The following is a 219845-nucleotide window of genomic DNA, read 5'->3' as shown; positions in this document are numbered from 1 at the left end:
GACCTTCTCCGTTCTCGGTTCCGATCTCGCTATCAAGGGCGACATCAAGGCTTCGGCCGACCTGCATATCGACGGCAGCGTGGAAGGCGACATCGCCTGCTCCAGCCTGGTGCAGGGCGAAACCAGCACGATCACCGGCGGCGTGAAGGCGGAAACCGCCCGCCTGGCCGGCACGGTCAACGGTTCGATCACGGCGCGCGAACTGGTCATCCTGAAGAGCGCGAAGATTACCGGCGACGTCTATTACGACGCGCTGACCATCGAACAGGGCGCGCAGGTCGAAGGGCGTTTCGCCCACCGCGACAAGTCGGTGAAGGCCGCTGCCCCCGCGCAGCAGGCCAAGCAGCCGGAGCTTTCCGTCGCCAACTGAGCGGCGCGGCAGACAAGCTAGGAGAGGACGAAGGTCGTCCTGCGCACGGCGCAGGGCGGCCTTCTTCTTGTGTGCGCCTCAGTCGAGGACTTCGGCGCGAAGGGCCTTGCGATCGAGCTTGCCGATCATGGTCTTGGGCAAGTCTTCGCGGATGACGACGTCGCAAACGCGCTCGTGCTTGCCGATGCGGGCGTTGAGCCATTCGCGCAGGGCATCGCCGGTGGCGCCTTCGCCGGAGTTCAACGTGACATAGGCCTTGGGGCATTCGCCGAGGTATTCATCCGGAACGCCGATCACGAGCGCTTCCTTGACCGCTTCGTGCTCGAGCAGCACGTCTTCCACCTGGCTGGGGAAGACCTTGAAACCGCCCACCGCGATCATGTCCTTGATCCGGTCGACGATGGCGAGGAAGCCTTCCTCGTCCACCGTGGCCACGTCGCCGGTGCGCAGCCAGCGCTTGCCGAAATGCTCGACGAACACGTCCTTCGCCGCGTCGGGCCGGTTCCAGTAGCCCTGCATGATCTGCGGGCCGTGCAGCGCCAGTTCGCCCGGTTCGCCGGCAGGGGCGATCACCTCTGGATCCTCCTTGTCGAGCAGCAGCACTTCGGTCCCCATGACGACCTGCCCGATGGTGCCGGGCTTGCGCTTGCCTTCGTAGGGGTTGGCCGAGACCACGCCTGAACTTTCGGTGAGGCCGTAGCCCTCTACCAATCGCACGCCGGTGGCCGCCTCGAACTTCTCGCGCAGCGGGCCGGGCAGCGGCGCGCCGCCCGAAATACAGACCTTGAGCGTCGAAAGGTCGGTCTTCGCGAGGTCCGGATGGTCGAGCAGGGCCTGGAACATGGTCGGCACGCCGGGGAAGCCGGTGGCCCCGTATTTCTCGATCGTCTGCAGCACCTGCTTCGTGTCGAAGCGCGGGACCATGGCGATCGATGCACCGGTCACCACTGCGTGGTTGAGCAGCGCGGTATTGGCGAAGACATGGAAGAACGGCAGCGCGCCCATGAAGACCTCGCCCGCAGGATCTCCGAAAGGATTGAGCCCGGCTGTCTGCAGCGCATTGATCGACAGATTGGCGTGGGTCAGCATCGCGCCCTTGGGCGTGCCCGTGGTCCCGCCGGTATACTGCAGCAACGCGAGGCCCTGCGGATCGAGCGGAGGCAGCGCGGCCTTGCTGGCAGAGCCTTGCGATAGGAGAACGTCCCACGCGATTACCCCGTCGCCATAGGCGACCTTGGCGATCTTGCTGCGCGCAAAGAGCTTGAGGGCCAGGCCTTTCAGCTTCGGCAGCATGCCCGAAAGCGAGCTTACCACGAGCGTTTCGAGCTGCGAGGCGTGGAGCACCTTTTCCGCCGTGCCGTAGAGCTCGGGCACGTCCACCGTCACCAGCAGGCGCGTGCCGCTGTCGGCGACCTGTGTGCTGAGTTCATCGACCGAGTAGAGCGGGGAGAAATTCACCACCACCGCGCCTGCCAGCATGGCGCCGTAATAGGCCGCGACATAGCTGGGCACGTTGGGCAGGAACAGGCCGACCCGGTCGCCGGGCGCGATGCCGCGGGCGATCAGGCCGAGCGCGAACCGTCGGGCCTGCTCGTGCAGTTCGGAATAGGGGTAGGTGCGGCCGAGGAAATGCAGCAGCGGCGCATCCGGCGCGGCGGTCGCCGTGCGCGCGAACATGTCGGGCAGCGCGATGGCTTCAAAACGCGTGTCCCACGGCACGGGATGATAATTGGGCAGCTTGCTTACATCCATGTCAGTAACATGGCCTATCTGCCCCTAAACGCAAGCAAAAAGGGCGGGCGAAGCCATCTGCCTCGCCCGCCCTTCGAATTGGCTATGCCTTGTGCCGTCAGGCTTCTTCGGCGGGTGCTTCGCCTTCTTCCTCGGCGGCACGCTTGGCGCGGAGCCATTCCTCGGCCTCGGCTTCCTGTGCGGCTTCGGCGGCGGCCTTTTCATTGGCGTCGCGTTCGGCGCGCAGTTCCTCGATCAGCTTTTCGCGGTCGCTGCCCGAATCCGCCACGGCTGCAGCGCCTTCGATGCCGGCCTTCTTGGCGGCCTTGGCGACGACAGCGTCGAGTTCACGCTGCGAACACAGGCCGAGCGTGACCGGATCCTTGGGATTGATGTTCTGGATGTTCCAGTGGCTACGCTCGCGGATCGCGGTGATCGTGTTGCGCGTGGTGCCGATCAGCTTGGACACCTGCGCGTCCGAGACTTCGGGGTGGTTGCGCAGGATCCAGGCGATGCCGTCCGGCTTGTCCTGGCGCTTGGACACGGGCGTGTAGCGCGGGCCCTTGGTGCGGCTGACGGCGACGGGCGCGCGCTGCATCTTGAGGCGGTATTCCGGATCGGCCTGGCCGCGGTCGATTTCGGCCTGCGTCAGTTCGCCCGAATGGAGCGGGTCACGGCCGGTGTACTTGCTGCCCGCCAGGTCGTCGGCCATGGCCTGCACTTCGAGGATGTGGAGGCCGCAGAATTCGGCGATCTGCTCGAACGAGAGGCCGGTGTTGTCGACCAGCCAGGTGGCGGTCGCGTGCGGCATCAGCGGAGTGGGTTGGTCGGCCATGAAATCGCCTTTTCTCAGACTTGAAAATAGAAGGGCCGCCCCTCGCGGAGCGGCCATTGCCCCGCCCATGTAGGCGAGAGGCGCGGATTCGGCAAGGCGCAACGCGCGCCCGCCGGCTCAGGCCATGGCGACATAGCCGGGCAATCCCTCGACCCGTGCCAGCCATGCTCGGATCGCCGGATATTCCTCCAGCTTGAAGCCGCCGTCGCCCGCGACATGGGTATAGGCATAGAGCGCGATGTCGGCGAGCGTGACACTGTCGCCGACGAACCAGTCGCGCGTGGCGAGATGTGCGTCCATCAGCGCCAGCGCCTCGCAGCCGGCGATACGCTTGGCCATGATTTGCGCATCCTGCTGTTCGGTCAGCTTCGCCTCGCCCACGAAATGCAGCCAGAAGCGCAAGGTCGCGATATTGGGTTCGTGGCTGTACTGTTCGAAGAACATCCAGCGCAGCATGTCCGCACGCTCGAACCGCGCTTCGGGAACCAGCGCGCTGCCTTCGGCCAGGTACCAGCAGGCGGCATTGCTTTCGGGCAGGAAGCGATCGTCCACCTGCAGGACCGGGATACGCCCGTTGGGATTGACCTGTTCAAGGAATTCGGCGGTGCGCGTTTCGCCTGCCATGATGTCGTACTGGCGCAGGGCCAGCGGCACGCCCACCAGCGCGGCGGTCAGCTTGATCTTGTAGCAATTGCCGCTGCGCGGATCCTCGTGGAGCGTGTACTCAGCCATTGCCGACCTTGAGGACGATCTTGCCGATATGATCGCCCGCTTCCATCCGCGCATGGGCAGCGGAAACCTCTGCCAGCGGGAAAATCTCGTCCATCACCGGTGCAATGGTCCCGTCCTCGAACAGCGGCCAGGCATGGTTGTAGATCTCGTCGGCGAGCAGCGCCTTGAACTCGTCCGAGCGTGGACGCAGCGTGGAGCCGGTCATGGTCTGCCGCTTGCTCATCAGCTTGGCCATGTTGATTTCGGCCTTGAGCCCGCCGAGCACAGCGATGGTCACGTGCCGCCCGTCCACTGCGAGGCAGTCGAGATTGCGCTGCACGTAATCGCCCGAGACCATGTCGAGCACCACGTCGGCACCGCGGCCATCGGTAAAGGCATTGACCTTCTCGACGAAATCCTCGGCCTTGTAGTTGATCGCAAGGTCCGCGCCGACACGGCGCGCGGCCTCGCACTTGTCCTCGCTGCCAGCGGTAGTGACGACGCTGAGGCCGAATTCCTTGGCCAGCTGGATCGCCATGGTGCCGATGCCGCTGGTCCCGCCATGGACCAGCAGGGTCTCGCCATCGCGCGCCCAGCCGCGCTCGAACACATTGTGCCACACGGTGAACAGCGTTTCGGGAATGGCTGCGGCGGCGGCCATGTCCATGCCGTGCGGGACATGGAGGCAGTGGCCGGCATGGGCGAGGCAATATTCGGCATAGCCCCCGCCCGACACCAGTGCGCAGACGCGCCGGTTGAGCATTTCAGGCGCGGCCCCTTCGCCGATGGCGACGACGGTGCCCGACACCTCCAGCCCGGGAATGGGCGAGGCGCCCGGCGGCGGCGGGTAGAAGCCCTGCCGCTGGATCACGTCGGGGCGGTTCACGCCGGCATGGTCGACCTTGATCAGCACCTGCATCGGACCGGGGACCGGCACGGGCAGCGTTTCGGGGCGGAAGACCTCCGGCCCGCCGGGTGCATCGAAACCCATTGCGGTCATCGTTTCCGGCGGATTGTCGGCCAAGTATCGCCCCCGTCGCAAAATCGTGGCCCCTGCGCCACGCGGCGGTGCATTACCGTCTGAGCGTGTTGACAGCAACCGCCCAAAGGAAGAGCATGGCCCCATGGATGACGACGACCGTCCGCGCCCCAAGGGCGACGCCGCGAGCAAGCTCGCCGCAGAGGACCTGTCCCCCTATTCGATCGACGAACTGGAAGAGCGGATCCGCCTGCTCGAGGACGAAATCGCCCGCGTCGAGAAACACCGCCTCAAAGCCGCCGCACACCGCGATGCGGCCGACGCCCTGTTCGGGCGAAAGGGCTAGGGCGTGAGCGGGGGGCTGAAATTGCGCCGCCCGCTTCCCATATCGCTTTCCCACGCTGCCGTCCGGTCAGCTTTCGTCAAGCTTGATACCCTAGGCTCACCCTGTCTCGCCCTTCTGCGAGTCCCTCGAAAGTAGGATCCGAATGCCAAGTTTCGCTGCCAACCTCGAAAAGACCCTCCACGCCGCGCTTAGCGATGCGGGCGAACGTCGCCATGAATATGCGACGCTCGAACACCTGCTGCTGGCGCTGATCGGCGACGAGGACGCAGCGCAGGTCATGACCGCCTGCGGTGTCGACCTGGGCGAGCTGACGGCAGTGGTGACGCAGTACCTCGAACAGGAATACCAGTCGCTGAAGTCCGACGACGGCGCGGATCCGCAGCCGACCGCCGGTTTCCAGCGCGTGATCCAGCGCGCCATCCTGCACGTCCAGTCTTCGGGCAAGGACACGGTGACCGGCGCGAATGTGCTGGTGGCGCTGTTTTCCGAACGCGACAGCTATGCGGTCTATTTCCTGCAGCAGCAGGACATGAGCCGGCTCGACGCGGTGAGCTTCATCAGCCACGGCATCGGCAAGGGCGGCAAGCAGGTCGAAGCGCGTCCCCCGCAGGGCGCGGAAGAAGCGCAGGGCAACGAGGCGACCGAACAGGCCAAGCCCGCCGACAAGAAGGAAACCGCGCTCGACCAGTTCACCGTCAACCTCAACGCCAAGGCGGAAGCCGGCAAGGTCGACCCGCTGATCGGCCGCGGCCCCGAAGTCGACCGCACCGTGCAAATCCTGTGCCGCCGGTCGAAGAACAACCCGCTCTACGTGGGCGATCCGGGCGTGGGCAAGACCGCCATCGCGGAAGGCCTCGCGCGCAAAATCGTCGAAGGCGACGTGCCCGAGGTTCTGCTCGATGCGGTGATCTACTCGCTCGACATGGGCGCGCTCCTGGCCGGCACGCGCTATCGTGGCGATTTCGAGGAGCGGCTGAAGCAGGTCGTCAACGAGCTCGAGGGCATGCCCGACGCGATCCTCTTCATCGACGAAATCCACACGGTGATCGGTGCGGGTGCGACCAGCGGCGGGGCGATGGACGCCTCGAACCTGTTGAAGCCGGCGCTGTCGAGCGGTGCGATCCGCTGCATCGGTTCGACCACCTACAAGGAATTCCGCAATCACTTCGAAAAGGACCGCGCGCTGCTGCGCCGATTCCAGAAGATCGACGTGAACGAGCCGACCATCGAGGATACGATCAAGATCCTCCAGGGCCTGCGCAGCGCGTTCGAGGACCACCACAAGGTCAAGTACACGCCCGATGCGATCAAGACCGCTGTCGAGCTGTCAGCGCGCTACATCAACGACCGCAAGCTGCCCGACAAGGCGATCGACGTGATCGACGAGGTCGGCGCGATGCAGATGCTGGTACCGCCCAGCCGCCGCAAGAAGAAGATCACCGCCAAGGAAATCGAGGCCGTGATCGCGACCATGGCGCGCATCCCGCCCAAGTCGGTATCGAGCGACGACAAGAAGGCACTCGAAAACCTCGAGCGCGACCTGAAGCACGTGGTCTTCGGTCAGGACGCCGCGGTCGAGAGACTGTCGACCGCGATGAAGCTGAGCCGTGCAGGCCTGCGCGATCCGGACAAGCCGATCGGCTCGTTCCTGTTCTCCGGCCCGACCGGCGTCGGCAAGACCGAGGTCGCCCGCCAGCTCGCCAGCATCATGGGCATCGAGCTCAAGCGCTTCGACATGTCGGAATACATGGAACGCCACTCGGTCAGCCGCCTGATCGGCGCGCCTCCGGGTTATGTTGGTTACGACCAGGGCGGACTTTTAACCGATGCGGTTGACCAGAACCCGCACTGCGTCCTCCTGCTCGACGAAATCGAGAAAGCGCATCCGGACCTGTTCAACATCCTGCTGCAGGTGATGGATAACGGCCGCCTGACCGACCACCACGGCAAGACGGTCGACTTCCGCAACGTGGTGCTCATCATGACGACCAATGCCGGCGCGTCCGACATGGCGCGCCAGGGTATCGGCTTCGGAGACGTGAGCAAGGAAGATGCCAGCGAAGAGGCGGTGAAGCGCATGTTCACCCCCGAATTCCGCAACCGTCTCGATGCGATCGTGCCGTTTGCCTATCTCGGCAAGCAGACCGTCGCGCGCGTGGTCGACAAGTTCATCCTCCAGCTCGAACTGCAGCTGGCCGAACAGAACGTCGACATCCAGTTCGACAAGGAAAGCCGCGCCTGGCTCGCCGACAAGGGTTACGACAAGCTCTACGGCGCGCGCCCGATGGGCCGCCTGATCCAGGAAAAGATCAAGCAGCCGCTGGCCGAGGAACTGCTGTTCGGCAAGCTGGCCGACGGCGGCGAGGTTGCGGTGACCCTGAAAGACGGCAAGCCGAGCTTCGAACTGACGCCCGCACCGCCCAAGGCCAAGGCCAAGCCCAAGGGCAAGCCCGCGGCGAAGAAGAAGGCCGCGCCCAAGAAGAAGCCCGAGGCCGACACCAGCGAAACCAAGGGTGAAAGCTGAGCGGCTCGCCCGCTCTAGCCAGAATCGTTCCCGTGTGATTGAACCTCCCCTGTTGCCGCAGGGGAGGTTTTTTCATGAGATACGCCTGTTTCGCCGCGCTCGGTCTGGCGCTTGCCGCACCGGCCTATGCGCAGGATGCGCCCAGCCCGGCCTTTACCGCAGAGGACCTGTTCGGCCTCAGCGTGGCTGCCGATCCGCAGATCAGCCCGGACGGCAAGCGCATCGCCTATGTGCGCCGGACCAACGATATCATGACCGATGCCGCGGTTTCCTCGATCTGGATGATCGACGTGGCGAGCGGAGCGGAAACGCCGCTGGTGACGGGCGAGGGATCGCACTCCAGCCCGCGCTGGTCGCCGGGCGGCGATCGCCTCGCCTATGTCTCGACCCAGAGCGGCGGCGGGCCCGAACTGCACGTGCGCTGGATGGCGAGCGGGCAGAGCGCGAACATCACCGCCCTGCCCGGCGCGCCCCAATCGCTGGCCTGGTCGCCCGACGGCAAGCGCATCGCCTATTCGGCCGATATCCCGTCCGAACCGCTGAAGCTGGGCTCGCCGCTTTCGCCGCCCGAAGGCGCCAAGTGGAAGCCGGGCCCGCAGATAATCGACCGCGTGACCTATCGCTATGACGGGGCCGGTTACCTCACGCCGGGATTCACGCAGGTCTTCCTCGTCGATGCGGTCGGCGGAGCGCCGCGCCAGCTGACCCATGGCGACCGCAATCACGGCGGCGGGCTAGAATGGACGCCCGACGGGCGCACCATCCTCATCAGCGGCAATCGCGACGAGGACTGGGAACTGAGCGGTGTCGACAGCGAAGTCTATGCGATCGACGTGACCTCGGGCGCGATTACCGCGCTGACCGACCGCGACGGTCCCGATGCCAATCCGCAGGTCTCGCCCGACGGACGGCAGATCGCCTATCTCGGTTATGACGACCAGGCGATGGCCTATGTCCAGAACGGCATCTACGTGATGGACCGCGACGGGTCGAACAAGCGCCGGATCGCCAGCGGTTTCGACCGCGACGTGACCTCGCTCGAATGGAACGCCGCGGGCCTTTTCGCAGGCTACGAGGACGAGGGCACCTACAAGGTCGCCAAGGTATCGCTGGGCGGCAGCGTCAGCCCGCTCGGCGCGGAGCTGGTCGATACCTATTACACGCGCCCCTATGCGGGCGGGCAGTGGAGCGTGTCCGATGGCGGCGTGCTCGCCTACACCAGCGGCAGCACCTTGAGGCCCTCCGACGTATCGGTGCTCCGCAGCGGCAAGGCCACGCGCCTGACCTCGCTCAACGACCTGAAACTGTCGGGCAAGCGCCTCGCACAGGTGCGCGAACTGCAGGTCACGGCGGCGGACGGGACGAAGATCCCCAGCTGGATCGTGCTTCCCGCCGACTGGCAGGAAGGCAAGCCGCTGCCGATGATCCTCGAGATTCACGGCGGCCCCTATGCCGGTTACGGCCCGAGCTTCTCCTCGGATTACCAGATCTACGCCTCTGCAGGTTACGCCACGCTCTATACCAATCCGGGTGGTTCGACAGGCTACGGCCAGGCCTTTGCCGACCGGATCGAGGGCAATTATCCGATCTCCAACCATGACGAGCTGATGGCCGCAGTCGATGCAGCGGTTGCCGCGGGCTATGCCGATGCGGACAACCTCTTCGTCACCGGCGGATCGGGCGGCGGCATCCTGACCGCATGGATCGTCGGCAAGACCGACCGCTTCGCTGCGGCCGCCTCCTACAAGCCGGTGATCAACTGGACCAACATGGCCCTGATGAGCGACGGCTATGCCTTCTTCGGCAAGTACTGGATGAAAGGCCAGCCGTGGGAGCGGCCCGAGGACTACTGGCGCCGTTCGCCGCTCGCCAATGCGGCCAACATCAAGACCCCGACGCTGATGCTGGTGGGCGAGGAGGACTATCGCACCCCGCGCAGCGAGGCCGAGCAGTTCTACGGTGCGCTGAAGGTGCTGGGCGTCGACACCGCGCTGGTCGTGATGCCCGGCGCAAGCCATAGCGATCTCACCATGAGTCCGAGCCAGCAAGCGGCGAAGGGTGCGGCGGTCATCGCCTGGTTCGACAAGTACAAGGACAAATAGGAAACCGGTGCGCCTCCCTGCCGTTGGTGCGGGGATGGCCGCCCCCTTTTCCTGGATCCGACCCGAGCCGCACGGCATCCATATCGTCCCCGCAGACTGCTGGGTCGATCCTTCGCGCGCGGTCGACAAGGCGCTGGTGACGCATGGCCACGCCGACCATGCGCGCGGCGGGCACGGCCAGACGGTGGCCACGCCCGAGACGCTGGCGATCATGAAGTTGCGCTACGCGACTTCTGCCGGGGCGACACCGGTCGCCTATGGCGAGACGATCCGCCTGCCCGGCGGGGTCGATGCGACCTATGTGCCGGCAGGCCATGTGCTGGGCAGCGCGCAGATCCTGCTCGAACACGCGGGCGAGCGCGTGGTGGTGACGGGCGATTACAAGCGCCGCGCCGATCCCACCTGTGCGCCTTTCGAAGTGACGAAGTGCGACATCTTCATCACCGAGGCGACTTTTGGCCTGCCGTTGTTCACTCACCCGCCGATCGAGGAGGAGATGGTCAAGCTCCTCGATCGGCTCGCCGCGCATCCCGACCGCTGCGTGCTGGTCGGTGCCTATGCGCTGGGCAAGGCGCAGAGGGTCATCGCGGAGTTGCGGCGCGCCGGGCACCGCGACCCGATCTACCTCCACGGTGCGATGGAGAAAATGTGCCGCCTTTACGAGGAACACGGCGTGGACCTCGGCGAACTCCGGCTCGTCTCGGACTATTCCAAGGACGATATGCGCGGCGCCATCGTCGTGTGCCCTCCCAGCGCCCTCAACGACCGCTGGAGCCGGCGCCTGCCCGATCCCATCACTGCCATGGCGAGCGGGTGGATGCGCGTGCGCCAGCGCGCCCGCCAGCGCAATGTCGAGCTGCCACTGGTCATTTCCGACCACGCCGACTGGGGCGAACTGACCCGTACGATCGAGGAAGTCGGCGCGCAGGAGAACTGGATTACCCACGGCCGCGAGGACGCGCTGCTGCGCTGGTGCCAGCTCCACCAGCGCCGTGCACGTGCGCTGGCACTGGTCGGCTATGAAGACGAGGACGACTAGGCGTGGAAGAATTCGCCGGCCTGGTCGATGCGCTGGTCTACACGCGCTCCCGCAACGAGAAGCTGCGGCTGATCGCGGAGTATCTGCGCGCGACGCCCGACCCCGATCGTGGCTGGGCGCTGGCAGCGCTGTCCGACGGGCTCGACTTTCCGGCCGTCAAAAGCTCGACGATCCGCAATCTGATGCAGGAGCGCGTCGATCCGGTGCTGTGGACGCTGAGCCGCGATTTCGTCGGCGATACGGCAGAGACGGCGAGCCTGCTGTGGCCCGCTCCCGACGATCCACCCTCCCCGCCAAGTGTCAGCGAAACGGTCGACCTGCTCTCGGCCATGACGCGCAAGAGCGTGGTGACGGAACTTCCCAGGCTGCTCGACCGGCTCGATGCCTCGGGCCGCTATGCACTGCTCAAGCTGGCGACCGGGGGGATGCGCATCGGCGTTTCGAGCCGGCTCGCCAAGACCGCCTTCGCGCAGGCATTCGACGTGTCGGTCGACGAGGTGGAGGAGTACTGGCACGGGCTCCAGCCGCCCTATGCCGACCTGTTCGACTGGGCCGCGCACGGAAAGGCCCCGCCCGATACCGAGAACCTGCCGACCTTCCGCCCCTTCATGCTCGCCCACCCGCTCGAGGACACGGTGGTCGACCTTGCAGACTATGCGGCAGAGTGGAAATGGGACGGCATCCGCGTGCAGCTGGTGCGCGCCGGCGGCGAGACGCGGCTCTATTCGCGCTCGGGCGACGATATTTCCGCGACCTTCCCCGAATTGCTCGAAGTGCTGCCCTTCAACGCGGTGCTCGACGGCGAACTGCTCGTGCGCGGGTCGCACCAAGGCGGTGAAGAAGGCGGAGCGGCCAGCTTCAATGCGCTGCAGCAACGGCTCGGGCGCAAGACCGTGTCGAAGAAGATGCTCACCGAATTTCCGGCCTTCGTGCGCCTCTATGACGCCCTGATCGTCGAAGGCGAGGATTTGCGCGAACGCGCATGGACCGCGCGGCGCTCGCGGCTCGAGGCGCTGATGGCGCGCCTGCCGGACAGCCATTTCGATATCAGCAGCGTGGTCGAGGCGCGCGACTTCGAGCACCTCGCGCAGATCCGCGAAGGCAGCCGCGACGATGCGATCGAAGGGCTGATGCTCAAGCGCAAGGACAGCCCCTATATCGCCGGGCGACGCGTGGGATTCTGGTACAAATGGAAGCGCGATCCGCTGCTGGTCGATTGCGTGCTGATGTATGCCCAGCGCGGCAGCGGCAAGCGATCGAGCTTCTATTCCGACTACACTTTCGGCTGCTGGGACGGCGACCCGGACCAGGGCGCGGACCTGTTGCCGGTGGGCAAGGCCTATTCGGGCTTCACCGACGAGGAGCTGAAGAAGCTCGACCGCCACGTGCGCCAGAATACCGTCAACCGCTTCGGCCCGGTGCGCGAGACCGACCGGAGCCTGGTGTTCGAGGTCGCCTTCGACAGCGTGCACGAAAGCAAGCGGCACAAGTCGGGCCTCGCCATGCGCTTCCCGCGCATCCATCGCATCCGCTGGGACAAGCCGCCGCACGAAGCGGACCGGATCGATGCGCTGCGGTCGTTGATCCAGGGCTGAGACAGCCCTACCTCTCCCAAAACCTCACGGGAGAGAACCATGTCCTATTCGTCCGCCGCAATCGCCACTTTCGGCAATATTCTAGCTACGCTCGACCATCTTGCGGCCAAGGCCCAGAAGGCCGGAGTGTCCGACGGGCGACTGGCCGAGGGGCGGCTTGCCGAGGACATGCTCCCGCTGGAATCGCAATTCCGCATCGCGGTGAACCAGGTCTACATGGCGCTCGGCCGGGTGTGGGGCATGGAAATCCCGCACGAAGAGACGGCGCTTGCCAGCTTCGACGAGGTCCGCGCCATGCTAGCCACGGCACGCGGGCATGTGGCTTCTGCCGGTGAACGCGAAGCCGCGGCGCATGATGCGGAAATCGACATGACCCTGCCCAACGGCATGCGCTTCGTTATGGCCGCGCACGAATACCTGCGCGACTGGACGATGCCCAACTTCTACTTCCACGCGGCAACGGCCTACGCCATCCTGCGCAAGGAAGGCGTGGAACTGGGCAAGATCGATTTCGTCGGCTTCCTTGCGCGCTATGCGCGGCCTGCAGGCTAGGGCTCGACCCGGAAAAGCTTCTCGCGCGAAGTTGCGCCGCGCAACATCTCGATGCGCGACGGCGCTATGTCGAGTACCAGAGCGAGCAGCCGGATAACGGCATCGTTCGCCGCACCGTCCTGCGGCTTGGCGCGCACTTTCACGAGCACGCGGCCCTCCTCGATCGTCACCGCCTCGCTCCTTGCGCCCGGCGTGACCCGGACGGCGAGACGCTGGCGATCATCGAGCAGGGCGAGCAGTTCGCCGGCTTCGGGAAGCTCAGTCCTTGAGCGCTTCATCGATGGCGGCAGCGTGGTGCTTCGCGTTCTCGGCATAATGCGCCGTGCCCATGCGCATGCCGGCCACGGCCATGTCGTCGAGATCGCGCATCTTGCGCGCAGGGCGCCCGCCCCATAGTTCGCGTTCGCCCATGACCTTGCCTTCGGTCAGCATGGCGCCTGCTGCCAGCATGGCGTCGCTGCCGATTACCGCCTTGTTCATGGCAATCGCGCCGAGGCCGACGAAGCCGCGATCCTCGATCCGGCAGCCATGGACCATTGCCATGTGCCCGATCAGCACGTCGTCGCCGATGATGAGCGGCGAGCCATCGGGATCGCCCGGGCGCGGGGGGTCGCAATGGAGCACGCTTCCGTCCTGCACATTGGTCCGTTCGCCGATGACGATGCGGCTGACGTCCGCGCGCAGCACGCAATTGTACCAGATCGAGCTTCCCGCCCCGATCGTCACGTCCCCGATGATTGTGCAACCGGGCGCGATGAACGCGCTCTCGTGGATTTGCGGGGTCTTGCCGTGGATCGGTACGATATTGACGCCGGGCCTGGTCACTGGGCCTTCTCCCATTGGTCTTTGGTCATGCTGTAGAGGATAGTCTTGCGGTCTTCGGGCGGAAAGTTCGGGTCCTCGAAATCGAGATCTTCGCGCCGGACCATGCCGAGCTTTTCCATCAGCTTCCAGCTGGCCACGTTGAGGTCGCTGGTCAGCGCGACGACATGCGGTGCACCCACGCGCCCGAAGGCCCAGTCGAGAATCGCGCGCACCGCTTCTTCGGCATAGCCGCGCCGCCAGCGGTCCTCGCGGATGAGCCAGCCGATCTCGTGATCGCCCTGATTCCTGGCCAGCGGGTTGTCGACCAGCTTGATGCCCGCATGGCCGACCAGTTCGCCCGTGTCCTTTTCGACCAGCATCAGGAAGCTGAAGCCGCGGGTGGCATACCACTGGATCGCCTTGGCGTGCTTGGCCTCGATCTCGTGCAGTTCCTTCGGCCCGCCCAACCGCGCCATGACGGTCGGCGTGTTGAGCAGGCGGTATTGCTCGGCCGCGTCGCTTTCCTCGATGGTGCGCAGGATCAGGCGGTCGGTTTCGGCGATGATGTCAGCCATGCCATTCGTCCCGCGCGATCGAATAGACGATGATGACGGGGTTATCCTTGTCGAAATCGGCATTTGCGAAGTCGAGATCCTCGCGCCGGCGCATGCCGAGCCGTTTCATCAGCCCCCAGCTGCCCTCGTTGCCCATGACAGTGAGCGCGACGACCTCGTCCGCGCCGAAACGCTCGAAAGCGAGGTCGAGCGAGGCCTTGGCCGCTTCCTTCGCATAGCCCTTGCCCCAGGCATCTTCGCGCAGGCGCCAGCCCACTTCCATCATGCCGATCGGACCGCCCTGCTGGTTGCAGCGCTTCAGCCCGCAAAAGCCGAGGATTGCGCCATCGTCCTTGCGCTCGACCACCCAGAAGGTGTGGCCGTGGTCGCGGGTGTAGGAGAGCAGGCGGTCCTGTGCGCCCTGCCGCTTGGCATCGTCGGCAACCCCGCCCAGCCAGCGCATGACGGCAGGCGTGTTGGTAGCAGCCCAGAACGGCGCCCAGTCCTCCTCGCGCCAATCGCGCAGGACAAGACGTTCGGTTTCGTGCCGGAACTTAGCCATTCAGCAGTCGGGCTGCCAGCGGCGCATGGTAGGTCAGCACGCCCGAACAGCCCGCGCGCTTGAAGGCGACCAGCTTTTCCATGAGCAGCGCCTCGCGGTCGCCGACACCGGCTGCCGCGCCCGCTTCGATCAGCGCGTATTCGCCGCTGACCTGGTAGGCGAAGACGGGCACGCCGAATTCCTGCTTCGCGCGCCAGATCACGTCGAGATAGGCAAGGCCCGGCTTGACCATGACGCTGTCCGCACCTTCGGCGATGTCGAGCGCGATTTCGCGCAGGGCCTCGTCGCCGTTCGCTGGGTCCATCTGGTAGCTCTTCTTGTCGCCCTTCAGCAGGCCTCCGGACCCCACGGCGTCACGGAACGGGCCGTAGAAGGCCGAGGCGTATTTCGCGGCGTAGCTCATGATCTGGACATTGGGATGGCCGTTCATTTCCAGCGCCATGCGGATCGCCTTGACGCGGCCGTCCATCATGTCGGACGGCGCGACGATATCGGCCCCGGCTTGCGCCTGAGTAACCGCCTGGTCGACCAGCACGGCAACGGTGTCGTCGTTGAGGACATAGCCATTCGCATCGATCAGCCCGTCCTGCCCGTGGCTGGTATAGGGATCGAGCGCCACATCGGTGAGGATGCCGATATCGCCGCCGCAGGCATCGCGCACCGCCTTGATCGCACGGCACATGAGATTGTCGGGGTTGAGCGCTTCGGCCCCGTCGTCGCTCCGCTTGCCCTGCGGCGTGTTCGGGAACAGCGCGATGCAGGGAATGCCGAGATCGGCCGCTTCCCGTGCGCGTTTCGCAATCCCGTCGATCGACCAGCGTGAAACGCCCGGCAGGCTGGCGACCGGCTCTTCCACCCCCGTGCCTTCGGTAACAAAGAGCGGCCAGATGAGATCGGCCGGGGTCAGCACCGTTTCGCGGTGCATCCTGCGGCTCCAGTCGTGGGCGCGTGTGCGGCGCATCCGCGTGGCGGGATAGGAAGCGTTGGTCATGATGCGCACCGTCTGCCGCAATCGCGGCGGCGGCGCAATCTCAGCCGACCGTCTTGGGCGCGTCGAGCTTGTCGATTTCGCGCAAGGGCGTTTCGCTGGCGATTTCCTCGGCCGTGGGCGCGAGGTCTTCGAGCGCGGCGCCTGCCTCCACCGTCTTGATCCGGCGCAGCGTTTCGCGGAAGCGCTCCAGCTCTGCGCCCGACAGCTGGGCGCGGGTGACGAACTTGACCGAGGCCGGGTTCACCGCACGGCCGCTGCGGTACATTTCGTAGTGGAGGTGTGCACCGGTCGACAGGCCGGTCGAGCCGACGTAGCCGATGACCTGCCCGCGCCGCACCGATTGCCCCCGGTTCACCGCGATGCGGCTCATGTGGCAGTAACGCGTGTCGATCCCGCCTGCATGGCGCAGGCGCACCGCATTGCCGCAGCCGCCCATGCGTCCCGCGCCGGTCACCTGTCCGTCGGTCACGGCGACGATCGGCGTGCCGTGGCCGGCCTTGAAGTCGACGCCCGAATGCATGCGCCGATAGCCGAGGATCGGGTGGCGCCGCATGCCGAAGCTGGATGACATGCGCCCGGGCACCGGCGCGACAAGGCCGCCACGCTCTTCGCCGACGCCTGAAGCTTCGTAGAACTGGCCGTCCTTGCCCCAGCGCATCAGCTGGATCGGCGTGCGCGAGCCGCGCTCGAGCCCTGCGAAGATCAGCTGGCCCGCCTGCCGCTCACCCGTGGCGGCGCGGCGGTGCGAGACGATGATGTCGAAAGTATCGGTGGCGCGCACCTCGCGTTCGAGGTTCACCTGCTGCGACAGCGCCTTGAGATAGGCCTGGATAGCGCTCGACGGGGCGCCCGCCGCACGAGCGGAGCGGTAAAGGCTGTCGCCCACCGTGCCACGGATGCGCAGCGGCGTGTCGTCGACGCGGATGGCCTTCTTCGCCAGCGTCAGTTCCGCTCCCGGGTCGAGACGCGAGACCGACAGTTCGAGGTCGAACCGCGCGCGGAACGTGAGGTCTTCGAGCGGGCGCGAAACGCCCGGTGCAGGCCGGCGGCCCAGCGTGATGTCGATCTGCGTACCCGGCTCGAGTTCGCCGAGCGGGATGGCACCCTGTACCATGGACAGCACCTGGCGCGCCTCGTCGCGACCGACGCCTGCGCGCAGCAGCGTGCGCTCGAAACTGTCGGGCGAGGAAAGCGTGGCGAGCATTTGCAGCTGCGGACGCTCAGGCGCTTCGGCGAGCGGGCGGACGAGGTTGCTCGGGCCCATGCGCCGACCGGTATCGGCGCCCAGCGCCAGCGGCAGGATCGCCTGGCTGTGGTATTCGTCGAGCACCGGCTTGTCGTCGGGCAGCGGCGATGCCGCCTCGAGCGGGGCGAAGTCGGGCCAGAAGGCCAGCGCAACTACCGACAGGCCGACAAAAGTGCCAAGGCCGCGGAACCAGCGCTTGGAGCCGATGTCGGCGCCGAGATCCGGTGCGATGTCGAGTGTTTCGATCCGCGCGAACAGCTGGTCGCGCAGCGTGCCAAACGAAAAACGGGAGGTGGAAGACGTCGCCTGCGCGCCGGGCATGGCGATTGCGGCCGCCCCTGCAGAGCTGCCAGCAAGCATCGATACCGATTGCGGTCCCTCGTCCTTGTCGGACTCGTACACCTGAAACCCTCCGTCGCGAGCGCGTGGCAGCGCCCAGCCCGTGCATTCGTAAAGCGACCTAATCCATGGCGGAATCAAGGTAAAGATCGCCTTAACCGCGACGTCTTTTCGTCGGGAATGCGGTCAATTGCGCGTATCGGGCGACGGGCGGTTGCGCATGGAGGGGGGCGCTGCCACCTAGGCAGGCGTGAACGACGCCCCGATCAAGGCGGTCCTCGGGCCCACCAATACCGGCAAGACCCACCTCGCCATCGAGCGCATGTGTGCGCATTCGAGCGGTGCGATCGGTTTCCCGCTGCGCCTGCTCGCGCGCGAGGTCTACGACAGGGTGGTGGCGATAAAGGGCGAGAAGTCGGTCGCACTCATCACCGGCGAACAGCGGATCGAGCCGCCCGGCGCACGCTATCTGTGCTGCACGGTAGAAGCGATGCCGCGCGATGCGGGTGAGCGGGCCTTCGTCGCGCTGGACGAGGCGCAGCTGTCCGCCGACCGCGAGCGGGGGCATGTCTTCACCGACCGCCTGCTTAATGCGCGGGGGCGCGAGGAGACCATGATCCTCGGCGCGGCCACATTGGAGCCGATGGTCCGGGCGCTGGTGCCCAGGGCGGAAATCTCCGCCAGGCCGCGCTTTTCCACGCTCACCCATATCGGCCCGCGCAAGCTTTCGCGCCTGCCGCCGCGCAGCGCCGTTGTCGCGTTCAGTTCCGAGGCTGTCTACGCGGTCGCCGAGATGCTGCGCCGCTTTCGCGGAGGTGCCGCCGTGGTCATGGGCGCGCTTTCACCGGAAACGCGTAACAAGCAGGTCGAATTGTTCCAGAATGGTGATGTGGATTACATCGTCGCCACCGATGCCATCGGAATGGGCCTCAACCTTGACGTGAACCATGTCGCCTTTGCCGGCCTCACCAAGTTCGACGGGGTGCGCATGCGGCGGCTGCATCCGGCCGAGATGGCACAGATCGCCGGGCGCGCCGGGCGCCACCAGCGCGACGGCACCTTCGGCACGCTTGCCGGAGCGGGCGGCAAGTTCGGCCCTGCGCCCGAATTCACCGAGGAAGAGATCTACGCGATCGAGGAGCACCGTTTCGCCCCCATCACCAAGCTGTTCTGGCGCGAGGCGGAGCCGCGATTCGATTCGCTCGCAACCCTCATCGCCGATCTGGAGACGCCCCCGGCCCACGAGGCCTTGCGGCTTGCGCCCGAAGCGATCGACCTCGCCACGCTGAAGCGGTTGGCCGAGGAGCCCTTTGCCGCCACGATCCGCGGACACGGCAAGGTCCGGCGTTTCTGGGAAGCCTGTTCGCTGCCCGATTTCCGCCAGCGCGGGCCCGACGTGCATGCCCGCTTCGTCGCACGGCTGTGGCAGGACCTACACGAGGGCTATATCGGCGCGGACTACGTTGCCGCACGGATCTCGGAACTCGACAATACGAGCGGCGACATCGATACGCTCCAGGGGCGGATCGCTGCGATTCGCAGCTGGGCCTATATCTGCCAGCGTCCCGACTGGGTGCTGGCGCGTGACGAAATGGCGTCACGGGCAAGAGGCGTGGAAGCAAAACTGTCGGACGCGCTCCATGCGCGGCTGACCGAAAGATTCGTGAACCGGAGGACGGCAATCCTGATGAAATCGCTGGGACAGGACGCGGGGCTGCTCCCCATCGCGCTGGACGCAGAAGGCGTGCTGCGCGTCGAGGACGAGGCGCTCGGCCATGTCGAGGGGTTCCGCTTCGTAGTCGACCAGGCCGCCAACCATGCCGACCGCAAGATGCTGCTGGCCGCAGCCGAGAAGGCCTTGCCGCGCATCCTGGGCGAACGGGCCGAGGCACTCGCCGCCTCGGATATGGCGGAGGTCGAACTGTCGCGCGGGGCGATCCGGTGGAAGAGCCACATGCTGGCCAAGCTCCATCCGCGAGACGGCCAGCTGAAACCTGAACTCGAGCCTGCGCGCGAACTCGCGACCTTGCCCGAGGCATCGCGCAAGGCGCTGATGGCCGCGCTCGGCACCTGGCTCGACGGCAAGCTCGAACCGCTCGAACCCCTGCACCGGATGCATGTTGCCGCGACCAATCCCGATGCCGGGTCGCAGGCGCGCGCGCTGCTGCTCAACCTCATCGCCGGGCACGGCTTCGTCACGCGTGAAAAGGCAGGGCTTGAACACCTGCCGAAGGAAATGCGCCCCTTCCTGCGCAAGATCGGCGTGACCTTCGGCGCGCTCGACATCTATTCGCCGCTGCTGCTCAAGCCCGCACCGCGCCAGCTGCTCGCGGCGCTCGGCATCGACCGGCGCCCGCTGCAGGACGCAATGCTGCCGGTCATCCCGGATGCGAAGAAGCTGCCCTCGGGCTATCGCCATGCCGGGACGCAGGCGATCCGGCTGGACCTGGCGGAAAAGATCTTCCGCGCCGCGCACGATGCGCGGACCAAGGCTGGCGGCAAGCGGCGCTTTGCGCTCGACCTTGCCCTGCCCATCTCGATCGGGCTGGAGGAAAAGAACGCCGAGCGGCTGCTGGGTCAGGCCGGCTTTCGCGTCCAGCGCGCCCGCCCGCTGGCCGAAGGCGCCTTCGGGCCGCCGCGTCCCGACCAGTGGGAATGGCGCCCTGCGGCGCGGCGCAAGCAGAACCAGCGCCCTGCGCCCGCACCGGCGAAACCGCGCGAAGGCAGCGCCTTTGCGGGCCTTGCCGACCTCATGAAACAAGGCTGAGAGTGCGGATCGACCGCCTGCTGTGCTTCCTGCGCTTCGTGCGCACGCGCAGCGCGGCTCAAAGGCTGGTCGAAGAAGGACACATCCGCCGCAATGGAGAGCGCGTGACGCGCGCCAGCCGGGACATTGCCATCGGTGATGTGCTCACGCTCCCGCTGGGGAACGCGGTGCGCCTCATCGAGGTTGTGGAGTTGCCGACGCGCCGCGGTCCGCCGCGCGAAGCAGCGGCTTGCTATCGCGAACTTGACCCGGGCGGGCAAAGCGGAATAGCAGCACCTTAGCCATAGCGAGACAGGGAATTATCGCACCATGACCTACGTCGTCACCGACGCCTGCATCAAATGCAAATACACCGATTGCGTCGAGGTCTGTCCCGTCGACTGTTTCTACGAAGGCGAGAACATGCTCGTCATCAACCCGTCGGAATGCATCGACTGCGGCGTGTGCGAACCCGAATGCCCGGCCGAGGCGATCCTGCCCGATACCGAGGACAATCTCGAGAAGTGGCTCGAGCTGAACACCAAGTATTCCGCCGAATGGCCGAACATCACCCAGAAGAAGGAACCGCCGGCCGACGCCGACGATCACAAGGGTGAAGAGGACAAGTTCGACAAGTACTTCAGCACCGAACCCGGCGAAGGCGACTGATCGTCGCCAGCGCCATCGGACGCAGCTGCATTCCATGGTGACTTGAGGTGCCGGCCCTGCGCGGCCGGCAGCGATGGCCCGTGCGCAATCGGAAGATTCGATTGCCCGGGCCCGAAAGCGTCAAAGACTCGCAATAATCCACAAGCTGTGCTATATAATGCAACAACTGCGCCGGTGTGCTCCCGGCCAGATGTGAGAATCGAAAGGGCCGGAAGAGCAACCAATCCGCAAGTCGACCGTTATGCCGCATGCCTCCCCCCGGGTGCGGACAGGTCTATTTTGCTGCTTGGCCAAGCCTCCCGCCCCGAGAAAGGATTGATTCATGGCGAGCAAGGCTGATGCCTTCGACGTTGGCGACTACGTTGTCTATCCCAAGCACGGCGTTGGCCGTGTCATCGAACTGCAGAGCGAGGAAATCGCCGGCATGCAGCTCGACCTCTATGTGCTCCGCTTCGAGAAGGAACGCATGACGTTGCGCGTTCCGGTCAACAAGGTCGAATCGATCGGCATGCGCAAGCTGTCGTCGGACAAGACGCTCAAGGAAGCGATGGAAACCCTGAAGGGCAAGCCCAAGGTGAAGCGCACCATGTGGTCGCGCCGCGCCCAGGAGTACGAAGCCAAGATCAATTCGGGCGAAATCGTCCTGATTGCCGAGGTGACCCGCGACCTGTTCCGCCCGGACGACCAGCCGGAACAGAGCTATTCGGAACGCCAGATCTTCGAAGCGGCGTCGAGCCGTCTCGCCCGCGAACTCGCGGCGATGGAAAAGACCGACGAAGCGACCGCGCTCGAGAAGATCCTCGACGTGCTGCGCGAACATGCGCCGCAGTATTACGAGAACACCGAAGAAGCCTGATCGGCCAAGACCATTGCTGCTTCGACGAAGGGGCCGCTCCGCAAGGAGCGGCCCTTTTCGCATGGGTTGAACCCACCCTCTCGCTGTATTATATCGCCAATACGGACTAGCGGGATAGGCAGAGGGAAGGCCGCATGATGATTACCAGGATTCTCAAGGGACTCGCCCCGGTCGCAGCACTGGCGGCGGGCGCACTCCTCGCAGGTTGCGACGGGGTCAACATCCAGATCGGCGATGGCGAAGGCGTGCCGCTGGCGGAACTCGACACGAGCGGAGCGGCGCCGACCGAAATCGTCCTTGCCGCCCCTGACAATGTGATTGTCACCCACGGCGCAGCACTCGACATCGACGTGACTGGCGACCAAGCGGCCGTGGATGCCATGCGTTTCCACATTGAAAAGGACGCGCTAGCCATCTCGCGCGCCAAGGACAGCGGCAAGGATCTCGGCCGCGCCACCGTGCGCGTCACCATGCCCAGCCTCAAGGCCATGGTCCTTGCCGGTTCGGGCACGATCGAGGCCGATCGCATGGACGAGAACGCCGACGTCACGGTGGCCGGATCGGGTTCGGTGAAGGTCGCGAAAATGGACGTCAGCAGCCTCGACGTGACGATCGCCGGCTCGGGCGATTTCGAGGCGACCGGCAGCACGGACAAGCTCGACCTGACCGTTGCCGGATCGGGTAGCAGCAAGATGGGCGGCTTAAAGGCCGGCTCCGCCGATATCTCGGTGGTCGGATCGGGCGATGCGGAATTCGATTCCGACGGCACGGTCGATGCCAGCATCGTCGGCGCGGGCAGTGTGACCGTGAACGGCAATGCGACCTGCACCGTGTCCTCGGTCGGATCGGGCAAGCTGACCTGCAAGGGCGGCACGACCAAGGCCAAGGCCGAGGCACCCGAACCGCCGGCAGCGCCCGAAGCTCCGGAAGCACCGAAAGCACCGGAAGCCTAATTCATCGCCTGATAAGAGAAATTCGGCTAGGCGGCGCAGTGAAAGGAATTTCGATGCGCCGCCCGGCCTTTTTTGTGCTCCCGTTCGCCGCTTTGGCCACCAGCGCCTGCGTCGGCACGCTCGTCGACGTCGCGACTGCGCCGGTCCGCGTGGTCAGCAAGGGTGTCGACCTTGCCACGACCAGCCAGTCGGAAGCCGACGAAAAGCGTGGCCGCGAAATCCGCCGGCGCGAAGAGCAACTGGCCAAGCTCGAACGCCAGTACGAAAAGCAGCTCGACGAATGCGAGAAGGGCAAGCGCAGGTCCTGCGATGATGCCCGCGACACCTATGCCGAGATGCAGCAGATCCTGCCCACCATCCCGGTCGAGCCCAGGGACGACTAATCCGCCGGCGTTGCCCCCCTTCGCAGGCGGTCGTTGATGGCCACTCCCACCCCTTCATGGGGAACCGCTGCAACCGCGATGCGCGGCTTATCCGACCGTGCGCCTTCGTGGAGACAGGCATAAAGGCGTGACGCCGCCTCGATCAGGTTGCCATTCGCCGACAGCGTGCAATCACCCCCAACGGCGCCGAAACCGATCAGGAATTCGTCAGGCTGCGCGTCCACAGCATCGAGGCGGACGGGCTTGCCGGGTGCATAGTGGCTCGCCAGTTGGCCCGGCGCCTCGATACCGCCACCTTCCGGGGAAGAGTCGCGCGGCGCGACTTTGACCGGGCCCGGTCGCAATTCCTGAAGAGTACCGTCCTCACGTACTGCCACGATCGTCGATTCAAGCCCGGCACGGCATTCACCTCCATCGAGCACCGCATCGATCCGCCCGTCGAGCGAAGCGAGCACATGGGCCGCGCTGGTCGGGCTGATGAAGCCGCTGCGATTGGCCGAAGGTGCTGCAATCGGCGCCCCGGCCTGATGCAACATCGCGCGCATGACAGGGTGATCGGGCATGCGCAGCGCAATCGTCGGCAGGCCTGCCGTAACTGCCGCCGCGAGCCCCGCGTCCTCGCGGCGTTGGAGCACAAGTGTCAGAGGCCCGGGCCAGTGCTCTTCTGCCAAGGCCTCCGCCTCGGCGTTGAAGTACGCCAGCCGCCTTGCCTGTTCCATTGTCGAGACATGGACGATCAGCGGGTTGAAACTGGGGCGCCCTTTCGCCTCGTAAATCCGCGCCACCGCGGCGTCGCTGTCGGCCCGCGCAGCAAGGCCGTAAACCGTTTCTGTCGGCACGGCGACAAGGCCGCCTTCGCGCAGAATCGCAGCCGCGCGGGCAATGCCACCTTCGTCGGCCTGAAGCGTTTCCGTAGCGTATTTGCCGCCCATGCCCGCGCGCTATATCTGACGCTGCAGAAAGCCAAGAGGAATGCACCCGTGACCTACACTCCAGCCACCCAGGACCAGCTGCTCGCCATCCGCGTCAATGCCGGGATCGAAGAGCTGGCGAGAACCGAGAAATTCGCGGCGGCCGAGCCCGACATGGTCGAGGCCATCGTCGAGGGAGTGGGCCAGTTCGCCGCCGGCGAGTTCGCCCCGCTCAACCGTGTGGGCGATCTGGAAGGTGCAAAGCTGGAAAACGGCCTCGTGCGCCTGCCCGACGGCTATGCCGAAGCCTACGAGGCCTATGTCGAGCAGGGCTGGAACGCGATTGCCTCGCCCGCCGAGTTTGGCGGACAGGGCCTACCCTTCACGCTGGCCTGCAACGTGCTCGAAAACCTCGGCACGGCGAACATGGCGTTCAACCTGCTGCCGATGCTCAGCGTCGGGGCCATCGAGGCGCTGGAACATCACGGCTCGGAAGACCTGCAGCAGAAGTACCTGCCGAAGCTGGTGAGCGGCGAATGGTCGGGCACGATGAACCTTACCGAACCGCAGGCCGGCAGCGATGTCGGCGCGCTGCGTGCGACCGCCATGCCGATCGAGGATGGCGAGCATGCCGGCAAGTACCGGATCAAGGGCCAGAAGATCTACATCACCTGGGGCGAGCACGAGCTGTCGAAGAACATCATCCACCTCGTCCTTGCGCGCCTGCCCGAGGCGCCCGAGGGCAGCCGCGGCATCTCGCTCTTCGTCGTGCCGAAATATCACGTGAATTCAGATGGTTCGCTCGGTCCGCGCAATGATGTGCGCTGCGTCAGCCTCGAACACAAGCTCGGCATCAACGCCTCGCCGACCTGCGTCATGAGCTATGGCGACAATGACGAGTGCATCGGTGAACTGGTCGGCGCGCCCAACCGCGGCCTCGCGGCCATGTTCACGATGATGAACAATGCGCGCATCAATGTCGGCAACCAGGGCGTCCAGATCGGCGAGCGAGCGACGCAGCAGGCGCTCGGCTACGCGCGGGATCGCGTCCAGTCGGCCCGTGCAGGCTCGCCCGACAAGAATCCCGTCGCCATCGTCGAGCATCCCGACGTGCGCCGCATGTTGCTGCGCATGAAGGCGCTGACCGAAGGTGCGCGCGCGCTGCTCTACTACACCGCCGGCCAGGTCGATCGCGGCGTTCTGGGCGATGAGGCCGCCCGGACGCGCGGCGAGATCCTGACCCCGCTGATCAAGGCATGGGGCACCGATATCGGAACCGAGGTTGCGAGCCTCGGGATCCAGGTCCACGGCGGCATGGGCTTCGTCGAGGAAACCGGCGCGGCCCAGCACTGGCGCGATTCGCGCATCGCCCCGATCTACGAGGGTACAAACGGCATCCAGGCTGCCGACCTCGTCACTCGCAAGCTCGGGCTCGACGGCGGAGAGGCGCTGGTATCGCTGGCAGCGGATATCGCGCGAGACTGCGCGGACGAACCGGCGCTGGCCGCGCTCGCTCAGGATTGCGCTTCCGTGGCCGCGTGGATGAGCGATGAAGCCAGCCTCGACGATCGGCTCGCCGGCAGCGTCCCCTTCACCACCATGCTCGCAGTGGCGGTCGCAGGCTGGCAGCTGGTACGCCAGCTTCGCGCAGTGGAAGCGGGTGCTGCGCCGTCGCTAGCCGTCACGAAGCCTGCCAGCGTGCGCTTCTTCCTTGACCGGATAGTGCCGGAGGCTGCGGGCCTGCGGACGTCGGCCATGGCAGGTGCCGAAGCGCTTTACGCGATCGATACCGAGGCCCTGCTCGGCTGACGCAAGTCGCGCGGCGCGACTTTAGTCGGCAGTTACCTGCCGCGCATAATCGTCGCGCCCGAAAGTCGCCTCCTGCCCGCGCAGTTCGCGCTGCGGCGGCAAGCGGCGCCCGGTAACCCGCTCGATCGCAGCCTGCGGCTTCGCGCCGGGTGCGCTGACACGCCAGATGATGCCGGCGGTATCGTCGCTGACGAGCAGCGAACCGTCGCTCGCCCATTCGACCCAGGTCGGCCGCCCGCGCGTCGTGCCGTCACCGGTCAGGAAGCCGCCAAGGACCTCGACCGGCTGCCCGGTCGGATTGCCGCGCTCGTCGAAGGCGACATAGACCACGTCGTAACCCGAGGGCGGCTTGCGGTTCCACGAACCGTGGCGTGCGATGAACGCGCCGCTCGAGAACTTGTCGCCCAGCGCAGCCCCTTCGCGGCTGAATACGAGGCCCAGCGCCGCGACGTGGGGCCCGAGTGCATATTCGGGCGTGCGCACGTAGTTGATGTAGCTCGGATAGGGGTATTTCACCCGGCGGTCGAAATTGTCGCCGAAATAGACCCAGGGCCAACCGTACTGTGCGCCGACAGGTACATTGGTGAGGTAGTCGGGCACGAGGTCGGAGCCAAGCATGTCGCGCTCGTTCACGGTGGTCCAGAGTTCGCCCGACCACGGGCTGAAATCGAGGCCGTTGGCATTGCGCAGACCGCCTGCAAAGACGCGGCGCCTGCCGGTCTCGAGGTTCACTTCCCAGATCAGCGCGCGGCCTTCTTCGGCTTCCATGCCCTTGTCGGCGATGTTCGTATCCGAGCCGACTGCGATGTAGAGGCGGTCGCCTTCGGGGTGGAGCGCAAGGTTGCGCATCCAGTGCCCGCCAGCCGGCGCCAGATCTGTGATCTTGCGCGGATCGCCGGATACGCCGTCAGCGCCCAGCTCATAAGGGTAGGCCAGGACCTCGTCGTGATTGGCGACGTAGAGCGTGCCGTCGCCCCATGCGAGGCCCGAAGGCGAATCGAGCCCGTCGAGCAGCACCTTGCGCGTTTCGGCAACGCCGTCGCCGTCGCCATCGCGCAGCAGGACGACCTGGTTGGGCGATTCGCCACCCGCACCGGCGCGGCTCATCAGCAAGTCCGCAATCCATGCCGTAATCCCGCCCTCGTCCTTGGCCGGAGCGCGGGTCAGCGAGACGAGGATATCGCCATTGGGCAACGCCTGCACCGTGCGCGGGTGCTCGAGCCCTTCAGCGAAGCGGTTGACGGCAAGACCTTCTGCGGCATCGGGCGCTTCGCCCTCTGCCCAGCCCACCGGCTCGGCGATGGCGACCGTCGGGAAGGTTTCCGCATCGGGTTCGTCAAGACGCGGATCTGTGCCGACCACCTCGTCGAACGGAATATCGGCCGTATCCCCGCGCGAGAGGAAATAGAACGCGATGGCAAGGATCGCGACGATGACGAGAAGGGCGATGCCCAGCTTCTTGAGAATGCTCATGATGCAGGCGATACGACAGGCCCGCCGCGCTCGCAACGCCCCTTGCAAGCGCGGCTCTTTCGCCTAGATCGCTCGACATGTTCGATTTTCGCCCCGCCCCGGATTGCCCCAAGCCCGAAGCCTATCGCCAGCTGGTCGATGCCGCCGACGCGTTGACGTCGAGCGAGCCCGACGCTGTGGCAAACATGGCCAATATCGCCGCCTTGCTGTGGGATTTCCTGCCCGATCTCAACTGGGCGGGTTTCTACCGCATGGTGGACGGTGAGCTGGTGCTCGGCCCCTTCATGGGTCGCCCGGCCTGTATCCGCATCCCGCTGGGGAGCGGCGTTTGCGGGGCCGCCGCGCAAAGCGGTGAAACGCAGCTGGTCGAAGATGTTCACGCCTTCCCCGACCACATCGCCTGCGATGCGATCACAAATTCGGAACTCGTCGTGCCGGTCATGCGTGACGGCAAGGTGATCGCGGTTATCGATCTCGACAGCCCGTCGAAGGCGCGGTTCGACGAGGAAGACCGCGCCGGAATCGAGCAATTGGCACGAATTCTCGCCAACCGGATCTGATTCTGCCCCGAAAGGGGACGCTGGTGCAGCTTTTTTGCCGGTATTGCGTGCGGATGATAGTTTCGCCTGAAATCGCCAATCCCCGCGTGGAGCGCCCGTCATGAACCGTACCGCCCTTGCCCTTGCCGGCCTTGCAGCCATCTCCGGCGCTCCTGCCCTAGCACAGGAAGCTAAGCCGGCCGAACGGGTCATCGAGATAGAGGAGCGGGTCATGCTCCCCGCCGAAGCCGTCACTCCCCAGGGCGAGCCGGTCGTTATCGAGCGGATCATCATCCGCCGCGATCCGGCGCAGGCTGGCGCCGACTGGGTGCAGCAGGACGGCACCATTCACCGGTTCCACTCCATGCCTGCAAATACCGTACGTTCAATGACTTATGTTCCATCTGGCGGCGCCGGCGCCTTCCCGGTTCCGCCAGGTGGACGCATCGTCCAGTTCGATCGCGCCGCCTGGCTTGCCGAGTGCCGCGATCGGCTTTCGACCTATGAAGACGACAAGCGCGGCGATGCTATCGGTGCGCTGGCAGGCGCCGCACTGGGCGGCGTCCTCGGCAACCGCATAGCAGGTCGGGGAAACCGGACGCTTGGGACCGTCGCCGGGGTAGTCGCAGGCGGGCTGGCCGGTGCTGCTATCGGCGATGCGGTAGAGGGCGATCCGCAACCTTCGGCCGAGGCTTATGGTGAATGCGAGGCCTATCTCGACGATTATATGGCCAGCGCACAGTCGGGCGAACTGAGCGGAACCCCTGCCTATTACGGACAGGAATACATGCTGGTGCCTGTCACGATAACCGTCCCGCAAAGGGCGGTTTACCGCGAAGTCGAGGTCGAAACCAGGGAATAAGGGGGAGCGGACGTCACAGCGTCCACCCCGCCTCAGATATCGCCGCCGGTCAGGCGCTGGCAGATGAGATCCAGCTGGTCGAGCGTGCGATAGCGGATGGTCACCGTACCGGTATTCGGCGTCCCGTCGGTCCTGATCTGCACCGGTAGTCCGAGAAATTCCTCAAGGTGCCCCTGCACTGCCGCGATATCGGCATCGGTTTCAGCTTCGGGAACGCTGGGCCGCGACTTGCGTGGCTTGGCCCCGGCACCGCCCTTTCGCGCGAGTTTCTCGACTTCGCGGACCGAAAGACCTTCCTTCACCGCGCGCGAGGCGAGTTCCGACGCGCTTTCATTGCCGATCAGCGCGCGGGCATGACCCATGGAAAGCTTGCCGTTCGCGAGCAGGGCCAGGACATCCTCGGGCAGCGCCAGCAGGCGCTGCAGGTTTGCGACATGGCTGCGCGACTTGTCGACGAGGCCGGCGATTTCCGCCTGTGTCATGCCCTCGTCATCGGCAAGCTTCTGATATGCCCGCGCTTCTTCCAACGGATTGAGATCTTCGCGCTGGAGGTTTTCGATCAGCGCCAGCGCCAGGACCTCGCGCTGGTCGAGTTCGCGGATGATGGCGGGGATCTGGTGTAGCCTTGCGCGCTGCGCTGCGCGCCAGCGACGTTCACCGGCAACAAGGCGATAACGCCCTCCGCTGCGCGGCGTGACGATGATGGGCTGGATAACGCCGCGCTGGGCGATCGAGGCCGCAAGTTCGTCCAGCGCATCGCTGTCGAAGTGGGTACGCGGCTGCCCCGGCAGCGGCTCGATATCCGCAACCGGAATGCTGGCAAGACCCGTGCTGGCCTGCGCGGGCGATGAACCGGTTAAATCGCTGGTTTCGCTGGGGGAATTGACCAATGGCTCTTCGCGCTGGACCTCGCCCAGAAGCGCGCCGAGGCCGCGGCCGAGTTTCTTCTTGCGGTCGATAGCCTGGCTCATGCGGCCTTCCTTCTTTCCGGCAGGCGCCCGATCAGCTCGCGCGCCAATCCGATGTAGGCGCGGCTGCCGGGACAGTTGTGGTCATAGACGAGCGCGGGCATCCCGTGGCTCGGCGCTTCCGACAGGCGGACATTGCGCGGAATGACGTTTTCGAAAACCAGATTGCCGAGGCAATCGCGAACATCGTCGGCCACTTGGTCGGTCAGGCGGTTGCGACGGTCGAACATCGTCAGCGCCACGCCGACAATGCCGAGATCGGGGTTGAAGCGCTGCTGCACCCGCTCCACCGTCTGCAAGAGCTGGCTAAGGCCCTCCAGCGCGAAGAATTCGCATTGCAAGGGCACGAGCAGCGTGTCCGCCGCGCCAAGTGCATTCAGCGTCAGTAGGCCCAGCGAAGGCGGACAATCGATGAAGCAGATGTCGTATCCGGCAAAACCGCCCTTCCCGGCCTGCCCCAGCGCCTTGGACAGGCGCGCGGTGCGATCTTCCACCGAAACGAGCTCGACTTCGGCACCGGACAGGTCCTGCGTGGCCGGGACGATATCCAGGCCCGGAATTTCGGTCGGCTGCGCGCACTGCGCCATCGAGGCTTCCTCCAAGAGCAGGTCGTAACTCGTGAATTCACGCGCCGAACCTTCGATACCCATGCCCGTCGAGGCGTTTCCTTGCGGGTCCAGATCGATGAGCAGGGTTTTCCAGCCGGTGGCAGCCATCGCAGTTGCGATATTGATGGCGGTTGTGGTTTTGCCCACCCCGCCCTTTTGGTTGGCAATTGCGACGGTAATCATTGTTTTTCCCTCACTTTGCCCCTGCCAACGACGATTCCCGCCTCGCCATCCGTAACAGATTGTTCCACGTGGAACATGTTACGGAGCGTTTTTGGAAGTTCCTGCACTTCCTGCGCTGCCGACCGCCCCTTGGGCAACACCCAATACGTCCGCTCTGTGGAGAAGCGTGCGGATAACCGGAGGAGTTTTGGCAACGGCGCGAAGGCTCGTGCGGAAATCACGCCTGCCGAAAAACTTTCGACCAGCTCCAGTCGGCTGCCCTCGATATGACAGTTTGCCAAACCAAGTTCGTCCCTCATCCGCTCGAGCCAGGCGACTCGCAATTTGCGCGATTCGACGAGAACAACCTCCATCTCAGGGCGGAGAGCTGCCATGACGAGTCCCGGAAGACCCGCCCCCGTCCCAAGGTCCAGCCACGGTCCCGATGTTTCACGTGGAACATGGTCGAGAAGCTGGGCCGAATCGGCAAAGTGCCGCGACCACATGCTATCGAGCGAGGCCTTTGCCACGAGGTTCTGGCGCTCGTTTTCCTCCGCAAGTGCGTCACCGAGACGTTCCAGACGTTCGAGCGCAGCCGCATCGGCGAAGCGAGCGACATAGTCGCGCGCACTGCTTTCATCGTCGATCATGCCGCAACCCCCTGCGCCCGCTTCACATGCACAAGCAGCGCGGCAAGCGCAGATGGAGTAACGCCGCGCACGCGGCCCGCCGCGGCGAGGGAGGCGGGCTGGGCCGCCGACAGTCGCTCGACCATTTCGTTGGAAAGCCCCGGGACCGCGGCATAGGCGAAGCTGTCTGGAATGCGCAGGTTCTCGCCCGCGCGTAACTCCCGCAGCTCTGCGTCCTGCCGCTCCAGATAGGGCGCGTAAAAGGCATCCTCCGCCATCTCTATGGCGAGCGGATCTGCCGGATCCAGGCCCTCGACAAGATCGGCAAGGTTTTCGATCGACACGTGACCGCCGCGAAGCCATTCGGCTGCGGGGCGGGTTCCCATGTCGAGACGCACGGTCTTACCTTCATCTTTCAGCGCACGGGCAGATATCGGGGTTTCGAGCAAGCCTTGGATGACCTGCTGGCGCTCGTTACGGCGGGCAAACCACTCACGGCGCTCCTCGCCGACAAGCCCTGCAGTAAGCCCGAGGGGGGTAAGGCGCGTGTCGGCGTTGGCGGCGCGTAGCCGCAAGCGGTACTCCGCGCGCGCGGTGAGCATGCGATAAGGTTCGGTGACGCCCTGAAGCGTGAGATCGTCGACCATCACCGCGATGTAGGAATTCGAGCGGTCCAACTTGGCACTCTGACGTCCCAGAACGGCAGCTGCCGCCTCCATGCCGGCCACCAATCCCTGCGCGGCGGCTTCCTCGTATCCCGTCGTCCCGTTGATCTGCCCCGCACAGTAGAGGCCGGGAATGTCCCGAACCTCCAGCGTGGAGCGGAGGGCGCGCGGGTCGATATGGTCGTACTCGACCGCATAGCCCGGAACCTCCATATCCACCCGCTCGAGGCCTTCCATGGCACGAAGCATGCCGAGCTGCACATCGGTCGGAAGCGACGTGCTGATGCCATTGGGATAGACAAGGTGCGTCGATAGCCCTTCCGGCTCCAGGAAGACCTGGTGTCCGTCCCGGTCGCCGAATCGGTGGATCTTGTCCTCGATCGAGGGGCAATAGCGCGGGCCTGCCGCACCGATGGCACCGGAAAACAGGGGCGAACGGTCGAGATTGGCCCGGATGAGGTCGTGTGCCCGTTCATTGGTGCGCGTGATCGCACAGAACACCTGCGGATTGACCCTCCCCTCCGAAAGGGACGACATCGTCCACATCTCGCCATCGGACGGCTGCCCTTCCAGGCGCGCCCAGTCGATGGTGCGCCCGTCGAGACGTGGCGGGGTGCCGGTCTTGAGGCGAGCCATCGGCAAGGCGGCATCGCGCAATTGGGTCGCAAGCTTGTTTGCGGCGTCCTCGCCAATGCGCCCACCCTCGAAGCGCTCCTCGCCGCGGAATAGCGTACCACCAAGGAAGGTCCCGGTGCACAGGACGACGGCATCGCCTTGGAGCACTGATCCGTCCGCAAGTTCGAGACCGTTGACGCGGCCATTCGAAAGCTTCAGGGCTGCGGCCTCGCCTTCGACAAGGGTGAGGTTATCCTGCCGCGCCACGATACCCTGCACCGCCGCATGGAAAAGTCGGCGGTCGGCCTGGATGCGCGGCCCCCAAACGGCGCTTCCCTTCGAGCGATTGAGCATCCGGTAATGGATTGCCGCTGCATCGGCAGCGCGGCCGATAACTCCGTCCAGCGCATCGACCTCGCGGACGAGGTGTCCCTTCCCCAAGCCGCCGATTGCCGGGTTGCAGCTCATAGCGCCGATCTTGGACAGGTCGAAGCTCACCAGCGCGGTGCGTGCGCCCATGCGCGCCGAGGCACAAGCGGCCTCGACGCCGGCATGGCCGCCGCCGATAACGATGACTTCGAAGGACTGCATGGTTGGGCCGATAATTGCCTTTACGCGGAGCGTCAAAGGCGAAGATGTTCCACGTGAAACACTATTTGCCGATGCAGAAGCGGCCGAACAGGGCGTCGAGCACATCTTCTGTCGAATGCCGGCCAAGCAAACGGTCCAGCGAACGTCGTGCAATTCGCAGTCTTTCGCCGATCAGCAGGAGGTCCTCGCTGGACGAAACGCCTTCGATTGCATCATAGGCATCCGACAGCGATTCCGCCTGTCTTTGGTTGAATGCCGTAACGCCGGGCTTGGGAAGCAACTGGCGAGCGCGCTGCACCAGGTCTGCAATCAATGCCTCGACGCCCTCGCCCGTCTGCGCCGAGACGTAATGCGCAGCGTTCGACTTGGCTGCGCCCTGGATATCGCTCTTGGCCGAAATCTCGAGCGACCCGGCCGGTCCCTGCCCCTCATCGCCCAGCCACAGGATGATATCCGAGCGATCTAGCTCACGCCTCGCGCGGTCGATCCCGATGCTTTCGAGGGAGCCGGCACCACTTTCCCGTAATCCAGCCGTATCGACGAGGATGAAAGGCACCCCTCCGAAGGCGACCGGACGCTCGATCACGTCGCGGGTCGTTCCTGCCTCTTCCGAGACGATAGCTGCTCCCTCGTCGAGCAACGCGTTGAAAAGCGAAGATTTGCCAGCATTGGGCGGGCCGGCAAAAACCACCCTGATCCCGTCGCGCAAGCGCTCTGCACGGGGTGCATCGAGGGCTGCGCGCCAATCGGCAGCCAGCGTTGCCGCTGCATCGGTAAATTCGGGCGGAAGCGCCTCCACATCGTCCTCGTCCGAGAAATCGAGCGCGGCCTCGACCTGAGCGGAAAGGCCCAGCAGCCGGTCGCGCCAGGCTTCGACCTGGCGGGAAAGCTGCCCGCCTGCCGACCCCTCCGCCGCGCGGCGCTGCAATTCGGTTTCGGCAGACAGGAGATCGGCAAGACCTTCGGCCTCCGCCAGATCGACCACCCCATTGGCAAAGGCGCGCCTCGTGAACTCGCCCGGTTCCGCGCGGCGCAGGCCCTCCATCGCGCCAAGCGCGCGCTCGATCGCGGTAACGACTGCCCTGCCACCGTGACAGTGGATTTCGGCAAGGTCTTCGCCTGTCGCGGTGCGAGGACCATCGAAGAGCAGGACCAGCGCCCTGTCGAGCACTCCGCCCTCGCCGTCCTTCAGCGTGCGCAACGAGGCGGTTCGTGGAGCAGGTAGGCTTCCCGCAAGGCCTTCAAGCGCCCTCGCCGCAGCCGGGCCGCTGATGCGGATCACACCGATGGCGGCAGGCGGCGACCCGCTGGAAAGCGCGAATATCGTATCGGTCACTGACGGTGCCGGACTCAGTCGTCGGACGGTTTGTCCGGCTTGGAAGACGTGCGCGCAGCGTTGGCGCCTTCCATGAAGCTCTGGAACAGCTTGAAGCCGGCCTGGCCCATGGGCGCGAGCTGCTTGGCATATTCCTGCAGCTGGTCAGTGTTGGAGACGCCTTTCATCGCCTTCGACATCATGTCGACATAGACAGCGTTTGCCTTCCCCACGTCGGGCAAGCCCATGAAGGTCCGCGCCTCCTCCGGCGTACAGTCGATTTCGATATGGACCTTCATCGCGTTTCCTCCGTTGAGTGCTGGAGCGCACTTCTGGTGTCTGACACTATCTGGGTTTGCCAGCCCCGCACCGCAAGCGCTAGGCCTGCAATCGATCAAGGGAGAGAATACGCAATGAGCGAGATGGTCAGCATTTCCACGCTGGATGGTGAGAACAGCTTCAACGCCTATGTCGCGCGCCCGCAAGGCACCCCGCGCGCCGCGATCGTGGTCATCCAGGAAATCTTCGGCGTGAATGCCGGCATCCGCCGCAAGTGCGACAAGCTGGCCGAAGATGGCTACCTCGCCGTGGCTCCCGACCTTTTCTGGCAGTTCGAAGACGGTATCGAGCTCGATCCCGATATCGAGGCGGAAATGGGCAAGGCTCTGGATTTGTTCGGCAAATTCGACCAGGACCAGGGCGTTCGCGATATCGAGGCGGCCATCCGCTACGCCCGCTCGCAAGGCTGCGCCAAGGTTGGCGCGGTCGGCTACTGCCTCGGCGGACGGCTCGCCTACATGACCGCGGCGCGCACCGACAGCGATGCCTCGGTCGGCTATTACGCAGTCGGGATCGACAATCTGCTGCGCGAAAAGCACGCCATCGCCAATCCGCTGATGCTTCACATCCCGACCGAAGACGGCTTCGTCGACAAGGCGACGCAGCAAGCCATGCATGACGGCCTCGGCGACCATCCCAAGGTCACGCTGCACGATTACGAAGGGCTGGATCACGGTTTCGCGACCGAATTCGGCAAGCGCCGCAGCGAAGAGGCGGCCCAGCTGGCCGATTCGCGCACCAGCGCCTTCTTTGCCGAACATCTCGGCTGAGCCGGACGCGGGGCGTGGACAGGCTTCCCTTTCGTTACATCATCCCGGTCGTCCTGTACCTGTTGGTCGGGGCGGCCTGGATCCTCGAACCGGCGCGCTGGACCTTGTGGTTCCTTCTTCCCGGCCTGCTCCTCGCGATCTGGGATTTTGCGCAGGAAAAACATACTCTTAGAAGGAACTACCCGCTCGTCGCTCGCATCAGGTGGGTGATGGAAGACCTGCGCCCCTTTGCGCAGTCCTACATCGTGGAAGACGATCTGGAGGGGCGCCCTTTCAGCCACCAGGCGCGGGCGCTGGTCTATGCGCGGGCCAAGGGCGATCTCGATTCGCATCCGATGGGCACCGAACTCGACGTCTATTCGGACGAATACGAGTGGGTCGGCCATTCCATCGCGCCGTCCCGCGACACACCCGAGGAATGGCGGGTCACCGTGGGAGAGAAGACCTGCGCGAAGCCCTATTCCTCATCGCTACTCAATATCTCGGCGATGAGCTTCGGCTCGCTGTCCGCCAAGGCCATCGAGGCTCTCAATGCCGGGGCGAAACTTGGCAATTTCGCGCACAACACCGGCGAAGGATCGATCAGCAAGTACCACCGCGAACCGGGCGGTGATCTCATCTGGGAACTGGGCAGTGGCTATTTCGGCGCGCGCGCAAAGGATGGCCGCTTCGATCCCGAGCAGTTCCGCGACAATGCGGCAAGCGACCAGGTCAAGATGATCGAATTGAAGCTGAGCCAAGGCGCCAAGCCCGGCCACGGCGGGGTATTGCCGGGCATAAAGGTCACGCCCGAAATCGCCGAGGCGCGCGGAGTGCCCGTCGGTGAGACCGTCACTTCGCCGGCAGCCCATCCCGAATTCGACACGCCGATCGAATTGCTCGAATTCGTGACTCGCCTGCGCGACCTGTCGGGCGGCAAACCCACCGGCATCAAGCTGTGCGTCGGCCAGCCGCACGAGATATTCGCCATCGGCAAGGCGATGATTGAAACAGGAATGCATCCCGACTTCATCACGGTGGACGGGGCCGAAGGCGGTACCGGTGCCGCCCCGCTAGAACTGAGCAATTCGGTCGGCATGCCGCTGCGCGAGGGGCAGATTTTCGTGCGCAACATGCTCGTCGGCACGGAATTTCGCGACAAGGTGAAGATTGCCACCTCCGGCAAGATCCATTCGGGCGCCCAGATGGCCAAGAGCTTCGCCCTGGGTGGGGACTGGTGCAATGCCGCGCGGCCTTTCATGTTCTCGCTCGGCTGCGTCCAGTCGATGAACTGCCACAAGGGCACCTGCCCCACCGGCATTGCCACGCAGGACGCCTGGCGCCAGCGCGGCCTGGTTGTCGAGGACAAGGCGCCCCGCGTCGCCCGTTTCCAGCGCCAGACGCTTCATGCGCTGAGAGAAATCACCATCGCCATGGGCCTCGACAATCCCTGGCAGATGCAGCCGATGGACATGCGCGAGCGGATCAACGGCGCTCGCTCGGACGCCTTCGACAAGATCTACTACTTCGCGGAACCCGGCGTATTGCTGGACAAGCCGTCCTCGACCCCCCTCGCCCGCCACTGGGAAGCGGCGCGGGCCAACAGTTTCAGGAGACATTGATGAGTGCGGAACAAGGCCTCGGGCGCTGGCACAAGGTTATCGAGAACGGGTCCGATCCGGCCGAGCTTGCAGCTATCATACGGCCCGATGCGGTGTTCCATTCGCCGGTCGTCCACACGCCGCAGGTGGGGCGCGATATCGTCGTCGCCTATCTTTCGGCCGCGGGCCAGACGCTCGGCAACGACAGTTTCACCTACGTCCGCGAACTGGTGGACGGAGAGAATGCCATGCTCGAATTCACCACCGAGATGGACGGCATCAAGGTCAACGGCATCGACCTCATCCGCTTCGACGAGGACGGCCTGATTGCCGATTTCAAGGTCATGGTCCGCCCGCTCAAGGCCGTGAACAAGGTCTGGGAGATGATGGCTGCCCAGCTCGAACGGCAGAAGGCCGGCTGAAACGGCACCTGCGGCTCAATCGCGCAGGAATTCCTCGACCAGCCCTAGCACCCGCTCGCCGTCCGGTTTTCCTGCCAGTTCTTCGCGCAGCTGGTCGATGGCCGGCGGGCCGGTGAAATTGATCAGCCGCTTCATCGCCCAGTCGGGAAACCAGGGCTCCTGCGCCCCTTCGTCATAGACGATGGCGAGATCGGTATGGCGGGGATCACGCTCGATCTCGGCGAGCAGGCCTTCGACTTCCAGCGGCGGCCCTTCGAGGAATTGGAGGAACCGTTCGCCATCGTGCAGCAGGAAGCCGGTTATCCCGCGCGCAGGATTGCGGCGGTTGGAGGTGTCGATGATGTTGAACACCTCGGCGGTGGCGACACCTGCAGCGATGGTGCTGCGATAGACAATCCTCTTCACAAGCCCCCCACCCGGCAGGGTTTCCTGCCGGGCGCCCCTCTTCCTTACTGGTTCATATTGGCGAAGAAGTCCTCGTTGGTCTTGGAATCCTTCATCTTGTCGAGCAGGAATTCCATCGCGTCGACCGTGCCCATCTGCATGAGGATACGGCGCAGGACCCACATCTTCGACAGCTTGTCCTTCTCGACCAGCAGCTCTTCCTTGCGGGTGCCGGACTTGCCGACATCCAGCGCCGGGAAGATGCGCTTGTCCGCAACCTTGCGGTCGAGGACGATTTCCGAGTTACCGGTGCCCTTGAATTCTTCGAAGATGACTTCGTCCATACGGCTGCCGGTGTCGATCAGTGCGGTGGCGATGATGGACAGCGAACCGCCCTCTTCGATGTTGCGCGCCGCGCCGAAGAAGCGCTTCGGGCGCTGCAGTGCATTGGCGTCGACACCGCCGGTCAGCACCTTGCCCGAGCTGGGCACCACGGTGTTGTAGGCGCGGCCGAGACGCGTGATCGAGTCGAGCAGGATGACGACGTCGTGCTTGTGCTCGACGAGACGCTTGGCCTTTTCGATGACCATTTCGGCGACCTGCACGTGGCGATTGGCAGGCTCGTCGAAGGTCGAGGAGATGACCTCGCCCTTCACGCTGCGCTGCATGTCGGTAACTTCCTCCGGACGCTCGTCGACGAGCAGGACCAGCAGGAAGACTTCCGGGTGGTTATCGGTGATCGCCTTGGCGATGTTCTGCAGCAGCACGGTCTTACCGGTGCGCGGCGGTGCGACGATCAGTGCGCGCTGGCCCTTGCCTTGCGGCGAGATGATGTCGATCACGCGGGCCGACTTGTCCTTGACCGTCGGATCGAGCGTGTCGAGCGTCAGCTTCTCTTCGGGATAGAGCGGCGTGAGGTTGTCGAAATTGGTGCGGTGACGGACCGCATCCGGATCGTCGAAATTGACCTGGTAGAGCTTGGTCAGGGCGAAATAGCGCTCGCCTTCCTTGGGAGCGCGGATTTCGCCTTCGACGGTATCGCCCGTGCGCAGGCCCCATTTGCGGACCTGGTTAGGCGAGACGTAGATATCGTCGGGACCGGCAAGGTAGTTCGCCTCGGGGCTGCGCAGGAAGCCGAAGCCGTCCTGCAGCACCTCGATGGTGCCGATACCCATGATCTTTTCTTCGTATTCCTCGTCTTCGGCGAGCTCACGAAGGATGCAGAACATCAGGTCCTGCCGGCGCATGGTCGATGCGCCTTCGACGCCCAGTTCCTCGGCCATTGCCACGAGGTCTGCGGGCGTTTTCGCTTTCAAGTCTTTGAGATGCATAAATTTTACTCGATAAATCTGGGAATGGCCGGCGGGTCGGTATGGGCTTGGGGAAAGCGGACCCGGCGCCGTCAGTCATGCGGTGCCATTTGCCGGTGATGGGTGTGAAATAGGACTGCGCCCGCGCGCCGTCAATTGGCAAACGCGGATGGTGGGCCCCCGATCAGAACGGACGGACGACCACCAGCACGACGATGAAGGCGAGCAGGATGCCCGGCACCTCGCCATAGACGCGCAGCTGCTTCTCGGTCAGCGGACGCTCCCCGCGGGCCATTGCCTTGGACCGGGCGACCATCATGCCGTGATAGCCGGTGAGCACGATCACGAGCAGCAGCTTGGCATGGAACCAGCCCTGGCTGAACGCGCCGCTCTGCATGGCCAGCAGCAGGCCGAGCACCCAGACCACGATCAGGCTGGGGGTGAGGATGATCTTGCGCAGCAGGCCCATGCGTTTGGCCCACAAGGCCTCGGCTTGGGATCCGGCCGCGGCGTCGTGGCAGTAGATCATCTGACGCGGCAGCATGAACAGGCCTGCCATCCAGAAGACCATGAAGATGATGTGCCCGGACTTGAGCCAGAGATAGGTCATCGCAAGAACGTCCTGCATGGGTTCGATCTAGTCATTGCGCGGCGCTTCGTCACCCCTGCCAGCCGCGCACGGTGGCAATCAGCCGCTCGACGTTTTCGATCGGCGTGCGCCGGTCGATCCCGTGGCCGAGGTTGAAGACATGGGGGCGGTCCGAAAAAGCCTCGAGGATTGCCTTGATGCGCCCTTCGAGGGCCGGACTACCCGAAAGCAGCAAAAGCGGGTCCAGATTGCCCTGTACGGCCATTCCGGCAGGCAATTCGCGTGCAACCCACAGCGGATCGAGCGTTTCATCCACGCCGACTGCCTTCACGCCCGTCTCGCGGGCATAGGCGGGCAGCTTCTCGCCCGAACCCTTGGGGAAGCCGATCACCGGGGTGTCGGGATGGCGCTGTGCCAGTGCAGCAACGATCGCAGCATTGGGCGCGATGACCCAGCGTTCGAATTCGTCGGGCGCAAGGCTGCCGGCCCAGGAATCGAACAGCTGCACCGCTTCGGCACCCGCCTCGATTTGGCCGGAGAGATATTCGACCGTTTCGCCGATGATGGCGTCGATGATCGCCTGCAGCTTGCCCGGATCGCGATAGGCAAGCGCGCGGGCATCGTGCTGGTCGCGGCTGCCCTCGCCTGCGACCATGTAGGTGGCTACGGTCCAGGGACTGCCGGCAAAGCCCAGCATGGTGACGCCTTCGGGCAGGCGCTGACGGCACAGGCGCACGGTCTGGTAGATCGGCTCGTAGCGCGAATGGTCGGCCGCCAGCCCTTCGAGCGCGGCATCGACCAGCGGCGGCGAGAGCTTGGGACCTTCGCCGGCGAGGAATTCGAGATGCTGGCCCATGGCGTGCGGCACGATCAGGATATCGGAGAACAGGATCGCCCCGTCGAAACCGAACCGGTCGATCGGCTGCAGCGTGATCTCGCACGCGGCTTCGCTGTCATAGGCCATGGCAAGGAAGCCGCCCTTCTCGGCGCGCAGGGCACGGTATTCGGGAAGGTACCGGCCTGCCTGGCGCATGAGCCAGAGCGGCACCTTGTCCGCGCGCTTGCCGTTCAGAGTGTCGAGCAGGAGGCCGGGCATCGAGAGAGAGTCCAATCCAATAAAAATGATTATTATAAGAGTTGAAGGAGTCTGTTGGCCCTGTGGATAATGGGCATAGCGGCCCCCTGCCTCATTTCTCCAGCAAGGGAAAGGGCGAGGGGCGGATTGCGACTCGGCAGATGGCTTGAGTCGAGTCAAACTTATCCCTGCTGTCCCCAGCCTGCGCATAAATCGGATTTGCTGTGCGGGAATCGCCCCCGAACAGGACTCGTAGCGGGGAGGGAATTCATCCCCGAACTTGTCGGCAGACCTGTCCCGTGGTTTATCCGGCGCTTCTCCACAGGCCGAAAGTCGCAACCATAACCGACCGCATCCACCTCCACCTGCTGTCCGATTCCACCGGTGAAACGCTAGAAATGCTGGCCAAGGCCGCGCTCGCCCAGTTCGACGATGCGGATGTCGTCCGGCATTTCTGGCCGATGGTGCGCTCGCGCCAGCATCTCGACCGGATCGTGCCCGAACTCAAGGCCAATCCGGGCCTCGTCCTGTTCACGCTCGTCAATCCCGAAGCCCGCGCGCGGCTGGAGGAAGTGTGCACCCAGAACGGCCTGCCCGCCGTGCCGATCCTCGACCGCGTGACCGAAGCGCTGGAGAAGGCGCTGGGCCAGGAGGCGCACGGCCGGCCGGGCCGCCAGCACCAGATGGACAAGGCCTATTTCGAACGTGTCGAGGCAATCCAGTTCACCATCGCCCATGACGACGGGATCGGCTGGGAAAACTGGGAAGAGGCGGACATCGTCCTGGCCGGTGTGTCGCGCAGCTCCAAGACGCCGACCAGCATCTACCTCGCCAACCGTGGCTACAAGGTGGCCAACATCCCGCTGGTGGTGGAAAGCCCGCCGCCGCCCAAGCTGTTCGAACTGAAGAAGCCGCTGGTCGTGGGTCTGACCACTGCGCCCGAACGGCTGGTCCAGATCCGCCGCAATCGCCTGCTGACGCTCAACGAACAGTCGCAGACCGCCTATATCGACAACGAGCGGGTGAAATCGGAAGTCGCCTTCGCCCGCCGCATGTTCGCCGATAACGGCTGGCCGGTGATCGATGTGACGCGCCGCTCGATCGAGGAAACCGCAGCTGCGATCATCCGCCTGTGCAGCGAACGCAGCCACAGGGCGGCAGGCGAATTCGAAGGAGGCAAGGCGATATGAGTGCGATTGCGGGCGAAGGCATTGTCCTCGCCTCGAATTCCGCCTCGCGCAAGGCGATGCTCGAAGCGGCAGGCGTCGCTTTCGAGGCGCGCGCTGGCGACGTGAACGAGCGCGCTCTCGAAGCGGAAATGGAAGACGCCGAACCGGCCGAAATCGCGCAGGCGCTGGCTGCGGCGAAGGCAACTGCGGTGGAGGCGAATGGCCTCGTTCTAGGCAGCGATTCGCTGGTCGAGGTCGAGGGGCGGCGGTTCGATAAGCCGGCCACGCGCGAGCAGGCGGCAGAACACCTGCGCTTCTTTTCGGGCAAGGTCATGACGCTGCACAGCGCCGCCGCTCTGGCGCGGGACGGACGCATCGTGTGGATGGGATCGGACTTCGCCCGGCTGAAGGTCCGCCAGCTCTCGGAAGAATTCATCGCGGCTTATCTCGATGCCGAATGGCCCGAGGTTTCCTATTGCGTCGGCGTGTTCCGGATCGAAGGGCCCGGCGTCCAATTGTTCGACAGCATCATGGGCGACCAGTTCACCGTGCTCGGCATGCCTTTGCTGCAGGTACTGGACGCGCTGCGCGAGGAAGGCGCCCTGCCCTCGTGACGATTTATGCGGAAGTCATTGGCGATCCCATCGCCCAGTCGAAGTCGCCCGCGATCCACGGGTTCTGGATCGACAAGCTCGGCCTCGATGCGGACTATCGTGCTCACCACGTGACCGCCGGCAATCTCGCTGCCTTTCTGGACGAGCGGCGCGGCGATCCCGACTGGCGCGGCTGCAATGTCACCATGCCGCACAAGCAGGCGGTCATTCCGATGCTCGACCGGCTCGAACCGCTCGCCCGCCGTGTCGGTGCGGTGAATACCATCGTCCGGGCACCGGACGGCGCGCTGGTGGGACGCAACACCGATGTGGCAGGCTTTCTCGAGCCGCTGCGCGAACGCCTCAAGTCCACGCATTACTTCCGCATGGCCCGGATCCTCGGCACGGGCGGCGCGGCGCGGGCCATTGTCGCGGGACTGGCAGGCGAAGGTTTCACCCTCGTTCTTGCCGGGCGCGACACGGGCAAGGCCGAGGCTCTGCTCGGCGAACTCGATCCGGGCGGGGAGCATCATGTCGCGCCGCTCGACCATTTCGCCAAACCCACCGATTTCGCCTTCGACGACCGCGAGGGTTGCTGCGACCTGGTCATCAACGCATCCCCGCTCGGCATGCGCGGCCAACCGCCGCTCGAATTCGACTGGAGCCATGCGCCCCCCGGTTCCGTTGCCTACGATATCGTGACCGATCCGGTCGAAACCCAATTCCTCAGGCAGGCGCGGTCGGCAGGTTTCGAGACCATCGACGGTCTCGCCATGCTGATCGGGCAAGCTGCGGCTGCATTCACCCATTTCTTCGGCGTCGAGCCCCCGCGCGGACACGATGTCGAACTGCGCGAAAGGCTGATGGCATGACCCGCCCCCTCATCGTCGGGCTGACCGGCTCCATCGGCATGGGCAAATCCACCGTCGCCGCCATGTTCGAACGCGCCGGCGTGCCGGTCTTCGACGCCGACAGGGAAGTGCGCGCCATGCAGGGCCCGGGCGGCGAACTGGTCGATGCGATCGAGCGGGAATTTCCCGGCAGCACCGATTCTGAAGGCGTGCTGCGCGACCGGCTGGGCCAGCAGGTTTTCGCCGATCCTCAAGCCCTCGCCCGGCTCGAGGGAATCGTCCATCCTGCCGTCGCCAAAAAACGCGGGGCCTTCCTGATCGAGCATGCCGGTCAGGACATGGTCGTGTTCGACATCCCGCTCCTGTTTGAAAAGGGCGGATCGCAGGCGGTGGACGCGGTCATCGTCGTCTCGGCTCCGGCCGAGGTGCAGCGCCAGCGCGTGCTGGCGCGTCCCGGCATGACGCCCGAGAAATTCGCCCACATCCTCTCGATCCAGGTGCCCGATATCGAGAAGCGCGAGCGGGCCGACCACGTAATCGACACCGGTACGAGCCTTGCCGAAACCGAGGCGGCGGTGCGCGCCCTCATCGAAAAGCTGCGCCAAGAAAAGCGCGGCTAAACCTCTTGTAATCCGTCAGCGCGAGTCCGATAGTCGGGCCAATGCGCGAGATCGTCTTCGACACCGAAACCACCGGGCTGGATCCAAGGACCGGCGACCGGATGGTCGAAATAGGCTGCATCGAACTGCTCAATCTCGTTCCCACCGGCGCGACCTATCACACCTATTACAATCCGGAACGCGACATGCCGGCCGGCGCGGAAGCCGTTCATGGGCTGTCGGCCTCGTTCCTGTCGGACAAGCCGCTGTTCCGCGACATTGCGCACGAATTGCTCGACTTCATCGGCGATGCGCCGCTGGTGGCGCATAACGCCGGTTTCGACTTCGCCTTCCTCAATGCCGAGCTGGCGCTGTGCGAACGCGAGGCGGTGTGCACCAGCCGCATGGTCGACACCGTCGCCATCGCCAAGAAGCGCCACCCGGGGGCCAAGCTTTCGCTCGACGCGCTGTGTACGCGCTACGGCATCGATCGCAGCCACCGTGTGAAGCATGGCGCGCTGCTCGACGCGGAACTGCTGGCGCAGGTCTATGTCGAGCTCAAGGGTGGCAGGCAGATCGGCCTCGAACTGGCCGCCGAGCGGGTGGTCCGGGTCGAGCGCGAAGTCATTGCGGTGCGCCAGGCGCCCGACCGCCCCCGGCGCGAGCCGCGGCCCCACGCTCCGAGCGAGGAAGAACTCGCGCGGCACAGGAAATTCATGTCCGGGATCGAAAACCCGCTCTGGGGATAGGTTCAGGTACCCATCCGGCGGACGGGGCCGGACCAGGGATCGGCAGGGTGCGATAGAGGAGATACCATATGGATGTTCGCGTCTCAGGCCATCAGATCGACACCGGCGCTGCCTTGCAGAGCCATGTCGAAGACCGCATGCAAGGCATCGTCGACAAGTATTTCAACCGTGCGATCTCCTCGCATATCACTCTCGGCAAGGGGCCTGGCGGGTCGTACACCTCCGATATCGTGACGCATGTGATGCAGGGCCTCATCCTCAAGGGCCATGCCGAGGCGCATGACGTGCACCAGGCCTTCGAACAGGCCGCCGGCAAGATCGAAAAGCAGCTGCGGCGCTACAAGCGGCGCATACAGGACCGCCACGAACAGGCGCAGCACGCCATGCGCGAGGAAGAGGCTGCCTATACGATCTTCGCCGCGCCCGAACCGGACACCGAGGAAGAAATCACTGCCGACAGCCCGCCGATCATCGCCGAAACCAGCGCGATCATCCCGGAATGTTCGGTTGCCGATGCCGTGATGATGCTCGATCTGCAGAACACCAACGCCATCCTGTTCAAGAACGGGGCTACCGAAGCGCACAACATGGTCTATCGCCGCCCCGACGGCTCGATCGGCTGGGTCGAGCCCCGGTAAAGAAGGACGCAATGATGAACGAGGCGGCTACCAGCGGGGCCGAGCGGCACTGGCGTGCGCTCGAGCGGCTCTATGCCTCCGCCCCGGTGAACTCGCTCTTCGCCTCGCAACTCGAGGTGACGGGCGAAGGCCGCGCAAGGATCGTCTTCGACGTGACCGAGGCCTCCTATCACGCGGCCGGCGCTGCGCATGGCACGATCTATTTCAAGATGCTCGACGATGCGGCGTTTTATGCGGCGAACACGCTGGTGACCGACCGTTTCCTGCTGACGACATCCTTCAACCTCCACTTCACCAAGCCGGTGCGGACCGGAAAGGTGGTGGCGGAAGGGCGCTGGGTCAGCGGGCGCCGCCGCGTGTTCGTGGCCGAATCGCGCCTGGTGGACGAGGAAGGCGACGAAATCGGGCGTGGAACGGGCACGTTCATGAAGTCGCGCATCCCGCTTTCCAGCCTCGCCGGATATTCGGGCTGAGGGTCGGCATGGAGGGCGCGCGCCTCCCCACCCACCTCGAAGTAACGGGCCTGATCCGGACAGCACAGCAGCAAGGCGGCTTTGCAACGGTCCTCCGGTCCGGCGAACGCGATGCGGGAACCCTGGCGATATTAACCACCAATAGTGGCAATAATACAATGCTTTGGGAGCGCCTGCCGCGTCTCGATGGCGACCGGATTTTCGAGCGTACCAAGAAGCAAGATGCGGAAAACAAAGGGGAATTCGAGGATTATCTGGCCCGCCGCATGGCCCGTGACCCCGATCTTTGGATTCTCGAACTGGATGGCCCTGAAATGGAACGCTTGGTCGCAGAGTGGGCCCGTTAACTTGACACGGTTTCAAATGAGACTATTTGGCCGCCCAGCTTCGATGCGTAGGCGGCTTGCAACGGCAATGGGGTCGGCAGGCTAGCACGCAGACGGGGAGCAAGCGGCAGGACCGCAATCGGATCCGACCATATGGCGCCAGAAACGCGCTGTGGATCCCGGCCTGCGACAGCGAGCTCACCGCTTAGTCATTCGGAATAATGCGAAAGAGTTTGTTTGCCGCCGCGGCGACTGCCGCGACGCTTATCGCGAGCCTTGCCGGGGCTGAAGAAACCGGCGCCGCGGTCCTCGCTGCAGAAGCGGACCGTACTACCACTGTCTCCGAAACCGCCCTCACCGACGAGGTTGTCCCGGTTTTCGTCGAAGGCGAAGTGGTTCAGGACATTCCGGAAGAACCGGAATCCACCGACGAGATTTCCGACGACGCAGCGCAGGCCGCCAGCCTGCACGACCTCGTCGCCTCCATGCCCGCAGCCGGCCAGCTGTCGGAAGAAATGCGCTGCCTTGCCGGCGCGATCTACTTCGAATCCCGCGGCGAGCCGCTCGAAGGCCAGCTTGCCGTTGCCCAGGTGATCATCAACCGCAGCGAATCGCGCCAGTTCCCGTCGAGCTATTGTGGCGTGGTTTTCCAGCGCTCGCAGTTCAGCTTCGTGCGCGGCGGCCGGATGCCCAGCATCAAGCAGCACTCTGCTGCCTGGAAGCGGGCCAAGGCGATCGCCCGCATCGCCCATCAGGGCCTGTGGGACAGCGCTGCCGACGATTCGCTGTACTTCCACGCGAATTACGTCCGCCCGAGCTGGGCGAAGCGCAAGGTCGCCCGCGCGACGATCAATACGCACATCTTCTACCGTTAAGTCCGCCAGAAGGTATCAGATTGGGGTCCCCCCGCCGTGGTGCGGGGCGGCCCTTTCCTTTGCGAAGGCGCTCAGCTGCGCAGTTCGACCCACACGGGCGTGTGGTCGCTCGATTTCTCGCGGCCCCGGTATTCCTTGTCGACGCCGGCCGCCGTCATGCGATCGGCCAGTTCGGGCGAGAGCAGGATGTGGTCGATCCGGAACCCGTGATCGCGCTGCCAGGCACCGGCCTGGTAGTCCCAATAGGTCCACACGCCGCCACGCGGATTGAGCGTATCGATCGCATCGGTCCAGCCGTCGCCGAGCAGGCGCTTGTAGGCATCGCGCGCTTCGGGCTGCATCAGCGCGTCCGATGCCATCGCCTTGGGTGACCAGACGTCCTTGTCTTCGGGAATGACGTTGTAATCGCCCAGCACCACGGCAGGCACTTCCTCGTCCCAGATGGCCTTCATGCGTTCACGCAACTTGCCCATCCAGGCGAGCTTGTAGTCGAACTTTGGACCCGGGTGCGGATTGCCGTTGGGCAGGTAGAGGTTGCAGATGCGCACGCCGTTGACCTCGGCTTCGAGGTAGCGTGCCTGTTCTCCCTCGCCATCGTTCGGGCCGTCGATGCCGAGGCCGCGCTGGATTTCGACCGGCTCCACGCCATCGGCAAGGATGGCGACGCCATTGAAGCTCTTCTGCCCGTGCCAGATCGCCTTGTAACCGATTTCCTCGAACTCGGCGGCGGGGAAGCCGTCGTCCATCGTCTTTATTTCCTGCAGGCAGGCGACGGTGGGACGCGTTTCCTCTAGCCATTCCTTGAGACGCGGAAGGCGGGCTTTGATCCCGTTGATGTTGAAGCTGGCAATACGCATGGGCCGCGTGATGCCCGAAACGCTGCGCCGGGTCTAACCTAAATCCCGAAGCTCGAGCCGCAGCCGCAACCGGCCGCTGCCTGCGGGTTTTCGACCTTGAACGCTGCCCCGCCGAGTGATTCCACGAAATCGACCGTGCTGCCGGCGACCAGGTCGAGGCTGACCGGGTCGACGACCAGGCGCACGCCATCGGTTTCGCTGACGCTGTCGTCGGTCTCCGCACCTTCGGCGAGGTCGAACTTGTACTGGAAACCGGAACAGCCCCCGCCTTCGACCGAAAGGCGCAGGATTGCGGGCTTGGCCTGCTTGGCGGCAATCGCGGCAACGCGCTTTGCAGCGGACGGGGTAAGGGTGAGCATTTCGGCCATGGGCGCGATGTAGGGAGTGTCAGGCTGCTGCTCAAGCGTGCGTGATATATTCCCGCATGGCTTCGGCCTCGTGCTGCACCTCGTCGTACCGGAACTTCACGAGATCGCCGATGGAGATGAATCCGCACATCATCTCGGTCTCGATTACCGGCAAGTGGCGGATGCGCCGGCGGGTCATCAGGCCCAGTGCATCGTCGATGCTTGTCATGCGGTCGACCGTAATGGCAGGCGAAGTCATCACGTCGCCGACCCTGCGGTCGAGACAGGCCTCGCCCTCGTCGGCGAGGCGGTGGATCACGTCGCGCTCGGAAAAGATGCCGGCGACACGGCCCTGTTCGAGCACGGGCAGGGCGCCGATACGCTTCGTTGCCAGGATACGCACGGCTTCGCGGACGGACTGTCCGACCTCCACCGAGATGATGTCGGAACTCGCCCGCCCCTCGATGAGATTGCCGATGTTCATGCGCCTCTCCTGTGTTGCCTGTGCGGCAAGAATGACATTTTCCGGCGCAATTGGCGAGTCCGGCGGCGTGAAACCGTTGAAGCGCGCGCTTCTCGTCGCCATTGAGGGGGCATGACCAAGAAATCGCCGCTCGACGATCCCCAGCAGGCAGCCTTCGCCTGGGCGCGGTTCCGGCGGCTCATGCGCTTCCTGTTCCTGCTGACGGTCGGCATCGTCGCCATCGCGATGGCCCTGCTCTACAAGCAGGGGAGCGCGGCATCGGTGCATTATTACATCGCCATCGCGCTCGGCATCGGTTTCACCATGCTGCTGACCGGCGCACTGATGGGGCTGATGTTCCTGTCTTCGGGGACCGGCCACGATGAAAGCGTCGAGGACCCGACCGGCGACAGCTGGCGCAACAAGGACTAGTCGGCGCTGTCCGGCTCGCGCAGCCGGTATTCCTCGACCGGGACCCCGCCGATCAGATGACGCTGGATGATCGCTTCCAGCACGTCTTCGCCGCAGGAATGATACCAGACGTTTTCGGGCCAGACGACGGCGATCGGCCCCTTGGCGCAGACCTGGAGGCAATCGGCCTTGGTCCGCTGAACCGTCCCGCCGGGTCCCGCCAGGCCCAGCTCTTTCAGCCGCCTCTTCAGATAATTCCAGGCATCCTTGCCCTCGTCGCGCGAACAGCATTTCTGCTTCTCGCTGACAGCACACAGGAAAATCTGGCGCTCCAGCCCCGAAGCGCCGATTTTCGCATAGGCCCTTTGCGCCTTCTCCAGCTTACTCACCCGCGCCGTCCGGCTTCAGCCACCGGTCGAGCCACGCGAACACGGTGTTGTGCCACTGCAGCGAGTTCTTGGCGCCGAGCACCCAGTGGTTCTCGCCCGGGAAGACCAGCATCTGGCTCGGGATATTGCGCTCCTGCAACGCCGTGAAGCTGGCTAGGCCCTGCGTATAGGGAACGCGGAAGTCCTTTTCGCCGGTGATCACCAGCATCGGGGTCTGCCACTTGTCGACGTGGTTGACCGGGTTCCAGCGCTCGTATTCCTCGCTGTTCTCCGCATAGCTTCCGCCGAATTCCCACTTCGGAAACCACAGCTCTTCGGTGGTGTAATAGAAGCTGCGCATGTCAAATAGGCCGTCGTGCTGCACGAGGCAGTCGAACCGGTCGGGCCATTTCCCGGCGATCCAGTTCATCATGTAGCCGCCGTAGCTTGCCCCCATGGCGCAGGCGCGGCTGCCGTCGATCTGCTTGTCCCGCTCGAGCGCGGCGGCAAGGCCAAGCTGGAGGTCTTCGAGCGGCTTTCCGCCCCAGTCGTTGCGGATCGCATCGGTGAAGGCCTGACCGTATCCGGTGGAACCGTGGAAATCGACCGAGATGACCGCATAGCCCTGGCTGGCGACGACGCGCGGGTTCCAGCGGCTCGACCAGCCGTCGTTGAACGAGCCCTGCGGGCCGCCGTGGACGTAGAGGATGGCGGGCATCTTGCCGTCATGCCCGTCAAGCTTGGTGATTTGGCCCCAGACGGTGTCGCCGTTCGCGCCCTTGAAGCTGAAACGCTCGACCACGACAGGGGCAAGCTTGCCGATCGCCTGCATGGCGACCTGCGTCAGCGGCTTGGCCTGCGTCCAGTCGCGCGACAGGTAAAGCTCGGCCGGCGCGCCGATCGAATCGCGGGTGAACAGCAAATCGCCGCCATGCAGCGGAACGATATTGCCGATGTGGGCTTCGTTGCCGGCCATCAGGTCGAGCCGTTCGACCGCGCCGGTGCGCGGATCGATGCGGAAAGCGGGGGTGTCGAGGACGTCCTGCGCACTCGCCACGATCCAGCGCGAATCCGGGGTCCAGGCGATGCTGCCGAAGCTGCGGTCGAAACTCGCGGTCAGCGGTGTGGTGACGCCGGTCTTGAGGTCGCGCAGCATGATGACCTGCCGGTCCGCCTCGTAAGTCGGCCGCTCCATGGCGACATAGGCGAGGTACTGGCCATCGGGCGAAGGGGTTGGCAGCGCGTCGAGCGCCTCGTTGGCCTTGGTCAGATTGACCGGCGCATTGCCCGACAGGTCGGAGAACCAGATGTCGAGATTGGTCGAATAGGGCTCCTTCGCATCCGCTTCGCGCGCGGTGAAGAACACACCCTTGCCATCTGCCGCCCATGCGACATCCTCGCCGCCGCCGAAGGGCATGGTCGGCGTGTCGCCATTGGGCCCGCCGGCACCGAGCGGCCCGTCCACGGGCGTGCCCGTGCCGCTGGCGATGCCGTTTTCAAGCGGGAAAGCGAATACGCGGCTCAGGGTGCCCGGCGTCTCCCAGGTGTCCCAATGCCGGTAAAGACCGCCATCGCCTTCGTAGAGACGACCGTCGCCGGGGCCGGGCAGGTATTTCTTCGCGCTGTCGTCGCAATCGATACGCGTGCAGCTGCGTGCGATGTCGGTCCAAATGGCGATCCGGCGGCCGTCGCGCGCGACGCTGTAGCCATTGACCGCGCGGGGCAGGGCGGTGACCTGTGCCGCGTCCGAAACCGAGCCGTCGGAACCGATGCGGGCGCGCCAGACCTGCGTTGTGGCATTGTCGCCAGCGCCATCGGCCATGTAGTAGAGCCAGCCGTCATCGCCGAAGCTCGCTGAGGAACCTTCGAGGTCGAGCGCGACGGGCGCGCTGTCCACGTCGGCAAGCGAACGCAGGTAGAGCTTGCCCGAACGCTTGTAGCTTTCCGGATCGGTCGTCGTGACCGAATAAACAGCCAGCGTCCCTTCCGGATTTACCGTGGGGCTGCCGAGGCGCGGCATGGTGACGAGATCCTCGGCACTCATCGGCGCGCGCGCGTCATGCGCGGCGAGCGGGGTGGCGAGAAGCGCAAAGGCGCTGGCGAGCGGGAATGCGGCCCGGATGCGTGCTGTCATGGCCGCGCGGTGTAGCGCGACAATTATGGCAAGGGTAGGGGGGTTAGCTCTTCTTGCCGGCGATGCGCGCGATCTCGGCCTTGACCAGCTCTTCGACCATGCCGGGCAGGTTCTTGTCGAGCCATTCGGCCAGCATCGGGCGCAGCAATTCACGGGTCAGACCTTCGAGCGAGGTTTCGCCCTGGCGCACGATCTGCGGCTGTTTGCCCGGCTGGGCGAGCATGGCGAGCGCGGCGAAATTCTGACGCATGGCTTCGCGCGTGTCGCCGCGGGTCAGGGCGTCTTCCTCATCGTCGTCATCTTCCGAAACGGCTGCCGCAGAGGCTTCGACGTCGTCAGCCTCGACCACCAGTTCCTCGCCCAGGTCTGCACCCAGTTCGAGCACTTCTTCTGCCTCGTCTGCATCGGCGGGCTCGGCAGCTTCGGTCACGAGGCCGCGGCGCTTGCGGCGGTCGGCGATCATTTCGCCGCGCTGTTCGCTGTCGCGCGCAATGACCTTCTTGATCGAGTCGAGGATCTCTTCGACCGACGGTTCGCCCTGCTGTCCCATGCCTACCCCTGCATCCTCACTGGAATCCCGAATCGGGACGCACACTATAGCCCAGCCTATTCGCCAGAGTCAGCAGATTCGGGAATTTCCGCTGTCGGTGCGGGCACTTCCACCGTGCGCGGCGACTTGGTGACCGGGTCCGGATCGCGGCTCCAGTCCCAAATATTGCCGCGCACGCGGTCGTAATTGGCGACCGGATCGTACAGCACACCCTCGTCGCCGAGGCCGAGGTCGCGCGCCTCGGCGCGGCCCATTGCGGCCAGCAGCGAGAAGCCCGCCACATAGGCGTTGCGGCGCGCGGTCACGAGCTGGACGCGGCTCTGCAAAAGTTCCTGTTCGGCATTGAGCACGTCGAGGATGGTGCGGTTGCCGATGGAGTTTTCCGCGCGCACGCCTTCGAGGCTCAGCTCGGCAGCGGCCACCGCGCTCTGCGAGCTTTCGATGATGGCGAGCGAGGCCTGCCAGCTCGACCAGGCCGAACGGACCTGCGCAATCACGTCGCGCTCGGTCGCGATCACGGTTTCGAGGGCTGCCGAGGCGCGAGCCTGTGCCTGGCGCTGCAGCGCGGCCGTCCGCCCGCCCTGGAAGATCGGCAGGCGCAGCGAGACACCGGCCGAGGCGGCGGTCGCGGTCTGGTCGCTGGGAATGCGCGGGCTGGTGGGGTCCTGCGGATCCTCGAACCCGTCGGGAATGCTGCCGAGGAAATTCTGGTAGTCGTAGCCCGCGAAGATCGAGACGCGCGGCAGGCGGCCCGAACCGGCGACATTGATGTCGTAGCCTGCCGCCGCAGCGCGTTCCTGCGCGGCGATCAGGTCGGGATTGTGTTCCAGCGCCACATCGACCGCGGTCTCCACATCGCCGGGAAGGCCCGGCAGGGGCGGCGGCGGGGCAAGGTCGTTCGGCGCATCGCCGACCAGCGCGATATAGTTTTCGCGCGCGGCGATTAGGTTTGCCTGCGAAGTCCTCAGATCGCCCTGCGCAACGGCCAAACGGGCCTGCGACTGGGCAACATCGGTGCGGGTCAGGTCGCCGATTTCGAACCGGTCGCTGGTTGCCTGGACATTGACCGAAAGGACATCGACCTGGTTGGACGAAAGCGCGACGAGCGCCTGCCCGCGCAGCACGTCCATGTAGGCGGCCACGACGCGCGAGAAGATGGCGCTTTCGGTGGCGCGCAAATCGGCCCTGCCGGCCTGCACGCGCTCTTCCGCGGCGCGGATGGAATTCTTCACCGCACCGCCCGAATAGATCGGCACACCGAGATCGACGCCTGCGACCAGTGCGCGCTCGGGCGCGAAGAAGCTGGTGGAGTTCTGCTTGAGGAATTCGGTCACGCTCGCCGTGCCGTCGACGGAAGGAAGGCCTGCCGATTTCTCGATCGGGACGTTCTCGTCGGTGGCGCGCAGCTGGGCGCGCGCTGCCTCGAGCGTGGGATTGTAGAGATAGGCGTCAGTCAGCGCTTCCTGCAGCGTGTCGGCATGCACCGCCCCCTGCGGAAAAGCGATTGCGGCAATGCTCGCCGAAATAGCCAGTCCTGCCCGAAACCCTCCCAATGCCATTCAGAAACTCCAGCTTGCCGGTTTGTCGAATGCGCCGAGGCGCGGAATGCCCATCTCTGCGAGCGGCAGCAGGCCCAGCGCCTTGCCGGCCTTGCGACCCGTTGCGAGGCGCGTGACGCCCCGCTCAACCAGGCCGGTCACGATGCGGCCATTGTCGGCCACCAGCTTGGCGAGCCCGGCAGGAATGTGTTCGATAGCCCCGTCGACGAGCACGAGCGTGTACTCGCCCTTCTTCTTGGCGTTTGCTGCCTTGTCCGGGCTGGTCACGTCGAGCGATGCGACCAGCGGCTTGACCAGCGCGGGCAGGTAGCCGCTGCCGGCATCGATCACGAGCACCTTGTCCTCGCTCGTCGGGCGGGCTTCGGCCAGCATCGCACCGTGGAACAGCGGTGCGGGTAGGAAGCCGCCATCGGCGAGGCGGATGGCCCGGTCCATGTAAGCGGTGCCCTTGGCGCTATCCGGCACGAAATCTTCGCGCGCAACAGTGCCCATGCGTTCGAGAACGAAAGCCTCGTTCACGCCGCTGGTGCGCAGCTGGCTGTCGATCATCGCCTTGCGGGCGGCGGCATAGTCGGGGCGGGTCTGAGTCTGAGTGGTCATGATAATCCGGGGGCTGTATTACATCGATAACACGGCTTTGCAAGCTCCCGTTGCCTTAGGCGCAAGACCCGTTGCTTCCAAGCGCTTTGACCGATGGCCTGTTCCGCGCCTATCGGGGAGCGCAAATCTGCAACATGGGAATGCGCGGCGATGAGCGACATGACGACCATCACGGAAGAGGACCTGATCGAGAGCGTTGCCGACGCTCTCCAGTACATCTCTTACTACCATCCGATGGACTACATCCGGGCCCTTGGCGAAGCCTACGAGGCCGAGAAGGGCCCCGCGGCGAAGGACGCGATCGCCCAGATCCTGACCAACAGCCGGATGTGCGCCGAAGGCCACCGGCCGATCTGCCAGGACACCGGCATCGTCAACGTCTTCGTGAAGTGGGGCATGGACTGCCGCCTCGACAGCAAGCGGAGCCTGCAGGAAGTCGTCGATGAAGGTGTGCGCCGGGCTTACAACCACCCGGACAACAAGCTGCGTGCCTCGATCCTGGCCGACCCGGCATTCACTCGCCGCAATACGCGCGACAACACGCCAAGCGTCCTCTCGGTCGAAATGGTCCCGGGGAACACCGTCAGCGTCGATGTCGCGGCGAAGGGTGGCGGCAGCGAGAACAAGTCCAAGTTCAAAATGATGAACCCGTCGGACAACATAGTCGACTGGGTCGTCGAACAGCTGCCCTCGATGGGGGCCGGCTGGTGCCCGCCCGGCATGCTCGGCATCGGTATCGGCGGTACGGCGGAGCACTGCATGAGGCTCGCCAAGCTCAGCCTCATGGACCCGATCGACATGGGCCAGCTGAAGCAGCGCGGCGCGCAGACCGATCTCGAGCAATTGCGGATCGACATCTTCGATGCCGTCAATGCGCAGGGCATCGGCGCGCAGGGCCTTGGGGGCCTGTCGACCGTGCTCGACGTGAAGATCATGGACGCGCCGTGCCACGCCGCAGGCAAGCCGGTGGCGATGATCCCGAACTGTGCGGCGACCCGCCATGCGCATTTCACGCTCGACGGATCGGGCCCCGCCTATCTCGAGCCGCCGAAGCTCGACGAATATCCCCAGGTGACCTGGAAGCCCGATGCGGCAGCGCGGCGGGTCAACCTCGACGCGCTCACGCCTGAAGAAGTGTCCAGCTGGAAGCACGGCGACCGCCTGCTGTTGTCGGGCAAGATGCTGACCGGACGCGATGCGGCGCACAAGCGCATCAAGGACATGCTCGATGCAGGCGAGGAACTGCCCGTCGATTTCCGTGGCCGCGCGATCTACTATGTCGGCCCGGTCGATCCGGTGATGGGCGAAGTGGTCGGTCCTGCCGGCCCCACCACCGCCACGCGAATGGACAAGTTTACCGAAATGATGCTCGACCTCGGCCTTCTTGCCATGATCGGCAAGGCGGAACGCGGTCACAATGCCGTGGAGGTGATCAGCCGCTTCAAGGTCGCTTATCTTATGGCGACGGGCGGCGCCGCCTATCTCGTCAGCCGCGCGATCAAGGGCGCCAGGGTGCTCGCCTTCGAGGATCTCGGGATGGAAGCCATCTACGAATTCGAGGTGCAGGACATGCCGGTCACGGTCGCCGTCGACAGTGCGGGCAACAATGTCCACACTCTGGCGCCCGCCGAATGGCGTCGCCGGATTGCGGAAGGCGATCTCGAACCCGCCGAATGACGTTTATCTTCGACAAACCGCGTGGGTAGTCCGACCGCCGGACTTCCCAGCGGGCCTTGGAACGGGCAGATAAAACCCGTTTTGAACGCTGAACGACAGATGAACCCGGAAACAGTCAACGTCCCGGTCCGCACGGTTGCCGTGTCGATCGTCGGCCTGTGGTGCGCCTATTTCCTGCTGATCACGGCCCGGGGCTGGCTGATCGGCCTCGACTTCGAATTCGACCTGATCTGGCGGCGCGTCGCCGTGACGGTCGCGGCCATGGGCGTGACCTTCGTGCTCTGGCTCATCGTGCGGCTGTTCGACAAGCGCTCGCTCGCCGCACAGATAAGCGTCTCGCTGGTCTTTGCGATGCCGGCCGCTTTGCTGATCGCACAATCGCAGCAATGGGTCTTTGCCCCGATCCAGGAACGCTACGAAGCCAAGATCGCGGAGGAGCGCGGCATCTCGCTGCGGCGCGACGACAACGGCAATCTCATCATCGAAGGCCCCACGCCGGTCGAACCGCAGATCGGCGGGCCGCTCGGTACGGCAACGCCGACCACCGGCACTGCGCAGGTCGTCCTGCCCGACGACCGGGCGGAGGATCGCTGGCTGCAGCTGATCGAGATGGGCCTCGACCGCTACTTCCTGCTGCTCGCCTGGTCGGCGCTGTACCTCGCCCTGCTTGCAGGGGTCCGCGCACAGGTGGCCGAGCGTCGGGGCGAACGTTTCCGCACGGCGGCCAAGGCGGCCGAGCTGCGCTCGCTTCGCTACCAGGTGAACCCGCACTTCCTGTTCAATACGCTCAACTCGCTCTCCGCGCTGGTGATGACCGGCAAGGAAGACCGGGCGGAACAGATGATTCAGTCGATCTCGCGTTTCTATCGCCACTCGCTGGCCGATGATTCCACCGGCGATGTCAGCCTCGAGGACGAGATCGACCTGCAGGAACACTATCTGGAAATCGAATCCGTCCGTTTCCCCGACCGCCTGCGGGTAAGGGTCGACCTGCCGCACGACCTTGCCAACCTCAAGGTGCCGGGCATGATCCTGCAGCCGCTGGTCGAGAACTCGGTCAAATACGGCGTTTCCGCCAGCAATCGGCCGGTGACCATCAGCATTGTCGCGCGCGAGGAATACGGGCGGCTGGTGCTGAGAGTCAGCGACGATGGCCCGGGCGTGCCCGCGGGTCACAAGGGCGGGTTCGGCATCGGTCTTGCCAATGTGCGTGACCGGCTGGAGGCACGCTTCGGCAACGAGGCGTCGATCAGTTCCGGCCCTGCGCTTGATGGATACGAGACCGAACTCAGGCTTCCGATGGTGAAACATGGCTGACGAGAACGGAGACCGGCTGCGCACGCTGATCGTCGATGACGAGCCGCTCGCGGTCGAACGGATGCAGGTGATCTGCTCCAAGATGGACGACCTTCACGTTGTCGGCACGGCCAGCGACGGGGCGCAGGCCCTGCGCCTGATCGAGGCATTGGGCCCCGACCTGATCCTGCTCGACATGACGATGCCCGAAGTGGACGGCCTGTCGGTCGCCCGCGAACTGGCCGGACAGGAAGAGCGCCCTGCCGTGGTCTTCGTGACCGCACATGACAATTACGCGGTCGAGGCCTTCGATCTCGACGCGGTCGATTACGTCCTCAAGCCGGTCAAGCCCGACCGGCTGGAACGGGCCATCCAGCGCGCGCTCTCGCGCCGCTCCGAAGGTGGCCGCACCGAGAGCAAATGGCTCGAAGAGCTATGGATTCCGCACCGCAGCGAACTCATCCGGATCGAGACCGACGAGGTCAGCCGCATTGATGCGGAGCGCGACTATGTCCGCCTCCACGTGGGTGATCGCTCCTACCTGCTGCTGCAGACTATCGCGGGCCTCGAAAAGCGCCTCGACCCTGCCAAGTTCATCCGCATCCACCGCTCCACCATCCTGCGCAAGGAACACATCAAGGGCCTGCGCCATGACGGGCTGGGCGTGTGGTCGGTCGAAATGGATGATGGCGAGGCGCTGCGTATCGGTCGCACCTATCTGCCCAAGGTCAAGGCGATGGCCGGGCGCTGAGGCTGCCTCGCCCAGGTCCGCTTCAAATCAGTACAGCGCTGGAAAAGGGAGGACCCCGACCGGGGGACTGCATTCCGGCCGGGGTCCAGAAGTTTGACGGGCTGGGGGTATCAGCCGCCCTTGGCGTGCTGTTCTACGACAGCAGCGAACTGTTGGTTGGCGCGCTCCTTGGCGGCGACGTAGCAGCGCTCTGCATCACGGTCGCGAATGCGCGTGCCGGTGATCGAATTGTCGAGCTTGCAGACGCGCCGCGCCGCGATGTCGATCCGGTCGGAAAGCTTCTTCTGGCCCTGTGCCGTGGCGAGATTGAGGTCCTGGTAGGCAACCTCGGTGCTCGTCTTCACCGGCATGTCGCCGCCCGCAAGAGCGGGGGCGGAAAGCGAGAGCATGGCGATCATGATAATGGGGGTCTTCATGGGTCTTCTCCGGGTTGCGGCGGACCCCGGTGTTCTAGGGGGACTGGGGTACGTGAGGTCCGCCGCTGAGAACCGTATTACCCAGCTACAACTGTAATCGCACGCGACCTTCGACCGGCGGCGAGGCGATTTGGACGATGTGCTGGCGGCAGCCGACGAAACGCGATTCGCAATCTGCGAACGGCAAGCCTATGTTTTCAGGCCCATGCTGGTCGTCCTGCTCTTCTTTCTCGGAGTCGCGAACTTCGCGGTGCACAAGGCAGTGCTGAACAGCGGCCACCCGATGCTGGACGCGCTGCCCTCGTTCTACCGCAGCGCGGGCGGACGCTTGTCGCTCATTTTCGAGTTCGTGGTGCTGCTCGTTGCCATGCTCCTTGCCGCGAACGGATGGCCCGGCGCAGCGACCGCCTATGCCGTTTACAGCCTGCTCAATTTCGGCACGGCCTGGCTGGTCCTGACCGGGCGCATCTGACGCGCGGGAACCGCCCCTGCCGACGGGCGCTTGGCAGGTATGACAGCGAACTCTCCCCTCTGGCTGCTGGTCAATTCGCACAGCGGCAGCTTCAGCGAATCCGCTGTGAAGGCAGTGGAAGACGCCTTTTCCGCCAACGGCCTCACCGTTGCCCGCCGGATCTGCTTTCCGGACGAGGACATGCCGACCGCAGGCGAACTGGACGCTGCGGGCGTGGGCCTGCTGGCCGTCTTTACCGGCGACGGTACGCTCAATGCCGCGGTCACGGGCCTCTATGGCTGGAGCGGCCAGATCCTGGTCCTGCCCGGCGGGACGATGAACCTGTTGTGCAAGCGTCTCCATGGCGATGATGCTCAGGCAGGGGACATCATCAAGCGCCTTGCCTCGGGTGTTGCCATCACGGTCCGCCCGCCGGTCGCACGCTGCAAGGCAGGCGATGCGCTTGCCGGCCTGCTGGTCGGGCCGGGCACGAGCTGGGCCCATGTCCGCGAGGCCATGCGCGATCTCGATATCCCCGCAATCCTGAAAGGCACGGGCGAGGCGGTCGGCGAAACAGCGGGCGGCATCATGGTCCGGTGCGCCGAGCCGGAGCGCGGCCGGAATGATGGCTATCCGCTGATCGAGATCACCCCGTCGCACCGCGGGATGCAGGTCGATGCCTTCTATGCGAACGAGGCAGGCGAATATGTCCAGCAAGGCTTTGCCCTCCTGCGCCGCCGGTTTCGCGAAGGGCCGCACGAGCTGCTCGGGCTGCTGGACGAGGCGCGCTTCGTTTCGGCCGATGGCAGCCCATTGCCGGTCTTGGTCGACGGCGAGCCGGGCGAAGTGGAATCGGGTGCGATATTCACTGTGGCTGCATGCGAGGTCGATCTGCTAGCCACCCACCATGGCTACTGAAGCACGGCGCATCTTCCACCTCTCGGACATCCATTTCGGGCTCGAGGACAATCGCGCGCTCGACTGGGTCCAGCAGGAGATTGCCGAAAAGCGGCCGGATGCCGTGGCCATTACCGGCGACCTGACGATGCGCGCGCGCCACCGCGAGTTTGCCGCAGCGACATCGTGGATCAACTCGCTGGACGCGCCGGTGACGGTCGAGGTCGGCAATCACGACATGCCCTATTTCAATCCGATCGAGCGGTTCGTCGATCCCTACCGCCGGTTCCGCGGAATGCGCGAGAAGGTCGAGAAGGAAATCGACCTCGGCTGCCTTGCCATCGTCCCCCTGAAGACCGCGGTTCGCGCGCAGCCGCGCCTCAACTGGTCGAAGGGCTGGGTCACCGATGCCGCACTAGAGAAGTGTCTTGCTGCGATCGATGCCCTGCCGGATGGGGAGCGCGCGCTGGTGACCGTGCACCATCCGCTGCGCGAAGTGGGGACGCAGGGGACTGCGCTCACCAAGAATGGTGACAAGGCGCTGCGTGAACTGGCGAAGCGCCCAGTCGTTGCGGTGCTGTCCGGCCATGTCCACGATGCCTTCGACATCATGGAGGAGACGAGCGAAGGCCCGGTGCGCATGATCGGCGCCGGCACGCTGTCGCAGCGCACGCGCTCGACGCCGCCCAGCTTCAACGACATCCAGTGGGACGGCGAGACGCTGCATGTGACCGTGCGCAACCTGCAGGACGTGGAGACCTGCGACATGCAGATCGACGACGTGCCGGCAAACGCCATGCCTCCGCGCGAACCGGGCGAACCGGTTGCGCCCGTCCGCCAGGTCCCGCGCGTCGATCCGCCTGTCCACTGAGCGCGAACGCGCGTTTAACTCCGTTTTTACCGTCGCGTGCGAGGCTGGGCCCCGAATAAGGGGAAAGTCGCGATGGAATTCTTCAAGGCCGTGCCGCTCGGCGGCATCCTGACTTACGTCGTGTCGCTGGTGATCGGCTCGCAGGGCTCGCGCGGCGGGTTCCTGTCGATCTACCGCGCCGAGTTGTTCGAATACGAGCTCTGGTGGAGCTGGCCGCTGTTCTTCGCGGGCAGCGCGCTCGCCTGGGGCATCATGATGCTGCAGCGCTGAGGCGGCGCAAAGAAAAAGGCGGCCCCTCGCGGAGCCGCCTTTCCTCGGTGATCGGTAAAGATCGTATCGAAGCGGATTAGCGCTTCGAGAACTGGAAGCTGCGACGTGCCTTGGCACGGCCGTACTTCTTACGCTCGACCACGCGGCTGTCGCGGGTGAGGAAGCCGGCGGCCTTGACCGTCGAACGCAGGGCCGGCTCGTACTTGGCGAGAGCCTGCGAGATGCCGTGCTTGACCGCACCGGCCTGGCCCGAGAGGCCGCCGCCCTTGACGGTGGCGACAACGTCGTACTGGCCCTGGCGCTCGGTGATGGCGAACGGCTGGTCGATGACGAGACGCAGCGTCGGACGTGCGAAATACACTTCCTGGTCACGACCGTTGACGATGACCTTGCCCGTGCCCGGCTTCAGCCAGACGCGCGCGGTGGCGTCCTTGCGGCGACCGGTCGCATAGGCGCGGCCCTGGGCGTCGAGTTCCTGCTCGCGCAGGGGAACGTCGGCCTTGACGGCGATCTCGGCAGCATCACCCTCGGGGGCGTCGCCGGCGATGTTCTTCAGATCGGCGAGATCCGAGACGGTTTCGTTCTTCTGTTCGTCGGCCATTATGCAGCAGCCTTGTTCTTGCGGTTCATCGAGGCAACGTCGAGCACCTGCGGCTTCTGGCCGTCATGCGGGTGTTCGGTGCCGGCATAGAGGTGGAGCGCCTTCATCTGCGCACGGCCGAGCGGGCCGCGCGGGATCATGCGCTGCACGGCCTTTTCCAGGACGCGCTCGGGGAAGCGGCCTTCGAGGACCTTCGCCGGAGTCGTTTCCTTGATGCCGCCCGGGTGACCGGTGTGCTTGTAATAGACCTTGTCGTTCATCTTCTTGCCGGTGAAGACCACCTTGTCGGCATTGATGACGATGACATGGTCGCCGCAATCGACGTGCGGCGTGAAGCTCGGCTTGTGCTTGCCGCGCAGGATGTTGGCGACGATTGCCGCGAGGCGACCGACGACGAGCCCTTCGGCGTCGACGATGTGCCAGTTCTTTTCGACCTCTGCCGGTTTGATCGACCGGGTGGCCTTGGTGAGAGCCTTCATGGCTTTGTGTCCGTTTTCTCGAGTTCACCGTACTGCCTGGCAGTACGAACTTACCTTGCGGAACCGTGCAGACGGGGCCGCTGAGCGCGCGCCAAATGGCGGTCAAAGTGCGATTCGTCAAGCAAATCCGCGGGTCTGCGGTGGGGTAAAATAATACGCCCTAGCTTGCCGGGACGATGCGCCAGGCCTCGCGCGTCTCCCGGCTGCTGTCCCCGATGCGGGTGGTCACGCGCCGCTCGCTCTGTCGCAGCAGGCCGGTTTGCGGATCGGCGCTTGCCGCGATGGAGACTTCGAAAAAGCCCTGCAATCCGCCCGCGAGCATGACCGGCTGCGTTTCAACGCTTTGCCCCGTCGCCGGATAGAACAGGTCGCGAGGCACCTGGCTGACGAGGCCGGAAGCGGCGTTGCCGATAGATGAGATAAAGGATCGCGCTTCCTGTCGCTCCCCCGGGTTGGCCACTGCCGCCTCGATGACATCCATTGCGCGCGCGACAGCCGTGCCGATATCGGGACCTGTCTCCTCGTCCCAGCCGACGATCAGGCCGGAGCGGTCGAGCTGCACAGGGAAGATTGCGCTGGCATCGCGGGCCTCCTCCATGCGCGCGAAAGCTGCGAGCGATGGCGGCGCGTCGACCCTGGCAGATAGCTGGGAGGCGTCGACCACCGCACCTGCGCCCAGCGCCCTGAACGTGCAGGACCAGCTGCGCGTGACGCGGATCAGGGCATTGTCCGCAAGGTGCCGGTCAAGCGTGCGTTCGAGAACGAGAGTAGCGCTCGGGAATGCGGGCCTCGTCCGGGCCGCGGCGGCGAGCGGTGCAGGAAGCATAGGCAGGACTGCCAGCGCGCCGAGAGCACGCACCACCGACCTGCGATCACTTCCCGGCATTGCGACCCCCCGTAGCCAGTTCGCCCAGCCAGCCGCGCGTTGCCGCGCCTGCCTGACAGGGCCAGCCCAGTATCGCCGGACTGTCGTACGGGTGCAAGGTTTCCAGTCGCGCAATCGCCTGTTCGAGAAGGGCGGCGTCGGTCTTGAGCAGGGCGGGTATCTCTTCCGCGCTCCCACGCTCTCCGTCCCAGGCGAACAGGGAGGTGATGGAGCTGCCGATATTGATGCAGGCAATCAGCCCCTCGTCGAGCAGCTGGCCCCCGATACGCTGTGCCGTCTCTGCGTCCGGGAAGGGGCAGTAGACGAGCGCGCTCACGCTTTTCTGCCGAGCAGGTGGGCGGCCCAGGTGAAGCTGGCGACAAGCAATGCGCCAACGACCTGGTGCGCCACTGCAAGCCAGAGGGCGACGCCAGTCATGACGGTGGCGATGCCGAGCAGGATTTGCGTTCCGAAGGCGGAATGAATGGCCTTCGATGCGCGCCTGTCGATCGCCCTGACCTTGCGCGCCATCACGATCAGCGCAGCCACCACGATCCACGCCCACCAGCGGTGCAGCCAGTGGACGAGATAGGGGTCGTGCGTCATCGCGTAGAACAGCCCGCGCGAGGCGTCGAATTCGGGGATGAAGCGGCCCTGCATCAGCGGCCAGCTATCGCTTGCAAGGCCCGCATTGAGCCCTGCCACCCACGCCGCCAGCACAAGCTGGATGAAGAGCAGCGCGCCCACCCAGCTTGCGGTTGTCGTCCAGCGCGCCTTCGCGGCGTGTCCGGCAGCAAGCTGGCGGAAATCGAGCGCGGTCCAGACCAGTGCCGCCAGCGTGATCATCGCAGTCATGAAATGCAGCGAAAGCATGAAGTGGCTGACATCGGTCATGGTCTCGTTGAGGCCGCTCTTGACCATGAACCAGCCGAACACGCCCTGCAGTCCGCCCAGCGCCAGCAGGCCGACGAGGCGCAGCTTGTACCCTTGCGGAATGGCACCGCGCACCCAGAACCACGCGAGCGGCAGCGCAAAGGCCAGGCCGATCAGCCGTCCCCAAAGGCGGTGGAACCACTCCCAGAAATAGATGAACTTGAAGGCGGCCAGGTCCATCCCGGCCGGCCCGGTCACGTTCTTGTATTCGCCGGTCGCCTTGTAGAGATCGAACTCGGCCTGCCACGCCCCCTCGCTCAGCGGGGGGATCGCCCCGGTCAGCGGTTTCCATTCGGTGATCGAAAGGCCGCTCTCGGTCAGGCGGGTGATCCCGCCCACGGCGACCATGACGATAACCATCAGGGCCACGGCAAACAGCCAGTTGGCGAGTGCGATGGGGCGGGTGTTGTTGGGGCTGGCAACCATGGTGCGCCTGTTTGCCGTGCCGCGCGTCAAGTGCAAGTGCGAATCGAGCAAGCGGCATTCCGGCCACTGCAACGCGGCATTCGTCGTAAAATGCACTCGCTGCCCTTGTAACAAGAGATACTATCACATATCTCGCATGTCATGTTGCAACGCGCCATCTCTCCGATTCGGCGTCGACTCGACCGTGTCGGGATCGGCCTCTCGGGCCTGTGCGCGATTCACTGCCTCGCCTCGATCGTGCTGGTGTCCGGCCTGGGTGTGGGCGGGGAGTTCTTCCTGTCGCCCGATATCCATCGCTACGGACTGGTCGTCGCGACGCTGGTTGCGGCGGTGGCGATCGGCTGGGGCGCCCTGCGCCACCGCATGGCCGCACCCTTCGTCATCGCCATGACCGGCCTTACCTTCATGGGCGGCGCGCTGGCCGTGCCGCACGGGGTGAAGGAAGCGGTCCTGACGATCATCGGCGTCGCGCTCGTCTCGCTCGGCCACATCCTCAATATGCGCCATTGCCATTCCGCCGCTTGCAAGGAGCGCTGCGGAGACTAAGTCGGGGCGCATGATTGCGCTGACCGTAAATGGCGATACCCGCCGCACCGCTGCCTCCACCATCGCCGATCTCGTGCGCGAGCTGGAGCTCGACCCTGCCAAGGTTGCGGTCGAGCACAATGGCACCATCGCGCCCCGCAGCGAACTGGAACGCCATGCGCTGGCCGAAGGCGACGTGCTGGAAATCGTCCACTTCGTCGGCGGGGGCGAAAGTTCTGCATCGGACGACAGCTGGACCGTCGCGGGCCGCACTTTCCGCAGCCGCCTGATCGTCGGCACGGGCAAGTACAAGGACTTCGAACAGAACGCCGCCGCGCTCGAAGCCTCGGGTGCGGAAATCGTCACTGTCGCCGTCCGCCGGGTCAATGTCAGCGATCCCAAGGCGCCGATGCTGACCGATTATGTCGACCCGAAGAAGATCACCTACCTGCCGAACACGGCGGGTTGCTTCACGGCCGACGAAGCCATCCGTACGCTGCGCCTCGCGCGCGAAGCTGGTGGCTGGGACCTGGTCAAGCTGGAGGTGCTGGGCGAGGCGAAGACGCTTTATCCCGACATGCGCGAAACGCTGGTCGCGACCGAGACGCTGGCCAAGGAGGGCTTCCTTCCGATGGTCTACTGCGTCGATGATCCGATTGCGGCCAAGCAGCTGGAAGATGCAGGCGCCGTCGCGGTCATGCCGCTGGGCGCGCCGATCGGCTCGGGCCTCGGCATCCAGAACCGCGTGACCATCCGCCTGATCAAGGAAGGCGCGAGCGTGCCGGTGCTCGTCGATGCCGGTGTCGGCACCGCTTCCGACGCGGCAGTCGCCATGGAACTGGGCTGCGACGGCGTGCTGATGAATACGGCCATTGCCGAGGCGAAGGACCCCATCCGCATGGCCCGCGCGATGAAACTGGCGGTCGAGGCCGGCCGCGACGCCTATCTCGCCGGGCGCATGGCAACGCGCAAATATGCCGACCCGTCGAGCCCGCTCGCAGGCCTGATCTGATCACGCTTACCTCGCGTTAACCATATTGCGCGACACTTCCCTTGTAACAGGGGAGTGCCGATCATGGCCGTTACGAATACCGCCGCGATGACCATTGCGGAAATGCGCGAGTTTGCCAGCTTCACCGCAGCAGAGCAGCGCTATATCCGCCGCAGCCTCGACATCGGCCTTGGCCGCTGCGACGCGTTCCGTATCTGGGGCCGGAGTGCGGGCGAGAACGCCGCCATCCGCAGCCAGTACGTCACGTACCAGGAACTCAAGGTCCTGCGCGGTTCGATCCCCGTGGATTCCAGTTTCGAGCGGATCGAGGGCTTCGTCGGCAAGCTGACGCGCGTTGCGGCCTTCGACCTCGCGCAGGAGCGGATCGACTGCTTTTCTGCCTTCCGCTTCCTCTACGAACGCCTGCTCGGCGCGGATGTGCGCCCATGGCTGCCAAGCGCCTTCTGCGCCGCTGCCGCCCTCCCGCAGATCCGTCCCGAACGCCGCAAGATGCTGCTCCAGTCATTGAGCGAAGCCGCTGCGACCGCACCCGGCTGGTCCGACCGCGCGCCCAGTTTCTATCCGGAGTTCATCGAGGAAGTGGCTGCCTGACCAGATTACCGATCAGGACCGATAAAGCCCGTCCAGCCGGTCTGCGTAGCGTTCGCGGATCTTGTGGCGGCGGATCTTCATCGAGGGGGTCATTTCCTCGTTCTCGATGGTGAATGCCTCGTCCGCGAAGGCGAACTGGCGGACCTTTTCGATGACCGAGAGATCCTTGTTCACCCGGTCGACCGCGCCGCGCACGGCGGTGCGGAATTCCGGGTCGTCCTGTAGCGCCTTGAGGTCGAACTTCTTGCCATGGACGCGGGCCCATTCGACCGCCCATTCCGCATCGGGCACGATCAGCCCGACGATGTAGGGCCGCTTGTCACCCGCAACCATCGCCTGGCCGATTTCGGGCTGCAGCGTCAGCATGCCCTCGATCTTCTGCGGAGCGACATTGTCGCCCTTGTCGTTGACGATCATGTCTTTCTTGCGATCGGTGATGACGATGCGGTTCTTCTCGTCGAGATGGCCGATGTCGCCCGTGTGCAGCCAGCCGTCCTTGATCGTGCGCGCGGTTTCCGCATCGTTCTGCCAGTAGCCGTGCATCACCAGCTCGCCGCGGCACAGGATCTCGCCATCCTCGGCAATCCTGATTTCCACGCCGCGCATGGCCGGACCGACCGAGTGCATGGCGATACCGGCGGCAGGCCGGTTGCAGGAAATCACCGGACCGGCCTCGGTCTGGCCGTAGCCCTGCAGCATGGTGAGGCCCATCGATTCGAAGAAGATGCCGACATCGGGGTTGAGCGGCGCGCCGCCCGACACCATCGCTTTGATCCTGCCGCCGAAGCGCTGGCGGATCTTGGGCTTCAGCAGCCGGCCGACCATTGCGTCCTTCAAGCCGTCGCCGAACTGGCGCTTGCCCTCGGCGCGGCGGGCGCCGACTTCGAGCGCGGTGTTCATCAGCCTTTCGGCCAGGCCGCCCTGCTTCTGGACCTGCTTCATGATGCGCGTGCGCAGCACTTCGAACAGGCGCGGCACGACGACCATGATGGTCGGGCGGGTTTCCTCGATATTGCTGGCGAGCTTTTCGAGGCCTTCCGAATAATAGATCTGCGCGCCCACGCTGATCGGCAGGAACTGCCCGCCGGTATGCTCGTAAGCGTGGCTCAGCGGGAGGAACGAGAGGAAGCGTTCGTCGTCGGCAATCCCGAAATCCTCGATCAGGATTTCGGCGGCCCCTGCGATGTTGCACAGGATCGCGCCGTGGTGCTGCAGCACGCCGCGCGGCGCGCCGCCGGTGCCGCTGGTGTAGATGATGCAGGCGGTGTCGCTGCGCCCGATCTTGGCGATCCGTTCGTCTACCGCCTTGCGCGCTGCGGCGGCATCGCCCGTGGTCAGCTTGTCCCAGTCGTGGAAGGTGAAGCTGCCCGATTGCTGGCGGTGCAAATCCTCGATGCCGATAACGTGCTCGGCGATGCCGGAGGCCTGCAGCGCGCCGTGGAGCGGCTTGAGCAGCTTCTCGTTCGAGACGATGACCGCGCGCGAGCCCGAATTGTCGAGGATGTGGACGTGGTCACGCTCGGTATTGGTGACATAGGCGGGCACGGTGATGCAGCCCGCCGCCATGATGGCGAGGTCGGCGATGCACCATTCGGGACGGTTTTCGGACACGAGGCACACCCGGTCGCCATCGACGAGGCCGAGGCCGCGCAGGCTTTCGGCCAGCAGGCAGACGCGGTCGGCCGCCTCGCCCCAGGTCATGGTTTGCCAGCTGCCGCCTTCCTTCCAGCCGAAGAACGGCTGCCCGGATTTCTCGTCGGCGCGCTTCAGGAATAGTTCGACCAGATTGTTGGCGGAATCGATGTCCGACAGCACAGGCAGGCTCCTCGCGAAAAACTTCGTCGTCTGTTGCAACGTTGGCAGGGGCTTAGGCCGCTCCGGCGCTGGCGGCAAGATGGATGGGCCGCCGCCTCAGGGCATATCGAGCTGGCCTTCGAGGCGCGGGTCGCGCGCGCTCTGCCAGCGGCCGTCCCGCTTCACCAGCGCCCCACCCTTGATCGGCGCAGGGCGGATCATCAGCTGCGTATGGCCCAGCGCGCGGAAGGCGTCGGCCTTCTCCTCCAGCCAGGTTCCCTCTTCGAGCAGCACTCGCTCGCCGAAAGCCATCAGGAACGGCAGGCCGAGCGCTTCTTCGGCATCCATCCCGAAATCGATGGCTCCGATGATGGCGCGCGTCGTGGTGATCGGGATGGTGCTGCCGCCAGCGGCGCCCACGACCATGAAGGTATTGCCCTGCGGATCGTAGATGACGGTCGGCGACATCGAACTGCGCGGGCGCTTGCCGCCTTCCACGCGGTTGGCGACCAGTCGTCCGTTCACTTGCGGGCTGCGGCTGAAATCGGTCAGCTCGTTGTTGAGATAGTAGCCACCCACCATCAGGCCCGAGCCGAAGGCGCTTTCGATGGTGGAGGTGTAGGACACCATCGTCCCCGCATCGTCGACCACGGCGAGGTGCGAGGTGCCGTGTTCTTCCGGCTCGTCGCCATCGGCCAGTGCGATAGGCGCGCCGCGTGGCCTTCCTGCCTCGGCCACTTCGATCGACCGGTCGGGCGAGATGAGCGCGCTGCGCTGCGCCAGATAGCTCTTCTCCAGCAGGCCTGCGACGGGGACGCTGACGAAATCGCTGTCGGCGAGATAGAGCTCGCGGTCGGCATAGGCGAGGCGCTGGGCCTCCACGAAGAGGTGCCAGGTGACCGGGTTGTCGGCCCCCAATGCGCGCAGGTCGAACCGTTCAAGCTGGCCGAGGATTTGCTGCACGGCGATACCGCCCGAAGTCGGCGGGCCCATGGAGCAGATGCGATAGGCGCGGTAGCTGCTGCAAACCGCGCCCCGCTCCTTGGCTTCGTAGCCCGTCACATCGGCATAGGTCATGGCGCCCGGCTTGGGCGTGTCGGCGGCGACAGTGGTCGCGATCGCAAGAGCGTGTTCGCCCTTGTAGAATGCTTCGGCGCCCCCCGCGGCGATCTTCTCGAAAGTGCGCGCCAGTTCCTCGTTGCGCACTAGGGTACCGGCGGGAAGCGGCTCGCCCGACGCGTCGTAGAACATCGCCTGCGCTGCCGCCGAATAGGCAGCCGTCGTGCGCGAGCGGCCCAGCGCATCGTGCATTCGCGGATTGATCCTGAACCCTTCGCGGGCCAGCCGGATGGACGGCTTGAACAGTTCCGCCCAAGGAAGGCGGCCGTGCTCGCCATGCGCCTTTGCGGCCAGCGCGATGTTGCCCGGGACACCGACGCTCAGCCCGCTGCGGACCGATTCGATGAAAGGCGGTACGCTACCGTCCCCGGCGAGGAACCAGTCGGGCGTCGCGCCTGCCGGTGCGGTCTCGCGTCCGTCGAAGGTGGTAACGTCGCCATCGGCCTCGCCGCGCACCAGGAAGCCGCCCCCGCCGATGCCCGAGCTTTGCGGTTCGACCACGGTAAGCGCGAGCATCACGGCAATTGCCGCATCGGTGGCGCTGCCGCCCTTGCGCAGGATTTCCTCGCCCGCCTCCTGCGCGCGCGGATCGGCGGCGCTGACCGCACCGATGCTTACCTGCGCCGATGCGGCGGGCTGGGTGGCAGGAAGGGTCGCGCAGCCGGCAAGGGCGAGCGCGACAAGCGAAACGGTGGCAAGCCTCGTCATGGCGCGGGACGCTATGCGGTTCCGACCGCCTCCGCAATCGAGGAAAATCCGTCGCGGCGCATAAGGCGTTCAAGACCGCGCAGGATGCGCCGGGGCAGGCCTGGTCCTTCATAGACCATGGCGCTGTAAAGCTGGACCAGGCTGGCACCCGCCCGGATGCGCGCCCAGGCGTCTTCGGCCTTGGCAATCCCGCCGACGCCGACCAGCGGAAGCTGGCCGCCGGTTGCCTTGCGGAAATCCGTCACCCTTTGCTGGGCAAGGTCGCGCAAGGGCGCGCCCGACAGGCCGCCCGTCTCGTCCGCGTGGCTCGACCGGAGCGCGGGGCGCGAAATGGTGGTATTCGATACGATCAAAGCTCCCAGCGCCTTGTCGAGAGCGATACGGGAAATAGCATCGATATCCGCCGGCTCGAGATCGGGTGCGACCTTGAGGAACACGGGCGGCCCGTCCTTCCCGCGCGCTTCGAGCACCGCATCGAGCAGGGCAACAAGCGCACTCTCGTCCTGCAATGCCCTCAGGCCTGGCGTGTTCGGGCTGGATATATTGACGGCGAGATAGGTCGCATGCGGCGACATCAGCCGCGTCATTTCGGCATAATCGGCGATCCGGTCCTCGCTGTCCTTGTTCGCGCCGATATTGATGCCGAGCACGCCGGGGCGTCCCTTGCGAGCCTCCAGCCGGGCGAGAGCTGCCTGTGCCCCGCCATTGTTGAACCCCATCCGGTTGATGACCGCGCGGTCTTCCACGAGGCGGAAGAGCCGGGGCCTGGGATTGCCGGCCTGCGGGCGCGGGGTAATCGAGCCGACCTCGGCGAAACCGAAACCGAGCCCAAGCAGTTGGTCGGGTACTTCGGCATCTTTGTCGAAACCCGCCGCCATGCCCAGCGGGTTGGGAAAGTCGATACCCGCGACGCTTGTGGCCAGCGTACCTGCCTTGCCTGCAGCGCGCACCGGCGAGACCTTCAGCGCGGCTACCGTAAGGCGGTGAGCGCGCTCCGGGTCGAGGGCGAAGAGGGCGGGCCGGGCAAGGTCGAACAGCATGGCGCGGCGATATGGCCCAGCACGGTTTCGGTGTCGAGCAGGGCCTGCTTCACTTTGTAAATTTCCGCCAAAATGAAGGGTAAGAGGCGGGTGTGTCGCATGCATACAATCAAAATTTGCCCGACTCGTCGTATCTAACACCTGCGACCCGAAGGGCTCGGAGCAGCTTTGCAACGAGTTCTCAACTATAGAGGGCGGCTCTTCACGAGCCGCCCTTTTTTTCATGGCGCACGAAGTTGCGCCCCTTCGCGGATCCCGTCGCACCAAACCAAGTGTGACAGCAGAATTGCCACTTGCAGTCCCGCGGTCTACAGAATCGGGTGTTTCGTGAGGAAACGCGGGCGCGGGGACCTAATTGGGCAAGATCGAAGAACAAGGCGGGCTGCCCTTCAGCTTCGAGTTCATCGAAGCGCCGGCTGACCTAAGGCCTTATTGCAATTCGCTGTATATTTTCCGTGCCTCGGAGGCCGGATACGAGGACTGGCTGCCTGCCTATTCGGGACAGCTGGCCGTCGTGCCGAGCGGGTATGCCGATATGCCTTTCGACAAGGATGTGGTCGGCCGGACTTCAGAAGTCACGCTGATGGGTCCGCTGGTTAAAGCGCGCCCCTTCAAGATCTATGGTCCGATGCTGATGCTCGGCGTGTCGCTCAACTTCCGCGGCTGGGCGGCGTTCACGGGGCTGCCGGTCAACGAAAACCACGACGCTTTCCTCGATCCGGCAACGGCCATGTCGCCCGACCTGCTGGCGCGCCTCGCCGCGCTGCCCGATGCCCTGCGCAGCGGAGAACTCGACGAGCGTGGGGCACTGGACGCGATGGCGGCGGTGGTACGCGACGGGCTGAGCGAGCTGCCGGTCCGCCACGTCCAGGTGATCGACACGACGCTGGAATGGCTGTCCTCATCCTTCAAGCCGGACATCGAGGTGCTGCAAGACAAGCTGCCCTATTCTGAACGGCAGGTGCAGCGGCTGGTGACGCGTTTCTTCGGCCAGCCGCCCGTCCGCCTGATCCGGCGCTATCGCGCGGTTCGCGCGGCGACCCTGCTCTCGCTGCCCGAACTCCCGCTCGAGATCGAGGCCGAGATCCGCGACGCGTTTTACGACCAGGCGCATATGATCAAGGAAATCCGCGCCTTTACCGGGAAAACCCCGCGGCGCATCGAGAAGAGCGACGGGACCCCGGTTCGCGACATGCTCGGTCCCGACGGTTATTCCTCGGTCGACCTGTTCGGCGGAAGCGAGGACCGGCAGCTCGGCCGCAAACCTGTTTAGGCGCTAACTGCTAACGACTCGCAACAAGCGGAAATCCGTTGAAACCGCGGGTTTGCGCTCATACGTGGCTAATCGGAGCGGATTCGTCCGATTTAGACCATGCGCCTTTCGAACCTTGCAGATTACGCTGTCGTCACGATGAGCCAGGCAGCCCGCCATTGCGGCGGGGGCAGGGTCAGTGCGTCCGAACTCGCCGCTGAAACCGGCCTGCCCGCCCCGACGGTGCAGAAGCTGGTCAGCAAGCTGGTCGGCGCAGGACTGCTGCGGTCGGTGCGCGGGGCCGGCGGCGGCTTGCAGCTGGCCCGTCCGGCAGCCGCGATCAGCCTCGCCGATATCGTCGAGGCAGTCGAAGGTCCGATTGCGCTGACGGCCTGTGTCGAAGGGACCGATTGCTCGGTCGATCACGAATGCCGCGTGCGGCCCCACTGGCCGCTGGTGAACGAAGCTTTGCGCGGCGCCCTGGCGAATATCAGCCTGGTGCAGCTGGCGCAGGAAAAGGAAATCGCGTGAGCGAAGACGTAGACATCCAGGACCGCGAGGCCCGCGAAGCTGCTGCCAAGGCGGCCGAGTACGAGCATGGCTGGTCGGCGGACATCGAGACCGAATTCGCCGAAAAGGGCCTCACCGAAGACACGGTCCGCTTCATTTCGGCCAAGAAGAACGAGCCGGAATGGATGCTCGAATGGCGCCTCAAGGCCTTTCGCCTGTGGCAGACTATGGAAGAGCCGGACTGGGCCAAGCTCGGCTATCCGGCGATCGATTACCAGGACGCCTATTACTACGCTGCGCCCAAGAAGAAGGAAAAGCTCGCCAGCCTCGACGAGCTCGATCCCGAGATCAAGGCGGTCTACGACAAGCTCGGCATTCCCGTGGCGGAGCAGGAAGTGCTCGCCGGGGTCGAAGGCGCGCGCAAGGTCGCGGTCGATGCCGTGTTCGACAGCGTGTCCGTCGCCACCACCTTCCGCGAGGAGTTGAAGAAGGCGGGCGTCATCTTCCTCTCGATCAGCGAGGCGATCCGCGAATATCCGGAGCTGGTGAAAAAGTGGCTCGGCAAGGTCGTGCCGCAGAAGGACAACTTCTTCGCCACGCTCAATTGCGCGGTCTTTTCGGATGGCACCTTCGTCTACATCCCCGAAGGCGTGCGCTGCCCGATGGAGCTGTCGACCTATTTCCGCATCAACGCGGAGAATACCGGCCAGTTCGAACGCACGCTGATCATCGCCGAAAAGGGCAGCTACGTCAGCTATCTGGAAGGCTGCACCGCGCCGATGCGTGACGAGAACCAGCTCCACGCAGCCGTGGTCGAACTGGTCGCGCTCGAAGATGCGGAGATCAAGTACTCGACCGTCCAGAACTGGTATCCGGGCGACGAGAACGGCAAGGGCGGGATCTACAATTTCGTCACCAAGCGCGGCCTGTGCCAGGGCGCACGCTCCAAGATCAGCTGGACGCAGGTCGAGACCGGCAGCGCGGTGACGTGGAAGTATCCCAGCTGCGTGCTCAACGGCGAAGACAGCGTGGGCGAATTCTACTCGGTCGCAGTGACGAACAATTACCAGCAGGCCGATACCGGCACGAAGATGATCCACAACGGGCGTGGAAGTCGTTCAACCATCATTTCCAAGGGCATTTCGGCGGGCAAATCGAACAATACCTATCGCGGCCGGGTCGCGGTGGCGGCCAATGCCGATGGCGTGCGCAATTTCACCCAGTGCGACAGCCTGCTGCTGGGGGACCAGTGCGGCGCGCACACCGTGCCCTACATCGAGGTGAAGAACCCCAGCGCCCAGATCGAGCACGAGGCGACCACCAGCAAGATTTCCGACGACCAGCTGTTCTACGCCATGCAGCGCGGGCTGGACGAGGAAGAGGCGGTGGCGCTGATCGTCAACGGCTTCGCCAAGGACGTGCTCAAGGAACTGCCGATGGAATTCGCCGTGGAAGCGCAGAAGCTTCTGGCGATCTCGCTTGAAGGAAGCGTTGGATGACCGACCGCAAGACCCTCCAGCTTCGCGATCCCGCGGAAGCCGCCGACACCGCTCCGGCCCTCAAGAAGAAGGGCCGCGGGTGGGAGATTTCTGAAAAGCGCCTCGATGCTCTGCACGAGCAGGCCCGCGAGATGCGGCGGCATTCGTCGGAAGCGCACAAGGCGCTGGCCGAGCGTTTCGCCAAGGCGGACATGGGCCGCTACACCTTCAAGCGGCACGCCGTGGTCGGCAGCGCGATCGTCGATTTCAACTGCCACAACCTCGGCATGGCGATCATGATCGATGAAGAGGGGCAGGACGAAACGCTGGCCAAGCGCCGCGACAAGAGCCTCGAGGCGGTCGGCATCCGCGTGATGCGCATCGCCGCGAAAGACATTCTCGAAAACATGGAAGAGGTGCTTCAGCGCATCACGCTCGGCATGCGCAGCCGCATCGCCGACAAGCAGGCTGCGCGGCGCGAACACCAGCGCAGCAGCACCCCGCGTCCGCGTCACAGCAGGAAAGACAATGCTCAAGATTGAAAACCTCACTGCCGAGATCGACGGCAAGACCATCCTCAACGGCCTGAGCCTCGAAGTGGCGGCCGGCGAGGTCCATGCGATCATGGGCCCCAACGGCGCGGGCAAGTCGACCCTGTCCTACGTGCTGGGCGGACGCCCGGGCTATGAAGTGACCGGCGGCAGCGTGACCTTCCGCGGGCAGGATTTGCTCGATCTCGAACCTCATGAACGTGCGGCGGCCGGCCTGTTTCTCGGCTTCCAGTACCCGGTCGAAATCCCCGGCGTGTCGAACGTCCAATTCCTGCGCGAGGCGCTGAACGCACAGCGCAAGGCGCGCGGCGAGGAAGCCCTGTCTGGCGGCGAATTCCTCAAGCTCGCCAAGGACAAGGCCGGCCTGCTCGGCCTCGACATGGACATGCTCAAGCGCAACGTGAACGTCGGCTTTTCGGGCGGCGAAAAGAAGCGCGCCGAGATGGTCCAGATGGGTATTCTCGATCCCGCCTTCGCCGTCCTCGACGAGACCGACAGCGGCCTCGACATCGATGCGCTGCGCGTGGTCGGCGAAGGCATCAATGCCATCATGCGCGCGCCCGACAAGGCGGTGCTGCTGATCACCCACTACCAGCGCCTGCTGGACGTGGTGAAGCCCGATCGCGTATCGATCCTCAGCAAGGGCCGCATCGTGAAGACCGGCGGACCCGAGCTTGCCCTGCGCCTCGAGAACGAAGGCTATGATGCGGTGATGGCAGAGCCGGCATGAGCGAGGCTGCGATCCTACCTACCCGCAGGGACGAGGCTTGGCGCTATTCCGATACGGATGCGCTGGCCGGCATCGACCTTGGCAATTGGCGCGCGATCAATGTCGCGCCGGGCGAGACCGTTCGTGAAACGCTGGTGGTCGAGGACGAGAACGGCAATGCCGATGGCACGCGCCTGACGCGGCTGCGCGTCTCGATCGGCAAGGGTGCGCGCTACGAACTGTTCGGCGTAATCGCCAGCGCGCATCTCGGCCGCGTGGAAGTCGAAGTGACTCTGGCCGAAGGCGCGCATTTCGAAATGGGCGGCATCACGGTCGGCGGGCGCGACACGGTGCGCGAATTCGTCACCCGCGTCGTCCATGCTCAGCCCAACGCCACCAGCAACCAGGTGGTGCGCAGCGTCCACTGGGGGCAGGGCACGGGCAATTTCCTCGGCAATATCGAGGTCGTGCGCCACGCGCAGAAGACCGATGCCGCGCAGAGCTTCAAGGGCCTGCTGCTGGAAAAGGGCGCGAGCGTGAATGCCGTGCCGCAGCTGGAAATCTTTGCCGACGACGTGAAGTGCGCCCATGGCGCCAGCGTCGGCCAGATGGACGAGAACGCGCGCTTCTACATGGCTGCGCGCGGCCTTTCGCCCGAACTCTCGCGCCGCCTGCTGGTGCAGGCCTTCATCGGCGATGCGCTGGTGGCGCTGGACGACGAGGCGGAGCACGAGCGCCTGTTGCAGGTCGCGCTGGACAAGCTGGACAAGCACCTGTGAGCGAGGTGGCGACCCTTTCCCGCAAGACGGACTTTCCCGGCCTGCTGACGAGCGACGGCGCGCCGTGGCACTATCTTGACACCGCCGCGACCGCGCAAAAGCCGCAGGCGGTGATCGACGCGATGAGCCGCGCGCTGGGCCGCGATTACGCAACCGTGCACCGCGGCGTCTATGGCCGCAGCGCGCACATGACGCTGGCCTACGAGGCCGCCCGCAGGCGCGTTGCGCAGTTCATCGGCGCAGCGTCCGATAACGAGATCGTGTTCGTGCGCGGCGCGACCGAGGCGATCAACCTCGTCGCATCGAGCTGGGGCATGACGCGCCTCACCGCAGGCGACCGTATCGTGCTGTCCACGCTCGAACACCATTCGAACATCGTGCCCTGGCAGATGGTCGCCGAACGCACCGGCGCGCAGATCGACGTCTGCCCGCTGACCGAGGATCACCGGATCGACCTCGGCGCGCTCGAGGCCATGCTGACCCCGCGCACGAAGCTGGTGTCGCTCGCCCATGTTTCCAATGTGCTCGGCAGCGTGCTGGACGCGCGCGCGGCTGCAGACCTTGCCCATTCGGTCGGCGCGAAAATCCTGCTCGACGGGTGCCAGGCCGCGCCGCGCATGACGCTCGACATGGCCGCGCTCGATTGCGACTTCTACGCCTTCTCCGGCCACAAGCTCTACGGGCCGACCGGTATCGGTGTGCTCTGGGCGCGCGAGGACATCCTCGATGCCATGCCCCCCTACCAGGGCGGCGGCGCGATGATCGAGAAGGTGAGCTTCGAGGGCACGACCTATGCCCCGCCCCCGCAGCGGTTCGAGGCGGGCACGCCGATGATTACCGAGGCCGTCGCGCTCCACGCGGCCATCGACTACGTCGATGCGATCGGGCCGGACGCGCTGTTCGCGCACGAAAGCGCGCTCGCCGCGCAGCTGCGCGAGGAACTGCGCCGCACCAATGCCGTGACGCTGTTCGGGCCGGAGGAAAGCGCCGGCATCGTCAGCTTCGCGCTCGAGGGGGTGCATCCGCACGATCTCGGCACCATATTGGACGAGGAAAACGTGGCGATCCGCGCAGGCCACCACTGCGCGCAGCCGCTGATGGAGCATCTGGGCGTCCCGGCCACGGCCCGCGCCAGCTTCGGCCTCTACAGTGACGAAAACGACATCGCCGCCCTGATGCGCGGCATCGAAAGGACCCGGAGGATCTTCGGATGAACAAGCCCTCTGACGAGAATGATTTCATCGCCGCCCCCTCGCCTGCTGATACGGTGGTCGGCAAGCCGCCGCGTGCGCGCGTGTCCGACGCGATCGATCCCGACGAGACGGCCGACGCCAAGCTGGAGCGCAAGCGCGATTACCTCGAAGGCTTCCTGCAGAAGAAGCCGGAAAACGTGCCTGCCGGTTCACCCGGCGGCGCGCTTTACGAAGCGGTCATCGATGCACTCAAGGAAATCTACGACCCCGAAATTCCGGTCAACATTTACGACCTCGGCCTGATCTACGGGGTCGAGGTGTCGGACGAGGCCGACGTGGTCGTCACCATGACGCTCACCACTCCGCACTGCCCCGTGGCCGAAACCATGCCGGGCGAAGTCGAACTGCGCGCCGCCAGCGTGCCGGGCGTGCGCGATGCCGAAGTCAACCTCGTCTGGGACCCGCCGTGGGGGCCGGACAAGATGACCGACGAGGCGCGTCTCGAACTGGGGATGCTGTGATGGGAGATGCGACCATCCGACCCGCGCCCAAGGCGGCCGTCATCCTGACCAAGGGTGCCGAAGCGCGCATCGCCGAGCTCATGTCGAAGGCACCCGAAGGGGCCATAGGCGTGAAGCTGTCAACCCCGCGCCGCGGTTGTTCGGGCCTTGCCTATTCGGTCGACTACGTCACCGAGGAAGCGAAGTTCGACGAGAAGATCGAGACCCCCGGCGGCGTGTTCTACATCGACGGGGCGAGCGTGCTCTACCTCGTCGGCAGCACGATGGACTGGGTGGAGGACGATTTCTCCGCCGGTTTCGTGTTCGAAAATCCCAACGCCAAGGGCGCTTGTGGCTGCGGCGAGAGCTTCATGGTATAATGGCAGGGATGGAAGAGCGCGAAATTGCCAGGCTGATTGCCTCCCTGCACGGGCCGGAACGCCGGCTCATGGAGCGCATCGCAAAGCGCTGGCGCAGGAAACCGCCCGAATCGGGCATTTCCGTTCCCGCTATTCCTCCCAAGGGCCCGCTGCCCAAGCAGGGCGGCGCCGAAGCCCCGTTGGTTTTCGACTGACCTAGCCTTCCGCGAGGAAAGCGAGCAGCGCTTCCTCGAATTCGTCCACCCGTCCGTCGGCGGCGATCTGCGCGTCGAGCCATTCCTTTTCGCCATTCGTCACAGCGTGCGCATCGGCGGCAGCTTCTGCGGAGGAGGCGCCGCTCGCCTTGCGGCCGAACACCTTGCCGAACGCATTTGGCGAAGCCTTCGCCATCCGGCCGAGGAACGAGCCGACGCCGTGCGAGGTGTCGTGCATGAAGGCCTGCAATTCCTCCGCACGCTCGCGGCTGATCTGCGCATTGGCATGGGCATGGCCCTGCAGGTAATTCGCCACGCCCTGCACGAACAGCTGTTTCCATTCGGGCGCATTGTCGCCGTCCAGCGTCGCGTCCTTCAGGCGGAAGAGCATCTCGGCTTCCTTGCGGCCGACGGCTGCAGGCCGTTCGCTGGCAGCCGCGAAGATGGCGCGACGCAGCAGATTGGCCTCGGTTGCGTTGACGTTGCCAGCTTCCAGCTCGCCGCCGCAACGGGTCGGGCCGGTGCCGTGCAGAACGGCGTGTTCGACCTTGGCGACCGCGAAATCCTTGAGCGAGACGGGAACATTGTGCGCGCGTTCGAAGACGCGCAGCAGCAGTTCGAATTCGGCCATCGAGCAAAGGTGCCCGTCGGCATCGATCTGGCTCACCAGCCAGTCGGCATTTTCCTGGTCGACATAGCCGCGCGGCGCGCGCTGGTTGACCACGTACTCGCCGAGCGCCTCGACGAAGAAATCGGTCCATTCGGGGCCGCGTTCGCCAAGCTGCGCATTGATCGCGAAGATCGCTTCGGCTTCGTTCTGGCAGATGCGCCCATCCGGCCATGCCTCGCGTCGCAGCGAGAGGACTTCCTCCGCCGAAACCTCGCCATTGGCCGAGACACGCTTGGCCAGATCCGAAAAATGCACGCTCATGCTCGTCCTATCCCACAATTACAGGCGCGGGAGAGCCTAGGACAGTTTGCTTAAGACCAGGTTAGCGACGCAGGGCGCGCACGCAGGCGGCCCGGTCCACGTCCAGCGCATCGCTGGCGCGGCGCGCGGCCACGTAGGTCGCGCTCGGCTCCGCCCCCGGGGCAAGCGGGTAGAGATAGACGTCGAGCACGCAGGCCTCGCCGGTGAACTGCAGCTTGTAGGCATCGCCTTCGCGCACCGAGAGGCGCGGCGGGCCGAACAGGTTGGCCAGCGCCGTCGCATTCTTGCCGATTACGCCTTCGAGGCCGGGCAGGTTCATCACCTGCGGCGCCCTGAACCCGCCGGTCGAGGGGGCCGGGCGAACTTGCGTCTGCGGCGGCGGGGTCGTGGCTGCCGGGCGCTGCTGCTGCGGCGGCCAGTAGGTCGGCGGCGAGGAGCTCACGCAGGCGGACAGGGTTGCCGAGGCAAGCACGACGAGGGCGATGTTACGCATGGGTGCCTCTTGCGCGGTGGACCATGTGGGTTGCGCTCGCCGCGCCGAGCACGGGGGCGAGCAGGTTGGCGAACGGCACCAGCATGATGCCGGCGACTGTCCCGCCGAGGAGGAATCGCTGGCCCGCGCTCATCGGGGCAATTTCCGCCTTGTCGCTGCGGTGGCGCAGCCAGACCATGTCCTGCAATTCGCGGCCCAGCAGCCATCCGTTGACTGCCCAGAACAGGACGGCGGTGCCGATGCCGGTGACGAGCAGGGCGATGGCAAAGGGCAGGGCGAGGAGGTTCACCAGCACCGCGCGGAGGGCAGAGCGCAGGCTATTGCCCAGTTCCTCGCGGAACGGCAGGCCGGCGACCTTTGCGGCGTGCGGATAATGCCGCGCCTCCACCGCCCGCACGATCTCGTCGGCGTAGAACTGGAGGACGAACAGCGCCACGATGCGGAACAGCAGCCAGCCGGCGACAAGTCCGATGGTCAGCGCGGCGACGGCAGCAAGGGTATCGCTGTAATCTTCGGGCATGTTGGCGGCGAGCCAGCTCTCGATCGCCGAATCGAGCGCGGCCCACAGGCCGATGCCGAGCACGGTAAAGATCGCCAGCGTGACGAGCACGCTTTTCACGAGCACTTTCACAATGGCGGGATCGCCCAACTGGCTCAGCGACAGGGCAAGGGCGCGGGGTAGCGAAACCATGACAGGGGGCGGGGAATGCGCGCGCCGTCGCGGCAAGTCAATGTTGCCCTTGGCCTAGGCCCGACGAACCGCTAACCGCGCCCGACAACTCGTTACCAGACCTTCCCGGAGTACCCATGTCCCAGCCCCGTTACGACGTCCTCGCCATCGGCAATGCCATTGTCGATGTGATGGCCCCCTGCGCAGACGATCTCATCGAGGAGCTGGGCCTGGCCAAGGGCGGGATGACCCTGGTCGACACCGAGCGGGCGAAGGAACTTTACGACGCCATGGGCCGCGCGACCGAGATTTCGGGCGGTTCTGCGGCCAATACGCTGGCCGGCATGTCCTCGCTGGGCGCGCAGTGCGCCTTCATCGGCCAGGTCGCGGCCGACCAGCTGGGCGAGATCTTCAGCCACGACATCCGTGCCGTCGGCATCGATTTCGACACCGCGCCCCGCGCCGGCGACCCGCCGACCGCGCGCTGCCTCATCTTCGTCACACCCGATGGCGAGCGCACGATGAACACATTCCTCGGCGCGAGCCAGTTCCTGCCGCCGGCCGCGCTCGACGACGAGCTGATCGCCAGCGCCGGCATTCTCTATCTCGAAGGCTATCTGTGGGATCCGGAAGAGCCGCGCAGTGCCATGCGCCGCGCCATGGAGGTTGCCCGCGGCGCGGGTCGCAAGGTTGCCTTCACCGCGTCGGAAAGCTTCGTGATCGACCGTCACGGCGACGATTTCCGCCAGATGATCGACGAAGGCCTGATCGACATCCTCTTCGTCAACGAGCATGAACTGGCGACCCTGACCGGCGAAGCCGATTTCGAAGCCGGTCTCGCCAAGGTCGCGGGCAAGGTTCCCGTCCTCGTCGCCACCCGCAGCGCCAAGGGCGCGGCCGGCATCGCCTATGGCGAGCGCGTCGATATCGAGGCGGAGCCGATCGACAAGGTGGTCGACACGACCGGTGCGGGCGATCTCTTCGCTGCCGGCTTCCTGACGGGCCATGCGCGCGGCGAAAGCCTCGAGCGGTGCCTGCGCATGGGGGCGATCTGTGCGGCCGAGATCATCAGCCACATCGGCGCGCGCAGCGAAAAGGACCTGAAGGCGCTGGTCGCCGAAAAGCTCGGCTGACCGGCGCTCAGGATACCGGCTTGCGGTATTCCGGGTCGCGCAAGGTCAGGATGTAATGCGCCAGTTCCTTGGCCTGTTCGGGGTCGAGGTCGAAATCCATCACCATCGGGTAATTGTGCGCGTCGGTGAGATAAGCCTGCAGCGTATCTTCCGTCACGCCTTCCCGGTTGGCGATATCGGCAAAGGTCGGCGACGCCGGATTGGGCGACAGCCAGGGCTTTTCCACCGCATGGCACCCGCCGCACGCGCCTTGCGCAAAGGCCAGCGGATTGTCGTGCGCGACATCGGTCGGCATGGCGATCGCGGTTTCCTCCTCCCCATAAGCCGTCTGGCAGGCGGCAAGCCCGACAAGGGCGATGGCGGGAAGGGCGAAGCGCAGCGGCGATCCGGTTCGTGTCATGCGGGGAGTGTGCCTCTGCTCTTCCTTGCCTGACAAGGAAAATCATCTCCATCGCACCATCGCGGCGCCCTTCATCGCCATTCGACCCCGATTGGTGTAGTCTTGCGCCGGGTCCGCGAAAGTGGAGGAGGGACATATGCTTCGAACCGCGTCAGTCCGAGGCCTGGCTCTGGCGACTTGCCTGGGCAGCCTGGTGGCAAGTTCGGTAACCGCGCAGGAACGCGCCCCCCGGCGTGCACAACCCGCACGCGCGGCAACGATGACCCAGGTCGATCCGCCGAGCCTCCAGGTCCAGCTGCGCGATGGCGCGACCCGGTCGAAGCTGGCAGCCGAGCTCAGGGGAATTTCGGTGGACCAAGTCTTGGAGGTCGCGGCGCGGGTCGAACGGGCCCCTGCTGATGCAGCGAGCAGGGAGCGGCGCGAAGCGCGTGAGAGCGTCGGAGATGCAGTCGGAAAGGCGCAGCTCGCCACTCTCGCGCGCATGGCCGCGACTTCGCGGGCGGCACCTTCGCCAGAAAGCATCGGGCCCGTGGCGCGCGCGACGATCAAGCCCGGTACGGCCCGGCCTGCGCCCGCGGGAGGAACCCAGCTCGCCGCCCCGCCCCGTCCCACGCTCGACGTGAACGGCTTCGGCGAGGACCTGCACCAGGCTCTCAGCGGCAGCGTACAGGGTTACACCATGCGCATGCGGCGCAACGGGCAAACCATCTACACGCTCCAGTGGAACTGGGCCCGGCGCCCGAGCGACGGCCAGCGCGGATGGAATCCCGACCGGCGCATGAATATCGCCAGCGTGTCGAAATTCATCACGGCCGTGGCGATGTTCGACCTGCTCGACCGCCGGAACATCGATCCTGCCACGCCGATCGCGCAGTGGCTGCCCGCCTACTGGAATCTCGGACCGAATGCCGACGACATCACTTTCGAGATGCTGATGACACATTCCTCGGGGCTGGCGAACTCGGGCTCCACCGATTTCGGAACGATGCGTCAGATGATTGCGGCGGGCGTTACGTCGAACCTGCCGACCAGCTTCACCTACGAGAACACGAATTTCGGCCTGCAGCGTATCCTGATCGCAACGCTTGGCGGCTATGTCGGTCGCAACCTTAATCTCGGCAACACCGGCATGAACGATGCCATCTGGAATGCGACCACGATCGCGGCCTACGACGACTATGTCGAGAAAAACGTCTTCGCCCCTGCTGGCGTGACCAATGCGGGCTTCGGCAAGAATGCCGACACCGCCCTTGCCTATGCCTTCAACGGCGGCAGCGGCTGGAACACGGGCGACCTGTCATGGCGTGCCGGTTCGGGCGGCTGGCATCTCTCGGTGGACGAAATCCTCGATGTCGCGGGGACCTTCCGCTACACCGACAAGATCGTGTCCAGGGCCAAGGCGGCGTCGGCCATTTCGAGCCGTTACGGGCTCGACGGGCGCTGGGCGACCAACTGGGGTTCGGTCTATCACAAGAACGGCAGCTGGAGCGAACAGGCCGACTGCCCGGCCGGACAGCGCCAGGAGCAGAGCTTGCTGCTGCTCATGCCCGACAACATGGAAATGGCGCTGCTGGTGAACTCGCCGGTAGGCCCCGGCTGCACCTTCCTGCGCGGCGTGGTGCAGCAGGTGCTGCTCAACAATATCGTCGAGCCGAACGGCTAGCCGCGCTCGCGCCTGACCTCGCGCTGGCCAATGTCGCGGCGGCAGAAGCCTTCCGGGAAATCGACAGCGTCGACTGCGGCATAGGCATTGCGCTGCGCCTCGGTCGCGCTGGCGCCGCGCGCCGTTACGTTCAGCACACGCCCGCCGTTTGCGACCAGCTGGCCGCCGTCCAGCTTCGTGCCGGCGTGAAACACCTTGGCCCCGCCTGCTTCCGCCTCGCCGATGCGGATCGCGCCGCCCCTTTTCGGCGTGTCGGGATAGCCTTCTGCGGCCATGACCACGGTGAGGGCGAAATCGTCCGACAGCTTCGGCGCCGCGATCTCGCCCAGCCGGCCTTCGGCGCAGGCGAGCATGATTTCGACGAGGTCGCTTTCCAGCCGCATCATCAGCACCTGGCATTCGGGATCGCCGAACCGGACGTTGTATTCGATCAGCTGGGGCCCGTCCTTGGTCAGCATGAGGCCGGCGTAGAGCACGCCCGAATAGGGGTGTCCTTCCTCGCGCATGGTCTGCACGGTCGGGCCGACGATTTCGCGCATCACCTGGTCCTGCAGCGCCTGGGTGAGGACGGGGGCAGGCGAATAGGCGCCCATGCCGCCGGTATTGGGGCCGGTATCTCCTTCGCCCACGCGCTTGTGGTCCTGCGCGCTGCCGAAGGGGACGATCGTCTCGCCATCGGTGAGCGCGAAGAAGCTCGCTTCCTCGCCGGTGAGGAATTGCTCGATCACGACTTCGCTGCCCGCGCTGCCGAACTTGCCTTCAAACATGTCGGACAGCGCGTTCTGCGCATCTTCGCGGGTTTCGGCGATCACCACGCCCTTGCCTGCTGCCAGGCCGTCGGCCTTGAGCACGAAGGGCGGGTCGAACTTCTTGAGCGCGCCCCAGGCCGCTTCGAGCGAGGTGCAGCGCACGAAACGTGCAGTGGGGATATTGGCCCGCTCGCACAGCTCCTTGGTGAAGGCTTTCGACCCTTCGAGCTGTGCGGCAGCCTTCGAAGGGCCGAATGCAGGGATGCCAGCGGCGCGCAGGCTGTCGGCAAGGCCGTCGACCAGCGGCGCTTCGGGGCCGATCACGACCAGCCCGACGCCGTTGTCGCGGCAGAAGCGCTCGACTGCCGCATGGTCGGCAGCGTCGAGGTCGACGCATACGGCACATTCGGCCATTCCGGGATTGCCCGGGCTCGCCCACAGCTTGTCGCAGGCCGGCGATTGCGCCAGTTTCCACGCAAGCGCATGTTCGCGGCCGCCGCTGCCCAGCAAAAGGATATTCATGCCCGCCGATTTCCCGTCAGATTCCGAAGATGAAGGCTTGGTAGCGAAGGGGCGCGCAGGCGACAATGCCGCCCCGCTCTCCATCAGCGAAATCTCCAACCTGCTGAAGCGCACGGTGGAGGACCGTTTCGGCTTCGTGCGCCTGCGCGGCGAACTGTCGGGCGTGAAGCGTGCGGCCAGCGGGCACCTCTACTGCGCGCTCAAGGACGAGAAGGCGGTGCTCGACGGGGTGATGTGGCGCGGACAGGCCGACCGGCTGCCGTTCCGCCCTGAAGACGGGCTGGAAGTCGTCGCCAGCGGCAAGCTGACGACCTATCCCGGGCGCTCCAAGTACCAGATTGTGATCGAGCGGATGGAGCTGGCAGGCGAAGGCGCGCTGCTGGCCCTGCTGGAAAAGACCAAGGCGCGGCTCGCTGCAGAAGGGCTGTTCGACGAGGCGCGCAAGCGGCCGCTGCCCTTCCTGCCGCGCACCATCGGCGTGGTCACTTCGCCCACGGGCGCGGTGATTCGCGATATCCTCCACCGCTTGGCCGACCGTTTCCCCAGCCGGGTGATCGTGTGGCCGGTGCTGGTGCAGGGCCAGGGCGCGGCCGAACAGGTGGCCGGCGCGGTGCGCGGCTTTTCCGGCCTGCCCGAAGGCCATCCCGACCGCCCCGACCTCGTCATCGTGGCGCGCGGCGGCGGCTCGATCGAGGACTTGTGGAGTTTCAACGAGGAGGTCGTGGTCCGCGCGATTGCGGATTGCTCGATCCCCACGATCAGCGCGGTCGGGCACGAAACCGATACCACGCTGGCCGACTTCGCGGCCGACCGCCGCGCGCCGACGCCGACTGCGGCGGCAGAGATTGCCGTGCCGGTGCGGGCGGAACTGGCCGCGACCTTGCGCGATTTCGCAGCGCGCAACCAGCGGGCGATCCTGCGGCCGGTGCAACTCGGCCGCGAACGGCTGGAAGCGCGCGTGCAGCGGCTGCCGGGGCCCGAGGCGATCCTGCAGCCGAGCGCGCTGGCGCTCGACGAGATGACCGAGCGGCTGCGGCGCGGCCTCACCGACCGCGCGGCGCGCGGGCGCGAGCGGCTGGGGCAACTGCGCCTTTCGCCGGCCATGCTGGAGCGGAACCTGCGCGATGGCCGCAAGGCGCTCGGCAACATCCGGCTCGTGCCCTCGCTGGTCGAGCGCCCGCTGGCCGAGCGGCGCGAAAAGCTTGCCGCAATCGCGCGTCTGGCCGAGCAATTGCACCCGGACCGCCCGCTCGAACGCGGCTATGTCCGCGTGACTGGCGCGGGTGGCCAGACCGTGACGAGCCGCGATGCGGCGGCAAGCGAAGCCGCTCTCACGCTCAAGTTCCGCGACGGCGACCTCGCCGTCGTGCCCGGCGAAGGTGCGCCTCCGCCGCTGCCGCGCAAGCCTGCGCCCAGGCCCCGCGCCAAGGGAACGACGCCTGAACAGGATGATTTGTTCGGTTAAGCGCGAAATGCTAGAATGGCGTCCATGTTGATGAACAAGAATTCCGGCCCGTCTTCGGGCGAGGCAAAGCTGCAATACGGCCCCAACGGTTTCCGCGTCCTGCGCGCGGGCCAGCACGTCTTCTGCGCGGCATCGGGCGTGCCGATCGCGCTGGAGGAACTGCGCTACTGGTCGGTCGAATACCAGGAAGCCTATGCGACGCCGCAGCTGGCGACCGAGCGGCTGAAGCCGTGAACCTCGCAAGGGTCGCACCGCTTCTCACTCTCCTTGCAATAACCCCTGCCGCGCAGGCCGAACCTGCGCCTGCGCAGCCGTCCGATGCGGCGCCGCTCGCCCAGCCTGTGGCCGCCGATTTTGCCATTCGCGGCGAGCTGGAGCAGGGCGGCTGGATCCGTGGGCGCCTGCCTGCAGGCACAGTGGCCGCGGCGCTTGGTTCGACCCCGCTGTCCTTCGACGAGAACGGCAATTTCTTCGCCGCCTTCGACCGCGACCAGGACGGAGCGCTCCGCCTCAGCGCGACGCGGCAGGACGGGCAGGTCGCCTCGCGCGATCTTTCGGTAAAGCCGCGCGACTGGAACATCGAGCGTGTCAACGCGCCCCTGCGTCCCGGCAGGTCCTCAGAGGCGTTCATGGAGCGTCGCAGGCCCGAGCTCGAAGCGATCTGGGAAGCGCGAGAGAAGGACACGCAAAGCGAGGGCTGGCGGCAGGATTTCATCTGGCCGGCCAAGGGGCGCATTTCGGGGCGCTTCGGATCGCAGCGGATCTACCAGGGTCAGCCCGGCAGCTATCATTCCGGCCTCGACATCGCGGGCGGCAATGGCACGACCTACGTGGCGCCTGCAGCCGGGACAGTGGTGCTGGCGGTGCGCGGCTTCAGCCTCGAAGGCAATTTGCTGATCATCGATCACGGCCAGGGACTGAACAGCGCCTTCCTCCATTCCTCCGAACTGTTCGTGAAGGAAGGCGACAGGGTCGAGCAGGGCCAGCCGCTCGGCCGCATCGGTGCATCGGGTCGGGCTACGGGTCCGCATTTGCACTGGAGCCTCAAATGGCGCGATGCGCGGCTCGATCCGCTGCTGTTCCTGCCGCCCATGTGACGAATGCGGTGGCGCCGCCCGGATGGCGCGGCTAGGGGCCTTGCCGTCATGCGACCCACCCGCCTGATCCTCTGTGCCTGCGTGATTGCCGGCCTCACCCCCGGGACGTTCCTGCGGAGCGAAATCCCGCCGCCCGATCTCGCCGCACCGATCGAAATTGTGCCGCTCGACACCGCGCCTGCGAACAGCGGCCCACTGACGCTGGCCGGCGCGTGGGAGATCACCGGAGAAAACGACGGGATCGGCGGATATTCCGCCCTCCTCGCGCTCGACGAGGATACCCTGCTGGCCGCCAGCGATGCGGGCCGTGTCCTGATCCTGCCGCGGCCGGACCGGACCGGTCTGGGACCGGCGGAAGTGTCGGGTTTTACCGGCCTTACCAATGACGGCTGGATCAGGGTGGATGTCGAATCGCTGGTCCATGACCCTGCCACTGGGGCCTATTGGGCCGGAATCGAGGGTTCCAATCACATCGTCAGGTTCGCGGCCGACCGGAGCTGGAGTGCGGCGGCCAAACCTGCTTCCATGCAGGAATGGGGCCATAATACCGGCGCCGAAGCGATGGTGCTGCTGCCCGATGGACGGGCGATCGTGATCGAGGAGGGGGTGGCGAGTCGCCCTCCATCCGGAATCGTGTTCGACGGCGATCCGGTGCGGGTCGAAGCTTCGGCCACTTTCACGCTGGACGGCACCGGCGGTTACAAGCCCGCCGATGCGACCATGCTGCCCGACGGACGCGTGGCGGTCCTGCTGCGGGCCTGGGCCCTCGGCCTCCCGCCGCGATTTTCCGCGCGGCTGGCGGTTTTCGACCCGGCGCAGATTGCCGACGGGGCGACGATCGCGCTCGAGCCGCTGGCCGATCTCGGAGAGGGATTTCCGAGCGACAATTACGAAGGACTTCTGGTGACCGGCGACAAGGACGGGGACTGGACCGTGTGGCTGGTGTCCGACGACAATTTCGCCTCGTTCCAGCGGTCGCTGCTGCTCAAGCTGGACTGGCCCCGGACACGGCAAAAGGCGCGCAGGTGACCCCGCGCGCCCTTGCTTAAGTCGTAAAGGAGAAGTGCGCGAAGCCTCAGGCGGCTTCGACGGCAGCCTTCTTCAGTTCGCGCTTCACCTTGAGTGCGCGCGCCGACAGCTTCTCGTCATTGGTCTTGAGCAACCAGTTGTCGAGACCGCCGTTGTGCTCGACCGAGCGCAGGCCCTGGGTCGAAACGCGGAACTTGAAGCTGCGGTCCAGCTTCTCGCTCATCAGCGTGACGTTCTGCAGGTTCGGCAGGAAGACCTTCTTGGTCTTGTTGTTGGCGTGGCTCACATTGTGGCCGACCTGGCGGCCCTTGCCGGTGAGTTCGCAAATGCGCGACATGATACGTCTCTCGTTCGAATGGCTGGGCGAGTTCCCTTGGCCGCGGTGAGCGGGGCGGGGGCTCATTAATCCCGGAAAGCGGCGCGCATAGCGGCGGGTAGCCGAATCGTCAAGCACGTTGCGCGAGCCGGAGCCGGGGGCTAGCGAGGCGGCATTATGACCTCGTGGACCCTCCCGCAACCCATGCAGCGCGCGCTCGAACTGGCCGAGGCCTCTGCCGCTGCGGGCGAAGTGCCGGTCGGCGCGGTCGTGACGCGCGCCGGGGCGATCATCGCCGAGGCGCACAATGCCCCGCGCGAAACGCACGATCCGACCGCCCACGCCGAAATCCTGGCGATTCGCCGCGCGGCAGAGGCGCTGGGGGACGAACGGCTTACGGATTGCGAGCTCTGGGTTACGCTGGAGCCCTGCGCCATGTGTGCCGGCGCTATCGTCCACGCCCGCATCGCCAAGCTCTATTACGCTGCCAGCGATCCTAAGGGCGGCGCGGTCGAACACGGCGCGCGCGTGTTCGAGCAGGAGCAATGCCTGCACAAGCCCGAGGTCTATTCCGGCATGGGCGAGGCACGCGCGGCGGAAATGCTGCGCGGGTTCTTCAGGGAGCGTCGCTGAGCACCCCGTCCGCTTGCGACCCATTTGCGGATTAAGAGCCGTGGTGTCGGCGCGACTGTCGAAGTGTAAGGCCGCCGGGCTCGGATTTCCGTAGCCCGACGGCCGGGGTGCGTACCCGAAAGGCTCGGTTGGAAACCCTTCCATGCGGCTATACTCGGAGAGGCTGTGGAATAATATTGAATAAAATGCCTGCACTTGTTACCTGCGCGAACATATGGATGAGATGCGTCTCCTGCGGCATTTTGAAGCCGTTTATCGGCTATCGAGCTTTTCGGCTGCAGCTAGGGAATTGAGGCTGACGCATTCTGCGATAACGAAGAGCATCAAGGCGCTTGAGGATGGCTGGGAGGCCCAGCTTTTCAACCGCACCACGCGCAGCGTGATTCCCACGGAAGCCGCCAAGAAACTGTATCCGCAAGCAGTCGATCTACTGGCCTTCGCGGCGAGCGTGCGGAGGTCCGTTGCGACGGAACAAATCGAGATAAATATTTTGAGCGGGGCAGGTGCGATCGAAGGATACATCCACCCTGCCATTCTGAAGTTCGCGCGCCGGTATCCTGAGGCCAGGATCAACGTTGCGACAATGCAGGCGCATTTGGCCGCAGACGAACTGCTTCAGCGCAGGGCCGATATTCTTGTTTATCACGACACCAGCTTCGCCGTGATGCCGCACAAGAACCAGATGCGTCTGACTAAGGTGGTCGATGAGCCTTACCTCATTGTCCATCGCCCTGAATTTTCGCCTGATTTACGAAACAGCTCCCTTGAAGATCTTCTGCTTCATTATGACTGGGCGTTGCCGGTGAGCCGGACATTCGAAGATTTCCTGCCGGCGAAATTGCGCAATTTCCTGAAGAACGAAGCTGCGCCCAGATACCGCCTTGCGAACCAGACAGCCTGTATTGAGCTTGTGAAACAGAGCGACCTGTTGAGTGTGCTTCCGGGGAGCCTAGCCGGAGACCTCGTAGCTCGAGGAGAGCTCTCGGCAATTCCCCTTCCCGCCGATTTCCGCTTCGCGATCAGTGCCGCAATTCACGATAACGCTGCCCAAGAGCCCACCTTGAACCACTTCATCGACTGCATGAAGGCACTTTAGGGCTCGATGTTGAACCGCGTACCGTCAGCTGGATCGCCGGACAATCATCTATTGCCGCTAGGGCTTCCTATCATGTAAACGTTCACAACAAGAGGGCCGCAGACAGGGAATCTCGCAATCTTCGATAGGTTGAATAGCGGAAGCCAGGGCGTCACTGTTCGATACGCTTTGCCCGCCAAGCGATTGCGCCCGTACGTCTCCACCTATTCGTTGACCGTAGTGGACAAGAAGGCGCCAACGGTCTTCGACCAGGTCTATCCCGAATGGCCCAACATTCGCATGACGGTGGGCGGGGATATGGCTGCCTGCACCGGCATAGGTCCCCTGCGGGTCTGCAATCCGATTTGCGGGATAGGGCCGACCAGCCATGCGACACGCTTTTCGCTTGAACCGGGCCGCTATTGGACAATCAGCCTCCTGCCGCTCGGTTGGACAAGATTCGTTGGCATCCGCGCATGCGAATTCGCCGATCACTGGGAAATCCTTGACCGCGACGGCCCTCTCGCCAAGTTTGCACCACTGCTCTCTTGCGAGAGAGGCGCGCCGAATTTTTCCGAGGTAACTGCGCAGATTGACAAATATTTGCTCAGGTTGCTGGCTCAGCCGGGAACCAGGGAAGACGCGATATTCAACGTCCATTGCGCCCTGCTCGATCCCCGGGTGGCGTCGGTAAAGGACTTCGCCGCACGGGCGGGCATTGGCGTGCGTGCGCTCGAACGACTTTCCTTATCGGCCTTCGGGTTCAGCCCCAGCCTGCTGTTGCGCCGCCAGCGTTTCCTGCGCAGCCTCAGCCAATTCATGCTCGACCCCTCACTTTCGTGGATCGACACACTCGATTCCCAATATGTCGACCAGCCCCATTTCATCCGCGACTTCCGCCGGTTCATGGATACGACACCGAGCGCGTTCGCGGCAGAACCGCACCCGGTCTTATGGGCTGCAGCCAAGGCCCGGACAGCGATCGCAGGAAAGCCCATGCAGGTTCTTCAGCCGCCGGGCGAGGTTGCTTGATATTTGCTGGTCGTGGACGCTGAAGCTGGACTGCTAACCACCCATTATCGGGCATCCACGTTCCGCCTATAGCCCCCGCCAGATTTTCGCCGGCTCGCCGTCCTTGGCGCCGAGGCGCGCCTTGTCGCAAGGCTTCGGCATGAAGCGCTTGTCGTAACAGAGGCGCAGTTCTTCCAGCCAGCCCTTGCGGTCGAGGTGCACGCCAACCGCCTCTTCCGGCCAGCCCTCGTTCGCATCGGCAAAGCGCGTGCGGATCGTGCCTGCGGTCAGGTTATCCTCGCGGCTGATGCGCACGAAATCGGGCCAGCGCAGGCCGGAATAGAGAATGCGTGTGACCTTGAAATAGGTCTCGGGCCGCTTCGTCATGCAGCTGCCGTGCTTGGCCCACTGGCGGGCCATGAGCGCGGCGTCGGGGCTGATGCACAGGTTCGGCCGGACAGCGGAAGCGGTGGGATTTGGGCCTCCGCACCATTGTGGCCAACTGCGCCCACTATCGGGCCACAGACCGTGCACGGTGAAGCCGAAACGCCCCTCCCTGCCCGAACACTGGCGCGCGTGGCGCCGTTCGTCCTCGCGGAAGCGGCAGAATTCCGGGCTCCAGCTAAGCGCCAGCGTGTAGCCCGTCACGGGCAGGTCGCGCGGGGCGGAATCTGCCTGCACATCGGGGACCCGGACCTCGCCCGGGATGCGGCACTGGTAAGCCTGCGCTTGCGCGGTTCCGGCGCTCGCCAGCGTGACCGCGGCGAGCGCTACGCAAAGACTGCGGTCAGTTGCCGCCACGCTTCTCGGCGAACCACGCCTTCGCGTCGGGCTGGAACAGGAAATAGATCGCAGCCAGCGTCATCAGATTGCCGACCAGCGTGAAGACGAGGTTGAGCCCCGAAAGCAGGCCGAAGGTCGTCGCAAGCGAGAAGATCGCCCAGGCTGCGAAGAGCACCAGGATCCATTTCACGAACTCGATACGCAGGCCCGAGATGAGGAACCACAGCGCCAGGTTGATGACGATGCCGAAGATGAGGCTGCCGATCATGATGCCCCCGGCCATGCCTTCGACGCCGGCAGCGGCCAGTTCGGCATTGGTCGTTTCGACCAGGTCGCCGTAATTGAGTGCGAAGCCTATCAGCCCGACGACGATCGAGCCGAGATAGAGCATGTCGAATTTCTTGATCGATGCAGGTTTCATCATGGTCCCTCCCCGTGATTGAGAAGAGATGCCCCGAAATTACAGCGGGGTAAAGTCCAGACCGATGTCTGCGGCAGGCGCGCTCTGCGTCAGCCGGCCGACGGAGACATAGTCGACTCCGGTCGCGGCCTTGGCCCTGATCGTGTCGAGATTGATCCCGCCGCTCGCTTCGGTGGGGACGCGGCGTGCCACCAGCGCCACTGCCTCGCGCAGGGTGGCGGGCTCCATGTTGTCGAGCAGGAGGCGCGTCGCACCGGCGGCCAGCGCGGGTTCGATCTGGTCGATCCGGTCGACTTCGCAGATGATGTCCTTCACCCCTGCCTCCACAGCGCGGCGCACCGCTTCGCCCACACTGCCTGCGACAAGGACGTGGTTGTCCTTGATCATGGCGGCATCCCACAGGCCCATGCGGTGGTTCGCTCCGCCGCCCATGCGGACAGCGTATTTCTCGAGGTGACGCAGGCCGGGAATGGTCTTGCGCGTGTCGAGCAGGGTGCAATCGGGATTGTCCATCGCGGCCACGTACTCGGCGACCATGGTGGCGATGCCCGAGAGGTGCTGGACCGTGTTGAGGGCGCTGCGCTCTGCCGTCAGCATGGCGCGGGCATTGCCTTCGAGCCGCATCAGGTCGGTGCCGGCCGGCACGCGTGCTCCCTCTTCGGCGAGGATTTCGATGGTCATGTCCGGGTCGAGCGCGCGGAAGAAAGCCTCGGCCACGGGAAGCCCCGCGACGTGGATCGCATCGCGCGTATCCATCACGCCCGAAAAGCGCGCTTCTGCGGGGATCACACTCTCGCTGGTGACGTCCCTCCCGCCGCCCGGAAGCCCTTCGCCAAGGTCTTCGGCAAGCGTGTCGCGAATGAATGCGACGAGGTCGAAACCTTCAAGTTCAAATGCCACAGTGATCGCTCCAAATCCGGGCCGGGGTAGGCCCGGCAAGGGCGACCGCCCGCCCGCAGACGCCCGTAGCGAAGCGGAGGAACAGCGTCGAGGACGCCCGCGCGGATGCGCGGGCGGAAAGCAGGTTAATGCACGAAGCGCGCCACGACGTCACGGTAGCTGCGCGACACCTTCACCTCCGCGCCCGAATCAAGCACGAGGAAGCATTCGCCATTGGTGTGCGGCTTCACCTGACGGACCTGGTCGAGGTTCACGATGGTCGAGCGGTGCACACGCTGGAACTTGCGCGGGTCGAGGCGGCGCTCGAGGTCCTTCATCGTCTCGCGCAGGATCAGCGAATTGTCGCCGGTGTAGATGCACATGTAGTCGCCGGCAGCCTCGATATGCTCGATCGTGTCGACCTCGACGCGGAAGATCTGGCCGCGGTCCTTCACGTTGATGAGCTTTTCATAGCGGCCTGCCGCTTCGGAATCGTCGGCATCGATCTCGTCGACCGCTTCGGGCGCGACTTCGGACAATACGCCGCGCAGCCGATCGGCCTCGTCGCTGCTTTTCTTCTCCGCGAGGCGCTGGCGCACGCGTTCGATCGTGTCGGCCAGCTTGTCCTCGTCGACCGGCTTCATCAGGTAATTGACCGCATTGGCTTCGAAAGCGCGGATGGCGTGCTCCTGGAAAGCGGTGACGAAAACGAACAGCGGCGGTTCGATTTCCATCACGCCCTGCACGACAGAAAAGCCGTCGAAGCCTGGCATCTGGATGTCGAGGAAAACGAGGTCTGGCTTCAGCGTCTTGATCGCGCGGATCGCCTCGCGCCCGTTCTGGCAGGTCTCGATCACCTCGACATCGTCGAAGGGTTCGAGGCGCAGCTGGAGGCCTTGAATGGCGAGCTTCTCGTCGTCGACGAGGATCGTGCGAATGGTCATGGCTTGGTACTTACCTTCTGGGGGGCATCCGGAGGATTAACGGATAAGGCCGTGGCTGGTTTCGCCGTGCCTGTCGCCCGTCCTGCGGCAAGCGGCTCCTCCTCGTCGGCGAGTTCGTGCGGAATCTCGATCAGCACGGTGAAACCGCCGCTTTCGGGCGAGCGGATTTCGAAACGGTGGTCATCGCCGTAGGCCTGCGCCAGCCGGTCGCGGATGTTGGCGAGGCCCACGCCGGTCGAATCGCGCCGCTTGTGCGTCGCCATTACCGCCGGAAGATCGTCCGCAACGCCGCTCACGTCCACGCCGGGTCCGGTATCGGAGACAGTGATGCGCAGGCGCGGGCCGACGATCTGTGCGAGCAACGAAATCTGCGCGCCTTCTTCGAGCGGGCTGACGCCGTACTTGATCGCGTTCTCGATCAGCGGCTGCAGCAGCATGGAGGGGATCTGCGCCTTGGCGGCCCGTTCCTCGACGCGGAAATCGGTGCGCAGCCGGTCCTCGAAACGCATCCGCTCGATGCTGAGATAGAGCTGCAGCGTCTCCACCTCCTGCGCCACCGTGACCTTGCCGCCCGGCTGGGTGACCAGCGTGTGCCGCAGGAAGGAGGACAGGCGGGTCAGCATCGCATTGGCCGGCTCGGTCTGCTTGAGCAGTACCAGCGTGCTGATCGAATTGAGCGTGTTGAACAGGAAATGCGGGTTCAGCTGGTAGCGCAGCATCGCAAGCTGCGCGCTGGTCGCCTGCGCCTCGAGCCGTTCCAGCCGGTCCGACTGTTCTTCCACCTGGAGGAAGAAATTGATCGCGTAATAGAGCGCCGACCATGCGCCGAGCAGCGTCAGGTCGAAGAAGTAGATGCCGATGAACAGGCGGACGAACCCCGTCTCGCCGGTCGGGCGGGTCAGGTCGAGCACCCAGCTGTCGATGAAGGCGTGGAGGCCGACCGCCACTGTCAGGACAACCGCCGTCCCGCCCCAAGTGACCAGCGGCTTCTGCTTGATCAGGTGGTTGTAGATGACCGACAGGATCAGGCTGATCGAAAAGCCGGTGATCGTCGCGATCAAGATCACGAAGAAGAATTGGAGTTCCTGCCCGTTGGCGAATGCCGACATCGCGCGCAGCAATGCGGACCCGCCCCAGCCCAGCAGCTGGAGGTTCCAGAACGCCTGATTCTTGTTGTCGAAGAACGGCGTCGGTCGGAAAGGCAGTACGGCCATGTCCAAACCCCCTAGCCCAATTGCCGCGCGCTGCGCCAGACGCTAGGATGCATGGCAGAGGGACGCTGGTAGAGAGAGATGCGATGAACAAGCCCGAAAACCTGACCCATTCGATCGAGGAACGCGCCAAGTTCCGCGAAATGAAGGAAGGCACCCAGGAAGACTGGGCCATCATCGGCGCGGAATACATGGCCTTTGCCAAGGACTTGCCCGACCGCGTGCTCGAACACCTGCGCCTGCTCGACGGCGATTTCGGGGGCTTTCCGGTGTGCCGCCTCGAACACTCGCTCCAGACCGCGACTCGCGCGCACCGCGACGGCCGCGACGAGCAATATGTGGTCATGGCGCTGCTGCACGATATCGGCGACACGCTGGGCAGCTACAACCACCCCGAAGTGGCTGCGGCGATCATCAAGCCCTTCGTGACCGAGGAAATCCACTGGATCTGCCAGAACCACGGCGCTTTCCAGGGCTATTACTACTTCCACCACCTCGGCATGGACCGGAACATTCGCGACAAGTTCTCCGAGAGCCCGCACTATGCGGCCTGCGCGGAATTCTGCGAGAAATACGACCAGGCCGCCTTCGATCCCGATTACGAGAGCGAGCCGCTGGAGTTCTTCGAACCGATGGTTCGCCGCGTCATGGCGAAGCCGCTGGCGTCGATGTACGCCAAGGCGCTGGAAGAATAGGCTAGCTGCCGAGCGCAGCTTCGAGCCTGTCGAAGCCGATCGCGCCTTCGATAACCTGGTCGCCCGCGACCCAGCTGGGCGTGCCCGTGAAGCCGAGGCTGCGGGCCAGCTCCTGGTTGCGCGCAAGTTCCGCCGTCACTTCCTCCGACGCGCCGAATTCGCGCGCCGCATCGAGGTCGAGCCCGGCCTGCTGCGCTGCCAGCATGACGTTTTCCGCCGTCGGGCTGCCCAGTTCGAACATGGCGTGATGGAAGGCCCTATACTTGCCCTGTTTGGCGGCGGCCAAGGCCATGCGCGCCGGAACGTCGCTGCCCTGGAAGATCGGGAATTCGCGAATGACCACGCGCACGTCGGGGTTCTCCGCGATCAGCCGGTCCACGTCGGCCACGCTGATGCGGCAGTACCCGCAGGCATAGTCGGTGAACTTGACCAGCGTGCGCGTGCCGTCGGGATTGCCGAGCACCGCGCCGGGGAAGGGCTTGCGCACCTCGTCGGCAACTTGCGCCAGCTGTTCGCGTGATTGTTCGGCCTGCCAGGCGTCGGCCATTTCGGGCAGGATACCCGGATTGGAAACGAGATAGTCGCGCGTCTGCGAATGGCCGAGGCCGGAAAGCGACCAGATCGCTGCGCCCGCAAAGCCGCCGACCAGCGCGATCGCTGCCGTTGCCAGATGCTGTTTCATGCCCACCTTCCCCGTTCCGATACTACCTGCGACGGCCGCAAGACCTGTCGCCGCGGGCCTCGCATTCCTGTTCGATCAGCGCCCGCGCCTGCATGCCGATGTCCTGCGCGCGCAGCCAGTCGGGCGAGCCGACGGGCAGGCCCGCTTCCGCTGCCTGCGCGCTGCGCATGGCAAGCGCGTACTGGCGGTTCATGACCTGCTGTTCCGCGCTGGCAAGGCGGGCGCGCGGGATATCGCCGCGCGCTGCGTAGACCACGCCGAGCTGGTACCAGGCGAAAGGATTGTAGCGGTCGCGTGCGACGGCGGCGCGCAGCACCCTTTCGGCTTCCTCGTAATTGTCCTTGTCCTCGGTCGCGATGAGCGCATGGCCGAGCAGCGATGCGATCAGCGGCTGCGAGCGGCTGTACTGCGTTGCCTTGCGCAGCGGGTCGAGCGCTTCGCCCGGACGCCCCGATTCGAGCAGCACCTGCCCCTTCAGTTCGAGGAAGTAGGGATCGCTCGGCGCGCGCTCGATCAGCGTGTCGGCCGCGTCCAGCGCCAGGTCCATCTTCGCCTGCTTGTGATAGGCATAGGCGCGGGCAACGAGGGCGGGGGTCGACTGGTCCTCTTCCGGATAGTCGCGCAGCGTGTTTTCCGGCTTGTCGACATAGCCCGCGAGCTTCGCCTTGATACGCTGGAAGCGCGCCTCGATCGCCGGATCGCTCGGGCGGTCCCAGGCGGGATCCTTTTCGTAGGTTTCGCGAAGGTTGTTGATGCGGTCGCCCGACAGGGGGTGGGTGCGCCAGAAGCCCGCTTCTTCGTCCTGGCTGTAGCCGCGCCGTACTTCCTGGTTGAGCAGCTTGCCGAAGAAGGTAAGCGATCCGCGGCCCGAAATGCCGGCCTTGGACAGATATTCCGCGCCCGCCGCATCGGCGCTGGCTTCCTGTGTACGGGTGAAGGCGAGGATCGAGCTCAGCGCTGCAGACTGGCCGGCCATCATCAGGCCCATGGCGGCATCGCCCGCACCTGCCAGCGCAGCGCCGATACCGGCGATCATCGACAGCAGCGAAAAGCCCTGCGCCTTGCGATAGCCTTCGCCGATGCGCACGATGTGCCCGCCGGTGATGTGGCCCAACTCGTGCGCGATGACGCCCTGCACCTCGTTGGCCGTATCGGCGGCGTCGATCAGCCCGCTGTGGATATAGACGGCCTGCCCGCCTGCCACGAACGCGTTGATGCTGGGGTCGTTGATAAGGACGATCTCGACATTGCCGGGCGCAAGGCCGGCAGCTGCGACCAGCGGGTTCGAGATGTCGTTGAGGAAGGCCTCGGTCTCCGCATCACGCAGGACGGATTGCGCGGCCGCGGGCTGCACGAGCAGCACGGCCATCGCGATGAAGGCGAGAACATGGGAGAGCAGGCGCATCGGCTGCTCTTCTAGGGCTTCCCGGCCTGAACCGGAACTGAAAGTGCGGTGGTGTCCTTGAGGAATGCCTTCACCGTATCGAACACCCGCGGGTCGCGGCGCCACGGATTGGCGAGCGCGAGCAGCGGGTCGTTATGCGTCTTGCCCGGCAAATAGAGCGTGTCGACCCTTGCGCCGCGTGCTTCCAGCGCTGCGGCAAGCGCGCGGGTGTTGCGCGGCTTGACCAGAGTATCCTCTTCGCCGTGGACGAGCAGGAAGGGCGGGGCTTCTCCCTTGGCATGATTGACCGGCTGGCTTTCCGCCCCAACCCCGACCGTGCCGAAGGTCGCGCGGGTGGAATCGCTGTCATAGGGATAGAAATCGTAAGGGCCTGCGAGCCCCACGACGCCCTTCACCGCGCCCTCTGCCACGACGCCGGCCTCGACCAGCCAGCGTTCCTCCAGCGCGACCTGCGCGACGTTGTAGGCGCCTGCCGAATGTCCCGCGATGACGATGCGCTGCGGGTCGCCGCCGAATTCGCCGATGTTCTGCGTGACCCAGGCCAGCACGCTCGCCGTATCTTCCAGCATGGCGGGGTAGCGGCCGCTTTCGCCGAGGCGGTAGCCGCCCAGCACCACGACATATCCCTCGGGCGCGATATTGCGGGCGATGAAGCCATAGTCGTCGGGATCGCCGTTCGCCCAGCTGCCGCCGTGCACGAAGACGAAAACCGGCTGCGGGCCGTTGCCGGAAGCAGCACGGTAGACCAGCAGCTTCTGGCGCGCATCGGGGCCGAGGCTGGCGCGGTGCGCGAGAGTGACCCCGCGCTCCTTGCCAGCGATACGGTCGACCGTATCGAGCACGGCCGGGCCGTTGCGGTTGATGGCGACCAGCACCGATCCGCCTGCGATGAGGCCGATGCCGACCAGCGTTGCGATCACGAGCATGACAGTCCTCACGCGCTCTCCGTCCGGGTCTTGTCCACCGACTTGACTATGTTCTTGGCTTCCGTGTCTTCGAGAAGCCCGATGGAGGCAAGGAATTTGCGCCCCTCTTCATAGCCTTCGCCCATCCACAGCGGAATGCCGGCAGCGGTCAACGATTGTTCGGCCGCCAGCTCCTCCGGGCTCATGGCCTCGCCGACCTTGCGCATAAAGACGGCACGCACGCGGTGGGGGTTGTGCGCGGCGACATCGGCAAACGCAGTGAGGTCGCCCTGCGAATCGTCGCCGATCAGCGCGAATTTCATGTCCGGATAGGTGGCGAGAATGCCGTCGATCGCCGCGCGCTTGTGGGCCCCGTGGCTCGCCGAGCCGAATGTTTCGCGGTTGAGGCCCCAGTCGCGCAGCATAATCGGGCCGAGCGGCAGCCCGCGCCCTTTCATGTAGGCGACGAGATAGGAAAACAGGTTCCACGGACTGGAAGAGACGTAGAAGAAGGGCCGCAGGGTGGCCCGCTGGTGGTCGCCTGCATGGCCCTTGCCGGCCCGGAAATCCTGTGCGCCTCCCAGCGCATTGTAGAATAGGTCCGCGCCGGGGACGAGAATGCGTTCTTCCGGCATTTCCATCAGCACGCGCCGCCAGTTGCGCATGACTGCGCGGAAATTGCCGGTGATGCCGGTCTCGATGATGGTGTCGTCGATGTCGGAGATGACGCCGAGCGCGGTGGTGCGACCGGGGGCAAGGACATGGCCGTCGATGCAGTGCTCCCCTTCGCCGTTCGACCAGTGAAAGCTGACCGTTTCCCATTCCGGAAGGTCGGAATAGGGCCAGTCGCCCTCCAGCCTTATGTCGAAGTGGACGAAGCCTTCCTTGTCGGTGAGGCCCTGGTGTCGCCTGCTCTCGCCGCCGGGCGGGGCGATTTCCAGTTCTACCGGCAGGCCTTCGACCTCGTGGCTGGCGAACTGGCCCATCATCGTGCGCATGGCGCGCCATTTGTCCGATTTCACGAACCGGCTTTCGCGGGAACGCAAGGCGCGGGCGGTAATGAACAGCCGCTCTTCGTTGCGGTAGCCGAAATAGGGCTGAATGCGGACGGGCGCGGTGGGCAGGAACGGCATGGGCCGCAGCGCTAGCGCGTGCGGCCCACGTATCTCAAGCGGTTATTCCGCGGGCGTTACTTGGCGAGCAGCTTGCGCGCAGCCTTTTCGAGCAGCACGCGATCCTCCGCCAGTTCGCCGACCACGACCAGCTCGCCGTCCTCGGTGCGGCGCACCATGACGAGAGCGAATTCCGGACCGTCGAGCGTGACGTCGGACAGTTCGGTAGTTTCGAGCTTGCGCAGCTTCTTCGCCAGCGCCGGACGGATGCCGGTGCCATCGTCCTCGACCGGTTTGCCCTGCTCTTCCTTGCGAGCGCGGCGTTCGGCCTGGACGACACCCTTGAGACCGCCTTCGGTAGCGCGCAGGAATTCGACCAGCCTGCCGCGCTCCACGCCCACGCGGTGCGCATGGGTCAGAACGGCGGCATATTCGGTGAGGCGCGTCTTGTCGTAATCGGCGCCGAAGACCAGCTTGACGACCGGCGTCATCGGCGCGCGGTCCTGCATGGTCAGGCCGTTGTCGGCGATGATTTCCTGGAAGTCTTCAGGAGCATCCTGCGCTTCGAGGCTGAAGTCGTAGGCAAGGCCAACAGCGGCGTAGAGCGCCTTGCGGCTGCGGTCTTCGGTGTTCTGCGCAGCCTGTGCGAGTTCGCGGGCTGCGGCGAGGCAGTCGTAGAGACCCTCGGGCGCCTGCTCTTCGGCAGAGGCGATGATTTCGGCATCCTCGACCGCCTCGGCAACGATCGGCGCGAGTTCTTCCGCGACAACCGGTTCGGCGGCTGGTTCGTCCGCTGCCTCAACGTCTGCGGCAGCGACTTCCGAAACCTCTTCGGCGTCTTCGAAGTCTTCGTATTCCTCGTCCGCTTCGTAGGCGCCGTAATTCGAATAGTCTTCGACCGGCTCTTCCGGTTCGTAGGCCTGCGGGATCGCCGGCGCTGCCGGAGAGGCGAAAGCCGAGAGGTCGACCGTCTTCTTCTGGCGGTCGCCGCGGCTGACCAGCGACATCAGGCTGCTGCCCGCATCGTCGTCTGCCAGCGGATCGACGAGGTCGTCGACGTCGTCGTCCTCGTAATCTTCTTCGTCCCAGTCGGGCAGGCCATAATCGGCGGCGGTCTTGATGCCGGTGTCGAAATCATCATCGCCGGCGTCGTCGCCGTCATGCGATTCGGCGGCAAGGCTGCCGAGCGGATTGCCGAGCGCATCGACACCGCGTTCGCGGCGCGCAGGGACGGAGGCTGCGACGTCATCCTCGACCTGGCCGAAGGCCGGGGCCGGGATTTCGTGCTCTTCGTCGTCGTCAATCACCGCATCGCTGCCGAGGTCGAGCACGGCAACGTCATCGTTTTCCTCGTCATCCCAGTCGTCGCTGGCTTCGGCGGAAAGATCTTCGAGCGGCTGGGTCAATTCCAGCATATCGTCGACTTCCTCGACCGCCTCGATCCCGGCCGTTTCACCGGCAAGGGCCTGGTCGATCTGCAGCAGCAACTCGTCGGCGGTCTTGGCGTCGGCCAGTTCCTTCCAGTTGATGACGCCGAAGATGAAATCGATCGTCTCGTCATCGCTGGAATAGGGCAGCAGGATGCCGCGATAGAGCACGGTCGAACCGCGCTGGTTCACGAATTCCGCCTCGAAGCCGATCGGCGCCTGGTTGGCGAGGATCTGCATGTAATGGTCGGTGATGCGGCTCAGCAGCGAACGCGGCGGGACATCGTCGAGATGTTCCAGCGGACCTTCGGCGTCGCATTCCTTGCGCAGTTCGCCCCCCACGAAGCGCACGGCGGGATTCTCGATCCCGGTCGAGAAGTCGAGCAGCACCGAATAGGGACCGAAATCGTCGAGCAGTTCGGGCTCGAGGTCCTCGATGTTCGGGAAAGCGGCATCGCCCAGCAGGCTGGCCCAGTGATTGTATGCGCGCACCTGCATGCGGCGCTCGTCCTGGCCTACCGGGGAAGGCGGCGGATCGAGGTCGGCATCGGCCTCGTCGACGAAATCATCGTCGAGATGGTCCTGTGCGTCATGCGCGCCAAATGCGCCGCCAAGCCTGTCCATCACTCAAAAGCCCCCGAATGCGAGTTGCGGTATTCGGGAAGGGGTATGGGGCAGGCGTAGTAAAAATAGGGTTAAGGTTAACGCAGGCCTCACCCTGCAGACGGTTACAGGAGGTAACGCATCCTGATGGTCATGGCCTTGTCCTTGTCGGCCATGTCGAAGGCCGCTTCGCTGAATTTCGGCGGCCCCATGCGCACGGGCGCATCGCGCGAGAAGCCGAAGCCTTCCTTGGGGATCATGCCGAGCGCGCGGTCGGCCTTGCCGTTGGCATTCTCGTCATGGAGGAGCGCGATTGCGTAGCTGCCCGGCTTCACCTGTTCGAAGGCGAAAGTCACTTCGCCCTGGTGCGCATCGACGCTGGTAGCGTGATGTCCTGCGGCCTTCTTGCACTCGGGAAAATCGCTTTCCGAGCTGACCAGGCAGGCGCGCAGCAAGCCCTTGCCATTGCGCACATCGGTCACGGTCACCGTGATCTTCGACCCGTGCGCGGCAGGCGGCGGAGCCCCGGCGCCCAGCGCCAGCGCCGCGATCGGCAGGATGAGAATGCGGTTGGTCATATGCGTTCGCTCAGTCCCCGGTCGGTCCCGCACAGCCGGTCCCAGAACCGGAAATACAGGCCGTAGTTGCAGCGGTATTCCTCGTGGTGCCGCTGGTGGTGGCTGGCGGTTATCAGCCAGCTTCCCAACCGCGAATGAACGAGGCGGCGGGGAAACATCTCCCAGCCCATGTGATTGGTCACGCCCATCACCGTCATGATGGCGAGCACGAGGCCCAGCATCGCGATGTGGATGGGGATGAAGAACACCAGCGCCGGAATGACCACCGCGCCGGTCAGCGCTTCCCACGGGTGGAAGCTCATCGCCGCCCAGGCGGTCGGCGGGCGGCTGGCATGGTGCACGGCATGCATCGTGCGGAACAGCGCGGGGCGGTGCATCAGCCGGTGGGTCCAGTAGAACCAGGCATCATGCAGCACGAGATAGGCGAGCGGGGCGAGCGGCAAGTACCACAGCGGCATTGCGTCCCATTCGGTATAGATCAGCGTCCAGCCGCGTTCCTGCCAACCCCATGCGACCACGCCTGCGGGAATGCCGTAGATTGCCGCAGAGGCGAGCGACCAGCCGATTTCGCGCCTGATCTGGTCGCCCAGCTTCGCGTGATAGCCGGGCCGCTTGATATTGGTGGCGAGCGCAAAGGCGCCGCTGGACGCGAAATAGCGCAGGGCAATGATGCCCGTCATGGCCACGGCCGATATTGCGATTGCGTCCCACATGATCCCGCCTGCACTTATGCCGCAGGAAAATGCCGCTGCACAGACGCTAGTTTACTCTGCCACGCCCCAGGGGCTGCAGTGTGGATCGACGGCCACGGTCATGCGGCGCATGGCCGCACGGGCGAGGCGTTCGACCTCCACCTTGCGGCGCGCTGCCGCGAGCGGGTGGAGCGGGGCCGGGCGCACGATCTCGCCGTCATAGCCGTCGGCCACGACGATGCCGCAGCAATCGGGGCGATAGCCGTCCCCTTCGAGCGGCGAGCGGTCGAGATGCGGCGGCACGCCCCAGTAGAAGCGGTCGCAGAAATCGAGATAGTCGGGCCACTTGCCATCGCCTAGCAGGTCGCCGCGCTGGACCTTGATCTCCACGATGACGACGCGCCCCTTGGGATCGAGGCCCATGAGATCGGCGCGGCGCCCGTTGCGCAAAGGGATTTCCGGCATCAGCCAGACATCGTTGCGGGCGAACAGGCGCATGATGCCCCGCGCCACTTCGACAGCGGTTTCGCCCGATTGCGCGGCGTCGGCGCGGTCGATCGCGGATGAATCACTCATTCCGCGTGGATGGAACAGAATGTGAACGCGGTCAAGCCGCCGCTAGCGTCACCCGTGCGGAACGAGCGCCACGATCGCATCGCGCGATGCGTGGAATTCGCGCCACAGCGTCAGGGCAGCGACGGTGGTGTCCTGGCCCCCTGCGCTCAGCGCGAGAAGCGCCCGCAGGCCGGGCTGCATGATGGCGGCAAGGTCGTCGACGCCGCGCCGGACCAGCTCGTATTCGAAGCCTGCAAGCGCTTTTGCACGTTCCGGCAGGCCGGTGACCTCTGGCCCCTCTTCCGGGCGACCCAGCTGGGCGAGCACGCCGATGGCGGCAGCGGCATCGTGTACCGCGCTCCACTGCTCGGCCAGCGTTTCGCGGTCCTGCTCGCGGCGAAGGCCTTCGCCTGCAGGCGGCAGCATGATGGCTTGCGACAGGTCGAATTCGTGGGTCAGCGCGTTCATGGGAGCAAGGTTAACGCCGCCCCGCTTGCCAAATTCCTAATACCGCCAGGCCGTAGCGAGGAAATTTCACTGGCCCGCTCACGGCGCGCTTGCTAAGCGCGCCGCTCGCCTAGCGCGTCATGGCCAGGCACCCGTAGCTCAGCTGGATAGAGCGCTGCCCTCCGAAGGCAGAGGCCACAGGTTCGAATCCTGTCGGGTGCGCCAGCTTTTCAATGACCTACGAGAATTCTTTGGGCGCCCCTGCCTTTCGGGGCAACGGCTGGGGAACTCCTGTTATGATTCTTAGACCTCGGGCTGGAGCTTTCGCACTCCGGGGATTTCAACCAGCCAATCTGAGAGGCGTTGAATGGTGTTGGATCGGCCTTCCGTAATTTTACCCCACAGCCCTGCGTGACAATCGTTGCCCTCGACTGGCACCATGCCAATCTTCCAGCGATCTTCGTCTCCTGTTGCCGGATCCACGCTTCGTAGATCATCGATGGAGATGATCACCGCTCCGAAAAATTTTGGGTCTGTTACATACTCAGCTGGCTCTCGCTCTTTCGCGATTATGCAATTCTCTGAATCAAAGGAGAGGTGGCCGGTTTTTGAACGATGCTTGAAGAGGGCTGACGATAGGCGCTTTGATCCCGGCTCCTGATCATCGACCACATAATCATCGTGAATGCGCCGGATAATCCGCGCGGCCCCTACTAGTTCGGGATGATCGTGGGGAGCGATCCGACCCTCCTCGTCTCTTGGCAGCTCGAAGTCGCTCACGGCAGTCAGGCAAGTTGCTCCAGCACCTCGCTCAACTCAAAGAATGAGAGCTTAAGAGGCTTCTCTTCGATCGCTTCGCGCTCATCGGGAAACTCTATGCTCAACTCCACATCATCTGTGCTGTAGATCGCAAGTTCAATATCGTAACCCTTGCGGTGCCACTCAAGCTGCAGACCTCCCTCAGACATCGGGACGATTGAGGGGGGAGGAGTATCAAACTTCATTACAGAATGAAGTGCGGACCGGGCATAAGCGATTACAGAAGGATGCGGAGGAGGGGATTGATAGCCGTCCCATCCCACTTTGTAGCCCGCGAGTTTTTCGAAGCGAGCCTCAACCGACGAGCGCCAAGGCTCCTCGACCGGCTCAATGACTTGAGTAGCGGCAGTTGCACCAGCGTTGAATAGCTGGGTAGTCCAGCGACCGCCGACAGTCGTCCCATAATCAAGCGTTAGTGCAGGATTCATCGCTTTCTCTCCCAGATTACCCCTGCTTCCTCAGAAGTGATTTCCGCGAATGTGCGCACAATAATAGCGCGCTCGGCGTCAATCATCTTGAGCGCCTCGTTAAAAGTGTTTGTGTTTGGCCGACCGCGCACGTGCAAGTGAAGGCGGGCCTGCCGTGAACTCTCTTCGTCAGTGCCATACTGCAACTGAAAGTTGAGGCGCGCGACCGGATCGCCATTCACGTCCTCCAGTCGCCTTCTGAATTGGAAAAGACCGTCCTCGGTCATCCCGATAAGCCCACCCAACCAAGGGAAGAAATAGGACAGACCGCATTTTTCTCCGTTTGCATCCTCAAGGGGAACGAAATTGACGTAGATTGCCTCGGCCTGGTTGGGGACTGGCTCGCCGAGTCCCTCTTCCTTTGCCCATTCCTTGATTGCCGCGAATGCCTCTTCAAATTTTGCCCTGATACTCTCGTACCGTGGATACTCTTCAGCACCTTCGCGCTTACGCCAATTAAAGGCCAACCGGTCGCGCTGAAACTGGACGAGCTGATCCCCCTTCTCACTGATGAAGAAAAAGCGAGGCTGAACGGGCTTCGTATGAAGCATCAGACCGGGTGCGTTGATGGCACTACTACGGGGGCCGAACGTCTCGAAAGCAGGCTGAAGGGGATCGTGCTCTTCCAGCACGGGATACTCGGCACGAAGGCGTTCCCACAAGGAAGCGACCCGAAGAGTTTGAAACTCTGAAAGCCCCTCGAATTGAACACCCAAAGAGGTCTCGACCACAGGAGGCGAGCCGTACACTGGGAGCGGGCTCGTGTCTGGAGCCTCTTTGTCAGGGAATTTCAGGTTCAATTGGCGGCCTTTGCGTCCAGCTAAATGGGTTAAAAGAGCATTTGTATGGTCAAGTCAAATCGGGCTGCGGCGAGTAGTGCTTTGGACGAGTCGAGCTGCGCTAGCGATGAACCGTTTATAAAGCGTAGGGACTCACCTCAAACTTGCCGCATGAACCACATAGCCGGTTATGCGCGCCCTCGCTCTCAAAGGGCTTGCGGCACCGGAGGCAGGGCCGGGTCTCGGTCGGCATAGGTTCGCCATGCACGTCCCGGCGCTTGCGCCCCCTATGGGTCAGGCCCGCGTTGCTCACGCGACCTCTAGCATCGCCAGCATTGTGCCATAGGCCCGGCGCTGACCCGCGTTCATCGTGTCGCGGACGAGGTGCTGGTTGTCGGGCGAGCGGAACACGTCCACCCACACCTCCCGATCCCCGGGCTGGCGGATTAGCCCAAAGAAGGCGCCGAGCTCCTCTACTGCCACGCCATAGATGGCCGAGACGCGTCGGACGAGCTCGAGGGTGGGCCATCGGTCCTTCGCTGTCGCGATGGCCCCGGCGAGCGCCACGGTGTGCGCCCTCCGGGTCCGCTCGTCGAACCGGGCCATATAGTGGTCCAAGACCGCCTCCTCGGTCAGGTCCATTGTGCGCTCTTCTCGAACGCTGCGGACTGCTTCGAGCGCATCGCGGCCATCTCGGCTGCCCGCTCGCCTTTCGCCAGCTCGATAATCACCGGGTCAGTGCCGGAGTGGTCGAGGAGGGCCTTGCTCACGGACACGCCGGTCTGCTGCGCGATCTCGCCCGCGCGAGCCATAATCGCATCGGCATAGTCGGCGGCCTTGTAGAGCGGTTCGGCTTGCTCGGCGGCGATCTCGGCTGCGTTCTTGCGGATGGCGACCGAGGCGCTCTTCAGGATCACGGCGATTGCGCCCTTCACGGCGGGCACGTCCACGGTCGAAATCTCGTTCACGGTCATGTCGCGGATAATCATCTTCTTCATGCTGCGGTCTCCTCGCGCGGTATCAGGTCGGTTAGGTTGTGGGCCGAGGTTCGCTGAACTGCCTCGCGTATCGAGCCCTGCGCTCGGGCAGGTATGAACGGAATGCCGAGGTGCCGGACGAACTTCGGCGCTGCCACTTGCATCTGGCCCATAAGCAAGGTTCGAAGTACCCGCCGAAGGTGGCCGCCGGTTCCATGATCCGACGCACCGGACGAGCGCACTTCGGAAAAGAAGGCGTTGTCTGCCGCGAGCAGTCCTTCGATTGCTGCCTCGATCTCAGTAATGGCTTGATCGACTCGCCCGGCTGCTTCGACCCGCTCTTGCGCGAGCTCGTTAAGCCGCTCGAGCAATCCGCTTGGCTCTGCGGTCTCATGCTGCCTCTTGAATAGTCCCATCGTCGTCTCCTTTCTTTCCGGGGGTGTTGCTCAAGGACGCGCGCACCGACGCGATCACGTCCCTTGCCTCGTTCGGCTCGAAGCCTGCGCCCTCGAGGTCGCTGCGGCGCAGTCGCCAGAATTGTTCGTCGAAGGCGGGCCGCTCGGCCTCGTCCCGGGCCTTCATCAGCACCCAGCGATCATAGACGCTGGCGGGCTCGCGCTCCCCGCGTATCAGGCGGTCCTCGTCCCATAGGACGGCAAGCTCGGGGCTGGCGGGGGCCTTCTCGCCAAGCTCGAACAACGCCGCGATGCGCAGCGCGCGCCGCTCGTCCGGGGTCATCAACCGATAGCCCACGGCGAACGCGAGGAGGTCGAGGGCGCTGTCCCTATTCATTGTCGATCACCCGGGCCGGAGCCGGAAGCTGCGGGCCGAGATTGCTGGCCATCTGGAGGGCGACCTTCGCCACGGCATCGCCCAACACTCCGGCATCGACCGTGTGCGTCACCTGTTTGTTCACGGCGATGCCGTGCGTCTCCCGATAGGCAGGGAGCATCGCCCGGGCGCGAAGCTCGAGCAGGCGGTCTGAATATTTGCGGACAGTGCCGACGATCTTTTCGCGATGGCGGCCGCCGAAGATGGGCTCCTCCCATCCCTCCTGCGCGCGCCGGTATATCTCAGCCTCGATGCTGGCCTCTGCCGCCTCGACCGCTTCCTGCCATTGTGCGGCAAATTCCGGGTCACGGTCGCGCTCGTCGAGGAAAGTCTGCTTGGCGCCATACCGGCTGCTGGCGCGCGGGCTGGCGGCCCGGGCAGCGCGGACGAGGATGCCGTGGCGGGCGAGCTCAGCCAGAAAAAGGCGCTTGCGGCGGTCGGTCAGCTTCATTGCCGAACGATAGCTGGCGACCGTTGCCGAGCGAACGGCGGACCATTGATGGCAAGCAACCTCTGCTCGAGCTTTTGCCAAATCAGGTTGATTTTCGCAGATGGAATCCAACCTTTATCGTATGCTCAAGGCCCCAGACCGAGAAACTCTATTTGCGGATGTTCCTGAGGGTGTCCGGCGGAGAATGCGGGCGGTGAAAGGCAAGGAAACGAAGCCTGAGCGTGAACTGAGGTCTGCGTTACATCGGTTGGGGTATCGTTTTCGAAAGAACGTACGCAAACTGCCAGGCACACCAGATATTGCCTTCGCTAGCAGGCAAAAGGTTATCTTTGTCCATGGCTGTTTCTGGCACCAACATAAGGGTTGTCGGCGTGCCACCTTGCCAAAAACGCGTCAGGATTATTGGATCCCAAAACTGCAGCGTGTTGTAGAGCGCGATGCGGAGCTCAGCGCTGAATACGAGGAGTTGGGTTGGTCAACACTCACCGTTTGGGAATGTGAATTAGCTGCAAGAAAAGAGGAAGTCATAGCACGCGTGCTCAGTTTCGTCGGGAGGACCAACGAACGCCGTTCATGCAAATGATACCTCTTCTCTGCTCGTAGCATCTGCCATTTCGAGTGCAGTGAGCGCGCTTAGGACAGCCGCATAACCAAGGATGGGATGCACGGCGTCACCAATCCACTTCGCGACATCCTTACGTCGTACGTCGATGCCTTCCGGCATGAAGTTGAACCAATCTGGGAAGCCCTGAATTCGTGCCGCCTCTCTTGGTGTAATCACCCGCCGTCTCTTGGGGTGAACATAGCGACCCTGTCCCGCTGCGTTGAAGCCAGTCGTTATCGTTTGGGCGGGCTTATCCCAATGCATGCGACCGTAAACCGATGGGTACGAATGACCGTTCTTGTGACAATCAGGTCGCTGATCGTTCGGAAGATCGTGAAGCTTATTATCAAAAAGGTAGTTTATCCGCTCCAACGTGACCGGACTCGGTGCGGCTGGTGTATTCATCAATCCATCTGCGGACTTATCAAGGAGGTCGCTTATTGCCCAAGACAGCGGCATCGCAGGCGATTGAAGCTCGTTCGCCACTGCTTCGAGAGCCGCTTGGGCATCCCCCGCTTTCGTTGCGATCAGGAAAAATCGCGCCCTAGTTTGAGGCGCTCCGAAATCGTCTGCCCTTAGCACCATTGAGGCGACGGAATAGCCTGCGGCCCTCAAGAGCGTTTCACCCGTACCGACCACATTGGATTTGTCTCTCAGTACGGTGGGGACGTTTTCGATCACAATGCAGCTGGCCTTGAGTGCAAGGCCCAAAGCCACTGACGTTATATAAAGCTGGTTCCTTGGGTCATCTCGGCGTGTGTGATTGTTAAGATTTGAATGCCCTTGGCAGGGAGGGCCCGCCAAAAACAGATCGGTAGTCTTCTCAGGCAACAGGTAGGACGAAATCAGCTCCGGATCATAGCCAAATTCGGCGTCGTCGTCCTGCCCGAGGACATGGTAGTCAACGATACGCGACGCACTATCTGCGATGGTGACTTCCGTTTCGAAATTATGCCTATGGACGGCAAGTGCCGCGGCGTCAGTGTCGATCGCAGCTACATGGCGCGCTCCGAAGCCGGCGGCTTGAATTGCCATGTTGGCACCCAAGCTTAGCCCGCCGGATCCAGAAAATGCGTCGACCACCTTTAAGCTTCTCGGTGGCGAAAGCTCTTCCCTAACCGCTTCGCGCAATTTGGATTGCCACCATGCTTCGGATGGGGAAAGGCCGGGGTCGCCGAGGTCCGCTACTTCAGTTTGCGAAGCTCTGCCCCCTATCTCTAACTTACGATAAAGACGACGGTTTTTTCGTTCGAAAGACTGACTGATCATGAACCTTGCAGCGTTGTTTCGGCCAATTTGGCCCACTCCCGCTCTATAAGATGAGCGGATTTCATCTCATCTAGTACCTCGACTGCCAGATTAGATCGAGCCTTTTTTAGATGTTTCGCAAAATCTCGTATTTGCTGGACAGTCAGCCGTGCTTTCGCGTCTGACCCTCCGGGGAATTGAAACTGAATGAGCGCTCGGGCAAAGCTTCGGCCATCACCGTAACTTTGTCGGAAAATATGGCTTCGCCAGAAGTCAATGTCGCCCAATTCCGCCAATTCGTATGAGTTCGCCACGGGATCAAATCCAATGTCTGCTCGCAGCCATAAACGGAACATGAAGTTCTCTTGGGCACCGCCAAGGCCGAAATTCTTCGCATCAGCGGTTTCGCCATATCGCCATAAAACCAAGGGCACGAAACTGCGCATCAACAGCCAAGTCCAAAAGTCGGGATCGGCCGTCGCGGGATGAATCGGCAGGAGTCTGTGAGCGGCAATGCCCGCCAAGATCTCAAACTTGCGATAGCCACCCCCTTTTTCGGGCTCCGGGAATTTGCTTTTGATCTCTTCCAGCGCCTTGAAAAGCTCGTCTGCAATCTCATCCCAATCTGCCTCACTGCCGAGTTGCTTGGTGAAGGCGGGAAGCTTTGCCAATTCTTCTCCATTGCGATATGCAGTAAGGATGCGTTTGGCATCAGCCTTCGAAAGAGCGGGATATGACATCAGTTTCCTCCTGAAGTGACATAGCTGAGGACACCGATCTTGTCCTGCAGGACTGCTCTAAGAAGTGATTGATTTGTCACGATCTTCTTCAGTTCGGCCAATGATGGCTTGTCGGCATTCGTGATCTTCTTCGTAAGATTTAAGAGGGGACTACCCGGGGGCGCTTCATCGTAGTCCCTCCAATCTGCGAGAGATTGTTCAAGAACTTGTGCAATCATCTCAACGCTGAGCATTGGCTCAAGGGTTTCACCAATCTTTTCACCGGCCATACGGTTGTAAGCGTCGAGGTGAATATGCACGTCGGCGATTGGTCCATTCTCATCGCCTGCAGCATCAATTCCGCCGATGTAGACCACTGAGTAGAGTGTCTTCGGGGGATAATTGGCTTCCACCCATTCCTCGGAAGTGCGCGTCTTGACGTCAAACATCGTCTGGAGCTTTCGCTCGCGCAAATGGAACGTCTTGGAGGACAGCCAATGGCCCATTGAGAAGGGCATTCCAGCTTGACGCTCCTTGTCAGCCACCAAGACCAGCGCGACCGTTATGCGAAGCTCGCGCCCGCCCCCCAGCTTCTGCAGAATCTCATCTGACACGGAGACTTCTTCTGGCATCGGTTGTTCGAGCGAATAGGTTCCGACAATGATTGAGTTCTTTAGGAAGGGGCTGCGACAAAATATGGCTAACTCAAGGTCATCCGCTGCAAAGCCAGCTGGTAGCCATTCATCGCTCGCAACAATGTTTGGTTTTATCGAAATTTGAAGTTGTCGAAGGTCTATTTCGTCAACATCGATGACCTCGTCCTCAACCGAAGCGGCATTCTCCGCGATCTTGATCGCAGCATGATGTGTGGTTTCTTCTACGGACCTCACAGCGAAAAAGGGGCGAAGCGTCTTCGGTTCCGACCGGTGCCACTGGGTCCTCATTGTTCAAGCTCCACGGGTTCAACTTCTGGAATGAACCGGATCGTCCAGTTCGGATCGTAAGGTGCGGATTTTGCAGTCAGCTTGATGGCCGTGTCCTTGGAAAGCCGTGCTCGATAAAGGCCCGACTCTTTATCGATTACTTCCAATTCCCCCTCCTGAGTGCTCATTTCCAGCATTATCGGATCAACGTCGGAGCCGTCCGCCACCACCGCGCAGGTCACTTTGATCCGAACATCAAGTTCTTCGTCATCGCTGTCCTCCTTCAACTTGAGGCCAAAGCGCGCGACCATCTCAAGCATTCCTTCTTCAGTCGCGTGGAGCTCAGGCGGAGAATCATAGTTGAGGTGGATTGGAGCAGATGGATGATCCGGCCCCGGCTCGGGACCGCCCTTCGAAGGAGAAAGGAAGTTCGCTAGGTTCCTTTCGAGCAGCCCTAGCTTTCGAGGGCGCGGAGGAGGGGGAGGGGAGGCGAGCCGCTGAAAGTCCTTCACGGTGCTACGAAGGCGGCGAAGGATCGAATCGACTACTGCTCGATTGTTCCCCTCGGCATCACGCAATCTTGCAGAGTCGAGGTCCCATTTGTCGTGGGCTGGAGACTCGGCCGATCGCAAAATGTCGTCTACGTCATCGTCTGCCACATAGACCCCAGCCAGGGGCGGGTTGCCGGCATTCCAAGCACGGTAATAGGCGACAACCATCTTAGGCGCTCGCATCAGCGCAATTGAGTCTACGCGATCTTCGGTCACCGGCAAGTTGCCGTCGGCATCTTTGTCTAGGACCTTGAGCGCGCAAACGCCTAAGCTCAGGTTCTCCATCCTATTGAACGGTTTTCGCAGTTCGATGCCCGCTCTCGGGACTGCCTGCGTCGTACATACTTCATAGGCTTCAATGAACGGCTTGAGGTGCTCGCGAATTCTGGGGCGAGGCATGGTCTTCGAGCCGTTCGCACTCACAACTTGAATATCAAGTTCATTGCTGATGATGCGCGGCCACCACCAATCTTCGACACCCGAGAGGACTTCGTCCAAGTCGATCGACGAATCTACAATGAGCACAGACGTACCTAGGTCGCTGTCCTTGCGAAGCTTGAAGCCTAGACTGATAGCTAGTTCGTCTGCCTCTTTGCCCACCAGCGGCTCGACCTTTTGGTAAGCTGCCTCGCCAAATGTGACGTCGCGACCGAACCAAGCGCGGCCCGTGTGGAAATCGTTGCCGACTTCGTGAGATTTGAAATAGCCGCAGCCGAATATGATCGAGCGAATTTTGCCGTCTTGATCTCTCGTCTTGCTGTAGGCGTAAATCGTATTGATTGCTGAATTGGAACTGTAGACCGATTTTCCGAAGCCGAATGACCCTCCAGAGCCATGGGATTCTCGAATTTTTCCGCCATCGCCAAGCGATAGCAAGAATCGATAGAATTTGGAGCTCGGCGTGTTGAAGTCGCCCTCAAGACCAGTAGTGCGGTGGTCTTCGACGTACAGAAGGCTGATCTCAGACTGTTCATCATCGATGGCAGATAGGCAATTGGGCTGACCCGCAAGGATGGCGCTCTGGCGCGACGCGAGCGCCGCCAAGTTGGCGGTCTTCACGAACTCAATTTTCTCTTCGCCAACCACTCGGTGCTCGCGGAAGCGTACCAAAACCTTTCCTCCGTTCTCGCTCGCATCGACCGAGTTCTGGACGGCTTCTCGAGCCAAGACAGCTGCTCGAGGCATGCCGCTAGCGGCTAGGGGGTTGGTAAAGGCTTCGCCTGCCGCACCTCCCATTGGGCCGCTGCGTTCAAATGTCCATGTGGGCAGAACTTGAGTGTTGCTCATATTTCCCCGTGAATTTGGCTAAACTAATTGAATTGACGTACTAAAGCTGAAATTCGTTTCCGTCGCTACTGGCATCGTTGGAGAATTTCGCCTTGAGGGCATCCACCTCTTTCTGGAGCGCCTTGACGATCTTTCGCGCATCATCCTCCGTGAATTCATACGCAGATTTGTTCGATAGATTTCCGACTAAACGCAGCTGTGCGATCGCTTTGTTGACGCGCTTGTTTGCAAGTTCGACGAACTTTGCTCGTTTATCACGCATATGGACCTCCAGTTTGCTCTGATGGCGGAATGTATGCAGCCATTTTCCCTATTGCAACACACATTTGCTAAATATTTGGCGTATGTGTGGATCTACCCGTCTAGTTTCATACCGAAGGATGGCGATTGTGCGGCATCAACTAACTGGTAATGCAGGACTTTATCACGTTGCACGGGAGCTATCTCGGCGCGGCTGGCATGTTATGCCCACAGTGCGGAATGCACGTGGTGCAGACCTTTATGCTGCCAGTGATAACGAGGCCACTGTCCTACCCATACAGTCAAAGGCACTGTCGAAGCGCTCGGCCGTCCCTCTGGGCAGCTCGCTCGAGAATCTCCGTTCCCCTTGGTGGGTGATAACCCTACGGGCTAACTCTGACGCGCCCACTTGCTATGTCCTCACTATGGACGAGGTCCGACGTCTTGCGACACGGACTGTGAACGCAAGCGGCGTAGTTTCCCATTGGTTAGAGCCGAAACACTACGCGGTGCCTGATTACGAGGAGGCTTGGCATCGGCTCGGCAGCCCAGATGATTCTGACGCACCGAGACGCACCTGAAATCCCAATCCGTTTCCCCTCGGATGCCCCCGGGGAACGGCACTGGCAAAAGAAACCCAAGGAACGCTGGAACCTGCGACAGCGGAGCTGAGCCTCTAAGAGGAAGAGCTCCGGCTCCGGGCGGCCGATCTCGCGCGCGCCCGCGCGAAGGAACAACGCAGCAAACGGTAGGCGGCGGCACTTTCCCCAAACAGGCCCTCGAACAGTTGCAGCAGGGGTCGGGGAGGTCGCGTCAAGGTCGAATGCCCGAGACACCACGATTTCCGTGCCTTTCTCCGACCTTCTCGACCTTCTCGACCTTAAACAGGGATCAGGGGGAAACGAGATCAGCGGCAATATCGAAAGCGACTGCCTCCCGGTCCCCCGACTTGGGCTTAGGGTCGATAGGGTCGAGAAGGTCGGTTTTCGGCGCGGTTTTCTTGGGTTTCCGCGCATTCAAGGTCGGCGGGGATAGACCGACCTTAACCGGCAAGGTCGATCAGTATGGGTCATCGTCAGCAGGCGGGGGCTCCCGATCGTCACCGCTTGGTTGATCTTCGATCACAGCGCTTTCGTATCCCCAGCGCTCGGAATCATCCCACTGCCATTCGAAGCGGCACCTGGCCCACGCTGCCCGAGCCTCGCCAAGCGTCGGCATCACCCAGCCCTTCGGGCCGCCGCGATCCCACTTTTCGAAGCCCAAGCCCGGATTGTGAATCACACCAGCCTCGTCCGGCTGTCCCGGGCCGAGAAGGTTGCTGACCCAGTTGGTAGTGACCTTCCGGCGACTGACATTGCTGCCGTATTCGGCAAGCTGGCGCGATGGCAGGACGAACTGGTCACCGCCGATCTTTCTCAGATTATCCAGCGCCGGGAGGTCACCAGATTGAAGAATGTCGAAGAGGACCTTGTCGAAGCCCTTGAGCCCGGCCGCGCGCTGCTCGTTCAATGCGGAGGTCTGCGGCACGTCATAGCGGGGATGCCAGTCTCCCAAGTCAATCTCGAGCAGGTCGTGTAGGAAGGCCTCGGTTCCGCCGTTGGCGATCTCCGCGCGCAAGTCGCGCCAGAACATCATGCGCTCATCGTCCATGCTCGCCCCCGGCGGTGCGGCAAACCGCCTCGACACGTTGAACACTGCGTAACGGCGCTCATCGTCGCTGGCATCGACCACGTAAGTATTGTTCGAGGCGATTATGACCTTGAGCCGGTTTGGGGCGAAGAAAGCGTCCACTCCCTTCGGCTCGATCATGATCTCATTCTCGGTGATGAACGCCTTCACCAGACCGGCAGCGTTCTTTTCCCCCGGCGCAACGGCCTCGTCCGCGAACAGAAGCGCGCAACCGTGGAGATGCTTGTTGAAGTTGCTGGTCAGGCTGCGCTCCCCTGCGACGTGCCGTGCGTGTTGCCCAAACACTTGGCAGAGCACCCGCGCGAAGGTCCCCTTGCCAGTCCCCTTCCCGCCGATGAAGGTCAGCGCGACCTCGGCTGGCCGTCCGGGGTTCTGGACCCCGAATGCAGACCATCGGATGATGTAGTCCGCTAGGCTCTTGTCGCCACCGGCCAACCCCTCGACAATCAGGCGGCGCAACAGCGGCCATTCGCCCGGCTCCGGCTTCACTGCCAGCCCCTGCCAGATGTTCCACTCGTCCTCGTCCACCTTCTCGCTCGGCCGGAAAACCACGCTGCGATACTGACGGCGCATCGGGTGTTCCAGCCACCACTTTCCGGCCGGGACATAGACGGGGTTGTTGTCCTTATTGACCCCGCTCTGGACCTTGATGTTCATGTAGCGGTTGCGGAAGTCCTCGAAGGACTGGGCCACGATCTCCTTCCGGCTCGGGTCAACCTCGCTTGGCTCCCATGACACAACCTTGGTCTTACCGCCGTAGAGCTCGATCACGGCGTGAGCGGCATTCATCCGGGCGAGCATCGGCTCGTTCACCTCTTCGCGCGCACGCTTGATCTGCCGGGCCGCATATTCCAGCGATCTCTTTTGGGCCAAGGTGTGCTTCGATATTCCGAAGTCCGGGTCCAGCAGCACAGCGGCGATTTGCTCATCGCTGCACCCCGCGCGGACGAGCTCGGTGCATACCCCGAATGTCACCTCTGACCGCGATGCGTAACGCTGTGCATCATCCGGGTCACCGCCCTGCACAATCAGCATTCGGGTACGCTTACTCACCGCCTCGGGGAGCTCGTCTAAATCGCGCAGAAATGCCGGCACGCCCTCGAGCTGTACCTTCGCCTGTCCGGCACTCGGAGAGACATGCCTAGGTGGCGCGGCGGTGAATCTCTTCACCGGATAGCGACACCAAGTTGACCGCTTCTCGTCTAGCGATGCCATCCGGGGTACGCGGCCGGGCTTGCGCTTCCAGTTGATCGTACCGACAAGCCGGAGGATGCGATCAGCGTTGTGGCAGTGATCGCCCCCGAGCTTAGCCTCGAGGTGTACGTTATAGAGCTCAGCATCTTCCGCCGCCGTCAGGTTGCCCTCAATCGGTAAGGCCTCTTCCAAGAGCCAGATGCCTTGCGCACCGCCGCCGCTGTCGATGATGATCGAGGGCGGGGGGTCGAAGGCTTCGAGGTCCTTGATCGCGGCGAAGCGGGCGGCCGCAGGGTCCTCACCTGCCTTCGGGTCAATGTCCACGTAGAACACCGCCGCCTCTTTCACGTCCTCCTTGCTCGCCTTCTTGTCGAGGTCGCGCATCGGAGGATTGGCCATGAAATAGACGTGGTGCCGCTCGGCTTCATTCCAGCGCTGGATCCATTCCCGGGCGGCCGCCTCAGTCTCGGGCTGGAAGGTCTTTGTCTTCGTGCGACCGCCACCGTCCGGGATGGCGGTCAGTACCCACGGGCCTTCGGGGCGGTACTGGCGCAGGAAGCCGATAGCCATGTCGAGGTCCGGGCGGAGCTCCTCGTCCTCAACGCTTCGGCCTTCGTCCCCGGGGCGGGAAACACTATAGTCACTCACGGAAGTCTCCCTTCCATCCTGTGAATCGGGCCGCCGCTCCTAGTCAGGGCGGCGGCCTTCGATTAGGCGGCTTGCGGCTCTTCGTGGCGAGCATCGCGGCGGCTCTTCAGCCATCGGTCGATCTCACTCTTCACCCAGACAACCCGGTTCGGCCCGAGGCGCACTTGCTTCGGAAAGTCGTGCTTCTCGTCGCGGATGTAGTTGTAGATCGTCGGCTTACTCAGCCGGGTCAGCTCCGACACTTCCGGGAGCGTGAGCAGTACTTGTCGCTGGGCCACCTTGACCTCCTCTATCGACGGCTATTCGCGTCTGAGGGGGTTTTCGGGGCTGCGCAGCCGAGAAGAAATTACCGTAATGTCGTGCGATTGCGAATGTGTCGCTGCGCCACCTTGAACGCCACGTCGAGCGCCCGGTCCCCGAGGTCCGGGGTAATGCGGCGAAACTCCGCAGCGAGGAAAGAGACCGCTGCGCTCGGTTTGGGCTGCTTCCGGCCCTCCTTGGCAACGGCCCGCCCGCGATTGGCGGTAACGCGATTGCCGCCAGCCTCCCACCAAGCGAGGAGCGGGACGGCGGCTGCCTGATAGGCATCGTACCCACGGCGGCCGTAGGGCGCGGGAATCTCGAGCTCTGGCACCGCCTCCTCGACCTGTAGGAAGAGGAACTCGGCCTTCTGCATCTCGAAGGGCATCTCAGAGAAGCCGCGCTGATATTTGACGTGCCAGTCCCAGAGCTGCCGGAGACGCGGCTCTAGGCCGTCTATCCCCGCTTGCGACTTGATGTTGCGGATGCGTTCACGGGCGTCTGCTGAATCGCGGCTGGACTGGAACGGAGCTTCCGCAGCCCAATACGCCTCTGCGGCGATGGCGCGCGTCTCCTCGTCGGGCTCTATGTCCATAGCTCCCCCCACTTCTCGAGCGCGGCGCTCTTCTCGGCCATGTAGTCGTGCGTATCGTAAACGGCTCCCACACCGGGGATAACATGACCGAGCACCTGCTCGGAATGTAGGAACGGGACCCCCAATTCCGACATACCCGTTTTCACGGACCGGCGAATATCCCGCACTTGCCACTCCTCGAGCGGGGCGAGCCCCTCCTTCTCGTCAAGCTCAGCAATCTTCGCGTGGAGCTGATCGCGGCACTTCGAGAAGCCGCTGATCGCGCCATCGCCCTTGTCGGTTGGGAAGAGGAAATATGTCTTGTCGAGCTTCTCAGGGAGAGCCTGATAGCTGGGCAGCGCCTCGATAATCTTCCGGGCCGGAGGAGAGAGCGGGAAGGTGTGCTGAATATCGGTCTTGTAGTGCAGGGGCGGCACAGTGACGATCCACTTCTCCCGGTCGAGCCAATCGGTGTTCAGATTGGCTATCTCCGATAAGCGCTGGCCCGTCAGAATCAGGAGCTGGATCACCCGGCCGTACCGATAACCGATCTCGTCCGCCGCTCGCCACACGCGCCGGAGCTCCTCGACCGATAAGGTGCGCTTGCGGGCCGTGTAGGCGAATGCTTTTTGCTTCTTCTTGGTCTTGATGCTGACCACCGGATTGACCGCGATCAGCTCCTCCTCGATTGCCCAGAAGAACAGCGTGCGGAGACGCTTTCGGACTTCCCGCGCCGCCGAGAGGCCGCTCAATTCGTACTTCTCCTCCGGCCTCGGCTTCTTCGCCTTCCGTGCGCGATCTCGGGCGCGTTCAATGCCTTGGGCGCGAACCTTCGTGAGGAGGGCCGAAACATCGGAGCGCCCGATCTCGTTGATGACCTTTCCGGTCCAGCGTGGCAGGACGTAGTTGTCGAAGTAGGCCTTCGTGGACTTCCACTCCTTTTGCTCGAGCTTGGCGTACTCGTCGATGAACCGCTCAACGATGGCCTCGAAGGTGCGGGCGTTGCGCTCGATTGCCTCTGTCTTCCGCTGCTGGGCCGGGTTGGCTCCCCTTTCGGCTAAGTCGAGGGCACCGCGCGCCGCGTCCCGGGCCTTCGAGATGGTCACGCGGGGATAGTCGCCCAACGACATTCGACGCATCGGACCCTTCTTGCCGCCGTCGCCAGCGCCCGATACCCGATAGATCACTGACCAGTGTTTCGCCCCCTTGTCGCTCACCCGGAGCCGGAGCTGCGGGACCACGGTGTCGGCCCACTCGAGCCGTTTCCCCGGTTCCGCCTTCAGCTTGGCAATCGCCTTATCTGTGATGGTGTCTCGCTTCGCGTCGTGTGCGACGGCGGTGGTTGTGGCTTCCATCTCGCTTCCTCCAGAACTTTGCCGGGGAAACGCGGGGGAACTCAAATGCGCGCGCTGCGCTTAGTCCCGCCGAGACCCGGATAGACTGTTCCCTAGTGTAAACGTCGAAGAAGTCGAGTGTTTTAGGAACATCGAGGCACGATCAAAAACTCGCTGGAACGCGGCTAGACTGGGTAGCTCAGACCTCCGAAGGCAGAGGCCACAGGTTCGAATCCTGTCGGGTGCGCCAGTGACGTGCGTTCGCGCGGCGCTCGCATTGCCGCAGCGGCATCCCTGCACTATCTGGAACCATCCACGGGCGAACCGCAATGGAGCGCGTCATTCACGATTACCGGCCTATGCATGATGCGACCGGCGAGATTCCATCGGGGATCGAGCCGCAGGCCGCGCCTGCGCCGCGCATTGCCATGATCCACAACCCGCGCTCGCACCGTAACCAGGGCGGCCCGGCCGAAACGGTCGCAGGTGCCGATGTGCGGCTGGTGCAGCCCTGCACCAAGGAAGAGCTGGCGGCAGAGCTTGCGGACCTTGCGCGCAGCGGCATCGACCTGCTCGTCATCAGCGGCGGGGACGGCACGATCCGCGATGTGCTCACTCTCGGACAACCGGTGTTCGGGGCGAATTGGCCGGTGCTGGCGATCGTGCCGCAGGGCAAGACCAACGCGCTCAAGGTCGATCTCGACCTTCCCGCGCAGTGGGGTCTTGCCGAAGCGGTTGCGGCCTACCGCTCGGGCAAGCGCGTCCGTCGCCGCGCGCTGACCGTGGTCGAGGCGCAGGGAGAAGATGCAGAACCGATGCTCGGTTTCGTGCTCGGAGCGGGTGCTTTCACGCTCGGCATCGAAGCCGGACAGGAAGCGCACCGCATGGGGTTCTTCAACTCGCTGGCCGTCGGAGCGACCGCGGCTTGGGGCGTGATGCAGGTGCTCTTTTCGGGCAATGACAACCGCTGGCGCCGCGGCACGCGGATGGACCTGGCATTCGAGCCGTCGGGCGAGCCTATGCCGCATTCGCGCCACGGCGCCCCCGACCGGCGGCACATCATGCTTGCCTCGACTTTCGAGCGCCTGCCCGGCAATATCCAGCTGTTCGGCAAGCGGCAGGCACCGATCCGCCTCGCGGTGCTCGACCGGCCGCGCCGCCGGATCTTCGCGGTACTCCCTGCCATTCTTGCCGGCTGGCATCCGCGCTGGCTGGCAGGCGCGGGACTGCACCACATTTCTGCTGAGGCCTTTTCCTTCGACGTCGAGGAGCCCTTCATCCTCGACGGCGAGCATTTCCCGGCCGGTCGCTATCTTGTGGGACAGGGGCCCGAAATGGAATTCGTGACGGCGTGAGCGCGTCGCTCGACCAGCGGATTGCAGCATCGCTTGGCGCTGAAGTGCGCCCGGAGGTCGCGGCCTATGCGCGGATGCTCGGCGAGGAAGCAGGCGCCAGCGCCGTGTTGTTCTACGGCTCGAACCTGAGGACCGGTTCGCTCGAGGGCGTGCTCGATTTCTACGTCCTGCTGCCGGGTGCCCAAGTCGAACGCGTCTGGCCGAAGGTGAGCTACCGCGAGTGGGAATACGGCGGTGAAACGCTGCGCGCCAAGATAGCCACCATGTCGCTGGCCCAGTTTACAAAGGCGGCCAGCGGACAAAGTCGCGACACGACGATCTGGACGCGGTTCGTCCAGCCAAGCGCGCTCATCTGGACGGTGGACGACGCCGCGCGGCAGTCGGTGCACGAGGCAATCGCGGCAGCAGCGAAATCGGCAGCGCGTTACGCGGCCGCGCTCGGCCCGTCAGAGGGTGAGGCCGAGGAATTTTGGCGCGCGCTGTTCCAAGCGACCTATCGGGCGGAATTCCGGGTCGAGAAGCCGGGGCGCGAGGATTCGATCCTGTCGGTGAACCGCGATCATTTCGACGGGCTGCTCCCGCTCGCCTGGGAGGCACAGGGCATCGCTTTTTTGCAGGAAGGTAATCGCTTGGCCCCGCAACTCGGCGAAGCGACCCGACGGAATATCCTGCGCGAATGGCGCGAGCGCGAACGCCTGGGCAAACCGCTCAACATCCTGCGACTGGCAAAGGCGACCACGACGTTCGAGGGTGCCGCACGCTACGGCGCATGGAAGTTGCACCGTCACACAGGCATCGAACTGGAGGTCACACCGTTCCGTGAAAAGCACCCGCTGCTCGCCATGCCGGGCGCGGCATGGGAGCTGTGGCGGGCGCGCCGCCGAGCGGCGAAAGCTCAGCGGTAACGCATCCGGATCGAAATCGATTCGACCGTATTGCCGACGTTGAAGGCCACCTTCTTGTAGTTCGGCTTGCCGAGGTTGAAGAGGTTGATGCTGGGGTTGTTCGACATCGCTCCACCATCACCGAAGATGTCGGTCTTGCCATTGCCGTTGAGATCGTGGCGCACGGCGATGCCATAGCTGCCCGGCTCCGCAATCGGCATGCAGAAGCGCATCGTGCCAGCCGTCGCCGGCGCTTCCATGCGGGTGAGCCAGCGGCCCTTTTCCAGCCAGTCGCGTTCGGTCGCGCGGTAGGACTGGATGCGCAGCGTGCCACGGCTTTCCTTGATGCCGGTGATCGACACCCACACCCCCGGCTTGCCGGCCTGGCAGCGTGCCGGGTCGTGCGGGATTTCCTGCCCGTAGCGGGTCTGGGCAAGCGCAGGCGCGGAGAGCGCAAGCGCGCCCAGCGCGATGGCACTGCCGGCAATGGCAATGGATCGGACGGTCATGTTTGGCCCCGTATATTGCTTCGTAACCTAGGCGAGAGGCAAAGGCATCTCGCCACAATCTTTCGCGACGCTTCTAGCAAATTGCGCTGAATTTCGCCTGAATTGCGACACTGCCGCACGTTCAGCCAATTGTTAGCCGTCCATTTTCAAGGGTGACGATCCGGTCGGCCATGGCCCCTGCCTAATCCGCCCGGCAGCAGCTTCCAAGCCCCTCTGCCGTGGAAAAGGCGGGGTGCGCGCCTTGTGGCGGCGCCCCCCGCGCGCGTAGGCGAAAAGACAGGCTCAACTCGCGACAGACCGGACAAGCGAACATGGCAGCCCCGCTGATTTCTCCTTCCATCCTTTCGGCCGACTTCGCCCGGCTCGGCGAAGAAGTGCGCGCCGTCGATGCTGCGGGGGCGGACTGGATCCATATCGACGTGATGGACGGGCATTACGTGCCCAACATCACCATCGGCCCCGCTGTCGTGAAGGCGCTGCGCCCGCATTCGGACAAGCCGTTCGACGTGCACCTCATGATCGCGCCGATCGACCCTTATCTCGAAGCCTTCGCCGAAGCGGGGGCCGATATCATCACCGTGCATCCCGAAGCCGGTCCGCACATCCACCGCACGCTGCAGGCCATTCGCGGCCTCGGCAAGAAGGCGGGCGTGGTGCTCAACCCCGGTACTGCGGTCGAGGCGCTCGACTACCTGCTCGAGGACGTCGACCTCGTCCTCGTGATGAGCGTCAATCCGGGTTTCGGCGGGCAGAGCTTCATCCATTCGCAGCTGCGCAAGATCGAGGCCATCAGGAAGCGCATCGATGCGCTGGGCAAGGACATCCGGCTGGAAGTCGACGGCGGCGTCGATCCTGTCACCGCACCGCTCTGCGTCGACGCCGGTGCCGACGTGCTGGTTGCAGGGTCTGCGACCTTCCGCGGTGGGCCGGACAAATACGCGTCGAATATCGCCGCCTTGAAGGGATTGGGATGATGGAGGGCCACGCCGACCTGCTCAGCGCCGTTCGCGAAGATGCGCCGGACGACGACCAGGTCGCGCTGCCCCTCGGTTCTGCCGAAGAGCCGCTGGTGACCTCTCCCCCTGTCGCCGAACCGGAAGCCGAGATCGAGCCGGCGCGCGCCCTGGTGCTCGCCGATTTCCAGCCTCCGCGTACGGGACCGCTCCATACCGCCATGCGCTGGGCCTATCGCATCGGCATTCCGGGGCAGGTCCTCTCCTCGCCGCTGCGCAAGCCGGCAAAGCCGCGCCTGCTGGGCACGGTGGAAAGCCCGCTGGCAGGCAACCGTTCTGCCGGTGTCGCGCTGAGGGCCGGGCACTTCATGGCAGGCGGGATGAAGCTGCCGCTCGGCAAGCTCGATTTCGGGTCGCCGTCGAAACTCGCACCGCCCTTCGTTCGCGCCGTGCACGGCTTCACCTGGATGCGCGACCTGGCGGCCAGCGCACCGCGCGCACAATGCGTCGGCACGGCAGGCGACCTGTTCGCCTCGTGGCTGCAGGCCAATCCGCAGGTCGGCAAGGGGCCGGCCTGGACCGTTGAACTGGCTGGCCTGCGCCTCCTCAACTGGATCGTCCACGCACCGATCCTGCTGACCGGCGATGGCGAGCGGCTGAAACCCAGATATCTCGACGCGCTCGAAACCACCGCGCGCTGGCTCGACCGGAATGTCACTGGCGTCGACGACCGGCTGGCGCAGGCCGCCGGCTGGTCCGGTATTGTCGCGGCCGGACTGCTGATGCCCGACGGCTGGGCACGGCGGCTCTATGGCGAGGCAGGCCTGCTCAAGACGCTCGGCGAAATGGTCGGCGAGGATGGCGGCGTCCTGTCGCGCTCGCCCAGTGCGCAGGCAGAGGCCGTGGCGCTGCTGGTCGAAGTGCGCGCCTGCTATGCGGCGGCAGGACGTGCCCATCCTGCCGCGCTCGACACCATGCTCGGCCTGCTGGTGCCTGCCCTGCTGTCGCTGCGCATGGGCGACCGGGGCCTTGGCAGCTGGCAGGGCTCTGCGGCGATGAGCGAGGATGCGCTCGACGCGATCGTAACTGCCAGCGGCGTTCGCGCCCGCCCGATGGTGGAGGCCAAGCAGTGGGGCTACCAGCGTATCCGCGCTCGCGATGCGCTGCTGGTTTTTGACGCTGCACCTCCACCAAAGCCCAAGCATGCGCGGCACGCCTGTGCCTCCACGCTGGCTTTCGAATATTCGCACGGCACCCAGCGCATCATCGTCAACTGCGGCGGGGCGGAACTGGCCGGCGCGCTGGTCCCGTCGCGGATCGAACAGGGCCTGCGTGGCACTTCGGCCCATTCGACGCTGGTGCTCGACGATGCCAATTCGACCGCCATCCTGCTCCACGGCCAGATCGGCAAGGGCGTGGAAGAGGTCGACTGCACCCGCGATACGGTTGCGCAGGGGGCGAAGGGTGCCACGCGGCTGGAAGCGGCGCACAACGGCTATGCCGCGCGCTTCGGCCTCATCCATCGCCGCATCCTCATGCTGTCCGACGAAGGCGCCGAGCTGCGCGGCGAAGACGTGCTCGAACCTTCGGGTCGCAAGGGCAAACGCGGCAAGATCGGCTTCGCCATGCGCTTCCACCTGGGGCGCGGCATCGAGGCGCGCGTGACCGAGGACGGGCGCGGCGTCCACCTCGCCATGCCCGACGCAAGCTACTGGCAATTCCGCCTCGGAGGGGATACCGGCGAGGCCGCATGCAGCGTCGAGGATTCGCTCTGGGTCGATGGCCAGGGTCGGCCGCACGGGACGCAGCAAATCGTGGTCGAAGGACTGACTGCCCGCAGCGGGGGACGTTTCCCCTGGCTGCTCAAACGAATGGGGTAATTTTCACGTGAGCGAAGTGGCGATCAAGCGGGCACTGCTGTCGGTGTCCGACAAGAGCGGATTGGTGGATCTGGGCAAGGCGCTGGCCGCGCGCGGCGTGGAACTGGTGTCGACCGGCGGCACTGCCAAGGCTCTGCGCGAAGCGGGTCTCGAGGTGCGTGACGTCTCCGACCTCACCGGCTTCCCCGAGATGATGGATGGTCGGGTGAAGACGCTGCACCCGATGGTCCACGGCGGCCTTCTGGCCGTGCGCGACAATCCCGAACACGCCGCCGCCATGGACGAACACGGCATCGGCGCAATCGATCTCGTGGTGGTCAATCTCTACCCGTTCGAGGCGACCGTGATGCGCGGTGCAGAGCGCGACGAGATCATCGAGAACATCGATATCGGCGGCCCTTCGATGGTCCGTTCGGCGGCCAAGAACCACCAGTTCGTCACTATCGTGACCGATCCTGCCGATTACGGCACGCTCGTCGCCGAACTGGAAGCGACCGGTGCCACCACGCTGGAATTCCGCCGCAAGTGCGCGGCCAAGGCCTTTGCCGCCACGGCCGCCTACGACAGCATGATCAGCCAGTGGTTCGCCTTTGCCGACCAGCAGCAGCTGTTCCCCGACTTCCTCGCCGTCAACGGCAAGGCTCCTGTCGAACTGCGGTATGGCGAGAACCCGCACCAGAAGGCGGCGCTCTACACGCCGGCAGGTCCGCACGGGCGCGGCATCGCGCAGGCCGAACAGCTGCAGGGCAAGGAACTCAGCTACAACAATTACAACGATGCCGATGCGGCGCTTGAACTGTGCGCCGAATTTGCAGGCGGCGAGCCCGCGGTGGTGATCGTCAAGCACGCCAACCCCTGCGGCGTGGCGCAGGCCTCGAGCCTGCTCGAGGCATGGAACGAAGCGCTTGCCTGCGACAGCGTGTCGGCTTTCGGCGGCATCGTCGCGGTGAACACCGAATTGGACGGTCCGACTGCGGAAGCGATCTGCGAGATATTCACCGAGGTCGTCATCGCTCCTTCAGTGAGTGAGGAAGCCAAGGCCGCTTTCGCCAGAAAGAAAAACCTGCGCCTGCTCGTCACCGGCGACCTGCCCGATCCGCGCCGCGGCGGCCTGCTGGTCAAGCCGATCACCGGCGGCCTGCTGGTCCAGACGCGCGACAATGGTGCCATCACCGAGGCCGATCTCAAGGTCGTGACCCAGCGCGCTCCGACGGACCAGGAACTGAAGGACTGCCTGTTCGCCTGGACCGTGGCGCGCCACGTCAAGTCGAACGCCATCGTCTATGCCAAGGACGGTGCGACCGCAGGCATCGGCGCGGGGCAGATGAACCGCCGCGACAGCTCGCGCATTGCAGCGATGAAGGCTGCCGAAGCGGCCGAGAAGTATGGCTGGGACCAGAGCCGCACTGTCGGCAGCGCCGTCGCCTCCGACGCATTTTTCCCCTTCGCAGACGGCTTGCTCGCAGCAGCCGAGGCAGGCGCAACCGCGATTATCCAGCCCGGCGGTTCGATCCGCGACGAGGAAGTTATCGCTGCCGCCGACGAGCGGGGGCTCGCGATGGTCTTCACCGGGATGCGCCATTTCAGGCACTGAGGACCCGGCTGATCGCCTGAACGAATTACAACCATCGCATTAACCCTGTTGCAATCGGAACGCCTGTAACCAGATGGGCAAGCGTACCGAAAGACCTGCCATGAACCTCTTCAGCTCCGACCTCTATCGCAACTTCGGCATCGGCTTTCTTGCCGGCGCCGCCCTCGTTGCCGCCTCCAATGGCCACGCGCTGATCGCGGCGATCCCCGCCCTGCTCTGATGCGCAGCTTCGCTTCCGGCCTCGCTGCAATCGCGCTTCTCGCGGTTTCGGCCTGCCAGGAGCCCGCCCTCGCTGCCGAAAGCGTGGTCGAGGCCCCCGCCGCCAAGCGATTCGCGAAAGAGGGCAAGGGCCTCAAGACCGCCATTTTCGCAGGCGGCTGTTTCTGGGGTGTCGAAGCTGTCTTTAGCCACACCAAGGGCGTCACCAGCGCCGTTTCCGGATACCACGGCGGAACCGCGCGGCAGGCCGATTACAAGCTGGTTTCGTCGGGCGTCACCGACCATGTCGAATCGGTGAAGGTCACCTACGATCCATCGGTCATTCGCTATGACGAACTGCTGCGCATCTTCTTCTCGGTAATTGCCGATCCGACTCTTAAGGACCGGCAGGGCCCTGATCGCGGCGCGCATTACAATGCCGAACTGGTTCCGATGTCCGCCGAACAGCTGGCCGTCGCCAAGGCTTATCTCGCCCAGATGAAGGCGAGCGGCAAATGGTCGCGCCCGATCGTCACCGACATCGTGCGCTCGCAGGCATTCTATCCGGCCGAGACCTATCATCAGGATTTCGCAGCGAAGAATCCGCGCCATCCCTATATCCTGCGCTGGGACGCGCCGAAGGTTGCCGCGCTCAAGCGGCTCTACCCCTCTCAGTACCGGGCCGAGTTCCGCCGCAACTAGCTTGCGCAGGGCAGGAGGGGCGCTTACCTCTCCCGCATGGCCAAGCACGTACACGCCCACAAGGAACATTCCGGCGACGCCCTGATCGACGCCGCCCGTCACACGCTGACCGATGCCGGCGAGCAGTGGACGGGCATGCGCCAATCGGTGTTCGAGGAACTCGCGCGGCACGAAAAGCCCGCCAGCGCCTACGACATTGCGGACAATCTGTCGGCGGCGCGCGGTAAGCGGGTTGCGCCCAACAGCGTCTACCGGATTCTCGACCTGTTCGTGCGGACCAACCTTGCCAACCGGATCGAGAGCGCAAACGCCTATCTCGTCAACACGCACCCGGGATGCCGGCACGACTGCATTTTCCTCATCTGCGACGATTGCGGGAAGGCCATGCATATCGATGACGATCGCGTCACCGGCGCCCTGCGCGAAGCTGGCAAGGATGCAGGCTTTACCGACGTGCGGCCCGTGGTGGAACTGCGCGGCCTGTGCGACGAATGTGCCGCGTGACGACGAGCCGTGCGATATGAGCGATAAAGCGTTCATCGACAGTTTCGATTGCCGCGTGTAAGGCCGCTTTCATGACGACGCGCCCTCACACGCCGCTGCTGGATACGGTCGATTATCCGGCCGACCTCCGCAAACTCGACAAATCGCAGCTCCGCCAGCTTTCGGACGAATTGCGTGCCGAAATGATCGATGCCGTTGGGACCACCGGCGGGCACCTCGGTTCGGGCCTTGGCGTGGTCGAGCTGACCACCGCAATCCATTACGTTTTCAACACTCCGGAAGACAAGCTGGTGTGGGACGTGGGGCACCAGTGCTACCCGCACAAGATCCTCACTGGCCGGCGCGACCGTATCCGCACGTTGCGCCAGGGCGGCGGCCTGTCCGGCTTCACCAAGCGCGCCGAAAGCGAATACGATCCCTTCGGCGCGGCGCATTCCTCGACCTCGATCAGCGCGGCGCTTGGCTTTGCCATGGCCAACAAGATGCTGGGCAAGCCGGGTCGCGGCATCGCGGTCATCGGCGACGGCGCGATGAGTGCGGGCATGGCCTACGAGGCGATGAACAATGCCGAGGCGGCCGGAAACCGCCTGATCGTGATCCTCAACGATAACGACATGTCGATCGCCCCGCCCGTTGGCGGCTTGTCGGCCTATCTCGCCCGCACCGTGTCGAGCAGCGAGTATCTCGGCCTGCGGAGCCTTGCCTCGCGCCTTTCGAAAAAGCTCAGCCGCAAGGTCCATGACGGACTGGAAAAGGCGGAAGAATACGCCCGCGGCATGGTCACTGGAGGCACGCTGTTCGAAGAGCTCGGCTTCTACTACGTCGGCCCGATCGACGGGCACAATCTCGACCACCTCATCCCGGTGCTGGAGAACGTGCGCGACAGCGAGCAGGGCCCGGTCCTGATCCACGTCGTCACGCAGAAGGGCAAGGGCTACGCCCCGGCCGAAAACAGCGCCGACAAGTATCACGGTGTCGCCAAGTTCGACGTTGTCACGGGCGAGCAGAAGAAGTCGTCGGGCGGACCGCCCGCCTATCAGAACGTCTTCGGCGAAACGCTGGCCAAGCTTGCCGATACCGACCCGCGCATCTGCGCCATCACTGCCGCCATGCCGAGCGGTACGGGCGTCGACAAGTTCGCCAAGGCGCATCCGGACAAGGCGTTCGACGTCGGCATTGCTGAACAGCACGGCGTCACTTTCGCTGCGGGCCTCGCGGCACAGGGCATGCGCCCCTTCGCGGCGATCTATTCGACCTTCCTCCAGCGCGCCTACGACCAGGTCGTGCACGACGTGGCGATCCAGAACCTGCCCGTGCGCTTCGCCATCGACCGCGCAGGGCTGGTGGGTGCGGACGGCTGCACGCACGCTGGCGCCTTCGACATCGCCTATCTCGCCACTTTGCCGAACATGGTGGTGATGGCCGCCGCCGACGAGGCGGAGCTGGCGCACATGACCTATACAGCCGCCGAATATGACGACGGTCCGATCGCCTTCCGCTATCCGCGTGGGTCAGGCACCGGCGTCGAAATTCCCGAGCAGCTGCAAAAGCTGGAAATCGGCAAGGGCCGCGTGGTGCGTGAAGGCACCAAGGTCGCCATCCTCTCGCTCGGCGCGCGTCTCGAAGAGGCGAAGAAGGCTGCCGACCAGCTGGAGGCCAAGGGCCTGTCGACCACCGTTGCCGACATGCGCTTTGCCAAGCCGCTCGATACCGAGCTGATCGAGAAGCTGATGCGTACCCACGAGGTCGTCGTGACGATCGAGGAAGGGGCCGTCGGCGGCCTCGGCGCGCATGTCCTCACGTTTGCCAGCGACGCCGGCCTGACCGATGCGGGGCTGAAGGTGCGCACCATGCGCCTGCCCGACATCTTCCAGGACCAGGACGATCCGGTGAAGCAGTATGACGAGGCGGGCCTCAACGCGCCGCATATCGTCGACACCGCGCTCAAGGCCCTGCGCCACAATTCGGCAGGCGTCGAAGAGGCGCGGGCCTAAGCTAGTGAGTGTCTACGGGCGGGGCTGACATTGCCCCGCTTCCTCACGAACCCTTGGCGCGTGCCAGGGCTGCATCCATCTGCGGCTGCACCCCTTCACGGGCAAACGCGTCGCATTCTTCGCTATCCTTGACCTGCCAACGTGCAGGCTTGGGGTGCGACCAGCAAATCTGCTTGATCGCTGCCTCGACACGTTTCTTCATCTCGGCCTCACCCTGCTCGCTCGAAAGGTCGAGATCGGCGATGGCGACCACCTTGCTCACGGGATCCGTTCCCGGCGGGAGGTTGCTGGGAGCCGTAACGACGATGTCCGGCTCCTGCGCCGTTGCGGGTGCAGTGATGCCGAGCAGGCCGATCGCGGAAAGGATCGGCAAGGCTATGGTGCGGGTTCTCATATCGGTCACTCCTTCGCTTGCGTTAAGGGCATCGGCCCTTCCCGCCGGTTTGTGGTGACGAACCAACCGGCGGCTGGCATGAGCAGGCTGAAAGGAAGCGCCCTCCATGTCATTGCTTCAGATCAAATGCGCCGACCACGTCACCACGCTGACGCTCAACCGACCGGACAGCATGAACCCGCTCGGCGCGGCAGGCGACGGTGATGCTTTCGCGGCGGCCTGCGATGCCATCAATGCAGACATGGACGTGCGCTGCGTCATTCTGACCGGTGCGGGCCGCGCCTTCAGTGCGGGCGGCGACATCAAGGCGATGAAGGACAAGACCGGCAATTTCGGCGGGACCGCGCCCGAAATCGCCGACGGCTACAGGAACAACATCCACAAGATCCTGCGCGCACTCTATTCGCTGCGCGTCCCGCTGATCGCGGCGGTGAACGGGCCGGCCATCGGATTGGGCTGCGACCTTGCCTGCCTTGCCGACATGCGCATCGCGAGCGAGAAGGCGAAATTCGGTGTCACCTTCCTCAAGCTCGGTATCATCCCGGGCGATGGTGGCACATGGATCCTGCCGCGCATCATCGGCGAGGCGCGCGCGGCGGAGCTGTTCTATACCGGAGACGTGATCGACGCGGCCACTGCGCTCGACTGGGGCCTTGTCAGCCGGGTCGTGGACCATGACGCGCTAATGGACGAGGCCGCAGCGCTCGCAGGCAGGGTCGCAGCAATGCCGCCGCACGCCCTGCGGCAAGCCAAAAACCTCATGCGGCAGGGGCGCTCGACCAGCTACGACGCCGCGCTGGAAATGGCAGCCAATGCACAGGCGCTGATGCATTCCACGCGCGACCACATGGAAGGCGTCGACGCGCTGATCGAAAAGCGCGTGCCAAGGTTCACCGGCGAATAGGTCGCGCGGCCTGGGGCCCTAGAACCAGCGCCAGACGCCTGCAGGTATGCCGATCGCGTGGATGTGCCCATAGGTCGCCGCGAGCCAGATGGCGACCCCGCCAGCCCACGCTGCGCCCCCGGCCTTGGCAAACCCCGACACGCGCGGCCAGTAGCTGGTCTGCGCTTCCCATCCTGCCCAGGCATCTCCCATCAGCACTTCCTTCTTGCGGTCCTGCATATGCGCCCCGACGAGCGCGAGGAAGCCGAGCGAGCCGGCGAGCACCAACTGGCGCGGGGTGGGGCTGAGCATGATGTGCACCAGCGCCCACAGCGCAAAGCTCCACATCATGGGATGACGCGTGACATGGAAGACGCCGTGCACCCCTTCGGCGGCGTGGGCGGCTGCGCGCGGGTCGGGAAGCGCGGGGTTTTTCACGAAGGATCCGGCAAGCAGGACCGATGCGACCAGCATCAGGATGCTGGCGATGCCCCAAGTCGCTTCGCCCATCCCGTTCCACAAGGCCGCGCCTCCGGGCCCGGCATCGCGATAGGCGAGCACCATCCAGGCGAAGGTCGCCAGCGAGACGAGCGAATAGAGGCCGCGAAAGCCATTCTCGCCCAGCCTCGCGACCAACGGTGCGCGCAGCGGATGCGACAAGGCAAAATGCGTGCCGACGAAAGCGATCGACGCGGCAACGAGATTGGTCAGCAGTTCCATGGCACTCTCCCCCGAGGCGGCACGAAACTAAGTAGCAAATAAAAACTTATTTGGCAATTACTGCTTTTCGATGCCGAGCAGTTTCACCTTGAACACAAGCGTCGCGCCGCCGGGTATCGGCCCCTTGCCCTGCGACCCGTAAGCCAGATCCGCCGGGGCCGCGATCTCGATCGTGTCGCCCACGCCCATTTCGGGAATGGCCATCTGCCATGCCTTGATCAGGCGGCCGAGCGGGAAGGTCACGGGCTCTCCGCGATCGTAGCTCGAATCGAAGGTTCCGCCATCGATGAAGGTGCCGGCGTAATGCACCGTCACCAGGTCGATCACGCGCGGCTTTTCGGTGCTGCCGGCATATTCGAGATACCGCCAGTAGAGGCCGCCTTCCATGTAGCGCCAGCCATCCTCGGGCTTGAGCGCGGCGAGATAGGCCTGCTGCGCGTTCATCCAGGCGATGTCCTGCGACCTGTCGGGCGGAGCATCCTGCGCGGTCGCGGCGAAACCCGCCACGGCCACGAAGGCGCCGCCCAGCGCAAGCAGGGTGGTGCGCATTTCCTTGGGCAGGCTCACCAGTCGAACGCCTCCGGCAGGCGGCTCTCGTCGAGCTCGCGGTAACGGTCGCGCAGGCGCGTCTGGTGGTTGTCGAGCGGCTGCTCGACACCGTCGATGAAGACCTTGGTGGGCACGGAGCCGACTTCCAGCGGGTCACCGTCCCAGATCACCACGTCGCCCATCGCACCGGGGGCCAGCACACCGGCCTTTCCGCCGAGCCCGCTGATCGAGGCCGGCACCGAGCTGATCGCGGCAAAGGCCTGCCCCCAGCTGAGGCCGTCCGCGCCCGGGACACGGGCCAGGGCGACGAGGTTGCCTGCATACTGGTTGAGGTTGCGCGGGTTCTCCATCGTGGCGGCGTTGATCGCCACCTTGACGCCTGCCTTGGCGAGGCGCCCCACATTGGACTGGGTGCTTGCCAGCTCCTCGAAACTGTTGGGCAAATCGTCGAGGCCGTCTGCAATGACGGGCACGCCTGCTGCCGCAATCTCGCGCGCGACGAGCCAGCCTTCGCTGGCGCCGACCAGCACCAGGTCGAGACGCGGGAAATCGCGCTTGAGGCCCAGCACGCTGCGGATGTCCGAAGCGCGTTCGACGGAAACGTAAAGCGCCTGCTCGCCAGCCACTACCGGCCCTAGGGCCTCGGCATCGGCGCGGGTCAGCATGGCACTTTCCGCGTCCCACCGGCCGCGGCCAAAATCCTGTGCTTCGCGCAGGGCATTGGCGAAAGCGACATAGGTCGCAACGCGGCTGCCCCCTGCAAGCCGCGCACCGCCTTCACCGAAGGCGACGACCTGGAAGGCCTTGGCCCGCGTCACGGGCTGGCCGTCGGCGCCGAGGTCGATGATCGCGCCCTGTCCGCCGAAGATCGAGCCTGCCGGCGAGGTGACGGTCGCCGCGCGCGTGATGCCCGCGGCCCGGTGCACAAGGATGTGCTGAGAGGAGGGGTTGATCGCCGGTGCGACATCGAGCGCCGCGTTGAAGGGCGAGCTGCCCGGACGCACGTCGTTCGATTCGCTCACGCCCGAAACATCAGCGAGGCCGAGCGTGGTGACGGTAGCGACGAGCCCGGGCGTCACCCAGGCCCCAGCCACGTCGTAAACGGTGTCCGTTTCGAAAGCGCCGGCGCCTGCCTGCGGGCCCGCATAGGCGACCTTGCCATCGTCGACGACGACCACGCCGCGTTCGATCGGTTCGCTCCCGTCGCCGGTGGCGAGAGTGGCGTTGGTGATGACGAAATCCTGCGCGGCGGCAGGCGCTGCGGCAAGGGCGAGCACGCTCGCCGCGAGGGTCAGGGCGCGCTTCATTTCACGTCTCCTTCACCGGGCTGGCCAAGCTCGAAATCGCTCACCGGTCGGCGCTTGCGATCCATGGCATCGAACATCAGCGCCCCGTCGATCCAGACCTTCTCGGGCCGCGAATAGACCGACAGCGGATCGCCGTTCCACAGCACGACGTCGGCCATCTTGCCGGCCTCGAGGCTGCCGGTCATGCCGTCGATTCCCATCGCCTTGGCGGGGTTCAACGTGATCCAGCGGATGACCTGCGCATCGGAGATGTCGATGCCCACGCGCTTGCCTGCGGCCTGCGCCTTGGCCGCTTCCTGGTTGAGGCGCTGGATGCCGTTGGCATCGTCGGAGTGGATGACAACGCAGGCATCTTCGCGCTGGAGGAAGGCCGCGTTTTCGAGAATGCCGTCGTAGCTCTCCATCTTGAAGCCGTACCAGTCGGCCCAGATCGCGCTGCAAACGTCGTTTTCGCGCAGCAGGTCGCCGATCTTGTAGGCTTCGACCGCGTGGTGGAAGGCGCTGACCTTGTAGCCCATCTCCTTCGCCATATCGAGGACGAGGGCCATCTCGTCGGCGCGGTAGCAGTGGTTGTGGACGAGGATCTCGCCGTCCAGCACGCCCTTCAGCGTTTCCTTGGCGAGGTCGCGCTTCTTGCCGTCATAGGCCTTGGCATCGAGCCAGGTCTGCCGGTTGACCGCGAAATTGCCCATGCGGGTCGAGGGCATCCGGCCGCGACCGCCATAGACGCGCTTCGGGTTCTCGCCGCAGGCCATCTTGAAGCCGTAAGGCGCATCGGGAAACTTCATCCCCTGCACCGTGCGCGCGGGCACGTTCTTGAGCGTGGCGGAACGCCCGCCCATCAGATTGGCCGAGCCGGGCAGGATCTGCAGCGAGGTCACGCCGCCATTGGCGAGCGCGCGGGTGAAGCCCGGATCCTGCGGCCAGACGGAATGTTCCGCCCAGACTTCGGGCGTGGTCGGGCTGGTCGCCTCGTTACCGTCCGAATGCGCCTGTACCGAAGGGGTGGGATAGTCGCCGAGGTGCGAGTGGATATCGATGATACCCGGGGTCACGAACTTGCCGGTACCGTCGAACACCGCGATGTCGGCAGGGACAGGCGTGTCCGGGCCGCCGATCGAGACGATCTTGCCGCCGCTGAAGAAGACCGTGCCATTGTCGATCCTGCCGCCCTTGCCATCAAAGATCGTCGCATTGACGAGCGCGGTCGGTGCGCCCGGATAGGGCGTGTAGGTCGAAGGGAAGGGCGTTTCCGTCTTTGCCGGCGCGCTGCTGGCGCTCTTGGTGTCGGTCTGCCCGGTGGTCGAACAGGCGGCGAGCGCGATGGCCAGCGTGCCTGCGGCGATAGTCTTGATCGATTTCCTCATGTGCCCCTCATGCCGCGAAGCGGCGATGTTGCAAAGAAAAAGGGCGCGGATCGCTCCGCGCCCTTTCGATTGTCGTTGGCTTAGCCCTGCGACTTGGTCTCGGGGTGGACCCCCGCGGCCTGCGCTTCGGCCGGGAATTCGGCCTGGCCTTCGATACTGTCGTCCTTGAGCGTGTCGAGGTGCATCAGGTGCTTGATCAGCGGGCTGATGACCATGACCGCGACACCGATGCCGACCGCATACCAGCCGACCGTCGAGTAGACGTCGAGCACGACCTGGCGGCCCGCTTCCTCGCCGACCCCTTCTGCGCCGGTCGCCGAAGCGATCAGGCCGGCAGCGAAGTTACCGGTGGCCGAAGCGAAGAACCAGGTGCCCATGATCAGCGAAGCCATGTGCGCCGGGGCCAGGCGGTTCATCGCCGACAGGCCGACCGGCGACAGGCAAAGCTCGCCAGTCGTGTGCAGCAGGTAGATCAGGAAGATGAAAGCGACCGGTACGGCGACTTCCGGACCCACGCTCGCCGCGCCCCAGACGAGGACGAGGAAGCCGAGACCCACCTGCACCACGCCCATGCCGAACTTGAGCGGAGCGCTGGGCTCCAGCCCCTTGCGGCCAAGCGTCTGCCAGACCACGGCGAAGACCGGAGCCAGCAGGATGATGTAGATCGCATTGATCGACTGGAAGACCGAGGCCGGAACCCCGCCGCGGTCGACGTGGCGGTCGGTGAACAGGTTGAGCGAGGAGCCCGCCTGTTCGAACAGTGCCCAGAAGACGATCGAGGTGAGGATCAGGAAGAGCGCGGCCAGGATGCGGTCGCGTTCCTCGGACGGCAGCTTGAACACTGCGGTGAACAGCACGTAGGCAACCAGTGCGCCGCCGAAGATGAACAGGACCCAGCCGACCAGGTCCTGGTACTGGATGGCCAGCCAGCACAGGCCGACCATGGCAATGCCGGCGCCGTACATGGTCCATTCGGTACCCTTGGCGAGCGGCTTGGGCGGTTCGCCGCGGCCGAGCAGCAGCGGCTTGCCCCAGACGAAGACGACGAGGCCGAGCAGCATGCCGATGCCGGCAAGGCCGAAGCCGTAGGCCCAGCCGTAGGTTTCGCCGATGTAGCCGCACAGCAGCGAGCCGATCGCGGCGCCCAGGTTAATGCCCATGTAGAAGATGGTGTAGGCAGCATCGCGGCGGGTGTCGGTGCGCGGGTAGAGCTGGCCGACGATCACCGAGATGTTCGCCTTGAGGAAGCCCGAGCCCACGATGATGAGCGCGAGGGCCAACCAGAAGACGTAGACGACCGGATTGTTTTCCGTGCCTGCGCCCGGCTGACCTTCGAAGGCCATGAAGAAGTGGCCCAGCGTCAACAGGACGGCGCCGAAGAGGACTGCCTTTCTCTGCCCCAGGTACTTGTCGGCCAGGTAGCCGCCGACCACGGGCGTGATGTAGACCAGCGCGGTGTAGGCACCGTAGATGACGCCTGCATCGCTGTCGGAAAACAGCCAGTGCTTGGTGAGGTAGAAAATGAGCAGCGCGCGCATGCCGTAGTAGGAGAAACGCTCCCACATTTCGGCGAAGAACAGGACGAAAAGTCCCTTGGGGTGGCCAAGGATAGTCCCTGCCGAATCCCCGTGAACCGGTTGCGTTGTGGCCATGTGTGGCAAACCCTCTCGTAAGTATACGCGGAGGCCGGACAGGCCTCCTCCCCGAAGATGCGCGCACCCTAGCGGCATCTGCGGCTATGTGAAGCCTTAGTTACAAACGCGACCAGCTTGCGCCTGCATGAACGAAACCGCGCTTCGGGAACCTTGCGCGCCGCGCTGTATTATGGCACTGATGCACTATACGACAATTCGGGGACCCGCCATGAGCAACCAGAGCAAGCCCGTCTATCTCAAGCTGCGCGACATGATCGCCGCAGCCATCATCGACGGCCGTTACCGCGAGGAAGAAATGCTTCCCTCGGTGCGCGCGCTGGCTGCGGAGCAAGGCGCCAATCCGCTGACGGTGGCCAAGGCCTACCAGCAATTCCAGGCAGACGGCCTTGTCGAAGTGCAACGCGGGGTCGGCATGTATGTCGCGCGCGGCGCAGCCGAAACGCTGCGCAAGCGTGAGCGCGAAACCTTCCTCAAGCAGGAATGGCCGGAAATCCGCGGGCGGATGAAGCGGCTGGGCATTGCGCCGGAAGAGCTGCTCGAGCGCACCTGACCCCGAAATGCCGTCCTAACCCTCGGGCGGGTATTAACAATTGCCATACTCGAGTCCTTCTGGCAGGGTTTTTCCGCTGCGCAGGGGGTCTGGCGTGGCAGGGGTCGCATAAAACAACAGGGGAAAGCGCCGCCGCGCGCACGCTCGAGGGAGCCTGAACATGATTCGATCCGAATTGCTCGCAGCCCTTGCGGAAGAAAATCCCGACCTGCGACCGGAAGAGGTCGAGCAGGTCGTCGATATCTTCTTCGAGGAACTGGCCCAGCGCCTTGCAGAAGGCGGCCGCATCGAACTGCGCGGCTTCGGAGCCTTTTCGACCCGCGAGCGCCAGGCGCGCCAGGGTCGCAATCCGCGTACCGGCGAAACGGTGGAGGTACCCGCCAAGCGCGTGCCCTATTTCAAGCCCGGCAAGGACATGCGCGAGCGCCTGAACGAGCAATAGTCCCGTCACGCTGCTTGGCGATTGCGGCGCGGCCCGCATCCCTCTAGCACGCCCTTCTGCTGCGCGGGTGTGGCGGAATGGTAGACGCCGGGGACTTAAAATCCCCTGATCCTTGATCGTGTGGGTTCGAGTCCCACCACCCGCACCATCAACTCCCGAACGTCTGTGCCGCGCGGCGTTGCCTGTGAAGCAATGCCCTTTATCGCGGTGTTAATACCTAGACGGCTAATAGGGCCGTTCAAAGGGGCGCAAGGCCAAGACGAAAGCCGGCACGGGGAACGCCGGGTTCTTGGGAGTTTTGAAACGCATGGACTATTCGGCCGCCATCGGCAGCGACAGCAACCAGACCTATGTCGACAGCGAACAGCGCGGTGCGCCGCGCTACACCTCGCTGATCCGGTCCGCCAAGCTCGTGTGCGGGCAGGGGGAATTTCTCTGCGTGGTGCGCGACGTGTCCTCGACCGGCATCTCGATCCGCGCCTTCCATGCCCTTCCGACCGATCCCACTCTGGCGCTCGAGTTGCAGAACGGCGAAAGCTACGAAATCGTGCAGGTGCGCGCCAACGGGACAGAGGGCAGCTACCGCTTCAAGACGCCCGTAGTGGTGGAACGCCTGGTCCACGAAACCTGGAATTACCCCAAGCGCCAGTTGCGCCTCAACATCGCCATTCCGCTCAAGCTGTCCTCGCTGACCCAGTCGGCAGAAGCGGTGACGCTGAACATCTCGCAGCAGGGCGCACGCGTCGAATGCGATGCCGTGTTCGCGATCGACCAGATTCTCAAGGTCGAGGGCGAAGGGTTCAACGACACCCGCGCCAAGGTGCGCTGGCGCCGCGACAGCAATTACGGCCTCGTATTCGAGAATACTTTCTCGCTGCGCGAATTCGCCATCATGGCGGCCGCCGTGCAGTGCCCGATGATGCTCGACACCGGGTCGCGCTGAATTATTCCGGCGGGACAGCCGGCCAATTAACTTTACGCTAACCGTTTTCGTTCACTTCTGGCAAAGAAGATGCCGGGGGTTTCAATGAATACGAGTGTGAATGCGCTGAAGGTCGACGTCGCCATTATCGGGGCGGGGCCGGCTGGCCTTACGGCTGCCTATCTGCTGACAAAGCAGGGCAAAAGCGTCGCCGTTATCGAGAAGGACCCGGTCTATGTCGGCGGTATCAGTCGCACCGTAGAGCACGAGGGTTATCGCTTCGACATCGGCGGGCATCGCTTCTTTTCGAAAAGCGCCCAGGTCGTCGACATGTGGAACGAAATACTCGGAGAAGAGGATTTCATCCAGCGCCCGCGCATGAGCCGGATCTACTACAAGGGCAAGTTCTACAGCTACCCGCTGCGCGCCTTCGAGGCGCTGTGGAACCTCGGCATCCTGCGCTCGACTGTCTGCATGGCGAGCTACCTGCGCTACAAGCTGTTCCCGATCCGCGAGGTGAAAAGCTTCGAGGACTGGACAACCAACCAGTTCGGCAAGCGGCTCTATTCGATCTTCTTCAAGACCTATACCGAAAAGGTGTGGGGCATGCCCTGCGACGAGATGAGCGCGGACTGGGCGGCGCAGCGCATCAAGGGTCTGTCGCTCTGGAGCGCGGTGATGGACGGGCTGAAACGCAGTCTCGGCCTCAACAAGAAGCCCAATGACGGCATGGCGACCAAGACCCTGCTCGAGACCTTCCGCTATCCGCGGCTCGGACCCGGCATGATGTGGGATGCTGCGCGCGACAAGGTTGTCGCCAGCGGACGGGGCCAGGTGCTGATGGGCCATGCGCTCGGCCAGTTGGCAAGCGACGGCAAGGGCGGCTGGCGCCTCAGCGCGCGTGGTCCCGAAGGCGAGATCGTGATCGAGGCTGACCATGCGATCAGTTCGGCTCCCATGCGAGAGCTGGCCAAGCGCCTGCACCCGCTGCCCGAAAGCACGGTCCAGGCGAACGACCTGAAGTACCGCGACTTCCTGACCGTGGCCCTGATGGTCGAAGGCGAGGACCTTTTCCCGGACAACTGGATCTACATCCATGACAGCAAGGTGAAGGTCGGCCGCGTGCAGAACTTCCGCAGCTGGTCGCCGGAAATGATCCCCGATCCCGACATGGCCTGCGTGGGCCTGGAATATTTCTGCTTCGAAGGCGACGGCCTGTGGTCGATGGACGACGCCGACCTCGTCTCGCTGGCCACCGACGAAATGGAAATCCTCGGCCTCGTCGATCGTCGCAAGGTCAGAAGCGGCGCGGTCGTCCGCCAGGAAAAGGCCTATCCGGTCTATGACGAGGATTATGCCGCCAATGTCGACGCCATGCGCCGCGAACTGGAAGCCAAGCACCCCACGCTCCACCTCGTGGGGCGGAACGGGATGCATCGCTACAACAACCAGGACCACGCCATGATGACGGCCATGCTCACCGTCGAGAACATTCTTGCAGGCGAGCGGGTCTACGACACATGGTGTGTCAACGAGGATGCGGAATACCACGAGGCCGGCGACGAAGGCGCCGAGGCGGGCCTGCCGAACCGCAAGCCCAGTGATGACCAGGCTGCTGCTCTCGCATCGGTTCGCGACGTACCCGAGCGGTTGCGCAAGTCCGCCTGACGCGGTGCCGCGCGGCCTTGTCACCAGAGTGTTACGCTGGCGGCTCGCCCGCTACGTGGTGGCCAGTGCATCGGGCACGGTCGTCGACCTTGCCAGCTTCCTGGTGCTGTTCGAGGCCGGCGTGCCCGCAGTTGCGGCGGCGGTGACCGGATATATCCTCGGGATGGTGCTCCACTGGTTCGTGTCCAGTCGGTTCGTGTTTCCAGACAGGCTCGGGGCACCGGGATGGCGCCGCGGAAGCCAGCAGCTTCTCTTTGCAATCTCGGCCCTGATTGGCCTGCTGCTGACTGCGGGAATCGTCTGGGCGTTCGAGCAAGCGGGCAGCGATCCGCGCCTCGGCAAGCTGGTGGCCATGGGCACCAGCTTCGCCTGCGTGTTCCTCATGCGTCTTCTGGTCGTCTTCCGCCAGCCTTGAATTTCGAGCGAGAACGGCCGTTTGGCTTGCCGGGATTTGCACTTTGTTTACCATGTCTTGTCATGATCGAGCCGTAATCGAGGCAGGCTTGCCAGCCTGCTGACGACCTTGGGGGGGCCTTGTTCCAAGCATTGATCCGGCTGCGCGACGTGCGCCTGATACGCTATGTGCTTGCCAGCGTTGCCGCGCTGGCCGTGGACATGGGCAGCTTCCTCGTGCTCCTCGCGGCAAGCATGAACGCGGCCCTGGCCGCCGCATCGGGGTATTCGGCAGGAATTCTCGTGCATTGGTTGCTATCCAGCCGTGCTGTCTTCCATGACGGGCTGGCTGCGCCCGGCGAAGGGCGAGGCCGGCAGAAACTGCTGTTCGTCGGGTCCGCCCTTGTCGGACTGGGACTGACAACCGCGATAGTCGCGCTCGGAAGTCAGGCGGGGCTCGACCCGCGAGGATCGAAGCTGGCCGCTATCGTGATCAGCTTCGCCGTCACATACCTCTTGCGCAAAGCTGTGGTTTTTGCGCCGGCCGAACGTTCATGACGGTCGACCGGCGGCTGCGTCAAGATGCCCGGCCTGCTGGCGCGATGGCGCTCCTTTGGCTGGTGGTTGCGAGCCTCCTGACCATCATTGCCTGGCCATATCTCGGCAGGCTGCTGTTCCCCGATCCGGATGATGTGCTTCGACTGCTGCAGGTTAGAGACCTGCTTGCGGGACAATCCTGGTTCGACGTCACGCAGCACCGTATCGCGCCACCCGACGGGGTGCCGATGCACTGGTCGCGCATTGTCGATGTTCCGCTCGCTCTCCTGATCCTTGCGCTGACGCCTCTCATTGGCGAGGCGCAGGCGGAAGTCGCCGCAGCCATCATCGTCCCGCTGTGCCTGTTGTTCATTACGCTTCAGGTTATCGGACGGCTGGCCTGGCGACTCTTCGACCGCCAGACGGCCATACTTGCCTGTGTGGTGGTGGCGCTGTGGCCCCTTCTGCTGGTCGAGATGCAGCCGCTGAGGATAGACCACCATGCGTGGCAGATCATGGTCGTTGCCATTGCCCTGTGGGCGCTTTCCTGGCGTACCGCCCGCCGCGGCGGGGCCATTGCCGGCATGGCCATGGGCGTCGGAGCCACGATTTCCCTCGAAGTCCTGCCGATGGCTGCGGTTTTTGCGCTGGTGCTCTTCCTGCGCTGGGCAATCGACTATCGCCAGAGGATCTGGCTCGTAACGTACATGCAGGCGCTGGCCGCCACGATTGCCTTGCTGTTTGCCCTGACCAAGGGCCCTGTCGCGCTGACGAGCCCGGTCTACTGCGACGCGATCTCTGCGCCGCACGTCGGGTTCTTTGCGGTAGCAGCGCTCGGCACCAGCCTGATTGCGCGGCTGCAGCGGCTCACCTTGCCTGTGCTCGTGATACTGTTCGCGGTTGTTGCAGCCGCGGGCCTGGCTGTAATTGCCCTTACCGGGCGGCAGTGCCTGGCATCGCCCTTCGCATCCCTCGATCCCATCGTGATGGACCTGTGGTACGCCAATGTTCGTGAAGGCGTACCGATCTGGCGGCAGGACGCGGATGTTGCGATCGGAAAATCGCTCCAGATGCTGGTCGCGCTCGGTGCTTCGATTGCCCTTGTCCTGCGCAGCCGCGACTGGCTGCGCCTGTGGTGGATCGAATACACGGTCATCCTGCTCGCAGCGGTGGCTGCAGCCGCGCTCACCCACCGCTCGTTCTATTATGTCGGCATCGTTGGCGCGGTCCCGATCGGCTGGCTGGCCTCCTCCCTCCTGCAGCGAGTGCTTGGTTCGGGCGCATTGTCGGGCCGCCTGGTCGCCGCCCTCGGCCTTTATCTTGCGCTCATGCCTGCTGCGCCAGTCGCCCTGGCGAAAGCCCTCTTGCCGCAGACGGCTGTACCTGATCCCTCTTCGAGCGATGGTAGGGCTTCGGTGAACCTACGCGAATCCCGTTGTGGTCCTGCAGTACAGCCAGACCCGTTCCCCACGCTGGAGCCGGGAATAGTGCTCACCCACTTCGATGTCGGCCCCTATTTCCTGCTCAACACGCCACATTCCGTCGTGGCCACGGGACACCACAGGGCCAATGCCGCGATGCGCGATGTGCTCGACGCCTTCACCGGTTCGCCGGAGGATGCTTTGGCAATCATGGAGCGGCGACCCGTCGATTACATCGCGATCTGCCCGGAGCTGGCCGAAGCCGGCAACCTTGCACGATATGGCGGGGACACGAGCCTTATCGCACGGCTGATCGCTGGCGATGCACTTGATTGGCTTGAGGAAATCCCTTCGACGGCTCCTACCGCCATCAGGGTCTGGCGGGTCAGGCCGGACGGAAATCCATTGCAATCCCGTTGATGCAATGGCGCTTGCCGGTGGGGCGGGGGCCGTCGTTGAAAATGTGCCCCAGGTGCCCGCCGCAATCGGCACAGTGCACTTCCGTGCGCGGATAGCCGAGCTTGTAGTCGGTACTGGTTCCCACTGCGCCGCGGTCGATTGCGGCGTAGAAACTCGGCCAGCCGGTGCCGGATTCGAACTTGGTCTTCGAACTGTAGAGCGCATTGCCGCAGCCGGCGCACACGAAGGTCCCGCTGCGCTTCTCGTCATTGAGCGGCGAGGAATAGGGGCGTTCTGTGCCTGCTTGGCGGAGCACGTAGAACTCGCCCTTGGACAGCTTGCCGCGCCACTGCGCCTCGGTAAGCGAAACGGGAAAGTTCTTGGCCTGCGCGGGCGAGGCACCGCAGGCGGCAAGGATCGGCAGCGACGCGCCAATGGCGAGCCCGGCAAGCAGGCTGCGGCGCGAGAGCGGGAAATCGTTCCGGGTGTCCATACCCTTTAGATACGTGTCCGGCGGGCGAAAGGTTTCACCCGCCGGGCCAGTCCGTCAGAACTCGGTGATTTCGACCTCGAGCTTGCGGAAGCCGTGGACGAAGTTTGCGCGGACGCGTTCGATGTCGCCCGCCAGGTGCACGCGCATCCGGCGCTTGTGCAGCTCTTCAAGCAGCACGCGCAGCTGCAGCTCGGCGAGGCGGGCGCCGACGCAGCGGTGGATGCCGTAGCCGAAGGCGATGTGACGGCGGGCATTCTCGCGCGTGATGTCGAGCTTGTCCGGATTGTCGAACACTTCCTCGTCGCGGTTTGCCGATAGGTACCACAGCACGACCTTGTCGCCCTTCTTGATGGTCTGGCCGAAGACCTCGGTATCTTCGGTGCAGGTCCGGCGCATATGCGCGAGCGGGGTCTGCATGCGCAGGATTTCCTGCACTGCATTGGGAATGAGTTCCGGCTGCTGTTCGAACAGCTTGCGCTGGTCAGGATTCTTGTCGAGCTGGTAGATGATCCCGCTCATGGAATTGCGCGTGGTGTCGTTGCCACCCACGATGAGCAGCACGAGGTTGCCCATGAATTCCTCGGGGCGCATCTGGTTCATCGCCTCGGAATGGATCATCATCGAGATGAGATCGTCGCCCGGTTCCTTGTCATGGGTGCGTTCCACCCACAGCGTCTGGAAATAGGCGCCCATCTCCTTGAGGATTTCCCAGCGCACCTTGTCGAGCGCGCGGACCGAGGCGAGCTCGGTGTCGCCCGACCAGTCGGACCAGAAGGTCAGCAGGCGGCGGTCTTCCCACGGGAAGCCGAACAGGATCGCCAGCATGCCGGTGGTCAGTTCGATGGAGACCTTGTCGACCCAGTCGAACACTTCGCCGCGCGGGAGCGAATCGAGCAGTTCGCCGGTGCGCTGGCGGATCTCGCCTTCCATCTCGGCCATGCCGCTGGGCGTGAACTTGGGCGCGACGGTGCGGCGCTGGCCGGTGTGCTGCGGGCGGTCCATGGCAATGAACATCGGCAGCTCGCGGCTGTCTTCACCGGCTTCGGCGAGCTCTTCCTCGGTCAGCCGGTTGAGGATCGTGATGCCGCCATGTTCCCAGCTGGACGAGAAGATATCGGGCAGCGCCTCGATATGCTGGATGGCCTTGTGGCTGACCACGGCCCAATAGGGGCCGAAGGGGCTTTCGGGAATGTAGTGGAGCGGACCTGCCGCGCGCATTTCGCGGAAGATCGGATGCCAGGTGTTCTCGGCGTAGATATCGCTGCGGCTCACGTCCCACTTGTGGGGATGCTCGAAGCGCTCCTCGGGGTGTTCCTCGAAATGCTTCTTCAGCGCCTCGTAGGCTGTGGGGCTCGAGCGCACTTCGGGGCGGGCTATTGCAGCGGTGGCCATGTCTCTCTCCTAGCGGCGGCGACTCTCGTGACGCCTTTCCTCTCGCCGGCAATCCTGCCTCAACTGACACTCGTGTCAATAGCGAGTTGCAAAAAGGAACCTAATCACCGCCACTGCCGACGGATTGCACCGATGCGACGAAGTCAGCCCTTGGCCGTTCGCCCGATGCCGAACCAGGCCTTTTTCGTCTTACCGCCGGCACCCGATTTCATGACCAGCTTGCGGAACAGGCCCGAGCCGACCTTCACGAAAATTGCAACCCACAGCAACTGCCAGGCGATCGCGGCAAGATGGGTCCACAGCACGGGTGACTGCGCTGCGCGTGCAACCATCGCGTATGGCGAGGACACGGGGAACGCGACGGCGAAGAGTTCGACCGGCGAACCCGCATCGCTCAGCGCATAGGTCGCCAGGAAGAAGACCGCGAGCTGGAGGATGGTTGCCGGCATCGAAAGCGTTTGCACGTCGCGCACCGTCGGCGCCATCGAACCGATGGTGAGGAAGACCGAGCCGATCAGGAGATAGGCGGTGGCGAAATAGGTCACGAAAAGGATCACGAACAGCGGCCAGCCCACCGCCGGGGTCGGAACCGGCCCCAGCGCCGAGCCACCGAGCCACAGGATCGTGCCGGCAATGCCGCCCCAGACCGCGATGCCCACGAAGCTGACGCCGAGCATGGCGAAGAGCTTGCCGTAGAACACGGCGTCCATCGGGATGGCGGCGGCAAGGATTTCGATGATCTTGTTGGCCTTCTCCTCGACCAGATTCGACAGCACCATGCCGGCGAGCAGCATCGTCAGGAGGAACAGCAGCGTGATGGCGCCCGTGGCGGTAGCCGTCTGTGCGCTGCGAATAGTAGCGACGCTGGTTGCTGTCGGCTTCAGCGCAACTTCCGGAAGCTCGGCGGTCTTGCCGCCTTGGGCCTCGGCGGCGAGCAAGGCCACTTGACCGCGCCAGCGGTCGATCCGTTCCTCGGTTCCGGACAGTTCGGGCGCTTCGAGCGTGCCGGTCACCACTGCGCCGAAATTGCGCGAAGTGTCCGACAGCAGGCGATCCGCCTCGCGCGGCTCGTCCGTGCCGACCACGGCGATTTCCGGCAGCGAGACGGCATCTTCCAGCCTTGCATGAGCGGCGGCGAAGGCAGCGCCCTCGTCCTCGCTCAGGACCACGGCAAGGCGCGGCGGATCGGCGCTTTCGGCCGCCTTTGCACCGAGCGTGCCGGCCATCAGGCTGATTGCCCCGAAGAAGATCGGGCCCAGCAGGAAGAACAGGAACGCCTTGGAAAACAGAATCGCGCGAAAGTCGCGGCGGGCGATGACCATCGCTGCGCGCCACAGCGGAAGGCGGCTTGCGTCGGCCATTATGCGATCTCCCCTGCTGCATCCTCGTCGAGGGCGCGTGCCGCTGCCTCGCCAGCGATTTCGACGAAAGCGTCGTGCAGGCCGGCCCGCTCGATCGAGAGCGACAATATGCCCGCACCGCCATCGATTAGCCTCTTGAGCAGCACCTCGATGCCGCTCTCGGGCACCGGGAAGTACCAGAAATGTCCCCCGTGGGCTTTCTTGTCGTGGCGGGCGGTGTCGGGCAGCGCGCTGCGCCATTCGCCTTCGCCATTCGCTGTCTCCAGCCTGACCTGTGCGGGGATGCGGTCGCGCGCGACGTCGACCGAACCGGCATAGGGTACCTTGCCCCCGGCAATGATCGCCACGTCGTCGCACAGGCGCTCTGCATGGTGGATGACGTGGGTCGAGAAGATGACCGTGGTCCCTGCCTCCGCCATTTCGCGGATCAGGCCTTCGAGCTTGCCCTGGTTGATGGCGTCGAGACCGCTGAAAGGCTCGTCGAGCACCACCAGCTTCGGCTTGTGGACCAGCGTGCCGAGCAGCTGGACCGTCTGTGCCATGCCCTTGGACAGCTGGCGGATCTGCTTGTCGACCGCGTGGCCGAGGCCGTGGCCTTCGAGCAGTTCGCGCCCGCGGCGGCGGCCTTCTTCCACGGGCAGGCCGCGCAGGGCTCCCATGAAGCCGATCGCCTCGTCGCACTTCATCGACGGGTAGAGGCCACGCTCTTCGGGCAAATAGCCGATCCAGCGCGCGATTTCGTGCGGGCGCTCGTGCCCGAAGACGCGCCGCACGCCTTCGTCAGGGTCGATGATGCCGAGCAGCATTCTCAGCGTGGTCGTCTTGCCCGCGCCGTTCGGCCCCAGAATGCCGTAGATCGCACCCTCGGGGACGGATATGTCGACCCCGTCCACCGCCAGCGTCCGGTCGAACCGCTTGACGAGACCGCGCGCCTCGATTGCAAGTGGGGGCGAGCTGGTGTCGTGGGCTCGCGGGACGGCGTCGGGCTCGGTAAGCATGACCGCGAGTTAACCGCGCGAAGTGAACGGGAGCAACAGCAAGTTTGGTTAAGACCGCGTCTCTGGAGGTCCTGCAGCAGGAATTGAGGGCCGTGGCCCGCGCGCTGGGCTTTGCGGCCTGCGGCTTCACGGCGGCCGCCACCGATCCCTTGCGCGCCGAGCGGCTCGAAGAATGGCTGGGCGAAGGCTGCCACGGATCGATGGAGTGGATGGAGACGCGCAAGGCCGAACGCGCTTCGCCGCAGGGGCTCTGGCCGGATGCGCGGAGCGTCATCGCCCTCGGCATGAGCTACGCCCCCGATGTCGATCCGCTCGCGCTGGAAGGCGACCCCGAGAAGGCGCGGATTTCCGTCTATGCCCAGGGCCGCGACTATCACGATGTGGTGAAGAAGGCGCTGAAGGCGCTCGCCCGCTGGCTGATCGCGCGCGCCCCCAACAGCGAGCTCAAGGTGTTCGTGGATACCGCCCCGGTAATGGAAAAGCCGCTGGGCGAGGCTGCCGGGCTCGGCTGGCAGGGCAAGCATACCAACATGGTCAGCCGCGAACATGGCAGCTGGCTGTTCCTCGGTGCAATCTATTCGACGCTGGAGTTCGAGCCCGACGCACCGGGCCGTGACCGCTGCGGTTCGTGCCGGGCCTGCCAGGACGCCTGCCCGACCGATGCTTTTCCCGGGCCCTACCGGCTCGATGCAAGACGGTGCATTTCCTACCTCACGATCGAGCACAAGGGGCCGGTCGACGAGGAGTTGCGTGCCGCGCTGGGCAACCGGATCTATGGCTGCGACGATTGCCTTGCGGTGTGCCCGTGGAACAAGTTCGCCGATACGGCCCACCGCCATTTGAAACTGGCACCGCGCGACGAGCTGGTTGCGCCCGATCTCGTGCGGTTCCTGGAATTCGACGATGCGGGCTTCCGCCAGTTCTTCTCCGGCTCCCCGATCAAGCGGATCGGGCGCGACCGTTTCGTGCGCAACTGCCTCTATGCGGCCGGGAACAGCGGAAATGCCGGGCTTTTGGCACAGGTCGAGCGCTTGCGCACCGATCCCGATCCGGTCGTCGCCGATGCCGCCCATTGGGCGGCGGCACGGCTCAGATCATTTCCTTGAGCGCCACGGTGGTGTCGGCGAGCAGTGCAGGGTCGATCTCGGCCCGCGTCTCGACCAGCTTGCGCCCCTGCGCGTAATCGCGCGTATTGTTCACGCAGTCGAGCGCGATGACGCAGCCTTCCTTCGTGTAGATCACCGAGAACTTGCGATCCGCCGGATCGCCGCGCAGCACGCAGGCATCATGGCCCAGCGAAAGGCCGACGGTCTGGAGCCGCAGGTCGTACTGGTTCGACCAGAACCATGGCACGGCGTCATAGTCCTGCTTGTCGCCCATGATCGACTTGGCCGCCACGCTCGCCATGTCGTTGGCATTCTGGACCGATTCCAGCCGGATCACGGCATTGCCAGCGTAGGGGTTGGCGTGGGCGGCGCAGTCGCCGATCGCGTAGACATCATCGAGCGAGGTGCGGCAGAAGCTGTCGACATCGACCCCGTTGCTGCCGGCAGCGCCCGCCGCAATCAGGGGGCCGACCGATGGCACGATCCCGATGCCGACGATCACGATCTCGCAAGGGATGGTCTCGCCGGTAGACAGGGTCACCCCCGTCACGCGGCCGTTCTCGCCCTCGATCCGCTCCACCCCGGTTTCGAGCCTCAGATCGACACCGTGGCTGCGGTGCTCGTCGGCATAGAAGGTAGAAAGTTCGGGGCCTGCGACACGGGCCAGTACCCGGTCCTGCATTTCGACCACCGTCACCGCGCAGTCCATCTTGCGCAGCACGGCAGCAGCTTCGAGCCCGATATAACCCGCGCCCACGATGACGGCGCGTTTTGCACCGGCCTCGATCTCGCTCTTGAGCGCATCGGTGTCGCGCCGGTTGCGGATCGTGTGCATGCCGCCGAGGTCGGCGCCCGGGCATGACAGGCGCCGCGCATCGCCGCCGGCCGCCCAGATCAGCTTGCGGTACGTGACCTTGGTATCGTCCGATAGTGCCAGCGTGTGCGCCAGCGGATCGACCTCGTTGGCGTTGGCGCCGAGCCGGAGCGTGACATTGCGCTCGGCCCAGAACTTCTCCGGCCGGATGAGGATTTTCTCGAAGGGCTTCTCGCCGGCGAGGTAATCCTTCGACAGCGGCGGGCGCTCATAGGGCGGGTTGCGGTCGCGGCTGGCGATGAGGATGCTGTCCTCGTGCCCCGCCTGGCGCAAGGCGATTGCCGCCTGCGCTCCGCCGTGACCCGATCCCACGATGACGACGTCGAAATGCTCCATGACGCGCAGGGCTGGCCGCAAACGCCAGCCCGGTCAAGCTTTCCCGCGTCCGCTCAGCGCGCCAGCAGGTTGCGCGCCATGCTGGCGATCTGGGCGAGCATGGCAGGCGCCACGGGCGTCTGCGACTGCGCGCGGTCGACCATCGAGCGGAACTGGCGCACCGCCGCATGGTGGTCCGCAACCCAGGCGTCGACCACGCCGCGCATGTCGTCCTTTGCATCCTTGCGGCGCGAGAGACGGCGCAGCAACTCGAGGCGCATCTGCTGGAAATCGCGCGCGATGCCCGACACCAGCAGGCGTTCCCACACGTCCGACGGGTTCATCAGGGCAGCGGTGCCTTGCGCCCAGTCGATCCCCAGGCTGGCACCGATATCGGAGAAGCCGTGGGTCAGCGGCAGCGGGTCGATGCCCGTGTCCGCTGCCAGCTTGGCGAGGCCCACCGAACCGTCGAGATCGAAGATGTGCGTGATGTGCGATGCAATCGCATCGGGCGCACCGGCCTTAGTGAAGGTTTCGTGCAGGCTGCGCGACTGGGTCTTGAGCTCGCTGCCGAGCAGCTCGTCCGTGGACTTCACCAGCAGCGCCACGTTCTTGCCCAGCTCTTCCACCATGCGGGCGGGCTGGACGCGGCCGGCACCGGTGCGCAGCACGTCGGACATGAGGTTGCCGACTGCAGCGGCAAGACGGTCGAACAGCAACAGCCGCGCCGATTCTTCCATCTTGGCCGTGTCGAGCTCCGCCCAGATCGAGCGCAGGTCGAACAAATGCGCGGCGGCAACGAAGGCCCCTGCCACTTCGGACAGTTCGACACCTTCTTCTTCCGCCAGTTCGAACGGGTGGATGATGCCGAGGCGGTTGACCATCGCATTGGCGAGCTTGGTCGCGATGATTTCGCGGCGCAAACGATGGTTCTCGATCTGCTGGCGAAACTTGCCGCGCATCGGCTCCGGGAAGCTGCGCATCAGCAGGTCGTGCAGGATCGGGTCGTCGGGCAGGTCGCTCGCCTCGATCGCGTCCTGCAGGACCAGCTTGGCGCTTGAGAGCAGCACGGCGAGCTCGGGACGGGTCAGTCCGGTGCCGTCGGCAGCACGGCGCTGCAAGGTCTGGTTGTCGGCGAGGCCTTCGGTCCGGCGGTCGAGATTGCCGCCGTCTTCCAGCGTCTCGATCAGGTGAAGCTGCGACGCCATGGCGCGCGCCCCGCCCATTTCGGCAATCGACAGGGCGAGTGCCTGCAGGCGGTTATCCTCGAGCACGATCGCCGACACCTCGTCGGTCATCGATTCGAGCAGCGCAACGCGCTTGGGTTCGGACAGGCGGCCCGCGCGCTTGGCAGCGGCCAGCGCGATCTTGATGTTCACCTCGTTGTCCGAACAGTCCACGCCGGCCGAATTGTCGATGAAGTCGGTGTTGCAGCGCCCGCCGTTCAGGGAATACTCGATGCGGCCTGCCTGCGTGACGCCGAGGTTCGCACCTTCGCCGATGACGCGGGCGCGCACTTCCTTCGCATCAACGCGCAGCACGTCGTTCGCCGGGTCGCCGACCTGGACGTTATTCTCCGTCCCGGCCTTGATGTAGGTGCCGATGCCGCCGAACCAGACGAGGTCGACCGGAGCCTTGAGGATGGCGGAAATCAGTGCCTCGGGCTCGATCTCGGACTGCTCGATGCCGAGCAGCTTCTGCATCGCCTTCGACAGCTTGATCGACTTTGCGCCGCGCGAATAGACGCCGCCACCCTTGGAGATGAGGCTGGCGTCGTAATCCTCCCAGCTCGAACGGGGCAAGTCGAACATGCGCTTGCGCTCCTTCCAGCTCCTGGCCGGATCGGGATCGGGATCGAGGAAGATGTGGCGGTGGTCGAAGGCGGCGACCAGCTTGATTGCCTTGGAGAGCAGCATGCCGTTGCCGAACACGTCGCCCGACATGTCGCCGCAGCCCACGACCTGCACCGGCTCGCTCTGCACGTCGATGCCCATTTCGAGGAAGTGGCGCTGGACGCTGACCCATGCACCCTTGGCGGTGATGCCCATGGCCTTGTGGTCGTAACCCTTGGAGCCGCCGCTCGCGAAGGCGTCGTCGAGCCAGAAGTCGCGGCTTTCCGCAATCGCATTGGCGACGTCGGAGAAGCTGGCCGTGCCCTTGTCGGCGGCGACCACGAAATAGGGGTCCTCGCCATCGGTGATGACCACGCTTTGGGGGTGTACGACCTTGTCGTCGACGATGTTGTCGGTGACCGACAGCAGCGTGCGGATGAAGGCCTGGTAGCTGCCCTTGCCTTCCGCGGCCCAGCCATCACGGTCGATCGATGGGTCGGGCAGCTGCTTGGGATAGAAGCCGCCCTTTGCCCCTGCCGGGACGATGACCGCATTCTTCACCCGCTGGGCCTTCATCAGGCCGAGGATTTCGGTGCGGAAGTCGTCGCGCCGGTCGGACCAGCGCAGGCCGCCGCGAGCCACCGGACCCGAGCGCAAGTGGATGCCTTCCACGCGGCGCGAATAGACCCAGATCTCGCGCCACGGAACGGGCTTCGGCAGGCCGGGAACGAGCGAGCTGTCGATCTTGAACGCCAGCGCTTCGGCCGCTGCGGGGGCGAAGGCGTTGGTGCGCAGGATCGCGTCGATCAGCGCATTGTAAAGGCGCAGCAGGCGGTCGTCGTTGATCGCCTTCACCCTAGACAGGGCGCGCTTGATCGTGTCGCGCGCCTCCTTGATCGCGTCTTCACGGTTCCCTTCGAATGCCGGGTCGTGCCGGGCGGTGAACAGGGCGATGAGGCCGCGCGTGATATCCGCGGCCTTCGCTAGCGCGTCGACCACCGTGTAGATGGTGAAGCCCATGCCTGCCTGGCGCAGGTAGCGGTAGAAGGCGCGCAGCCAGTCGGTTTCTTGCGCACCGAGGCCAGCCTCGACCACGAGGCGGTTGAACACGTCGTCCTCGGCATGGCCGTTGAGGACGGCGCCGATGGCCTCCTCGATGTCACCGGCGCGTTCGACCAGCACTTCGGCGTCGATGCCGGGAGCAAGCTGCAGCGCGAAGTCGTGGATGGTGCCGAGGCGTCCGTCTTCGAGCACGGTCGGCATTTCGGAGCGGACATGGAAGCCGAAGTTCTCGAGCGCCGGGACCGCATCCGACAGCGGCAGGCTGCCTTCCGCCTGGTACAGCTTGAGTCGCAAGCAGCGCTCGTCGTCGCGGTCGCACAGGTAGAGGCGCGCGCCGCGATGGGGTGCATCCTCTTCCTCGTCGGCGTGGTGGCCGAGCGCGCGCAGGCGCGAAATGTCCTCGGCCGCTTCGCGCGGGCCGAAACGGGCGCGGTAAGCGGTCGGGAATGCCTCGGCAAAGCGCATGGCAAGCGCGGCGGCGCGGCCCTTTTCCTCGAAGGCGAGCAATTCGGTTTCCACCGCTTCGCTCCAGCCGCGCAGCAGGGTCTGCAGCTGCTGTTCCAGCGCCTGTTCGTCGGGCGATTTCGAGCCGTCGCGGATGTCGAGCACGAAGCGCAGCATGGCAAGGTTGCCGCCTTCGACCTCGAGGCTCCAGTCGAGCAGGCGCGCCTTCGCGCCTTCTTCGAGCAGGGCGAGGATCTGCAGGCGGACCTGTGTTGCCAGCATGTCGCGCGGCATCCACACGAAGGCGAAGAGGTGGCGGGCCAGCGGCGCCTCGACCAGCGCAAGGCGCGGGCGCGGGCGGTCGACGAGGCTCATCATCGTGGTGGCGATGCGTGCCGTGTCTGCTTCGGAAAAACCGATGACCAGATCGTGCGGCAGGGCGGTCAGCGCGTGGACCAGCGCCTTGCCTGCATGACCGGTCTCGTCGAAATTCAGGTCTTCGCGGATCTGTTCGAGCCGCTGGCGCAGGATCGGCACATTGCGCGGCGGCGAGGCTAGCGCGGCGCTGGTCCACACGCCTGCATGAACCGACAGCGCGACGATCTTCTTGCCTTCGCGCACGGGCACGAGGAACAGGTCGAGCGGCACATGGCGATGGACGCGCGATGCGTGGTTCGCCTTGATGATGAGCGGGGTACGGGCTTCGCCCTTGCTTTCGAACCAGGCGAAAGCGCGCTCGTAGCTGGCGTCCACCAGCAGGTTGCGCGCGCCCTTGCGGCATATACCCAGCCCGCCTTCTTGCGTGCCGTCGCGGCGGCGCACGACATGGCCGAGCTGGGTCAGCATGCCCGAATTGAGCCATTCGAGAAGGGCTGCGCCTTCCTCGTCCTCGATCCGCTTTGCATCGGTCGCCATGGCGGCCTGGAGTTGGGGCCAGTCGGCAACGGCGGCGCGCACGTCGGCCAGCGTTTCGTTGAGCGTTTCCTCGATCGCCTGGCGGCGCTTGGCATCGACGCGCGGAGCCTCGAGGTAGATCATCGATTCCCAGAAGGCGTCTTCCGGCTCGCCTTCGTCGACCCGCGCAAGCGTGCCGTCGGACTTGCGTTCGACCGGCACGACCGGGTGGATCAGGCGGTCGATGGCAAGGCCCATGGCAGCGATTGCGGCCGCCGTGGAATCGACCAGGAACGGCATGTCGTCATTGACGATAGCAATGCGCGTGAAGCGGCGGTCCTCGCTGATCGACTGGATCGCGATGGCCGGTTCGCCCGGGCGGCGCTTGTCGGCGGTTTCCGCAAGGAAGGCTGCTGCCTCGTCGAAATGCGCCTGGTCGAACGGCGTGTCTCCCGGAAGCAGCGAGTCGCGCATGTGCTGCGCGATTGCCTTGGCGTGGGGAGTCATGGTGGTGCTGCTGCTCGCCTTGTCGGCCTTTTTCGAACCCATGGGGGCCTCTCGCATGCGGGCGTACGATCATTTCGCAGCCGTGTAATTTGTGAGTCGTCGGGCATTACCCGATGGAGGGCGATTAGGCCTGTTGGAGAGCCGCCGCAAGGCTGGCCTCAAGGAAATTCGCAAACGTATTCGCGCCGATTCCGTAGCGTCGCACCGGGGGGCTTTCAGGCGAGTGCGGCAAGCGCCCGTTCGAGCGAGGCGATGCGCTCCGCCGGATCGAAGGTCGGGCCGGCGAAGATAATCTCGTCTGCGCCGGTGCGCTTCACAAAGGCGGCGATGCTGGCGGCGCATTGGTCGGGTGTGCCGATCGCGCTGGCCTGGCCGATATGGGCGAGCATGGCCTGCGCCGTGGGCGGCAACTGTGCGCGATAGCCTTTCACGGGCGGCTTGAGCTTGGAAGGCTGGCCCGTACGCAGCGCCACGAAGGCCTGCAATTGCGAGGTCGCCAGTGTTTCCGCCTCCTCCTCCGTTTCGGCACAGAACAGGTTCATCGCGGCCATCACATGGGGCTGCGCGCAGGCTTCTGACGGCTGGAAGTCGCGGCGGTAGATTTCCAGCGCTGCATCCAGATGGTCCGGCGCGAAGTGGCTGGCGAAGGCATAGGGCATGCCGAGCCTTGCAGCGAGCTGCGCGCCGAACAGGCTCGAGCCTAGCATCCAGAATTCGGGCCGCGCACCGATCCCGGGGGTGGGGTGGATCGTCGTATTGCCGGCCATGAAGGCCTGCAGCTCGACCACGTCTTGCGGGAACATTTCGGCAGCACGGTGGAGATCCTTGCGCAGCGCGCGCTGGAGTTCGGGACCGGCGCCCGGTGCACGGCCAAGCCCCAGGTCGATCCGCCCGGGAAACAGCGCGTCGAGCGTGCCGAACTGTTCGGCAATCTGGAACGGCGTGTGATTGGGCAGCATGATCCCGCCCGAACCGATGCGGATGGTGCTGGTGGCATTGCCGATATGGGCGAGCACGACTGAGGTGGCACCGCCAGCGATGCCTTCCATGGCGTGGTGCTCGGCCACCCAGTAGCGCTTGCAGCCCAAGCGCTCGGCTGCCTGCGCCAGGTCGCGGGCGGCAGCGAAGGCTTCCGTCAGCGTGCCGCCTTCACGGACCGGCACGAGGTCGAGCACGGAATAGGCGGTCACTCCTGCGGCTCCAGCTGTTCGAGATAGCTGCGCGCCTGCCCGGCCTGCGGGCTGTCCGGCGCGACTTCCAGTACCGACTGGAAACTGGCGCGGGCATCGGCCTCGCGCCCCGAAAGCGCGGCGATCACGCCCGCTTCCAGTCCGACCATAGGATCGCGCGGGGCGAGGAGGGCCGCGCGCTCGATCTGCTGCTGCGCTTCGCCCAGCCGGGCCATGCGGCGCGACAGCGTGGCCGAGAGCAGCCACGCCTGCGGATCGTCGCCGTCTGCCTCGCGCGCTTCGGTCAGCGCGGATGCGGCATCGTCGGCACGGTCGAGCCGGACCAGCACGCGGGCGAGGTCGACCCTGAGGTCGGCTGCAAGCGGGCCGTCACCGGCGGCCTGCGCCTGCCCGCCCGCACGGTCGAGCAGCACCAGCGCCCCTTCAAGGTCTTCGCCGGCCAGCGCGGCATTACCGGCCATCGCGGTCAAACGCGCGGCATAGGCGAGGTTGTCGGCAGGGGCTTCCGCGCTCGCCAGTTCGAAGATCTCACGGGCTTCGGACGTGCGGCCGAGCCTGACGAGAGCAAGTCCCAGGCAGTGAGCCGACTGCGCCATTTCCAGCTCGTCGGCAGCCGTCTCGCGCCAGCGCTGCGCGTAATCGAGCGCCTCGTTGGGCGTGGAGGATGCCTGCCTGAGGCACGAGCCGAGCCGCGCGCGCTTCACCTCGTCGACCGTCTCTTCGCGCGGCGGGCGATCGGCGAGCTCGTCGGGAATACCCGGCATCCCGCCGGCGGTGGGATTGGGTCCGACCTGCATCAGCAGGATGGCGAGCGGTGCGGCAAGAAGGGTCATTGGCGTTCCAGATCGTCTAGCAATCCGCCCACGGTGCGCAGCAGCAGGGCGATGTCCTGCGGGCGCGAGAGGCGGTGGTCGCCATCCTTGATAAAGGTCAGTTGAACCGCATCCGAACGCAGGGCACCGGCCAGCTCCATGCTGATTTGCCACGGCACGTCGGCATCGCACTGGCCGTGCAGGAGCCTTGCCGGGACATCGATCGCGATCGGGCCGGTCAGCTGGTGCTGCGCCTGCCCGTCCGTCCAGAAGCCTGCGTGCATCGGGGTCGGGTCGGGGCCGTAGGGATTGTCTTCGTAGACCGTCTGCCCCGCGGACAGGGCGTGCTTGTCCGCCTCGGAATATCCCCATTCGGTAAAGTCGGGTGCGGCAGCAATACCGACGAGCCCTGCGAGCCTTTCGCCCAGGGCAAGCCCTGCCAGCAGCATCAGCCAGCCGCCCATGGAGGAGCCGATCAGGACCACATTCCTTTCGGCCCGTGCCTCGACCAGCGCGACCACTTCCTGCGTCCAGCGCGTGAGCGTGCCGTCGGCGAAATCGCCCACGCTCGCGCCGCAGCCGGAATAGTCGAGCAGCAGGCAGGCGCGGCCTTGCGCCTGCGCCCAGTCGAACAGGGCGGTGGCCTTGCCGCCTTCCATGTCGGACATGTAGCCGGGCAGGAAGACCAGCGTCGGGCCACTACCGGGCGTATGGCGGAAGGCGATGCGCCGCCCGTCGGGCATCGTGTGGAATTGCTTGTCGCTCATGGCCTCATGCTGTCGCTCCCAGCGACCGCCAATGCAAGCCTAGAAGAATTCGAACTCCTCGACATCGGGGTCCTCGCGGCACATCGACTTGATGGCCTGGAATTCCTTGTCGGTCAGCACCGGCTTGAAGCTCTTGCCCTTGGCCGCCGCGCGATAGGCGCGGGCGCGTTCGCCGGGGCCCGGGTGGCTGGCGATCCAGCCGGTGATATTGCTGCCCTCGCTCTCTTCCTCGTCTCCGCCGAGCCGCTCGAAGAATTCGGCAGCGCCGAGGGGAGAGATGTCGCTTTCCGCCATGCGGGCGCGCGAATATTCGTCCGCCTCGCGCTCGGCGTCGCGCGAATAGCCCATGGAGGCGAGGCCGAAGATCGTGTCGCCCACGCCCGAATTCGCGCCCGAAAGCAGGATCGACAGGCCGAACTGGCGCAGCAGCGCCGTCATCACGTGGCGTTCGCGCACATGGCCGACTTCGTGGCCGAGGACGCCGGCCAGTTCCTCGGGCGTTTCGGCCTGCTGGACCAGCCCGTCGAACAGGAGGACACGCCCGCCGGGTACGGCGACGGCATTGACCATGCCGATATTGGCGACACCGGCGCGGACCTGTTCCTTGGCCGGATCGACCGAATCAAGCAGCTTCGCCATGGCCGCATCGCCTGCGGGCGTGCTGCACAGCCTGCCGCCGAAGTCGCCGATCATGGCATCGCCCAGCTTGCGTTCCCAGGTCACCGGCACGCGCGGGCCCAGCCAGTCGGGCGCGGTCATGAACAGCGCCACGGCTGCAACGCTGACCGCGCCGAAGATGGCGGTCGCCTTGCCGAGACCGAGATTGTCGACCCAGGCGCCATACGTCGCCTTGGCCGGCATGCGCGCGGCAAGGCCTGCGGGAAGTTCGGCCGGCAGGATGAGCCGGAAGTCGGGCTCGCTCGTGCGCTGGTAGACTTTCTGCCCGGCGCGTTCCTCGCCCCAGGCGAGGTCCGACAACGGCACGTCCATCCGGCTCGTCGGCGCGGCGAGACGGAGGCTGTCGCCCCCGTCCCACACCGCCTCGCCTTCGTGGCGGACGGCATTCTGTCCGTCGTACCACTGGGCCGCCAGCTGGAATGCCTCGTCGTGCATCAGATCGCGCCGATGTCGAATGCGTCGAGCAGCCCCTCGCCATGCTTCGCAGTGGCGGTGGTCGACTGGGTCAGGTCGTCGAGCAGGATTTCGCCGCCGGCTTCCATGTGGGTCATGAAGAACTTCCAGTGGCGATAGCTGAGGAAGATGAAACCGATGCCGAGCGTGAGGACCACCAGCAGCGCGTCGCCGATCAGCAGCTTGACCCAGTCCATGGTCGAGGCCTCGAAATTGAAGCGCAGGTCGCCCCAGCTCGTCGAGCCGACGACCTCGCGGTAGAACTTGGCATAGAAGGCCACCGCGATCAGGCCGAGGCCAATGTAGAAGAACAGCACGAGCGCCACGATCATCGCGACACCGCCCATGGCAGCGCCGCTTTCTCCGCCGAGGCCATAGCCGGCAAAGGCACCGGTGGCGCCGGCCACGATCGCGCCGATGAAGAATACGAAGGGCGACAGGTAGAACAACAGGAAGCGGCCGAAGACATTGCCGCTGTCGGCGCTTGATTCGAAGTGGTGCGGGCCGAAGCTCATCTTGCCCATGCGCTCGTTCCACAGGCTGGTCATCGACCAGGGGATGAGCAGGCCTGCAGGCAAATAGCCGACGAAGGTCTTCCACATGTAGGACAGGCCGTATTTGAAGCCCGGGTCGTTGCTGCCGCCGCGAATGCCGCGCCAGCGGGTGCGTGACAGGCGGTAGCGCAGCGCCCGGAAGCGCGCGAGGCCGGTCAGGTAGAACAGCAGCAGCAGCGGCAGGATACCGAGGATGGCACCGGCGACTTCGTAGCCGCGCGCTATCAGCGACTGGGCGACCAGGTTGAGCAGGAAGACCGGCAGTACGAACAGGCCGAGCACCAAGGCAAAGCCGATGAACAGTTCCTTACCCGTCCCCGTCCATTCCAGTCGTTCGTCGACGAAGCGGCTGTGCGACCAGAGATACTTGCGTTCACGCGTGGTCGCCCAGAAGCGGTAGATACCCAGCGTGACGATGGTCAGCAGCAAGTTGGGGAAGGCGATCTTCGCGAAATCCTGCCAATTGCCGTCGAAACCGAAGGCGCTATCCGCCTCGATATGTCCCTGTTCCATAGTAGTTGTAGCGACCCCCCGCCCTATAAATCCGAATGGACTCCCATCCATCGGCGGTTCTTCAGGGCGAGGGGTTGCAAGTCAAGCGCGCCGCTCAGTCGCGCAGGAATATCTCTTCGATTTGTGTCTCGAAAACATCTGCAATGCGGAATGCGAGCGGCAGTGAAGGATCGTACCGGCCCGTCTCGATGGCGTTGACGGACTGGCGGCTCACCTCGAGCCGGTCGGCGAGGTCCTGCTGGCTCCAGTTGCGCTCGGCGCGCAGGACCTTGAGGCGGTTCTTCATTCTCCCCGCACCTTCTGCCACAGGTTGGACAGGCCGGTTCCGATTGCCCAGGCGGGCAGGACCCACCAGGCCCAGACATGCGGCACCAGTTCGAACATTTCGAGAAATCCCCACAGGATGCCGACCGACAGCACCAGGCCGAGGCCGTGGATCGATGCCATGATCGTGCGGTGGCGCAGGTATTCGTCGGTCTCGTCGGAAAGGTAGCGCGCCAGGGCCCAGACGATGCCGAAGGTCGGCAGCACCGGGAGGAGCGAGATCGCGAACACCGCCGGCGCGGACAGCTCGTAATTGCGCCACACGGTAATCGCGAGGCCGAGGCCCAGGACGTAGCCGAAGCTGCTGGCGATCACGCGCTTGTTGTAGGCCATCGTGGCAGCGCTGCTGCAATCGCCGCGGTTCTGCGCGCGGACCATTGGGATCAGTAATCCGCAGGACGCGGCCATCAGGATGAAGCCGGTCGGCCCGTTGATGGCATCGGCGATCTTGAGCGCACCGATCATCGCGACGGCGGTGAGATAGAGGCCCGCCCAGAAGCCGGGCGAGCGCCCGCTGCGCGCGGTTTCCTGCGCGCTCATGCCCCGAACGCCTTCAGCGGGTTGCAGGCCCTGGCCGGGCGCATCGTCACCACCGCAAGCGCGGGCAGGGTGATCACGGCCGTCTCGGCCAGCGCCGCAGGGACGAGGCCCTGCGTCGCGCCGATCGCCAGGAGTACCGTGGTGGCCGAAAGGCCGATGGCAACAATCATACGGGTCATCGTCAAGCCTCCTTGAACTTGTGTAAAGCGTGTTTGTCATATGTCTCGCATGTTGTCAAGCACACTTTCCAAAATGGAGCGGTTGCTTTCCGTCCCCGCGATTTACGCTTGTCACGAGCCTGTCGCGCAGCGCAGGCAATGGAACGACGAGGAGAGACGCCACATGTTCAAGACCGAACCGCCTGCATCCGCCCCGATTGCGCCGCTTGACCGGCGCACGCTGCTGAAGAGCGGCGCGCTGGGGGCGGGCCTTCTGGCGGCTCCGCTATCGGCAGCGTCGGGCGCGCGCGGGTTCACCCACGGTGTGGCGAGTGGGGAACCGGGCGTCGACAAGGTCATGCTGTGGACGCGCTATGTTGCTGACGAGGTCATGGCGCTCGAATTCCAGGTCGCCGAGACGCAGGATTTCGCCGATCCGGTGGCGGAAGGCAGCGCCATCGCGAGCCCCGACACGGATTGCTGCGCCAAGTCCTGGGCCGACGGGCTGCGGTCGGGCAAATGGTACTATTATCGTTTCATCGCGCCCGACGGCTCGGTGTCCGACATCGGTCGCACGCGTACCCTTCCCGAAGGGCCGACCGCACGCTGGCGAATGGCCGTGTTCTCCTGCTCGAACATCGGCTTCGGCTGGTTCAATGCCTATGCCCACGCAGCCGATGCCAACGAGTTCGACTGCGCGCTGCACCTCGGCGACTATTTCTACGAATACGGGCAGGGCACTTACCCGTCGGAAGCCGAATGGCTGGCCGCCCGTGCCCCGCTCGACCCGCAGTCCGAGATCGTCCTGCTGAACGACTACCGCGCGCGCTATGCCCAGTATCGCAGCGATCCGGACCTGCGCCGCCTGCACCAGGTCTACCCGATGATTTCGGGCTGGGATGATCACGAAAGCAGCAACGACAGCTGGGAAGGCGGTGCACAGAACCACCAGAGCGAGACCGAGGGCGAGTGGAGCGTTCGCAAGGCCGCCGCCATGCGGGCCTATCGCGAATGGATGCCGGTTTCGGACGAGCCGTGGGCAGCCTACGAGATCGGCGATCTTGCCACGCTGTTCCGGCTGGAGACCCGCCTCACCGCGCGCTCGCAGCAGTTCGATTACGGCATGCTGCTGCGCGGGACGACGTCGCCCGAACAGGGCATCGCCGCGCTCACTGCCTTTCGTGAGGAGCGTTACCGCGATCCCGCGCGCGAGGTGCTCGGGGCGGAGCAGCAGGACTGGCTGGCCGACGGGCTGATGCGTTCGGCCAAGGGCGGCAAGGCCTGGCAGGTGCTGGTCCAGCAGGTGCTGCTCGGCAAGTCCTCCTCGGCCACATCGCTGACCGACAACCTGCCTGCGGGCCTGCCCGATTTCGTGCAGCGAAGGGTCGTCGCCGGGGCGCTCGCATCGCGCGCAGGCCTGCCGATCAACATGGACGCCTGGGACGGCTATCCCGCCGCGCGCGAGCGTCTCTACGAGGCATCGCTGGCGGCCGGGGCCAATCTCGTCAGCCTTGCAGGCGACACGCACAATGCCTGGGCCTTCGACCTGACGCATGGAGGCGAACGGGTCGGCGTGGAATTCGGCGGCCAGTCGGTGACCTCGCCCGGGTTCGAGAATTTCCTGCCGCAGCTGAAGCCTGCCGACATTGCCGGCGCGCTGGTCGAGCGGAATCCCGAGCTCAAGTGGATGGACGCATCGCGACGCGGCTACATGGCCGTGGAACTGACCCCGTCGAGCGCTACCAGCGAATTCCGATTCCTTGCAGGCGTGCGCGACAAGGGCGCCGGTGTCGTCGGCACTCACCGCGTGACGGCGCTTGCGGGCCAGCGGGCCTTGCAGCCCGGTTGAGTTCTTAACCTTTCGGCGCTATCTCGTCCGGCATGACGCATACGCGCATCACGACGACCACTACCACCACCCCGGGCTTCCGGGGGCGGTCGGTCGCGGTCTGATCCGCGGCTTCCCGCCGCCCGGTTTCGGGCGGCAGGGTGTCAGCTTCCCGAAATCGCGATATACCAGCGACACCGCCCTTCCGGTGCGCGCTCCATTGTGGCAGGGCGCGCCCAAACGAGACGGAAATACGAGTGACATGACGGAACTGCTCAAGATCAGCCTGCCCGACGGTTCGGTACGCGAGATGCCGGAAGGCTCCACGCCTGCCGATGTGGCTGCAGCGATCGGCCCGGGCCTTGCCAAGGCCGCCATCGCCGCGCGCGTCGACGGCGAACTGCGCGACATCAATCGCCCCTTCGAAGGCGATGCCGAGCTGGCGCTGGTGACTACCCGCGACGAGGAAGACGCGCTCGAACTCGCACGGCACGATTTCGCGCACGTCCTTGCCGAAGCGGTCCAGTCGCTCTTCCCGGGCACGCAGATCACTTTCGGCCCGGCGACCGACGACGGCTTCTATTACGACGTGAAGGCCCCCGCCACGCGCGAGCCGTTCAGCATGGACGACCTGCCCGCGATCGAAGAGGAAATGCGCCGCATCATCCGCGCGGACAAGCCGCTGCGCCGCGAAGTGTGGAGCCGCGAACAGCTGATCGCGAAGTGGGAGGCCGAGGGCGAGGTCTTCAAGGCTGAATGGGCGAAGGAACTCCCCGAGAACGAGGAACTGACGGTCTACTGGTCGGGCGAAGACTGGCTCGACATGTGCCGCGGCCCGCACCTTGCGTCGACCGGCAAGCTCGACCCCGATGCCTTCAAGCTGATGCGTGTCGCAGGGGCCTATTGGCGCGGCGACCAGAAGAACGCGCAGCTCACGCGCATCTACGGCACCGGCTGGCTCAACAAGAAGCAGCTCAATGCGCACCTGACGCGCCTCGAGGAAGCCGCCAAGCGCGACCACCGCAAGCTCGGCCGCGAGATGGACCTTTTCCATCTCCAAGAAGAGGCGCATGGCAGCGTCTTCTGGCATCCCAAGGGCTACCGCATCTGGCGCGAGCTCGAAGCTTACATGCGCCGCAAGATGGACGGCGCGGGCTATCGCGAGATCAAGACGCCGCAGCTGATGGACGTGCGACAGTGGACCCAGTCGGGCCACTGGGGGAAATATGCCGAGAACATGTTCGCGGTCCCCGACATCGTGCCCGAAGTGGGTGATGACGGCGAAACCGCCGCCTCGCCCAAGGTCGCCGACGACGCTGAATGGATGGCGATCAAGCCGATGAACTGCCCGGCGCACGTGCTCGTGTTCAAGCAGGGCATCACCTCCTATCGCGACCTGCCGATCCGGCTGGGCGAAATGGGCTGCTGCCACCGCAACGAACCGCACGGCGCGCTTCACGGCCTGATGCGCGTGCGCCAGTTCACGCAGGACGATGCGCATATCTTCTGCACCGAGAGCCAGGTCGTCGAGGAAGTCCGCGCCTTCTGCAGGCTGGCCGACGAAGTCTATCGGGACTTCGGCTTCAGCTATCACGTCAAGCTCGCCCTGCGCCCCGAAAAGCGCTTCGGCAGCGAGGCGGACTGGGACAAGGCCGAGCAGGAACTGCGCGATGCCGTGGCCGAAGCCGGCATGGCGAACGAGGAATACGGGTGGGAAGAACTGACCGGCGAAGGCGCCTTCTACGCGCCCAAGCTTGAATGGCACCTCACCGATGCCATCGGCCGCACCTGGCAGGTCGGCACGATCCAGGGCGACCGCGTGCTACCCGACCGTCTCGATGCGACCTATGTCGGCGAGGACGGCGAGAAGCACCGCCCGGTCATGCTGCACCGCGCGATCTTCGGGTCCTACGAACGCTTCATCGGCATTCTGATCGAACACTTCGCCGGTCGCCTGCCGACCTGGCTTGCGCCGGTCCAGGCCGTCGTCGCGACCATCGTGTCCGATGCGGACGGCTATGCGAAGGAAGCAGTCGAGAAGCTCAAGGCGGCAGGCATCCGCGTCGAAAGCGACCTGCGCAACGAGAAGATCAACTACAAGGTGCGCGAGCACAGCCATGCCAAGGTCCCGCACCTGCTGGTCGTCGGCATGCGCGAGGCGGAAGAAGGCACTGTCGCAGTGCGTACGCTCGGCCAGCAGCACCAGAAGGTGATGAGCCTCGACGAGGCGATCGCGATGCTGAAGGACGACGCGACCCCGCCGGACCTGCGCGAAGGCTGAGCGAAACCGATGGAACTGCTCGCGGGGTATGGACCGGCGGCGATTACCGCCGCGCTCCTGGCCGCATTCGGCTCCGCCTTCGTGCGCGGCCTCACGGGCTTTGGCATGGCGATCCTGATCGTGCCTATCCTCGCGCTGGCACTGTCACCTGTCCATGCCGTCCTGCTGACCAATTTCCTCTCGGTCTTCATCGGGCTTTCCGAAATCCGCAGGCTGCTGCGCGAGGCGGAGAAATCGGCTTGGGCGATTATCGCGCTGGTCGCGGTGACGACGCCGGTGGGCCTCTACCTGCTCAGCATCACCACGCCCGCGCTCGCCCGCGTGGTGATTGCCTTCATCGCCTTGTCCGCCTTCGTCGCCGTGCTTTTGCCGCGTCGCGGCGCGCTGGACCATCACCCCGCCACCACGGCCAGTGTCGGAGTGCTGAGCGGATTGATGACGGGGTATGCCGGGATGCCGGGGCCGCCGGTCGTGCCCTATTACGTGGGGCGCGACATTCCGCGCGAGACGGCCAAGGCATCCATGCTGCTGATCTTCACCTGCGCATCGACCACGGGCCTTGTCAGCGGCAGTGCAATCGGCGTGCTCGACTGGAAGCTGGCGCTGTTCGCGTTGGTGCTGTTCCCGGCGGTGTTGCTGGGCAATTGGCTTGGCAACCGGGCGTCGGGCAGGATCGAGGACCGCACCTGGCGGATCTGCGTGGGCGTGGTGCTGGGCGCAGCCGCCGTGGGCGCCTTGTGGAAGGCGTTCGCCTAGGTCGCTTAGAAAGGCAGGGCCGGTCCGGCGAGGGCCAGTGCGAACCCGCAGCCGCTCACGACAGCCATGCGCACCATTTCGGCCGCCGGGATCGACGGAACATGCGTGCGTGCAAGAGCGATAGCCTTGGCCATGCGGCCATTCTCGCCTGCAAACCCTAACGAAGTGTTAAGGCTTCCGCCCTGCCGAGGGCATCTGCTGGCTGGCGCAGTGGAAGCTGCCGCCACCTGCCAGCACGGCGTCGCCCGGCAGGCCGATGGTGGCCCGGTCGGGGAACAGGTCGGCGATGGCAGAGACGCCTTCCTCGTCATGCGGGCTGCCGAATGTCGGCACGACCACGAGATGGCTGGTGATGGCGAAATTGACGTAGCTTGCCGGCTCGACATGGTCGCCGCTGGTCACCAGACCGGGCGAAGGGATTTCGCGCACCTCGACCCCCGCTGCCTCTGCTCGCCGCTTGGCATCGGCATAGATTTCCGCATTGGGGTCGCCGCTTCCCGTAGCCCGCGGGATCACCAGCGTATTGGGCGCAACGAAGCGCGCGAGGTTGTCGACATGGCCGTCGGTGTGGTCGTTGACCAGCCCGTCTCCCAGCCACAGCACGCGGGTAAAGCCGAGATCGCGCGCGAGCCGTTGTTCGAGCTCTTCGCGGGACAAATGGGGGTTGCGATTGGGGTTGAGCAGGCATTGCTCGGTCGTTGCGACGAGGCCGGTGCCGTCGCCGTCCACTGCGCCCCCTTCGAGAATCCAGTCCGCCGTATCGAGTGCCAGGCCTTCGTCGCGCGCCAGTTCGGCGCCGATGGTCTGGTCGCCTTCCATAAGGTACTTGCCGCCCCAGCCGTTGAAACCGAAACGCCGCGCGGCCCGCTCGCCCGCGGCATTGGCAACCACCAGCGGACCGGTATCGCGCAGCCAGACATCGCCATAGGCGCGCCGCTCCAGCTTGACGCCGCCAGTCACGAGCGACCGCGCACGCGCCTCGTTGGCATCGTCGCGCACCAAGAGCCGCACTTCCTGCCCGCTTTCGGCAACTGCGCTGGCGAAGGCGGCGATCTGTTCCTGCGCGCGCGGCAGCACCTCGGGCCATTCGTCCGCATCGTGCGGGAAGCCGATCCAGAGCCAGTCCTGCGCAGCCCATTCGGGCGGCATAATCCAAGAAGAAGCGTCGGTCATGGCCGCGCGGTTAGGCCCAAGTCTCCCCCCTGCGCAACGAAAAAGGGGGACGCGTTTGCGCCCCCCTTTCCATAATTGCCATTGTCGGCCTCAGGCGTCGGCAGGCTTGCTTTCGCCCTTCGGCTTGCCGTTAGCAGGCAAGGCCTTTTTCTCGGGCTTTGCCGAAGCCTCGTCCTTAGGGGCCTTTTCGGCCTTGTCCTCGACCACGAACCCTGCGGTCTGCTCGGCCGGACCCTTGACCAGGCTGTTGAGGCTCGAGCCGTCGAGGCCCAGTTCCTTCATCAGCCCGTCGAGCACCGGCGCCTGCGCCCGGTAGGCGAGCGCTGCGCTGACCGCGTCGGTCGCGAGGTTGCCCGAGCCGCCGGCCGAAGCCGCACCGCCCGACGACTTGCCGCCGCCATTGGTGAGGCCGTCGACCTGGACGATCTTGATGCTCTCGATCGCTTCCATCGGCTTGGCGCTTTCGCGGACCAGTTCCGGCAGGACCTTGAGCAGCGCCATCTTGGTCTGCAGGCTGATCTGGTCGGACGACAGAATGTTCGCCGCCTCGTTGATCGCCCGCTGACCGGCAGCCTCGACTTCGAAGCGCACGCGGGCAGCTTCGGCCCGCAGCTTCTCGGCTTCGGCCTCGCCTTCCGCTTCGCGGCGGATGGCTTCGGCGCGGTTGGAGGCCGCATCCTTTTCGGCTTCGGCATCGACGCGGATCTTGATCGCGTCACGCTCTGCCTGCTTCGAGGCCTCGATCAGCTCGATGCGCTTCTGACGCTCGGCGATTTCGGTCTCGCGGCTGGTTGCGACCTGTTCCTCGGCAGCGACCGCCTTGGCACGGGCCTCGTCAGCTTCGGCCTTGGCCTGGCTTTCCTCGCGGCTCTTGTTCTGGACCGCGATCTGCTGTTCCTGCCGGGCGATTTCGAGGGCGCGCTGCTGGTCGATACGCGCTTCCTCGACGAGACGGTCGGCCTCGATCTGCTGGGCGTCGACCTGCTTCTTCGCCTCGATCCGCGCGGCGTCGGCTTCGCGCTGGCGCTCGGCCTGTTCGCGCGCGATTTCCGAAGACTGCGCGGCGCGGCGGATTTCCACCTCGCGCTCCTGCTGGAGGCGGGCATATTCCTTGTCGCGCCCGATTTCGAAGCTGCGGGCGTCCGCCTCGAGGTTCTTCGTCTCCATCTGCACGCGCGTGTCCTGTTCGATGTCGTTGCGCAGTTTCTTGCGCGCCTCGATCTGCTCGGTCAGCTTGGTGAGACCTTCGGCGTCGAAGGCGTTGTTGGCGTTGAAGTGCTCGATGCTGGTCTGGTCGAGACCGGTCAGCGAGACCGATTCAAGCTCCAGGCCGTTCATGGCGAGGTCGTTCGACGACACCTGCTGCACCTTCTGGACGAAATCCGCCCGCTGTTCGTGCAACTCGTTCATCGTCATGCCGGCAGCCACGCTGCGCAGCGCGTCGACGAACTTGCCTTCGACGAGGTCCTTCAGCATTTCCGGCTGCATCGTGCGCTGGCCGAGGGTCTGCGCGGCCATGGCAATGGCTTCGCTATCGGGCTTCACGCGGACGTAGAACTCCGCCTTCACGTCGATCCGCAGGCGGTCGAGCGTGATCAGCGCCTCGCCGTCGCGGCGGACGACCGAGAGCACCAGCGTGTTCATGTTGACCGGCATGGTTTCGTGGAAGACCGGCAGCACCAGCGCGCCGCCATTCATCACGACCTTCTCGCCGCCGACACCGGTTCGCACGAAGGCGACTTCCTTCGATGCGCGGCGATAGAGTTTGGCCAGGAACAGTCCCAGCGTGAGCACGGCGACGATGCCGGCCACGATCAGGACCAGTGTGTTGGAAAGAATGTCCATTTCTTCTCCTTCTCGATTTCAAGCAGGCGACAGGCGGCGTTCGGCCAGCGCTGTGCCGTAGAATGTGTTGTCCTCGCGGCGGACGAGGAGGACCTCGTCGCCGGCGTGGAATTCGGATGCGCTCTCGTGCGGTTCGACCATCACGTAATGCGATTGCCCATGCACGTCTTTCACCCGGGCGCGGGCGGGCGAGCCTGCCCTTGCGATACCTTCGGTGATGCTTGCGCGTCGGCCCACCAGCGTGTCGATGCCCACCGCACTGGTTTCGTCCTGCGGCAGGATCCGACCCAGGGGCCTCGCGATGATCGAGGTCACCGGCAATGCGGCTGCGCCGGCGAGGACACCGGCCAGCCACGCATCGAGCGGATTGCCGGTGAAGCTTGATCCAAGCTCCTGTATCCCCAGGCCGAGGGCCGCGAAGAGGAACAGGAACACGACCAGCCACACGGTCAACGGCACCCGGCCGAGGCCGAGCAGCGTCAGCAGCCCGTCGACAGGTCCCGCGCCGATGGCTCCATCGCCATCGGTGTCGATATCCAAGTCGATATCGAGCACGCCCAGCACCTGGATCACCAGCAGCGCTACCATCAACAGCAAGGCTATCGCGAAAGGCGCGTTATAGGGTTCCAGCAATGTCATGATTCCCTCCCCTCAAATGCGCAGTGCGCCGCGCTCTCAGCCGGAGCCGAAAGCCCATCGTCCTACTGTTTTATCCATGCCAATCAGTTAGCAGAACGGGGGGTGTTTGGGTAGGAAAATCGGAAATCGATAGTACGATTTCTCCCGCAATCGCGGACGTTTGTCTTCAATTCGGACGTTCGTGACTTCAGCTTGCCTTGAGGCGGAGCGGCAGTGTCTTGAGCCCGCCGACGAAGGTCGATTTCGCCCGCTTCGGCTCGCCCGCCAGTTCGACGCTGTCGATCCGGTCGAGCAGGGTCTCGAACAGGATGCGCATCTCAAGCCGCGCAAGGTGTAGGCCGAGGCATTGGTGCGCGCCCGCCCCGAAGGCAAGGTGGCGGTTGGGGCTGCGGGCGGCATCGAACTTGCGCGGGTTGTCGAACACGGCAGGGTCGTGATTGGCGGCGACGTAGTTCATCATCAGCCAGTCGCCCTTGGCGATCTGCTGCCCGCCGACCTCGGTATCCTCGGCAGCGGTGCGCATGAAGTGCTGCACCGGCGTGGTCCAGCGGATCGCTTCCTCGACGATCCCGCCGAGCAGCGAGCGGTCGGCCTTCACCTTCGCCCATTGCTCCGGGTCCTTCGCCAGGGCGAGCATCGCACCTGCCGTGCTGGCGCTCGTCGTATCGTGCCCGGCGGCGGCGAGGATGATGTAATAGCCCATCATGTCGCGGTCGTTGAGCGGCTCGCCGTCGATCACCGCATTGGCGATGGTACTGGCGACATCGCCGGTCGGGTTGGCGCGCCGTTCGGCGGTAAGTTTGGCGAAATAGGCTTCGAAATCGGCCACAGCGCCCGCGACCAGCTGGGTGATCGCTTCGGGCGGCAGATCCTTGATGCCGGACTGGTTGAGATCGTCGTCCTGCCCGCCGAACAGCTGCTGGGTGAGCATCAGCATGCGCGGCTCGTCTTCCTCGGGCACGCCCATGATCTGCATTACGACGTGCAGCGGATAGGGCGCGCTGACCGCCTTCACGAAATCGACCTCCTCGCCTTCGGCAAGCAGGCGGTCCACCGCGGCGGTGGCGATTTCGCGGATCTCGTCCTCCACCGATCGCAGGTTCTTGGGCATGAACCATTCCTGCGTCAGCTTGCGGTACTTCATGTGGATCGGCCCGTCGAAGGTGACGAGGCTGGCGACGAGATGCTCGCTGCCGCCGGTCATCGCCTTGGCGAATTCGATCCCCTCGGTCAGGCTGAAGACGACCGTGTGCGGATTGTTGAGGAAGGTCGCATTGTCCTTCGACATGCGCATCACGTCGTCATAGCGCGTGACCAGCCAGAAGGGCGGGTGGGCATATTCCTCGCCCGGCTCGATCCAGGCGACGGGGTTCTCCTCGCGCAGCCGGTCGAAGGTGTCGAGCAGCGGGTCCCATGCGGCGTAGCTTGCCGGGTCCACGACTTCGCGAGCGGTCTCGCGGTCGAGTGTCGGTCTCTCCATGGTTGCCATCACGCCTGCTCCGTCTCTGCTTCGGCCTTCTTCTGGTATTCGTCGCGCAGTTCGCGCTTGTAGAGCTTGCCATTGGCCTCGCGCGGCAATTGCGCGCGGAAGTCGAACAGCTTGGGCATCTTGATCTTGGCAAGCTGGGGGCTGAGGAAATCGCGCAGCTCGGCCTCGAGCGCTTCGCCGGCTTCACCCATGTCCATCGGCTGCACCACCGCGACGACCTTCTCCCCGAAGTCCGGACAAGGCGCGCCGATCACGGCGGCGTCCATCACCTTCTCGTGCGTGACAAGGAGGTTCTCGATCTCCTGCGGGTAGATGTTCACCCCGCCCGAGATGATCATGTGGCTCTTGCGGTCGGTGAGGTAGAGGAAGCCGTCCCCGTCGACGTGGCCGATATCGCCCAGCGTCATCCAGCCCTTCGGGTGCATGGCATCGCGGGTCTTCTCCGGATCGTTGTGATAGGTCGGGATCTTGTCGTTTTCGAAATAGAGCAGGCCGTCGGTGCCGGCCGGCACCTCGTTCCCGTCAGCATCGCAGACGTGCAGCACGCCGTGGATCGCACGACCGACCGAGCCGGGGTGGGCCAGCCAGTCCTCGCTCTTGATCAGCGTCATGCCGATGCCTTCGGAGCCGGCGTAATATTCGACGATAATCGGGCCCCACCATTCGATCATCTCGCGCTTGACCGGTACCGGGCAGGGTGCGGCCGCGTGGATGGCGCGCTGGTGGCTCGACAGGTCGTATTTCGTGCGGATGGAGGGATCGAGCTTGAGCATGCGCACGAAGTGGGTCGGGACCCACTGGCTGTCGGTGACCTTGTATTTCTCGATCGCGGCCAGCGCGGTTTCCGGACCGAACTTCTCCATGACCACGATCGTCGCGCCGAGCCGGTGCGCGGTTGTGCACCAGCCAAGCGGGGCCGCATGGTAGAGCGGGGCGGGCGAGAGGTAGATCATGCTCCCGTCGGTCGGCCAGCCAACGCCCATGACGGCCAGCCCCACAAGCGGCGTCACGGCCAGCACGTCGTCATCGTCCGGCGGAGCGGGGCGGATGCCCTTGGGCCGCCCGGTCGTGCCGCTGGAATAAAGCATGTACTGGCCCGGCAGCGGGTCCGCGATCGGCTCTGCCGGCTGGGCGGCAAGTGCATCTTCGAGGCTCTCTTCGCCCGAACCGCCGACCAGCAGGACGGGGACGCCCGCGCACTCGCGCCGGATGTCCTGCATCACTTCGTCGAAGGCGTGGGTGGTGATCAGCAGCTTCGCACCCGCATCATCGAGGATGTAGCAGATCTCGGGTGCGGTCAGGCGGGTGGAGATCGGCACCATCATGATGCCGCAGCGCTGTGCGCCCCAGACCAGCTGCAGGTATTCGGCATTGTTTTCCATCAGGATCGCGACGTGATCGCCGCGATTGAGCCCGCGCGCCCGCATCAGCTGGGCGAAGCGGTTGGCGTAGGCATCCATCTCGCCATAGCTGACCATCTTGCCGGAACCGGCCATGATGATCGCGGGATGGTCGGGTCGCGCCTGCGCGTGCGTGATTGGATGCATGCCTGTTTCTCTCTCCTCGCCGTCGGTCCTGTTGGCGGACTCATCCGGTTGCGGAAGGAAACCTACCTGCATGGCGCGCACGGGCAAGAAAAAAGGCGCCGGAATGAACCGGCGCCTCTTCCTGCGAACCCGAAGGGCGCGAAGCCCCTGGCGTTATCGCCTCAATTTTCGTCTGCGCCGCCCTGGCCGCCTTCGCCGATGGCAAGCGCGAAGGCCTGCTGGGCGGACGATTCGACCATGTAGGGAACCGGGTTGACGGCGCTGCCGTCGATGCGGACTTCATAGTGCAGGTGCGGACCGGTCGAACGGCCGGTCGAACCGACGTAACCGATGATGTCGCCCTTCTTGACGCGGGCGCCATCGGCAACCGCAATGCGCGACATGTGGGCATAGCGCGTCTGGATGCGGGCGCCGTGCTCGATCGAGACGAAGTTGCCGTAGCTGGAGAATTTCTCTGCCTTCGAGACCACGCCGTCGGCGGTGGCATAGATCGGCGTGCCGGTCGGGGCGGCAAGGTCGACGCCCTTGTGGCCCATGCGGCGACCGAGAACCGGATGCGTGCGCATGCCGTAATCGCTGGTCAGGCGGGTATTTTCGAGGGGCATGCGCGAGGGGACCGAAACCTTCGGACCGGCGGTCAGGAGCGAGGCCTGGCCCGGATTTTCCCACTTGGCGAAAAGTTCGGTGAACTGTTCGTCCGCTTCGCCTGCGTTTTCGGCAGTAACCTTCGACACGTCGATGGCGCCGACCGCGGCTGCTGCCGCATTGGTTTCCGCGTGAGCCGGAGCGGCTGCGATGCTCATGCCTGCGGCAAGCATCGTCACTGCAATCGTGCTGCGCTTGGAAATCATTGCTAACCCGTCCTGTCGGCCCCTTTGTGGGGCCGTTTTGCTTTCGACCAGTGGGCGTCCCGTGCCCTGCCGACCGTGTTTTTCAGTTCCGCCGGAACCCCCCGGCATCTCGTGAGTTTGGGTTATCGGCGGAAAGGTTAACTAAGCAATAGTCGCGTAGAAGTCCCGCGACAGACCGGCTGTCGAACGCGCCGAGTCGTTGAATGGTGGCTTAAGCCCTCCCGAAAAATGCGTCCGGACGAGTTTCTGCCATGATTCTGGCGGGTTCTCTCCGCGTGCCTTGCAAAGGGCCCGAAAGTGCTTGGCGCCGTAGGCGACGTGGCGGATTTCGTCGTCAAGGATTCGTTTGAGGATTCGCGCCCCGTTCTCGTCCCCTTGCGCACGCACCCGCTCGAGCGTGGCTGGCGTGACGTCGAGACCGCGCGCTTCCAGTACCATGGGCACGATCGCGAGCCGCGCAGCGACGTCATGCGCCGTGTCCTGCGCGGCGCTCCACAAGCCGTCATGCGCGGGCAGTGCCCCGTAATAGGAACCGAGCGTCGCGAGCTTGCGCTCGAGCAAGGCGAAATGCATCGCCTCGTCCGCGGCGACCGCGAGGAAGTCGGAGACGAACTCCTCGCCCATCGATTCGCCGAACCGCCCGGCCATGTCGAGCGCGAGGTCGATGGCGACGAATTCGATATGGGCCAGCGCGTGCCACAAGGCGATTCGCCCGCGCTCTGACCCGCCCTTGCCGCGCTTGGGCATCTGGCCCGGGGCGGCCAGCACCAGATCGTCCGGCCAGGCGGGGCGATCGGGCATGGGGCAGTCGAAGACCGCCTCCAGCCTGCCTAGCCGCCAGTTGCGCGCCACCTGCCTTGCAGCGAAAACCTTGCTTGTCTTGTCCCCGGTCAGCAGCGCGGCACGGATGGCGGCCGCAACCGATTGCCGCCGTGACGTCATGCGCCCCTTGCCGCCTCGAGCACTTCCTCGGCGTGACCCTTGACCTTCACCTTGGGCCAGATGCGCAGGATGGTCCCGTCACCCGCCAGCAAAAAGGTTGAGCGGACCATGCCCATGTAGGTCTTCCCGTACATCTGCTTTTCCGTCCACACGCCGAGTTCGTCCGACAGGCCGCCTTCCTCCGCATCGGTCGCAAGGTCGACCGTGAGAGTGTGCTTGGCGATGAAATTCTGGTGCTTCTTGGGCGAATCCTTGCTGACGCCAAGCAGGCGGACGCCCGCCTTGTCGAATTCGCCCTTGAGCGCGCTGAAGTCCTTGGCCTCGGTCGTGCAGCCCGGCGTATTGTCCTTGGGATAGAAGAAGACGACCGCTTTCAAGCCGGATAGGTCGCCCTTGGTCACTGTGCCGCCATCGGGCGTTTCCATGCTGAAATCGGGAAAAGCGTCGCCGACGTCGTAAGTGCTCATTCGTCCATCTCCAGTGTCTCGCCCAGATGGGCCGTCCATGCCTGTGCCACTGCCGCCCGCGCATCGTCGAACGCCCGGCGCAGCGCCGCAAAATCCTCGCAGCGGCAGATGCGAGCGAGGATCGCGCCCTGCGGGCCTGCCGGGACGGCGAGGTCGGGGGCGAGCAGGCGCGTACCCACCAGCAGCCGCGTCATCAAGTCGTGCGCGTCGCCAAGGCTTGCAGGCAGCAGGTCGCGCGCCGCCAGCTGCGCAATGGCGTCATCGAGGCGCGGGGTGAGCGCGATGCCGTCGCGCAATTGCAGGAAGTGGACGACGAATTCGAGGTCCACCAGCCCGCCGCGCAGCAGCTTGGCGTCGAGCGGGCCGCGCGGCGGTTTGTGCGCCGCCATTTCGTTGCGCATCTTGAGCAGGTCTTGCTTCAGCGTGTCCGGATTGCGCTTGCGGCAGAGCACTTTGCGCAGGCCCTCCTCGATCTGCGTCCGCGCCGTCTCGCTGCCGGTCAGCGCGCGTGAGCGGGTCAGCGCCATATGCTCCCAGGTCCAAGCGTCTTCGGCCTGGTAGCGCAGGAAGCTATCGAGGCTCACCGCGAGCGGTCCCTGCGCGCCCTGGGGACGCAGCCGCGTGTCGACTTCGTAGAGCGCACCTTCGGCTGTCGGCACCGACAGCGCGGCGCTCACCCGCTGGGCGAGGCGGTTGAAATAGAGCGTCGCGCCGAGCGGTCGCTCGCCATCGGATTCGCCCTCGTGCGACCCGGTGAAGAGGTAGACCACGTCGAGGTCGGAGGCATGGGTCAGCATTCCGCCGCCGAGCCGCCCGAGACCCAGCACGACCAGTTCGCTTCCCGCGATATGCCCGTGGCGGGCGGCGAATTCCTCGCTTGCCGCCTGCTGCGCGATATCCAGTGCCGCTTCCGCCGTGCGCGAGAGAGCCTGCGCGATATCGAGCGGGTCGTGTGCCGTCTCGATCAGCTGCACGCCAAGCGCGAAACGCGTCTCGCCTGTGACGATGCGGATGCGGTCGAGCCGGTCTTCGTAAGTGTCGCCGCGCTCGCCGCGCATCATCGCTTCGGCCAGTTCCTCGCGGCTGCCCGGCAGGTCAAGTGCGCTGCGGTCGATCAGGGCGTCGACCAGTTCGGGCCGCAAGGCAATCGCATCGGCCAGCGGCGGGGCGAGCGTGAGGCAGTCGGCAAGCAGCTGGAACAGGCCGGGCCGCGCCTCGAGCAGGCGGAACAGGTTCACTGCGCTGCTGAGCCGCGAGAGCAGCGTTTCCCAGCGGGCGACGGCTCGGTCCGGCTCGTCTGCCGCAGCCAGCGAATCCAGCAAGGGCGCACGGATCGCCTCGAAAGCGGACAGCGCTGCGGGGCTGCGCAGCGGCGGATAGCGGCCATCGGTCCACGCCTTCACCCGCTCGGCCAGCTCTGGGTCCAGTTCCTTCGCTGCGGTCACCGGCGCAAGATGCGGGCTGTCGGCCGGAACGGATCGCTCGTCCTCCGCCAGCAGTGCGTCGTAGCGTGCCGCGACGGGAGCCGTGAGCGAGGCGATGTGATCGAGCCATTCGGACCCGTCGGCAAACCCGTCCAGCCGTGCGGCATTGTCGAGCGCCTCGCCTTCGGGAAGCGAGTGGGTCTGGCGGTCGGCGACCATCTGCAGGCGGTGCTCGATGCGGCGCAGCCCGTCATAGGAAGCGCCGAGGATTGCCGCGTCCTCGGCCGCGATATGGCCCGCAGCCGCCAAGGCATCGAGCGCGTCGCGGGTCCGCTTGCAGCGCAGTTCGCGGTTGCGCCCGCCGTGGATTAGCTGGTGGGTCTGGGCGAAGAACTCGATCTCGCGAATGCCGCCGCGGCCCAGTTTGACGTTGTAGCCCGGCGCAGGGGCAGTGGGTCCGCGCTGCTGTTCGCGAATGCGGCGGGTCAGCTGGCGGATCGCGTCGATTGCCCCGAAATCGAGGCTGCGCCGCCAGACGAAAGGGCGGATGTGGTCGAGGAAACGCTCGCCCGCCGCGATATCGCCGGCGCACGACCGGGCACGGATGAAGGCCGCCCGCTCCCACGCGATGGCCGAGCTTTCGTAATGCGTGATCGCCGCCTCGAGCGGGATGGCGAGCGGGCTGACCTCCGATGCGGGCCGCAGCCGCAGATCGACGCGGAAGACGTAACCCTCGCTCGTCACGTCGGCCAGCAGCCGCACCATCTCGCGGGCATAGCGCTGGGCCGCCTCGCCCGGCTCGTCGCGCTCGCGCCGGGCGAGGCGTTCCGGATCGTAGATCAGGATGGGATCGATGTCGGAGGAGTAGTTGAGTTCGCCCGAACCGTGCTTGCCTAGGGCCAGAGCAATCATCCCGTCCACCGGAGCCCCCTCGACCCGCCGGTCGATGGCCGCCTCCAGCGCGCGGTGCATGGCGCGGTCGGCGAAGAGCGAGAGTTCGCGCATCACCTTGTCGAGATCGAAGGCGCCGGCGAGATCGCCGATTGCCAGCGCCGTCGCCAGCGCCCGCTTCTCGCGTCGCAAGGCGAGGCCGGCATCCGCGATCCCCTCGCCTGCGGCCTTGGCCAGCGACAGCGCGTCGTCCCCGCGTCCCTGTTCGAGCAGTTCGGCAAGGTCGGGCCACAGTTCCAGACCGCGCGCGAGGTACGGTGCGTGGGCGCGCGCCCTTGCCAGTGCTCCGGACCAGTCGTCAGCCATGGCGCGCGGTGTGCCTGCGCGCGCCGGTGTGCGCAAGCTTGCCCTTGCGGCCCATGTGCTGCAACAAGCGCGGCGCAAACGATCAAGAGAGGTTGCCCCCCATGATACGCACTAGCCTGACCGCTGCCGCAGCCCTGCTGCTTGCCGCGTGCAACGCCGGCGGCGACGAGCCCGGCACGACCGGCCTCGACATCCCCGACATCGCCGCCGCGGACATTTCCGAAGCGACGATGAAGGAAGTGACCGAGGCACTGTCTTCCGACGAATTCGAAGGCCGCATGCCCGGATCGATCGGCGAGGAGAAGACCGTCGCCCTGCTGACCGAACGCTTCAAGGCCGCCGGCCTGCAGCCCGGCAACAATGGCTCATGGGTCCAGAAGGTCCCGCTGGTCGAGATCACCGGCAAGGATTACGCGCCGCTGACGATCTCGGGCAAAGGCTTCGACAAGGCGCTCGAATACAGCAAGGACTGGGTCGGCGTGACCTATCGTGAAGATGCGAAAACGACGCTGGCCGATAGCGAGCTCGTCTTCGTCGGCTACGGCATCAACGCCCCCGAAAAGGGCTGGAACGACTATGCCGGCGTGGACATGACCGGCAAGACCGCGGTCATCCTCGTCAACGATCCCGACTTCGGCACGGAAGGCCTCGACGGGCCGTTCAACGGCAAGGCCATGACCTATTACGGCCGCTGGACCTACAAGTACGAAGAAGCCGCAAGGCAGGGCGCGGCCGGCGCGATCATCATCCACGACACCGAACCTGCATCCTACGGCTGGAATGTCGTCGAAAGCAGCTGGTCGGGCCCGCAGGCCTATGCCCAGCGCGGCGCGGACGCTCCGCCGCTCACCCAGATGAACGGCTGGGTGCAGAACGAGATCGGCAAGGAAATCCTCAAGGCTGCTGGCCAAGACCCGGCCAAGCTGTTCGCCAATGCCAAGAAGAAGGGCTTCAAGGCGGTCCCGCTGGGACTCAAGGCCTCGACCAGCTTTTCGAACGACATCCGCAAGTTCGAATCGCAGAACGTCATCGGCATCCTGCCCGGCAGCGAGGCGCCCGAGGAATACGTGATCCACACCGCCCACTGGGACCACCTTGGCCGCTGCACGCCCGCGCCTGACGGCGACGACATCTGCAACGGCGCCGTCGACAATGCGACCGGCACCGCGGCGCTCGTCGCGCTGGCCGAAGCGCATGCCAAGATCGGCCCTGCCCGCCGCACGCTGGTGTTCCTTGCCGTGACGGCAGAGGAATCGGGCCTGCTGGGCGCCGACTATTACGCGGCGAACCCGGTCTTCCCGCTCGACAAGACGGTGGGCGGCATCAACATGGATGCCTTCCTTATTGCAGGTCCCAGCAAGGACGTGACCGTGGTCGGCCCGGGCAAGTCGCAGCTCGACCAGTTCCTCGAAGCGGCGCTGACCGCCGACGGTCGTGTCGCCACGCCTAACCCGAACCCTGAAGCCGGCTATTACTACCGCTCCGACCACTTCGCCTTCGCCAAGCGCGGCGTGCCGATGCTCTATATCGACGGCGGCGAGGATCTGGTCGACGGTGGCAAGGAAACCGGTGCGGCCCTCGCGCTCGATTATCGCGAGAACCGCTACCACGGTCCCAAGGACGAATACGATCCGAACTGGGACTGGTCGGGCGTGATGGCCGATTTGCAGCTGATGTACCGCATCGGCCGCATGCTCGGCATGAGCACGAGCTGGCCGAACTGGAACGAGGGTGACGAGTTCAAGGCCACCCGCGACGAGAATTGCGCATCGGCCGATACCGGCTGCTGATCCGATCAGGGCACCAATAGAAAAGGGCCGGTTCGCCAATGCGGCGGACCGGCCCTTTCTTTATGCTTCGGCTGGATCAGCGTGCGAGCAGGCGCTCGGCAATGGCGCGCACTTCGGCGCCCATGTCTTCGCGCTCCAGCGCCAGCGCCAGCGTCGCTTCGACGAACCCAGTCTTGCTGCCGCAGTCATAGCGGTTACCGGAGAAGGTCACCGCGTGGAACGGCTGGTTGCCGATCATGCGCGCCATTGCGTCGGTCAGCTGGATTTCCCCGCCCGCGCCTTTTTCCTGGTCTTCCAGCACGCGCATGACTTCGGGCTGCAGGATGTAGCGGCCCGAGATGATCTTGTTCGAGGGCGCATCCTCGCGCTTCGGCTTCTCGACCAGGCCGGTGACTTCGGTCAGCGTGTCGGACACCTGTGCGCCGGGCGCGATGACGCCGTAGCTCGACACCTCGTCTTCCGGCACTTCGAGCACCGAGATCAGGTTCCCGCCCACCTCGTTATAGGCTTCGACCATCTGCTTCATGCAGCCGGGTTCGCCGACCATGAGTTCGTCGGGCAGCAGGATCGCGAAAGGCTCGTCGCCCACGATGGCGCGGGCGCACCAGATCGCATGGCCGAGGCCGAGCGGGACCTGCTGGCGCACGGTGATGATGTCGCCGGGCGTCGCGCGGGTCGGGTCGAGCACGCTCATGTCCTTGCCGCGTTCGGACATGGTCGATTCCAGTTCGTAGGCCACGTCGAAATGCTCGACGATCGCGGTCTTGCCGCGGCCGGTCACGAAGATGATCTGCTCGATCCCCGCCTCGCGCGCCTCGTCCACTGCATACTGGATCAGCGGGCGGTCGACGATCGGGAGCAGTTCCTTCGGGATCGCCTTGGTGGCGGGCAGGAAGCGCGTGCCGAGGCCCGCAACGGGGAAGACGGCTTTCTTGATCGGCTTGTGCGTGGTCATGGCGGCGGGAGTTAGGGCTGCCTCTCTGGCAGGTCAACAATTGGCGGAGATGTGTGTAGTAGGCAGGCGGGGTGACAGGTGCATGACGCTTGCCTGTGCGCCACATGGCATTAAAGGCATCGGACCCATGGACAAACTTCTCATTCGCGGCGGCAACCGCCTCTCCGGCACGATCCCGATCTCGGGCGCGAAGAATGCCGCCCTGACGCTCATCCCCTGTGCCCTGCTCACGGACGAGCCGGTGACCTTGCGCAATCTGCCGCGGCTTGCCGATATCGACGGGTTCCAGCACCTGATGGGCCAGTTCGGCGTGGCGCACACGATCGCCGGCCACCGTCCTGAAGATTTCGGCCGCGTGATGACCATGGAAGCGCCGCGCATCACGTCGACGGTCGCGCCCTATGACCTCGTGCGCAAGATGCGCGCATCGATCCTCGTGCTCGGCCCGATGCTGGCCCGCATGGGCGAGGCGACCGTGTCGCTGCCCGGCGGCTGCGCCATCGGCAACCGCCCGATCGACCTCCACCTGAAGGCACTCGAAGCTTTCGGAGCCCATATCGAGCTGGCGCAGGGCTATGTCCGCGCCATCGCGCCCGACGGCGGTCTGCCCGGCGGCGAATACGATTTCCCCGTGGTCTCGGTCGGTGCGACCGAAAACGCGGTAATGGCCGCGGTCCTTGCCAAGGGCACGAGCAAGCTCATCAACGCCGCGCGCGAGCCGGAAATCGTCGATTTGTGCAATCTGCTCGTCGCGATGGGCGCAGAGATGGAAGGCATCGGCACGTCCGAACTCACCATTCACGGCGTGAAGCGGCTGCACGGTGCGACCTACCGCGTCATGCCCGACCGTATCGAGGCCGGCTCCTATGCCTGCGCGGCGGCCATCACCGGCGGCGAAGTGCTGCTGGAAGGCGCGAATTTCGACGACATGGCATCGACCATCCACGCGCTGCGCAACATCGGCGTCGAGGTCGAGCAGGTGAAGGGCGGTGTCCATGTCGCTGCCAACGGACCGCTCAAGGCGCACAATCTGACGACCGCACCGTTCCCCGGTCTTGCCACCGACATGCAGGCCCAGCTGATGAGCCTGCTGTGCAAGGCGGAAGGCACCAGCGTGCTTAAGGAAACCATCTTCGAGAACCGCTTCATGCACGTGCCCGAACTGGCGCGTATGGGTGCGAATATCGAGACGAGTGGGCGGACCGCCGTAGTACGCGGCCCGGTCGAACTGACCGGCGCCGAAGTCATGGCGACCGATTTGCGCGCATCGATGAGCCTGGTCATCGCCGGCCTTGCCGCCGAAGGCGAGACGACGGTGCGCCGCCTCTACCACCTCGACCGCGGTTACGAGCGGCTGGAAGAGAAGCTCCAGCTTGTCGGCGCTGATATCGAACGGGTCGGCGACGACTGAGCACCCGGGCCGGACCTTTCGCGGATGCGGTTCGTTGAGCTTTCGACGAACCCATTGGAAAGGAAGGCATCATGATCCTCAAGCTCGCAGCACTCGGCGCGCTCGGCTATGCCGGGTACAAGTATTACGAGAAGAACCAGAAGGACCGCGGCGGCGTCGCCTTTGCAGCCGGTGAGCCGGCAGGCGCGTTCCGCAACGCAGGCGCAGAATCGACCGCAACGGTCGGCGACCGCATGAGCAAGACCGACGAAGCTCTCGACGAGACTTTCCCGGCCAGCGACGCCACGGCGAAATACTAGGTCCCGACGGACCTCATTCTTCGGGGGCGGCAGGAGCGATCCTGTCGCCCCCTTTGCTTGCCGGCTGCAATTCGTGCGTGGCCAGCCAGACGCGGATGGCACCTGCAAGCCCCGGAGGCGTGTCGCTGCGGATCCGCTCGGCATCGATGCTGGCGACCAGCGTGTTCACCGCAAGGCCCCTGCGCGCCGCGGCCCGGCGCAGGAGGTCCCAGAACACCGGCTCCAGGCTTACGGAAGTCCGGTGCCCTTCTATGCGGACGGAGTACTTCTTCGGCGGGTGGTAGGGCGTCTCCATAAGTCACTGATATAACGACTGTGCCCGCGGCCGCACGAATTTTTTGGGGTAGCTTGCAGCGGTGCCTCGCCTAGTAAGTGCGTGATGACGCGCACCCTCGACGCCCTGACCGACAAGGAAAAGGAGGCCCTGCGCCTCATCCTGCGCGGCCACGACGCCAAGTCCAGCGCGCGCGAACTCGACCTTTCCGTCCACACGATCAACGAGCGCCTACGCGGTGCGCGGCGCAAGCTGGAAGTCACGAGCAGCAAGGAGGCTGCGCGGCTGCTGCTGGAAGACGAGGGCGGCATGGCCGAAATGCTGGGACACAAGCATTTGGGGGATGCGTCGATAGAGGCATCCGCTGATGCTGGGGCAGTTTCGGGCGATGACCGTCCGAGGCAAACTCGAACCATACTGATCGGAGTTGCCCTAATGTCCATCATCCTTGCCGCCTTGCTCGCCCTTCAGGCTCCGACGCCAGATGCCCCGCCCATTGCCCCTCCAGCCGCTGTAGCCGAAGAGAGCCCCGGGAAGCCCGTGGGCCCGGCGATGCGTGAGAAGCTGGAATCGGCCGAGCACGCTGCACTCGTCATGCTGGAGGTGGCAGACAAGGACGAATTCGACCTGACTGCCAAGTCTTCCGATCGGACCGACCCGAATTTCGCCGCATGGAACGCGCTTGCCGAACGGCGGCAGCAGTTCGGCAAGGCGCTAAGCCGCGATACGCACCGGATCGACATCATCGAAAGTAACGGCCGCGACCAATGGGTCGTCCGCTTCCTCACCGATTTCGAGCGCCTGCAAGGGACCTACGAAAAGATCACTCTCGTGCGCGACGGAACGGGTTTCGTCGTGAAGGACTACGAGATCGAGTAGCAGTGCACTCGCCCGCGGCTCAGTACATGTGCTGGCCGCCGTTGATGCTCATGGTCGAGCCGGTGACGAATTCGGCATGTTCCGATGCCAGGAAGCTGACCCCGCGGGCGATCTCGCTGGCCTTGCCGAGGCGGCCGACGGGGATCTTGGCTACGATCTTTTCCAGCACCGGTTCGGGCACTGCGGCGACCATGTCGGTGTCGATGTAGCCCGGGGCGATCGCATTCACAGTGATGCCGAAGCGTGCGCCTTCCTGGGCCAGCGCCTTGGTGAAGCCGTGAATGCCGCTCTTGGCGGCGGCGTAGTTGACCTGGCCGTACTGGCCTGCCTGGCCGTTGATCGAACCGATATTGATGATCCGGCCCCAGCCACGCTCCTTCATGCCGGCGAAAGTGGCCTTGGCCATGTTGAAGCAGCCGCCCAGGTTGGTGCGCATCACGGCGTCCCAGTCCTCGTAGCTCATCTTCAGGAGCGTGCCGTCGCGGGTGATGCCGGCATTGTTGACGACGATCTCGATCGGGCCGTGCTCGGCCTCGACCTTCTTGCAGGCTTCCTGCACGGCTTCGTAATCGCCCACGTCGAACTTGACGGTCGGGATGCCCGTTTCTTCGGTGAAGCGACGTGCGGCATCGTCATTGCCGGCATAGTTGGCGACGACCGTACAGCCGCGTTCGTCACGCAGGCGTTCGCAGATTGCGCGCCCGATGCCGCGCGTGCCCCCGGTTACGATGGCAACTCGTCCCATTGTCGATTCTCCCAAGCTTTCCGTAGCGTTCGCTCAAGGCATAGGCGTGCGGATATGACGAGGTAAAGGCAATCCGCCTTTGGTCGGAGCCGTTCAATCGTATTCGTTCGGGAAAGCGCCTGCGAAGGCGCTCGTCAGAAGCGGATCTGCGTGCCCACGTACACGGCCTGGTCGTCTTCCACGCCATTGGTCAGCGGGGCGAGACGGTCGCGATCCTGCGACAGGCGGACACCTGCCGTCACGTCGAGATTGCGGCTGAGGCTGTAGGAGCCGCCGAGGTCGAGCTGCTGCGAGCCGGCACCTTCGAGCGTGCGCGGCGAAGCGCCTGCGCGGCCCTGCTGTTCAAGCGCAATGCGCGACTGGAACCGGCTCGGCGCATCCTGCGCATCGCCGCGATAGGTCGAAAGGTCCGGCATTGCGATATCGCGAATGCCGGTCGGGACCGTGGCGGCCGAGCGGGTCGGCTGCGTGAAGCTCTGGTAACCGCGCGCAACGCCGAGATTGTAGCGCGTTGCCGCAAGCGGCGAGGCACCGTCGGCAGCGACCACGCTGGCGATCGTGTCGCGCGGCGAACGGCCCGAAATCGACGAGGCGAGGTTCTTGTCCACGCGGACGGCGAAATTGACGGTGCGTTCGCGAAGGTTGCGCGGCTTGCTGGCCGGGGTGAAGCGCAGCGCGTCTTCCCCGATCACCGCCGCAACGCGCGCGGCCAGTTCCGGATCGACGCCGGCCGGCGTGAAGGGCACGAATTCCATCGATTCGGGAGCAGCTTCTGGCGAGCCGGAGACGACCGCGAGGCCGGCGCCGGGAATGGCCAGCGCGAGGACGGCAGCCGTCAGCACGACCGGAGCGAGCCGGTTCTTGCCTTTGCTGTCATGCCTGTCGGCCATTGGAACTCTATCCTCTTCGTCAAGGTCAGCCTGCTATTGAAGCAGACTGCGACTTAACCGTTCCCGAACGGCGGATCGTGCGTGCGACTCGCCTGTGAACCCAAGAGACTAGGACTCGCAGGCGCGCCTTGCCAAGCTTTTCCACAGCATGGGCCGGCAATGGGGGAAAGGTGTTGCCCCCTCTCCACAAATAGCCCCGCAATTCAGCACATATTCACGGCCTGGCGGTGCCTATGCGGCCAAGCCGGTGCTTGCCCGCAAGCGCTCAGGCTTTATAGAGCCGACCAACACAGTTTCTCTCAAGGATCGTTCATGACCATCACGCGCAGCTTCCGTCGCCCCGCCGCCATCGCCGGCATTGCGGTCGCCTCCCTGGCGCTGGCCGCTTGCGGCGGCGGTGAACGCCCGCGCGCGGACCTTGCGGCAGCGCAGGTGTCGACCATCGGCGTGAACTCCTACCTCTGGCGCGCCTCGCTCGAGACCGTCAGCTTTGCTCCGCTGCTCCAGGCGGACAGCGCCGGCGGCGTGATCGTCACCGACTGGTACGCCAACCCGAGCAATCCGGGCGAACGCGTCAAGATGACCGTCACCATCCTCGACCGCGACCTGCGCGCCGATGCCCTGCGCGTCGCTGCCAGCCGCCAGGTCAACCAGGCCGGCAACTGGGTCGATGCACCGGTGCAGGCCGCCACGGTCCAGCGCCTGGAGGACATCATCCTCACCAAGGCCCGCGAACTGCGCCGTCAGGCGATCGCCAACTGATTCTGACGGGTTCCATTTACGCCCGAATTGCCTAAGGGCTTCGGGCATGAGCGATACCCGTTTCGATCCGACGTCCGCAGACCCGCGCTGGCAATCAGCGTGGGAGGACGCGCAGACCTTCCGCGCCGACAGCAACTCCGACAAGCCGAAGAGCTATGTCCTGGAGATGTTCCCCTATCCTTCGGGGCGCATCCACATCGGCCACGTCCGCAACTACACGATGGGCGACGTGCTGGCCCGCTACAAGAAAGCGACCGGCCACGAAGTCCTGCACCCGATGGGCTGGGACGCCTTCGGCATGCCGGCGGAAAACGCCGCGATGGAAAAGGGCGTCCACCCGGGCGGCTGGACCCGCGCCAACATCGAACACATGAAGGCGCAATTGAAGCGCCTCGGCTTCGCGCTCGACTGGAGCCGCGAACTGGCGACCTGCGAGCCGGATTACTACGGCCACGAACAGGCGCTTTTCATCGACCTGTACGAGGCGGGCCTCGTCTATCGCAAGGAAAGCGAGGTCAACTGGGACCCGGTCGACATGACCGTGCTCGCCAACGAACAGGTGATCGACGGCAAGGGCTGGCGCTCGGGCGCGGACGTCGAGAAGCGCAAGCTGAACCAGTGGTTCCTCAAGATCACCGACTTCGCCGAGGAACTGCTCGAAGGCCTCGGCAGCCTCGAGAACTGGCCCGACAAGGTCCGGCTGATGCAGGAAAACTGGATCGGCAAGTCCAAGGGCCTGGAATTCAGCTTCGACCTGTCGAACGGCGAGAAGCTACCGGTCTATACCACGCGCCCCGACACGATCTTCGGTGCGAGCTTCGTTGCGGTTGCCGCCGACCATCCGGTCGCGCAAGCGCTCGACAGCGACGAGGCGCGCGCCTTCATCGCCGAATGCAAGAAGGGCGGGACCACTGCCGCCGAACTCGAAACCGCCGAAAAGCTGGGCTTCGACACTGGCATCACGGCCAAGCACCCGTTCACCGGCGCGGACCTGCCGGTCTACATCGCGAACTTCGTGCTTATGGACTACGGCACCGGCGCCATCATGGCGGTACCTGGCCATGACCAGCGCGATTTTGAATTCGCAACCAAATACGGCCTGCCGATTCCGCGCGTTGTCGCAGGCAGCGCCGAGGATGCCGGCAAGCCCTTCGAAGGCGAGGCCGAAGCGGGCGAGGGCGTGCTGGTGAACTCCGACTTCCTCGACGGCATGAATGTCGAGGATGCGAAGCGCGAAATCATCGCCCGCATCGAAGCCGAAGGGCGCGGCACGGGCAAGACCGTCTGGCGCCTGCGCGACTGGGGCGTTTCGCGCCAGCGCTATTGGGGGACGCCGATCCCCTTCATCCATTGCGGCACCTGCGGCGTGGTTCCTGCGCCCAAGGGCAGCCTGCCTATCACCCTGCCGGAAGATGTCGACTTCCAGACGCCCGGCAACCCGCTGCTGCGCCACCCGACCTGGAAGCATGTCGATTGCCCCAAGTGCGGCGGCAAGGCTGAGCGGGAGACCGATACGCTCGACACCTTCGTCGACAGTTCGTGGTATTTCCTGCGGTTCGCCAGCCAGCCGGCCGACCGGCCCTTCGACGCGCAAGAGGTCGCGAAGTGGATGCCGGTCGAACAGTACATCGGCGGGATCGAACATGCGATCTTGCATCTGTTGTACGCCCGTTTCTGGACCCGCGCGCTCGCCCACATGGGCCAGATCGAGGTGAAGGAGCCCTTCGCCTCGCTGTTCACCCAAGGCATGGTCACGCACGAGACATACAGCCGCAAGGACGGCGGCAAGACGATCTACTTCGCGCCCGACGAGATCAGCCGCGACGCCGACCGCGCTCTGCTCAAGGAAGACGGCAGCGAGGTCGAAATCGGCCGCGTCATCAAGATGTCGAAGTCGAAGAAGAACGTCGTCGACCCCGACACGATCATCGACACCTATGGCGCCGATGCGGTGCGCTGGTTCATGCTGTCCGACAGCCCGCCCGAACGCGACCTGCCGTGGTCGGAAGCGGGGATCGAGGGCTGCTCGCGCTTCGTCCACCGCCTGTGGCGCCTGTTCTCGGCCTATGACGCCGGGGCCGAGGGCGAGGACAAGGCGCTTGATCGCAAGACGCACCAGACCATCGCCGCCGTGGCGCAGGACATCGAGGCGCTGGGCTTCAACAAGGCTGTCGCGCGTATCTACGAACTGACCGGCGCGGTCGAGAAGGCAAAAGCCTCCGCCAGCCGTAGCCAGGCGATCCGCACGCTGGTCCAGCTTGTCGCCCCGATGATGCCGCACCTCGCCGAAGAGGCCTGGGCCGCGCTGGGCGATGGCGGAATGGTCGCCGATGCCGCTTGGCCGGCAGTCGATCCAGCCCTGCTGGTGGAGGACGAAGTTACCATCGCAGTCCAGCACATGGGCAAGCTGCGCGACACGCTGACCGCTCCGAAGGGAGCTTCGAAGGAAGACCTCGAGGCCATGGCGCTGGCGTCCGAAAAGGTGCAGCGGTCGATCGACGGGGCAGATGTTCGCAAGGTCATTGTCGTACCCGACAGATTGGTGAATATCGTCACCTGATGCGCATTCTCGCCGCCACTTTCGCCTGCCTCGCGCTGTCCGCCTGCGGCCTGTCGCCCATGTACGCGGGCGGCGGCAGCGGCGAGGTCGCGCGCGGCCTTGCCGCCGTCGACGTGCCCCCCATCGCGGGCCGTGCAGGCTGGCTGGTCCGGGGCGAATTGAACGACCGGTTCGGCGCGGCAGGCGACAGTTCGCCGCGCTACCGGCTCGACGTCCGGCTCGACGACAATCTCGAAGCGCTGGGCATCCTTGCCGACGATACCGTCAGCCGCGAACGCCGCACCCTGCGCGCCCGCTACCAGCTGGTCGATGCCAGCACGGGCGAGATCCTGCTCGATGCGACCGAAGGCGCCGATGCGGGTATCGACGTGGTGTCCAGCGAGTATGCGACCATCGCTGCCGAACAGACCGCGCTCGAAAACCTCGCCCGCGAAATTGCCGACAGGATCGTCACCCGCGTGGCGCTGACGCTGCGCCAGCAGTGAAGGTCAGGGGCAACGAATTCGCCGCCAAGGCACGCGGCATGGCGCAGGATTGCGCCATCTTCTTCTTTTGCGGCCAGGACGAGGCCGGGGCGAGCGCTGCTGCCAGCGATCTGGTGACCATGCTGCCCGAGCCGGGCGAGCGGGTCGAAATCTCCGGCGCCGACCTCAAGGCCGATCCCGCCCGGCTGGGCGACGAGGCGCGTTCCACCTCGCTGTTCGGCGACAAGCGCCACATCTGGTGCCGCGTGGCAGGCGACGAGGCGCATGACGCGCTCCAGACGCTGATCCAGACCGGCGAAGTCGGCGCGGGCGAGGCGTGTCCCGTGATCGTCGTGGCGACCTCCGCCACCGACAAGTCGCGCACGGCCAAGCTGCTCGAGAAGCGCAAGGACGCGGTCGTCGCCATGTTCTACCCGCCGGACCTGCGCTCGGTAACGCAGGCCGTTCGCGCCATGGGCGATGCGTCGGGCATCCGGCTCGACGGTGCGGTGGCCGAGCGCATTGCCCGCGCGGCCAATCTCGACGTCCGGCTGGCGCAGAGCGAAGTGACCAAGCTCGCGACCTATCTCGATGCCTCGCCGCAGTCGCCCAAGCCGGCGACGATGGAGCACCTCGACGCGATCGGCGCGGCGAGCGAGGAAGACGGCTTCGCCAGCCTCGTCAACGCCGTGCTCGGCGGGCAGGCGAACCGCGTCGGGCCCGAGATCGCCCGGATGAAGCAGATCGGCCTCAACCCGGTCGGCACGTTGCTGGCTTTCGAGCGGCGCGCGGCCCAGCTGGCGCGGATTTCGGCGGCGCTGGGCAACCGGCGCTACCAGGACCTCGACAAGGGCCAGAAGGCCCGCCTCGGCATCTTCTGGAAGGAAGAGCGCGACATTGCCGAACAGCTCCAGCGCTGGCGCGGTCCGAAGCTGGACCGGCTGACGCACGGCCTGACGCGCCTGCACCGCGACCTGCTGACGAACAGCCAAGCCTCGGAACTGCTGCTCGCCCAGGGCCTCACCAGCATCGCGCAGATCGCGACCCGCCGCTAATCTCCCTGAAGCCAGCGCGCCATGGCCGCGGTGGCGAAGCCGTCGCGCCGCGTCGGGCCGTCGAGCATGCTGCCGGCTAACGACAGGCCGCGCCGGGCCAGCTGGCTGGCACGGGCAAGGCCGCCCGCACTTCCTTCGGCTTCGTCGAGCGGGTGCTGCGCCATCCGGTCCGCCCTGCCGCCCAGCGCGAGACCTGCGATGGCGTTGATGTCCTTGCGGGCGGCAGGTTGCTGGACCAGCAGGGCCTCGGCCCGCTCGATCTCCTCTTCAGGGACCGCCACCGGGCATCCGCTCGCCTCGACGAGTCCCGGCAGGAACCAGCGGTCGGTGAGCGCCAGCACGAGCGCAGCGGCGCGGTCATACCCGTCCCGCTGCGCGGTCACCCAGAACCGCGGCCAGTCGATGGCGCGCTTGCGGGTGAGGTGATCGATGTCCGCCAGCGCAAGGGGGCCCACGTTGAACAGGTGCGAACAGGCGCAATGCACGACGAGATGCGCCAGCATGTCTTCGGCAGCGGGCACCCGCATTCCCAGCATCTCGTCGAACACCGACCGCTCAAGCAGCCCGCCATCGTCGCAGCGCGGCATGGTGAGCCCTGCGAGTGGTGCGCTCGCCCAGGCATGGGCGTGCAGTTCGCACGGCACTCCGTCAGGCGAGACGAGGAGCGGCAGGTGCGTTTCCTCGCGCGCCAGCCGGTCGAGCAGTTCCGGCGTCGCTGCCGGTCCGTGCCAGCCCGCATCGCGCAGGGCCTCGTAGGCTGCCACCGCCCGGTCCTGCGGGACGAGCAGGTCGATGTCGCGCATGACCCGCTCTGCAGGGGACGGCCACACGCTCCACGCAAGCGCCGAGCCTTTCAGCGCGACAGCCTCGATGCCGAGGCCTCCAAGCAGGGATGCGGCCTGCGCCAGGGCCCGCCGCTGCGCGAGCACGGCGATGGCGTTCGCCCGGTGCGCCACGCGCCAGCCCTCGGCGATGTCCTGCGGCACCTCGGCCGGCATCTCGCCGCGCGACAGCCGCCCGTGGAGATGCGGTCCCAGCCGGTGCGCTTCGGCGAGCGCATCCAGCGTGTGCCATTCGGCCGGCGACAGCGCGCCCAGTTCGCCCGCGCGGCAGCCGGCCAGCGCGAGCAGGCGCGGCTGCATCAGTCCTGCGGGACGGAGAAGGTGCCGGTCACGCGTCCGCCGGACTGGCCCGTCTGGCCGGTGACCGAGGACGAGCCGCTGGCGCGCCCGTCGACGCTCGACACGCCGCTGGCGAGGTCGATCACGAGGCGTCCGCCATTGAGCGTATCGCTGCCGCGGTTGAGTCGCACGTTGCCGGCCATGGTGATGATGCGGCGGTTGAAGTCGTAGACCGCCGTGTCGCCACTCGCCCGCTCGTTCCCGCGCGCCACGGTCACGCCGCCGGTCGCAAGGATGCGCTGGATTTCGAGCGTGCCCTGGTCCGAATAGTCGATCACCGTGCGCGCCGCATTGAGCGTGAGGCCTGCCTGCGTGATCCGCACATTGCCCGACAGCACGACGCGGTCTTGCCGGTCCTGCAGTTCAATCCGGCCTGCGTCGAAGGAGACCGGCGCGTTCGAATTGTGGCTGGCGATCGCCTGGGCGTTCAGCTGGATGCCTCCGAGGGCCGCGCAGGTCAGCGCGAAACCGGCGACCAGCGATTTGGTCATGGCGGGCAGGTGGTGCTTGATCATGGCATTCTCAGCTTTCCGGGTTCCATGCGCAGGCGCGCATTGCCCACGAGGGTTACTGTTCGCTCGGCAAGGTCGGCTTCCAAACGGTCGGCGCGGAACGTGCCGGCAGGCACCGCCCCTTCGACGCCGCCTGCGCCGGTAACCTGCTTGGTGGCAAGGTCGACCGATACGCCGGTGGCGCGCATGCGGTAGCCGTCGGCGGCTTCCATGCGCATGGTGCCGGTCACGTCGATACGCTGCTCGTCGATGTCGTATTGCCCGCCTTCGGCGCTGATCCGTGCAGGGCCTTCGGCCATTAGCAGGCGGGCGACGATATCGCTCATGCGCACGATCCCTTCCGCGCTCGACCGCTGGACGGCTTCGTCGGCGGTCAGCGAGAACGGGCGGCCTTGCGCGTCCTGTCCGCGGTAAAGCGCATTGTCGACGCGCAGGCGTTCCTGAATGACGGCCACGTCGTTGCGGTCGAGCAGGAAGCTGATCTCGCCGCGCGGGCTGAGCGGGGTGATCAGCATCAGCGCGGCAATCACGCCGACGCCCATCGGCAGCGCGCGGGCAAGGAAGTGGACCAGCTTGTCATGGCTTCCGCCTGGCGCGGCGAAGTGCTGGCGGCGCGAGCGGAGCTGCTGCGCTTCCTGCGTTTCGATCCTGCGCTTGCGGAACACCATGGGTGCGGATTGCCCTTCCTAGGCTGACGCGTGGCTGAAGATGTCGTGGTCGTCCCAGCCGAGGATATCGAGATGGGCGCGTGCAGGAAGGAAATCGAAACAGGCCTGCGCCAGTTCCGTGCGACCTTCGCGTTCCAGCCTGCGGTCGAGCTCTTCCTTGAGGCGGTGGAGGAAACGCACGTCGCTGGCGGCGTATTCGCGCTGCGCGTCGTTGAGGACCGGGCCGCCCCAGTCACTGCTCTGCTGGACCTTCGACATGCTTTCGCCGAGCAGTTCCTCGACGAGGTTCTTGAGGCCGTGACGGTCGGTGAAGGTACGCACCATCTTGCTGGCGATCTTGGTGCAATAGCAGGGCGCCGCAGTGACTCCGAGATAGTACTCGATCGCCGCGAGGTCGAAGCGGGCGAAGTGGAACAGCTTAAGCCGTTCCGGATCCCCCAGCACCGCCTTCAGATTGGGCGCGTCATAAGTGCTTTCGGGGCCGAAGCGCACGAGATGCTCGTCGCCCTTCCCGTCGCTGATCTGGACGACGCACAAACGGTCGCGAATGGTGACGAGGCCCATCGTCTCGGTATCGACTGCGATCGGCCCGTCGGCGAGGACGCCTTCGGGGAGGTCTTCTTCGTGGAAATGCACTGCCATGCCCCGCGCCTTAGGCCGATTGGGGATTGTAGGGAAGGGCGGACTGGTCCGCGCTGCGCACTCGCGGCAGGGTGGCGCGCATGAGCGAGAGCGTCCCCGACAGCTGGAAACCGGTCCTCGACCCCGTGCTTGCCACGGCCGAGGCGCGCCAGCTGGGCGGCTGGCTGCGCGCCGAAGAGGATGCGGGCAAGACCGTCTATCCGCCGCGCGGGTGCCGGCTGAAGGCGCTGGAGCTGACCGCGCTCGAGGAAGTGAAGGTCGTGATCCTCGGGCAGGATCCCTATCACGGGCCGGGCCAGGCGATGGGCCTGTGCTTTGCCGTGCCCGAAGGGGTGCGCGTGCCGCCGAGCCTTGTGAACATCTACAAGGAGCTGGAGGCCGATCTCGGCATCCCGCGCCCCTCGCATGGCGATCTCAGCAAGTGGGGGCGGCAGGGCGTGCTGCTCTTGAACAACACGCTCACGGTCGAGGCGGGACAGGCGGGCAGCCATGCAGGACGCGGCTGGGACGCGGTGACCGATGCCTGCGTCGCGGCCGTGGCGGCGCGTGAGGAGCCTTCGGTGTTCATCCTGTGGGGCAGCCATGCACAGGCCAAGGCCAAGCGGATCGATGGCCTGCGCAGCGGCCGCCATCACGTGATCGAGAGCCCGCACCCGAGCCCGCTTTCCGCCCATCGGGGCTTCTTCGGATCGCGGCCTTTCAGCCGGTCCAACAGCTTTCTCGAGGCACACGGGCGCGGAGCTATCGACTGGGCCCTGTAGGACGCGCGTAGGACTTAGCGCAGGCGGTCCTACAGGATGGAACGCTTGGAACACGGTCCTGGCGGAATTGTTTTCCGCGACCCCAAGAGGCTCTGCATAGCTATTCAGGGTTGGAGAGAGGGCCTGCGGCATGGGGCGGATGTGGCACGACTAAGCTTTTGTAGGAAAACGCTTTCCCGTCCTGAGCGATGCTGTGGGCGAAGCGCTCCACGCCGCTCGGCAATTGTGACAGGCCGCCTTGTCAATTTCGCGTTCAGTCGCCTGCGTGCCATTATGGTGCAATGCAACACGATCTTCCCGAGAACGACGGGCGCGCGCTGATCGCTGCCGCCATCGCTTCGCGCCGCATGATCCGCGCGCGTTACAATTCGAGCGAGCTCACGCTGGCTCCGCACCAGATCATCCTGCGCAACAATGCGCTCTATCTCGGCGCGCTCAATCCGGCCAAGGCGCGGCGCTCGGACGAGCTGCCTTCGCTCGGCCATTTCAAGATCGACGGTCTTTCAGATATCGACATGACCGAAGAATCATTCGTCGCCCTGCCGCCCGAATTCTGCGTGCCGCCGCGCGAAGGCGACCAGCTGATCTTCGACGGCGGGTGAAGCGGGCCGCCTAGCGCGGCAGCTCGCTCTTGCCCATCAGTGCCTCGTCCACCGCGCGCGCTGCCTGGCGGCCTTCGCGGATGGCCCAGACGACCAGGCTCTGGCCGCGGCGCATGTCGCCGCAGGCGTAGACGTGCGGTTCGCTGGTGGCATAGCGGTTGGTGTCCGCCTTGACGTTGCCGCGCGCATCCAGTTCCACGCCCGCCCGGTCGAGCAGGCCGCGGCGCTTGGGTCCGGTGAAGCCCATGGCGAGCAGGATCAGGTCGGCCTTCAGCGTGAAGCTGCTGCCTTCCACTTCCTGCATGCGCCCGTCCTTCCATTCGACGCGCACGCATTCGAGCCCGGCGACATCGCCATTTTCCTCGACCACGCGCTTGGTCAGCACGGCCCAGTCACGGTCGACGCCTTCCTCGTGGCTGGAGGAAGTGCGCAGCTTGAGCGGCCAGTCGGGCCAAGTCAGCGCCTTGTCTTCCTTTTCGGGCGGCTTGGGCATGATTTCCAGCTGCGTGACGCTGGCCGCGCCCTGCCGGTTGGACGTGCCCACGCAGTCGCTGCCGGTGTCGCCGCCGCCGATCACGATGACGTGCTTGCCGGTCGCGGTCAGGCTGCCGCGCGGGGCGGCGCGCACTTCGTCGTCGCCCGCGTTGCGCTTGTTCTGCTGGGTGAGGAATTCCATCGCCAGGCGCACGCCGGGCAGTTCGGCGCCGGGGATGTCCAGCTTGCGCGCTTCCTCCGCGCCGCCTGCCAGCACCACTGCGTCGAAATTCTCCTTCAGCGCCTCGAAGCTGACTTCCACGCCGACTTCCGACGAGGTGCGGAACTGCACGCCTTCGGCTTCCATCTGCACCGCGCGGCGGTTGATGAGGTGCTTTTCCATCTTGAAGTCGGGAATGCCGTAGCGAAGCAGGCCGCCGATGCGGTCGGACTTCTCGAACACGGTCACGGCATGGCCGGCGCGGGCGAGCTGCTGTGCGGCGGCAAGGCCTGCAGGGCCCGAGCCGATCACGGCGACGGCCTTGCCGGTCTGCCGTTCGGGGACCTGTGGCTTGATCCAGCCTTCCTGCCATCCGCGATCGACGATAGCGCATTCGATCGACTTGATGGTGACCGGGCTGTCCACGATGTTGAGCGTGCAGGCCGCCTCGCACGGGGCGGGGCAGATCCGGCCGGTGAACTCGGGGAAGTTGTTGGTCGAGTGCAGGACCTCGAGCGCGTTCTTCCAGTCGTCTTCGTAGACGAGGTGGTTCCAGTCCGGGATGATGTTGTTCACCGGACAGCCGTTGTGACAATAGGGAATGCCGCAATTCATGCAGCGCGCGGCCTGCTTGCGCAGCGCCTCGCGGTCGTGCGGGACGACGAATTCCTTGTAGTTCTTCAGCCGCTCTTCCGGCGGCAGGTAGGTGCGATCCTCGCGTTCGTATTCGAGGAAGCCGGTTTCCTTGCCCATTATTCTGCAGCCTCCATTGCCGCAGCCTCGCGTTCGTCCTCGAGCGCCTTCAGCGCCCGGGCATAGTCGCGTGGCATCACCTTGCGGAAGTTCTTCAGTTCGCCTGCCCAGTTGGCCAGCAGCGCCTTGGCGCGCGCCGAGCCGGTGTGGAGGAAGTGGCGTTCGACCAGCACCTTCAGGCGTTCGGCATCGTGGTAGAGCGGATCGCCCATGCCGGGGTTGTCGACCGTCTGGGCGCGCTGCTGCGGGTGGCCCCAGCTCTTTTCCGCGCCCTCGCCGTCACCCGGCTTCACGTCGAGCAGGTCGACCTGTGCGTGGTTGACCAGCTTCTCGAACGAACCGTCGGGATCGTAGACATAGGCGATGCCGCCGCTCATCCCGGCTGCGAAATTGCGGCCAGTCTTGCCGAGCACGCACACCACGCCTCCGGTCATGTATTCGCAGGCATGGTCGCCCGTGCCTTCGACCACTGCGACCGCGCCCGAATTGCGCACCGCGAAGCGTTCGCCCGCGACGCCGGCGAAATAGGCCTCGCCCGCGATCGCGCCGTAAAGGACGGTGTTGCCGACGATGATATTCTCGGTCGGCTCGCGGCCGGTGCCCTGCGGCGGGCGCACAGCGATGCGGCCGCCCGACAGGCCCTTGCCGACATAGTCGTTGGCATCACCCGTCAGGCTGAGCGTGACCCCGTGGGCGAGCCAGGCGCCGAAGCTCTGTCCGGCCACACCGGTAAGGTCGATGCGGATCGTGTCCTGCGGCAGGCCCGAATGGCCATAGGCTTCCGCGATGCGGCCCGACAGCATGGTGCCGACGGTGCGGTTCACATTGCGGATGGTGCGGCTGATCTGGACCGCCTGACCGCTTTCGATGGCGGGCTTGCAGGCCTCGATCAGCTCGACGTCCATGGCCGAGCCCAGCGCGTGGTCCTGCTCTTCGGTGTGGTGCAGCGCCTTGCCTTCTTCCAGCGGGACCGCGTGGAGGATGCGCGACAGGTCGACGCCATGCGCCTTCCAGTGGCGGCGCACGCGGCGCATGTCGATGCGGTCCACGCGGCCGACCATTTCCTCGACGGTGCGGAAGCCCATCTCGGCCATGATCGCGCGCAGTTCCTCAGCGACGAAGAAGAAGTAGTTGATGACGTGTTCGGGCGTGCCGGTGAAGCGCTTGCGCAGCACCGGGTCCTGCGTCGCCACGCCCACGGGGCAGGTGTTGAGGTGGCACTTCCTCATCATGATGCAGCCCGCCGCGATCAGCGGGGCGGTGGCGAAACCGAACTCGTCCGCGCCCAGCAGCGCGCCGATGGCGACGTCGCGGCCCGTGCGCAGACCGCCATCGACCTGTACCGCGATACGGCTGCGCAGGTCGTTGAGCAGCAGCGTCTGCTGCGTTTCGGCAAGGCCGATTTCCCACGGGGATCCGGCATGGGTGAGGCTGGTCAGCGGCGATGCGCCGGTCCCGCCTTCATAGCCCGAGATGGTGATGTGGTCGGCCTTGGACTTGGACACGCCCGCGGCCACCGTGCCGACGCCGACTTCGGACACCAGCTTTACCGAGATGCGAGCTTCCGGCTTCACGTTCTTCAGGTCGTGGATCAGCTGCGCGAGATCCTCGATCGAATAGATGTCGTGATGCGGCGGCGGCGAGATGAGGCCCACGCCCGGCGTCGAATGACGCACCTTGCCGATGCGCTTGTCGACCTTGTGGCCGGGCAGCTGGCCGCCTTCGCCGGGCTTTGCGCCCTGCGCCATCTTGATCTGGATATCGTCCGAATTGACGAGATATTCGGTCGTCACGCCGAAGCGGCCGCTAGCGACCTGCTTGATCCGGCTGCGCATCGAATCGCCATTGGGCAGCGGCAGGAAACGCTCCGGCTCCTCGCCGCCCTCGCCCGTGTTCGAACGGCCGCCGAGGCGGTTCATGGCGATGGCGAGGGTCGAGTGGGCTTCATGGCTGATCGAGCCGAAGCTCATCGCGCCGGTGCTGAAGCGCTTGACGATATCGACCGCCGGTTCGACTTCGGACAGGTCGAGCGGGCGCTCGGCCTTCTTCAGTTCCATCAGCCCGCGGATCGTCAGCAGGCGTTCGGACTGCTCGTTGATCGAGGCGGCGAATTCCTCGTAGTTCTTGGGGTCGTTACCGCGCACCGCGTGTTGCAGGCTGGCGATGTTCTGCGGCGTCCAGGCATGGTCCTCGCCGCGGATGCGGTACTGGTAGATGCCGCCCACATCGAGCATGCCCTTGTACAGCGGGCTGTCGCCGAAAGCCTGCGCGTGGCGGCGCACCGCCTCTTCCGCGACTTCGGCAAGGCCGATGCCCTCGATGGTGGTCGCCGTGCCGGTGAAATAGGTGTCGATGAAATCGCTCGACAGGCCGACCGCGTCGAAGATCTGCGCCCCGCAATAGGACTGGTAGGTCGAGATGCCCATCTTGGACATGACCTTGAGGATGCCCTTGCCGACCGCTCTGACGAAGTTCTTCTGCACTTCGTCGGGCGTCAGCTCGGGGAACTTGCGCGCACGCAAATCTTCCAGCGTCTCGAAGGCGAGATAGGGGTTGATGCCTTCCGCGCCGTAACCGGCCAGCGCGCAGAAATGGTGCACTTCGCGCGCTTCGCCCGTCTCGATGACGAGGCCGGTCTGCATGCGCAGGCCCTGGCGTACCAGCTGGTGGTGCACGGCGGCCGTGGCGAGCAGGGCAGGCATGGCAATCCGGCCCGGGCCCTGTTCGCGGTCCGACAGGATCAGGATGTTGGCATCGCCGAGCACGGCTTCGGTCGCCGCCCAGCACATTTCCTTCAGCGCCATGGCAAGCCCGTCGGCGCCGGTGCTGGCATCCCAGGTGATGTCGATGGTCGCGGTGCGGAACGCCCCGTCCAGCGCCACTTCGACCGAACGGATCTTGGCCAGTTCGGTATTGGTGAGGATCGGCTGCTTGACCTCGAGGCGCTTGTGCGTGCCCCCGTCGCGGCCGAGCAGGTTCGGGCGCGGGCCGATCATCGACAGGAGGCTCATCACCAGTTCCTCGCGGATCGGGTCGATCGGCGGGTTGGTGACCTGCGCGAAGTTCTGCTTGAAATAGTCGTAGAGCAGACGGCTCTTTTCGCTCAGCACGGCGATCGGCGTGTCGGTGCCCATCGAACCGATCGGGTCCTCGCCCATGGAGGCCATGGGTTCGAGGAAGCGGCTGATGTCTTCCTGCGTGTAGCCGAAGGCCTGCTGGCGGTTGAGCAGGGCAATTTCCGACTGCGGGATTTCCGACAGGTCGGGCTCGATATGGTCGAGGTCTTCGAGCTTGTACTGAGCCTTTTCGAGCCAAGCCTCGTAGGGCTGGTCGGCAGCGAGGCCGGCCTTCAGCTCCTCGTCCTCGACGATGCGGCCTTCTTCCAGGTCGATCAGCAGCATCTTGCCCGGCTGGAGGCGCCACTTGCGGGTGATTTCCTCTTCCTTGAACGGCAGCACGCCGCTTTCGGAAGCGAGCACCACGAGGTCGTCCTTGGTCGTGCACCAACGCGCAGGGCGCAGGCCGTTGCGGTCGAGGCAGGCGCCGATCTGGCGGCCATCGGTGAAGCACACGGCGGCAGGGCCGTCCCACGGCTCCATCAGCGCGGCATGGTATTCGTAGAAGGCGCGCCGGGCGGGATCCATCAGCTCGTTCTTCGCCCAGGCTTCGGGCATGAGCATCATCATCGCATGGGCGAGGCCGTATCCGCCGGTCAGCAGCAGTTCGAGCGCGTTGTCGAGGCAGGCAGTGTCCGATTGCCCGTGCGGGATCAGCGGCCACATCTTGTCGAGGTCGGCGCCCAGCAGTTCGCTTTCCATCGTGCGGCGGCGCGCTTCCATCCAGTTCACATTGCCGCGAACCGTGTTGATTTCCCCGTTGTGCGCCATGAAGCGATAGGGGTGGGCGAGCCGCCAGCTGGGGAAGGTGTTGGTGCTGAAGCGCTGGTGCACGAGGCCCAGTGCCGACACGCAGTCGGGATCGCGCAAATCGTCGTAGAAACTGCCCACCTGGTTCGCCAGCAGCAGGCCCTTGTAGACCACGGTGCGGCTGGAGAAGCTCGGGATATAGGCTTTGCTGAGGCCCGGGATGCCGTGCTTCTGTTCGAGTGCGGCAAGCGGGTTCAGCGTCTGCTTGCGGATGACCACCAGCTTGCGCTCGAAAGCGTCGCGGTCGGCACAGTTCGGCCCGCGCGCGATGATGCACTGGCGGATGACCGGCATGGAATCGACCACTGCCTTGCCCAGCCCGTCGAGCGTGGTGGGCACGTCGCGCCAGCCGATGACGCGCTGGCCTTCCTTGGCGGCGAAGCGTTCGAGCTGGCCTTGAACGAATTCGCGCGCCTCGTCCTGCTGCGGCAGGAAGCACATGGCGATGGCATAGTCGCCCTCGTCCGGCAGCTCGTGACCTTCGGCCTTGGCCCACTTGCGGATCAGCGGGTCGGGGGTCTGGATCAGGATGCCCGCGCCGTCGCCCAGCAGCGGGTCCGCGCCAACCGCGCCGCGATGGTCGAGATTGGCAAGGATGGTGAGCGCCTGTTCGACGATCGCGTGGCTCTTCTTGCCCTTGATGTGCGCGACCATGCCGACGCCGCAGGCATCGTGCTCGTTGCGCGAATCATAGAGCCCCTGACGGGCCGGGTAAGAAGTATGCAGGTCCTGCATGTGCCGAGGCGTCCTCCAGTCGGACCCGCCTCGTTTGCGTGCCCGGCGGGCCAGCTGAAGACGGGTCGAAAATGCCGCAGTGCCGCATGGCCGCACTGCCAAAATTTCGCGAATGGTCCCTTTGCAGGCACGAAAGCGATTTTGCAATGGTACGGGACTGTAGCAAAATTTCACGCGGCCCAAGTTTTGGCGCGTTTTGCCGCATTGCAGCATGGAAGAATTCGTATCCGCCTGTGCAGCCGCACAAGCAGCAGTCGGGGTCAGTCTGGCTTGCCGACGCGGCCCAGCTTGTCGAGCGCGCTGCGCAGTGCGGCCTGCGGGTCCTCGCTGCCCGGTCCGGCAGGCGGCGCTGCGCGGGCGGCCTCGCGGCGCAGGAAGGAGATGACCTGGTCGGGATCTTCGTCGGCAGGCGGCGTGCCGGGCGCGGCCTTGCGCGCCTCCAGCGCGGCGGCAAGCCGCGAGGTCAGCTGGTCGAGCGAGAGGTCGGCCAGCGATTCGCGCGCTGCTGGCGCGGGGGCGACAGGGCTGGCCGATGCCAGTTCTTCGGCCGGCGCCTTGACCTCTTCGATCTCCTCGAATTCCGCCTTGATTTCGGGCGCGGCAAGCGCCTCGGCGGTTTCGGTCACGGCAATGCCTTCCTCGCCGATATCCTCGCGCGCGGAGAATACGCGGCGGCGCGACTGGTCTTCGGCCACCGAGGCTTCCGCTTCCACGGTTTCGGGCGCGATCTCGACCTGGTCCACCACGGCGGCGCGCCGCGCGAGGCGTGATGCGATGACGAGGCCGAAGAGAAAGCCGACGACGCCTGCCGCCACGGCGACGGCGGCAAAGCCCGCCATGCCCACCGGCGGCTCGAAAAAGCGGTGCAGGCCAGTCAGCCCCGCGCTCTGGAACAGGACGTCGCGGGTATCGGCGGGGGTCACGTAGAGCACACCAAGCGTGCCTGCGCCCACTAGCATCCCGAACCACAGGCCCACGGCAGGCCTGAACCAGGCCTTCGTGGTCAGCGTGCTGTCATTGTCCACGTAGCTCATCGGGCCTCAAATCCTTGCGGGCTCAGTGCCCTTGCCCCTGCGCTTGTAGCAGCTTGGCGTAAACGTCGCGATAACGGGAGACATTGCGTGCCCAGTCATGTTTGTCCGCGACATGGGCGCGGCCCGCATCGCGCATCGCCTCCCAGCCGGCGCGCGCGTCGATGAAGCGGGCCAGCGATGCCGCCATCGCGGCCGGATCGTCGGGCGGGAAGAGCAGGCCGGTCACCCCGTTCTCGATCAGTTCGCGGTGTCCGCCGACGTCGCTTGCAGCCGCGATCCGCCGCTGGGCCATCGCCTCCAGCGGCTTCAATGGCGTCACGAGGTCGGTGAGGCGCGATTTCTTGCGCGGATAGGCCAGCACGTCGATCAGCGAGTAATACCGCTCCACCTCGGAATGGGGCACGCGGCCGGTGAAGCGGATGGCATTTTCTGCGGGGGAGGCTTGGGCCTGCGCTCTCAGGGCCTCTTCCATCGGTCCGCCGCCGACCAGCAGCAGGCTGGCCGCGGGATGCTTTTCGCGCAGGGCGGGCATGGCGGCGATCAGGTCGTCGAGCCCCTCGTAATCGTAGAAACTGCCGATGAAGCCGATCACCGGCCCCTCGCCCATGCCGAGCTCGCGTGCCAGCGCCTCGTCTCGCGGCGGCGGGTCGCCGAACATCGAGAGGTCGACGCCATTGGGCGAGATCGCGATCTTGCCCGCATCGTGGCCGCGCGCGACGAGGTCGCCGCGCAGTCCCTCGCAGATCGTGAAGACAGCGTCGGCGCGCTTCACCACGCGGTTTTCGAGCGCGCGGGTGAGGCGGTACTTGGCCGAACCTTGCGTGCCCGTGCCGTTGCCGACCGCCGCATCTTCCCAGAAGGCGCGGATTTCATAAACGAAAGGCAATCCCAGTGCGCGCGCAGCCTTTAGCCCGGCCATGCCGCACAGGACGGGCGAGTGCGCATGGATGACGTCGGGGCGCCAATCGAGCGCAACCTCCTCGATCCGGCGGCGCAGTGCCGCCACTTCGCGCATTTCGCGCGCAACCGGCGGGCCGGAGGGTGTGCCTTGCGTCCGGTAGAAGGTCAGACCCTCCACCTCTTCCGCGACCCCTTCGCTGTCCGTACCGCCTGCCGTGTGCCGCTGCCCGGTCACGCCGGCGACCTCGATCCCGCTCGCCTCGAGGCTCTTCAGGATGGCGCGCGTGCGGAAGGTATAGCCCGAATGCAGGGGCAGCGAGTGGTCGAGGATGTGAAGGACCCGTGTCATTGCGCGTCTCCTGTGTCACAACAGGCTTAACGGCGCGTCAACCGCGTTTCGCTATGAGGGTCATGCACGCCGCACCTGCGGCGCATTGGAAAGTCACGCGCGCTTGATCGACAATTTCGCCCTTCTGCTGACCCATGTGCTGATCGCCATCGCGCTGATCCGCCTGCTGGGCCGCGCCGATCTCGACACCGAGGACCTGCTCGAGGTCGAGGAGGAGAAGGTCGAACGCGACGGGCCATCGCTGCGCGAGAAGCGGCGCGCCCGCGCCCGGGCGGAGGCGCGCGATGCTTGACCTTGCGCTGTTCCTGGTCGTCATCGGGATGTTCCTGCTGGGCCTGCGCAAACCCTTCATCTGGGTGCTGGCCTATCTCTACATCGACATCCTCGCCCCGCAGAAGATCGGCTGGTCGCTGGCGCAATTGCTGCCCGTATCGCTGATCGCCTTCCTGCTCGCCTTCGGCGGCTGGGCGGTGGCGGAAAAGAAAGACGGCTTCCGCCTGTCGATGCGGCAGGGCCTGCTGGCCGCACTGCTCGTGTGGTGCTTCATCACCCTGCAATGGGCCGATTTTCCCGAAGCCGGGGCAGAGAAATGGGCCTGGGTGTGGAAGGCGCTGGTCTTTGCCATCTTCCTGCCGCTGACGCTGACGACCAAGCTGCGGATCGAGGCGGCGATGCTGATCACCGTGCTGACGGCCGCTGCGATCATCATCTCCGCGGGTCTCAAGACCGTGGGCGGCGGGGGCGGCTATGGCAATCTCTACCTGTTCGTGAACGACAATTCGAACATCTACGAAAGCTCTACCCTGTCCACCGTGGCGATCGCGCTCATCCCGATCATCCTGTGGTTCATGCGGCACGGCACGATCTTCAAGCCCGACTGGCGGGTGAAGCTGTTCGGCGCCGCGCTGATCTTTGCCTGCCTGCTCATCCCCGTCGGGACCGAGGCGCGCACGGGCCTGCTGTGCATCGCCGCGCTCGGCCTGATGCTGCTGCGCGATGTGAAGCGGCGGTTCCTCTATATCGGGGCAGCGGCTGCCATCGGCATTGCCGCGTTGCCCTTCCTGCCGTCCTCCTTCACCGAGCGCATGTCGACGATCAAGGAAGCGCAGTCGGAACAATCCGCCTCGACCCGCATGCAGGTGTGGTCGTGGACGCTCGACTATGTGGAGCGCAATCCGCTGGGCGGAGGCTTCGACGTCTACCGGGGCAACAGCTTTACCTACAAGATGCCGGTCAAGGAGGTGGACGGGAACACGGTGCGCGTCACTTACCAGGACGTGACCGAAAGCGGGCGCGCCTTCCATTCCTCGTGGTTCGAGATGCTCGGCGAACAAGGCTGGCCGGGCCTCATCCTGTGGACGCTGTTGCACGTCACGGGCCTCGTCCAGATGGAGAGGATCCGGCGCCGCTATGCCGGCCGGACCGGGCGGATCGAGGGGTGGCAGGGCCCGCTCGCCAGCGGCTTGCAGTTCGCCAATGTCATCTACCTCGTCGGGGCGACCTTCCAGGGGATCGCCTACCAGCCGGTCGTGCTGATGATCGTCGGCCTGCAGATCGCGCTGGCCGACCACGTGAAACGGCGCGAGTCGGCGCTCGACAAGGCGGCCTTCAAGGAGGTCAAGGCAGCCAACCGGCGCGCCGATGCCCGGGCCGCCGCGCCCGATCCCGCCATTCCGTAGGGGCACCGCAAGCGCGGTTGCACGAGCCTTCCGCATAGGCCATGACACCGCCCGTTCGCGCGGGCGCACACGGCTTCCCGCGCCCCGTTTACGGCAATCGAGGAGAGACGCGCATGAGCCCCCAGGAAATCGCAGCCAAGATCGGTGAACAGGTCGGCACCAGCGAATGGGTCGAGATGAGCCAGGAGCGCATCAACCAGTTCGCGGACGCGACCGGCGACCACCAGTTCATCCATATCAACGAAGAGATGGCCAAGATGACGCCGTTCGGCGGCACCATCGCCCACGGCTTCCTCACCCTGTCGATGATCCCCTTCCTCACCGCGAACAGCGATGTTCCGCGGGTCGACGGGATCAAGATGGCCGTCAACTACGGCGGCAACAAGACGCGTTTCATCGCGCCCGTGCGTTCGGGCAAGCGTATCCGCGGCCACTGGAAGCTGCTCGAAATGAGCGAAAAGCGTCCCGGCCAGTGGCAGCAGACCATGGAAATCACCATCGAGATCGAGGGCGAGGACAAGCCGGCCCTGATCTGCGAATGGATGACCATGTATTTCGTCTGAGAACAGAATTGCGTTCCGGTCCGCGACCCGGAGCGCCTCCTCCCCGGGGGAAACCGTACCCGTTTCCCTGACCAATATTATCTAAGGAATGACCATGCGTGACGCAGTCATCGTATCCACCGCCCGCACCGCTATCGGCCGGGCCTACAAGGGCGGCTTCAACGACACCAAGGGCGCGACCCTCGGTTCCTATTCGCTGAAGCCCGCGATCGAGCGCGCCGGCATCGATGCCGGTGAAGTCGACGACGTGCTGTGGGGCGCCGCGCTCCAGCAGGGTGCGCAGGCCGGCAACCTCGGCCGCCAGGTCGCGCTGCGTGCCGGCTGCCCGATCGGCGTGTCGGGCATGACCATCGACCGCCAGTGCTCTTCGGGCCTGATGACCATCGCCACCGCGGCCAAGCAGATCATCACCGATCGCATGGATATCGTGGCAGCCGGCGGCCAGGAATCGATCAGCCTCGTCCAGACGAAGGAAATGCGGGTCATGCCCGATCCCGAACTGATGGCGATGCACGGCGCAATCTACATGCCCATGCTGCAGACCGCCGAAACGGTCGCCCAGCGTTACGGCATCAGCCGCGAAGCGCAGGACGAATACGCGCTTCAGTCGCAGCAGCGCACCGCTGCCGCACAGGAGGCCGGCAAGTTCGACGACGAGATCGTCCCTGTCACCACCACCATGAAGGTGCAGAACAAGGAAACCGGCGAGATTTCCGACCAGGAAGTCACCATCGCCAAGGACGAGGGCAACCGCCCCTCGACCACGCTCGAAGGCCTGCAGTCGCTGCAGCCGGTAATGGGCCCGGGCACCTCGATCACTGCGGGCAACGCCTCGCAGCTGTCGGACGGTTCCTCGGCCAGCGTGCTGATGGAAGCCAAGGTCGCCGAACAGCGCGGTCTCCAGCCGCTCGGCCGCTATGTCGGCATGGCGGTTGCCGGTACCGAGCCCGACGAAATGGGCATCGGCCCGGTCTTCGCGATCCCGAAGCTGCTCAAGCGCTTCGACCTCAAGGTCGACGACATCGGCCTGTGGGAGCTGAACGAGGCGTTCGCCGTGCAGGTGCTGTACTGCCGCGACAAGCTGGGCATCGACAACGACAAGCTCAACGTGAACGGCGGCTCGATCTCGATCGGCCACCCCTATGGCATGACCGGCGCGCGCTGCGTCGGCCACACGCTGATCGAAGGCAAGCGCCGCGGTGCCAAGTACGGCGTCGTCACCATGTGCGTGGGCGGCGGCATGGGTGCAGCCGGCCTGTTCGAGATCTTCTGATCGACCCAAACAAAGGAGCCTGATCCCATGAGCGAAGCCACCGAAGTTCTTGCAGATCTCTATGGTGCCTTCGCCGCGGGCGACGGCGAACGCCTGGGGGCCCTGCTCGGCAACACCCATTGGGTGGAAGCGAGCGGCGGCCCCTACGGCGGAACCTACCGGGGTTTCGGCGAAGTCGCCGCCAACGTGTTCGGCCCTATCGGCAATGACGTCGGCGATTTCTCGGCCAAGCCCGACAGCATAGCGCCGGTCGGCGACGATGCCGCTCTGGCGCTCGGCTTTTACCGCGGGACCACGGCAAACGGCCCGATCGAAATCCGCTTCGCCCACCTCGCCCACGTGGCTGACGGGGCGATCGTGCGTTTCGAGCAGTTCACCGATACGCACCAGTGGCAGCAGGCGACCGCCAGCTAAGCTCTTGATCGCGGCGCGATAAGCGCGCACCCTCGCGGGCTCGAGGAGGGCGCGATGGGCATCATGGAAATCATCGGCATTGCCGGAAGTGTCAGCCTGCTGGCGGGCTGGCGGCTGTACCTGAGCATTTTCGCCACCGGTCTCGCCATGCGGCTGGGCGCGATCCCGCTGCCCGAACACCTGCAGAGCCTCGACATTCTGGCGAACCCCTGGATCATGGGCATCGCGGCCGTGGCGGCGCTGGCCGAATTCTTCGCCGACAAGGTGATGTGGCTCGATAGCGCGTGGGACGCGGTCCATACCTTTGTGCGGCCCATCGGCGGCGCGCTGCTGGCGCTGGCGATCATCGATCCGGCGGACCCGGCAACGCAGGTGGTCGCCTTCCTGCTCGGCGGCGGCGCGGCGCTGACTGCCCATGCGGGCAAGGCGGGCGCGCGCGGGGTGGTCAATGCCAGCCCCGAACCGGTCAGCAATATCGCCGTCTCCAGCGTGGAGGACGTGGCGACCGCGGGCCTGCTCTACCTCGCCTACGAATATCCTTACGTGGCAGGCGGCATCGCGCTGGTGCTGCTGGGGCTGACGGTCTGGCTGATCCTGACGGCGCGGCGGATCATCCGCAGCTTCTTCAACGGCGGCGCCAAGGCCCCTCCGCCGCCTAGCGGCTGAGCAGGAAGACCGCGAATTCGGCGCGCAGGTTCGATGCGCCCGCCACCGGCTTTTCTCCGGCGAAGAACCATTCCCGCTCGATCCGCGCGCCTTTTTCGCGCGCCAGTTCGCGAAAGTCCTTCACGGTTACGTGGTGGATGTTCTGCGTCTCGTACCAGCTGACCGGGATGCTGCGCGTCACCGGCATCCGCCCGCCGAACATCAGCGCGGCGCGGGTGCGCCAGTGGGCGAAGTTCGGGAAGGAGACGAAGGCCTGCTTGCCGACGCGCAGCAGCTGGTCGAGCATCAGGTCGGGCCGGCGCGCGGTCTGCAGCGTCTGGCTGAGCACGGCATAGTCGAACCCCTTGTCGGGATAGTCGGCCAGCGCGCTGTCGGCATCGCCCTGCACCACCGAAAGGCCCTGCGCCACGCAGCGCTCGACGCAGGCCGGGTCGATCTCGATCCCGCGGGCATCGACCTGCTTGGCCGCGCGCAGTTCGCCCAGCAGCGTGCCGTCGCCGCAGCCGATGTCGAGCACGCGGGTGCCCGGCGCAATCGCCTCGGCAATGGCGGCAAGGTCGGGGCGCAGCACGCTCATTCGAGGAACCCCTTCACCACGCGGTCGAGCGCAGGCACGTCGAGCAGGAAGCTGTCGTGGCCGTGCGGCGCGCTGAGTTCGACGAAGCTGACCGCGGCGCCTGCCGCATTGAGCGCATGGACCACATGGCGGCTTTCGCTGGTCGGGTAGAGCCAGTCGGAATCGAAACTGACGAGGCAGAAGCGCGCCGTCGTCCCGGCAAAGGCATCAGCCAGCTTGCCGCCGTGTTCCTCCGCAAGGTCGAAATAATCCATCGCGCGGGTGATATAGAGATAGCTGTTCGCATCGAAGCGGCGAGTGAAGCCGCTGCCCTGGTAGCGCAGGTAGCTTTCCACCTGGAAATCGGCGTCGAAACCGAAGCTCTTGGTTTCGCGGTCCTGCAGGTTGCGCCCGAATTTCTCGGTCAGCGCCTCTTCCGACAGATAGGTGATGTGCGCCGCCATGCGCGCCACGGCGAGGCCGGAATCGGGCTGTGCGTCGGCAGCGTAATAATCGCCCCCGCACCAGTTCGGATCGGCCATCACTGCCTGCCGGCCGAGCTCGTGGAAGGCGATATTCTGGGCCGAATGCCGGCTGGTCGATGCGATGACGAGCACGCGGGTCGCACGCTCGGGCCAGTTGGCGGCAAGGCTCAGCGCCTGCATCCCGCCCATCGATCCGCCGACCACGGCATGCAGCCGCTCGATCCCCAGTGCATCGAGCAGGGCGACCAGCGCGCGGACCATGTCGCGGATGGTGATGACCGGGAAACGCATGGCATAGGGCTTGCCGTCGGCGGCGAAGCTGGCCGGGCCGCTAGAGCCCATGCAGCTGCCGATGACATTGGCGCAGACGACGAAATAGCGGTCTGTGTCGATCGGCTTGCCCGGTCCGACCACGCGTTCCCACCAGCCCGGCTTGCCGGTCACCGGGTGGGTGCTGGCGACATACTGGTCGCCGGTCAGCGCGTGGCAGATCAGGATGGCGTTCGAGCGGTCGTCCGCCAGCGTGCCATAGGTCTCGTAAGCGATCTCGGCCTGCGCCAGCTCGCTCCCGCCGTCGAGCGGCAGGGGATCGGTCAATTGCAAAACTTGGGACGCCCCGGACATTCCTTGGCCTCTACAGCCAAGGCAGGTGCTTGTCGAAGGGGCGTTTTTCTTTCATGCGGCGAAGCCGCGATGACCCAGTCCAACGATAGTTCCGCCCGTCCGACGATGAAGCCCTGGATCGAGGCGATCCATGCCTATGTGCCCGGCAAGTCCAAGGGCAGCGACGGGCGCGAGCTGACCAAGCTGTCCGCGAACGAGAATCCGCTGGGTTGCAGCGCGCAGGCGCTGGCCGCGCTCGGCAGGGGCGGCGATCCGGCGCGCTATCCCGATCCCGACGCGACGGCACTGCGCGAGGCGATTGCGCAGCTGCACGGCCTCGATGCTGCGCGGATCGTGTGCGGGACCGGTTCGGACGAGCTGCTCAACCTCGCCGCACAAGGATTTGCAGGGCCGGGGGACGAGGTGCTCTATGCCCGCTTTTCCTTCGTGGTCTACGAAATCGCCGCCCGCCGCTGCGGCGCGACGCCGGTCGAGGCGCCCGATGCCGATTACGCGACCGACGTAGCCGCGTTGCTGGCCGCGGTGACGGAGCGCACGAAAGTGGTCTTCCTTGCCAACCCGAACAATCCGACCGGCACCTATTTGCCGCGCGCCGAGATCGAGCGGCTACACGCCGGGCTTCCTGCCAATGTCCTGCTGGTGGTCGACCAGGCCTATGGCGAATACCTGGACGAGGCGGAGGACGATGGCGGAATGGCGCTCGCCGCAGCGCATGACAACGTGCTGGTCACGCGCACCTTCTCCAAGATTTACGGCCTCGCGGGCGAGCGGATCGGCTGGGCGACCGGCGCGCCGCACCTGGTCGATACGCTCAACCGGATCCGCGGGCCCTTCAATGTGACCACCAGCGGCCAGCGCGCGGCCATCGCCGCGCTGGGCGACCAGGGCTTCGTCGACCAGTCGCGCAAGGCCAATGGCGAGGAGCGCGACCGCTTCGCCGAGGCGATTGCCGCGCTCGGCAACCACGGCCTGCGCGCCGTGCCGAGCAAGGCGAACTTCGTGCTGGTGCTGTTCGAAGGCGCGTTGACGGCCGAGACGGCGCTCGGCGCGCTGGCCGAAGGCGGTTACGCCGTGCGCCACCTCCCCGGCCAGGGCCTGCCGCATGCGCTGCGCATCACCGTGGGCACGCGCGAGCAGATGGACGATATCGCCCGCATACTGCGCAATGCGGCAAAGGCCGTCTCGTGACGATCCGGCGCGTCGCCATCATCGGCCTCGGCCTCATCGGCGGCTCCATCGGCCTCGCCACCGGCGAGATGCTGGGCGAGGTGGACACCACCGGGTGGGATGCGGACCCCGAGGTGCGCCGCCGCGCTGCCGAACGCGGCCTCGTCGGCAAGGTCTGCGATACGGAGGGCGAGGCGGTGGCGGATGCCGATCTCGTGATCCTCTGCGTGCCCGTCGGCGCGATGGAGGAAGCCGCCAGCGGCATCGCTGCGTCGCTCAAGCCCGGCGTGATCGTCAGCGACGTCGGGTCGTCCAAGGGCAGCGTCGCCAAGGCGCTCGCCCGCGCATTGCCGGATGCGACGATCATTCCAGCGCACCCCGTTGCAGGGACCGAGCGCAGCGGGCCGGACGCAGGCTTTGCCGAGCTGTTCCGCCACCGCTGGTGCATCCTGACGCCTGCCGCCGATGCGCCCGAGGCCGCCGTGGCCGATCTGTCGGCTTTCTGGGAAGGCCTGGGCGCCAAGGTCGAGATCATGGATGCCGAGCATCACGACCTCGTCCTCGCCGTGACCAGCCACATCCCTCACCTCATCGCCTATACCATCGTCGGCACCGCCTCCGACCTGGAAGACGTAACGCGGGGCGAGGTGATCAAGTATTCCGCCGGCGGTTTCCGCGATTTCACGCGCATCGCCGCGTCGAACCCGGTCATGTGGCGCGACGTGTTCCTGACCAACCGCGACGCAGTGCTTGAAGTGCTGGGGCGCTTCAACGAGGACCTCACCGCGCTCCAGCGGGCGATCCGCAATGGCGACGGCGACACGCTGCACGATTTGTTCGAGCGCACGCGCACGATCCGCCGCTCGATCATCGAGGAAGGGCAGGACGATGCGCGGCCCGACTTCGGCCGCAAGGACCATTGATCAGCTGTTCAGAGCGTTGATTTCGTCGAGCACGCGCCGCTCGATTTCCTCGCGCGGCAGGCCGGCGGGAATGGGATCGCCGAAGCGGTAGGTGATGCGTCCCCGTGCCTTCAACGGGCGGTGGTAGAGCGGCCCGCTGTCGACCGCGACCGGCACGACCGGAAGGCCGAGCATCTTGTAAAGCCCGGCAAAACCCGATTGCAGCGTCCGGCGCTCGCCATGCGGCACGCGGGTGCCTTCGGGGAAGATAACCAGCGGGCGGCCCTCTGCCGACCGCGACTTGGCAAGGCGGATCATCGCCATCAGCGCCTTGGCACCCTGGTCGCGCTGGACGAAGATCAGGCCGTATGCCGAGGCCGCCTTGCCCCAGCCCGGAATGCCGAGCAGTTCCTGCTTGGCGAAGACCGCTGGGCTGTCGAACAGGGCGGGGGCGTCGATCGCCTCGAAGAAGCTCTCGTGCTTGACTGCATAGAGTACCGGCTCGTCCAGCGGCGCGCCTTCCATCACCAGTTCGATGCCCAGCAGGTGGCGCACGCACCAGCGCTGCCATTCGCTCCAGTTCTCGACCCTTCGGCGGAAGGCCGGGCGCGAGAACGGCAGGCACGCCAGCGCCGATGCGGTCACGAAGATCGAGCCGATATAGAAAGCGAAATAAAACGCGATATTGCGCAGCAGGATCATCGCGTCAGACCGGCAGTCCCTGCGAAATTTCCGACGCCAGCAGCTTGTTGTATTCGAGGAACAGCGTCGCAAGGTCGGGGTGCGAGACGACCGCGTCCCTCACCAGCCTGATTTCGTCGGGCAGGGTCTCGGACACTTCGGAAGAGGCGCGGGCCATGTGCCAGTCGGTCGTGACGAGGCGGGCGGAGGTGAACTCCTTCTCCTTCATCCACTGGGCGACTTCGCCGGCATTGCTGCGCGTGTCGACCGCAAGGTAGCCCAGCGTCACGCAGCAGTTCATCGTGCGGCGCGGCACGTTGAATTCGGCCGCGAATTCGCCCGGCTTCACTTCGGGATCGACGCCGGAGACGAACATCTCCTTGGCTTCGCCGGTGGCGACCACTTCCAGCCCGCGGGCAATGCGCCCCGGGCCGCCGGTCAGCACGATCACGGCATCGGTCTTCGTTTCCGCCGAAGGACCGGGCAGCGTCAGCGCAAAGGCAAGGAAGCCGAATGCGTAGATCAGCACAAGACCGGCAACGAAACGCAGGATCACAGCATTTTCCGCAAGGAGGACAGGACGGTCATGCGCGCGGTGTAGACGGCAATTCCGACCGCGAAAAGCGGGACCAGTGCAACTATCGCCCAATCGGTCGGCAACAGTGTCCCGCCTGCCACCATCCCCGAATCGAGCGCGGCGAAACGGGTCGCAACCAGCAGGATTGCGCCCGTGCCCAGCGCCAGGCCGAGCACGCCGCCAGCCAGTGCGTCGAACAGGATGGAACGCTGGAACACCCGCGCCACCTGCTCGTCGCTGCCGCCCAGGAGGTGGACGATCTCGATCGTGTCGCGATTGCCGTCGAGCGCATTGCGCGCCGCCAGCCAGACTGCGGCGGCTCCGGTGAAAGCGAGCAGGGCGATCAGCGCGAAGGCCATGTAACGTAGCGAATTCAATGCTTCGAGCACGGGGGCAAGCCACGCCTCCTGCGCATCGATTCGGGCCGACGGCGCGGCGGCGGCAATCCGCCCTTCCAGCGCCTCGAGCTGCGCCTCGCCTGCCCCTGCGGCCAGCTGCAGGTCGATCAGCGCGGGCAAGGGCACCGCCTCGACCGCCTCGCCCGTGCCGAGCCAGGGTTCGAGCAGGGCGGCAATCTCGCTTTCGGGCACGATCCGGACCGCCTCGACCGAGGCGTCCTGCCGCAGCAGCGCGGCGACGCGTCGCGTCTGCTCCGCCCGCAGGTCTGGATCGGCTTCGAGGATCTGCACGGTCGCGCTGCCGGCAAGCTCGCCCCGCGCGCTCGCCGCGAGGTTGGAGAGGGCGAGCGCTCCGCCCACCGCCAGCACGGTGAGCGCGGTCATGATGGCGATGACCCAAGGCACCGGGCCGCCCAGCCGGGTGCGCGGCAACAGGTGCGCGGCGCGCCTGCCGCGGAACGGCGCAAGGCCCCGGTCGACGGCCCGGCCAAGGGTCGGTGGCCGCTTCATTCCGGCATTCCCGTGCTCGAAGTGCGCTTGGGCGGATAACGCAGTGCGCCCGTGGGATCGGACAGCGTGCCCTTGTCCAGCCGCATGATCAGGCTTTCGGGCACCTTGCGGATCAGCTGCACGTCGTGCGTCGCGACCACCACCGTCGTGCCGAGGCGATTGAGCGCCTCGAACAGGCGAATGAGCTTCAGCGCCATTTCCGGGTCGACGTTGCCGGTCGGTTCGTCGGCCACGAGGATTTCGGGACGGGCAATGACCGCGCGGGCGATCGCGACGCGCTGCTGCTCGCCGCCCGACAGCGTGGCGGGGCGCGCATCGGCACGGTGGCCCAGCCCGACCCATTCGAGCATGTCGTTGACCGGCCCTTCAAGGTCGCTCTCGCGCACGCCCGATACGCGCAGCGGCAGGGCGATATTGTCGAAGGCGGACAGGTGGTCGACGAGGCGGAAGTCCTGAAACACCACGCCCATGCGGCGGCGGAACTTGGGCAGCTGGTCGCGCGGCATGGTGATGACGTCGGTGCCGAACATCCGCATCCCCCCGCGTGAAGGGCGCTGGGCGAGGTAAAGCAGCTTCAGCAGCGAAGTCTTGCCCGCGCCGCTGGCCCCGGTGAGGAAGTAAAACCGGCCCGAGAACAGGGTGAAGGAAATATTCGAGAGGACCTCGCGCTCGGTCCCGTAGCGCAATCCGACGTTGTCGAACTGCACGATTGCGCTTTCCTGCACGCTCATCGGCCTGCAATCGCCGCGAAAAAGGGATGAATAGGAGCCGCCATCGTCCGATTGGGGCCTATAACCGTCCTTCGATGTGGAAAAAAGCCGCTTGGGGCTTTCACGCACAGATGCGCAGCTTGTCGCGATTCGCGGCAATGCGTAAGGCTTTTGTCCACCATGATTATTGCCTGTCCTGCCTGCAGCACGCGCTATGTCGTTCCCGATAGCGCAATCGGCGTGGACGGCCGCACGGTGCGCTGCGCCAAGTGCAAGCATTCCTGGTTCCAGGACGGGGCCGAAGTCGAAGGCGTGGTGGCCAGCGAAGCGGCAGCTCCGCCGCCGCCCCCACCGCCTCCTCCTCCCGCGCCGGTGCAGCGCGAAGAAAGCGCGCCCGCACGCCCGGGCTTCAGTTTCGCTGAAAGCGAGGCTGACGTCGCCACGGCGGAAGCCCCGCCGGTCGAGGATGCGGTAGAGGACGAAGCGCCCGATTTCGATGCTACGACACCCCCTTCCTATGACGAGGAACAGCCGGCCCCGCCGCCGGTTAGCCGCGCCTACGAGGACGAGGACGATTTCGTTTCCAGCTTCGACCATGCGCCGCCGTTCCGCCCGCGCCGCAACATGATGAAGCTGTGGACCTGGGCGGCAGCGACCTTCGCCGTGCTGGCGCTGGGCGCAGTGGTGGCGATCACCCAGTTCGGCACGCCGTCCTGGTGGCCGGTAGACAAGCCCGCTTTCGGCCAGGCGCAGCCCGACCTCGAACTGCGCTTCCCGCAGGAATCGCAGAGCTGGCGCGAGCTGGAAAACAAGACCTACCTCTTCTCCGCCCGGATCGAGGTAGAAAACAAGGCGCGCGAAAGCCGCCGCCTGCCGCCGATCCAGATCGTCATGCTCAACGAGCGCGAACAACAGGTCTTCACCTGGATCGTCCAGCCGCCGCAGCCCACGCTGGCCCCGGGCGAGACGATCACCATCGACGAGGCGAGCACGCAGGTCCCGCGCAACGCGGTCTATGCCGACGTGGGCTGGGCCCCGCTCTGACCCTCGCGACAAAGGTGCTTGCGGCAGTGCAAAGGCGCTGCTAGGGGCGCGCTCCTACCGGCGGTAGCACCTGTTTCCCCCTCGCGGGATTCGCTACCGATTTCAGACTGTGTGCGGTCGTGGCGGAACTGGTAGACGCGCAACGTTGAGGTCGTTGTGGGCTAACGCCCGTGGAAGTTCGAGTCTTCTCGACCGCACCATCAGTCCCTTTCCCTGCAAATCGACGAAACCGCAGCCTGCGCATGCGCGGGCCATGCGAAAAGGCCGGGCCACCCGCATGGGCAACCCGGCCTTCGTTTCACCGTGACGGCGGCTTATTCGGTGCCGCTCGCCTCGGCGGGAGCCTCGTTGGATGCCGAGCCGCTGGCCTGGCCCGCGATGAGCGCGGTGCCGCTGGCCGTGAGGCTGCCGGCGGGAATGGTGGTCAGGCCGTCCTTGGTGTCGACGACCAGCTGGCGAATCTCGCCGCTGCGCGTGGCGACGATGTCGCGCACGGTGCCGAGCTGTTCGCCCGAAGGCAGCTGGACCGGCATTCCCGGCGCGACGGCGAAGGCGCCTTCGCCCTGCGCAGCGCCGCTACCGGCAAGGGCCAGCACGCTGTTATCGATCATGCCTGCGCCCTGTGCAGCACCGCTTGCCGAACCGGCGAGGCTGCCGGCCTGTGCCGTTGCTCCCGACAAGCGGTCGCGGGCCGAACCCACGGCGGGGGTGGCGATATTGCGGACGCTCGAGACTGTCTCACGCGCCCGGGCGGCGGTGCCCTGGACTGCGCCGGTCACGGCATCGGTTCCGATCAGCTGCGCATTGGCGCTGCCCGAGCCCGAGGCATTGGCAGAACCCGATGCATTGCCCGAAGCCTCGCCTGCCGGCGTGCCGAGCAGCTGGCTGGTGGTGGCATCAAGGCTGGTGTCGACGCTGCGGTCGATGGCGACGCTGCCGTTCTTGCGGTCGACCTTCTCGTTGCCGCGCGTGGCGGCATCGCCGCGCAGCGTGCCGCGGGTGGTCGAACGCAGCGTTTCGGTCGGAGCGCGCAGGGTCGAATTGACCGTGCCATTGAGCGATCCGGTGACGCCCGACAGGCCGCCGCCGCCCAGCAGCTGGGCATGGGCAGGGGCTGCAATCAGGGTGAGCGCCGAAGCGGCAAGCATGAGGTTCTTCATCGTCAGTTCCTTTCTATCTGCGGATGCGAAGGTGTCGGTGCATCCGCTCGAAAGGAAAACGGGTGGGGTGCGGCGCTTAATCCATAAAAGCGCGAAAAAAATTTCAGCGTCCGGTGCAGCCGCCGCAGACAAGGCCCCTGCCATAGGTGTCGTCATGGCCCTTGCGTCCTAGGTCCACGGCCTCTGCATCGAGCGCGGCGCGCCAGTTGCGGCCCTGCGCCAAGGCCCGCGCCAGGCGGGCCGCGACCAGCGGGGTGGCAAAGGACGTACCGCGCAGGCCGATGCGCCTGCCCTTGGCATTGCGGCCATAGATGTCCGCGCCCGGCGCGGCATAGTCGAGATGGAGCGCGCGGCCCGCCTCGATCAGTGCGCGGCGCTTGCCGTCGACCGCGGTCACGGCAATCACGCCGTCATAGGAGGCCGGATAGGCGGGCGGGGCGGCCGGGCCGTCATTGCCGACCGCCGCAACCACCACCACGCCTTTGCGCTGGGCTGCGCCGATCGCCCGTTCGAGCACCGCATTGCGCGGTCCCACGAGGCTGATCGTCACCACCTTGCTGCCGCGCGAAACCAGCCAGCCCAGCCCCTTGGCCATGGCGAGCGCGTTGCCGCCGGCCTTGTCGGTGCCGTACACGTCCGCCACGCGGATGGTGCCCGCACCGGCATGGGTGAGCAGCGATGCGACCGAGCTGCCGTGGTGGCTCGGGAAGGGCGCGCCAGCGGCAAAGCCGCGCGTTTCCGTGACCTTTACTACAGGGCCCGGTGCACCGTCGATCATGCCGACCGGTGCTGCGCTGCCGGCACTACCTTGCGCCGAGATGGCCAGCACCGCGCCATTGGCGGTGCCCGACTGGAAGTGGAGGTTGTCGGCGCTGACCTGTGCCTGCGGCAGGAGGATGCCGAGCGCCGCTTGCGCTTCTGCAAGGTCCATCCCCTCCGGCACGCCGAGGCGCATGAGCGAGATATTCAGCCCCTCGACCTCTTCGCGCGAGAGGAGGGTGAAGCCTGCCTCCAGCGCAGGGGCCAAGGTGTCGGGGGAAACGTCCATCACCAGCAGCTCGCCGCGCCGCGCGGGTGCGCCTGCCGCATCGTACTCGATTGCATCGGCATTGCGACGCACCAGCCGGTCTATCGTGCGCAGGCGGTCGCGCGCGAGCCGTTCAACCGTGCGCTGCACTCCGGCGCGCGTCTCGTCGAGCGTGTCGAGCGTTTCGCCCACAACCGGCCCCACCTGCGGCAGCTGCACGCGCGGCAGCGCGACCTGCGCGGCCAGCGGCGCGGTAACCAGTGCCAGTGCGGCGCAAAGCAGGGAAAAAACTCGCATCGTCCTCTCGTTCTTCGACTAAAACGCATTAAGCATGGATGAAACGCACGCGCTCGTCCGTTTAATCCCTGGAAGGCAGAGACGCTGAACACATCGTTCGAGAAAGACTTGCTGGCCCTGCTGCCCCGGTTGCGTCGTTTCGCAATCGGGCTGTCCGGCAATCCGTCCGACGGTGACGATCTCTGCCAGATGACCATCGAGCGCGCGCTGGCCAACCGGTCCCGCTGGGAAGAAGGCACGCGGCTCGACAGCTGGATGTATCGGATCATGCGCAATATCTGGATCGACGAGGGCCGCAAGACGACGCGCAGCCTGCAGACCTTCGTGGCCGAGGAGGCCGGCGTGGGTGTCGGCGGCGACGGCGCGCAGGAAGCCGCGGTCGAGCTGTCCAACGTCGATCGCGCCATGCAGAAACTGCCGGAAGACCAGCGCGAGGCCGTGCTGCTCGTGATGGTGGAAGGCTATGCCTACAAGGAAGCGGCCGAAATCGTCGGCTGCCCGGTCGGCACGCTCAATTCCCGCCTCGTGCGCGGCCGCGACGCGCTGATGGCCATGCTCGGAGAAGCATCGTGACGATTACCCCAGAAGACATCGCCGCGTTTGCCGATGGCGAACTGTCGGGCGAACGCGAGGCGCAGGTCGCCGCTGCAATCGCGGCCGATCCCGAACTGGCGCAGCAGGTGGAGCGGCACAAATCGCTTAAAAGCATGCTGGCCGGCCATTATGCGCCTGTCCTCGACCAGCCCGTGCCCGACCGGCTGGCCGCGATGCTGTCCCGGCCGCAACCGGCCGAGGTGGTGGATTTCGCTGCGGCCCGCGAGCGGCGCGAGAGCAGGCGGCGCTTGCCGCACTGGGGCTGGGTCGCCGGACCGGCGCTGGCCGCATCGCTGGCGCTTGCCGTGTTCCTGCCGGGCCAAGGCGGCGATACACCTGCCTATGCCGATACGCAGCTTGCCGGCGTGCTCGACGACCGGCTCGTCGCCAACCAGTCGCCGGGGGACGAGACCCGCGTGCTTCTGTCGTTCCGCAGCGAGGAAGGCCGCTATTGCCGCGCGTTCAGCGGCAGCGCGGGCGGCGGAATTGCCTGCCGCGACGAGGCCGGCTGGAAGCTCGAGGCACTTGGCGAGGGCAGCGAAGGCGCCTCGACCGATTACCGCATGGCAGGGGCAGGCGATGCCGAGATCCTGGCCCTGGCACAGGAAATGGCAGCGGGTCCGGCGCTCGATGCACAGGGCGAAGAAGCCGCGCGCAAGCAGGGCTGGCGCTGAGCTACTGGCTGGCGGGCCTTCGCCCGGCCACTTTTCACGCACGAAAAAAGGAAGGACCGGCGGGTCTTCCGGTCCTTCCTTCGGGGGGTGGCCGCGCCGAGGGACTGGCGCGGCCCGGGACGTTGCTGTCGCTCAGTCGACGAAGATGACCTGGCCCATGCGGTATCCGCGCTCGGCCATTTCCTCGATGTAATGGATGCGCTCGTGCTTCAGTTCATGGGCGTATTCCTCCCACGCATCGCGGCGGTCCTCGATATCGCTGGCGCGGCGCAGGTCGCTGGTGAGCTCCTTCTGCGCCTCGGTGATGTCGATGCGGTAATCGAACCACAGATTGTTCTCGATCCCGGCGATCGGCGTGGTGATGATCAGCGCTTCCTCGGCGCGGGCGACCTGTTCCTCGTGCAGCATCGGCACGGCGGCGGTCGCGGCAGTGGCAAGGCCGAGGGCGAACAGCGGCAGGGTGGCAAGCTTGGTCATGTGTCGTTTCTCCTTTTGGCGCGCCCGGCCTAGCCGGTCGCTTGAAAGGGAAACGGATGCCGCTGCGCGCTTAATCCATCGGTCGGCGATTTTTTGGCAGCGCTCGGAGGCATCTGCGAGATTTCTTGTGAAATTGCGGGGCCTTGCATAGGCTCCAAGGCCAAGGGGGAGGGAGCGAGTCGCTCTATGTACTGGTGGAAGGATGACAGCGAACCCGCGCCCGGGTTCGGTGACCTGATGCAGCGCAGCAAGGTGCCGCTGACGCTGGCCGACGTGCGCCTGCCCGACGCGCCGCTCATCGGGGTCAACGAAGCCTTCTGCCAGGTCACCCAATACGCGCCGGAGCTGTGCTTGGGGCGCAATTGCCGTTTCCTGCAACCGGCAGGCGGGGCCGGTCCGGTCCGCCAGCGCATGCGCGATTTCATCGCCAATGACAGGATAGAGGACGGCAAGTTCCTCGTGCCCAATGTAAGGGCCGACGGATCG

General features: G+C 65.0%; 230 protein-coding genes, 3 tRNA genes and 1 pseudogene (2 of these 234 only partly in view). 106 read left to right on the top strand and 128 right to left on the bottom strand.

From position 1 onward, the window contains the following. Positions 1 to 370, top strand: partial view of a bactofilin family protein gene (locus tag LCL94_RS07225; RefSeq protein ID WP_160608644.1) — the 3' portion only. Its footprint begins 20 nt before the window's first position; 370 of the gene's 390 nt are visible here — the last part of the coding sequence; the start codon falls outside the window, past its left edge; it ends in the stop codon at positions 368 to 370. Between the two features lie 78 nt (positions 371 to 448). On the opposite strand, the gene LCL94_RS07220 is transcribed toward LCL94_RS07225, so the two are convergent. From LCL94_RS07220 to LCL94_RS07205, 4 genes are all read right to left on the bottom strand, one after another. Further along, positions 449 to 2122, bottom strand: coding sequence for an AMP-binding protein (locus tag LCL94_RS07220; protein ID WP_224831616.1), 1674 nt, complete (start codon positions 2120 to 2122; stop codon positions 449 to 451). A gap of 97 nt (positions 2123 to 2219) precedes the next feature. Further along, positions 2220 to 2936: a DUF1013 domain-containing protein gene (locus LCL94_RS07215; RefSeq protein WP_160608642.1), complete on the bottom strand. Its 717-nt coding sequence runs from the start codon at positions 2934 to 2936 to the stop codon at positions 2220 to 2222. A gap of 117 nt (positions 2937 to 3053) precedes the next feature. Further along, positions 3054 to 3668: a glutathione S-transferase family protein gene (locus LCL94_RS07210; RefSeq protein WP_224831615.1), complete on the bottom strand. Its 615-nt coding sequence runs from the start codon at positions 3666 to 3668 to the stop codon at positions 3054 to 3056. Then, positions 3661 to 4647, bottom strand: coding sequence for an NAD(P)H-quinone oxidoreductase (locus LCL94_RS07205; RefSeq protein WP_222555053.1), 987 nt, complete (start codon positions 4645 to 4647; stop codon positions 3661 to 3663). Before LCL94_RS07205 ends, LCL94_RS07210 begins: the two co-directional genes overlap by 8 nt. Before the next feature lie 124 nt (positions 4648 to 4771). On the opposite strand from LCL94_RS07205, the gene LCL94_RS07200 reads away from it, so the two are divergent. The 6 genes from LCL94_RS07200 to LCL94_RS07175 all read left to right on the top strand — a co-directional run bounded on the left by LCL94_RS07200 (position 4772) and on the right by LCL94_RS07175 (position 12784). Further along, the gene (locus tag LCL94_RS07200; RefSeq protein WP_160608639.1) at positions 4772 to 4972 is read left to right on the top strand and encodes a DUF1192 domain-containing protein; all 201 of its coding nucleotides are present in this window, start codon (positions 4772 to 4774) and stop codon (positions 4970 to 4972) included. A 142-nt stretch (positions 4973 to 5114) separates the two neighbouring features. After that, positions 5115 to 7496 carry an ATP-dependent Clp protease ATP-binding subunit ClpA gene (gene clpA, locus LCL94_RS07195; protein ID WP_224831614.1) on the top strand — a complete coding sequence of 794 codons (2382 nt, stop codon included), beginning with the start codon at positions 5115 to 5117 and terminating at the stop codon, positions 7494 to 7496. A 74-nt stretch (positions 7497 to 7570) separates the two neighbouring features. Continuing rightward, positions 7571 to 9598: an alpha/beta hydrolase family protein gene (locus LCL94_RS07190; RefSeq protein ID WP_224831613.1), complete on the top strand. Its 2028-nt coding sequence runs from the start codon at positions 7571 to 7573 to the stop codon at positions 9596 to 9598. A gap of 34 nt (positions 9599 to 9632) precedes the next feature. Then, positions 9633 to 10637 (top strand): ligase-associated DNA damage response exonuclease, encoded by a 1005-nt coding sequence (locus LCL94_RS07185; protein WP_224831612.1) that lies wholly within the window; start codon positions 9633 to 9635, stop codon positions 10635 to 10637. 2 nt (positions 10638 to 10639) lie between these two features. After that, a complete protein-coding gene (locus tag LCL94_RS07180) occupies positions 10640 to 12232 on the top strand; it encodes a cisplatin damage response ATP-dependent DNA ligase (RefSeq protein WP_224831611.1) in 1593 nt (530 codons plus the stop codon). Between the two features lie 39 nt (positions 12233 to 12271). Continuing rightward, entirely contained in the window at positions 12272 to 12784 is a 513-nt protein-coding gene (locus LCL94_RS07175) for a DUF1993 domain-containing protein (RefSeq protein ID WP_224831610.1), read from the top strand. Here the strand turns inward: LCL94_RS07175 and LCL94_RS07170 are convergent. The 6 genes from LCL94_RS07170 to LCL94_RS07145 are packed head-to-tail and all read right to left on the bottom strand — an operon-like array spanning position 12781 to position 17301. After that, positions 12781 to 13062, bottom strand: coding sequence for a DUF167 domain-containing protein (locus LCL94_RS07170; RefSeq protein WP_224831609.1), 282 nt, complete (start codon positions 13060 to 13062; stop codon positions 12781 to 12783). The two genes, LCL94_RS07175 and LCL94_RS07170, sit on opposite strands and share 4 nt — an antisense overlap. Beyond that, complete coding sequence (locus LCL94_RS07165; protein ID WP_224831608.1) at positions 13043 to 13624, bottom strand: gamma carbonic anhydrase family protein; 582 nt, start codon at positions 13622 to 13624, stop codon at positions 13043 to 13045. The genes LCL94_RS07170 and LCL94_RS07165 overlap by 20 nt, the downstream gene beginning before the upstream one ends. After that, positions 13606 to 14163 carry a GNAT family N-acetyltransferase gene (locus LCL94_RS07160; RefSeq protein ID WP_224831607.1) on the bottom strand — a complete coding sequence of 186 codons (558 nt, stop codon included), beginning with the start codon at positions 14161 to 14163 and terminating at the stop codon, positions 13606 to 13608. Before LCL94_RS07160 ends, LCL94_RS07165 begins: the two co-directional genes overlap by 19 nt. After that, on the bottom strand, positions 14156 to 14704 hold the full coding sequence (locus tag LCL94_RS07155) for a GNAT family N-acetyltransferase (RefSeq protein ID WP_224831606.1): 549 nt from the start codon (positions 14702 to 14704) through the stop codon (positions 14156 to 14158). The genes LCL94_RS07160 and LCL94_RS07155 overlap by 8 nt, the downstream gene beginning before the upstream one ends. Then, positions 14697 to 15695 (bottom strand): porphobilinogen synthase, encoded by a 999-nt coding sequence (hemB, locus tag LCL94_RS07150; protein ID WP_224831605.1) that lies wholly within the window; start codon positions 15693 to 15695, stop codon positions 14697 to 14699. Before hemB ends, LCL94_RS07155 begins: the two co-directional genes overlap by 8 nt. Before the next feature lie 40 nt (positions 15696 to 15735). Next, complete coding sequence (locus tag LCL94_RS07145) at positions 15736 to 17301, bottom strand: peptidoglycan DD-metalloendopeptidase family protein (RefSeq protein ID WP_412070791.1); 1566 nt, start codon at positions 17299 to 17301, stop codon at positions 15736 to 15738. 229 nt (positions 17302 to 17530) lie between these two features. Here LCL94_RS07145 and LCL94_RS07140 point away from each other — a divergent pair, with 229 nt between their 5' ends. From LCL94_RS07140 to LCL94_RS07115, 6 genes are all read left to right on the top strand, one after another. Then, a complete protein-coding gene (locus LCL94_RS07140) occupies positions 17531 to 20047 on the top strand; it encodes a helicase-related protein (protein ID WP_224831604.1) in 2517 nt (838 codons plus the stop codon). Between the two features lie 2 nt (positions 20048 to 20049). Further along, the gene (locus LCL94_RS07135) at positions 20050 to 20328 is read left to right on the top strand and encodes an RNA-binding S4 domain-containing protein (protein WP_222554784.1); all 279 of its coding nucleotides are present in this window, start codon (positions 20050 to 20052) and stop codon (positions 20326 to 20328) included. 28 nt (positions 20329 to 20356) lie between these two features. Next, positions 20357 to 20695 carry a ferredoxin FdxA gene (fdxA, locus tag LCL94_RS07130; RefSeq protein ID WP_160608625.1) on the top strand — a complete coding sequence of 113 codons (339 nt, stop codon included), beginning with the start codon at positions 20357 to 20359 and terminating at the stop codon, positions 20693 to 20695. Between the two features lie 322 nt (positions 20696 to 21017). Continuing rightward, positions 21018 to 21551: a CarD family transcriptional regulator gene (locus LCL94_RS07125; RefSeq protein ID WP_006832856.1), complete on the top strand. Its 534-nt coding sequence runs from the start codon at positions 21018 to 21020 to the stop codon at positions 21549 to 21551. A gap of 134 nt (positions 21552 to 21685) precedes the next feature. Continuing rightward, positions 21686 to 22504 (top strand): head GIN domain-containing protein, encoded by an 819-nt coding sequence (locus LCL94_RS07120; protein ID WP_224831603.1) that lies wholly within the window; start codon positions 21686 to 21688, stop codon positions 22502 to 22504. A 53-nt stretch (positions 22505 to 22557) separates the two neighbouring features. Then, entirely contained in the window at positions 22558 to 22887 is a 330-nt protein-coding gene (locus LCL94_RS07115) for a hypothetical protein (protein ID WP_224831602.1), read from the top strand. On the opposite strand, the gene LCL94_RS07110 is transcribed toward LCL94_RS07115, so the two are convergent. Further along, positions 22884 to 23819, bottom strand: a complete 936-nt coding sequence (locus LCL94_RS07110) for an L-threonylcarbamoyladenylate synthase (RefSeq protein ID WP_224831601.1) — start codon at positions 23817 to 23819, stop codon at positions 22884 to 22886. The genes LCL94_RS07115 and LCL94_RS07110 overlap by 4 nt on opposite strands. A 48-nt stretch (positions 23820 to 23867) precedes the next feature. Between LCL94_RS07110 and LCL94_RS07105 the strand changes: the two genes are divergently transcribed. After that, positions 23868 to 25607, top strand: coding sequence for an acyl-CoA dehydrogenase (locus LCL94_RS07105; protein WP_224831600.1), 1740 nt, complete (start codon positions 23868 to 23870; stop codon positions 25605 to 25607). 21 nt (positions 25608 to 25628) lie between these two features. Here LCL94_RS07105 and LCL94_RS07100 read toward each other — a convergent pair whose 3' ends face one another. Continuing rightward, positions 25629 to 27080: a PQQ-dependent sugar dehydrogenase gene (locus tag LCL94_RS07100; RefSeq protein ID WP_224831599.1), complete on the bottom strand. Its 1452-nt coding sequence runs from the start codon at positions 27078 to 27080 to the stop codon at positions 25629 to 25631. A gap of 77 nt (positions 27081 to 27157) precedes the next feature. Between LCL94_RS07100 and LCL94_RS07095 the strand changes: the two genes are divergently transcribed. Next, complete coding sequence (locus LCL94_RS07095) at positions 27158 to 27640, top strand: GAF domain-containing protein (RefSeq protein ID WP_224831598.1); 483 nt, start codon at positions 27158 to 27160, stop codon at positions 27638 to 27640. A gap of 100 nt (positions 27641 to 27740) precedes the next feature. Beyond that, positions 27741 to 28481, top strand: coding sequence for a glycine zipper 2TM domain-containing protein (locus LCL94_RS13470; RefSeq protein ID WP_318245569.1), 741 nt, complete (start codon positions 27741 to 27743; stop codon positions 28479 to 28481). A gap of 32 nt (positions 28482 to 28513) precedes the next feature. On the opposite strand, the gene LCL94_RS07085 is transcribed toward LCL94_RS13470, so the two are convergent. The 6 genes from LCL94_RS07085 to LCL94_RS07060 all read right to left on the bottom strand — a co-directional run bounded on the left by LCL94_RS07085 (position 28514) and on the right by LCL94_RS07060 (position 34333). Beyond that, positions 28514 to 29452 carry a ParB/RepB/Spo0J family partition protein gene (locus LCL94_RS07085; RefSeq protein WP_224831597.1) on the bottom strand — a complete coding sequence of 313 codons (939 nt, stop codon included), beginning with the start codon at positions 29450 to 29452 and terminating at the stop codon, positions 28514 to 28516. Then, positions 29449 to 30240: a ParA family protein gene (locus LCL94_RS07080; RefSeq protein ID WP_224831596.1), complete on the bottom strand. Its 792-nt coding sequence runs from the start codon at positions 30238 to 30240 to the stop codon at positions 29449 to 29451. The genes LCL94_RS07085 and LCL94_RS07080 overlap by 4 nt, the downstream gene beginning before the upstream one ends. Beyond that, positions 30237 to 30869: a 16S rRNA (guanine(527)-N(7))-methyltransferase RsmG gene (rsmG, locus tag LCL94_RS07075; RefSeq protein WP_224831595.1), complete on the bottom strand. Its 633-nt coding sequence runs from the start codon at positions 30867 to 30869 to the stop codon at positions 30237 to 30239. Before rsmG ends, LCL94_RS07080 begins: the two co-directional genes overlap by 4 nt. Then, the gene (mnmG, locus tag LCL94_RS07070) at positions 30866 to 32719 is read right to left on the bottom strand and encodes a tRNA uridine-5-carboxymethylaminomethyl(34) synthesis enzyme MnmG (protein ID WP_224831594.1); all 1854 of its coding nucleotides are present in this window, start codon (positions 32717 to 32719) and stop codon (positions 30866 to 30868) included. Before mnmG ends, rsmG begins: the two co-directional genes overlap by 4 nt. A 61-nt stretch (positions 32720 to 32780) precedes the next feature. Continuing rightward, on the bottom strand, positions 32781 to 34055 hold the full coding sequence (mnmE, locus tag LCL94_RS07065; RefSeq protein ID WP_224831593.1) for a tRNA uridine-5-carboxymethylaminomethyl(34) synthesis GTPase MnmE: 1275 nt from the start codon (positions 34053 to 34055) through the stop codon (positions 32781 to 32783). A 14-nt stretch (positions 34056 to 34069) separates the two neighbouring features. Then, complete coding sequence (locus LCL94_RS07060) at positions 34070 to 34333, bottom strand: DUF6489 family protein (RefSeq protein WP_224831592.1); 264 nt, start codon at positions 34331 to 34333, stop codon at positions 34070 to 34072. Positions 34334 to 34447: 114 nt separating this feature from the next. Between LCL94_RS07060 and LCL94_RS07055 the strand changes: the two genes are divergently transcribed. Genes LCL94_RS07055 through LCL94_RS07045 form a run of 3 tightly spaced genes read left to right on the top strand, consistent with a single transcriptional unit; the run spans position 34448 to position 37145 of the window. Continuing rightward, positions 34448 to 35143: a dienelactone hydrolase family protein gene (locus tag LCL94_RS07055; RefSeq protein ID WP_224831591.1), complete on the top strand. Its 696-nt coding sequence runs from the start codon at positions 34448 to 34450 to the stop codon at positions 35141 to 35143. A 14-nt stretch (positions 35144 to 35157) separates the two neighbouring features. Beyond that, positions 35158 to 36744, top strand: a complete 1587-nt coding sequence (locus LCL94_RS07050) for an FMN-binding glutamate synthase family protein (RefSeq protein WP_224831590.1) — start codon at positions 35158 to 35160, stop codon at positions 36742 to 36744. Then, positions 36744 to 37145, top strand: a complete 402-nt coding sequence (locus LCL94_RS07045; protein WP_224831589.1) for a nuclear transport factor 2 family protein — start codon at positions 36744 to 36746, stop codon at positions 37143 to 37145. The genes LCL94_RS07050 and LCL94_RS07045 overlap by 1 nt, the downstream gene beginning before the upstream one ends. Positions 37146 to 37160: 15 nt before the next feature. Here LCL94_RS07045 and LCL94_RS07040 read toward each other — a convergent pair whose 3' ends face one another. The 4 genes from LCL94_RS07040 to hemE form a co-directional block, all read right to left on the bottom strand. Further along, complete coding sequence (locus LCL94_RS07040; protein ID WP_224831588.1) at positions 37161 to 37550, bottom strand: BLUF domain-containing protein; 390 nt, start codon at positions 37548 to 37550, stop codon at positions 37161 to 37163. Between the two features lie 44 nt (positions 37551 to 37594). Continuing rightward, positions 37595 to 38860, bottom strand: coding sequence for a transcription termination factor Rho (rho, locus tag LCL94_RS07035; RefSeq protein ID WP_160608611.1), 1266 nt, complete (start codon positions 38858 to 38860; stop codon positions 37595 to 37597). A gap of 163 nt (positions 38861 to 39023) precedes the next feature. Next, positions 39024 to 39467 (bottom strand): CopD family protein, encoded by a 444-nt coding sequence (locus LCL94_RS07030; RefSeq protein WP_224831587.1) that lies wholly within the window; start codon positions 39465 to 39467, stop codon positions 39024 to 39026. A gap of 31 nt (positions 39468 to 39498) precedes the next feature. Beyond that, positions 39499 to 40524, bottom strand: a complete 1026-nt coding sequence (gene hemE / locus LCL94_RS07025; protein ID WP_224831586.1) for a uroporphyrinogen decarboxylase — start codon at positions 40522 to 40524, stop codon at positions 39499 to 39501. Positions 40525 to 40802: 278 nt separating this feature from the next. Between hemE and LCL94_RS07020 the strand changes: the two genes are divergently transcribed. From LCL94_RS07020 to LCL94_RS06980, 9 genes are all read left to right on the top strand, one after another. After that, positions 40803 to 41693, top strand: coding sequence for a pyruvate, water dikinase regulatory protein (locus tag LCL94_RS07020; RefSeq protein WP_224831585.1), 891 nt, complete (start codon positions 40803 to 40805; stop codon positions 41691 to 41693). After that, positions 41690 to 42286 (top strand): Maf family protein, encoded by a 597-nt coding sequence (locus LCL94_RS07015; protein WP_224831584.1) that lies wholly within the window; start codon positions 41690 to 41692, stop codon positions 42284 to 42286. Before LCL94_RS07020 ends, LCL94_RS07015 begins: the two co-directional genes overlap by 4 nt. Further along, the gene (locus LCL94_RS07010) at positions 42283 to 43137 is read left to right on the top strand and encodes a shikimate dehydrogenase family protein (protein WP_224831583.1); all 855 of its coding nucleotides are present in this window, start codon (positions 42283 to 42285) and stop codon (positions 43135 to 43137) included. Before LCL94_RS07015 ends, LCL94_RS07010 begins: the two co-directional genes overlap by 4 nt. Then, positions 43134 to 43736, top strand: a complete 603-nt coding sequence (gene coaE / locus LCL94_RS07005) for a dephospho-CoA kinase (protein WP_224831582.1) — start codon at positions 43134 to 43136, stop codon at positions 43734 to 43736. The genes LCL94_RS07010 and coaE overlap by 4 nt, the downstream gene beginning before the upstream one ends. A 41-nt stretch (positions 43737 to 43777) precedes the next feature. Beyond that, entirely contained in the window at positions 43778 to 44464 is a 687-nt protein-coding gene (dnaQ, locus tag LCL94_RS07000) for a DNA polymerase III subunit epsilon (RefSeq protein ID WP_222554765.1), read from the top strand. Between the two features lie 68 nt (positions 44465 to 44532). Beyond that, positions 44533 to 45102, top strand: coding sequence for a ribosome hibernation-promoting factor, HPF/YfiA family (gene hpf / locus LCL94_RS06995; RefSeq protein ID WP_224831581.1), 570 nt, complete (start codon positions 44533 to 44535; stop codon positions 45100 to 45102). Between the two features lie 14 nt (positions 45103 to 45116). Next, positions 45117 to 45575, top strand: a complete 459-nt coding sequence (locus LCL94_RS06990; protein ID WP_224831580.1) for a PaaI family thioesterase — start codon at positions 45117 to 45119, stop codon at positions 45573 to 45575. An 8-nt stretch (positions 45576 to 45583) separates the two neighbouring features. Further along, positions 45584 to 45922, top strand: coding sequence for a DUF1491 family protein (locus LCL94_RS06985; protein WP_224831579.1), 339 nt, complete (start codon positions 45584 to 45586; stop codon positions 45920 to 45922). A gap of 200 nt (positions 45923 to 46122) precedes the next feature. Further along, entirely contained in the window at positions 46123 to 46776 is a 654-nt protein-coding gene (locus LCL94_RS06980) for a cell wall hydrolase (protein ID WP_224831578.1), read from the top strand. A gap of 71 nt (positions 46777 to 46847) precedes the next feature. Here LCL94_RS06980 and xth read toward each other — a convergent pair whose 3' ends face one another. From xth to LCL94_RS06965, 3 genes are read right to left on the bottom strand one after another with little or no spacing between them, the layout of a single operon-like run. Continuing rightward, entirely contained in the window at positions 46848 to 47633 is a 786-nt protein-coding gene (gene xth / locus LCL94_RS06975; protein ID WP_224831577.1) for an exodeoxyribonuclease III, read from the bottom strand. A 38-nt stretch (positions 47634 to 47671) separates the two neighbouring features. Beyond that, positions 47672 to 48001 (bottom strand): HesB/IscA family protein, encoded by a 330-nt coding sequence (locus tag LCL94_RS06970; RefSeq protein ID WP_224831576.1) that lies wholly within the window; start codon positions 47999 to 48001, stop codon positions 47672 to 47674. Positions 48002 to 48032: 31 nt separating this feature from the next. Beyond that, positions 48033 to 48464 (bottom strand): CBS domain-containing protein, encoded by a 432-nt coding sequence (locus tag LCL94_RS06965; RefSeq protein WP_224832676.1) that lies wholly within the window; start codon positions 48462 to 48464, stop codon positions 48033 to 48035. A gap of 111 nt (positions 48465 to 48575) precedes the next feature. On the opposite strand from LCL94_RS06965, the gene LCL94_RS06960 reads away from it, so the two are divergent. Next, positions 48576 to 48875, top strand: coding sequence for a hypothetical protein (locus LCL94_RS06960; RefSeq protein ID WP_224831575.1), 300 nt, complete (start codon positions 48576 to 48578; stop codon positions 48873 to 48875). Here the strand turns inward: LCL94_RS06960 and LCL94_RS06955 are convergent. From LCL94_RS06955 to LCL94_RS06935, 5 genes are read right to left on the bottom strand one after another with little or no spacing between them, the layout of a single operon-like run. Further along, entirely contained in the window at positions 48872 to 49243 is a 372-nt protein-coding gene (locus tag LCL94_RS06955) for a (2Fe-2S) ferredoxin domain-containing protein (protein ID WP_224831574.1), read from the bottom strand. The two genes, LCL94_RS06960 and LCL94_RS06955, sit on opposite strands and share 4 nt — an antisense overlap. After that, positions 49236 to 51356 carry an alpha/beta hydrolase family protein gene (locus LCL94_RS06950; protein WP_224831573.1) on the bottom strand — a complete coding sequence of 707 codons (2121 nt, stop codon included), beginning with the start codon at positions 51354 to 51356 and terminating at the stop codon, positions 49236 to 49238. Before LCL94_RS06950 ends, LCL94_RS06955 begins: the two co-directional genes overlap by 8 nt. 43 nt (positions 51357 to 51399) lie before the next feature. Further along, positions 51400 to 51906, bottom strand: coding sequence for a DUF2497 domain-containing protein (locus tag LCL94_RS06945; protein WP_224831572.1), 507 nt, complete (start codon positions 51904 to 51906; stop codon positions 51400 to 51402). Positions 51907 to 51962: 56 nt separating this feature from the next. Further along, complete coding sequence (locus tag LCL94_RS06940) at positions 51963 to 53465, bottom strand: TolC family outer membrane protein (protein ID WP_224831571.1); 1503 nt, start codon at positions 53463 to 53465, stop codon at positions 51963 to 51965. Next, a complete protein-coding gene (locus LCL94_RS06935; RefSeq protein ID WP_224831570.1) occupies positions 53466 to 54065 on the bottom strand; it encodes a protein-L-isoaspartate O-methyltransferase family protein in 600 nt (199 codons plus the stop codon). Positions 54066 to 54215: 150 nt separating this feature from the next. Here LCL94_RS06935 and LCL94_RS06930 point away from each other — a divergent pair, with 150 nt between their 5' ends. The 3 genes from LCL94_RS06930 to LCL94_RS06920 all read left to right on the top strand — a co-directional run bounded on the left by LCL94_RS06930 (position 54216) and on the right by LCL94_RS06920 (position 57789). Beyond that, complete coding sequence (locus tag LCL94_RS06930; protein WP_224831569.1) at positions 54216 to 55742, top strand: fumarate hydratase; 1527 nt, start codon at positions 54216 to 54218, stop codon at positions 55740 to 55742. 99 nt (positions 55743 to 55841) lie between these two features. Next, positions 55842 to 57059 carry a sensor histidine kinase gene (locus tag LCL94_RS06925; RefSeq protein WP_224831568.1) on the top strand — a complete coding sequence of 406 codons (1218 nt, stop codon included), beginning with the start codon at positions 55842 to 55844 and terminating at the stop codon, positions 57057 to 57059. Next, positions 57052 to 57789, top strand: coding sequence for a LytR/AlgR family response regulator transcription factor (locus LCL94_RS06920; RefSeq protein WP_160608589.1), 738 nt, complete (start codon positions 57052 to 57054; stop codon positions 57787 to 57789). The genes LCL94_RS06925 and LCL94_RS06920 overlap by 8 nt, the downstream gene beginning before the upstream one ends. Before the next feature lie 110 nt (positions 57790 to 57899). On the opposite strand, the gene LCL94_RS06915 is transcribed toward LCL94_RS06920, so the two are convergent. Continuing rightward, complete coding sequence (locus LCL94_RS06915; protein WP_160608588.1) at positions 57900 to 58205, bottom strand: UrcA family protein; 306 nt, start codon at positions 58203 to 58205, stop codon at positions 57900 to 57902. 139 nt (positions 58206 to 58344) lie between these two features. Here LCL94_RS06915 and LCL94_RS06910 point away from each other — a divergent pair, with 139 nt between their 5' ends. The 4 genes from LCL94_RS06910 to LCL94_RS06895 all read left to right on the top strand — a co-directional run bounded on the left by LCL94_RS06910 (position 58345) and on the right by LCL94_RS06895 (position 60694). Further along, entirely contained in the window at positions 58345 to 58677 is a 333-nt protein-coding gene (locus LCL94_RS06910; RefSeq protein ID WP_412070790.1) for a hypothetical protein, read from the top strand. A 39-nt stretch (positions 58678 to 58716) separates the two neighbouring features. Further along, complete coding sequence (locus tag LCL94_RS06905; RefSeq protein WP_224831566.1) at positions 58717 to 59574, top strand: acylglycerol kinase family protein; 858 nt, start codon at positions 58717 to 58719, stop codon at positions 59572 to 59574. Continuing rightward, on the top strand, positions 59564 to 60424 hold the full coding sequence (locus LCL94_RS06900; protein ID WP_224831565.1) for a metallophosphoesterase family protein: 861 nt from the start codon (positions 59564 to 59566) through the stop codon (positions 60422 to 60424). The genes LCL94_RS06905 and LCL94_RS06900 overlap by 11 nt, the downstream gene beginning before the upstream one ends. Before the next feature lie 72 nt (positions 60425 to 60496). Beyond that, a complete protein-coding gene (locus LCL94_RS06895) occupies positions 60497 to 60694 on the top strand; it encodes a hypothetical protein (protein ID WP_224831564.1) in 198 nt (65 codons plus the stop codon). 76 nt (positions 60695 to 60770) lie between these two features. On the opposite strand, the gene rpsI is transcribed toward LCL94_RS06895, so the two are convergent. The 5 genes from rpsI to LCL94_RS06870 all read right to left on the bottom strand — a co-directional run bounded on the left by rpsI (position 60771) and on the right by LCL94_RS06870 (position 63998). Next, positions 60771 to 61295 (bottom strand): 30S ribosomal protein S9, encoded by a 525-nt coding sequence (gene rpsI / locus LCL94_RS06890; protein ID WP_224831563.1) that lies wholly within the window; start codon positions 61293 to 61295, stop codon positions 60771 to 60773. After that, the gene (gene rplM / locus LCL94_RS06885; protein ID WP_160608583.1) at positions 61295 to 61774 is read right to left on the bottom strand and encodes a 50S ribosomal protein L13; all 480 of its coding nucleotides are present in this window, start codon (positions 61772 to 61774) and stop codon (positions 61295 to 61297) included. Before rplM ends, rpsI begins: the two co-directional genes overlap by 1 nt. A 160-nt stretch (positions 61775 to 61934) precedes the next feature. Further along, positions 61935 to 62660 carry a hypothetical protein gene (locus LCL94_RS06880; RefSeq protein WP_224831562.1) on the bottom strand — a complete coding sequence of 242 codons (726 nt, stop codon included), beginning with the start codon at positions 62658 to 62660 and terminating at the stop codon, positions 61935 to 61937. Next, positions 62647 to 62976 (bottom strand): divalent-cation tolerance protein CutA, encoded by a 330-nt coding sequence (gene cutA, locus LCL94_RS06875; RefSeq protein ID WP_224831561.1) that lies wholly within the window; start codon positions 62974 to 62976, stop codon positions 62647 to 62649. The genes LCL94_RS06880 and cutA overlap by 14 nt, the downstream gene beginning before the upstream one ends. Beyond that, positions 62973 to 63998, bottom strand: coding sequence for a COX15/CtaA family protein (locus LCL94_RS06870; protein ID WP_224831560.1), 1026 nt, complete (start codon positions 63996 to 63998; stop codon positions 62973 to 62975). Before LCL94_RS06870 ends, cutA begins: the two co-directional genes overlap by 4 nt. Positions 63999 to 64139: 141 nt before the next feature. Between LCL94_RS06870 and LCL94_RS06865 the strand changes: the two genes are divergently transcribed. The 3 genes from LCL94_RS06865 to LCL94_RS06850 all read left to right on the top strand — a co-directional run bounded on the left by LCL94_RS06865 (position 64140) and on the right by LCL94_RS06850 (position 66126). Then, positions 64140 to 64544, top strand: coding sequence for a MerC domain-containing protein (locus LCL94_RS06865; protein WP_160608578.1), 405 nt, complete (start codon positions 64140 to 64142; stop codon positions 64542 to 64544). A 10-nt stretch (positions 64545 to 64554) separates the two neighbouring features. Beyond that, entirely contained in the window at positions 64555 to 65535 is a 981-nt protein-coding gene (thiS, locus tag LCL94_RS06855; RefSeq protein WP_318245568.1) for a sulfur carrier protein ThiS, read from the top strand. A gap of 63 nt (positions 65536 to 65598) precedes the next feature. Next, positions 65599 to 66126, top strand: coding sequence for a hypothetical protein (locus tag LCL94_RS06850; protein ID WP_160608575.1), 528 nt, complete (start codon positions 65599 to 65601; stop codon positions 66124 to 66126). 12 nt (positions 66127 to 66138) lie between these two features. Here the strand turns inward: LCL94_RS06850 and LCL94_RS06845 are convergent, their stop codons facing one another. From LCL94_RS06845 to LCL94_RS06835, 3 genes are all read right to left on the bottom strand, one after another. Further along, positions 66139 to 67941 carry an AMP-dependent synthetase/ligase gene (locus LCL94_RS06845; protein WP_412070775.1) on the bottom strand — a complete coding sequence of 601 codons (1803 nt, stop codon included), beginning with the start codon at positions 67939 to 67941 and terminating at the stop codon, positions 66139 to 66141. Between the two features lie 96 nt (positions 67942 to 68037). Beyond that, positions 68038 to 69747, bottom strand: a complete 1710-nt coding sequence (gene ggt, locus LCL94_RS06840) for a gamma-glutamyltransferase (protein WP_224831559.1) — start codon at positions 69745 to 69747, stop codon at positions 68038 to 68040. An 11-nt stretch (positions 69748 to 69758) separates the two neighbouring features. Beyond that, positions 69759 to 70787 (bottom strand): quinone-dependent dihydroorotate dehydrogenase, encoded by a 1029-nt coding sequence (locus tag LCL94_RS06835; protein ID WP_224831558.1) that lies wholly within the window; start codon positions 70785 to 70787, stop codon positions 69759 to 69761. A gap of 355 nt (positions 70788 to 71142) precedes the next feature. Between LCL94_RS06835 and LCL94_RS06830 the strand changes: the two genes are divergently transcribed. The 10 genes from LCL94_RS06830 to LCL94_RS06785 all read left to right on the top strand — a co-directional run bounded on the left by LCL94_RS06830 (position 71143) and on the right by LCL94_RS06785 (position 78333). After that, on the top strand, positions 71143 to 72060 hold the full coding sequence (locus tag LCL94_RS06830; RefSeq protein ID WP_224831557.1) for a helix-turn-helix domain-containing protein: 918 nt from the start codon (positions 71143 to 71145) through the stop codon (positions 72058 to 72060). A gap of 99 nt (positions 72061 to 72159) precedes the next feature. After that, the gene (locus LCL94_RS06825; protein ID WP_160608570.1) at positions 72160 to 72570 is read left to right on the top strand and encodes an SUF system Fe-S cluster assembly regulator; all 411 of its coding nucleotides are present in this window, start codon (positions 72160 to 72162) and stop codon (positions 72568 to 72570) included. Further along, complete coding sequence (gene sufB / locus LCL94_RS06820; RefSeq protein WP_160608569.1) at positions 72567 to 74048, top strand: Fe-S cluster assembly protein SufB; 1482 nt, start codon at positions 72567 to 72569, stop codon at positions 74046 to 74048. The genes LCL94_RS06825 and sufB overlap by 4 nt, the downstream gene beginning before the upstream one ends. Beyond that, positions 74045 to 74569 carry an endonuclease domain-containing protein gene (locus LCL94_RS06815; protein ID WP_224831556.1) on the top strand — a complete coding sequence of 175 codons (525 nt, stop codon included), beginning with the start codon at positions 74045 to 74047 and terminating at the stop codon, positions 74567 to 74569. The genes sufB and LCL94_RS06815 overlap by 4 nt, the downstream gene beginning before the upstream one ends. Further along, a complete protein-coding gene (gene sufC, locus LCL94_RS06810; protein ID WP_224831555.1) occupies positions 74556 to 75308 on the top strand; it encodes a Fe-S cluster assembly ATPase SufC in 753 nt (250 codons plus the stop codon). Before LCL94_RS06815 ends, sufC begins: the two co-directional genes overlap by 14 nt. Further along, on the top strand, positions 75305 to 76066 hold the full coding sequence (locus tag LCL94_RS06805) for a SufD family Fe-S cluster assembly protein (RefSeq protein WP_224831554.1): 762 nt from the start codon (positions 75305 to 75307) through the stop codon (positions 76064 to 76066). The genes sufC and LCL94_RS06805 overlap by 4 nt, the downstream gene beginning before the upstream one ends. Continuing rightward, a complete protein-coding gene (locus LCL94_RS06800) occupies positions 76063 to 77280 on the top strand; it encodes an aminotransferase class V-fold PLP-dependent enzyme (RefSeq protein ID WP_224831553.1) in 1218 nt (405 codons plus the stop codon). Before LCL94_RS06805 ends, LCL94_RS06800 begins: the two co-directional genes overlap by 4 nt. Next, on the top strand, positions 77277 to 77780 hold the full coding sequence (locus LCL94_RS06795) for an SUF system Fe-S cluster assembly protein (protein ID WP_224831552.1): 504 nt from the start codon (positions 77277 to 77279) through the stop codon (positions 77778 to 77780). Before LCL94_RS06800 ends, LCL94_RS06795 begins: the two co-directional genes overlap by 4 nt. Continuing rightward, positions 77780 to 78139 (top strand): HesB/IscA family protein, encoded by a 360-nt coding sequence (locus LCL94_RS06790; RefSeq protein WP_224831551.1) that lies wholly within the window; start codon positions 77780 to 77782, stop codon positions 78137 to 78139. The genes LCL94_RS06795 and LCL94_RS06790 overlap by 1 nt, the downstream gene beginning before the upstream one ends. A gap of 8 nt (positions 78140 to 78147) precedes the next feature. Further along, positions 78148 to 78333, top strand: coding sequence for a hypothetical protein (locus LCL94_RS06785; protein WP_160608562.1), 186 nt, complete (start codon positions 78148 to 78150; stop codon positions 78331 to 78333). Position 78334: 1 nt separating this feature from the next. Here the strand turns inward: LCL94_RS06785 and LCL94_RS06780 are convergent, their stop codons facing one another. The 3 genes from LCL94_RS06780 to LCL94_RS06770 form a co-directional block, all read right to left on the bottom strand. Beyond that, on the bottom strand, positions 78335 to 79264 hold the full coding sequence (locus tag LCL94_RS06780; RefSeq protein ID WP_224831550.1) for a hypothetical protein: 930 nt from the start codon (positions 79262 to 79264) through the stop codon (positions 78335 to 78337). Between the two features lie 61 nt (positions 79265 to 79325). Then, a complete protein-coding gene (locus LCL94_RS06775; RefSeq protein ID WP_224831549.1) occupies positions 79326 to 79757 on the bottom strand; it encodes a hypothetical protein in 432 nt (143 codons plus the stop codon). Beyond that, positions 79750 to 80448 carry an EI24 domain-containing protein gene (locus tag LCL94_RS06770; protein ID WP_224831548.1) on the bottom strand — a complete coding sequence of 233 codons (699 nt, stop codon included), beginning with the start codon at positions 80446 to 80448 and terminating at the stop codon, positions 79750 to 79752. The genes LCL94_RS06775 and LCL94_RS06770 overlap by 8 nt, the downstream gene beginning before the upstream one ends. A 116-nt stretch (positions 80449 to 80564) precedes the next feature. On the opposite strand from LCL94_RS06770, the gene LCL94_RS06765 reads away from it, so the two are divergent. Beyond that, positions 80565 to 81560 (top strand): adenosine kinase, encoded by a 996-nt coding sequence (locus LCL94_RS06765; protein ID WP_224831547.1) that lies wholly within the window; start codon positions 80565 to 80567, stop codon positions 81558 to 81560. Positions 81561 to 81567: 7 nt separating this feature from the next. On the opposite strand, the gene LCL94_RS06760 is transcribed toward LCL94_RS06765, so the two are convergent. Next, positions 81568 to 81960, bottom strand: coding sequence for a cytochrome c (locus tag LCL94_RS06760; RefSeq protein ID WP_224831546.1), 393 nt, complete (start codon positions 81958 to 81960; stop codon positions 81568 to 81570). A gap of 259 nt (positions 81961 to 82219) precedes the next feature. Here LCL94_RS06760 and LCL94_RS06755 point away from each other — a divergent pair, with 259 nt between their 5' ends. Next, positions 82220 to 83623, top strand: a complete 1404-nt coding sequence (locus LCL94_RS06755) for a serine hydrolase domain-containing protein (protein ID WP_224831545.1) — start codon at positions 82220 to 82222, stop codon at positions 83621 to 83623. On the opposite strand, the gene purD is transcribed toward LCL94_RS06755, so the two are convergent. Then, a complete protein-coding gene (gene purD / locus LCL94_RS06750; protein WP_224831544.1) occupies positions 83620 to 84894 on the bottom strand; it encodes a phosphoribosylamine--glycine ligase in 1275 nt (424 codons plus the stop codon). The two genes, LCL94_RS06755 and purD, sit on opposite strands and share 4 nt — an antisense overlap. On the opposite strand from purD, the gene xseA reads away from it, so the two are divergent. From xseA to LCL94_RS06730, 4 genes are read left to right on the top strand one after another with little or no spacing between them, the layout of a single operon-like run. Then, positions 84893 to 86359 (top strand): exodeoxyribonuclease VII large subunit, encoded by a 1467-nt coding sequence (xseA, locus tag LCL94_RS06745; protein ID WP_224831543.1) that lies wholly within the window; start codon positions 84893 to 84895, stop codon positions 86357 to 86359. The two genes, purD and xseA, sit on opposite strands and share 2 nt — an antisense overlap. Positions 86360 to 86383: 24 nt before the next feature. Then, positions 86384 to 86593 carry a DUF2093 domain-containing protein gene (locus LCL94_RS06740; RefSeq protein ID WP_160608554.1) on the top strand — a complete coding sequence of 70 codons (210 nt, stop codon included), beginning with the start codon at positions 86384 to 86386 and terminating at the stop codon, positions 86591 to 86593. Next, the gene (locus tag LCL94_RS06735; RefSeq protein WP_224831542.1) at positions 86590 to 87456 is read left to right on the top strand and encodes a M23 family metallopeptidase; all 867 of its coding nucleotides are present in this window, start codon (positions 86590 to 86592) and stop codon (positions 87454 to 87456) included. Before LCL94_RS06740 ends, LCL94_RS06735 begins: the two co-directional genes overlap by 4 nt. Before the next feature lie 48 nt (positions 87457 to 87504). Then, entirely contained in the window at positions 87505 to 88485 is a 981-nt protein-coding gene (locus LCL94_RS06730; protein WP_224831541.1) for an esterase-like activity of phytase family protein, read from the top strand. 46 nt (positions 88486 to 88531) lie between these two features. Here LCL94_RS06730 and rpmB read toward each other — a convergent pair whose 3' ends face one another. Beyond that, a complete protein-coding gene (gene rpmB / locus LCL94_RS06725) occupies positions 88532 to 88822 on the bottom strand; it encodes a 50S ribosomal protein L28 (protein WP_160608551.1) in 291 nt (96 codons plus the stop codon). A 156-nt stretch (positions 88823 to 88978) separates the two neighbouring features. On the opposite strand from rpmB, the gene LCL94_RS06720 reads away from it, so the two are divergent. The 3 genes from LCL94_RS06720 to LCL94_RS06710 all read left to right on the top strand — a co-directional run bounded on the left by LCL94_RS06720 (position 88979) and on the right by LCL94_RS06710 (position 91541). Further along, positions 88979 to 89434, top strand: coding sequence for a nucleoside deaminase (locus LCL94_RS06720; protein ID WP_224831540.1), 456 nt, complete (start codon positions 88979 to 88981; stop codon positions 89432 to 89434). 214 nt (positions 89435 to 89648) lie between these two features. Beyond that, positions 89649 to 90530, top strand: coding sequence for a LysR family transcriptional regulator (locus LCL94_RS06715; protein WP_224831539.1), 882 nt, complete (start codon positions 89649 to 89651; stop codon positions 90528 to 90530). Positions 90531 to 90749: 219 nt separating this feature from the next. Next, the gene (locus LCL94_RS06710; RefSeq protein WP_224831538.1) at positions 90750 to 91541 is read left to right on the top strand and encodes a helix-turn-helix domain-containing protein; all 792 of its coding nucleotides are present in this window, start codon (positions 90750 to 90752) and stop codon (positions 91539 to 91541) included. A gap of 66 nt (positions 91542 to 91607) precedes the next feature. On the opposite strand, the gene LCL94_RS06705 is transcribed toward LCL94_RS06710, so the two are convergent. The 5 genes from LCL94_RS06705 to LCL94_RS06685 all read right to left on the bottom strand — a co-directional run bounded on the left by LCL94_RS06705 (position 91608) and on the right by LCL94_RS06685 (position 95761). Next, positions 91608 to 92321 carry a ribonuclease T2 family protein gene (locus LCL94_RS06705; RefSeq protein WP_224831537.1) on the bottom strand — a complete coding sequence of 238 codons (714 nt, stop codon included), beginning with the start codon at positions 92319 to 92321 and terminating at the stop codon, positions 91608 to 91610. Beyond that, positions 92308 to 92727: a hypothetical protein gene (locus tag LCL94_RS06700; protein ID WP_224831536.1), complete on the bottom strand. Its 420-nt coding sequence runs from the start codon at positions 92725 to 92727 to the stop codon at positions 92308 to 92310. The genes LCL94_RS06705 and LCL94_RS06700 overlap by 14 nt, the downstream gene beginning before the upstream one ends. 36 nt (positions 92728 to 92763) lie before the next feature. Then, a complete protein-coding gene (gene nadC, locus LCL94_RS06695) occupies positions 92764 to 93624 on the bottom strand; it encodes a carboxylating nicotinate-nucleotide diphosphorylase (RefSeq protein WP_224831535.1) in 861 nt (286 codons plus the stop codon). Positions 93625 to 93749: 125 nt separating this feature from the next. Next, positions 93750 to 94547, bottom strand: a complete 798-nt coding sequence (locus LCL94_RS06690) for a LytR/AlgR family response regulator transcription factor (RefSeq protein ID WP_160608543.1) — start codon at positions 94545 to 94547, stop codon at positions 93750 to 93752. After that, a complete protein-coding gene (locus LCL94_RS06685) occupies positions 94544 to 95761 on the bottom strand; it encodes a sensor histidine kinase (RefSeq protein WP_224831534.1) in 1218 nt (405 codons plus the stop codon). The genes LCL94_RS06690 and LCL94_RS06685 overlap by 4 nt, the downstream gene beginning before the upstream one ends. Before the next feature lie 83 nt (positions 95762 to 95844). Here LCL94_RS06685 and LCL94_RS06680 point away from each other — a divergent pair, with 83 nt between their 5' ends. Then, positions 95845 to 96453: an HD domain-containing protein gene (locus LCL94_RS06680; RefSeq protein WP_224831533.1), complete on the top strand. Its 609-nt coding sequence runs from the start codon at positions 95845 to 95847 to the stop codon at positions 96451 to 96453. Between the two features lies 1 nt (position 96454). On the opposite strand, the gene LCL94_RS06675 is transcribed toward LCL94_RS06680, so the two are convergent. The 9 genes and pseudogenes from LCL94_RS06675 to LCL94_RS06635 form a co-directional block, all read right to left on the bottom strand. Next, positions 96455 to 97135, bottom strand: a complete 681-nt coding sequence (locus tag LCL94_RS06675) for a DsbA family protein (protein WP_224831532.1) — start codon at positions 97133 to 97135, stop codon at positions 96455 to 96457. Positions 97136 to 97157: 22 nt separating this feature from the next. Next, complete coding sequence (locus tag LCL94_RS06670) at positions 97158 to 98540, bottom strand: M48 family metalloprotease (protein WP_224831531.1); 1383 nt, start codon at positions 98538 to 98540, stop codon at positions 97158 to 97160. Positions 98541 to 98551: 11 nt separating this feature from the next. Next, complete coding sequence (locus LCL94_RS06665; protein WP_224831530.1) at positions 98552 to 99478, bottom strand: alpha/beta hydrolase; 927 nt, start codon at positions 99476 to 99478, stop codon at positions 98552 to 98554. Further along, positions 99475 to 100578 carry a phosphatase domain-containing protein gene (locus LCL94_RS06660; protein WP_224831529.1) on the bottom strand — a complete coding sequence of 368 codons (1104 nt, stop codon included), beginning with the start codon at positions 100576 to 100578 and terminating at the stop codon, positions 99475 to 99477. Before LCL94_RS06660 ends, LCL94_RS06665 begins: the two co-directional genes overlap by 4 nt. A 1439-nt stretch (positions 100579 to 102017) precedes the next feature. After that, positions 102018 to 102608, bottom strand: a pseudogene (locus LCL94_RS06655) (hypothetical protein); the annotation flags it as partial. A 104-nt stretch (positions 102609 to 102712) separates the two neighbouring features. Next, positions 102713 to 103165 (bottom strand): DUF2141 domain-containing protein, encoded by a 453-nt coding sequence (locus LCL94_RS06650; RefSeq protein ID WP_224831528.1) that lies wholly within the window; start codon positions 103163 to 103165, stop codon positions 102713 to 102715. Beyond that, positions 103162 to 103878 carry a sterol desaturase family protein gene (locus tag LCL94_RS06645; protein WP_224831527.1) on the bottom strand — a complete coding sequence of 239 codons (717 nt, stop codon included), beginning with the start codon at positions 103876 to 103878 and terminating at the stop codon, positions 103162 to 103164. Before LCL94_RS06645 ends, LCL94_RS06650 begins: the two co-directional genes overlap by 4 nt. A 51-nt stretch (positions 103879 to 103929) precedes the next feature. Continuing rightward, positions 103930 to 104433: an MmcB family DNA repair protein gene (locus LCL94_RS06640; protein ID WP_224831526.1), complete on the bottom strand. Its 504-nt coding sequence runs from the start codon at positions 104431 to 104433 to the stop codon at positions 103930 to 103932. A gap of 48 nt (positions 104434 to 104481) precedes the next feature. Then, the gene (locus LCL94_RS06635; protein WP_224831525.1) at positions 104482 to 104880 is read right to left on the bottom strand and encodes a hypothetical protein; all 399 of its coding nucleotides are present in this window, start codon (positions 104878 to 104880) and stop codon (positions 104482 to 104484) included. A gap of 127 nt (positions 104881 to 105007) precedes the next feature. Between LCL94_RS06635 and LCL94_RS06630 the strand changes: the two genes are divergently transcribed. Next, positions 105008 to 105084, top strand: a tRNA-Arg gene (locus tag LCL94_RS06630). A gap of 78 nt (positions 105085 to 105162) precedes the next feature. On the opposite strand, the gene LCL94_RS06625 is transcribed toward LCL94_RS06630, so the two are convergent. From LCL94_RS06625 to LCL94_RS06590, 8 genes are all read right to left on the bottom strand, one after another. Next, positions 105163 to 105639: a hypothetical protein gene (locus tag LCL94_RS06625; protein WP_224831524.1), complete on the bottom strand. Its 477-nt coding sequence runs from the start codon at positions 105637 to 105639 to the stop codon at positions 105163 to 105165. 5 nt (positions 105640 to 105644) lie between these two features. After that, positions 105645 to 106106: a hypothetical protein gene (locus tag LCL94_RS06620; protein WP_224831523.1), complete on the bottom strand. Its 462-nt coding sequence runs from the start codon at positions 106104 to 106106 to the stop codon at positions 105645 to 105647. Next, positions 106103 to 106945 (bottom strand): TIGR04255 family protein, encoded by an 843-nt coding sequence (locus LCL94_RS06615; RefSeq protein WP_224831522.1) that lies wholly within the window; start codon positions 106943 to 106945, stop codon positions 106103 to 106105. The genes LCL94_RS06620 and LCL94_RS06615 overlap by 4 nt, the downstream gene beginning before the upstream one ends. 288 nt (positions 106946 to 107233) lie before the next feature. Further along, complete coding sequence (locus LCL94_RS06610; RefSeq protein ID WP_224831521.1) at positions 107234 to 107566, bottom strand: hypothetical protein; 333 nt, start codon at positions 107564 to 107566, stop codon at positions 107234 to 107236. Next, positions 107557 to 107922 carry a hypothetical protein gene (locus LCL94_RS06605; RefSeq protein WP_224831520.1) on the bottom strand — a complete coding sequence of 122 codons (366 nt, stop codon included), beginning with the start codon at positions 107920 to 107922 and terminating at the stop codon, positions 107557 to 107559. Before LCL94_RS06605 ends, LCL94_RS06610 begins: the two co-directional genes overlap by 10 nt. Beyond that, entirely contained in the window at positions 107919 to 108317 is a 399-nt protein-coding gene (locus LCL94_RS06600) for a hypothetical protein (RefSeq protein WP_224831519.1), read from the bottom strand. The genes LCL94_RS06605 and LCL94_RS06600 overlap by 4 nt, the downstream gene beginning before the upstream one ends. Next, on the bottom strand, positions 108292 to 108693 hold the full coding sequence (locus LCL94_RS06595; protein ID WP_224831518.1) for a hypothetical protein: 402 nt from the start codon (positions 108691 to 108693) through the stop codon (positions 108292 to 108294). Before LCL94_RS06595 ends, LCL94_RS06600 begins: the two co-directional genes overlap by 26 nt. Next, positions 108686 to 109294 carry a hypothetical protein gene (locus LCL94_RS06590; RefSeq protein ID WP_224831517.1) on the bottom strand — a complete coding sequence of 203 codons (609 nt, stop codon included), beginning with the start codon at positions 109292 to 109294 and terminating at the stop codon, positions 108686 to 108688. Before LCL94_RS06590 ends, LCL94_RS06595 begins: the two co-directional genes overlap by 8 nt. Between LCL94_RS06590 and LCL94_RS06585 the strand changes: the two genes are divergently transcribed. Beyond that, the gene (locus LCL94_RS06585) at positions 109284 to 109766 is read left to right on the top strand and encodes a very short patch repair endonuclease (RefSeq protein WP_224831516.1); all 483 of its coding nucleotides are present in this window, start codon (positions 109284 to 109286) and stop codon (positions 109764 to 109766) included. The genes LCL94_RS06590 and LCL94_RS06585 overlap by 11 nt on opposite strands. Here LCL94_RS06585 and LCL94_RS06580 read toward each other — a convergent pair. The 9 genes from LCL94_RS06580 to LCL94_RS06540 form a co-directional block, all read right to left on the bottom strand. Next, a complete protein-coding gene (locus LCL94_RS06580) occupies positions 109755 to 111056 on the bottom strand; it encodes a DNA cytosine methyltransferase (RefSeq protein ID WP_224831515.1) in 1302 nt (433 codons plus the stop codon). The two genes, LCL94_RS06585 and LCL94_RS06580, sit on opposite strands and share 12 nt — an antisense overlap. Then, on the bottom strand, positions 111053 to 111775 hold the full coding sequence (locus tag LCL94_RS06575) for a hypothetical protein (RefSeq protein WP_224831514.1): 723 nt from the start codon (positions 111773 to 111775) through the stop codon (positions 111053 to 111055). Before LCL94_RS06575 ends, LCL94_RS06580 begins: the two co-directional genes overlap by 4 nt. Continuing rightward, positions 111775 to 112698 (bottom strand): hypothetical protein, encoded by a 924-nt coding sequence (locus tag LCL94_RS06570; RefSeq protein ID WP_224831513.1) that lies wholly within the window; start codon positions 112696 to 112698, stop codon positions 111775 to 111777. The genes LCL94_RS06575 and LCL94_RS06570 overlap by 1 nt, the downstream gene beginning before the upstream one ends. Further along, positions 112695 to 114515: a hypothetical protein gene (locus LCL94_RS06565; protein ID WP_224831512.1), complete on the bottom strand. Its 1821-nt coding sequence runs from the start codon at positions 114513 to 114515 to the stop codon at positions 112695 to 112697. The genes LCL94_RS06570 and LCL94_RS06565 overlap by 4 nt, the downstream gene beginning before the upstream one ends. 40 nt (positions 114516 to 114555) lie before the next feature. Then, positions 114556 to 114777: a hypothetical protein gene (locus LCL94_RS06560; protein WP_224831511.1), complete on the bottom strand. Its 222-nt coding sequence runs from the start codon at positions 114775 to 114777 to the stop codon at positions 114556 to 114558. Positions 114778 to 115814: 1037 nt separating this feature from the next. After that, positions 115815 to 118208 carry a primase-helicase family protein gene (locus tag LCL94_RS06555; RefSeq protein WP_224831510.1) on the bottom strand — a complete coding sequence of 798 codons (2394 nt, stop codon included), beginning with the start codon at positions 118206 to 118208 and terminating at the stop codon, positions 115815 to 115817. Between the two features lie 140 nt (positions 118209 to 118348). Then, a complete protein-coding gene (locus LCL94_RS06550) occupies positions 118349 to 118564 on the bottom strand; it encodes a helix-turn-helix transcriptional regulator (RefSeq protein WP_224831509.1) in 216 nt (71 codons plus the stop codon). Between the two features lie 68 nt (positions 118565 to 118632). Further along, positions 118633 to 119181 (bottom strand): hypothetical protein, encoded by a 549-nt coding sequence (locus tag LCL94_RS06545; protein WP_224831508.1) that lies wholly within the window; start codon positions 119179 to 119181, stop codon positions 118633 to 118635. Further along, positions 119172 to 120515, bottom strand: coding sequence for a tyrosine-type recombinase/integrase (locus LCL94_RS06540; RefSeq protein ID WP_224831507.1), 1344 nt, complete (start codon positions 120513 to 120515; stop codon positions 119172 to 119174). Before LCL94_RS06540 ends, LCL94_RS06545 begins: the two co-directional genes overlap by 10 nt. 308 nt (positions 120516 to 120823) lie before the next feature. Here LCL94_RS06540 and LCL94_RS06535 point away from each other — a divergent pair, with 308 nt between their 5' ends. Both LCL94_RS06535 and LCL94_RS06530 read left to right on the top strand, forming a co-directional pair. Further along, entirely contained in the window at positions 120824 to 121849 is a 1026-nt protein-coding gene (locus tag LCL94_RS06535) for a diacylglycerol/lipid kinase family protein (RefSeq protein ID WP_224831506.1), read from the top strand. Continuing rightward, positions 121846 to 122754, top strand: coding sequence for a hypothetical protein (locus LCL94_RS06530; RefSeq protein ID WP_224831505.1), 909 nt, complete (start codon positions 121846 to 121848; stop codon positions 122752 to 122754). Before LCL94_RS06535 ends, LCL94_RS06530 begins: the two co-directional genes overlap by 4 nt. Here the strand turns inward: LCL94_RS06530 and LCL94_RS06525 are convergent. After that, positions 122745 to 123242, bottom strand: coding sequence for a DUF2141 domain-containing protein (locus LCL94_RS06525; RefSeq protein WP_224831504.1), 498 nt, complete (start codon positions 123240 to 123242; stop codon positions 122745 to 122747). The genes LCL94_RS06530 and LCL94_RS06525 overlap by 10 nt on opposite strands. Before the next feature lie 311 nt (positions 123243 to 123553). Here LCL94_RS06525 and rpe point away from each other — a divergent pair, with 311 nt between their 5' ends. The 7 genes from rpe to dxs all read left to right on the top strand — a co-directional run bounded on the left by rpe (position 123554) and on the right by dxs (position 131067). Next, the gene (gene rpe / locus LCL94_RS06520; protein ID WP_222555363.1) at positions 123554 to 124216 is read left to right on the top strand and encodes a ribulose-phosphate 3-epimerase; all 663 of its coding nucleotides are present in this window, start codon (positions 123554 to 123556) and stop codon (positions 124214 to 124216) included. Next, positions 124213 to 126075, top strand: a complete 1863-nt coding sequence (locus LCL94_RS06515) for a heparinase II/III family protein (protein WP_224831503.1) — start codon at positions 124213 to 124215, stop codon at positions 126073 to 126075. The genes rpe and LCL94_RS06515 overlap by 4 nt, the downstream gene beginning before the upstream one ends. A gap of 7 nt (positions 126076 to 126082) precedes the next feature. After that, positions 126083 to 127669 (top strand): bifunctional phosphoribosylaminoimidazolecarboxamide formyltransferase/IMP cyclohydrolase, encoded by a 1587-nt coding sequence (purH, locus tag LCL94_RS06510; RefSeq protein ID WP_224831502.1) that lies wholly within the window; start codon positions 126083 to 126085, stop codon positions 127667 to 127669. Positions 127670 to 127742: 73 nt separating this feature from the next. Then, positions 127743 to 127889 carry a hypothetical protein gene (locus LCL94_RS06505; RefSeq protein ID WP_224831501.1) on the top strand — a complete coding sequence of 49 codons (147 nt, stop codon included), beginning with the start codon at positions 127743 to 127745 and terminating at the stop codon, positions 127887 to 127889. Beyond that, complete coding sequence (msrA, locus tag LCL94_RS06500; protein WP_224831500.1) at positions 127889 to 128569, top strand: peptide-methionine (S)-S-oxide reductase MsrA; 681 nt, start codon at positions 127889 to 127891, stop codon at positions 128567 to 128569. Before LCL94_RS06505 ends, msrA begins: the two co-directional genes overlap by 1 nt. A 36-nt stretch (positions 128570 to 128605) precedes the next feature. Further along, complete coding sequence (locus LCL94_RS06495; protein WP_224831499.1) at positions 128606 to 129073, top strand: Fur family transcriptional regulator; 468 nt, start codon at positions 128606 to 128608, stop codon at positions 129071 to 129073. Positions 129074 to 129144: 71 nt separating this feature from the next. Then, on the top strand, positions 129145 to 131067 hold the full coding sequence (gene dxs / locus LCL94_RS06490) for a 1-deoxy-D-xylulose-5-phosphate synthase (protein ID WP_224831498.1): 1923 nt from the start codon (positions 129145 to 129147) through the stop codon (positions 131065 to 131067). 43 nt (positions 131068 to 131110) lie between these two features. On the opposite strand, the gene LCL94_RS06485 is transcribed toward dxs, so the two are convergent. Continuing rightward, positions 131111 to 131461 carry a UrcA family protein gene (locus tag LCL94_RS06485; protein WP_224831497.1) on the bottom strand — a complete coding sequence of 117 codons (351 nt, stop codon included), beginning with the start codon at positions 131459 to 131461 and terminating at the stop codon, positions 131111 to 131113. A 106-nt stretch (positions 131462 to 131567) separates the two neighbouring features. On the opposite strand from LCL94_RS06485, the gene LCL94_RS06480 reads away from it, so the two are divergent. Next, the gene (locus LCL94_RS06480; protein ID WP_224831496.1) at positions 131568 to 132365 is read left to right on the top strand and encodes a crotonase/enoyl-CoA hydratase family protein; all 798 of its coding nucleotides are present in this window, start codon (positions 131568 to 131570) and stop codon (positions 132363 to 132365) included. Positions 132366 to 132383: 18 nt separating this feature from the next. Here the strand turns inward: LCL94_RS06480 and LCL94_RS06475 are convergent, their stop codons facing one another. The 5 genes from LCL94_RS06475 to LCL94_RS06455 form a co-directional block, all read right to left on the bottom strand. Beyond that, positions 132384 to 133064 (bottom strand): NnrU family protein, encoded by a 681-nt coding sequence (locus LCL94_RS06475; protein ID WP_224831495.1) that lies wholly within the window; start codon positions 133062 to 133064, stop codon positions 132384 to 132386. A 57-nt stretch (positions 133065 to 133121) separates the two neighbouring features. Further along, positions 133122 to 133631, bottom strand: coding sequence for an FKBP-type peptidyl-prolyl cis-trans isomerase (locus LCL94_RS06470; RefSeq protein WP_224831494.1), 510 nt, complete (start codon positions 133629 to 133631; stop codon positions 133122 to 133124). Further along, positions 133628 to 134920: an amidohydrolase family protein gene (locus tag LCL94_RS06465; protein ID WP_224831493.1), complete on the bottom strand. Its 1293-nt coding sequence runs from the start codon at positions 134918 to 134920 to the stop codon at positions 133628 to 133630. The genes LCL94_RS06470 and LCL94_RS06465 overlap by 4 nt, the downstream gene beginning before the upstream one ends. Then, positions 134917 to 136287 (bottom strand): amidohydrolase, encoded by a 1371-nt coding sequence (locus LCL94_RS06460; protein WP_224831492.1) that lies wholly within the window; start codon positions 136285 to 136287, stop codon positions 134917 to 134919. The genes LCL94_RS06465 and LCL94_RS06460 overlap by 4 nt, the downstream gene beginning before the upstream one ends. 80 nt (positions 136288 to 136367) lie before the next feature. Next, complete coding sequence (locus LCL94_RS06455; protein ID WP_224831491.1) at positions 136368 to 137939, bottom strand: peptide MFS transporter; 1572 nt, start codon at positions 137937 to 137939, stop codon at positions 136368 to 136370. Positions 137940 to 138150: 211 nt separating this feature from the next. Between LCL94_RS06455 and LCL94_RS06450 the strand changes: the two genes are divergently transcribed. From LCL94_RS06450 to LCL94_RS06415, 8 genes are all read left to right on the top strand, one after another. Further along, complete coding sequence (locus tag LCL94_RS06450) at positions 138151 to 138492, top strand: GntR family transcriptional regulator (protein ID WP_160608515.1); 342 nt, start codon at positions 138151 to 138153, stop codon at positions 138490 to 138492. Between the two features lie 160 nt (positions 138493 to 138652). After that, positions 138653 to 138934: an integration host factor subunit beta gene (locus LCL94_RS06445; RefSeq protein ID WP_160608514.1), complete on the top strand. Its 282-nt coding sequence runs from the start codon at positions 138653 to 138655 to the stop codon at positions 138932 to 138934. Between the two features lie 63 nt (positions 138935 to 138997). Beyond that, positions 138998 to 139082, top strand: a tRNA-Leu gene (locus LCL94_RS06440). Positions 139083 to 139241: 159 nt separating this feature from the next. Then, positions 139242 to 139877, top strand: a complete 636-nt coding sequence (locus LCL94_RS06435) for a PilZ domain-containing protein (protein ID WP_224831490.1) — start codon at positions 139242 to 139244, stop codon at positions 139875 to 139877. 69 nt (positions 139878 to 139946) lie between these two features. Then, the gene (locus LCL94_RS06430) at positions 139947 to 141524 is read left to right on the top strand and encodes an NAD(P)/FAD-dependent oxidoreductase (RefSeq protein ID WP_263611761.1); all 1578 of its coding nucleotides are present in this window, start codon (positions 139947 to 139949) and stop codon (positions 141522 to 141524) included. A gap of 28 nt (positions 141525 to 141552) precedes the next feature. Then, a complete protein-coding gene (locus tag LCL94_RS06425; protein ID WP_224831488.1) occupies positions 141553 to 141939 on the top strand; it encodes a GtrA family protein in 387 nt (128 codons plus the stop codon). A 131-nt stretch (positions 141940 to 142070) separates the two neighbouring features. Continuing rightward, positions 142071 to 142475, top strand: coding sequence for a GtrA family protein (locus LCL94_RS06420; RefSeq protein WP_224831487.1), 405 nt, complete (start codon positions 142071 to 142073; stop codon positions 142473 to 142475). Beyond that, positions 142472 to 144295: a hypothetical protein gene (locus LCL94_RS06415; RefSeq protein WP_224831486.1), complete on the top strand. Its 1824-nt coding sequence runs from the start codon at positions 142472 to 142474 to the stop codon at positions 144293 to 144295. Before LCL94_RS06420 ends, LCL94_RS06415 begins: the two co-directional genes overlap by 4 nt. Here LCL94_RS06415 and msrB read toward each other — a convergent pair. The 4 genes from msrB to LCL94_RS06395 form a co-directional block, all read right to left on the bottom strand. Then, on the bottom strand, positions 144261 to 144767 hold the full coding sequence (gene msrB, locus LCL94_RS06410) for a peptide-methionine (R)-S-oxide reductase MsrB (RefSeq protein WP_224831485.1): 507 nt from the start codon (positions 144765 to 144767) through the stop codon (positions 144261 to 144263). The two genes, LCL94_RS06415 and msrB, sit on opposite strands and share 35 nt — an antisense overlap. Before the next feature lie 54 nt (positions 144768 to 144821). Next, the gene (locus LCL94_RS06405; RefSeq protein ID WP_224831484.1) at positions 144822 to 146159 is read right to left on the bottom strand and encodes a cytochrome P450; all 1338 of its coding nucleotides are present in this window, start codon (positions 146157 to 146159) and stop codon (positions 144822 to 144824) included. Positions 146160 to 146302: 143 nt separating this feature from the next. Then, entirely contained in the window at positions 146303 to 147520 is a 1218-nt protein-coding gene (locus LCL94_RS06400) for an ABC transporter permease (RefSeq protein WP_224831483.1), read from the bottom strand. Next, entirely contained in the window at positions 147520 to 148518 is a 999-nt protein-coding gene (locus LCL94_RS06395; protein ID WP_224831482.1) for an ABC transporter ATP-binding protein, read from the bottom strand. Before LCL94_RS06395 ends, LCL94_RS06400 begins: the two co-directional genes overlap by 1 nt. Positions 148519 to 148610: 92 nt before the next feature. On the opposite strand from LCL94_RS06395, the gene queG reads away from it, so the two are divergent. Beyond that, complete coding sequence (gene queG, locus LCL94_RS06390) at positions 148611 to 149624, top strand: tRNA epoxyqueuosine(34) reductase QueG (protein WP_318245567.1); 1014 nt, start codon at positions 148611 to 148613, stop codon at positions 149622 to 149624. Here queG and LCL94_RS06385 read toward each other — a convergent pair. The 10 genes from LCL94_RS06385 to LCL94_RS06340 form a co-directional block, all read right to left on the bottom strand. Then, on the bottom strand, positions 149608 to 150834 hold the full coding sequence (locus tag LCL94_RS06385; protein WP_224831481.1) for an NAD(P)/FAD-dependent oxidoreductase: 1227 nt from the start codon (positions 150832 to 150834) through the stop codon (positions 149608 to 149610). The two genes, queG and LCL94_RS06385, sit on opposite strands and share 17 nt — an antisense overlap. A gap of 53 nt (positions 150835 to 150887) precedes the next feature. Next, on the bottom strand, positions 150888 to 155594 hold the full coding sequence (locus tag LCL94_RS06380) for an NAD-glutamate dehydrogenase (protein WP_224831480.1): 4707 nt from the start codon (positions 155592 to 155594) through the stop codon (positions 150888 to 150890). 173 nt (positions 155595 to 155767) lie between these two features. Beyond that, positions 155768 to 156742: an LLM class flavin-dependent oxidoreductase gene (locus tag LCL94_RS06375; RefSeq protein WP_224831479.1), complete on the bottom strand. Its 975-nt coding sequence runs from the start codon at positions 156740 to 156742 to the stop codon at positions 155768 to 155770. Then, positions 156739 to 157575 (bottom strand): tetratricopeptide repeat protein, encoded by an 837-nt coding sequence (locus LCL94_RS06370; protein WP_224831478.1) that lies wholly within the window; start codon positions 157573 to 157575, stop codon positions 156739 to 156741. Before LCL94_RS06370 ends, LCL94_RS06375 begins: the two co-directional genes overlap by 4 nt. Further along, positions 157572 to 158321 (bottom strand): alpha/beta fold hydrolase, encoded by a 750-nt coding sequence (locus LCL94_RS06365; RefSeq protein WP_224831477.1) that lies wholly within the window; start codon positions 158319 to 158321, stop codon positions 157572 to 157574. Before LCL94_RS06365 ends, LCL94_RS06370 begins: the two co-directional genes overlap by 4 nt. A gap of 39 nt (positions 158322 to 158360) precedes the next feature. Beyond that, on the bottom strand, positions 158361 to 159434 hold the full coding sequence (locus LCL94_RS06360; protein WP_224831476.1) for a M48 family metallopeptidase: 1074 nt from the start codon (positions 159432 to 159434) through the stop codon (positions 158361 to 158363). Then, on the bottom strand, positions 159434 to 160519 hold the full coding sequence (locus LCL94_RS06355; protein ID WP_160608499.1) for a YjgN family protein: 1086 nt from the start codon (positions 160517 to 160519) through the stop codon (positions 159434 to 159436). Before LCL94_RS06355 ends, LCL94_RS06360 begins: the two co-directional genes overlap by 1 nt. A 94-nt stretch (positions 160520 to 160613) precedes the next feature. After that, positions 160614 to 160805, bottom strand: coding sequence for a helix-turn-helix transcriptional regulator (locus LCL94_RS06350; RefSeq protein ID WP_222555333.1), 192 nt, complete (start codon positions 160803 to 160805; stop codon positions 160614 to 160616). Then, positions 160802 to 161383, bottom strand: a complete 582-nt coding sequence (locus LCL94_RS06345) for a hypothetical protein (RefSeq protein WP_224831475.1) — start codon at positions 161381 to 161383, stop codon at positions 160802 to 160804. Before LCL94_RS06345 ends, LCL94_RS06350 begins: the two co-directional genes overlap by 4 nt. Next, entirely contained in the window at positions 161380 to 161562 is a 183-nt protein-coding gene (locus tag LCL94_RS06340; protein ID WP_224831474.1) for a hypothetical protein, read from the bottom strand. The genes LCL94_RS06345 and LCL94_RS06340 overlap by 4 nt, the downstream gene beginning before the upstream one ends. A gap of 163 nt (positions 161563 to 161725) precedes the next feature. Between LCL94_RS06340 and LCL94_RS06335 the strand changes: the two genes are divergently transcribed. The 3 genes from LCL94_RS06335 (at position 161726) to LCL94_RS06325 (ending at position 166406) form a co-directional block, all read left to right on the top strand. After that, positions 161726 to 163390 (top strand): alkaline phosphatase D family protein, encoded by a 1665-nt coding sequence (locus LCL94_RS06335; protein ID WP_224831473.1) that lies wholly within the window; start codon positions 161726 to 161728, stop codon positions 163388 to 163390. 241 nt (positions 163391 to 163631) lie between these two features. Then, positions 163632 to 165650 (top strand): threonine--tRNA ligase, encoded by a 2019-nt coding sequence (gene thrS, locus LCL94_RS06330; RefSeq protein ID WP_224831472.1) that lies wholly within the window; start codon positions 163632 to 163634, stop codon positions 165648 to 165650. 9 nt (positions 165651 to 165659) lie between these two features. Beyond that, positions 165660 to 166406: a sulfite exporter TauE/SafE family protein gene (locus LCL94_RS06325; protein WP_224831471.1), complete on the top strand. Its 747-nt coding sequence runs from the start codon at positions 165660 to 165662 to the stop codon at positions 166404 to 166406. Positions 166407 to 166411: 5 nt separating this feature from the next. Here LCL94_RS06325 and LCL94_RS13410 read toward each other — a convergent pair whose 3' ends face one another. The 10 genes from LCL94_RS13410 to glnE form a co-directional block, all read right to left on the bottom strand. Next, a complete protein-coding gene (locus tag LCL94_RS13410) occupies positions 166412 to 166540 on the bottom strand; it encodes a hypothetical protein (RefSeq protein WP_263611759.1) in 129 nt (42 codons plus the stop codon). A gap of 34 nt (positions 166541 to 166574) precedes the next feature. Then, positions 166575 to 167579, bottom strand: coding sequence for an agmatine deiminase family protein (locus tag LCL94_RS06320; protein ID WP_224831470.1), 1005 nt, complete (start codon positions 167577 to 167579; stop codon positions 166575 to 166577). 90 nt (positions 167580 to 167669) lie between these two features. Continuing rightward, positions 167670 to 169424 (bottom strand): flotillin family protein, encoded by a 1755-nt coding sequence (locus LCL94_RS06315; RefSeq protein ID WP_224831469.1) that lies wholly within the window; start codon positions 169422 to 169424, stop codon positions 167670 to 167672. An 18-nt stretch (positions 169425 to 169442) separates the two neighbouring features. After that, positions 169443 to 170063, bottom strand: a complete 621-nt coding sequence (locus tag LCL94_RS06310) for an OB-fold-containig protein (protein ID WP_224831468.1) — start codon at positions 170061 to 170063, stop codon at positions 169443 to 169445. Positions 170064 to 170250: 187 nt separating this feature from the next. Then, positions 170251 to 171543 (bottom strand): cytochrome P450, encoded by a 1293-nt coding sequence (locus LCL94_RS06305; RefSeq protein WP_224831467.1) that lies wholly within the window; start codon positions 171541 to 171543, stop codon positions 170251 to 170253. Positions 171544 to 171551: 8 nt separating this feature from the next. Then, positions 171552 to 173099 carry an acyl-CoA synthetase gene (locus LCL94_RS06300; RefSeq protein ID WP_224831466.1) on the bottom strand — a complete coding sequence of 516 codons (1548 nt, stop codon included), beginning with the start codon at positions 173097 to 173099 and terminating at the stop codon, positions 171552 to 171554. Between the two features lie 161 nt (positions 173100 to 173260). Further along, positions 173261 to 173950, bottom strand: a complete 690-nt coding sequence (locus LCL94_RS06295) for a M23 family metallopeptidase (protein WP_224831465.1) — start codon at positions 173948 to 173950, stop codon at positions 173261 to 173263. Between the two features lie 141 nt (positions 173951 to 174091). Continuing rightward, positions 174092 to 174892, bottom strand: a complete 801-nt coding sequence (locus tag LCL94_RS06290; protein WP_224831464.1) for a ferritin-like domain-containing protein — start codon at positions 174890 to 174892, stop codon at positions 174092 to 174094. Further along, on the bottom strand, positions 174889 to 175359 hold the full coding sequence (locus tag LCL94_RS06285; protein ID WP_224831463.1) for a peroxiredoxin: 471 nt from the start codon (positions 175357 to 175359) through the stop codon (positions 174889 to 174891). The genes LCL94_RS06290 and LCL94_RS06285 overlap by 4 nt, the downstream gene beginning before the upstream one ends. Continuing rightward, positions 175356 to 178040: a bifunctional [glutamate--ammonia ligase]-adenylyl-L-tyrosine phosphorylase/[glutamate--ammonia-ligase] adenylyltransferase gene (gene glnE, locus LCL94_RS06280; protein ID WP_224831462.1), complete on the bottom strand. Its 2685-nt coding sequence runs from the start codon at positions 178038 to 178040 to the stop codon at positions 175356 to 175358. Before glnE ends, LCL94_RS06285 begins: the two co-directional genes overlap by 4 nt. Before the next feature lie 101 nt (positions 178041 to 178141). Here glnE and LCL94_RS06275 point away from each other — a divergent pair, with 101 nt between their 5' ends. Continuing rightward, the gene (locus tag LCL94_RS06275; RefSeq protein ID WP_224831461.1) at positions 178142 to 179830 is read left to right on the top strand and encodes a M28 family metallopeptidase; all 1689 of its coding nucleotides are present in this window, start codon (positions 178142 to 178144) and stop codon (positions 179828 to 179830) included. Between the two features lie 76 nt (positions 179831 to 179906). Here the strand turns inward: LCL94_RS06275 and galU are convergent, their stop codons facing one another. Beyond that, entirely contained in the window at positions 179907 to 180785 is an 879-nt protein-coding gene (gene galU / locus LCL94_RS06270) for a UTP--glucose-1-phosphate uridylyltransferase GalU (protein WP_224831460.1), read from the bottom strand. Between the two features lie 127 nt (positions 180786 to 180912). Between galU and murA the strand changes: the two genes are divergently transcribed. Then, entirely contained in the window at positions 180913 to 182196 is a 1284-nt protein-coding gene (gene murA, locus LCL94_RS06265; protein WP_160608484.1) for a UDP-N-acetylglucosamine 1-carboxyvinyltransferase, read from the top strand. Positions 182197 to 182267: 71 nt separating this feature from the next. Continuing rightward, complete coding sequence (locus LCL94_RS06260; RefSeq protein ID WP_224831459.1) at positions 182268 to 182495, top strand: hypothetical protein; 228 nt, start codon at positions 182268 to 182270, stop codon at positions 182493 to 182495. Positions 182496 to 182508: 13 nt separating this feature from the next. On the opposite strand, the gene LCL94_RS06255 is transcribed toward LCL94_RS06260, so the two are convergent. Then, positions 182509 to 182790, bottom strand: coding sequence for a ribbon-helix-helix domain-containing protein (locus tag LCL94_RS06255; RefSeq protein ID WP_224831458.1), 282 nt, complete (start codon positions 182788 to 182790; stop codon positions 182509 to 182511). Positions 182791 to 182874: 84 nt separating this feature from the next. On the opposite strand from LCL94_RS06255, the gene LCL94_RS06250 reads away from it, so the two are divergent. After that, positions 182875 to 183648 (top strand): helix-turn-helix domain-containing protein, encoded by a 774-nt coding sequence (locus LCL94_RS06250; RefSeq protein WP_224831457.1) that lies wholly within the window; start codon positions 182875 to 182877, stop codon positions 183646 to 183648. 19 nt (positions 183649 to 183667) lie between these two features. Here LCL94_RS06250 and phbB read toward each other — a convergent pair whose 3' ends face one another. Both phbB and LCL94_RS06240 read right to left on the bottom strand, forming a co-directional pair. Further along, positions 183668 to 184393, bottom strand: coding sequence for an acetoacetyl-CoA reductase (gene phbB, locus LCL94_RS06245; RefSeq protein WP_224831456.1), 726 nt, complete (start codon positions 184391 to 184393; stop codon positions 183668 to 183670). Between the two features lie 134 nt (positions 184394 to 184527). Continuing rightward, positions 184528 to 185283: a hypothetical protein gene (locus tag LCL94_RS06240; protein WP_224831455.1), complete on the bottom strand. Its 756-nt coding sequence runs from the start codon at positions 185281 to 185283 to the stop codon at positions 184528 to 184530. A gap of 312 nt (positions 185284 to 185595) precedes the next feature. On the opposite strand from LCL94_RS06240, the gene LCL94_RS06235 reads away from it, so the two are divergent. The 4 genes from LCL94_RS06235 to holA are packed head-to-tail and all read left to right on the top strand — an operon-like array spanning position 185596 to position 190124. Continuing rightward, complete coding sequence (locus tag LCL94_RS06235; RefSeq protein ID WP_224831454.1) at positions 185596 to 186045, top strand: DUF3576 domain-containing protein; 450 nt, start codon at positions 185596 to 185598, stop codon at positions 186043 to 186045. Positions 186046 to 186091: 46 nt separating this feature from the next. Then, positions 186092 to 188605 (top strand): leucine--tRNA ligase, encoded by a 2514-nt coding sequence (leuS, locus tag LCL94_RS06230; protein WP_224831453.1) that lies wholly within the window; start codon positions 186092 to 186094, stop codon positions 188603 to 188605. Next, entirely contained in the window at positions 188605 to 189090 is a 486-nt protein-coding gene (lptE, locus tag LCL94_RS06225) for an LPS assembly lipoprotein LptE (protein WP_224831452.1), read from the top strand. Before leuS ends, lptE begins: the two co-directional genes overlap by 1 nt. After that, the gene (gene holA / locus LCL94_RS06220) at positions 189087 to 190124 is read left to right on the top strand and encodes a DNA polymerase III subunit delta (RefSeq protein WP_224831451.1); all 1038 of its coding nucleotides are present in this window, start codon (positions 189087 to 189089) and stop codon (positions 190122 to 190124) included. Before lptE ends, holA begins: the two co-directional genes overlap by 4 nt. On the opposite strand, the gene LCL94_RS06215 is transcribed toward holA, so the two are convergent. From LCL94_RS06215 to LCL94_RS06200, 4 genes are read right to left on the bottom strand one after another with little or no spacing between them, the layout of a single operon-like run. After that, positions 190121 to 191266 (bottom strand): nucleotidyltransferase family protein, encoded by a 1146-nt coding sequence (locus LCL94_RS06215; RefSeq protein ID WP_224831450.1) that lies wholly within the window; start codon positions 191264 to 191266, stop codon positions 190121 to 190123. The genes holA and LCL94_RS06215 overlap by 4 nt on opposite strands. Further along, positions 191266 to 191820, bottom strand: coding sequence for an LptA/OstA family protein (locus tag LCL94_RS06210; protein WP_222555314.1), 555 nt, complete (start codon positions 191818 to 191820; stop codon positions 191266 to 191268). The genes LCL94_RS06215 and LCL94_RS06210 overlap by 1 nt, the downstream gene beginning before the upstream one ends. Continuing rightward, complete coding sequence (gene lptC / locus LCL94_RS06205; RefSeq protein WP_224831449.1) at positions 191817 to 192485, bottom strand: LPS export ABC transporter periplasmic protein LptC; 669 nt, start codon at positions 192483 to 192485, stop codon at positions 191817 to 191819. The genes LCL94_RS06210 and lptC overlap by 4 nt, the downstream gene beginning before the upstream one ends. 18 nt (positions 192486 to 192503) lie before the next feature. Then, positions 192504 to 193127, bottom strand: coding sequence for a ribonuclease D (locus LCL94_RS06200; RefSeq protein WP_160608472.1), 624 nt, complete (start codon positions 193125 to 193127; stop codon positions 192504 to 192506). A gap of 80 nt (positions 193128 to 193207) precedes the next feature. On the opposite strand from LCL94_RS06200, the gene ung reads away from it, so the two are divergent. Together ung and LCL94_RS06190 are read left to right on the top strand one after the other, a co-directional pair. Then, positions 193208 to 193888 (top strand): uracil-DNA glycosylase, encoded by a 681-nt coding sequence (ung, locus tag LCL94_RS06195; protein WP_224831448.1) that lies wholly within the window; start codon positions 193208 to 193210, stop codon positions 193886 to 193888. A gap of 281 nt (positions 193889 to 194169) precedes the next feature. Continuing rightward, a complete protein-coding gene (locus LCL94_RS06190; RefSeq protein WP_160608470.1) occupies positions 194170 to 194490 on the top strand; it encodes a WYL domain-containing protein in 321 nt (106 codons plus the stop codon). Positions 194491 to 194500: 10 nt separating this feature from the next. On the opposite strand, the gene LCL94_RS06185 is transcribed toward LCL94_RS06190, so the two are convergent. The 4 genes from LCL94_RS06185 to LCL94_RS06170 form a co-directional block, all read right to left on the bottom strand. After that, the gene (locus LCL94_RS06185) at positions 194501 to 195937 is read right to left on the bottom strand and encodes a glutamate synthase subunit beta (protein ID WP_224831447.1); all 1437 of its coding nucleotides are present in this window, start codon (positions 195935 to 195937) and stop codon (positions 194501 to 194503) included. Next, the gene (gene gltB / locus LCL94_RS06180) at positions 195937 to 200598 is read right to left on the bottom strand and encodes a glutamate synthase large subunit (RefSeq protein ID WP_224831446.1); all 4662 of its coding nucleotides are present in this window, start codon (positions 200596 to 200598) and stop codon (positions 195937 to 195939) included. The genes LCL94_RS06185 and gltB overlap by 1 nt, the downstream gene beginning before the upstream one ends. 260 nt (positions 200599 to 200858) lie before the next feature. Next, positions 200859 to 201632: a hypothetical protein gene (locus LCL94_RS06175; protein ID WP_224831445.1), complete on the bottom strand. Its 774-nt coding sequence runs from the start codon at positions 201630 to 201632 to the stop codon at positions 200859 to 200861. Positions 201633 to 201654: 22 nt separating this feature from the next. Further along, positions 201655 to 202881 (bottom strand): TIGR04063 family PEP-CTERM/XrtA system glycosyltransferase, encoded by a 1227-nt coding sequence (locus tag LCL94_RS06170; RefSeq protein WP_224831444.1) that lies wholly within the window; start codon positions 202879 to 202881, stop codon positions 201655 to 201657. Positions 202882 to 202984: 103 nt separating this feature from the next. On the opposite strand from LCL94_RS06170, the gene LCL94_RS06165 reads away from it, so the two are divergent. The 6 genes from LCL94_RS06165 (at position 202985) to LCL94_RS06140 (ending at position 207476) form a co-directional block, all read left to right on the top strand. Then, positions 202985 to 203173, top strand: coding sequence for a hypothetical protein (locus LCL94_RS06165; protein WP_224831443.1), 189 nt, complete (start codon positions 202985 to 202987; stop codon positions 203171 to 203173). Further along, positions 203166 to 204560, top strand: a complete 1395-nt coding sequence (locus LCL94_RS06160; RefSeq protein ID WP_224831442.1) for a DUF5935 domain-containing protein — start codon at positions 203166 to 203168, stop codon at positions 204558 to 204560. Before LCL94_RS06165 ends, LCL94_RS06160 begins: the two co-directional genes overlap by 8 nt. A gap of 113 nt (positions 204561 to 204673) precedes the next feature. After that, positions 204674 to 205123 (top strand): MaoC family dehydratase, encoded by a 450-nt coding sequence (locus tag LCL94_RS06155; RefSeq protein WP_160608464.1) that lies wholly within the window; start codon positions 204674 to 204676, stop codon positions 205121 to 205123. Between the two features lie 94 nt (positions 205124 to 205217). Continuing rightward, complete coding sequence (locus LCL94_RS06150) at positions 205218 to 206396, top strand: acetyl-CoA C-acyltransferase (RefSeq protein ID WP_222555305.1); 1179 nt, start codon at positions 205218 to 205220, stop codon at positions 206394 to 206396. Positions 206397 to 206423: 27 nt separating this feature from the next. Then, positions 206424 to 206810, top strand: coding sequence for a nuclear transport factor 2 family protein (locus LCL94_RS06145; RefSeq protein ID WP_224831441.1), 387 nt, complete (start codon positions 206424 to 206426; stop codon positions 206808 to 206810). A 54-nt stretch (positions 206811 to 206864) separates the two neighbouring features. Continuing rightward, complete coding sequence (locus tag LCL94_RS06140; RefSeq protein WP_224831440.1) at positions 206865 to 207476, top strand: DUF4126 domain-containing protein; 612 nt, start codon at positions 206865 to 206867, stop codon at positions 207474 to 207476. On the opposite strand, the gene metW is transcribed toward LCL94_RS06140, so the two are convergent. Both metW and metX read right to left on the bottom strand, forming a co-directional pair. Then, a complete protein-coding gene (metW, locus tag LCL94_RS06135) occupies positions 207466 to 208053 on the bottom strand; it encodes a methionine biosynthesis protein MetW (protein ID WP_224831439.1) in 588 nt (195 codons plus the stop codon). The genes LCL94_RS06140 and metW overlap by 11 nt on opposite strands. Next, positions 208050 to 209141 carry a homoserine O-acetyltransferase MetX gene (gene metX, locus LCL94_RS06130; RefSeq protein WP_224831438.1) on the bottom strand — a complete coding sequence of 364 codons (1092 nt, stop codon included), beginning with the start codon at positions 209139 to 209141 and terminating at the stop codon, positions 208050 to 208052. Before metX ends, metW begins: the two co-directional genes overlap by 4 nt. 69 nt (positions 209142 to 209210) lie before the next feature. Here metX and hisC point away from each other — a divergent pair, with 69 nt between their 5' ends. Together hisC and LCL94_RS06120 are read left to right on the top strand one after the other, a co-directional pair. Further along, positions 209211 to 210329 (top strand): histidinol-phosphate transaminase, encoded by a 1119-nt coding sequence (hisC, locus tag LCL94_RS06125; RefSeq protein WP_224831437.1) that lies wholly within the window; start codon positions 209211 to 209213, stop codon positions 210327 to 210329. Continuing rightward, entirely contained in the window at positions 210326 to 211231 is a 906-nt protein-coding gene (locus LCL94_RS06120) for a prephenate/arogenate dehydrogenase family protein (RefSeq protein ID WP_224831436.1), read from the top strand. The genes hisC and LCL94_RS06120 overlap by 4 nt, the downstream gene beginning before the upstream one ends. Here LCL94_RS06120 and LCL94_RS06115 read toward each other — a convergent pair whose 3' ends face one another. Genes LCL94_RS06115 through ftsE form a run of 4 tightly spaced genes read right to left on the bottom strand, consistent with a single transcriptional unit; the run spans position 211232 to position 214107 of the window. Beyond that, positions 211232 to 211912, bottom strand: a complete 681-nt coding sequence (locus tag LCL94_RS06115) for a lysophospholipid acyltransferase family protein (protein ID WP_224831435.1) — start codon at positions 211910 to 211912, stop codon at positions 211232 to 211234. It lies immediately after the preceding gene. Positions 211913 to 211916: 4 nt separating this feature from the next. Continuing rightward, positions 211917 to 212447 (bottom strand): YdcF family protein, encoded by a 531-nt coding sequence (locus LCL94_RS06110; protein WP_224831434.1) that lies wholly within the window; start codon positions 212445 to 212447, stop codon positions 211917 to 211919. Beyond that, positions 212444 to 213376, bottom strand: coding sequence for a cell division protein FtsX (locus LCL94_RS06105; protein ID WP_224831433.1), 933 nt, complete (start codon positions 213374 to 213376; stop codon positions 212444 to 212446). Before LCL94_RS06105 ends, LCL94_RS06110 begins: the two co-directional genes overlap by 4 nt. Beyond that, entirely contained in the window at positions 213373 to 214107 is a 735-nt protein-coding gene (gene ftsE, locus LCL94_RS06100) for a cell division ATP-binding protein FtsE (RefSeq protein ID WP_224831432.1), read from the bottom strand. The genes LCL94_RS06105 and ftsE overlap by 4 nt, the downstream gene beginning before the upstream one ends. A gap of 159 nt (positions 214108 to 214266) precedes the next feature. On the opposite strand from ftsE, the gene LCL94_RS06095 reads away from it, so the two are divergent. Both LCL94_RS06095 and LCL94_RS06090 read left to right on the top strand, forming a co-directional pair. Then, positions 214267 to 215130 (top strand): zinc-ribbon domain-containing protein, encoded by an 864-nt coding sequence (locus LCL94_RS06095; protein WP_224831431.1) that lies wholly within the window; start codon positions 214267 to 214269, stop codon positions 215128 to 215130. 113 nt (positions 215131 to 215243) lie between these two features. After that, a tRNA-Leu gene (locus LCL94_RS06090) sits at positions 215244 to 215330 on the top strand. Positions 215331 to 215444: 114 nt separating this feature from the next. Here LCL94_RS06090 and LCL94_RS06085 read toward each other — a convergent pair. Together LCL94_RS06085 and LCL94_RS06080 are read right to left on the bottom strand one after the other, a co-directional pair. Then, positions 215445 to 216290 carry a hypothetical protein gene (locus LCL94_RS06085; RefSeq protein ID WP_224831430.1) on the bottom strand — a complete coding sequence of 282 codons (846 nt, stop codon included), beginning with the start codon at positions 216288 to 216290 and terminating at the stop codon, positions 215445 to 215447. A 103-nt stretch (positions 216291 to 216393) separates the two neighbouring features. Further along, positions 216394 to 217614, bottom strand: coding sequence for a S8 family serine peptidase (locus LCL94_RS06080; RefSeq protein ID WP_224831429.1), 1221 nt, complete (start codon positions 217612 to 217614; stop codon positions 216394 to 216396). A 129-nt stretch (positions 217615 to 217743) separates the two neighbouring features. Here LCL94_RS06080 and LCL94_RS06075 point away from each other — a divergent pair, with 129 nt between their 5' ends. Further along, the gene (locus tag LCL94_RS06075) at positions 217744 to 218187 is read left to right on the top strand and encodes an RNA polymerase sigma factor (RefSeq protein ID WP_263611758.1); all 444 of its coding nucleotides are present in this window, start codon (positions 217744 to 217746) and stop codon (positions 218185 to 218187) included. Beyond that, positions 218184 to 218882: an anti-sigma factor family protein gene (locus tag LCL94_RS06070; RefSeq protein WP_224831428.1), complete on the top strand. Its 699-nt coding sequence runs from the start codon at positions 218184 to 218186 to the stop codon at positions 218880 to 218882. Before LCL94_RS06075 ends, LCL94_RS06070 begins: the two co-directional genes overlap by 4 nt. 132 nt (positions 218883 to 219014) lie before the next feature. On the opposite strand, the gene LCL94_RS06065 is transcribed toward LCL94_RS06070, so the two are convergent. After that, entirely contained in the window at positions 219015 to 219359 is a 345-nt protein-coding gene (locus tag LCL94_RS06065; RefSeq protein ID WP_224831427.1) for a hypothetical protein, read from the bottom strand. Between the two features lie 186 nt (positions 219360 to 219545). Here LCL94_RS06065 and LCL94_RS06060 point away from each other — a divergent pair, with 186 nt between their 5' ends. Then, a protein-coding gene (locus LCL94_RS06060; protein WP_224831426.1) for a PAS domain-containing protein crosses the window boundary here: on the top strand, positions 219546 to 219845 show its 5' portion. The gene runs 261 nt beyond the window's last position; the window shows 300 of its 561 coding nt (coding positions 1-300); the start codon lies at positions 219546 to 219548; its stop codon lies off the right edge, out of view.

It is taken from the genome of Qipengyuania gaetbuli, assembly GCF_020171365.1.
Taxonomy (GTDB): Bacteria; Pseudomonadota; Alphaproteobacteria; order Sphingomonadales; family Sphingomonadaceae; genus Qipengyuania; species Qipengyuania gaetbuli_B.
Note: the sequence above shows the minus strand (reverse complement) of the source record. Positions and strands in the feature narration are given on the sequence as shown.

Bases quoted from the DNA above. Each gene is read 5' to 3' on its own strand.
- LCL94_RS06365 (WP_224831477.1), bottom strand. From the start codon at position 158,321: ATGAGCGACAAGCAATTCCACACGATGCCCGACGGGCGGCGCATCGCC.
- fdxA (WP_160608625.1), top strand. From the start codon at position 20,357: ATGACCTACGTCGTCACCGACGCCTGCATCAAATGCAAATACACCGAT.
- LCL94_RS06485 (WP_224831497.1), bottom strand. From the start codon at position 131,461: ATGAGAACCCGCACCATAGCCTTGCCGATCCTTTCCGCGATCGGCCTG.
- LCL94_RS06585 (WP_224831516.1), top strand. From the start codon at position 109,284: ATGGAATCCAACCTTTATCGTATGCTCAAGGCCCCAGACCGAGAAACT.
- LCL94_RS07160 (WP_224831607.1), bottom strand. From the start codon at position 14,163: ATGGCTGACATCATCGCCGAAACCGACCGCCTGATCCTGCGCACCATC.
- LCL94_RS06150 (WP_222555305.1), top strand. From the start codon at position 205,218: ATGCGTGACGCAGTCATCGTATCCACCGCCCGCACCGCTATCGGCCGG.
- LCL94_RS06335 (WP_224831473.1), top strand. From the start codon at position 161,726: ATGTTCAAGACCGAACCGCCTGCATCCGCCCCGATTGCGCCGCTTGAC.
- LCL94_RS06720 (WP_224831540.1), top strand. From the start codon at position 88,979: ATGACCTCGTGGACCCTCCCGCAACCCATGCAGCGCGCGCTCGAACTG.
- dxs (WP_224831498.1), top strand. From the start codon at position 129,145: ATGACGACGCGCCCTCACACGCCGCTGCTGGATACGGTCGATTATCCG.
- LCL94_RS06880 (WP_224831562.1), bottom strand. From the start codon at position 62,660: ATGCCGGGAAGTGATCGCAGGTCGGTGGTGCGTGCTCTCGGCGCGCTG.
- LCL94_RS06825 (WP_160608570.1), top strand. From the start codon at position 72,160: ATGCGCCTTTCGAACCTTGCAGATTACGCTGTCGTCACGATGAGCCAG.
- msrA (WP_224831500.1), top strand. From the start codon at position 127,889: ATGCGCAGCTTCGCTTCCGGCCTCGCTGCAATCGCGCTTCTCGCGGTT.
- LCL94_RS06405 (WP_224831484.1), bottom strand. From the start codon at position 146,159: ATGGCCACCGCTGCAATAGCCCGCCCCGAAGTGCGCTCGAGCCCCACA.
- LCL94_RS06565 (WP_224831512.1), bottom strand. From the start codon at position 114,515: ATGAGCAACACTCAAGTTCTGCCCACATGGACATTTGAACGCAGCGGC.
- LCL94_RS06190 (WP_160608470.1), top strand. From the start codon at position 194,170: ATGCAACACGATCTTCCCGAGAACGACGGGCGCGCGCTGATCGCTGCC.
- LCL94_RS06640 (WP_224831526.1), bottom strand. From the start codon at position 104,433: ATGAGTGATTCATCCGCGATCGACCGCGCCGACGCCGCGCAATCGGGC.
- LCL94_RS06495 (WP_224831499.1), top strand. From the start codon at position 128,606: ATGGCCAAGCACGTACACGCCCACAAGGAACATTCCGGCGACGCCCTG.
- lptC (WP_224831449.1), bottom strand. From the start codon at position 192,485: ATGGTGTTCCGCAAGCGCAGGATCGAAACGCAGGAAGCGCAGCAGCTC.
- LCL94_RS07165 (WP_224831608.1), bottom strand. From the start codon at position 13,624: ATGGGAGAAGGCCCAGTGACCAGGCCCGGCGTCAATATCGTACCGATC.
- LCL94_RS06990 (WP_224831580.1), top strand. From the start codon at position 45,117: ATGAACGAGGCGGCTACCAGCGGGGCCGAGCGGCACTGGCGTGCGCTC.
- LCL94_RS06465 (WP_224831493.1), bottom strand. From the start codon at position 134,920: ATGAAGCGCGCCCTGACCCTCGCGGCGAGCGTGCTCGCCCTTGCCGCA.
- LCL94_RS07190 (WP_224831613.1), top strand. From the start codon at position 7,571: ATGAGATACGCCTGTTTCGCCGCGCTCGGTCTGGCGCTTGCCGCACCG.
- LCL94_RS06805 (WP_224831554.1), top strand. From the start codon at position 75,305: ATGAGCGAGGCTGCGATCCTACCTACCCGCAGGGACGAGGCTTGGCGC.
- LCL94_RS13470 (WP_318245569.1), top strand. From the start codon at position 27,741: ATGAACCGTACCGCCCTTGCCCTTGCCGGCCTTGCAGCCATCTCCGGC.
- LCL94_RS06340 (WP_224831474.1), bottom strand. From the start codon at position 161,562: ATGACCCGTATGATTGTTGCCATCGGCCTTTCGGCCACCACGGTACTC.
- LCL94_RS06940 (WP_224831571.1), bottom strand. From the start codon at position 53,465: ATGGCATTGGGAGGGTTTCGGGCAGGACTGGCTATTTCGGCGAGCATT.
- LCL94_RS06670 (WP_224831531.1), bottom strand. From the start codon at position 98,540: ATGCGCCTGCTCTCCCATGTTCTCGCCTTCATCGCGATGGCCGTGCTG.
- LCL94_RS06935 (WP_224831570.1), bottom strand. From the start codon at position 54,065: ATGACCACTCAGACTCAGACCCGCCCCGACTATGCCGCCGCCCGCAAG.
- LCL94_RS06755 (WP_224831545.1), top strand. From the start codon at position 82,220: ATGACCCAGGTCGATCCGCCGAGCCTCCAGGTCCAGCTGCGCGATGGC.
- purD (WP_224831544.1), bottom strand. From the start codon at position 84,894: ATGAATATCCTTTTGCTGGGCAGCGGCGGCCGCGAACATGCGCTTGCG.
- LCL94_RS06815 (WP_224831556.1), top strand. From the start codon at position 74,045: ATGACCGACCGCAAGACCCTCCAGCTTCGCGATCCCGCGGAAGCCGCC.
- LCL94_RS06605 (WP_224831520.1), bottom strand. From the start codon at position 107,922: ATGAAGAAGATGATTATCCGCGACATGACCGTGAACGAGATTTCGACC.
- LCL94_RS06850 (WP_160608575.1), top strand. From the start codon at position 65,599: ATGGCCGTTACGAATACCGCCGCGATGACCATTGCGGAAATGCGCGAG.
- LCL94_RS06085 (WP_224831430.1), bottom strand. From the start codon at position 216,290: ATGAAGAACCTCATGCTTGCCGCTTCGGCGCTCACCCTGATTGCAGCC.
- LCL94_RS06325 (WP_224831471.1), top strand. From the start codon at position 165,660: ATGGAACTGCTCGCGGGGTATGGACCGGCGGCGATTACCGCCGCGCTC.
- LCL94_RS06300 (WP_224831466.1), bottom strand. From the start codon at position 173,099: ATGCATCCAATCACGCACGCGCAGGCGCGACCCGACCATCCCGCGATC.
- LCL94_RS07210 (WP_224831615.1), bottom strand. From the start codon at position 3,668: ATGGCTGAGTACACGCTCCACGAGGATCCGCGCAGCGGCAATTGCTAC.
- LCL94_RS06210 (WP_222555314.1), bottom strand. From the start codon at position 191,820: ATGATCAAGCACCACCTGCCCGCCATGACCAAATCGCTGGTCGCCGGT.
- LCL94_RS07120 (WP_224831603.1), top strand. From the start codon at position 21,686: ATGATGATTACCAGGATTCTCAAGGGACTCGCCCCGGTCGCAGCACTG.
- LCL94_RS06450 (WP_160608515.1), top strand. From the start codon at position 138,151: ATGAGCAACCAGAGCAAGCCCGTCTATCTCAAGCTGCGCGACATGATC.
- rpe (WP_222555363.1), top strand. From the start codon at position 123,554: ATGGCAGCCCCGCTGATTTCTCCTTCCATCCTTTCGGCCGACTTCGCC.
- LCL94_RS06945 (WP_224831572.1), bottom strand. From the start codon at position 51,906: ATGGGACAGCAGGGCGAACCGTCGGTCGAAGAGATCCTCGACTCGATC.
- LCL94_RS06430 (WP_263611761.1), top strand. From the start codon at position 139,947: ATGCCGGGGGTTTCAATGAATACGAGTGTGAATGCGCTGAAGGTCGAC.
- msrB (WP_224831485.1), bottom strand. From the start codon at position 144,767: ATGGACACCCGGAACGATTTCCCGCTCTCGCGCCGCAGCCTGCTTGCC.
- metX (WP_224831438.1), bottom strand. From the start codon at position 209,141: ATGTCCGGGGCGTCCCAAGTTTTGCAATTGACCGATCCCCTGCCGCTC.
- LCL94_RS07110 (WP_224831601.1), bottom strand. From the start codon at position 23,819: ATGGGCGGCAAATACGCTACGGAAACGCTTCAGGCCGACGAAGGTGGC.
- LCL94_RS06835 (WP_224831558.1), bottom strand. From the start codon at position 70,787: ATGCTGTTCGACCTTGCCCGGCCCGCCCTCTTCGCCCTCGACCCGGAG.
- LCL94_RS06395 (WP_224831482.1), bottom strand. From the start codon at position 148,518: ATGCTTACCGAGCCCGACGCCGTCCCGCGAGCCCACGACACCAGCTCG.
- LCL94_RS06960 (WP_224831575.1), top strand. From the start codon at position 48,576: ATGACCAAGAAATCGCCGCTCGACGATCCCCAGCAGGCAGCCTTCGCC.
- LCL94_RS06160 (WP_224831442.1), top strand. From the start codon at position 203,166: ATGCTTGACCTTGCGCTGTTCCTGGTCGTCATCGGGATGTTCCTGCTG.
- LCL94_RS06445 (WP_160608514.1), top strand. From the start codon at position 138,653: ATGATTCGATCCGAATTGCTCGCAGCCCTTGCGGAAGAAAATCCCGAC.
- thrS (WP_224831472.1), top strand. From the start codon at position 163,632: ATGACGGAACTGCTCAAGATCAGCCTGCCCGACGGTTCGGTACGCGAG.
- ung (WP_224831448.1), top strand. From the start codon at position 193,208: ATGAGCGAGAGCGTCCCCGACAGCTGGAAACCGGTCCTCGACCCCGTG.
- LCL94_RS13410 (WP_263611759.1), bottom strand. From the start codon at position 166,540: ATGGCCAAGGCTATCGCTCTTGCACGCACGCATGTTCCGTCGATCCCG.
- LCL94_RS06900 (WP_224831565.1), top strand. From the start codon at position 59,564: ATGGCTACTGAAGCACGGCGCATCTTCCACCTCTCGGACATCCATTTC.
- LCL94_RS06290 (WP_224831464.1), bottom strand. From the start codon at position 174,892: ATGACGTCACGGCGGCAATCGGTTGCGGCCGCCATCCGTGCCGCGCTG.
- hemE (WP_224831586.1), bottom strand. From the start codon at position 40,524: ATGCCCGGCCTCCTGCTCGACACTCTGAACGGCAAGCGCGCGGACAAG.
- ftsE (WP_224831432.1), bottom strand. From the start codon at position 214,107: ATGAGCGTGCAGGAAAGCGCAATCGTGCAGTTCGACAACGTCGGATTG.
- hisC (WP_224831437.1), top strand. From the start codon at position 209,211: ATGACCCAGTCCAACGATAGTTCCGCCCGTCCGACGATGAAGCCCTGG.
- LCL94_RS07220 (WP_224831616.1), bottom strand. From the start codon at position 2,122: ATGGATGTAAGCAAGCTGCCCAATTATCATCCCGTGCCGTGGGACACG.
- LCL94_RS06980 (WP_224831578.1), top strand. From the start codon at position 46,123: ATGCGAAAGAGTTTGTTTGCCGCCGCGGCGACTGCCGCGACGCTTATC.
- gltB (WP_224831446.1), bottom strand. From the start codon at position 200,598: ATGCAGGACCTGCATACTTCTTACCCGGCCCGTCAGGGGCTCTATGAT.
- LCL94_RS06595 (WP_224831518.1), bottom strand. From the start codon at position 108,693: ATGAATAGGGACAGCGCCCTCGACCTCCTCGCGTTCGCCGTGGGCTAT.
- rsmG (WP_224831595.1), bottom strand. From the start codon at position 30,869: ATGATCGACGATGAAAGCAGTGCGCGCGACTATGTCGCTCGCTTCGCC.
- LCL94_RS07085 (WP_224831597.1), bottom strand. From the start codon at position 29,452: ATGAGCCAGGCTATCGACCGCAAGAAGAAACTCGGCCGCGGCCTCGGC.
- LCL94_RS06475 (WP_224831495.1), bottom strand. From the start codon at position 133,064: ATGGAACTGCTGACCAATCTCGTTGCCGCGTCGATCGCTTTCGTCGGC.
- ggt (WP_224831559.1), bottom strand. From the start codon at position 69,747: ATGACGAGGCTTGCCACCGTTTCGCTTGTCGCGCTCGCCCTTGCCGGC.
- LCL94_RS06700 (WP_224831536.1), bottom strand. From the start codon at position 92,727: ATGATGAAACCTGCATCGATCAAGAAATTCGACATGCTCTATCTCGGC.
- hpf (WP_224831581.1), top strand. From the start codon at position 44,533: ATGGATGTTCGCGTCTCAGGCCATCAGATCGACACCGGCGCTGCCTTG.
- LCL94_RS06635 (WP_224831525.1), bottom strand. From the start codon at position 104,880: ATGAACGCGCTGACCCACGAATTCGACCTGTCGCAAGCCATCATGCTG.
- LCL94_RS06600 (WP_224831519.1), bottom strand. From the start codon at position 108,317: ATGGGACTATTCAAGAGGCAGCATGAGACCGCAGAGCCAAGCGGATTG.
- clpA (WP_224831614.1), top strand. From the start codon at position 5,115: ATGCCAAGTTTCGCTGCCAACCTCGAAAAGACCCTCCACGCCGCGCTT.
- LCL94_RS07080 (WP_224831596.1), bottom strand. From the start codon at position 30,240: ATGATTACCGTCGCAATTGCCAACCAAAAGGGCGGGGTGGGCAAAACC.
- galU (WP_224831460.1), bottom strand. From the start codon at position 180,785: ATGACCACGCACAAGCCGATCAAGAAAGCCGTCTTCCCCGTTGCGGGC.
- LCL94_RS06730 (WP_224831541.1), top strand. From the start codon at position 87,505: ATGCGACCCACCCGCCTGATCCTCTGTGCCTGCGTGATTGCCGGCCTC.
- LCL94_RS06200 (WP_160608472.1), bottom strand. From the start codon at position 193,127: ATGGCAGTGCATTTCCACGAAGAAGACCTCCCCGAAGGCGTCCTCGCC.
- LCL94_RS06080 (WP_224831429.1), bottom strand. From the start codon at position 217,614: ATGCGAGTTTTTTCCCTGCTTTGCGCCGCACTGGCACTGGTTACCGCG.
- LCL94_RS07200 (WP_160608639.1), top strand. From the start codon at position 4,772: ATGGATGACGACGACCGTCCGCGCCCCAAGGGCGACGCCGCGAGCAAG.
- LCL94_RS06740 (WP_160608554.1), top strand. From the start codon at position 86,384: ATGTTGATGAACAAGAATTCCGGCCCGTCTTCGGGCGAGGCAAAGCTG.
- LCL94_RS06575 (WP_224831514.1), bottom strand. From the start codon at position 111,775: ATGTCATATCCCGCTCTTTCGAAGGCTGATGCCAAACGCATCCTTACT.
- LCL94_RS06350 (WP_222555333.1), bottom strand. From the start codon at position 160,805: ATGAAGAACCGCCTCAAGGTCCTGCGCGCCGAGCGCAACTGGAGCCAG.
- metW (WP_224831439.1), bottom strand. From the start codon at position 208,053: ATGAGCGTGCTGCGCCCCGACCTTGCCGCCATTGCCGAGGCGATTGCG.
- LCL94_RS06620 (WP_224831523.1), bottom strand. From the start codon at position 106,106: ATGAATCCTGCACTAACGCTTGATTATGGGACGACTGTCGGCGGTCGC.
- LCL94_RS06250 (WP_224831457.1), top strand. From the start codon at position 182,875: ATGACGCGCACCCTCGACGCCCTGACCGACAAGGAAAAGGAGGCCCTG.
- LCL94_RS06650 (WP_224831528.1), bottom strand. From the start codon at position 103,165: ATGACCAACCGCATTCTCATCCTGCCGATCGCGGCGCTGGCGCTGGGC.
- LCL94_RS06570 (WP_224831513.1), bottom strand. From the start codon at position 112,698: ATGAGGACCCAGTGGCACCGGTCGGAACCGAAGACGCTTCGCCCCTTT.
- LCL94_RS06480 (WP_224831496.1), top strand. From the start codon at position 131,568: ATGTCATTGCTTCAGATCAAATGCGCCGACCACGTCACCACGCTGACG.
- LCL94_RS06115 (WP_224831435.1), bottom strand. From the start codon at position 211,912: ATGATCCTGCTGCGCAATATCGCGTTTTATTTCGCTTTCTATATCGGC.
- LCL94_RS06305 (WP_224831467.1), bottom strand. From the start codon at position 171,543: ATGGAGAGACCGACACTCGACCGCGAGACCGCTCGCGAAGTCGTGGAC.
- LCL94_RS06145 (WP_224831441.1), top strand. From the start codon at position 206,424: ATGAGCGAAGCCACCGAAGTTCTTGCAGATCTCTATGGTGCCTTCGCC.
- LCL94_RS06715 (WP_224831539.1), top strand. From the start codon at position 89,649: ATGGATGAGATGCGTCTCCTGCGGCATTTTGAAGCCGTTTATCGGCTA.
- LCL94_RS06175 (WP_224831445.1), bottom strand. From the start codon at position 201,632: ATGAGCTACGTGGACAATGACAGCACGCTGACCACGAAGGCCTGGTTC.
- LCL94_RS06320 (WP_224831470.1), bottom strand. From the start codon at position 167,579: ATGACCGACGCTTCTTCTTGGATTATGCCGCCCGAATGGGCTGCGCAG.
- LCL94_RS06370 (WP_224831478.1), bottom strand. From the start codon at position 157,575: ATGACCCTTCTTGCCGCACCGCTCGCCATCCTGCTGATGCAGGTCGGA.
- LCL94_RS06315 (WP_224831469.1), bottom strand. From the start codon at position 169,424: ATGGACATTCTTTCCAACACACTGGTCCTGATCGTGGCCGGCATCGTC.
- LCL94_RS06915 (WP_160608588.1), bottom strand. From the start codon at position 58,205: ATGAAGACCCCCATTATCATGATCGCCATGCTCTCGCTTTCCGCCCCC.
- LCL94_RS07205 (WP_222555053.1), bottom strand. From the start codon at position 4,647: ATGACCGCAATGGGTTTCGATGCACCCGGCGGGCCGGAGGTCTTCCGC.
- LCL94_RS06775 (WP_224831549.1), bottom strand. From the start codon at position 79,757: ATGCGTAACATCGCCCTCGTCGTGCTTGCCTCGGCAACCCTGTCCGCC.
- LCL94_RS07030 (WP_224831587.1), bottom strand. From the start codon at position 39,467: ATGCAGGACGTTCTTGCGATGACCTATCTCTGGCTCAAGTCCGGGCAC.
- LCL94_RS06780 (WP_224831550.1), bottom strand. From the start codon at position 79,264: ATGAGCGTGCATTTTTCGGATCTGGCCAAGCGTGTCTCGGCCAATGGC.
- leuS (WP_224831453.1), top strand. From the start codon at position 186,092: ATGAGCGATACCCGTTTCGATCCGACGTCCGCAGACCCGCGCTGGCAA.
- hemB (WP_224831605.1), bottom strand. From the start codon at position 15,695: ATGACCAACGCTTCCTATCCCGCCACGCGGATGCGCCGCACACGCGCC.
- LCL94_RS06760 (WP_224831546.1), bottom strand. From the start codon at position 81,960: ATGACACGAACCGGATCGCCGCTGCGCTTCGCCCTTCCCGCCATCGCC.
- LCL94_RS06870 (WP_224831560.1), bottom strand. From the start codon at position 63,998: ATGGTTGCCAGCCCCAACAACACCCGCCCCATCGCACTCGCCAACTGG.
- LCL94_RS06985 (WP_224831579.1), top strand. From the start codon at position 45,584: ATGGAGGGCGCGCGCCTCCCCACCCACCTCGAAGTAACGGGCCTGATC.
- LCL94_RS06155 (WP_160608464.1), top strand. From the start codon at position 204,674: ATGAGCCCCCAGGAAATCGCAGCCAAGATCGGTGAACAGGTCGGCACC.
- LCL94_RS07145 (WP_412070791.1), bottom strand. From the start codon at position 17,301: ATGCTTGCTGGCAGCTCTGCAGGGGCGGCCGCAATCGCCATGCCCGGC.
- LCL94_RS06275 (WP_224831461.1), top strand. From the start codon at position 178,142: ATGATACGCACTAGCCTGACCGCTGCCGCAGCCCTGCTGCTTGCCGCG.
- LCL94_RS07100 (WP_224831599.1), bottom strand. From the start codon at position 27,080: ATGAGCATTCTCAAGAAGCTGGGCATCGCCCTTCTCGTCATCGTCGCG.
- LCL94_RS06400 (WP_224831483.1), bottom strand. From the start codon at position 147,520: ATGGCCGACGCAAGCCGCCTTCCGCTGTGGCGCGCAGCGATGGTCATC.
- rpmB (WP_160608551.1), bottom strand. From the start codon at position 88,822: ATGTCGCGCATTTGCGAACTCACCGGCAAGGGCCGCCAGGTCGGCCAC.
- dnaQ (WP_222554765.1), top strand. From the start codon at position 43,778: ATGCGCGAGATCGTCTTCGACACCGAAACCACCGGGCTGGATCCAAGG.
- LCL94_RS06895 (WP_224831564.1), top strand. From the start codon at position 60,497: ATGGAATTCTTCAAGGCCGTGCCGCTCGGCGGCATCCTGACTTACGTC.
- LCL94_RS06965 (WP_224832676.1), bottom strand. From the start codon at position 48,464: ATGAACATCGGCAATCTCATCGAGGGGCGGGCGAGTTCCGACATCATC.
- LCL94_RS06685 (WP_224831534.1), bottom strand. From the start codon at position 95,761: ATGGCCGTACTGCCTTTCCGACCGACGCCGTTCTTCGACAACAAGAAT.
- LCL94_RS06360 (WP_224831476.1), bottom strand. From the start codon at position 159,434: ATGCACGACGAGGCATTCCAGCTGGCGGCCCAGTGGTACGACGGACAG.
- LCL94_RS06215 (WP_224831450.1), bottom strand. From the start codon at position 191,266: ATGCAGCCGCGCCTGCTCGCGCTGGCCGGCTGCCGCGCGGGCGAACTG.
- LCL94_RS06525 (WP_224831504.1), bottom strand. From the start codon at position 123,242: ATGACCGTCCGATCCATTGCCATTGCCGGCAGTGCCATCGCGCTGGGC.
- LCL94_RS06515 (WP_224831503.1), top strand. From the start codon at position 124,213: ATGATGGAGGGCCACGCCGACCTGCTCAGCGCCGTTCGCGAAGATGCG.
- LCL94_RS06355 (WP_160608499.1), bottom strand. From the start codon at position 160,519: ATGGAACAGGGACATATCGAGGCGGATAGCGCCTTCGGTTTCGACGGC.
- LCL94_RS07115 (WP_224831602.1), top strand. From the start codon at position 22,558: ATGCGCCGCCCGGCCTTTTTTGTGCTCCCGTTCGCCGCTTTGGCCACC.
- xth (WP_224831577.1), bottom strand. From the start codon at position 47,633: ATGCGTATTGCCAGCTTCAACATCAACGGGATCAAAGCCCGCCTTCCG.
- LCL94_RS06310 (WP_224831468.1), bottom strand. From the start codon at position 170,063: ATGACATTGCTGGAACCCTATAACGCGCCTTTCGCGATAGCCTTGCTG.
- LCL94_RS06580 (WP_224831515.1), bottom strand. From the start codon at position 111,056: ATGATCAGTCAGTCTTTCGAACGAAAAAACCGTCGTCTTTATCGTAAG.
- LCL94_RS06560 (WP_224831511.1), bottom strand. From the start codon at position 114,777: ATGCGTGATAAACGAGCAAAGTTCGTCGAACTTGCAAACAAGCGCGTC.
- LCL94_RS06930 (WP_224831569.1), top strand. From the start codon at position 54,216: ATGAGCGACATGACGACCATCACGGAAGAGGACCTGATCGAGAGCGTT.
- LCL94_RS07055 (WP_224831591.1), top strand. From the start codon at position 34,448: ATGAGCGAGATGGTCAGCATTTCCACGCTGGATGGTGAGAACAGCTTC.
- LCL94_RS06455 (WP_224831491.1), bottom strand. From the start codon at position 137,939: ATGGCCACAACGCAACCGGTTCACGGGGATTCGGCAGGGACTATCCTT.
- LCL94_RS07175 (WP_224831610.1), top strand. From the start codon at position 12,272: ATGTCCTATTCGTCCGCCGCAATCGCCACTTTCGGCAATATTCTAGCT.
- LCL94_RS06610 (WP_224831521.1), bottom strand. From the start codon at position 107,566: ATGGACCTGACCGAGGAGGCGGTCTTGGACCACTATATGGCCCGGTTC.
- LCL94_RS06295 (WP_224831465.1), bottom strand. From the start codon at position 173,950: ATGATTTCCAAGCGCAGCACGATTGCAGTGACGATGCTTGCCGCAGGC.
- LCL94_RS06285 (WP_224831463.1), bottom strand. From the start codon at position 175,359: ATGAGCACTTACGACGTCGGCGACGCTTTTCCCGATTTCAGCATGGAA.
- LCL94_RS06170 (WP_224831444.1), bottom strand. From the start codon at position 202,881: ATGACACGGGTCCTTCACATCCTCGACCACTCGCTGCCCCTGCATTCG.
- LCL94_RS07155 (WP_224831606.1), bottom strand. From the start codon at position 14,704: ATGGCTAAGTTCCGGCACGAAACCGAACGTCTTGTCCTGCGCGATTGG.
- LCL94_RS06770 (WP_224831548.1), bottom strand. From the start codon at position 80,448: ATGGTTTCGCTACCCCGCGCCCTTGCCCTGTCGCTGAGCCAGTTGGGC.
- rpsI (WP_224831563.1), bottom strand. From the start codon at position 61,295: ATGGCCGACGAACAGAAGAACGAAACCGTCTCGGATCTCGCCGATCTG.
- LCL94_RS06255 (WP_224831458.1), bottom strand. From the start codon at position 182,790: ATGGAGACGCCCTACCACCCGCCGAAGAAGTACTCCGTCCGCATAGAA.
- LCL94_RS07045 (WP_224831589.1), top strand. From the start codon at position 36,744: ATGAGTGCGGAACAAGGCCTCGGGCGCTGGCACAAGGTTATCGAGAAC.
- sufC (WP_224831555.1), top strand. From the start codon at position 74,556: ATGCTCAAGATTGAAAACCTCACTGCCGAGATCGACGGCAAGACCATC.
- LCL94_RS06435 (WP_224831490.1), top strand. From the start codon at position 139,242: ATGGACTATTCGGCCGCCATCGGCAGCGACAGCAACCAGACCTATGTC.
- LCL94_RS06065 (WP_224831427.1), bottom strand. From the start codon at position 219,359: ATGACCAAGCTTGCCACCCTGCCGCTGTTCGCCCTCGGCCTTGCCACT.
- LCL94_RS06865 (WP_160608578.1), top strand. From the start codon at position 64,140: ATGTTGCAACGCGCCATCTCTCCGATTCGGCGTCGACTCGACCGTGTC.
- LCL94_RS06105 (WP_224831433.1), bottom strand. From the start codon at position 213,376: ATGAAGCGGCCACCGACCCTTGGCCGGGCCGTCGACCGGGGCCTTGCG.
- rho (WP_160608611.1), bottom strand. From the start codon at position 38,860: ATGCATCTCAAAGACTTGAAAGCGAAAACGCCCGCAGACCTCGTGGCA.
- LCL94_RS06545 (WP_224831508.1), bottom strand. From the start codon at position 119,181: ATGGACATAGAGCCCGACGAGGAGACGCGCGCCATCGCCGCAGAGGCG.
- LCL94_RS07015 (WP_224831584.1), top strand. From the start codon at position 41,690: ATGAGTGCGATTGCGGGCGAAGGCATTGTCCTCGCCTCGAATTCCGCC.
- LCL94_RS07185 (WP_224831612.1), top strand. From the start codon at position 9,633: ATGGCCGCCCCCTTTTCCTGGATCCGACCCGAGCCGCACGGCATCCAT.
- LCL94_RS06345 (WP_224831475.1), bottom strand. From the start codon at position 161,383: ATGAGCGCGCAGGAAACCGCGCGCAGCGGGCGCTCGCCCGGCTTCTGG.
- LCL94_RS06680 (WP_224831533.1), top strand. From the start codon at position 95,845: ATGAACAAGCCCGAAAACCTGACCCATTCGATCGAGGAACGCGCCAAG.
- xseA (WP_224831543.1), top strand. From the start codon at position 84,893: ATGCCCGCCGATTTCCCGTCAGATTCCGAAGATGAAGGCTTGGTAGCG.
- LCL94_RS06675 (WP_224831532.1), bottom strand. From the start codon at position 97,135: ATGAAACAGCATCTGGCAACGGCAGCGATCGCGCTGGTCGGCGGCTTT.
- murA (WP_160608484.1), top strand. From the start codon at position 180,913: ATGGACAAACTTCTCATTCGCGGCGGCAACCGCCTCTCCGGCACGATC.
- thiS (WP_318245568.1), top strand. From the start codon at position 64,555: ATGATTGCGCTGACCGTAAATGGCGATACCCGCCGCACCGCTGCCTCC.
- LCL94_RS06950 (WP_224831573.1), bottom strand. From the start codon at position 51,356: ATGACAGCACGCATCCGGGCCGCATTCCCGCTCGCCAGCGCCTTTGCG.
- LCL94_RS06645 (WP_224831527.1), bottom strand. From the start codon at position 103,878: ATGTGGGACGCAATCGCAATATCGGCCGTGGCCATGACGGGCATCATT.
- lptE (WP_224831452.1), top strand. From the start codon at position 188,605: ATGCGCATTCTCGCCGCCACTTTCGCCTGCCTCGCGCTGTCCGCCTGC.
- LCL94_RS06555 (WP_224831510.1), bottom strand. From the start codon at position 118,208: ATGGCTATCGGCTTCCTGCGCCAGTACCGCCCCGAAGGCCCGTGGGTA.
- LCL94_RS06790 (WP_224831551.1), top strand. From the start codon at position 77,780: ATGGGAGATGCGACCATCCGACCCGCGCCCAAGGCGGCCGTCATCCTG.
- LCL94_RS06905 (WP_224831566.1), top strand. From the start codon at position 58,717: ATGACAGCGAACTCTCCCCTCTGGCTGCTGGTCAATTCGCACAGCGGC.
- LCL94_RS06535 (WP_224831506.1), top strand. From the start codon at position 120,824: ATGGAGCGCGTCATTCACGATTACCGGCCTATGCATGATGCGACCGGC.
- LCL94_RS06240 (WP_224831455.1), bottom strand. From the start codon at position 185,283: ATGGCCGACAGGCATGACAGCAAAGGCAAGAACCGGCTCGCTCCGGTC.
- LCL94_RS06380 (WP_224831480.1), bottom strand. From the start codon at position 155,594: ATGGGTTCGAAAAAGGCCGACAAGGCGAGCAGCAGCACCACCATGACT.
- mnmG (WP_224831594.1), bottom strand. From the start codon at position 32,719: ATGCAGTCCTTCGAAGTCATCGTTATCGGCGGCGGCCATGCCGGCGTC.
- LCL94_RS06970 (WP_224831576.1), bottom strand. From the start codon at position 48,001: ATGGCCGAAATGCTCACCCTTACCCCGTCCGCTGCAAAGCGCGTTGCC.
- LCL94_RS06920 (WP_160608589.1), top strand. From the start codon at position 57,052: ATGGCTGACGAGAACGGAGACCGGCTGCGCACGCTGATCGTCGATGAC.
- phbB (WP_224831456.1), bottom strand. From the start codon at position 184,393: ATGGGACGAGTTGCCATCGTAACCGGGGGCACGCGCGGCATCGGGCGC.
- LCL94_RS06235 (WP_224831454.1), top strand. From the start codon at position 185,596: ATGACCATCACGCGCAGCTTCCGTCGCCCCGCCGCCATCGCCGGCATT.
- LCL94_RS06925 (WP_224831568.1), top strand. From the start codon at position 55,842: ATGAACCCGGAAACAGTCAACGTCCCGGTCCGCACGGTTGCCGTGTCG.
- LCL94_RS07095 (WP_224831598.1), top strand. From the start codon at position 27,158: ATGTTCGATTTTCGCCCCGCCCCGGATTGCCCCAAGCCCGAAGCCTAT.
- LCL94_RS06095 (WP_224831431.1), top strand. From the start codon at position 214,267: ATGATTATTGCCTGTCCTGCCTGCAGCACGCGCTATGTCGTTCCCGAT.
- LCL94_RS06765 (WP_224831547.1), top strand. From the start codon at position 80,565: ATGTCCCAGCCCCGTTACGACGTCCTCGCCATCGGCAATGCCATTGTC.
- LCL94_RS07060 (WP_224831592.1), bottom strand. From the start codon at position 34,333: ATGAAGGTCCATATCGAAATCGACTGTACGCCGGAGGAGGCGCGGACC.
- LCL94_RS06660 (WP_224831529.1), bottom strand. From the start codon at position 100,578: ATGCCGTTCCTGCCCACCGCGCCCGTCCGCATTCAGCCCTATTTCGGC.
- LCL94_RS06415 (WP_224831486.1), top strand. From the start codon at position 142,472: ATGACGGTCGACCGGCGGCTGCGTCAAGATGCCCGGCCTGCTGGCGCG.
- glnE (WP_224831462.1), bottom strand. From the start codon at position 178,040: ATGGCTGACGACTGGTCCGGAGCACTGGCAAGGGCGCGCGCCCACGCA.
- LCL94_RS07125 (WP_006832856.1), top strand. From the start codon at position 21,018: ATGGCGAGCAAGGCTGATGCCTTCGACGTTGGCGACTACGTTGTCTAT.
- LCL94_RS06385 (WP_224831481.1), bottom strand. From the start codon at position 150,834: ATGGAGCATTTCGACGTCGTCATCGTGGGATCGGGTCACGGCGGAGCG.
- LCL94_RS06260 (WP_224831459.1), top strand. From the start codon at position 182,268: ATGATCCTCAAGCTCGCAGCACTCGGCGCGCTCGGCTATGCCGGGTAC.
- LCL94_RS07215 (WP_160608642.1), bottom strand. From the start codon at position 2,936: ATGGCCGACCAACCCACTCCGCTGATGCCGCACGCGACCGCCACCTGG.
- LCL94_RS06505 (WP_224831501.1), top strand. From the start codon at position 127,743: ATGGGCAAGCGTACCGAAAGACCTGCCATGAACCTCTTCAGCTCCGAC.
- LCL94_RS06140 (WP_224831440.1), top strand. From the start codon at position 206,865: ATGGGCATCATGGAAATCATCGGCATTGCCGGAAGTGTCAGCCTGCTG.
- LCL94_RS06460 (WP_224831492.1), bottom strand. From the start codon at position 136,287: ATGAGGAAATCGATCAAGACTATCGCCGCAGGCACGCTGGCCATCGCG.
- LCL94_RS06185 (WP_224831447.1), bottom strand. From the start codon at position 195,937: ATGGGCAAGGAAACCGGCTTCCTCGAATACGAACGCGAGGATCGCACC.
- LCL94_RS06690 (WP_160608543.1), bottom strand. From the start codon at position 94,547: ATGACCATTCGCACGATCCTCGTCGACGACGAGAAGCTCGCCATTCAA.
- LCL94_RS06785 (WP_160608562.1), top strand. From the start codon at position 78,148: ATGGAAGAGCGCGAAATTGCCAGGCTGATTGCCTCCCTGCACGGGCCG.
- LCL94_RS06795 (WP_224831552.1), top strand. From the start codon at position 77,277: ATGAACAAGCCCTCTGACGAGAATGATTTCATCGCCGCCCCCTCGCCT.
- LCL94_RS07170 (WP_224831609.1), bottom strand. From the start codon at position 13,062: ATGAAGCGCTCAAGGACTGAGCTTCCCGAAGCCGGCGAACTGCTCGCC.
- rplM (WP_160608583.1), bottom strand. From the start codon at position 61,774: ATGAAGGCTCTCACCAAGGCCACCCGGTCGATCAAACCGGCAGAGGTC.
- LCL94_RS06540 (WP_224831507.1), bottom strand. From the start codon at position 120,515: ATGGAAGCCACAACCACCGCCGTCGCACACGACGCGAAGCGAGACACC.
- coaE (WP_224831582.1), top strand. From the start codon at position 43,134: ATGACCCGCCCCCTCATCGTCGGGCTGACCGGCTCCATCGGCATGGGC.